Raw genomic sequence first — 221,305 nt, 5'->3', positions numbered from 1 at the left:
GCGTTGCGAATCTGCCTTAAACGCTTTGTTAGTTGCCATTCTAAACCTTTGATTTTGTTTGTTTCCACTTTTGCCAACGCCGTTTTTCAGCACTTTGAAAAACTCAATTCAGGCGCAGCTTCAAAGCGCCTGCCACTGAAACCACTTGGAACTTACAACGCCGCAGAAAACTGGCCAAAAGCACCAAAAAGACCTTTTGGAAAAACAATGTCACAAAGCTGACTTTCAACAAGTAAATTCGTGTCTGAAACGGCAGAAAAAAACCACAATACTAAAAATCGAACACAATTTCAGCCAACCACACCCAGACACAAAAAAGAGCAAAATTGCACGATACATTAGCCCAAAATTTTCTGATTTAGCTGCATTTTTACCGCTGGCAACTAACGCTATCTATACAACACTAAGTAGCTCGATCCCACTTGAAAAAGTTCTCTTTGTTGTATTAAATAATTCTAATGTTATCACATAAGCATATGAAACACTTAGCCATAGTGGATGATTTCATGACTGGCAGCCCACAATTAGATTGCAAAGTGTCGACTAATTCTTGAAATTAACACTCAATCATTTAACTGTTTATTTATACAGTTAAGATTATATAGAGAAGATGATGAAAAATCAGTTTATTTTGAGTATAAAAGAACACATGCGGGTTCGCCATTATGCGAGTAAAACGATCGATGCTTATATCAGCTGGATAATTCGCTTTATAAGCTTCAATGACAATCAGCATCCCTCTGAGTTAAATGAGGACAACGTTGAGGCCTTTCTTACTCACCTCGCCATTCATGATAAAGTCGCGGCTAAGACACAAGCTCTGGCTCTTAATGCAGTGAATTTTCTATATCGAGAGTATTTACGTACGCCTTTGAACAACGAAATGAAATTCCAGAAATCGTTGCTAGACCGCAAACTACCAGTTGTTCTTACCAAAGATGAAATGCGGCGCTTTGTTACTCACATTGATCCAAAGTACAAACTGCATATTATGCTGTTGTATGGTTCCGGATTACGGGTCATGGAAGCGGTTCGATTAAGAGTTCATGATATCGATTACCACTACTATGCGCTTAGAATTTGGCAAGGTAAAGGTGGGAAAAACAGAACAGTAACCTTAGCCAAAGAGCTCATCCCCTTGCTGAAGGAACAACAAGAGATGGCACTTCGCTACTATAAGAAAGATATCAACACATCCGGTTATGCTGGTGTTTGGCTTAATGAATCACTGCAGCGTAAGTACCAGGGGTGCGAGCTTGAGTTCAATTGGCACTACTTATTTCCATCAGCTAAACTGTCTGTCGATCCTGAATCCAACTTACTTCGCCGTCACCATATTAATGAGATAGCACTGCAACGAGCAGTCAAACGCGCTGCCAAAGAAGCGAACATCAATAAACACGTGACGTGTCATACACTCAGACACAGCTTTGCTACGCACCTTCTAGAGTCTGGAGCAGATATCAGGACAGTACAGGAGCAGTTAGGTCACAGTGATGTGCGAACAACGCAAATATACACACATGTTATTGATAGAGGCGCCAGTGGAGTGCTTAGCCCGCTGTCGAACTTATAATAAATGTTAGGCATAAAAAAGGAGAGCCTAAGCTCTCCTTTCCTTAATCCTAAACTGCTATCTAAAGAGCAGTTTTCGCTTTTTCAACTAGAACTGCAAATGCAGCTTTGTCGAATACCGCGATGTCAGCAAGGATCTTACGGTCGATCTCGATAGATGCTTTCTTAAGACCGTTAATGAAACGGCTGTAAGATAGACCATTTTGACGAGAGGCCGCGTTGATACGTGCAATCCATAGTTGACGGAATTGACGTTTCTTGTTGCGACGGTCACGGTAAGCGTATTGACCAGCTTTGGTAACTGCTTGGAAAGCTACGCGGTAAACACGTGAACGTGCTCCGTAGTAACCTTTAGCTTGTTTTAGAACTTTCTTATGACGTGCACGAGCTTGTACACCACGTTTTACGCGAGGCATTATGCTTCTCCTAAACTAAACGATTGATAAACTAAAAAGAATTAAGCGTATGGCAACATACGAGCAACTGCAGCCACTTCACAACGAGGAAGGATTGCATTTGGACGTAGTTGACGCTTGTTCTTAGTAGTACGCTTAGTCAGAATGTGACGTTTAGTAGCGTGCTTAAACTTAATACCACCAGCAGTTTTCTTAAAACGCTTAGCAGCACCTTTGTTGGTTTTCATCTTAGGCATGATGAATAACTCCGCATTGTAGAGGTTTAATAAACAACGTAATCAGGGCGAATTGAACCCCACCGCTTTCTCTTTACAAAAAGAACGGCGGGGTTAAATCACTTGCAAGCCACTAATTACTTCTTTTTAGGGGCTAACACCATGATCATCTGGCGACCTTCAATACGGCTTGGGAATGATTCAACCACAGCAAGTTCTGCAGTATCTTCTTTCAAGCGTTTTAGAACGTCGACACCGATGTCTTGGTGTGCCATTTCGCGGCCACGGAAGCGAATTGTTACCTTCACTTTGTTGCCTTCTTCAAGGAAACGCGTCAGGTTGCGTAGTTTTACCTGATAGTCTCCAATATCAGTTCCAGGACGGAATTTGACTTCCTTAATCTGAACCTGTTTTTGCTTTTTCTTCTGCTCTTTAGCAGATTTGCTCTTTTCAAAGAGGAATTTGCCGTAGTCCATCACTCGACAGACTGGCGGCTCAGCGTTTGGACTGATCTCTACAAGATCCATGCCTGCTTCTTCAGCCGCTGTGATCGCTTCTTGAATCGATACAACACCAACTGATTCACCGTCAGCGCCTGTTAATCGAACTTCACGAACGCCACGAATTTCACCGTTTAAACGGTGCGGGTTTTGTTTTACCGGCTGTTGGCCGCGTCTTCCGCCTTTAATAGCTTATTCCTCCAGATTGAGCTTACGGCTTGAAATCTCGTCTTGGATGTAAGAAATAAAATCATCCACTTTAAACTTGCCGAGATCCTTGCCTTTACGAGTTCGTACTGCAATTTCGCCAGCGTCCATCTCTTGGTCGCCACAAACGAGCATATACGGTACACGCTTCAAAGTATGTTCGCGGATTTTAAAGCCAATCTTCTCATTTCTCAAGTCTGCTTTAGCTCTAATTCCACATTTTTGTAGTTTTTGTGCAACTTCCTGAACATAATCTGACTGTTTGTCAGTGATATTCATGATTACAGCCTGTTCTGGCGATAACCAAGTTGGGAAGAAGCCATAGTACTCTTCAATTAGAATACCAATAAATCGTTCTAATGATCCCAGAATCGCACGGTGAATCATAACAGGTACTTGACGCTCGTTATTTTCATCAACGTAAGTGGCACCTAGACGACCTGGTAGGTTGAAATCTAACTGAACCGTACCACATTGCCATGCGCGATCAAGACAATCGTGCAGGGTAAACTCGATTTTAGGACCATAGAACGCACCTTCGCCCTCTTGAATCTCGTATGGAATGTCCATCGCTTCAAGAGATTGTTTCAATGCTTCTTCTGATTGGTCCCAGATTTCATCACTACCAACGCGCTTTTCAGGGCGAGTTGACAGTTTAACAACGATATTATCGAAACCAAAAGTCTGGTACGTATCGTAAACCATTTTAATACAGCTGGTCACTTCGTCTTGAATTTGGCTCTCAGTACAGAAGATGTGTGCATCATCTTGAGTAAAACCACGTACGCGCATGATACCGTGTAACGCGCCTGAAGGCTCGTTACGGTGACATGAACCAAATTCTGCCATACGAAGTGGCAGGTCACGGTACGATTTCAGACCTTGATTAAAGATCTGAACATGACCAGGACAGTTCATTGGCTTTAACGCGTAGTCACGATTCTCAGAGGCAGTGGTAAACATTGCATCTGCATACTTATCCCAGTGACCAGAACGTTCCCAAAGAACGCGATCCATAATAAGTGGACCTTTTACTTCCTGATAGTCGTATTCTGTCAGTTTTTCACGCACGAATACTTCTAGATCACGGAAGATTGACCAACCGTTATGATGCCAGAATACCATTCCTGGTGCTTCTTGCTGCATGTGGAAGAGGTCAAGTTGCTTACCGATCTTACGGTGATCACGTTTGGCCGCTTCTTCTAAACGAGTTAGGTGCGCTTTTAATGCTTTTTTGTCGTGGAAAGCCGTACCGTAGATACGCTGTAACATTTTATTGTCACTGTTACCGCGCCAGTAAGCTCCCGCCACGTTTAATAACGTAAAATTCTGACAAAAACCCATATGTGGTACGTGTGGTCCACGACACATATCGATGTATTCTTCATGATGATAAAGACCCGGACGATCGTCGCGTGCAACGTTCTCGTCGAGAATTTCAATCTTATAGGTTTCACCGCGAGCTTCAAATGCATCGCGTGCTTCCTGCCAGCTTACCTTTTTCTTGATAACCTGATATTTCGTCTTAGCCAACTCTTTCATGCGCTTTTCGATCTTTTCTAGATCTTCTTGCGTTAGAGAGTGCTCAAGGTCGATATCGTAGTAAAAACCACTATCGATGGTTGGACCAATCGCCATTTTCGCTTCAGGAAAAAGTTGCTTAATCGCGTGACCGAGCAAGTGCGCACAAGAGTGGCGAACGATTTCAAGACCATCAACCTCGTCTTTTACTGTGATAATTTCAAGACTTGCATCTTGTTCAATCAAATCACAGGCATCAACACGAGTGCCATCTACACGACCAGCGATGGTTGCTTTCGCAAGACCTGGACCGATAGATTGAGCGACTTCAAGAGTTGAAACTGGGTTGTCATATTGACGCTGACTGCCGTCAGGAAGAGTAATAATAGGCATTTTACTGTCCTTTACAGTGGTGTTGCATACCAAGCAACACGTGTATTTAAAACGTATCTTTAACATTAAAAACAATGCGTTAAAGATAAGAAACGGTGTCCTTTTCTATGCAAATACGGATGCACAACTGAGGAACGAGCACGTATTGTAACGGATTAGTCTGAAATAACAATCAAAGTCACAGAAATGAACTAAAAAAGTCTCTTTTCACCCTAGTGGGTTGACCTTATTCTTGATTCAACCACTGATTGAGCACCGTTCTTGCTCATGGCAAGAGATCCCGAGGCGAGCAAGCCGGTATTGCCAAAACAGAGCTTGAATGAAACAAGGTTTTGACCACCCCCACTCCACTGCGCATCTCCGCGCTAGAACATAAACAATCGCGCTAGAGCATAAACAATTACGCCAAGGATTAACTTGGCGTAATAAGCAAAATGGGGTTTCACAAAGATTATGCTGAGGTGCGTGACACTAACGCTTCAGCCGTCGCATCTTGAATCGACAAAAACAATGAACGAATCTCACCCGTTGGCGTACGCATTGGGTTGAGTGTGATGTTTTGATACATAAAGTCTGCTTGCTGAGTGACGGGACGAACATTGCGACACTTGAACAAATACGGACGTTGCTGCCAAGTAATGAAACTGCGACAACCTAAGTCGTACACAGGTTTCGTTTTCAGCTTAAACCACTCACAGGGGATCTCGGGAAAGAGTTCAAAAAGTGGTTTACCAATAGCGTCATGCGCTTGAATACCACTATGGTGAGTCATAAAGCCATTCCACACTTGCACATTGTGATCTCGGTCTAACACGACTAAACCTAAATCAACATTCTGCACCATATCTACCATCCAGTGAAACTGCTCAAACTCAGCAGGAAGATTAATCATTAGAAGTCCTCCATTAGATAGGCCAACTTGTTATCCAACAAAGGCAGAGATTCATCAACAAACATAAACAATAAATCACAACGAATAGATGTACCGTCAATATTGTAGCTTACCTCGAACGTCATGGTTTTCTTGAACGAACCGGACGTGGACGAAATCACCGAATCAATCGAAATATGCTGGCCAAGCAACACTGGCGAGCTCTGGAAGAAACGGACTTCTGATTGCTCTCCTAAACCATTTAAAAACGAACCGACCAAAATATTCGACACATCCATAAGCAGTTCAAGCTCTTCGAGCTCTTCACTATCGGCAGGTACTTTCATCAATTTTTTTAAATCACTGACACTGGAATCGCTCAGTAATACTAATGCTTCCCCTGCAATTCCCTCGCCACTAAAACCTTGGCAGACGCCCGAGACTTGATCGTTTTCGGCCAAATCACGCAGCGCCATGTGCAGTTCACTGACCTCAAATATATTCACGTTCGGCAACGGAAGGTGAACAAAAACATCGAAATGCCTCGCCAATGCATCCGCGGCTCGCCCGATCGATACGTTGGCGACCTCCATGTAGACGTCACGACGACGCAATATCGGCAATTCAAGACTGGTCGGTGTAATGATTTGTGGCTGAGTAACAGGTTCGACTAATTCTTTAAGCGTCTTGTTGAGTAGCTCTTTGTCAATCGGCTTCTGGATGAAAGCTTTTGCCCCTAATTCCATTACACGTTGTTTGGCTTTGGGCTGAATATCACCAGACACAACGACGACCGGAATGTCGATGCCCTTATTACCAATCGCTTCTAAGGTACCAAAACCGTCAAGTTCAGGCATAGTCAGATCAAGAAACATCAGTTTGAACGTATGATTTTCTAACTGTTCGAGTGCATCGAGCCCATGTACGGCAAAGGTAATATCGGCATTTAGCGAAGCGGGTATTGAGCGCGCCATCTGCTTTCTAGCTAAAGCGGAGTCATCGCATATAAGGACTGGAAATGACATGCGTACGCCTACTCCTCTTGGGGTAAAGGGTGAGTGAATAAAAACAAGCACAACTATCCGGACATTTTGTCTCGACAATCATTGGCTCTTCTATATCAATGTAGCAGATCAAAAACAGGCTGGTAGCTTTACCCGCCGTAATTACGATTACAGTGGTTTAAATGAACAAAAAATCCACAGTATAATAATGAACGGTACAAAAAAGCCCTCGAACGAAGAGAGCTTTATTAGGGAGTGGGAGTGGATGTGAGTAATTAACTTGCCATACGCAAGAGAGATTTACCAATCAACCATTCAAGTTCTTTGCCACTTGATGGCCCAAACTTTGCCTCAGTAATCGTGTACAAACGTTCAACGCCATTACGGGCAAATTCGTGAGTACTGGATGTGACGATATGATGGAAAAGCAAGCGCAAAATAGCGCAGAACTCTTCGTTATCTAATGCCGCAAGCCAACTTACAGAAAACGCTTCTACGTCTTGCTCAAAGTCGACGTGCTCAACAAACATCTTGAAGATACGTTCATCGAGAGCGGCGGTAAAATCGGTCTTTTTAGGAAAGTGGTGGCTGACCCCAGTGCGCGAAATCCCCGTTTGCTGGCTGAGTGTTGTGTATGACATCTTGTCATAACCTAGACGCAAAAGTTGATCTACGACCGCATCCATGATTTTTTGAATCGTGATTTCGGTATCTTCTTTACTACGCTTTGGCATGTGCAGGCTCTTCTCTCTGTCAATCTGTGTAGCCCATTTACGGGCCAAAAAGTTACGCCTTACAGAGCTTAGTGACTAGTATAAAACCAAAACAACGCTAGTATAATGCTAACGAGCAGTAACCTAGAGAAATCGTTCCGATCAGCAAAAAGTAGTCCAAGCTCTTACTAGCTAAACACTCGATATGTTTCGCTAGGGTAAAAAGGCATTTTGTTTTTATATATTTATTGAGCTATCGATAATGTAATAAAATTTTGCCCCTTACAACGAAAGGAACACCGTACTGACGCAAAATAAATATGAATATTCGTCATTTATTGACACAAGTCACAGTTAAATGATAATCGCTATCAACATTTTGCTTAATTAGCAATCGCTTGTTAACAATTATTCGCTATATGACGGAGTTTTGTTGCTATGGTGATATCGCTAGATCGCAAAGCGCTTAATCGTTACTATAGCCACATAATTTGTAAGAGGATAGATGAGATGAGCACTGAACCAGATCAAGTATGCGAAGCTTGCGGCTGCGCAGGAGAAATAGGCTTTATTATCAAAGAAGGCGATGAAGTCGCCGAAGTGATGATTTTCGCTGAAGGTAAAGAATTGCTAGAAACTGAGCTGAACAAATACATCGATTTGGCTAAGCAGGTATCTACAACGGTCGAATACGACACCACCCCTATCAAGCAAGGTTCGACTGAGCTAACAGCTCGCTTTAAGTTCGATGTGAGTACTGAAAAACTCATTTTTGAACTCAAAACACGTTCACTGACTCGCTAAACCGGCTTCAGTTATCGTCGACAAACGGGCGCTTGTGCCCGTTTTCTTTATCACATTGATTATATTGTTTGACCTTCAGCAACGGGTCACTAAGATTAATTCATCTATCCTTACTTCTGCCTACTATGCGTTCTGTACTCTGCTCACTGATGTTATTGCTATTCAGCGCAAGCTCATATGCTCAATTGCTTGATCAATTTCGAATTCTCAATCATCTCGATAACTATGGCAATCTCGACTTGCGCAACAAACCTTACACTGAACTGCCAGCAGGCTTAGTCATTAAGGGCAATTTGAATATCGCAAAGACGCAAATAAAAACACTGCCGCAAGAGCTCGATATTCAAGGCAGTCTCAATGCCGCTAACAGTGGTCTTACTCGGATATCGAAAGGGGTCAATATTAAAGGTTTTGCCAATCTCTTAGGCTCTCAAATTACTCGCTGGCCACGAGGTATAAAAGTGGGAGGCTATATCAACCTTACCGACACTCCATTAACTAGCCTGCCAGCACGACTGAGAGTCAAAGGCGATTTAAGCGTGATGAGAACCCCTCTTGAGCGTCTACCTGAAGGCTTGATTGTTGAAGGCAACTTGTTTATTGGAGGGTCACAGATCGGCGAGTTCCCCGAGACCATGACGGTCAATGGCAACATCTTCCTTGGTGGTAACCGCATTTCGAAGTGGCCAACCAACTTAACTCTTGGTGGCGCTGTCGCCCCTTAAGCTGTGGTACCACGTAACAAAAAGCCTTACATTAACGTAAGGCTTTTTGAGGATGGTATGTTTATAAGCGCTTCGCTTAAGGGCGGTTTTTCACTGGATTGGCATAGCTTGCCACCAAATAAGGCTGCACTTCTTGTGGCAGAGCGTTCAGCTTAGCTGCGAAATCAGCCTTCACCTGCTCATCAACCTGTTCATTACCTGCCGCCAACTCATTGATTGGGAATAGCTTGTAATTGGCGTGAATCTGGCGGTCAATTTCTTGCGCGAGTTGCTCTGGCGTCTCGAAGTCTTGCTCAATGACATCACCAAACGCGACATGGACATGACCTTTGTCACCAATAATACCTTGGATGATACTTTGAATATCTTCAAACTCACCTTTTTCGTAGCGTCCTAACGACTCTTTAGCATGTAACTCGGTCGCTTTCGCTAAATCACACGGATCATGTTCATACGAAATGGCGACTGGCACGATCTTAAGTGTTTTAATGTAGTCAGAGAACGACGTTTTTTGTTTACGCCCTTCGACATGAAACATCTTTAAGATTGCGGGATCGGTAAAGTCATTGCCATCTTTTGCTCGCCCCTCTTTTTGCGCAATCCAGATTGAATGCCCCGTATCAAGTGAATGTTTTATATAAGCAGAGAGCGTTCCCAATGCTTTCATCATCTCGCGCGGGCCTTTTGCTGAACGCTTAACAATAAAGCTCTTGTTGAGCCTCATTAATTCGCTAGCACAAGGCTTTTTGAGCAGGTTATCGCCAATCGCAATCCGCACTGTTTTATGACCGCTTTTAAACAGGCCATAGTTAACCAGTGCTGGATCCATCGCAATATCACGGTGATTGGAGATAAAAAGATAGGCTTGATTCGGGTCGAGGTTGTCTAAGCCGCTATAAGTGACGCCCTTAGTCGTGGTTTTTAACGTTTGTTCAAGGTACTTTTTTACCTCAATCTGAATCGCTTCAACAGAGTTGAGCTTGGACCACTTCATCTTCAAATAGACTTTGACCATCGGCGACATCAATGTACGAAACCAGCCTGAATGGTTAGAAAAACGGTGCTTCAAAATAGCGCTAATGAACTCTTCATCATTAACAAGGCGGTCAATTGCCGCTGGAATTTCATCGTCATTATAAGGACGAATCTCAATAAATGGATCGCTGTTTGTCGTCATTTTGTAATACATTAGGTAGAAATCGACCCCATTCTACGCATAGAAAGGTGTCTTGGCAGCTACCCTTTTCGCAGAATCGTTAAGGTCAGACCAGAAATATTCTTAGAATTTGCGCGTCTGTTAGCACAAAGTTGGCTTTTTTTCCAAGAAACGTTAATCTTAGCGCTCCAAAATAGACGAGCCTCGTTATGCACTACGCGATTTCCTATCAAACCGAAAACCATGACTTTTTGCTTTCCACACCACGCCGAAAGTCGCTTAAACATCGTCTCTTTTTTGTCAAGCAGGGCTTGGTGCTGGTTAAATTAGGAAAACTCGAGTACGCCGTTGAATCAGGACAAACATTTTGGCTGCCCTTCGACAGCTTAGTCTCTGTCACTTACACACCGAACACTCAAATCAGTAGTGTCGACATTTCTTCACGCGTCACCACTGCGCTGCCCAAACAAGGGGGCTACGTGAAACTGAATGAGTTGATGATGGCGTTGATCAATCGATTAGAAACGCTAAACGAAAATCGTCAGCGTCAGCAAGATATATTGACCGTACTTCGCGCCGAACTGAGCGAACTCAAGCCGGAACTCAAAGAGAGCAAACTGACCAAGCAGGTCAATCAATGGCAAGCCGACCAAGTCTCTTCGCTTAACAACGAATTACAGTTGGTACTGCGTTTTAGAGAAGCAAAAAAACAGATGCTATCGGGTAAAAATCGTGCTCTGGTCGTTGATGGCTTATTTGGTGGCAATGATGCGATACTGAGTAGTTTGGAACAGGTGCTACTCAGTGACAAGACTGATAACAGTTAGCACGAAAGTTTCACTATTTTCTGGCTGAATTGTCATTTTATAACTATATATCTATTAATAACGACCTAATGCTTAACAATAGATAAGGAATAACAAATGAAATTCAGCCATAAAATTGTGGCGGCTTCGTCTGTTCTACTATTAGCGACCGTGACCCTACTTACCCTTCAACAATATTTCACCGTCCAAAGAGAAATAAAGAGCCAAGTGACCTCTAGTGTTGCTGAAATTGTTGACGGAGTCCGCGATACAACCGCCGCCGAAATTAATGCCCGTAAAGCTATCGCTTCCTACGCCACCAGCATGCTTGAAGTGAACCTCTCAACTCAAGCTATAACCGCAGTATTAACGCGACCTGTGGTGAAAGATACATTTTTGCTTGCCGGGCTCGGTTTTGAGAGCGACGGCTCGAACATCAATAACGACCCTTCCTGGAATCCTGGTCCAACTTGGGACCCACGCGTGCGCCCTTGGTACATTGACGCTAAAAACTCCGGAAAGCTGGTGATCACTGCGCCTTACGCAGATTCCGCAACGGGCGAAATTCTGGTGTCGATCGCGACACCGGTTCGTGACAACGGTCAGTTTATCGGCGCCATTTTTTACGACGTTAGTCTTGGTGCATTAGCCGAATTGGTCAACAAAGTAGAGCTATTTGACGCCGGCTACGTATTTATCGTTGCCGGAGATGGTACCACTATCGCTCATCCAGATTCCAAACTGAACGGCAAGCCGATGCAAGACTTTTTAGGCAGCGCTGTGATTAATGATAATCCGCAACAAGCAACAATTGATAACAAAGTTTACACTCTCGATTTCTCTAAGGTTCCGGGGGAGGATTGGTATGTCGGGGTGTTACTGGATGAGGAGATTGCCTATCAATCGCTGGCCGATTTAAAAAACAGCTCGATTATCTACACCGTCGTCGCGTTGGTGATAAGTATTGTTGTTCTACTGGTACTGATCCGCACCTTGATGCGACCTCTCGATACATTAAATGATGCCATTCAAGATGTTGCCTCAGGACAAGGCGACTTAACTAAACGTCTTAATACCAACACAGATAAAGAGTTTTCGATTCTCGCATCTGGATTTAATGACTTTACGGGGAGCTTGCAACAATTGATTAGCCAATCGAAGGCGATTGGCGAAGAGATTCTACGTGGCTCAGAAATGACGTCTGCTGGCCTAGAAAACTCAGCCGCCGCCATGCAAGATCAATTACACGAGCTTGAGCAACTTGCCACTGCTATGCACGAAATGGCCACGACCTCAGGAGATGTCGCCAATAATGCGCAAGGCGCTGCTGCTGCTGCACGTGAAGCTGATGAAGCGACTGGTGTGGGTACCGCAGTAGTCAGTGAAACCACCCTTGCCATCAACACGCTATCGCAAACCATCGACAATGCCGTTGATGAGGTTAAGGTACTTGAATCAGCCACCGATAATATTGAAACCATTTTGAAAGTGATCAACGACATTGCTGACCAAACCAACCTACTAGCGCTTAATGCTGCGATTGAAGCCGCGCGAGCGGGTGAATCAGGTCGTGGATTTGCCGTTGTTGCCGATGAGGTACGCACCCTTGCTCAGCGCACTCAAGAGTCGACGACAGAAATCCGCAACATGATTGAACAACTTCAAGCTGGGGCAAAATCAGTCTCTAGTGCAATGAGTACCAGCAAGAGCACGGCGGGCAGCGCCGTTGATAGGGCCAACGAAGCCAACGATGCGTTGGAGCAAATTCGCAACGCCATCCAACGCATCAGTGATATGAATATTCAAATCGCCTCTGCTGCAGAAGAACAGAGTTTAGTCGCCGAAGAGATCAACCATAATACAGTCAAGATAAAAGATCTTTCGACTCAAGTGGCAGATTCGGCATCTAACGCTAGCATCGCCATGCAAGCACAAACCGAGAATATTCGCGAGCAAGATGCCATATTGAATAAATTCACAGTGTAGTTGAGGCTCAATTAGTTTAAAGGCGCGTAACGCGCCTTTTCTTTGGCCTAAATCGTGATCAACATCATTGCTGAATGTGGCCCAATCTTTAGCAAACATCGACCATTTTTCGGCTCTATACTCTCTAAGCTCAGTAAATCTCGCCATTGACATTTAGTGGTAAAGTCGACACTTTGTGGTCGCTTAGATTTATTGATCACCACCATACCTTCCTCGCCGCGAGCAAAGACCAACAGATCGTCGGACGCTTCAAGTATTTTCATGCTGTTGCCATGCATACGGTTATGAAAATCGATCGCGGCAACCATTTTTTCATCTTTCCAAGCATTAACCCAACGCGACTCTCCCACTGCATTGGTGATGCCACTGGTATCTAAGTCAGTGTAAACTAATGGCACACCACCATTGCGACCAAGCAAATAACAATACGCCAACCACTCCTTTTCTTCACTCATAACCAAGTTGGCGAACACATCGTTGTTGGGAATGTCGTGGGTAATTGCAAACGTAATTGCGCGCGTTTCCGATAACGCCTGACCAAAGCAATAAGGATCGACCAAACTTTTTAGGCTTCCTTGGCTTTCAAGGGCATCAAATAGGGTTTGAAACAACGGGAAGTCATAGGCCCCCAGGCGAGTTTGAGCCAAAAATGGCTGCAAAAATAACTCGTACTCTGGTTGCGTGGCACCACCACTAGTAATGATCTCGCCAAAAATATGCACATCCTGACAAATTTCTTCACTCCACACCTGCTTGAGGTGCTCTAATGTCATATGTTTTGCTGCATCAATACGAAACCCCTTCACACCCATCGCTTTTAAAGCGTTAAGGTAGGCTTGTTGTTGCTCAATCACATGAGGGCAAACTCGCAAAGTGGGTAAACCAGGATCGCTAGGGCCGCCAGTGATGCGTCCGTTTTGTACTTGCCAGCTATCTTGCCAATCTTCAATCCCAAAAGCCTCAACGAAATCATCACGCTCAAACAGAGGTTGAGTAAGGTCACCAAACAGGCGCTGCGCTTGATAATAGTTACCGTGCGTTTGATAACGCTTAAGATCATCTTCGCTTGGGTACTGCAAATCGCTACGAATTGACGACTCGTTGGCCATATGGTTAAACACCACATCGGCATACACGTAGACACCATATTGCTTTAAGGTTTCAAGCATACGTTTGAAATCAGTTGTATTACCAAGTTGATTGTCAATCACTCTATAGTCTTGCGGCTGATAACGCTGCCACCACTGGGTACCTGCTGCAGTTTTTAACGATTTCATTGGTGGTGAAACCAGTACGCACTTGTAGCCAGCTTGCTGAATTTGCCGTGCTCGCTGTTCAACCATTGCATACGGCCAGTCAAATGCGTGTAAAATAACATCGGTCGTGTGAGACATATTCATCACGATTTCCTTTATCAGGGAGTCAACACTCACCCATGAGTGCGCCATTGTTCACTATATTATCAAACCGTGTAGCTGTCCCTCTTCACCCCTTAGCAATTTATTCACGTAGTAGTGAATAGGCGTAGATTAGTATAGAGTGACTCACTTCAATCAACCGTATTGATGACAACGCTACACTTTTTTACATAAGCAAATAAGGATCGCAATATGAATAACATTCGCATTGATATCGTTTCTGACGTGGTGTGCCCTTGGTGCATTATTGGCTTCAAGCGTCTCGAGCAAGCGTTAGCGAGCCTCAGTGATAGCGTTCAAGCCGAGATCCATTGGCATCCTTTTGAACTCAACCCCGCCATGGGTCCAGACGGACAAAACTTACGCGAACATATCCAAGAAAAGTATGGCACTAACGATGAAGCGAGTCTTTCAGCACGCAACACATTGACTCAACTTGGCCAAGAGGTCGGCTTTCTGTTTGAATTTAGTGATGAGATGCGTATCTATAACACACGTAAAGCCCATCAGCTATTACTATGGGCACAAAGTGAAAATAAACAGTTAGCCCTTGAACTGAGTTTGTTCGAGGCCTATTTTACCTACGGGCAAGATATCAGCGATGATAGTGTGTTAATTGAATGTGCCATTCAAGCGGGATTAGATCAGCAAGTGGCGCAACATATCATCAACGATAGTACTTGGGCTGAAACGGTGGCCTCAACCGAACAGCAGTGGCTTGAGGCTGGCATCAATGCCGTCCCTGCGATCATCATCAATCAGAAACATTTGATTTCTGGCGCACAAACCTCAGAACGTCTGATCTCAGCCATTGAGCAAATTGTTCAAGCCGAAGGGTAATGGCATCAACCCAGAGATGATTAGTTAAGGGGTAAGCATGATTTACCCCACATACACTTGGGCCTGCCGCCTCAAGAAACGAGAGCTTTTACTCGCGCGCCTAACGTCACGATCAAGACGACCACCAGCCCTACGAGCACTTTCATTAATTTAGGCGCGAACGCGATAAGCACTTGACCTAATTTGAATAGTCACCCTGAAAATGCACGCTTTTTGCTGGCAGTGATTGCTTGTGATGATAGCGCGCTCTATGCTATTGGCCTCTGCTAATAACAAAAAGGCAAAGTAATGCACAGTACTTATCCTATCGGCACGGCTGGTCAGAAATGGGACGAGGCCGAACGACAAGCGTGGCGCGATCAAACCACCATCAAGCGCCATTACCAACACGAAGTCGTGGCTAAAATTAAGGCGCTCGGTGAACAATTTAACGTCAAGCAATATGGTGCACTTTCTTACGACCCGGACCGTTACCCGCTGTTTTGTATCAAGAGTAAACCATGGCACTGTGACAAACCTGTCGTACTGATCACCGGTGGCGTTCATGGTTATGAAACCAGTGGTGTCCATGGCGCACTGCAATTTGCTCAATCGGAGATGGCCCGCTACAGCAAGCACTTTAATATTATTGTCGCGCCATGTGTGAGCCCTTGGGGATATGAGACCATCAATCGTTGGAATCCACTGGCACTCGATCCAAACCGTTCGTTTTATGCCAACTCTACTGCCGAAGAGTCTGCAAATCTCATCAAACTTGTCGCGTCATTAGGTGACAATGTCCTTGTTCATATCGATCTGCATGAAACCACCGATAGCGATGAAAGTGAGTTTCGTCCAGCACTTGCTGCCCGTGATGGTATTGAATACGAGGCAGGAATGATCCCAGATGGCTTTTACACTGTGGGCGATAGCGAAAATCCGCAGCCCGAGTTTCAAGCCGCAGTCATTGAGTCGGTGAGCAAAGTGACCCATATCGCCCCTGCGGATGACAAAGGTGAGATCATCGGCTCTGTGGTAGTACAAGATGGCGTGATCAATTATCCGATGGTCAAGCTTGGTTTGTGTGGCGGTGTCACTTCTTGTACTTATGGCACCACAACCGAAGTGTATCCAGATAGCCCCAAAGTCACTGACCAAGAGTGTAACGCTGCCCAAGTGGCCGCGATTACTGGTGGCTTGGATTACGTAATCAGCCAGCTAAAGTAAGCGGTTTTTATATTGCTCTGGGGTCTGCCCGGAGTATTTTTTAAACATCGCGATAAACGGGCTGGCTTGATTGTAACCAAGGGTCAGGGCGACCTCTTTAACCGAGTGGCCCTGACGCAGTAGAGCCATCGAATAGAGATAACGCACTCTTAATCGCCATTCGGTAAAGCTCATCCCTAGTTCTGATTGACAGTGCCGCGCCAACGTACGCTCGGTGGTGTGCACTCGCTCAGCCCATTGAGACAAACTGGTATTGTCGATGGGATTCTCTTCTACCGCGGCTAAAATTTTTGAAAGGTATTTATGATCGCTCGACGGCAAGAAATGGTGCTGAGTATCACGAGTGGCCAACTGATCCAACAAGACCTGAACTAATCGTTTGTCTTGTTCATTATCGGCAACATTGATCTCGCGTTGACGAAAGTCATCAACGATGGCAGAGACGATCGACGTGATTTTAATCAGGCTGGTGCGCTCGGGAAAATTCGCGGTTAGGTGTTGCGCCACATTTAGTGAACAATAAGAGAGGGGTTTGCGGTTAAAACTGGTGTGCCTCACTCCAGCCGGGACCCAAATCGCCAAGTGAGGCGGCGCTAAAAATCGCGTTCCTTCTGCTTCCATCTCAAGAATTCCGCCGCTGATCAGTTGCACCTGTCCCCATGGGTGACTGTGCATTCGCGTTTCGGTATTGGACAGAAATGCCTCAAAATTCATAAATACATCCGATGGTGCTTTATCGATTGATAACGAAGGGTGCAGATGTTTGGCCGATTTTCTCAAAACTTGTCTTCCTATGACGCGCAATGTCGTTTTAAAGATATATATAATCATACAGACCTGCCAAACTCTTCGCTACTGATTCATTTGCCAGAGTGCTCATATGGTTTATCTTCTTCCGCTATTCACCGTCATGATTTGGGGCGGAAATGCCATTGCCAACAAAATGGCCGCTGACGTCATCGAGCCCAGTGCGATGAGTTTTTATCGGTGGTTAATGGCGGTGGTATTACTTAGCCCATTTTGCTTAGCGAGTGTTATCAAACACTGGGGGGTTATTCGCGTGAACTTAACCAAACTTACGTTACTTGCGCTACTCGGCATGGTGCTCAACCAATCACTCTCTTACTACGCTGGGTTAACAACCAGCGCCTCAAACATGGCTTTAATTAGCTCATTAGTCCCGCTGTTTGCCATCTTCATTAGCGTCCCTTTGCTTAGCAAGACTATCTCACCGCTCAGTATTACCGGAGGAGTGATTGCGCTGGCAGGACTGGCGTTTATGCTCGGTAAAGGCGATGTAACCTTTTTCTTTCAGCAAACGGTCACACAAGGTGACGCCATTATGGTGCTTGCCTCTCTATGCTACGCAACCTACTGCGTGCTGCTCAAACGCTGGAAGATGGCGCTGCCTAACTGGACCATGGTTTACATACAAGGTGTATTAGCACTGCTGATGTTAACGCCACTATGGCTCACCAGTGAGCAACTTACGCCAAGTCATCAGGCATATCCTCTCATTGCTTATGCGGGGATCGCAGCTTCAATTGTTGCGCCTTGGATGTGGTTGAAATCTATCGATCTGATTGGGGCGGAATCGAGCGCCATGTTCATGAATTTAATGCCTATCGTGGCGATAAGTTTGGCAACAACCTGGCTTGGAGAAGCGCTTCAAGGCTATCACTTGATCGGTGGGATGTTGGTGATCTCTGGGGTATTCTTATCGCAATTAAAAATTCGCCGCCTGATTAGACAAGCGGCCTAAGATGTTGTCGATAAGCCTCTAGAGACTCTGTCGTCGATGCCAGCACGAAAACGCTGACATCGATGACATCGGCTAAACCATCACATCAATATCGGTTTCAGGTACGCAGCAGCAGGCCAACACTTGACCACTATTACGCTCACTCTCTTGCAGAGCAGGCACCTCTGGCTGATGGACTAGGCCCGACTCTATTGTTACCTTGCACGCGCCGCAAAGCCCCGCTCGACAACTGTTAGCAATCGCAATGCCTGCATCTTCAGCTTGTTCAAGTAAGGTCTTTTGATTATCACCGCTAAATGCTTGGCCGTTTACACTGATGGTCACCGAGGCCAATGGCTGCGCCGTCGCGACACTGACGCCAAACGCTTCTTGATGGTAGCTTTCTTCAGGTAGACCTTTCTTTAACAGGAGGTTTTTAGCTTTTTGCATAAAGCCATCAGGGCCACAAACGAACACCTGACGCTGCTCGACATCTTTAATCTGTTTAAGATGCGACAATGTAAATCGCCCCTTGAGACCAAACCAATCGACGGGCGCCTGAGATAACGAAATTAATACTGTCAGGCCAGGGTGCTGCTTACGTAACGCGTCTAACTCTGCACGGCAGGGAATGTCTTCAACACTGCGGCACTGATGATAAAACACCACATCATCAATCTGTTGATGATCAGCCAAATAACGTAGCATAGACAACATCGGAGTGACACCACTGCCAGCTGACAGCAACAATAACGGGGAATGATGGTGATTGTCACTTAGATGGAAACTGCCATTGGGCTGCTCGCAAGTGAGCGTATCCCCAAGACTTAAGTTATCAAGCAACCAATTGGAAACGCGGCCGCCATCAATACGCTTAACCGAGATCGCCAAACGACCAGGACGAGAAGGGCTAGAAGAGAGCGTGTAACGGCGACCAATCATTTCGCCTTTGACGTCAATTGAGATAGGCAGATGTTGGCCGGGTTGATAGCTTGGCACTTCACCATGCGCTGGCTCAAGCCAAAATGTGACAAAATCTCGCGCAATCTCTTCGCGCTCAACACACGTCAAGGCAATTTTTATTGGACTGTTGTCAGGATAAAACTCTTTGTCTTTATACTCTACCACTTCAACCGTATCACCTTGACGAATCATCCCCTCATTCAAAGCGATCAGATTTTGGCCAAAGAATACCCCACCACGTTCATTGGCTCGAAATTGCGACAATGTCTTTAATGGCTCTTTGGTCGGTCGAAACTGACCCGTTTTGACATCCACCGTGGTTAAGATACAACGCTCACAAGGCTTGACTGCTTCAAATTCAACATCGCCAATACGAATACGTTTCCAGCTATCTTCGGCAAAAGGTTCGCAATTTTCCACCACTAAATTGGTACGAAACTGATCCATCGAATGCCGCTCTGGACTACGACGATTGAGCTCTTGTAAAGACCCTTCGCTGATCACAAGTAACGGATAACCATCAGCAAAACTGACATTATGGCCTAATTTTTCTCGAACGCGGTTCGACTGCTCGCCACTAAACAGTAATTCAACCCGTTGACCTACTACCGCACTGAACCAGTCATCCGCTTCGTCGGTGGTGGTATAAGCAGTAAATCTATCATTCCATACCTGTGCCGATGTTTGCTGAAGTTTAAACTCCGCATAGCGGATACGCAAAGGCACATGGCCAGAAGCCGTGAAAATCAACCCATCAAAAATTAAGGTTGATTGCACCTTGACCATTTGTGGGTATTTTCTTGCCGTCACCATGGAACCGTCGGCCAGAGCCAGCATAAAACGGCGATCAAACATTAACCCCTGCTTTTCGACCCAAGCGGTAGAAAGAGAGACGCCGCCGACCGATTTAACCGGATAAACATTAAGTTGAGAAAGTAGTGGTGCTGACATTGCTAACCCTAAGCTTGTGATTATTGTCGCACCAGTATACCCAAATTCGTCTGATTTTATTCATTTTGTTGCTTTAAAACTAAGCGTTATGATGCGTAAAAATGTCTTTACCAATGATGATAAACAGCGTTCATCAATCCCCTTTTGTGAAAGAAAGTCCTCTAGCAATAAAAGGTCACTCACAATAAAAAGGGTGAAATAGATCCGCGTTTGCTCTATCATCCTGTCGCCTAAACGTAAGCGTTTGCTTTTTCAGCTTTCGCCCTGTTTCGGCTCCAATCGGATCACTCAATTTATGGTGGGAGCAACAATGACAACACTTACAATCACACGTCCTGATGACTGGCATGTTCACTTACGTGACGGCGAGGTTCTTAAGGATACCGTTCGTGATATTAGCCGCTACAACGGACGCGCGCTGATCATGCCCAATACGGTCCCACCCGTCACCACCACCGAGATGGCACTGGCCTACCGCGATCGTATTATGGCCGAAAAGCCAAGCGAACAATTTCAGCCTCTGATGGCGCTTTATCTTACCGACAACACTACGCCAGATGAGGTTCGCAAGGCGAAAGCCTCAGGTGCCGTTGTCGCGGCCAAGCTCTACCCCGCCGGGGCGACCACCAACTCAGACTCAGGTGTGACGTCAGCGGAAAATATCTACCCTGTTTTCGAAGCGATGCAAGAAGTTGGCATGCTGCTGTTGGTTCACGGCGAAGTAACCACTCACGATGTCGATATCTTTGATCGTGAAAAAGCCTTCTTAGACACAGTGCTTGCGCCAATCGTCAATGACTTCCCGAATTTAAAAATTGTGCTTGAGCATATCACCACCGCCGATGCTGCAAACTTCGTGAAAAACGCTAACGACAACGTCGCCGCGACAATTACCGCGCATCACTTGCTTTACAACCGTAACCATATGCTGGTTGGCGGTATTAAGCCTCATTTCTACTGTTTACCGATCCTCAAGCGTAATACTCACCAACAAGCGCTGATTGAAGCTGCTACCAGCGGCAACCACAAATTCTTCTTGGGTACCGACTCTGCACCACACTCTAAAGGTATGAAAGAAGCTGCCTGTGGCTGCGCCGGCTCTTACACCGCTCACGCCGCTCTAGAACTTTATGCTGAGGTGTTTGATCAAGAAGGCAAGCTGGGCAATCTCGAAGCCTTTGCCAGTCATAATGGCCCAGACTTCTATGGTCTTGAACGTAACCATGACAGTGTCACATTAAGCAAACAAGCATGGTCTGTGGCTGACACTATGCCATTTGGTCAAGATGTTGTAGTACCGATTCGCGCCGGTGAGACGATAGCCTGGACGGTTAAATAGCATAAGTGCATAAAAAACAGCCACCGCTTGGTGGCTGTTTCGTTTGCAACACAAATGACGTGAGGTTAAGACAGTTGACTCAATAAACGCTCAACCCAAGTAATCTCACCAAAGGCGATCAAGTCATAAATGGTAAAGAACAGCGCACAAATGATCGCTAACTTAATCAGACGATAAACAATAAACATAACACACTCCAAAGCGATAAAAAGGCCGCATACGCGACCTTAAAAGCGGTGTCTAATGCGCTTAATGAATTGGCGAATTCGCTTTTGTATGAAACTTGCCAAAATATTGCTCAAGCACTTCCGGTGTCAGTTTGCCTTGTGCTTCAAGTTTTTTCAGCTCTTGTGCAATTGACCTCTGCTCTTCAAGCGATGGCAGCGCCACTTCAGGCTCATCACCCATTTCCTGAGACATCTGCTCAAGCTCTTTTTCGAAATCGCTCATGATCTCACTTACCCTACTTACAAAATAACTGGGGCTAAGTTTACCCACTTAGCCCCAGTTATGCCAGTCTAGGTCACGCTTTACAGTTTGAAGCTGCCCACCATACGGTCAAGGCGTTCAGACAACTCTTTAAGCTCCGAGCTTGCCGCTGCGAGTTCTTCAGCGGTGCCGGTGGTAACCTCGTTGATGGCGTTGATCTCTTCGATATTTTGGTTAATGGTGTGCACCACCGTTGACTGCTCTTCGGTCGCAGTTGCAACCTGAGTATTACGGTCAGAAATATCGTGAATACGCTCTGAAATACGCATCAAGACTTCAACCGCCTCATCGGAAGCCGATACCCCTTCACCGGTAACACTTTTACCCGCATCCATCGCTGACACAGCGTCTTTTGCATCGCTTTGCAGTTGATTGATCATTTTCTGAATTTCTTCCGTTGAATCGGCGGTACGACTGGCAAGATTACGCACCTCGTCGGCAACCACCGCAAAACCACGACCTTGCTCACCCGCGCGCGCCGCTTCAATGGCCGCGTTAAGTGCTAACAAGTTAGTTTGTTCTGAGATATCGCGAATTACCCCAAGAATAGATCCGATGTCTTGTGTTGTTGAAGCAAGTTGTCCTATCACTTGACCAGTATTTTCAATATCAACGGCTAAACGACTGATCGCCTCTTTAGCTTTACTGACTACAGCTTGGCCTTCTTGAGTATTATCCGAAGCTTGAGAGGCGATTTCTGCCGCTGTTGCAGCATTACTGGCGATTTCACTAATGGTGGCACCCATCTGATTAATCGCAGCCACGACTTGAATGGTTTGATCTCGCTGAATCTGACTATTATTGTAAGTCGTGTGTGATTTACTTGACACGCCGTCAGCCGCAGACTGTAAGGCACTACTGGTCGAAGCCACCTCTTTCATTGATTGATGAATTTTCTCGATGAAACCGTTAAAACCTTCAGACAGTTGGCCAATTTCATCCTGCCCTTTGATCTCAATTCGTTGTGACAAATCACCATCACCTTTACCTAAATCGGAAAAGCGCTCAGCAATCGCACGAATTGGACGTGCAATACCATCAGCAAGGAAAATACCCATTATAATAAATAGCCCAGCCACGACGATCGTAGTGATCATCATTTGCTTTGCCACTTGGTTGAGTTCAGAGAAAACTTCATTAACCGGAATCACTCCGATAACAAACCAATCCATCGAGGGAATATAGCTGCTTGCCACTAATACGTCTCGACCTTCATACACAGCATCCATCAAGTTGAAATCGGATTTATTGAGTAAGGTAGACGTATTGCTGCCAAACAACTTAGACAGGGTTGATTTCGATTTACTGCTATCGCGGTGGATTTGTACCTGCCCTTGGCCATCGACCAAAAAGACAAAACCAGTCTCTTCAATTTGAAAGCCATTTAGCAGGGCCACCATGTCATCCATCGATTTTGATAAACCAGACATCGACATGCCATTGAGGTTTTGATAGTTAGTGAACATTTTTACATCGCCATTGGCTTCTTGGAAAATACTCACTGAGGTCGCGTTGCCGGACTGTTTAAAACCAAAAAACCAGCCGTCTTGTTGTTGATTCAACTGACGCAAAAAACCATTTTGATTCCAGTAGTAGGCGGTGTCTCGGTTGGCAACCGACGCATCATTGAGCTGGTACTGGGCGCGCATGTTATTCAGTTGCTTAATCAGACGCGCTTCAGCCTCTGGCGAGATATTGGTGGTATCGATGGTTTGCTTGATGAACTCGTTGTCGGCAAGCTGTTTGGCCGCTGCTAACAACTGACGCACTTCATCGTCTATTTGGCCACTGATTGAAGCAAGTGTGGCGGGCACTTCTAAGTTGATTAATCGATCTTCAAGCACTGTACGAGCCTGACGTTGAGCCATGACCCCAACGATAATGGTTGAAGCGAGGACCGCAAAGGTGATGCCTGCAACCACTTTCTGTTTTATGCTGATTGAATTCAGTTTCATTCTGTTTGCCTTTTCAAGCTTTTAGGTATTGTGTTAAAAATGGATTAACTCGCCTTAACCTGCAGCAAGTCTTCGATGTTGTGCAACCCAACTGATGTATCGGCACGGCCAATGATTTCTTAATGAAATAAGACGAATTTTTTATCGCCCGCACCAATAACAAATAAAGGTCAAGAAAGCCAAGATTTCAACATTAAAGTATTGGATCTGCGATTTTTAACCCCATATTTTAACGTACTGAAATGATTGCATTTGTGTCGATGATGGCGAATATCGCTGACGATATTTACCACCGTCTGCATTAAGCAAGGAAATGTGGGGAACTTTTTGGTTCCTGATAGCCACTAAGTGAAAAAATGAGGAGAACGACAATCATGAATTCACAAGCTCTACAGCAACTGCGTGACTATCTTAATAGCCAGATTATTGGTCAGGGTGAGCTGGTGAATCAATTGCTCGTCGCCCTGTTGGCCGATGGACATATTTTGGTTGAAGGGCCACCAGGGCTTGCCAAAACGCGCGCGGTTAAATCACTGGCCGATTGTATTGCAGGTGACTTTCACCGTATTCAGTTCACACCAGATTTGCTGCCCGCCGATTTAACCGGTACCGATATTTTCCGCCCCGAGAGTGGTGAATTTACCTTTCAAGCGGGCCCGATTTTCAACTCACTGATCTTAGCCGATGAGATCAACCGAGCGCCGGCTAAAGTGCAAGCGGCGATGCTGGAAGCCATGGCTGAAAAACAGATCACCGCTGGGCGTCAAACTTACCCATTGCCCGAGCTGTTTTTAGTGATGGCAACTCAAAACCCGATTGAGCAAGAGGGCACCTACCCGCTCCCAGAAGCGCAATTGGATCGCTTCTTACTTCAACTTGATGTCGATTACCCAGATGCACAAAGCGAACTCGATATTCTGCGCCTTAACCGTGGCGAAGCAAAAGGTCAGCAACACCAAACGCCGCCATTACTCAGTCAAGAAGCGATCTTTACAGCGAGGCAGTCTGCGCTCGATATTCACATGGCAGAAAACATTGAGCAGTATATTATTCGCATCGTCATGGCGACACGCCAACCGCAACAATACAGCCCAGAACTAGCGCAATGGTTAGAAATGGGGGTCAGTCCAAGGGCGACCATTGCACTGGATCGCTGTGCACGTGCATACGCATGGCTTGATGGACGCGATTATGTGAGCCCTCAAGATGTTCAGGCGATGGCCTTTCCTGTGCTGCGTCACCGTTTACTGCTTAGCTATCATGCTCAAGCAGAGGGGATTAAGCCAAACCAAGTCATCACCAAACTGCTTTCGTTGGTAGGTAGCGCATAAGATGGGCGAAGTAGCGAGTGCATTGCCGCCGCACAGTGACGGAGTCAACTTATCTCTTGATGAGTTGATCAATTATAAGCAGCAGTCCGTTCACTGGTTGCCACCGGGAAAAAGCCTGTGGTCGCAAATGCTAGGGCAACATCATAGCCGTCAATTAGGCCGTGGGATGGACTTTAACGAAGTGCGTCAGTATCAAGCAGGAGACGATGTCCGAGCGATTGACTGGCGTGTCACGGCGCGCACCGGAAAACCGCACACGAAACTGTTTTGTGAAGAGCGTGAAAAACCCATTGTGTTGCTGCTTGATCTCTCACCCAGTATGTATTTTGGCTCAACATTGATGTTTAAGTCAGTGCAAATGGCGCATATGGCAAGCTTAATTACTTGGCTAAGTGTCGCTCAACGGGATCGAATCGGCGCCGTCATCGATACTGGCACCAAGCGGATTGAGCTGAAACCGAGCGCCAGAACCCAAGGCGCGCTGACGCTGATTCAATCCTTGGTTAGCCAACATAACGATGGCCTTAACGAGCACAGATCACAACTCCAACCCTTTAGTCAGGGTTTACAATCGCTCAATCGACTCTGTCCAAAAGGGAGCGAGATCATTTTATTGAGCGATTTCTCTCGCTTTAACCAACAAGATGAGTCCACACTCAGCCGATTAAATCAACATAACCAAGTCCGCATGGTTCAAATTACCGACCCACTGGAATTGGGCAATACCGATTTTCGAGGCAACGAGCTCGTGGCCAGTCAGCAAGGAAGCCATTGGCTTGATTTTGCCGCGAAGCAGACTCGACACGGTATCGCTCAAGCCTTTGAACAACAACAAACTTACCTAAAACAGCTGGCACTGAAAATGGGCATCTCGTTTTCAACTCTAAGCAGCGATATACCGCTAATAAAACAATTACACGGATTTTAATTATGAGCATAGAGAGTCAATCTTCATTTCTGCCCCTGAACGCGCTTCACCTACCAGAGCCACCTGCTTGGTTACCTTTAGCCTGGGGATGGTGGGCCTTGGTAGCTGGGGTTATTTTTACTGTGCTTATCATCGGCCTATTCGTCCGTTGGAATAAAAAACGCTTGGCACCAAAAAAAGCCGCCTTGCGTCTACTCGCTCGAGGCCAAAAACCGTCTGAGGCGATTGAGTTAGTCCGTCAGGCCGCACTGTGTTACTTCCCCCGCGAAGAGATCGCTCAGTTGACGGGCAAAGAGTGGTATGTCTTTCTTGATCGCCATCTCACCATACCGTGCTTTGTCGACAACTATGACCATTGGCAACACGCCTTGTACAGTAAACAGCCAGTGAATAACGCAACTGAATTGGTGCAACATTGTCATAATTGGGTCGAACAAGCACTACCACCGAAAAAAAGGAGAGTAAAACGTGGCTAATCTTAGCTTCGTTTGGTGGTGGGTTTTTATTATGCTGCCACTGCCGATGATTATTTATCGTGTCACGCTGCCACTTAAAAGGGTGGCGAAAGTTCACCTTGCCTACGTACCGCAAAACGCTCAATTATCGCTGCCGCGCCACCTAACGGTAAAAGTGCTGTCTGGTCTATTTTGGTTAGCGTTAGTGATAGCATGCGCCAGACCAGTTTGGTATGGAGAACCCGTTACAACCCAGCCTAAACATCGAGATTTAATGCTGGTGCTCGATTTGTCGTACTCAATGAGTCAACAAGATATGCGCCAAGGCGATGACTATGTTGATCGTCTAAGCGCAATGAAACGCGTGGTAAGTGATTTTGCTAAACGACGCCAAGGCGATCGTCTTGGTTTAGTGTTGTTTGCTGACCACGCCTATCTTCAGAGCCCGTTAACCTTAGATCGCGCCGCCATTTCAGAACAAGTCGACAGCTTAGTGCTGCGCCTTATTGGCGATAAAACGGCCATTGGGGAAGGCATCGGGCTGGCGACCAAAACCTTCATCGACAGCGATGCTCCGCAAAGAGTCATGGTCTTACTCAGTGACGGGGGCAACACCTCTGGCGTGCTTGACCCTATTGAAGCGGCCAAAATAGCCAATAAGTACAACGCCACCATCTACACCATCGGCGTTGGCGCAGGTGAGATGATGGTGAAAGAGTTTTTCATGACGCGCAAAGTCAATACCGCACAAGATTTGGATGAGAAAAACTTAATTGAGATCGCGAAGTTGACGGGCGGCCAATATTTCCGCGCACGAAACGCCGATGAACTGGCCACCATCTACGACACCATTAATAGCCTAGAGCCGATTAGCCAAGCGACCCAAACTTGGCGTCCACAACAAGAGTGGTTTGGCCTACCTTTGGCTATCGCTCTGATTTTATTAACCTCAATCGTGATCCTTAGGAGGAACAGTGTCTAATTTTACTTTTCTCTATCCTGAATGGTTCGCCGCACTGATCCCGTGGATCGGGTTGATGTTATGGCTAGGTAAAACTCGCCGCAGCAAAAGCCTTATTGCACCGCACCTTACCCAAGTGATGAACCTCACCACGACTCATCAATCTTCGCCGCTGCGTAGAATGATTGCGTTAAGTGGGGTCATCGCTATCGTAGCGCTTGCGGGCCCAAGTGCTAGCGAGCAATCACGCCCGAGTTTTTCCAACACCAGTGCGCGCGTGATTGTGCTTGATATGTCTATGTCAATGTACGCCAACGACATTAAGCCAAACCGTCTGACTCAAGCACGCTTTAAATTGACCGACATGCTCAACGGTTGGCAAGAAGGCAGCACAGGACTGGTTGCCTATGCTGGAGATGCTTATCGCGTCACGCCCATGACCAATGATAGCCAGACCATCATAAATCTGTTACCAACCTTATCACCAGAGTTGATGCCCTACCCCGGCGCGGATGCGGCGCGTGGTGTGGCGCTTGCCATCGAGATGATGAAAAATACTGGCCTAGCTGCAGGGGATATTATTCTGATTGCCGATGATCTTGATGATCAAGAACGTGACGATATCGTTGACCTTCTTAGCGATTCTTCTTGGCGTTTGACTCTACTGGGTATTGGTACCCGTAGCGGCGCACCGATACCGTTGGGTAATGGCTCGTTGATGACCAAAGACAATGGTCAACCTGTAGTAGCAAAATCAAACTTTGATAATATGCGCTCACTCACCAACCAAGTTGGCGGCAGCTTTATTCCAGTGCAAGTAACTAATCGTGATGTCGAACAAATCATGGCTCGTACGCAAAATGTCGAACAAGCGACAAACGCATCAGGCAACCCAAGCTTAACCGAGCGCGTTAATCAAGGTTACTGGTTGCTGCCACTATTAGTAACCGCGGCGCTAGGGCTATTTAGGCGTGGGCTGCTGTTCAGCCTAGCATTGTTAACGTTGCCGCTGTTTAACCCAACGCCTGTCATGGCTTCTGCTTGGCTCAATCAAGATCAGCAGGCATGGCAGTTGTATCAGTCAGGGCAACATCAACAAGCTGCTGAGCAGTTTACGGACAAACGTTGGCAAGCCGCCGCGCACTATCAAGCCGGCAATTTCAAGGCCGCGATCGAAGCACTGCAAAACGCCAATGACATCGGCAGTCGCTATAATCTCGCCAACGCTTATGCGCAAGATGGTCAATTAGATAAAGCGCAAGCGTTGTATCAAGACATTCTGGCGCAAAAGCCCGATCATCAAGATGCAAAGCACAATCTAGAAGTCGTTAAACAGGCACAGCAACAGCAACAGCAACAGCAACAGCAACAGCAACAGCAACAGCAACAGCAACAGCAACAGCAACAGCAACAGCAACAAAATGACCAGTCTGAAGAACAAGGTCAAGAGCAAAATGCATCTTCATCGGGTGATTCAGATACCGATACGCAGGCGAGTAATAGGTCACAATCTCAAGCAGATAATGATCAGCCTCAGGCCGACGATGACCAGCATGACCAGAAGCAAAGTCAATCACAGGCACAATCACAGTCATCGCAAACTAAGCAAGATAATCTGCCGCAAACTTCAGGTCAAAATGAGCAGGAAACGGCCGACTCTGACCAAACTCAAGGCGATAAGGAAGGGGAAGGAGAAGGAGAAAATGAAAATGAAAATGAGCCAAACGCTGAAACCGCTCAATCTCAATCTCAATCTTCAACACTAGAACCAGAATTACGTAAGTTACAGCAAGTCGAAGATGCGCGAGACCCAAGCCGTTTGCTGCGCGCCCAACTGCTGCTTCAAGCTAAACAGAAACAACCACCTAACGATACAGGTAAAAAATGGTAAGCATGAAACCGCTCAAACGCTTCGCTGCCAGACTCCTTGCAGCCACACTATTTTTCGTGAGCTCCCATACTTGGGCGACCACGGTCGTTGCCACAGTAAGCAAAAATAAGGTCGTCAAGAATGAAGTATTTCAACTGCGCATCGTGGTTGATAAGAAAGTCGCTTCAGACGCCATCGATCTAAGCTCACTCGAACAGAACTTTTATGTCGGCCGACCGAGTTTTGGTAGCTCAGTCAATATCATCAATGGTGACCGAAATACGCGCAGTGAATGGAATATTAGTTTGGCCGCACAGCGCTTAGGCGAGGCGACGATTCCGGCGTTTACTATTGATAGTGCCCAATCACAGCCGATCACCATTCAAGTCGCGATGGACAGTAACGAGCCTGTATTAAGCGATCTGGTTGAGCTACAAAGCCAACTTGAAAAACGCGAGCTTTACCCAAACGAAAGCACCACATTAACCACGCGCTTGATTGTCAAAACCGACCCACGCCGACTGCAAAACGCGCGCATTACCCCCCCGAGCGCCGACGGCGTATCACTCACCGCGCTAGGTGAGCCAAATCAATATCAAAGCGTTGTTGATGGTGTTGAAGTGACCGTCGTCGACCAAAACTATCGTGTCACCGCCGATAAAGGGGGTCAATATACGGTTCGTGGCATTGGCTTTAATGGCAACATTATCTATGGCGACGATCGTCGTGGTACGACCAAACTCGTCTCTGCCAATACTCCAGCAGACACCTTTTCCCTCACCGTGCTGCCAATACCCGAGCAATATCAAGGCGAGTGGCTACCTGCAGCAAAACTTTCTCTTTCTCAACGTTGGCTCGATTCGGCAGGAAACAACATCAACCCGACCGATACGTATGATACGCGAGTCGGCGAGTCAATCAGTCGAGAAATTACGTTAGATATTAGCGGATTACCCGCTGAACGTTTTCCCGAGCTGGCGGCAGACTACTCCGATGCATGGCGCGTTTATCAGCAAAAGCCTCAGTTCAGTCAGCTTGCCGATGGCACGACACGTATGACGCTTAAACACGTGTTGCTCCCGCAAAAAACCGGTCAAATCGCGATGAACTCACTCACTCTAGATTGGTGGGATAGCACGAGTAAACAGCCGAAAACCGCACAGCTCAACGGACTCAAGCTCAATGTCGCCGCAGGACATGACGCCAACAGTGGCACGTTTCTCCCCGCTATGCCAGCGACGCCACAAACCGAAACCGTGACGGTCTATCAAGCGGGTTTTTGGCCCTACTTAACGGCATTTTTTGCTTTGCTGTGGGTTGCAACGGTACTGCTTTACTTAAAGAAACCGTCTGCACATCGCGGCGTAACTAAGTTAGACCAAACTCACGACGCCGAACCATCACTTATCAATGCACTTAATCAACAAGATTTCGTGCGCGCAAACTTGCTACTCAACTCGTGGTTAGAAGCGCATCAACATCTGGATCCGGAACTACTCACTGAGATCAAACAGCACATCGCGACCATGAACCAACATCGCTTTGGCGCTAAGCAGCAGCCGTGGCAAGCCAAACCGCTGATTAAGCTGATCAAACGTGGGGAACGAAGTAAACCGAAGCGTAAAAAAGACGCTATTCTTGCATCATTATAAAAACCGCTAAGGTCGCCTAGATTGGCGACCTTTTTTATGCGTTAGATTCGAGTAACGACACCGAACCAACCACTTGATTGCGTCCGGTGCGTTTAGCTTGATACAAAGATTGATCGGCCGCGTTGAAAAGGGCATCAAAATTAAAGTCGCGTTGATTGACCTCAATCACCGAATAACCGACCGAGACCGTCAGTGCTCGATGAATTGCGCTCTGTTCATGCAAAATATTTTCTTGTTCGATGCTAAAGCGGATACTCTCGGAAAGTTCAGCAACATTTGGCGCTTCTTGCGCCACGACCAGCAAAGCAAACTCTTCACCGCCAATTCGACAAAACACTTCTTGTTCACCATTTGCATGACGCTCCAACACACTGCCAACTCGCATCAGGGCAATATCACCTTGCAAGTGACCATAGTGATTGTTGTACAAACCGAAGAAATCAATATCGACCAAGATCAATCCATAGCATCGAATTGCTGGCTGTTGATCGTCACAAAAATCTTCTAACAACGACTCAAGCATGCGGCGATTGCCTAAGCGAGTTAATGGATCAAGTTTAGACAGGGTTTCAAGTTGCTCATTGGCCTTTTGTAACTCTCGGGTGCGCGCTTTAACCTCTTGTTCTAGGTTTTCGTTCAGTTCGTGAATCGCTTCTTGCGCGCGCGTTCGCAGTAAAACTTCGGTCAAATTTGAAGCAAACATGCGAATCATTTCTCGAAGCTGGTGGGTCAACGGAGTTCGCTTGAGCAAATTATCGGCCGCGATAAACGCGATCGGCTCACCACTATTGTTGACCAACATCGTCATTGCCGTCCAACCAAAGCCAACGATATGGAGATCATGATAGATGGGAACAGACTCTTCAAATACCACATCATTGGGGCTGATGCGCGCAGCATTGACAATCGAGCGGTCAACCGTATCAGAGCGGTAATAAGATTCATCAACCACATTGCCTTGTATGTCGGTGCCCCAAGTGCCTTGCATATGAGAACACTCTTTATCGGTCAAAAAAACCGCAAAGCGATCAATGCCCAAGCGATTGATTGCAAACGTCACCGCAGATTTGCACACTTCACTGACCGTCATACAACGTGACAACTCGACCATGCTAGTGTGGAGCATACGTACGTTTTGCTCTTGACGTTTGCGGATGTAGATTTGCGCCAACAAGGAACCAAATGACTCAAGCATCTGCTTTTGATAGGTGGTAATCGGCATGCGATGGATATAGTTATCCATCGCAATCCAGCCAATCACTTCATCACCATCACGTAAAATAAGCATCGCATTCCAACCTTGGCCAACGACGTTACCTGCCGTATAGAGCGGCGCATCTTCAAGCACGATTAAGCTTTCTTTACCTTCAAAAAGCGCGTTAATGTAGCCCTCTTCTAATTGGTGTAAATCAAATTGGGTGTGATGTTCACTGACGGTCTGACCTTGTTCATTGGTGCCATAAGTACCGTTAAAGCAGCGTTTTTTGATATCAAGCAACATAAAGCAGGCGCGATCAAAACCTAATTTATCGCGAATCACTTCAATTGAGAGGCGAAATAGTTGATCGAGATTAGCAGGGTTGGAGAGCTCGACCGCGACCTCTTGCACTAACTTCATATTGTCAATAAACAGCTCGCGCTGCTTAATCACATCAAGGTATTTCGCTTCTTTAATATCACGCTGTTTAAACTCTTTCGCTGCCTCAATTTCAGCGCGCACGCACTGCCAGCGCGCGGCGATAATTTGCAGCGTATCAAGCTGATGATTATGATTGAGTTTATCTAGCTCAGCGGTGTTGAGGCTCTCGACCACCAGATAAATGCGTTTTTCTGGATGATTGTCGAGCATAAGCACATAACTGTGCGCGCCCATCACAGTGCGATAACGCCATTGGCAGGTATTCATCGCGAGTGGAATCAGACCATCAGAGGTATCAAACTGTGAGACCCAAGCCCAAAAGGTGTCTGGATAGTGTTCAAGTTGAGCAGGTTGACCGTAGCTAAAAAGAAACGGCGCCACTTGATCCGACTTAGGTTGTGAAAAAATCGCCATATGTTTAGGCTTTAATGCATCGTCAAGATACTGAAATAACGCATTGGCCAAGAAACGTTGGTTTCTGGCTGACAAAATATCCTTGAGTAACATCCGTGAAAACATACCGCGCAACTAAACCTAAGTACTATGACATGACTAAAAATATCAGCTCAAGGTATGCAATCAAATGTATTTATCAGCAGCTGTTAAGTGACTCGCATTTCACTTTTTGCAACTTATCGGGATATGATAGAAGCAACAATTTGCATAATTGTATGGTGATACTTGACCGACCAATATGCCGCGATATTTATCGTTTTAGTGATGATCGATTAGAATAAAACCATAACCTTGCCAAGGATCAAGTTGTGCGTAAATGGCTGCCAATATCCGCTTTAGTCCTGAGCGTTTGTGCTCAGGCCCAAGTTGATTTGATTAAAGTGGATAAATCAAAGCGTCGGATGTATCTGATTGAAAATCATCAGGTGATCAAAGAGTATCGTATTGCCCTTGGTAAACAACCCAAAGGGCACAAAATACGTGAAGGCGACCAGCGCACACCAGAAGGCCGTTACTCTTTAGACTTTGTTCTCGAAGACTCCGACTTCTATCGCTCGATTCATATCAACTACCCCAACCAAGCCGATATCGATTATGCCATGCGGCTCAACCTCAACCCTGGTGGCGATATCAAAATCCATGGGCTGAAAAATGGTGAAGTTCGCCCAGCCAACTTTGTACAAAGCTTTGATTGGACGGATGGCTGCATCGCCATTACCAATCAACAGATGGATGAACTGTTAACGTTGGTGACGATGGGCACACCGATCGATATTAAATGGTAACTTGATACTGAGTAGAAGATTGATACTGAGTAGAAAAAGGACATCAAGGCCAACGACTTAGGCCTTTTCTCGGGTTACCCACCAGCACATCAATGATCCCACCGTGACCATGACAACGCCTTCAATAAAGCTCTGAGTCAATACCAAGCCAAGGATAAATGAGGAAATCACCGTAGAAAGCACAGGGGTAAAGTATGACAACGTCGCCAACAGCAACATGTTGCCACCAATAATGGCGTAGTTCCACAATGCATAGCCACTGCCCATCGCAATACCAGAAATCAGCAGTAACGTGCCCGACTCTAGGTTAAGCGTCATGCCAGTTTCGCTACTTAACGCATACTTTATCCATAGCGTAATAGCCGTCATAATAAAAAACAGCGTGATTGCATTTTGTCCATTCGAAATGCGTTTGGTTAAATTACAGTAGATCGCCCACAAAAACGCCCCGACAAACGCCATCGCATAAGTCACGGGGTTCGTCGCCACATTGGCCGCAATTTGAGCTAGCGTCAGACCTTGCTCACCAGTGATGCTCCATGCCACACCAAAAAACGCTAACGCGATACTTGGGTAAACCAACACGCTGGTTTTTTTGCCACTACTTAATACCGCAAGCAGCACGGTCAGCGCCGGCCATAGATAATTGATTACCAACATCTCTACCGCTTGTTGACGTGAGTTAGCCATGGCTAGCGCCAGCGCAAGACAGATCTCATAGGCGACGAACAGGCCGCCGCCAATCAATACATAGCGCAGTGAATAAAGACGCCATTTAGGCACGCCCATCACTAGCACAAGAAACACAGATGCGACGGTATAAATTGAAGCTGCGCCGCCTACTGGGCCGAGCATTTCGGTGACGGCACGCGCGAATCCCATCACGCTACTCCAGAGTAAGATCGCCGCGATGCCAGCAAGGGTAAACTTATGTGAGCTTTTGAACATTATTATCGCCCAATGAAAAAGCCGGACGCAGCGCCCGGCTCCAATGATACGTGATTAACTTAAATAATTTCCCAACTGTGCGTCATCTCAACGCCTTTACCAAGCATTAAACACACCGAGCAGTATTTTTCTAAGGAATCTGCTGCCACTTGAGCAACTACCTCAGGTGATAAGTTGTCACCTGTCACTTCAAAATGAATATTCACTAACGTAAAAATACGTGGCGCGGTTTCGCGGCGCTCGGTGGTTAGCTTAGCAACACACCCAGTGACGGCTTGTCCTGCTTCTTTCAAGCCATCAACCACATCCACCGAACTGCAACCACCTGCCGCCATTAACACCATCTCCATTGGGCTTGGTGCCGTGGCACCACCATTGCCGTCCATCACGACTGAATGGCCTGATTGTGATTGGCCTAGAAATTTAAATTCTTCGACCCATTTGACTTCAGCTTGCATCTTTTCTCTCTCGTTAGTTTGATTGCGGTGTATCGGTTGGGAATATCACCCCAGTTTGACGACGAATATCTTCAAGTAACTTAGCCACGATTAGTGAACGCTGAGTACAACTGTCGTTCATCGCTTTATTTTGATGTTGAGCGGCAAACTCCAACGCCTCATAGTACATTGGATTCGACTCTTGTTTAACGCTCAGATCAATGCCTATATTACTGCCACGGGTGTATTTGGTGATCGATTTCGCGATTGAGATCATCTCAATCAGTAATGCGCCATCTTCACCTTGGATCTCACTCGGCAAATATGAATCGCTGGTTTTCGAATGTTGCAGAACCACTTCAAAACCGTCGTAATTCAATATCACACTACCGCTACCATCGACACCAGAATCAAGTAACTGCGCTTGTGCCTGAACCGATGTCGGTTCACCGAATAACTCCACCGCGGAGCTTAAACAGTAAAAGCCGATGTCCATAATTGAACCATTGGCAAAATCGGGGTTAAAGGTATTCGGGTTTTCTCCGGCCAAATATTTCCCGTAACGTGATGAATATTGGCAATAGCTGATCAACGCTTTACGCACTTTACCAATAGAGTTTAACGATTGCTTGAGACGTTTAAAGTTCGGCAAATGTGGCGACATAAACGCTTCAAATAACAGTACGTTATTTTCACGCGCGACCTCAAACATCTGCTGCGCCAGTTGATAATTGGCCGCCATTGGTTTTTCAACAATAACATTTTTGCCCGCGCGCATCATTTGCATCGCTTGCGGCGCGTGCAGTACGTTAGGACTAGCGATGTAGACGGTATCGACCCTGTCAGAGTCGGCTAATGCCTGCACATCATCAAACAAGGTTGGTGAGTCATACTTACTGGCAAACTCTTGCGCACTCTCAAGACGACGCGAGTAAACCCCGGTCAGTTGGTATTCACCCGAGTTAAGCGCCGCTTGGACAAATTGATCGGTAATCCAATTGGTACCGATAACCGCCAGTTTTATCATTCTATTTTCTCCCTAGCTCATCATGATTGAGGTGATGAGTCTGACCGTTACTACACCGTCCAGACGACTCGCACAGCGAGCAAAATCAGGACGACACCAGACAAACGATCGATGATTAACGCTTTAGAGCGAATTTTATCAATTAATCTTGGGCTGGAAAGCAAAAAAGTAATTAAGGTGTACCACAAGCCATCAACCACGAAGGGAGTAACAACAATTAGTCCTTTTGCCGCGATGCTATCCCCAACCGCGACAAATTGACTGAACAGCGCGATAAAGAACAGCGCAATTTTCGGACTGAGCAGAGAAATCAACAAACCTTCGCGAGCAGATTGCCACACCGTAGTTTTGCGACCAGACTCTAATCGCTCTGTCACCCCACCTTTAGAACGCAACGCATTGTAACCTAGGTACACAAGATACGCGCTACCTGCATAACTGATGGTTTTAAACAGCAGTGGCGATTGTTGCAACACAACCGCCAAACCAATTAAGGTGACAAACGCATAGATGCCGATACCAAAAGCGTGAGCCCACGCAGTCGCAAGCCCATTAAGTCTTCCCCCCGCGAGGCTGTGCTTGGCGATCATCGCCAGACTTGGCCCTGGGGACATGGCGCCCAACAAGCAAATAGTAAACAGTGAAAACCAGATAGTGAGAGTCATGCGATCAATCCTTTAAATTATCTTGATGCGTAATGTGTTAGTCAGTGACTTCAACATAACCCACTAGCAAAATGACTTGAAATCAAAGTTACTCATTTAAGTAATGATTTTAAGTCATACCAATTGAATAAGGTGAGGTGCGCATTGCAGCCAATACCTTGTCACGCATCCAATGGTGCGCTTTATCTTGATCGTATTTAGGGTGCCACATCAACCAGTAACAATGTGGTTCGCTGGAAAAAGGCAACTCTCGATAGGTGAGTGGGTGATTTCTCGCCAGATTACGGGCAATATGCTCGGGGACTATCATTAGATAATCACTACTGATCAAAGCATTCACCGCAGCAGAGAAAAACGGTACTTTAAGTGCGATCCGGCGCTGATAGCCCGCATGTTTTAACCCTATGTCGGCGTTGCTGTCTTTATCGCCGCCGCCCGTCACTTTAAGGTGAGAAAAGGCCGTCAAACGTCGGCAACTTAGCGCTTCATCACTATCAAGTGGATGCCCTGTACGCATCAAACAAACCGAGCTATCTTGACCAATTTGGACATTACTCAACGACTCTGGAGGCTGCGCCAGCATGGTTGACGCAAGGTGAATACCCGTTTGTTCAAACGAAGCAAGAAAGTCTGGCTGCCAAAGCCGATAAGCAATATTCACTTGCGGCGCTTGCTCAACCATAACCGCAACCAGATCTGGCAGGATATATTGCGCAACATAGTCACTCGATGAAATAACATACTCTTGCTGCCATAACGCCGGTTCAAATGAGGTATCAGCGAGAAGCTGCTCAAATTGTTCTAGCAGCACACGCAGTTTGTGCTGCATTTCCAGCGCTCGCGGGGTTGGGACCAACTGGTTACCACTGCGGACTAACAGAGGGTCTGCGCACAATTCACGTAACTGCGCAAGCTGACGACTCACCGCTGACTGAGTTAAATTGAGCCGTTGCGCCGCATGGCTTACATGGCACTCTTCTAACAACACATGCAGTGAACGCAGTAAATTGAGATTAATATTATTGAGCATGATTTAAGGTATAAATAATTCCGTCAAGACCGTGTGGGTCATTAAATGGCGCAGTTCAGGGATTTGTTGTAAATCATCACGAATCGCATTCAAACGCGCCATGCTTGCAACTTCGACGTATAATATCGGTGTCGCCACTACCACTTCACGCTATCAATTTGGTCGATGCGCCCTGTATAAGTCTCACAGCAATGCGTCGAACTCGACATATCAAATGTTAATGCCAAGTAGGGTTTGCTCGGTCATCATCCTAAAAGTGGGCGCTTATGACAGTGCTGCTTTAGATAGTACCTCAATCCCTTGGATCCCTGAACAGCGGTTTGGCGCTCAATTTAAAGCACTGATCAGCGTGATTGGGTTTACTGTCTGCTTTGCCAGCGTCAACCTCTATACTCAAAGCCTGTCACGGATGCTGTGAGCTCAAGCGCGCGACTACAAACCAAGCAGAGCTAAACAGCGATACTGACGACCTTGTCACCACAAATCGTAACAATGGTCTGCGCATCAATCTTTCGCCACTCTCCTCCGGGCTCTAATGGCTCAGACGCAAGCACAATGTCTGAGCCACGTTGTTTGATAAACACGGTTGGCGCATCACCACTAGAGCTGTAACGAATCACCCAGAACTGTGTTCCGTCTGAGATACAGATTGACGCTTTGAGCGGATCCTCAATAGCTTGAGTTTCCATCAACTGGACAATATCTCGCAAAGTGGTACGTATCGCCTTGATCGGATTATCACGTAAGCCATTTTGTAACATCAACATAAAAATCAATTCACTGTCTGTGGTGCCTTTACGTTGTAAAAATTGCACTTCGCATAATTGACGTTCAAGCAGATAGCGTAACTGATCAAAACCACCGATTTGACCGTTGTGAAGAAACATCCAGTTATCGATAATAAATGGGTGACAGTTTGAGCGCGAGACTTGAGTGCCCGTTGAAGAGCGCACATGCACCATAAAACGGTGTGAACAAATATGGTGAGTCAGAGAGCGCAGGTTCTCATCCCCCCAAGCAGGCAACACGTCATGAAACTGCCCGGGCGTTGTACGATCGGTATACCAACCAAGGCCAAAACCATCCGCGTTAACCCGAGTAACCGCTTTGCGCGCATCAAGACTTTGATGCACCAGCGAGTGTTCTGGCTCATAGACTAATTGGTCGAGATAAATCGGGCTGCCTTGATAGGCCAACCAACGGCACATAGCGTTTCCTTGAGTGTTTACATACCTATTAATAACAGCATGATTTAAAGCTTTCAGCAAGCAAACGACGGTTTAATCAATAGACTAACACCTATCTGGCTATGGCCCCGTGATGATGGCGCTTTTTTATTCTTGGGTTGATATCAAACCGATGGCTTTTTCGTATACTAAATCAGTGAATAAGGAGAGTATTTATGTCAACCAAAGAGCGCAGCTTACCCACACACAGACTGTCGAGATTGGGCAAATTTGCCTCACTCGCCACCCGTGTCGCAGGCAATGTGATCAGCGAAGGAAGCAAACAACTGGCACAAGGCAAGAAGCCTAAGGCGCGTGATCTTCTTCTAACACCGCAAAATGTATCACGCCTAACCGACCAACTCGCTCACCTACGCGGCGCAGCAATGAAACTTGGACAAATGTTGTCAATGGATGCCGGCGATATCTTAGAGCCTGAGTTGGCGGACATTTTGGCTCGACTGCGCTCCAGCGCAGATCCTATGCCGTCCAAACAGCTTAATCAAGTCTTGGTCAATGCTTTAGGGCCAGAGTGGAAAAATGAGTTTCTCGCGTTTAATTTCAAGCCGATTGCCAGCGCGTCTATTGGTCAGGTTCATCAAGCCTACAGTGATGATGGAGAAAAACTGGCGGTTAAAGTGCAATATCCGGGGATTCGTCAGAGCATCGATAGTGATGTCGATAACGTCGGAACACTACTCAAGATCGTCGGATTGATTCCAGAGTCTGTGGACTACAAGGGCTTACTTGAAGAGGCAAAAAAGCAACTCCATGACGAAGCCGATTATCAACGCGAAGCTATGTTTATGCAGCGTTACCGACAGGCGCTTAAGAGCAGCCGCCACTTTGTGGTGCCTAAGCTGTTCTCGAGCAGCAGTTCGCAATCTGTCCTTGCCATGAGCTTTATCGAGGGCAAGAGCATCGAAAGTATCGAAGACACCAACCAACAAACCCGCGACTTTGTTATGAACGCTTTGCTTGAATTGCTGTTTAGGGAGCTGTTTGAATTCAAGATAGTGCAAACAGACCCCAATTTTGCCAACTACCTCTATTTAGAGCAGAGTCAACAAATCGGGTTACTCGATTTTGGCGCTACTCGTGAGTATAGCGAGCGATTGAGCTCTGGGTACAAAAATGCCTTTACCAGCGTGATACATAATGATAAACAAGGGCTTAACCAGGCTCTTGAGCAAATTGGCTTTTTTAGCCAGGGTATTCTGCCCAAACAGCGTCAAGCGGTTCTTGAACTGGTTCATATGGCGTGCGAACCGATGCTGGTTGATGAAGAGTATGACTTCAAAGCCAGTGGATTGGCACAGCGTCTTCGTGACGCAGGAACCATACTGAGTATGGAACAAGACTACTGGCATACTCCGCCTGCCGACGCCCTCTTCCTACATCGCAAAATTGGCGGCATGTACCTATTGGCTGCGCGAATCGGTGCAAAAGTAAACATTCGCCGCCTAGTCATGCCATATCTTAAAATCGAGCAGCAATAGAGTATTGTTTTTCTGCTACTTTAGAGTAACTTGAAGGGTAATTTATAAAAAATCTCTACATCGAGGTACTCTGTGAGTCAGTTTCAGGATCTCTCTCTGCTTATCGAACAGATTGGCAAAGCTGATGAGGAGCAACAAGCAACAATCCTTAATGACGCCATCGAACAAGGTTTAGAGCCAGGTTCTGTCGCGCTCATACTTGAAGCTTTTCCCATTGAAGAGCGTGTCAAGCTGTGGCGCAGCCTTCCACTTGAACTGCACATTGAAGTTCTAACTGAGGCGCGTGCTGAAGTACGTCACTCGATTATTGACCAACTGTCCGATACCGAGCTCAAACTGACGCTGGCAAAGCTAGACAATTTATCGCTCATTGAATGGGCTGACTCACTGCCGGAAGAGATCATTAATGAAGCACTGCATCTGATCGAGAAAGATGAGCTGGAGCTCTACGATCAAGCCAACCAATTCCAAGATGATGAACTCGGGCGCTGGGCTGAGAGAAAAGTGGTTACTCTGCCATTCAATATATCAGTGGAAAAAGCCAAAGCCTTGATGGAGCGTTACAGCTATGATGCTCCGCAACAGATCTACCTAATCAACAAACGTAAGCAGTTTCGTGGATTGGTGAGCTACATTGACCTGCTGCGAGCGGAGCCGAATGATCGCTTACGTAGCCTAGCGATAGAGAACGTGCTGACCTTAGATGCCAAGCTCACCCTCGCTGAAAGTATTGAATCACTAGAACACTCCTCCCTGTCTGCCATGCCTGTGGTCGACGAGCAACAAACCCTGATCGGTGAAGTCGACTGGCACTTTGCATTAGGCACTCAACGTGAAATTTATGAAGCGCGTCTGATGGCGGGTACCGGTATGGATGAAGGGGACGATCTGTTTGCACCGGTCATAAAAAGCTCGCAAAAACGTGGCGTTTGGCTTGGAATCAACTTACTGACGGCCATTTTAGCCTCGGTGACGATTGGCCTATTTGAGGATGTGATTGCACAGGTGGTGGCACTGGCAGTGCTGATGCCTATCGTCGCCTCCATGGGCGGCATAGCAGGCAGCCAAACCTTAACTCTAATGGTGCGTGCTATGGCGCTCAACCAGATCACAACAGGAAACCGCTGGGCACTGCTTAAAAACGAGATAGGAATTGGCTCAATCAATGGTCTTCTTTGGGCGCTGATCATCGGCGCATTAGCAGGGCTCTGGTTTCAATCCACTGTGTTGGGCGCGACCATCGCACTGGCAATCATTGTCAATATTATCACCGCCGCCATGTTTGGTGTGTTGATTCCGATTGTACTTGATAAACTTAAACTTGATCCCGCGCTAGCAGGGTCGGTTATCTTAACCACGGTCACCGATGTAGTTGGTTTTTTTGCCTTCTTGGGTACCGCAAGCTTGGTCATGATATAGACCGAATAACGACAAACTCATTATTAGCATATTTGCTAGCTTTTGCATTTTGCAATTCCAATATGCAACCAAGTCGATTAATTAGAGCCCAAAAAGGCGATATTCTACGCAATACAACGCTATAAAAGTTGGCACATATACTGCTCTATATTAAATGACCCTTAATAAGCCGAGGGTCACCTAGCCAACTGACGTTGTTAGTGAACTGGTTTTGTTCACACCTATATCGGCCAATCTCACTCCTTGAGGTTGGCTTTTTTTTGCCATTATTTTGTTGTTAACAGAACAGATAGAAAAAAGTAGCAGGTAGCAAAAAGGCAAACTAACGCTGATATCGCCTCTTGTAACCATACCTTTCACGCAAAAGAAAACCCCACTAAACTCTCGCCTAGTGGGGCCTATTCTTACTCGCAGCAATCCGGCTACTAATAGGTGCTCCCTGCATCTATTCCTTGATAGTAGGCTGAATCCTTCAGCACTTTCCTTATCATCGCCTTCCTAGCGGTGTCCCTGATTCTATCATCCTGATAGAGGTTGCCTTAGTCCGTTAAGTGTCCATTGCCTTTCCTTGTGTAACCATCCTAGTTACTAGCGTCCAGCCAATGTCCTTCGCTTTCCATGCCAATTATTCATCCTGAATAATCGAATCTTCATCCTGAAGATGACCTTTCCGTGGGTCTTTCCTGTTCCGTGTCTGCTCCTTGCTGACCACTTAAGATTATTCGATTGAGTCACTTTCACAATCATATTTTCAAGAAAATACTTCATGGAAATTGCCCAAAAAACACAAAAATCAATATAAATTAAATAGTTATGACTTATATCTAGCTATTTTCCTGGCTTGCTTTCTAACATCGCTCACGACGCCGTAAGAGATCTCTTACAAGTCTGCAGGGTAATATCTCAATAACGGTCATTTTCCGTTCAACGCGAATTGTGATCAGGGACACTGGACATCGCAAGTCGGTCAATCGCCGTTGCGCAATATGCGAGTTTTTTCTGGACTATCGATTCAGAAATTAGGATATTATGAACGCATCCACATTACACGGCTTATTACCCTACCTCGTAAAGGAAGATTGAATGATTTCTAAATGGGCGCAACGCTTTTACCAAATGGCAGAACTTGTTGGCTCTTGGAGTAAAGATCCCTCCACTCAAGTTGGCGCCGTCATTACTAAGCAAAACCGCATTGTCTCTGTCGGCTTTAACGGCTATCCGCACGGCATTTCAGATAGCGCAATGACTGACGATCGTGAAATGAAATACCTCAAAACCCTACATGCCGAAGAGAACGCCATACTTTTTGCAAAAAGGGATTTAGATGGCTGCGAAATTTGGGTGACCCACTTTCCCTGCCCAAACTGCGCAGCAAAAATTATTCAAACCGGTATATCCGCAGTGCACTGCCCTGAACAAACATCGGATTTTTTGTCTCGCTGGGGAGATAAAATCAAAGTCAGTCAAGAAATGTTCCTTCAAGCCGGGGTCAAAGTAAACTGGCTGCCTCTCGCCGATATTAGTTAATACCAGCGAGTGCGTCACTGCCGCTGCGCGCCAAACGACCATCCGTTGTTGCGCAGCGCTATTTGATACGCCTTAATCACTCCTTTAATCGCATTGTGTCACCATATCCCTCTACTTGAGCGCATCGTTTGCGCCATTGGCAAGTTTTTGCGCTACTAATTGGAAAAACTGACCATTAAAGGCGGAAATTTTTGTCTGCTATCAACGTTACATGGCCTTTCAACTGCCTCTTTCACTATTGTTGTAAAGTCGAACTCAATATTGCGCTTTCTTATTCACTAATTGAGTAGAATACGTGATCAATATCGCCTTACTACCTTTAAATATGGCAAACTATTACATAATTAATGTGCTTCAAGTATTTTTAGTCGAAAATTAAGTCTTCTAATCAAAAAATGTCAATAGTATAAACAGGCGTAAATTTACAGTATCAATCGCCACTATCAACCTATTTAACAGCATAAGATATGAACATTAATTTTTCTAGCAGAATAAGATGTTAGGCATTACAATCCTGCCGCATAAAAACTACAAAATTAACACAAGTTTTATTCCCTCTACCAGCACCCCTACAAATGCAAAGTAGAGTCAGTCCCCCAAAACGCGAAAGGTCTAACATACAATGAGCCCAGAGAAACATCTCCTAGATTGGCAAGTCAGCCAAACGATTGCGGAAACTATCTCTCCACTTCTTAGCCAGCTTTATCGCCATAAGGGCGTTGAAGTTCTACTTTTTGGTAAAACTCTAGTTAACGCGGCGACAATTGACATCATTAAAACGCATCGCTTAGCCCGCCGCTATACTGGCACCGCGCTAACGCCTCAGCAAACCCTACCTCTGATTAAAGCCCTAGCCGAAATGGAGCTCTCTCCATGTCGTATTGACGTTGGCCAACTCGCGCATCAATTTTGGCAAGGTCGCGATGACGAACACGGCGTAAAAGACTTTTTGCATACCGCTTTAATCGGAGCAATGAACGGCGAAACCGTCACTGAGCCTCGTGATGTTGTGCTGTATGGCTTCGGTCGCATTGGCCGCCTGCTGACTCGTTTACTGGTTGAAAAGTCAGGTCCGGGTTACCCGCTGCGTTTGCGTGCAGTGGTAGTTCGAGGCGGAAAAAAAGGCGATTTAGAAAAACGTGCTAGCCTACTTCGTCGTGACTCGGTTCACGGACAATTTAACGGCAGTATTGTGGTCGATGAAGAGCGTAAAGCCATCATCGCCAACGGCAACTACATTCAGTTTATTTACGCCAACAAACCTGAAGAAGTGAATTATACTCGCTTTGGTATCAACAATGCACTTGTGGTTGATAACACCGGTGTATGGCGCGATGCAGAAGGCCTAAGTCAGCATTTATTGTGTCAAGGCGCGAAGAAAGTGCTGCTCACCGCTCCTGGTAAAGGCGAGATCAAGAACGTGGTCTTTGGCGTCAACGAAGCGGTTATTGAACCTCAAGATACCATTATCTCTGCGGCAAGCTGCACGACCAACGCAATTACCCCAATCCTTAAAGCGATTAACGATGAGTTTGGCGTAGTGTCTGGCCACATAGAAACCGTGCACTCATTCACCAACGACCAAAACCTGATTGATAACTTCCACTCAGGTGAACGTCGTGGTCGTAGTGCATCGTTAAACATGGTGTTAACCGAGACTGGCGCAGCAAAAGCAGTCGCGAAAGCGCTGCCTGAACTTGCAGGTAAACTCACGGGTAATGCGATTCGAGTTCCAACGCCTAACGTTTCTATGGCCATTGCCAACCTCAACCTTGAGAAAGGCACTGATAAAGAAGCGCTTAATACTTACCTCAGAGAAATGGCGCTAACGTCTGAGCTGTCTGCTCAAATAGACTACACCGAATCGACAGAAGTGGTGTCAACCGACTTAGTCGGATCGCGCTTTGCTGGTGTGGTTGACGGCGCCGCGACCATCGCGCAAGACAACCGCTGCGTTTTATACATCTGGTACGATAATGAATTTGGCTATAGCTGTCAGGTGGTCCACTGTATGGAACAGATGATGGGTGTACGTTACAAAACTTACCCAACCAAATAGCGCTTAATAGTTTATAGAATATCGCGGAGCTCACCTTCGCCAGCAAAACTCCACAACATAATACTTATAATAATCCCCCATATTGCCATCCTCATTTATGTGAGGATGGCCTTTTTGCTTCCTCGTTCATGTTTGATTCATTTTCATTTTGTTACTTTGTGCATAACGTAAGAGGTATTGATGATGAATAAAACTATTTCGACTATTCTGGCTCTGTTTGTTGGCGTTATCGCGCTTCTTTTCAGTCTGATGCTAGCGATTCCATTAACGATTGCCGCATTAATCACAGGCAAAAAAATTGAGAAGTCGCTCAAGATGCAACGCAGTGCGTTTTCTCAGCAAAACGACGCCTCTGTATTGGAAGGGGAATATGAAGACGTATCGAAAAAATAAGTGTGAATCGATTTGTCATGCGCTCTCATTCATTTGAGTGTAACGGCCAAACCTTGACCACTCAGGCCTCATCATTTCTGCCCTTTTGCTATAACTAAAGCCATCGTTATCAATAGTGGTTGCGCTACAGTATGTGGTTTGTTATTAAAGAGTGATAACAATAACAACTTAGGAATAGCCGATGAGTACGGGTAAACGCGATATCACACTGCGCTTTCTTGCCGAACCGAGCGATGTAAATTTTGGTGGCAAAGTCCACGGCGGCGCCGTGATGAAGTGGATAGATTTGGCCGCCTACGCCAATGCCGCTGCTTGGAGTGGTAAATACTGTATTACTGCCTATGCTGGCGGAATTCGTTTTGTCGCACCCATTCATGTGGGTAACTTGGTTGAAGTCAGCGCTAAGGTCATTTATACCGGTCGAACCTCAATGCATATCGCGATTGATGTTCAGGCTAGTGACCCGACCAAGCTCAAAAATCGCCTCACGACGCACTGTATTGTTATCATGGTTGCGGTGGATCAACACGGAAAACCAACCGAAATCCCTGAGTGGACTCCTCAAACACCAGAAGATATTGCTCTGCGTGATTCCGCCATTCGTTTGATGAATATGCGCAAACAGATTGGTGAAGAGATGGAAGCTCACGTTAAGTACCTTAAATAACGACCTTGGTAACAAATCGGAGCTATACCGCTCCGGTTTTAATCAAGCCCAGTGTCATTTTTCCTTCATCTAGATTTGCTTAAATTCCTTCATACTGAAATGCGTCAATGAAGGAATATCTCTTGGCTGTTGGTAATACCACGTTGACCGAAGCGACACTATCGAATCTAAAGTCGGTCGAATACCAATGGGTACGGACTCTGTATGTCGAAGGCTACGCTGACGAGCAGATTAATCACTATATTCGTACTTGTTTTGGCGGCGATGACCTTTTTGCCGACCTATTTCGCAAAGTCGCACTCTCGCAAGAAAGTCTGTATGTGCTACTGAGGCACTTAGGTTGCGCGCCGTCGAGTCGTGAGTTATAGGCGTTATACTGAATTAAATAATCAATCGCAGGATAATTACATCGCGATTTAGTCCTGATCAAGGAATTGATACTCTGTTGAGCACCAATTGCAGACATAAAAAAACCCGGGACAAAGCCGGGTTTTGGTTACAAAAACTGTTAGTAGTCAAATAGTAAGGAATCTTGCTAACAGCCAGCTATGCGTAACGCCAGGTCTGCTCTCTATTTAACTGATCAGCGGCCAAACCAAAATTGTTAAGTAGAGACAAAAAATGAGCGACCTCGCAGTCGCCCTTATCGTTATTATTACCCTTTCACACCGCCGGCGGTTAATCCTCCAACCAACCAACGCTGCGCAAGTAAGAATACGACGGTAATTGGTAGCGCAGACAACACTGCTGCTGCTGCAAAGTCGCCCCATAAGTAGTTCTGAGGGTACAAATACTGCTGCATACCAACCGCTAATGTGTAAGAGTTTACATCAGAAAGCAGGAGAGATGCTACCGGAACTTCACCTACAATCATAATGAATGACAGAATGAAGACGACCGCCAAGATAGGCACTGATAGGGGTAGTAGGACCAATCTGAATGCTTGCCAAGGCGTTGCACCATCTAGCGCAGCGGCTTCTTCTAGCGAACCATCGATGGTTTCGAAGTAACCTTTGATTGTCCATACATGCAGAGCGATACCGCCTAAGTACGAGAAGATCAGACCACCATGAGTATTTAATCCCAAGAACGGAATGTACTGACCCAACTTGTCAAACAGAGCATAAAGAGCAACCAGTGCCAATACGGCAGGGAACATTTGAAAAATCATCATCGCTTTTAAGATGGTGTTCTTACCCTTGAACTTCATCCGCGCAAACGCATAAGCAGAAGTCGTTGATAAACACACGATCATAATCGATGAGATGCCCGCAACTTTTATCGAGTTCCATAACCAAGTCAATACCGGAAATGGCGGTGGGGTTACGGTGCCATCAGCGCTGGTGATTGAGAAGCCGAGTGCCAATTTCCAGTGATCGAGAGACGGATTTTCCGGGATGATGCTCCCCGTGGCGAAGTTACCCTCACGAAACGAGATAGCGATAATCATCAGTAGTGGAAAGATAATCAGTGATAGGAACACCCACATAGCGACATGAGTCGCCCACACTCGGTATTTTAAAGAGTTACCTTGTACCATTGCCATTTTCGTTTCCTTAATCCTGAGCGACTTTCGTTACACGTAGGTTTAGTAGCGCGAGCGCACCTACAAGTAGGAAGATAAGTGTTGCGATTGCACTTGCGAGGCCGAAGTCTTGACCGCCCGCGCCTTCAAAGGCAATGCGATAGGTGTAGTTCACAAGCAAGTCGGTGTAGCCTGCTGGCTCTGAGGTTCCAATCATGTTTGGACCACCTTGAGTCAGCAACTGAATAAGAACAAAGTTGTTGAAGTTAAAAGCAAAGGCCGCAATTAATAACGGTGTTAACGGTTTAATCATCAACGGCAAGGTGATCTTGGTAAAGTTAGAGATAAAGTTCGAGCCGTCAATCGCTGATGCTTCATAAAGATCATCAGGAATCGCTTTTAATAGCCCCATACATAGAATCATCATATAAGGGAAACCCAGCCAAGTATTGACGATAAGAATCATGCTTTTCGCCAGAATAGGGTCAGAGAACCACGAAGGACTGATGCCAAACAGGCCTTCTAAAACCATATTCACTTCACCAAAGCTTTGGTTGAATAAACCTTTAAAGATCAGAATAGAGATGAACGCTGGTACGGCATAAGGAAGAATCAGTAACACACGATAGATAGCACGTCCTTGCAACGCTTCCCACTGCACTACGCTGGCCAGAATCAGGCCGATAAATACGGTCAGTGCCACACTCACCGCCGAAAAGATAATCGTCCAAATGAAGATACTGATAAACGGTTCTTTAATGCCGTCATCTTTCCATACACGCTCGAAGTTATCGCTACCAATGTTAACCACAAAACCCGGTGAGACAGTGTCACCGACAAACTGACCGCTATCATCCACCGGTTGGTAAAAGCCCGAATCAAGATTAGGACGTAGCAACTCTTGAGTACGATTGTTGTAGAGTGACTCACCGTCGTCTTGCAGGGTATACAATGGCACGACAGCGGCAAATTTACGTAGGCCACTCATACGAATGTCTTCGCCGTTTGGTAAATGCAAATCTAACTCAGACAACGTCGGGCGGTTTTGAACGATGGTCTTAATTGTCTCTTTGTGACCATCAATACCGTCAACGGGTGCAAGATCAAGGTCAGAGAGCGAAAGGGTCGCTAGATCAAAGGCGTCAGTAGCTAAAAGCTGATCGCCATCTTGAATCGCAATACGTTGACCTTGCTCGGTGTTATACAAAGTGAAAGGATAACTTTTGCCACTTTGAAAGGTTCGATCAAGCAACACAGTCTGTGCTCGTTCGTATGAGAGTTGGTTTTTTGCACTGTAGTTTGTAAAAGCAAGACCAATGGTGTATGCCAAAGGGAATAGGATGAACAAAATCATCCCCGCAATACCCGGGTAGATATAGCGATGGGCATAGGTCTTTTTACTACCAAAGATAAAAAGTGCCAAAGCAGTAAGAATGACGGTAAGAAGGGCAAAGGCCATCTCACCTCGTGAATACATTAGGATTGTCGCGTAACCGTTAAGAATACCGATAGAGCCGAGAAGCCCCCACTTAACTAAGACACTTTTACTTGAAGGCAAGCTCGTTGTGGGTGATGTCATAACATCTGTACCTTGAACTGACTGCATATGAGAACCTGCTAGCGATAATATAAAAAGAGAAATGAAGGAGGAGTTACCCCCTCCTTAAAAGGGTAATGAATTATTTAGTCATTTGTTTATCAGCGTCAGCAAGTGCTTCGTTTACTGATTGGCGGCCATCAACAATGTTGATGATTGCGTTCTTCGCGCTGCCCCAGAAAGCATTCATCTGAGGAATGTTTGGCATAATTTCGCCATTCATTGCGTTATCCATTGTTGCCGCTATACGTGTATCGGCATCAAGCTCACGCTGGAAAGAGTTTAGAGCAACGGCGCCAAGTGGTTTGTCATCGTTCACTTTACGCAGACCATCATTGGTCAGTAAGTAATTCTCTAGAAATTCAACCGCAAGATCTTTATTTGGTGACGCAGTGCTGATACCAGCAGTAAGAACACCAACGAATGGCTTAGAAGATTGGCCGTTAAATCTAGGCAGTGTCGTCACACCATAGTTAATACCAGACTTCTCGATGTTACCCCAAGCCCATGGACCATTGATGGTCATTGCGGTCTTACCTTGGTTGAATGAAGACTCAGAAACGGAGTAATCCATATCGGAAGAGATCACGCCTTTATCAACCAAACCTTTAACGAAGTTCATCGCATCTTTTACGCCTTCACCGGCAATACCCGCATCTTTGACATCGTAGCCTGCTGCGCCATATTTGAAGGCATAGCCACCGTCAGCCGCCATCAAAGGCCATGTGAAGTACGGTTCTTTTAGGTTCCACATGATCGCAGACTTACCATCGGCTTTAAGCTTGGCATCAATCGCCGCGACGTCTTCCCAGCTCTTAGGTGGATTTGGCACAAGATCTTTGTTGTAGATAAGTGATAGCGATTCAACCGCGATTGGATAACCAATAAGCTTGCCGTTGTACTTCACCGCATCCCAAGCAAAGTCAACGATACCCTCTTTTATTTCTTTCGATGGGTTGATTTCCGCTAGCAGGCCTGCTTCTGCGTAACCACCAAAGCGGTCGTGAGCCCAGAACACAATATCAGGACCATCACCAGTCGATGCTGTTTGTGGGAACTTGTCTTGAAGTGCATCAGGGTGAGCAACTGTCACTTTAATGCCTGTGTCTTCTTCAAATTGTTTACCTACTTCAGCGAGTCCATTGTAGCCTTTATCGCCATTAATCCAGATAGTAAGTTGACCTTCTTCGATAGCAGCGTTTGCACCAAATGAGCCAAGGGCAACGAGAGTGCCAAGTGCCACCGTGCTTAGGGCGTTTTTCATGTTGATATCCTTTTTATATTTGTGTTGTAGGGCGCAACCTGAGGTTTCGCCGTATTTCAACAGTGATTCTCAGCCAAACTGACAAAAGACTCATCCTCCTACTCCCTACGCCCTTGCTATTATGAACTATTTTCGTGATCCCCATCGTTATAGGATGGCGACCGGCATCACAAATTAATCGTTTAATGTGATCAAATGCACCATAGACACAGAGAAATATTTGAGCTAGATCGCCCTATGTAGTCTACTCCCTCAAATCGCTCCTCCCCTGCTACTACCCCTGCATTTTTTTTGCTTAGGAGGATGTCTTAGGCGGCGTATTTTTCCAAACTAGCTACATCCAAGAGTGGATGGTAAGAACCCTTTCCAGTAACACAACGTAATGGTGACTGGTTACAATGCCGCAGGGTTTGCTTAAAGTACTCAAGTCACGTAGGTATTCAGGTTACTGATTCATTCGGGGGAGAAGCTTGAGTACATGGGGGAAGCAAACTTAATTTGGCTTGATGGGTGGTGTGAGAAGCTCCATCACCCATATTTTCTTACCCTTTGGAAAATTAAATCCATTCCTTACCAAATTCCTACTGTTATTGCCTGCTCCATAATTCATATAATGATAGGCAGTAAATTATAAAAATTGATCGAGGGCGAGCTAAATGGCGAGTGTCACGTTAAAAAATGTATCTAAAGCTTACGGTGACGTACTGATTTCCAAGAACATTGATTTAGAGATCCAAGAGGGCGAATTCGTTGTATTCGTCGGTCCATCAGGCTGTGGTAAGTCGACACTACTGCGTTGTATTGCAGGCCTAGAAGACATCACATCCGGTGATCTTTATATCGGTAATGAGCGCATGAACGAAGTCGAGCCGTCAAAGCGTGGTGTCGGTATGGTGTTCCAGTCTTATGCGCTTTACCCGCACTTAAACCTTTACGATAACATGTCATTTGGTCTCAAACTGGCCAAAGCCAGTAAGGGTGAAATTAACCAGCGTGTTGAACAAGCAGCAGAAGTTCTGCAATTGAGCCACCTTCTAGAGCGCCAGCCAAAGGCACTATCTGGCGGTCAACGTCAACGTGTTGCTATCGGTCGTACTCTGGTCTCTCAGCCAGACGTATTCCTCCTCGACGAACCATTATCAAACCTTGATGCGGCGCTTCGTGTCCAGATGCGTTCAGAAATCACCAGACTTCAACGTAAACTGGGCTGCACTATGATCTACGTTACTCATGATCAGGTTGAAGCAATGACGATGGCAGACAAAATTGTGGTTTTAGATGCGGGGTTCGTTGCTCAGGTCGGCAAACCGCTCGAACTGTACCACTACCCACAAAATCGCTTCGTCGCAGGCTTTATCGGCTCACCAAAGATGAACTTTATGAGTGTGTTCATTGAAGCAGTAGAGAAAGAGCGCGTGATGGTACAAATAGCAAACGGGACCACATTCTGGATACCTGTCGATGGCACCACAGTTACACGCGGCGAGCGTATGTCACTAGGTGTTCGCCCCGAGCATCTATTGACTGCGAACGAAGGCGATGCAACCATCGAAGGTGACGTTAATATTGTTGAGAAACTTGGCAACGAAACACAAGTTTACTTGCATATTGATGCCGCTGACGCTGACATGATTTATCGTCAGCCAGACACTTTAGCGGTTGAACCAGGCGATAAACTTGCCGTTGGTATTCCGGCCCACCGCTGTCACTTGTTCCACAGCGACGGTAAAGCGTGTCGCCGCTTACACCAAGAAGCCGGTGTCGATTTCGAATAACCCACAAATGATGATAAAACAAAGCCCAGCATTGATGCTGGGCTTTGTTTAGTACGGTTATAGTGTTCGGCTAAGACACCCATAACCCGAGCGACCGAAGCTGAACCAGACACATTGACCCCTTCAGCCCATCATAATGGTGCTGAGAGTAGCGATATTCTGGACAGATTAACACCAAGAAATACAAGGGCGCTCAATAAGCGCCCATGTTGATCGTACCGTTAGCAATTATTCTGCCGCTGGTGAAGCTTGGTCATCAGACTTTACTTCATCAAACACTTGGGTTGGCTTTGCGACCAAACTGCGGTTTTCTTGGTTAACATCGGTCAGTACCACTTCAACCACATCGCCAAGGCGATAGATGACTTCTTTATCGATAGAGATCGTACCATTATCGCTATTGCACTCGAGACGATCTTTGTTTGCAAGAATCAACGAGCCCGGAACAAAGGCTGCAGCGCCATTTTCCACTAGACGGATTCGCATACCTGCGCGGTTAATATCAAAGATCTCACCGCTAAACTTAGTTTGTTTGCGCGGCTCGTCAGCCAATGTACGAGCGTAAAGCCAATCACCAACATTACGTTCCGCCATTTTATGATGCTTACGGTGCAACGCGAGCTCTTCACCCACGCTGTCATCTGCCGTTTGCACTGGAGCTTTGCCCAAAATATGTGCCTTAAGCATACGATGATTGATCATATCGCCATATTTGCGGATCGGTGATGTCCACGTCGCGTAAATATCAAGCCCCATCGCATAATGAGGTAATGGTTGATTACCAATTTCACTGTAGCTTTGGAACTTACGAATACGGTTATCAAGGTAACTGGTTTCTTGTTGGCTCAACCAACGGCGCAGCTCGGCAAATCCTTCAAGTGTTGCAACCGAATCAGCAGTAAATGGCAACTCACCTTCTGGATTGATGAAACTGATCACCTCTGCGATTTTCTCAGGTTTGAAACCGGCATGCGTGTTGAAAACGCCTGAGTTAAAAGCGCTGCGCAAAATACGACCAGCACAGATGTTGGCGGTAATCATCGCCTCTTCGACCAAACGGTTGGCACTGCGACGAGTCTCCGCATGAATCGCCACTACGTCATTATCTTCGCTCAATTCAAAGCGGTAATCGGGACGATCGGGGAACACCACGGCATGCGTTTCACGCCAGTTCGCTCGTGCCAACGAGAAGTCATACAAATCACGGAGGATTTGTGCAATTTCTTCACTCGGCTGCCACTGTGGTGACTCGCCATGCTCGAGCCAATCTGAAACATGATCATAAGCAAGGCGAGCATGCGATTTAACGTTCGCTGCAAAGAATCGAATGTCGTCGCCAATCACGCCTTGTTTATCTATGGTGACCGTACAGCAAAGCGCCGGACGCACCTGATCTTGCATTAGTGAACACAACTCATCGGCGAGGTCACGGGGCAACATTGGAATATTGCGCCCCGGCAGATAAATGGTAAAGCCACGTTCACGCGCAACATTGTCCATTTCGCTACCAGGAGTGATATAAGCGGTTGGATCCGCAATCGCAACTGTCAGTTCAAAATCACCTGACTGCGTTTTTTTCACATATAGCGCGTCATCCATATCCTTGGTTGACTCACCATCAATGGTAACAAAAGGAATATCAGTCAGGTCAATACGTTGCAGATCAGGGTCATCGATAATCTGCCAATTTTCAATCCCAGCAGGTTCACTATTAGGTAAGTCGTTCTGCGCTAACGTCACCCACCAAGGCGCAATTTTGTCGTCAGCGTCCGTAATCTTTTGTGAAATTTCGACAAAGAAGCCATCGTCGCCTTTCAGCGGGTGACGAATAAGATGTGCAACAACCCAGTCTCCCTCTTTAAGATCATCACTCTTGATGCCTTTGCGCGTTTTTGCTTTTAGCGACAACTTTTTCAACTGCGGATGATCAGGCGAGACATTGAGCTTACCTTTCAACAGCTTCACGCGACCGATAAAACGATTTAGGCCTTGCTCCAACAATGTTTCTGGTTCAGCAATTTCTCGCTCATTTTCAGTGCGGATAATCGCTTGGACTTTATCGCCATGTATACATTTTTTCATGTACGGAGGAGGAATAAAGAAGCTTTTTTTATTGTCCACTTCGAGAAAACCAAAGCCTTTCTCTGTCGCTTTGATCGTGCCTTCTTTTTTAGGGAGCGTTTCTTGAATTTGCTGCTTAAGTTGAGCCAGTAGAGGGTTATCTTGAAACATCTGTCTTGTTTTATCCGAGTCAGTATCTAACCAAAAAATTTCGCACACTATATCATCGCGACTATGGGCTCGCTAGCGCGCAAGTATCACAATCTGGTGATTGGTGCGCAATTCAATCACTTAACAACCCAATTAACATGCTTATTATTTAAGCACACAGAACGATTTGGTGACGAAAATGTGAACAAAACAGCTCAATTCAAAGAAGAACTGTGATGAATTTCAATTTTTTCTGGCTTTTTTTATGTATTTAAGGAATAATCCGCACCCTTAATTACGTCCCTAGTGGCTTGATGCGATTTACGACTTTTCCGCATCTGAACGGAATCAGCTCTTAACTGGATTGGTATTGGAATTGGTAGAGCTCGTGGGACCTTTTGTTGACATAGATATAGTAGGATCCCAATGACAGATTCTGTAATTCAGTTTAGCGATTTAGCGCTTAACGATACCCTCCTTTCCGCTCTTAACGATATGGGCTTTGTTTCACCAACACCAATTCAAGCGGCCGCAATTCCGCACCTATTGGCTGGTAAAGATGCACTAGGTAAAGCACAAACAGGTACAGGTAAAACTGCTGCCTTCTCTCTTCCGCTATTAAACAAAATCGACTTTAATCAGCGTAAGCCACAAGCTATCGTTCTTGCTCCGACTCGTGAGTTGGCGATTCAAGTTGCGGCAGAAATTAAGAACCTTGGCCGAAACATTTCAGGACTTAAGGTTCTTGAGATTTACGGTGGCGCATCGATCGTTGATCAAATGCGTGCACTAAAAAACGGTGCGCAAATTATTGTTGGTACCCCTGGCCGTGTTCAAGACCTTATTAACCGTGACCGCCTGCATCTCGATGAAGTAAATACTTTCGTTCTAGATGAAGCAGACGAAATGCTTAATATGGGTTTCGTTGATGACGTAACCGCTATCATGGAACATTCTCCAGCTTCTGCCCAGCGCGTTTTATTCTCTGCGACTATGCCTCCAATGCTGAAAAAGATTGTTGAGCGCTTTTTGCGTGACCCTGAAACTGTCGACGTGGCGGGTAAAAACCACACGGTAGATAAAGTTATACAACAATTTTGGGTTGTAAAAGGCGTAGAAAAAGACGAAGCAATGTCACGTCTGCTAGAAACTGAAGAGACTGACGCGTCAATCGTATTCGTACGTACTCGCCAAGATACCGAGCGCCTAGCTGATTGGCTATCTGCACGAGGCTTTAAAGCATCAGCACTACACGGTGACATTCCACAATCACTGCGTGAGCGCACTGTTGATCACATCAAACAAGGTGTTATCGACATCTTAGTCGCGACTGACGTTGTTGCTCGTGGTCTTGATGTTGCACGTATTACACACGTATTTAACTACGATATTCCATTCGATGTTGAGTCTTACATCCACCGTATCGGCCGTACTGGTCGTGCAGGACGTAAAGGTAAAGCGATCCTTTTGGTTCGTCCCAACCAACTACGTATGCTTCGTACTATCGAACGTGTAACTAAGTCATCAATGGAAGAGATTCAGCTTCCACACCGTGACAAAGTGGCAGAGTCACGCTTAGCTAAACTTGGCGCTGAGCTAGAAACTGAAAAAGAACACAAAGCATTAGAGAAGTTCTCTACGCTGGTTGAAAAACTGCAAGAGTCTCTAGAGCTAGACGCAGCGACACTCGCCGCGATTCTACTTAAACGTCAGCAAGGTAAGCGCCCACTATTCTATGTTGGCGAAGACCCAATGATTGAAGCTATTGAGCGTGATAAGCTACGTCGCAAAGACCGTCGCGAAACAGGTCGTGATGGCCGTGAAGGTGGTCGTAGTACCAACAACCAAGACTGGGATACTTACCAGTTGCAAGTTGGTCGCGAGCAAGGCGTTCAAGTTAAAGATATCGTTGGCGCACTAGCGAATGAGCTTGGTCTCACAAAAGGTTCTATCGGTGCAATTAAACTTGCTCAAGGTGAAACCTACGTTCAGCTACCAAAAGCAATGTCTTCTGAAACTGCAGGTAAATTGCGCAAGCTACGTATTCGTCAAAAACAAGTTGACGCTGTTGTCTGTGACTTTGATGATTTCCGCGAGCCTCGTGGCCGTCGTGAAAGTGGTTTCCGCAGTGGTGGTCGTAGTGAAGGTGGTTACCGCGGTAAACGTGAAGGTGGCGCTGGTCGCGATGGTGAACGTCGTTTCGATCGTAACCGCGGCGGTGACAAACGTGGCAACTTCCGTGGCGAACGTGGTCATGGTCGTCGCACTACTGAAGCTTAAGCCTCACAGCTACACAAAAAAAGGATACGCAGTGCGTATCCTTTTTTATACTGGGGAAAATTTATTCGTTTTTAGCAAAGATGTACTTATCCATTAAGGTTACCATTCGGCCGATCTCTGGCTTGGTAATCGTATCGTTAGCACCCAACGCTAAGGCTTTAGTCCGGTTATCTTCACTCATCAATGATGAAAACATGACGATAGGTATTACCGAATAAACTTCACTTTCACGCAGACGTTTCACTAAGTGCATACCATCCATCCGTGGCATCTCAACGTCCGTAACCACACCGTCAATAAACTCACTGATTGGCATATTCTCTTTTTTTGCCACTTCAATAAGGCTCATCAATTTGTCATATGCTTCACCGCCATCTTTACACGCAATAACGTTGTAGCCTGCTGAAGTTAACGTTTCTTGGATCATGGAACGAATGAAGGCAGAGTCATCAACCACCATAACGGTCTTCGCGTTACGTTTAGTGATCATACGTTGATTCAGGTCTACCGATTTATCGACGGTCACATCGTATTTTTCCATACTCAATTCTGGGTTGATATCGGCAATGATCTTCTCGAAATCAAGAATCATGATCAGGTTGCCATCTTTACGAACAACAGCGACAACACAATCTTGCTCACCCGCTTCTAGAAATTGACTTGGCGACTCAACATCATTCCACGAAATACGGTGAATACGGCTAATGCTATCAATAAGAAAACCATTAGTCATATTGTTAAAATCAGTCACGATCACAAACTTACGTTTTAAATCATTGTTGGTCGGGACATCAAGCCAACCCGCTAAGTCAACTAAGGGCGTTAAGACATCTCGCGAAGAAAAAACCCCCACCATATGTGGCTGCGCATTCGGATAATCTGTCGTTTCAGGAACCTGGATAACTTCACGTACCTTGGCGACATTTATTCCGTAATAACAGGTTTTTTTGCTTCCATCAGCAAGCTCTTTCACTAGGTGAAACTCAATGATTTCTAGCTCATTGGTACCACTCTCCGTCAATATCGTACTATTTGATCCGCTCATAATTCTTCTTTCTTAGTTTGATCACAACATATTATCGTCAATAGTCGCTGATACTTTTGTTCTTTTTAACCGTAAAGCAAAAGATTGTAAATCGAATAGACCGTGTTACTTCAAACTTCTGCTTTTCTTCAATCAAATTACCCGCAAACTACTCAATTGCTTGCCAATGGTAAGGCATATTCAATCCCCATCGTTGGAATTCTTTACGCGAATAGATCGCTTGCCCTTGATTATCTGTCACGATAGGAATAATCGGTTCGTGCCCGGTTTGAATGATCTCATTAACGAGATTAGCGGCGTGTACACCCTGACTGCGCCCAAATAAAACCACACCACCAGCCGCTTTATTCTCTCCCACTGCAAAATCCCAGAAAGCGAAAATAGGTAACGGTGAATGACGGTTCGTCCATGAGATCACCTCTGTATCAACCACATGATTACCCTCTTCATCGACGAGTGTTTGATACAAACCGACAATAATGACACTGAAACCTGCTTGTTTAGCATTAAGGACGGTCTGCTGCCATTGTGGCATCGTTTGTATCACTTCAATTTCAACGTCAATCCCCAGAGTGTTTTTAATTAAACTGTACTGTTTTTCAATATAGTCTTTGGCAATCCTCGACGTCACGCCAGAATCAAACAAAATTCGAACCGAAAACGACTCATTAGCAAATAGGCGGCGAAGTTCAATCAGAGATTTGACAAACGATGGTCGCTCTAATACTCCCGTCACCTTCGCTTGACCGCGATATTGCATCAGTAACGCTCTCGGGTTGGCATTAACCCCGAGGAAAACGATAGAAATAGGTTGTTGATATAACTTAGGCAACAGGTAATTGAATGCGTTGTCATCGCCTAGAATCACAATCTCTGGCTGATACTGTTGGTAGACCGCAAAAGCTTTCTCAGCTTGAGCTTGGTGTTTTTCTACAGGAAGCCGTTTGGTGTCCATTTGATAGGTCATGAGCTCCACGCCTGGTTCAAGGGTTTCGGTTAGCCCTTCAACATAGCTAGCGTCCCATGGATACTCTGAGTGGTAGCTTTCTACTAACAGTACTTTTGTCGCCCAAACAGGTGACGCAGCAAATAACAGCCAAATCCAAATCAAGACCCAACGCATCATACCACTCCCACGAAAGTATGAATTGAGTGTAGTTGACTTAGCGCAACTCTCCAACTCTGAGCACACTCAATATTTATTTAATGACTATACTGATAAAAACGAGGTAATTTATGAATCGTAGCAAAAGTATTGAATATAGCCATGAGAGCCCATTCTATAGCCGAATAGGACGGCGCATTATCTTAATCATGGTTTTGCTCAGTGGCGCCATCACCGTCTTTACTACTCTACTGCAACTTTCTTGGGAATATACTCATGAATTCGATGCCGTCGAGCAACGACAACTAGAAATACGTGATATTCACGCCCCACTACTCGCGACCTCACTGTGGAGCTTCGATCTTTCATCTTTGAAACAAGAACTTAACGGCTTAGTCAACTTACCTAAACTTGATTATTTACGTGTCAACAGCGGTGACTACCAATTGGAAGCTGGTATACCAAATGCTAAGCATCCGATTACGCAGCAATTTACCCTACTCTATCGCCACCCTAACTCTTCTCTTGTTGAATCAGTTGGAACCATTTTTATTCAAACCGACGCTACAGAGATTTACGATTACCTTATCAGACAAGCAATATACACTCTGTTATTAAATGCAGCCAAGACACTGCTTGTCTGTTATCTTGTGCTTATGGTGTTTCACAAGAGCGTCAATCAACGCGTTTTTGCCATCGCTCAATACCTCAGAAAATACAATCCTCGTCATCCTAAAGAACCTTTAACTCTTGAGCATCATGCCTGGATAACAGAGAAACAGGACGAACTTGACTGGCTTGGCAATGAGACCAACAAAATCACACAAAATGTCACACTGCTTTATAACAGCATTCAGCAAGAACGAGAGAGGTTCCATGAGTTTGCCCACATCTCTTCCGATTGGTTATGGGAAACCAATGCGTTAGGTGAGTTAGTTTACTGTTCCGAAAGCATGCAGGAAGCGCTGGAAATTCAGCCCGACACCAAGCCGCAACTGAGCTTGATCCCTGCCTTGGCAGATTGTGAAACGTTACAGCACTATTTGACGCGCCAGGGTGACTTTAGTCGATGTGAAGTGCATTTGACGCTGAACAGCATCACGCACTACCTCTTATTTCAAGCCAAGGCCCGTTTTGACGACAGCCATTTCATCGGTTTTCGCGGTACCGCGCTCAATATTACTGAGCTCAAGCTTACCCAAATCGAGTTAGAGCAATTCAATCAATCACTCGAACATACGGTTGCCATACGGACATTGGATCTAAAACAGAGCATGCAGCAATTGCAACGTACTCAAGAACAACTGATCGAGTCTGAAAAGCTCGCCGCCCTCGGAGGCCTTGTCGCAGGCGTTGCTCATGAGGTCAACACCCCTCTCGGTATTGCGGTGACCGCCACCTCAGTGATTCAAGAGACCGTCAACCAAGCGAAACATGCTTTTGCCACACAAACGCTGACCAGTGAGCAATTTGAATCGTTAATGGCAACGCTGGGTGAAAGCCATTCGATGTTAGAGCATAACCTCAATCGCGCCGCAAAACTGGTGCGCGACTTTAAGCAAACCGCGGTTGATCAAGTATCTGAAAGTCGAAGCAATTTTAACGTCTATCAAGTTCTCGACGCACTGTTGGCGAGCCTTCACCCAGAGACACGCAAAGTGCCCGTCACACCGCGTATTGAAGGTGACAGGTCAATAACCATGAGTAGCTTGTCGGGCGTACTAACTCAGGTGATTTCGAACCTAATCATGAACAGCATTAATCATGCGTTTGAACACCAAAACGAACCCCAGATTGTGATTGAATTAAGACAGCAAGATGAAGACATTATCGTCGAATACCGTGACAATGGCGCTGGCGTTGACGCATCACTCCATCAAAAGATTTTTGAACCTTTTTATACCAGTAAGCGAGGCATGGGCGGGTCAGGATTAGGATTGAATTTGGTGTTCAATTTGGTACATAAAAAACTCAAAGGGCAGTTGCACTTTGATTCACAGCCAGGTAACGGGGTTCACTTTATCTTCACTTTACCGCGCACCCTGCCAACTGACTTAGACAATGAGTAAGTAATCGTTGGCTGCTTATATAGTGCCGCTTTCCGTGTTCAAACGCTTGACGGTCGAGCGCTCAACTAAGGTCGGTTCTAATTGAACAATCTGCGCTTCACACTGCGCATCCGCAAGTTTTTTTAACACCGCTTCAACTGCCGCTTTACCGAGGCGATACTTGGGCTGGTGAATGGTGGTGAGTGAGGGAGTCATAAATTTGGCAATATGAATATCATCATAACCAATAATCGAAAGCTGTTGCGGGATAGCAACCCCTTTTTCATTGGCTGCGTTGATAACACCTAGTGCCATCATGTCGTTGCAAACGAAGATGGCACTGGGTAACGGTCCATTTTGATGCATTTTATTGAACGCTTCGTAGCCACCTTCACATTCAAAATCAGATTCAATGATCCAATCTGAATTGAAGTTGAGTCCGACCTCATTTAATGCGCGTTTGTAACCCTCGTAGCGCATTTGAGCCTGATGCTTGACTAACGGCCCAGTAATACAACCAATATCTGTGTGACCGTTATCAATCAGGTGTTTGGCGGCCAAATAACCACCACGCAATGAGTTATCTTGAATTTTGTCACTGGTAAACAACATTGGTCCCCAATCCATCACCACCACAGGGATGTCAGGGTATTGTTCAAATACGTCGATACGTTCGCCTTCAAGCGAGGAACACATCAAAATCAGTCCATCGACCCGCTTTTGCAGCAAGGTGTTGATTGACTCACGCATCCGAAGGTTATCACCTTCGGTATTGCACAGAATAAGATTGTAACCTTGCTGATAACAACTTCGTTCAACCCCTTTAACCACTTCGCCAAAAAACGGGTTGGTTGAGGTGGTCACCAACATACCAATCGTTTTGGTACGATTCATTTTTAAGCTACGCGCCAACGCTGAGGGACGATAGTTTAACTCCTGAGCCGCTTGGTTTACTCGCTGAGAAATCTCTTCACTGACAAAACGAGATTTATTGATCACATGGCTCACCGTAGAGGTCGAGACTTGCGCCAATCTCGCAATATCTTTCATTGTCGCCATGTGACTTACTCCGCATATGTGCTGTCAGTTAACGGTACTCAGCTAAAAACGCATCGACTTCTTGACGTGATGGAATTGAGGTTTGAGCCCCAAAACGCGTCACCGAAATAGCTGCGGCAGCATGAGCAAACTTAATCGCTGATTCTAAAGGCAAATCCTCAAGTAAACCAGTGACCAATGCCCCATTAAATGTATCGCCCGCTGCGGTGGTATCTGTCACATCGACCTTAAAACCTTCAATCAATTGACCACGACCGTTCTGGCTAAGCCACACTCCTTTTGCGCCAAGCGTAATCATCACGATTTCAATGCCTTTTTGATGCAGTGCATTCGCCGCTTGTTGCGCACTGTCATTATCACTGACCGTGATCCCCGTTAGTACTTCGGCTTCGGTTTCATTGGGTGTAATCACATCGACGCAAGCGAGAAGTGCATCAGACAACGTGTGCGCGGGTGCTGGGTTTAGAATCACGTTGGTACGCGCTTGCTTTGCCACTTGCGCAGCCTTTTCAATGCCACACATCGGCGTTTCAAGCTGCATCAACAAGTATTTGGCTTGGCGAATCGACTCTAAGTCAGGCTCAAGAGTCTCAACCGTCAGCTTGGCGTTCGCTTCTGCTGAAATGCAAATGCTGTTTTCACCGCTATCTGATACCTGGATCATCGCAATCCCTGTTGGGCAATTGGGCGCCATTTTTACACCCGCGATATTGATGTTATCCATTTTGAAATTTTCACGAATGTTGATGCCAAACGCGTCATCACCCACACAGGCAATAAAACCGGTATCGGCGTTTAATCGCGCCGCCGCAACCGCTTGATTGGCACCTTTACCACCGGGAATAACTTGATAGTTACGACCATGTAACGTCTCGCCTGGGCGAGGGAAAGAAGGTACTTGCAGAACATGGTCAGCGTTAACACTACCTAAAACCACTAACTTATTCATAAGGTTGTCCTCGGCTCGATTGAGCCCAATAGATGTGAACAGGAGAAATAGTAATGTGCTCTGTGATAAAACACATGACTATTGGCCCTCCTTACCGAAAGCACAAATTAAAACGGCAAGGAGGACAAATTATGGCTTACTCAGTAATCACTTTAAGAGGTACGGGGATGTACTCTTCTACTGCCATGCCTTTAAGCACTTGGTCAGCCGTTTCAATGCCTAGCGCACCAATCAGGTCTGGTTGCTGAGCAATGGTCGCTGATAATTTGCCACGTTTAACGGCTGCAATACCGTCGTCGGTACCATCAAAGCCAACAATCATCACATCTTTGCCCGACGCTTGTACTGCGCGCAGTGCGCCCAATGCCATCTCATCGTTTTGTGCGAAGACGGCTTGAACCTCTGGGTTGGCCGCCAGTAGGTTTTCCATCACGTTAAGACCTTTGGTACGGTCAAAGTCAGCCGGTTGGCTGGCTAGCACATCCATCTCGCTGCCTTTAACCGCGTTCATGAAACCTTCACCACGCTCACGTGCCGCTGAGGTTCCTGCGATACCTTCTAATTGAATGACTTTCGCTTTCATGCCGACTTTTTCAACAATGTAGTTACCCGCCATTTCACCACCAACTACGTTGTCAGAGGCGATATGACTGACAACGTCTCCACGACTAGCACCACGATCTAAAGTCAGTACAGGGATGTTTGAGCGGTTTGCCATACGAATGGCATTAGACACAGCGTCAGAATCTGTTGGGTTAATCAAAATGGCTTTCACACCACGAACTGTCAGATCTTCGATGTTCGAAAGTTCTTTGCTCGGGTCATTTTGTGAATCAAGTACAATAAGTTCATAACCAAGTTCTTTCGCTTTCGCCTCTGCGCCATCTTTCATTGTGACAAAAAATGGGTTGTTTAGCGTTGACAGTACGATAGCCATCGTATCTTGCGCTTGCGCCGAAACAGAAACGGTTGAAGAAAGTAGTGCCGCGGAGATAAGAGTTGCGAGTTTTTTCATTTTCTCAGTCCTTGTGTAGGGTGGGTCAAGCAACCTCACTTGACCCGTTTTAGTTTTGTTATGTTTTACTTGTTTTTGTTGTCTACCAATACCGCCAGTAAGATAACCACTGCTTTTGCGATCATTTGGAAGTAGGAGGAAACATCGAGCAGGTTGAGGGCGTTGTTGAGGAAACCAATAATCAGTGCACCGATCAACGTCCCCATAATACGGCCTTTACCCCCCATCAAACTGGTACCGCCAAGTACAACCGCAGCGATAGCATCCAGTTCATAGCCCATACCAGCCGTTGGTTGCGCTGAAGACAGACGTGAAGTCACAATGATGCCCGCAAGTGCCGCTAGTAAACCACAGATTGCGTAGACGCCAATTTTGACACGATCCACATTGATGCCCGACAGACGCGTTGCCGATTCGTTACCGCCTAACGCATAGACGTAACGGCCAAAACGGGTGTGATTGAGTAAATACCAAACCGCAGCAAACACAATCACCATCATCCAGACAGGAACGGGAATACCTAACGCATAACCAGTACCGAACCAAGCAAACGCGTCAGCCGTGTCAGTAAAGCCTGTTGAAATAGGTCGACCATCAGTGTAGACCATAGTCACACCGCGTAGCAGGGTCATGGTCACTAACGTAGCAATGAAAGCTTGCACTTTGCCTTTGGCAATGATGATGCCGCTGATGGCACCAAGAGCAGCACCGGCAATCAGCGCGGTCGGCACCGCTATCAACACGGGTACTTCAAGCCCGATCAAACTCGCGGCAAAAGCGCCACACAATGCCAGCACCGAGCCGACACTTAAATCAATACCGGCGGTTAAAATGACCAATGTCATCCCCACCGCAATGATCGCGTTGACCGATGTCTGACGCAAAATGTTGAGGATGTTATCGAGCGTAAAAAAGTTGGGGTTCAAAAATGAGACAACAGCAATTAACAAAAGTAACGCAATCAACGACTTTTGCTCAATTAGCCACTCTTTACTAAGCCGCTTTTTGTTGTGGGTTGGACTTGATTTGCTCATGGTATCGATACTCATGCTGCTTCCTCGTTAATTTTTTTTCCTACGGCACAAGCAAGAAGTGTTTCTTGATCCGCGTCTTTGGCGTCAAATACACCACTGATTCGACCTTCATGCATCACCATGATGCGGTCACTCATACCTAGCACTTCAGGCATTTCCGATGAAACCAGAATAATGCTCATGCCATCGGCTTTAAATTTATTGATCAGTTGATAGATTTCTTTCTTCGCTCCAACATCAACACCGCGCGTTGGCTCATCTAGAATCAACACTTTGGGTTTAGTCATCAAACCTTTCGCGATCGCAACTTTTTGTTGGTTCCCCCCCGACAAGTTACCGATGATCTGCTCACGAGTTGGCGTTTTGATATTGAACAGCTTAATGAAGTCTTCAACCGCGATCGCTTCTTGATCATGCTGAATTCGGCCACCCTTGGTCAGCTTGTCTAAAGCGCATAGCGACATGTTGTCTTTAACCGACAAGCCAAGCACCAGACCTTCACCTTTGCGGTCTTCCGAAATATAGGCGATGCCGTTGGCTAATCCATCTTGAGGAGAGATAGGGTTAATGGTTTTATTGTCGAGGTTAATCACACCCCGCTCACTTGGCAGTGCGCCGTAAATCACTTTCATCAGTTCAGTACGTCCTGCGCCCATCAAGCCTGACACACCCAAGATCTCACCACGTTTGAGAGTGAAACTCACATCATGAACACCCGACCCAGTCAGGCCAACCACTTCAAGACACGTATCGCCATGGCGCACATCAATGCGGGGGTACTGCTCATCAAGTTTACGCCCCACCATCATCTCAATCAGGCCATCTTCGTCCGTGTCACTGACAAGGCATTGACCAATGAACTTGCCATCGCGCAGCACAGTGATGTCATCACAAATTTGGAATATTTCTTTTAATCGGTGCGAGATGTAAACAATGCCACACCCCTGTGCGCGCAACTCGTGAATAACGTTAAACAAAGACTCTGTTTCAGTGTCTGTCAGTGCGTCCGTAGGCTCATCCATGATGATCACTTTTGACTTGAACGACAGCGCTTTGGCAATTTCGACCATCTGCTGTTCGCCCAAGCTCAAGTCACCTAACAGGGTTTTTGAGCTGTGTTTCACGTTCAACCTAGCGAGCAACTTATCGGCTTCTGCGTACATTTTTTGCCACTGAATCCCACCAAACGCATTGGTGAATTCACGGCCTAAGAAAATGTTCTCGGCTATGGTCAACTCGGGAATTAGGTTCAGTTCCTGATGAATAATACTGATGCCCGCTTGCTGCGAGTCACGCGGCCCTTTAAACGCTGCAGGTTCACTTAGATAGTGGATCGATCCTGCATCTAGAGTATAAATGCCCGTCAACACTTTCATTAAGGTCGACTTACCTGCACCATTTTCGCCCATCAGCGCCATGACACGGCCTGGGTAAACATTCAGGCTCGCTTTATCTAGCGCCTTAACACCGGGAAAAGCTTTCTCAATCTCACTTAGTTGTAATATGGCTTGAGTCATAATGCTTCCTTCCTGTTGCTTCGTTTAGAAAACAACGCCAGCTTGAAATATAACGTTCGCATACGGCGTGCATTCACCGGTGCGTACAATGGCTCGGCTTTGCGCACTGCGATGTTTAAATTCGTCGTGAGAAACGTAATGAATCGCGATCTCTTTACCGATTGACTCACTCTCTAGTGCAAGTTCTCGAATCAGTGCATCGTGATGAGTCGGGCTGACCGTTTTAAACTCTTGCGCGATGATCACTCCCTCTATCTGTGACTCAGACAGAATCACTCTTACCGTTTCAAGAAATGAAGGCACCCCATGAGTTAATGCTAAGTCAATGCGCTGAACCTGTTCAGGGATCGGTAAACCTGCATCACAGATCGTGATTTCATCGGTGTGACCCAGAGTGGCCACCAAATAGGACAGCTCTGAATGTAGTAGGGTGTGTTTTTTCATCTCATCGACCTTAAAAAATAGACGTTTGTTTAACCATGAGCGCTTCAAAAAGTACTTTTTATTGGTAGGAAACAACTCATCGAAACGTTTCGATGAAATAATAATGGCTGACTGCAAATATGCGAGCGGTCAATAACAAGAATGTGAAATGGATCTTTTTACACTGATAAACTCTCTTTTACTCAGTGATCCCTATCACCAAGTGACAAATTCATCAGCAAGTAAAATAGCCATTTTTACCCCCGCCAAACAGACTTTTTATCAAATATTGGTATAGTTGAACCAAACCACTTTAGGAATACGACAATGATGAAAACGCTATGGTCACTTAGCGCACTTGTGCTACTCAGCGCATGTCAAGATGAGATCGGTACACAAGCTTGGTGCGATAAAATGGCAGATACCACCAAGAGTGAATGGAGTGCTCAGGGAGCAATGGACTACGCTAAACATTGTGTTTTATTAGATGCGGTTGGTAGTGAGCCGTGGTGCAATAGTTTGGCAGACAAACCTAAAGGCGACTGGAGCAGTAACGAAGCAACCAGCTACGCCAAACACTGCATTTTTTAAATCACCAAAATACAGGCCTGAACAATTCTCAAGCCCTAAACGATTAAGCAAAAGACATTGGGTGCTCTTATCGACTCTAAGGCAAAAATTTTAGGTCACAAAACCCAATTTTTTTGATATCTCGACAAAATAATTAAGCTTAGCAGCCACAAGTTAAACGGTGGAATCGATCCACCGCTATCACCTGATGATGGACTTACAGACACGTTAGCTATCGCATCATTATTAACCAATACTCTCACGCCATTATTGGTTGTAACGTAAGCTTTAGGAACCTCAAGACCGTTAATTACTCGAGTGATCCAACCTCGATAGTCATAAACGTCGGTAAAGACTGAAGTAACATTAATATCTTTATTGCCACATATGGAAGGACCAAAGCTAGTGATTCCAATTTGAATATATTGGCTACCGTGTAACCAGTAGACAGGCCCACCAGAGTCTCCACTACAGGTCGAATTTTTATAGTTGCCATCAAGAGCACCATCAAAACAGAGCTGGCTAGAGGTAATCTTGCTGCCAAATACCGCCTGGCATGTAGCTGTACTTACGTAATTTAAATCGGTTTCAAGCAAGCGTGACCCACTCGGTACATTCCCCTCAATGTATCCATGACCAATGGTTTTATAGGTACCCATCGAAGAAAATGCATTATTGATGGTTGAGTTCAGTAACGCTGAGTAATCCGAGATCATAAGCGGTGTTTCTAATTTAATGATCGCAATGTCATTCGGCCACAGCTCGATTTCAGAATCTTGATAATTGTCAGGGTAGTAAAAGGCTTGTGCCCTCGATTGTTGGTTAGACAGAAAATAGCTTTTATCTTCTAACTGCGGTGCGACCACGGTATATAGCATTAAGTTATTGTCATCGTATATACAGTGGGCAGCAGTCAAAACATATTGATCATTGATCATCGTGGCACCACAGTAAGGCGAAGTACTGTACATACCGCCATTTCGATAGAATAGGCTAGCAAAAGATGGGTAATTACTGATCGACGCATCAGAACCATTCACAATGAAGGGCGACACTTCAACAGACAAAGTTCTAAACGAGATGAGCAATATGCAACCTAATAAGGTCAATCGAATCATATGTATGCCTCAAAAATAACTCACTGTAATCCTAGTTCACGAAACGTATCTGATCCATTCATTACCTTGCTGACCATGCTGACAATTTATCACCGCTCCAGCTTTAACTCTCGATTTTCGCTTTAATCAAACGATAAAAAGCCTCTAAGAAAGAGGCTAGGGTTAATAAACAGGTAATAATTTAACCACGATAATAACGCTGTGGGACAAATGGCATTTTCTCAACCGTCATCGGTAGCTTTTTACCACGTACATCAGCAAAAACCTCGGTACCAATGGCGGCTAAATCGGCGCGAACATACGCCATGGACACGGGTTTGCCCGCATTTGGACCTGCAGTACCACTGGTGACAACACCAATTTTGTTATCTTGTGCGTCAAACAGCTCAGCACCTTCACGCACTGGTGCTTTGGTTTGACCAACGAGGCCAACACGCTTACGTGATACATCCTTAGTTTCAATTTGGTTAAGAATGATATCAGCGCCAGGGAAGCCACCTTCGCGCTCACCACCAATACGGCGTACTTTTTGAATACCCCATAGTAGACTCGCCTCGACAGGCGTGGTGGTTGTGTCTAAGTCATGACCATAAAGGCACAAGCCACACTCCAGACGCAATGAGTCGCGCGCCCCCAAACCAATCCACTCGACTTCTTGTTCTGCCGTGAGTTGTTGCGCTAGCGGTTCAGCGTGTGTGTTCGGCACTGAAATTTCATAACCATCTTCACCCGTGTAACCGCTGCGGCTGATAATACACTCCACACCCAGTAGCTCGAGCTTTCTAACATCCATAAACACCATGTCTGCGACATCAGCATTAAAACGCTTGAGCACGTCCACCGCTTTCGGTCCTTGCAGAGCAAGCAGGGCGCGATCATCAATGATCTCAAGTTCAACACCTGCTGGAAGGTGTGCTTCTAGGTGCTGGATATCTTGGTCTTTACAAGCGGCGTTCACAACCACAAACAGATGGTCACCTAAGTTGGCCACCATAAGGTCATCCATAATGCCGCCTTGCTCATTGGTAAAGAAGGCATAACGCTGATTTCCATTTGACAGATCGATAATGTCGACAGGAACTAGAGACTCAAGAAACGCGGCCGCGCCCACACCGTGTAGACGTAACTGCCCCATATGTGACACATCAAATAGGCCAGCGGCATCACGAGTATGCAAGTGCTCTTTCTTGACACCCAACTTATATTGAACAGGCATATCGTAGCCTGCGAAAGGAACCATCTTCGCACCGGCTTCAATGTGCAATGCATGCAAAGGGGTTTTAAGTAGTTCTTGAGTCATTGTTGTCTCCGTTTAATCAGGTTCGTTTTCCATGCAAGGAAACCTTGTTTCCAATAATAAACACGAGTGGAGATAATTTGCACGATCAACGCGTTGAGAAGTATGCAAAATGTGATGCTTAACATCATATTCACATTCATCACAGACAAAAATAAGCGCCGCCTTGGCTTCAATTCAACCAAGACGGCGCTATTTTACTGATTTAAGTTACAAAAGCAAACGGTTGCTTCCACTATCGGAAATCAACGAATCCGATGATTATTTAGCCGTCACCCACAGAATATGGGCATCTTTCTCACTGGTTGAAACCAACATATGGCCCATATTAGCGTCATAATAAACGCTGTCACCTTGGTTCATTTCAACCGGTTCATAGAACTCTGAATAGAACATAACCGAGCCAGACAGAATCAACAAAAATTCTTCACCGTCATGACGAACCCAATCACTGTACTCTTCAAAATTGCGGGCATGCACTTGGCTTTTGAACGGCATCATTTTTTTATTTGAAAGCTGTGTCGCCAACAGTTCATGTTCATACGTTGGCGTCGGATGCGGCTTTCCTTGGTCTGACTTAGTAATGTCCCTTCGCCCTGTTGCCACTTTTTTTCTTGGTGGCTCAAAGAGTTGCGGCATATCTATCTGCAAGCCCATCGCAAGTTTCTGCATTGCTTGAAACGTTGGGGAAATTTGTTCGTTTTCGATTTTGCTTAACGTTGAGCGAGCGAGTCCGGTTCGCTGACTGGCCTCTTCAAGGGTGATCCCTAACTTGCCACGAATCTCTTTTATACGTGGCCCTAGTTTCAGTGGCTCGATATTTTCATCAATAGACTCTTTTGCCAGAGTCAATGACGGGTACTCGTCATAGATATCTTCGGGCATGCTTCCCTCTTAAATATGTAGCTACATCCTGTGTGATTTTCATTGTGCACCAAGCGCATAGTAGAGGAAAGGTACGAACAACAAATAAACCGTGCTCTCGCTAACAAAAATAGAAACCTTGTTTCCAATAGGAAATTTTTTATTGATTGTTGTTACGACAACCGCTATGTTACCAACTTGTTAGTTGTAGAGATGCGATTTCCGACACCAAACGTTGGCTATTTTAACGCTTGGAATCGGCTTTCCCCACCATTTTGGGGTACAGAAATTCACCCTGCTCTTACGTAGATAAGAACAGTAATAAACGCAGAGCCAGCGAGAATCACTAAAGCACATAATAAGCTCGCTGGCACGAATGGAAGGTCATCTACCATGAACAAACCGTTTCAAAATCACAGCCTAGAGAATTTTTTCTCTACTAACCTTGCTGCTACAGACGACGCTGTTTTCGCCGGAATTCAGGCCGAGTTCACTCGTCAGAACGAACAAATCGAGCTTATCGCTTCAGAGAACATTGTCTCTAAAGCGGTAATGCAAGCCCAAGGCACTTGTCTAACCAACAAGTATGCAGAAGGTTACCCTGGCCGTCGTTATTACGGAGGTTGTGAACATGTTGATACGGTTGAAGCGATCGCCATTGAGCGCGCTAAGCGATTATTTAAGTGTGAATACGCAAATGTTCAACCTCATTCTGGCGCGCAAGCCAATGGTGCGGTGAAACTGGCACTACTACAACCGGGCGATACCATCTTGGGAATGTCGCTTGATGCAGGTGGCCATTTAACTCACGGTGCACGCCCTGCCCTATCGGGTAAATGGTTTAATGCCATTCAATATGGTGTTGATCGCGAAACACTAGAAATCAACTACGATGACGTGCGTGCTTTGGCTTTAGAACACAAGCCAAAAATGATCATTGCAGGCGGCAGTGCGATCCCTCGTATTATTGATTTTGCTAAGTTTCGCGCCATTGCCGACGAAGTCGATGCGATATTAATGGTCGATATGGCGCACATCGCAGGTTTGATTGCCACCGGTGCGCACCCAAGCCCACTGCCATACGCACACGTTGTTACTACGACAACACACAAAACGTTACGTGGCCCTCGTGGCGGCATGACCCTGACTAACCACGAAGACATCATCAAGAAAATCAATTCCGCCGTGTTCCCTGGTCTGCAAGGTGGCCCACTAATGCACGTTATCGCCGCTAAAGCCGTTGCCTTTGGCGAAGCGCTTGGCCCTGAATTTTCAACTTATATTGATTCAGTGATCAACAACGCAAAAGTTCTCGCTGAAGTATTGCAAACTCGCGGTTGTGACATTGTGACTGGCGGAACAGATACGCACCTAATGTTGGTTGACCTTCGCCCTAAGGGCTTGAAAGGTAATCAGACCGAAGAAGCATTAGAGCGTGCAGGGATCACATGTAACAAAAACGGCATCCCGTTCGATTCAGAGAAACCTATGATTACATCAGGCATCCGTTTAGGATCGCCTGCGGGAACAAGCCGCGGCTTTGGCGCTGAAGAATTCAAACTTATCGGCAATTGGATTGGCGACGTTCTGGATGGGTTAGTTGAAAACCCTGAAGGCAACGAAGCTGTCGAGCAACGCGTTCGCAAAGAAGTGAAACTATTGTGTGCTCGCTTCCCTCTTTACCAATAAACAATTTAATCAAAGTTATTTTTGGAGAATAAGCAATGGACAACACACTGAAGTTTGCAGATAGCCACGAGTGGGTACGTGACAACGGTGACGGTACGGTAACGATCGGTATTTCAGAACATGCACAAGAGATGCTTGGTGACGTCGTTTTCGTTGACCTTCCAGAAGTTGAAAGCGAGATAGAAGCCGGTGATAGCTTCTCACTGGTTGAGTCTGTTAAAGCCGCTTCAGATATCTACGCACCTATTACTGGTGAAATTGTAGAGATCAATGAAGAACTAGAAGATAGCCCAGAGCTTATTAACGAAGAACCTTATGAAGGCGGCTGGATTGTTAAAGTGAAGATGGCTGACCCATCTGAACTCGACAATCTAAAAGACGCGCAAGAGTACCTAAGCTCAATCGAAGACGAGTAATTAGGAACAATCGGAAAGCTGCCCCCCACTTTGGGTGGCAGCTTTTTTTCTAAGTTCGGACGTATAACCAGAGATATCAGTAACGATAGCCATAAGCCGAACACGGAGCAGGTAAAGGACAATGACTGAATTACTTCAAAGCCTCAGCACACAAAATGAGTTTGTTGCTCGCCACAACGGACCAAACCAATCTGATCAACAGAAAATGTTGGCCGCCATCCAGGCGACAAGCCTCGATGCCCTAATTGACGAAACGGTTCCGGCGCAAATTCGCCTTGAGCAACCCATGACGCTTGCCGAAGCAAAGAGCGAAGCGGACATGTTGGTTGCGATGAAACAGTTCGCCAACCAAAATCAAGTTAAGCGCACTTTCATTGGTCAAGGTTATTACAACACCTTCACACCCAATGTCATTTTGCGCAATGTACTAGAAAATCCAGGCTGGTACACCGCGTACACGCCTTACCAACCGGAAATTTCACAAGGCCGCTTAGAGTCACTGCTTAATTTCCAACAAATGGTGATGGACTTAACGGCAATGGATATTGCCAATGCATCACTGCTTGATGAAGCAACGGCCGCTGCCGAAGCGATGACACTCTGTAAACGCGCAGGTAAGAGCAAGAGCAAGGTGTTCTTCGTTGCTGATGATGTGCACGCACAAACCATCGAAGTGGTCAAAACTCGCGCAAAATACATTGGCTTTGACGTTGTCGTTGGCTCACTAGACTCGCTACCAGAGCAAGATGCCTTTGGCGCTTTAGTCCAGTACCCAGGTACAACGGGTGAAGTTCGTGATCTAACCGACCTCATTGCCAAAGCGCAAGCCAACAAAACACTGGTTACTGTTGCAACAGATTTACTGGCCTCAGCACTGCTTAAGCCAGCCGGTGAAATGGGCGCCGATGTGGTGATTGGCTCAACACAACGCTTTGGTGTACCGATGGGCTACGGTGGCCCACACGCCGCCTTTATGGCAACGCGTGATAAGCATAAACGTACTATGCCTGGTCGTGTGATTGGTGTTTCGATTGACTCGCATGGCAACCAAGCACTGCGTATGGCGATGCAAACCCGTGAGCAGCACATCCGCCGCGAAAAAGCGACGTCGAATATCTGTACTGCGCAGGCGCTACTGGCCAATATGGCTTCATTCTACGCGGTCTACCACGGTGCAGAAGGGCTACGTACGATTGCTCGTCGTACCCATCATATGACGGCGATCCTAGCAGCAGGTCTGACTAAGTCAGGCTTTGAGCTGGCGCACAACAGCTTCTTTGATACCATCACGATAAACTCGGCTGACCAAACTGAAGCGCTTTACGCCAAAGCACAAGCGGCGGACCTTAACCTTCGCAAGCTTGATGGCAAATTAGGGGTAAGTTTTGACGAAACAACCACGACTGAAGACATCAAGGCACTATTTGCCGTCTTTGGCGTGAAGCAAGACGTCTCTGCACTCTCTTCAGAAATCGCTGCCAACGAATTTGCCGCGATTCCAGAGTCACTACGCCGCACGTCGAAATACCTGACGCACCCTGTGTTCAATACGCACCACAGCGAAACGCAAATGATGCGTTACCTTAAGCAGCTTGAGAACAAAGACTTCTCACTGACACACGGTATGATCCCACTAGGTAGCTGTACCATGAAGCTTAACGCTGCTGCTGAAATGATCCCTGTGACTTGGCCAGAATTTGGCTCTATTCACCCGTTTGCTCCAGCAGATCAAGCCGCAGGTTACGCAGCACTTGCCAAAGATCTTAAAGAGAAGCTGTGTGAAATCACAGGCTACGATGCATTCTCATTGCAACCAAACTCGGGCGCATCAGGCGAGTACGCAGGTCTTATTGCCATTCAACGCTATCATGAAAGCCGTGGTGAAGGTCATCGAAACATCTGTTTGATCCCAAGCTCAGCGCACGGTACTAACCCTGCAACGGCGTCTATGGTGTCAATGAAAGTCGTCGTGGTGACATGTGATGACGAGGGCAATATCGACATCAACGATCTGGCAGCGAAAATTGAAAAGCACGCTAAAAACCTTTCTAGCATCATGATCACTTACCCTTCGACACACGGTGTATACGAAGAGCAAGTCAAAGAAGTGTGTGAAATGGTTCACGCCGCTGGCGGCCAAGTTTACCTTGACGGTGCCAACATGAACGCTCAGGTTGGTTTGACATCGCCTGGCTTCATTGGCTCTGACGTATCGCACCTTAACTTGCACAAGACTTTCTGTATCCCGCACGGCGGCGGCGGCCCTGGCATGGGACCTATCGGTGTTAAATCTCACCTAGCGCCATTCCTACCAGGACACATCGAGAACGGTGTTGAAGGCGAAGCGTTTGCCGTTGCTGCAGCCGACCTTGGCAGTGCATCAATTTTACCTATCTCGTGGGCTTATATTGCCATGATGGGTGAAGCTGGCCTGACAGACGCAACCAAAGTGGCGATTCTTAACGCCAACTACGTGATGGAGCGTCTGCGTCCGCACTATCCGGTTCTTTACCGTGGTAAAAACGGCCGCGTCGCGCACGAATGTATTATTGATATTCGTCCGCTTAAAGAAGAGACCGGGATCAGTGAGGAAGATATCGCTAAGCGCTTGATGGATTACGGTTTCCACGCGCCAACCATGTCGTTCCCAGTTGCGGGTACTCTAATGGTTGAACCGACAGAATCAGAAGATCTTGAAGAGCTAGACCGCTTCTGTGAGGCGATGATCGCGATTCGTGATGAGATGCGCAAAGTCAAAGAGGGTGAATGGCCACTGGACAACAATCCGTTAGTCAAAGCACCGCACACTCAAGTTGATCTTGCAAAAGAGCAATGGGATCGCCCATATTCTCGCGAGACAGGCTGCTTCCCATCGGTTGCAACTAAGTCTTGGAAGTACTGGCCAACGGTTAACCGCGTCGATAACGTCTACGGCGACCGCAACCTGATCTGTTCGTGCCCAAGTATCGACAACTACGAAGAGTAATTATCGCTTTTGATCACAGATAAACAAGTTGGAAACCGATAACTAAGTTAGAAACTAGCTTGAATAACAAAAGGCGAACCATTGGGTTCGTCTTTTTAGTTAGGATTAGGTTTAATTTAGTGTCGAGCCTGAACCATTCGATGATGAACAACCATGCTGCTGCTTTAAGTAGCAAGCTGACGTCACACTTCGTGTCAGAAAATTTTAAATTGATGACTAAAATCAGCATCTTCTATTGTTTGTGCTATACGTTAGTAAGTTAAACATAAAAACAAAAATTACTTGTTAAGTGAGCACTTAATGTCCAATGATGCTATTTATGACCAGGCGCCTTGGGTCAAACTCTACACTCCTGAACAACTGGCCTTACATCAAGGTCATGCTAATGCCAGCCATGCTTGGAATAGTATCCCAGAAATGCTGACTGAAGCTGCCGCAAAATACAGCCAACGTAAGGCCTTTACCACCTGCATGCCTAATGGCATGAACGGCAGCCTTACTTTTCGCCAGGTAGATGAAATGTCGACCGCTTTTGCCCATTACCTGCGCGGTGAACTTGGCTTAAAAATGGGGGATCGCGTTGCGGTTCAGATGCCAAACTGTTTAAGCTTACCGGTCGCGGTGATGGGAGTACTAAAATCCGGCTGCATTCTGACTAGTGTTAATCCACTTTACAGCCGACGTGAAATGAAACATCAATTCTGCGATGCCGGGGTCAAAGCGATTGTGATCTGCGATATGTTCACCGATAAACTGCAAGACATTATTAAACAAACTCCCATTCAGCATGTTGTCGTCGCCTCTTTAGCACAATGGTTTCCTCCTGTGGTGCGCGGCATTCTCAAGTTAGTATTACAATATTGGAACAAGGTAATCCCCACCCACCAACTGCCCCATCACTCCATCGACCAAGCCATTAACCTTGGCCAGCTTCACGATAAACACGATAATCTCAATGCCAAAAGCTATTGGCAAAGTTTGACTCGCGACGATACGGCAATACTGCAATATACAGGCGGTACCACAGGCATTGCAAAAGGCGCTATGCTCAGCCATGGTAACTTACTTGGTAACGTAGAGCAGATGGATAGCTTAGTCCAAGGGCATATCACTAGCGGCCAAGAAACAGTGCTCACTGCTCTACCGCTTTATCATATTTTTGCTTTCAGCGTTAACCTGTTAGAGTTTTGGCATCAAGGCGCGCACAATATTCTAGTACCGAGCCCAAGGCCAATTCAAAACTGTCAACGTGCGTTTGATAACTACCCCATCAGTTGGATGACCGGCGTGAATACCTTGTATAACGCCCTACTCAACGAAGAGTGGTTCACCACTTTTCCACCTAAGCAACTAAAAGCCGCTTTAGCCGGCGGCACAGCGTTACATGCCACGGTTGCTGAACGTTGGCAAACCGCCATTCACTGCCCTCTAGTCGAAGGTTATGGCCTGACAGAAAGCTCGCCAGTGCTCTGTTTTAATCCCTTGACCGATCCCCGTACCGACTGCATTGGCATTCCCACACCCGGCACTCAATTACGTTTGGTTGATGAAAAAGGTCATACCGTCCCACTTGGCAAGCCGGGTGAACTGATTGCCAAAGGCGTTCAAATTATGCAGGGCTACTGGCAACAACCTCAAGAAACGGCTCATGCGCTACGAGACGGTTGGTTATACACCGGGGATATTGCCATTATGCATCCCGATGGTCGACTACGGTTGGTCGATAGGAAGAAAGATCTGATCCTTGTCAGCGGATTTAATGTCTACCCCAATGAGGTTGAAGAAGTGATTGCTGGCTTAACGCAGGTGATGGAATCAGCGGTGATCGGCGTTCCCGACCCACTAACCGGTGAACAAGTTCAAGCTTATGTGGTGCTGCGTGAGCAAGGTTTGGATGCACCAACCTTGATTAAATATTGTAAAAAAGCACTTGCCGCTTATAAAGTACCCAGGAAAGTCGTTTTTGTTAATGAGCTACCGAAAACCCCTGTCGGCAAGGTCCTTCGCAAAGATGTTCGTGCCATTGCTCTTGGCCAACCCAACCTTTCAACTGATTAGGAGGCCACCATGTTAAGCGCTTTTGAAGAAACCTTATTATCGATGATGATGGTCATCATTATGTTTGGTATGGGCGCTAGTCTGACCTTTCGTGATTTTCGCATTGCATTCAAACACCCCCAAGCTATCGCTGTGGGATTCAGTTCGCAGTATGCACTGATGCCCTTTATTGCCTTCGCTTTGGCTTGGTTACTTAACCTTACTCCTGCACAAACCGTGGGCATGGTACTGATTGGTTGTATGCCCGGAGGGACGACTTCTAACATTTTCGCCTATTTTTCACGCAGCTTACTCAGCTTGAGTATTATGATGACTATTTGCTCGACAATCGCTGCCTTTGTGATGGTGCCACTGCTGATGCAATTCTATACCCACGGTATTGACGATGCCCTGCGTATTCCGCCCGATCAAATTGGGCGCCTGCTATTTGCGCTATTGATTCCCACTCTAATTGGCATCTGGCTGCGGCGCAAAAATGCCAACATTGGCGCAGTAATCGAGTTAACGGGAGGCGTATTAGGCGCTTTAGTCATTATATTCTTGCTTGTTACTTGGGTGCCACGCAACTGGCAATTGCTATTAACAACACACTGGACTGTTTATGTCGCGGTGATCATGGTTGGATTAATTGGCTTTAACTTTGGTTACCTCTTCTCACGTTTTTTAGGGCTAAATCCGCAAAAGTCTCGTACGGTATCCTTAGAAACCGGCATTCAAAATGGCCCTCTTGCTGCTTTGGTCGTTAGCCTGAGTTTCGTCGGTGAAATGCAGCAGCAAATCTTATTGATTCCCGTAATGTACTCGCTATTTATTGTCATCAACTCCACTGTTATCACTTTTTTTTACCGTAAGCAGACCTTTAGTGAAGAGCTGGCGCGCGATCAAGCGAAAATCGAACCCACGAACAACAGCTCTAAATAGTAAAGTGACAAAGTCCAGTTATTCATCCTTCGGCTATTTCGATATGACATATACGCACAGCATTACCCGAGCGTATATGTTATTGATTTGCCTAGAGGCTTGACTTTGAAGTATTCAAGGTCATACTTTTCAACACGTTATTCTTGCTCACCAAATGGTGTTTCAATGCCGCCGTTACATGCAGTGCTACCAAGGTGGTTAGTGTGGCACAACCGATACGATGAACCATAAAAAAGAACCCATTAACTTCAGCATTAGAAATTGGGGTTGGAATCGTAAACAGCCAAAAAAATAAGTAATCATGTTCCAGCATTAAAAAGCCACTGACAAACACTACAAACATCACAAGATAGATGACGCTATGTGCCAGTTTTGCAATGCTTTTCTGTGTGCTGGAAATCGTATTTGGTAACTCTGGACTCTGACGAAAGAAAGACCACAGCCAACGTATAACCAGTAACACAGCGGCAATAGTCGCGAACGACATATTAAGCGTCGACAAAACATGAAACAGTTGAGGCATATCCATAACAAACAACATGCCATAACCTGCAATTATGGTGTAGATAATGATCACTGCCATGATCCAGTGTAACCACTTACTCAAGGCATCATAGTATTGGGGCGAATTATTTTTGCGCTTGGATGAGTTATTTTGGGCGTGCAGAACCGCTTTCTGGTACTGACCAGACTCTAAGTTTGACATATTACCACCACAGGGTTTGCACGGGCATACGGCGAGTGAGAGGTATTCCCATGCTGAAGATTGAAGAAAGAACGGAAGGCATCAGCGCCTTCCGTCGTTCAAGTAGATTACAAGATGAGGTGAGTACTACTTGCTGACACTGATCATGTCGTTGAAGTAGTCAACTTGCTCTGCCATGCTCAAACCTTGGTTATTTGAACCTAGCGTCCACATAAAGAAACCACCGTAGCCGTTGTCTTTCTGCCATTTAGCACGGTCTAGGTTGTTTTGACGCGTTTCAACAAAGTTACCACCCGGTGCCCATTGACTGTTGATCGTGTTACCTAAAACAATTTTCGACTTATCTCCAATATATTCAGCATAGTTCGCCATCGCCACATCGTAGAGGAAGTTTCTACCTGCGTCATATGTCATTACGTTAAAGAAATCGAAGTCATTCTTGGTTGCTTTCAGCAAATCAATAACTTCTCCGTGGTGAGACGAACGGCCAGACTCTTCAATGTAAGAGCAGTTTTCAAATACGTTCGCGTTCGTACATTCAACTGGATCGGCACCGACGTGGTATGTTGTTAGAGACAGCACTTTCGTGTTACCCACTTTCTCGCGGATCAGTTTGATCAAGGCGGTCAGGTCTTGATTCTCTTTATCAGTAATTCGTGCTGCTTTTTCAAAGTCAAAATCCAAGCCGTCAATATGTACGTAACCCGCTAACTGGTACTTACTGTAATCACAGTTGCCATCTGGTTTCGATGTAAGACATTCGCCTTCCATCTCTTCTGGCTGCAAGTTCTTTTTGTATACAGGGAATGGCGTATGTACCAAATCAACCAATCCAGTTGCGACGGCTTCACGGCTTTGTGGCGTGCTGATCGCTGACCAAATGCTTTCGTACGTTTGACCACCGAACGCCACCATCATAGTCACGTTTTCATTGTCATGCTTAAGCGTTGACCAAGCTAGGTACTGTGTTGGCATCCAATCCGGATTGTAATCTGGTGGCGTTAGCATGCCATCAGAGATCGTGATGTTACCGCTCGCGTCCCACTTACCAAATGACAATAGGTAACCATCCCCCTCTGAGTTAAATAACTCTTCGTAATCATTCAAACCCCAAGATGTTAAATAGCTGATAGAGCGGTCTGAGTTATCAACTAAGCCGCCACCACCTGTACTTTCTTTAACGGTAATGTTGGACGTTGGTGAAGTTTGCTCTTGATTTATCGTATTGATCGCTTTTGCTGTGACGGCATAAGTACCCTGCTGTGCACCTAACCATTCATACTCATAAGGAGCTTCAGTGTCTCTGAACAGCTCATTACCATTTGCAATAAAGCTGACCGATGCGATGTCGCCTTCGTAGCTCTTCGCCTCTGCTTTGATTGAAATCGCACGACCTTCAAAGTAGCTCGAACCGTCCACTGGAGATGAAAGTGAGACCACCAAATCTTTATCTGTGATTGCGAGAGAAATAGGTGTTGCTTCTGCACTTGCCCCTTGGTCATCATAAGCGACGACGGTTAACGTGTATTGGCCTTCGTCCTGTGCAGGCACCGTGATGGTGTAAGTATCCCCCTGTGATGGAGTGCTTGATGTCGCCACCACTTGACCATTTAGTTGAACGTCAACGCGAGCGACTTCAGTATCGTCAGTTGCACTAACAATCACATCGAATGCTTGGTTTGGTGAAATTTTTTGTCCATCTTGAGGAGATTGAACATCCACCACTGGCACTGGGTTCGGATCACATTGTCCTACTTCGTCCCACGCCTCTTTCCACGCATCCGGATAATCTGGGTGACCGGTCCCCGGCGTCCAAACTGGGTTTCCACACCAACCGGCTACGGTACATGAATAGATGTTACCGATGTTGGTAACTTCATCACCCACCTTGTATGAAACGCCATTTTCGTATTGAGGAACATCGCCACAACTGGTGCCCGTGTCCGTCACAGTAATGGTTAGGCTCTTACGAGTAACATGTTGTTCGTCATCTTGAGCTTCTGCGCGAAGCGTTGTCGAACCTGCCGCTTGAGCAGTCCAGTCACATGAGAAGTCTTGCGTCGTTGCCGCATCAAGGCTGCACACTTCTGCATCATTAGCAAAGAACTTGACCGTTGCTAGGTCATCATCCACATCTGTGATATTTGCTGAAATCGAAATCGTGTCGCCTTTTTGGTGAGTAGAGCCTGCGTCTGGCGAGATAAACTCAATCACAGGAGGATTCGGCGCGGTAGATTCTGATTCAACCGTCACTTGCACTGATTGTTCTGTTAGCTTTTCGCCGCTCTCATTGAACGCCATCACTGTGATTGAAGCCGCGCCAATTTCCGTTGGAAGCCAAGCTTGTTGATATTGTGTTGTGCCTTCTACCACAGGTTGTTCTGTCAGCTTGGTGTTGTTGACCCAAAACTCTAGCTTGCTTGCGCCTTGCCCCTCTACACTGGTAATAATGTCAATATTTGCGCCAGTGTAGATCACTGAGTTTTCTGCAGGCGATAAGATATCCAACGAAAACTCTGGTGGAGGAATAACTTCACCATCCACTTTCACCACAACGGACTTTTCAAACGCATCGAGATCCTTCAGTTCACCGCCAAAAGAGATAGTTAACACCGCCGACTCACCAGCTGCCAACTCACTATCTACCCAAGAGCCTGCTGGGAACTGGAGCGTCACAGCGTTCAACACGCCGTCAGCTTGAGTCGTGTGGGTAATTTCCCAAGATGGGTATGAAAGATCATTTGACGCCCAACCGATATCGTTAATCGCAACTGGCAAAACAAATTCAATCACCGCTTCACGCATGTCTGCGCTGTCTGAGCCAGTGTTTTTGATGTCTAGCTTATAGGTGCTCCAGTATTCGCTTTCTGATTGTGCAACCGCATCGGTGCTGAACTCCGCCGCCATGGCTTGTGAAATTGGGTTCAACAATAAACCAGAACAAAGCATCGTTAACCCTAACGTACGATAACCAATGGAGTTTGTCTGGGTAGCACTGCTCTTTCTTAGATACATAAATACGTCCTTAGTTTTATATTAATTATTTAGGTACTGCACAAAAGACCTGCAATTGTCGGTTCAATAAGTCTCTGTAAGCATACTTAATTTATTGGTAAAAATAACAAAGTCAAAAAACGTCTTTTACTTCTGGGATAAATATCAAATTACACTTAAAGTTCATATTTAAAAAACCTCACAAAGCAGTTGAAAATTAACCTTAAAGTAAAAAATTAATAAATAAATTATACTTAAATGTCAAAAAAAATATTAAATATAAATTAATGACTTATTATTTATTAGTTTATTTACTCTAAAAAATAACTAATAAATAATAATACATTGGTTTAAGTCATTGTTTCAAAGGGACTTTTTTTAAAATAGCCACTTATTATGAGCATGTGGGAAACGAAGAATTGTGACATCCATTCACATTAACAAAAATCTGACTTCCATTGATTTTATTTATATATTAATTTAACTACGCTAGAGCTATAAATATGAAATGATTGATATAAATCATATAAAAAACCTTCGGGTTATTTAGTACTAATAAATGGTAGAAGTAAAAAATGAAATCAAATATAAACATTCTTACGATCTCAGTGGGTATGACGATCCTATCAGGACTACCTACAGCTGCAAATGCTCACGGTTGGTCTGAGTTCCCGAGTGCTCGTCAGAACACATGTTATGAACAAGGTGGTGTTTGGTCTGGAACCCCACCTAATGCAGCATGTGCTCAAGCAAAAGAAATCTCTGGTTCTTATCCTTTTGTTCAGCGTAATGAATTCGCTAAGAACATTACCGATTATAACAATATGGCAGCAGTGAAAGCGGCAATTCCTGATGGCACATTGTGTTATGCAAATGATCCTCAGAAAAAGGGGATGGGTGCACCGCATACGGCATGGACTCGTACCGAGCTAAACACGGGTACATTTGAATTTGTGTTTAACCCGACTGCACCTCACAACCCATCATTTTGGCAATTTTACCTCACTAAGCCGGAGGCTGATTTGAGTAAATCGCTAGCATGGAGTGACTTAGATTTGATTCAAACGATGGGGAATGTTCCTGTGGACAACGGCAAATACCGCATGGACGTTACGATTCCTTCAGACCGTTCTGGTGATGCTATTCTATTTGTTCGTTGGCAACGTGATGACGCTGCTGGTGAAGGCTTCTACAACTGTTCAGACATTACTATCTCAGGTGGTGATACTCTTCCTCCAGAAGCTGATCTTATTCGTGGTGATCTGTACATTCCTCAAGGGTTTGTCAATCCAGAAGTTGGCGACACCGTAAAATACGATATCATCAATAAGTACGGTGATGTCACACGTAGTTTTGATATTAAGGTTGACGCTTCAAACGTCAATGACTGGGCTCGTCTACTTGCATCAGAAATCAATGGTTGGCACGCAGAATTTAGAGATGGCGACGTGTTTATCGGTGACTGGCATGAAGAAATGTCTCACTACATGTATTTTCAAAACGACCCATTACGTAACTTCTTCAACTCGAAGGATGGTCACGCATCAGGTCAGATCTCCGTTATAGATAGTGATAACGGTGGTATCGAACTTCTAACTGGTGATATCTACGAACTTGTGAAGAGTGACAAAGTCGTTAATGCTGGCGACCAAGTTGTGATTGCAGTAAGCGAAGCTGCGAACCTAACACAAACACAAGGTTCAACGGTAAGCATTCAAAACAACGGCACTTCATCTATCTTAGTAAACACAAGTTCAATTACGCAAAACGAAACACTGTCGTTTGCTGCTCATGCAACCAATAGCGACAGCGTAGAAACGTTTACATTTGAAGTTATTGCTGGTGGTGACCAAATTACACCTCCGGACCCGAAACCAGATGAAAATGGCACTTGGGATGCTGCAACAACATACTTAGGTGGTGAAATAGTATCTTACGCTGGTCAAAACTGGAAAGCACAATGGTGGATTCAGGGTGGCGACAACCCACAGGCCGCCTATCAAAAAGACCGGTGGGGTGTTTGGCGTCCAGTCAACTAGTCTAATTAGTATTAGTTCCGACCAGTTCTGACACTTTAATTTAAAAAGTTGAGAGTTACCCATTTTGATTAAAGGCACTAAATCTGTAATCAAAGACCAATAAAGGGTAACTCTTATGCTTGAGCTTGATACAATCCCCAACAAACTGAAGCTACTGGCTTGGCGGCATCTTCTAGTATGTTGCAGTGTGAGTAGATTACTTTACAATCACTTCTTAATCATCTTTGCTAAATCAGCAAATGGGTTGTATGTCGCCCCTTGGTGTTCATCTTCACCAGGCTTGATTTCACTACCATAGCGTTCATGTTCTAGGTATTTACTATGCTCATTATCGTGGCAATAGAGACATAACAATTCCCAGTTACTGCCATCTTCGGGGTTATTTGTGTGGTCATGGTCTTTGTGGTGAACGGTTAATTCGCGCAGATTTGAATATACAAACTCTCTAGCACACCTTCCGCATACCCAAGGATATAGTTTTAGTGCTTTCTCTCTATAACCAGATTCTTTTCGTGCGTAATTAGCACTGGTTCCGTAATGGTCTGATGACATGTTTGTACCCTAAGTAGTAGTTAAGCTCAGATGCTAGCACGAGCACAAATTGGAACAAAGTGACCAATGTTAAGACTCACGTTATTGTTCGCGATCAGCCATTGAGCTTGAAATCTAGCACACAAGTAGGAAATCTGAGTTAATCACTTGGTGATCACAAACAAACTGCTGACGCTAAAACTCATAAATGTCGGATAGGTGGCACCTGTTACCAGATGCCGCCATTCGACGTGCATCGGTGTTCCAGATGTCGCCATCAATTCCTGGCGTTTTACTGCCTTTGTTTTGTGATACTCGATGAACAGCGAGAAGCTTTGCTGCTTTCGAGTAAGTCAGTATCCACTGTAGTGCTTCCGCCTTACCGTGTTTACCTTCTCGGATTTATTTTGCAATGCAGCATTCGCTTTTTAATCAGAAATTTGACTATTTCTTAATCTGTGGTTAGGATCACATTTTATTTTTTATGGAGCGACTCGATGTCAATTACGCCGCCTTAGACCACCCGCCTTCCTCAATTCCTTTCTATACATTAACTAATTTATTAATTTTACGAGTAAATTCATGATTGAAACAATGAAACGTGATTGGTTATCCAATGTGCGTGGTGATGTACTGGCTGGCATAGTTGTCGCACTGGCTTTGATCCCTGAAGCGATTGCTTTCTCCATTATCGCTGGTGTTGACCCTAAAGTGGGTCTTTACGCCTCATTTAGTATTGCTTTTATAATTTCCATTGTCGGTGGACGTCCAGGAATGATATCAGCGGCAACAGGGGCGATGGCTCTGTTGATGGTCACGCTCGTTAAAGAGCATGGCTTACAATACCTATTAGCCGCAACCGTGTTGACAGGCATCATCCAAATCGCAGCAGGCTATCTCAAGTTAGGGGATTTAATGCGCTTTGTCTCTCGCTCGGTGGTCACTGGCTTTGTTAATGCGTTAGCGATTCTTATTTTTATGGCGCAACTACCAGAGTTAACCAACGTGACCTGGCATGTTTATGCGATGACGGCTGCGGGTCTTGCGATTATCTACCTGTTCCCTTATCTTCCTTATGTGGGCAAATTTTTACCGTCACCACTTGTATGCATTATCTCTCTGACGGTAGTCGCGATTGTCTTTAGTATCGACATTCGTACGGTTGGCGATATGGGACAGCTACCTGACACTTTGCCTATTTTCTTATGGCCTGATGTCCCTCTGAACCTTGAAACACTTTGGATTATTTTGCCTTACTCATTCGGTCTTGCCATTGTGGGTTTGCTTGAATCTATGATGACAGCTACGATTGTGGATGATTTGACGGATACAAACAGCGATAAGAACCGCGAGTGTAAAGGCCAAGGTATTGCCAATATCGGTTCTGGTTTGTTAGGTGGTATGGCAGGTTGTGCCATGATTGGCCAATCGATTATCAATGTTAAATCGGGCGGGCGTGGTCGCCTATCTAGCTTTGCCGCAGGTGTGTTTCTTCTTGTTATGGTTGTTTTTTTAGGTGATTGGTTGAAACAGATCCCAATGGCCGCGCTCGTTGCCGTGATGATCATGGTATCCATTGGTACTTTCTCTTGGAGTTCGATTAAAGATCTTAAGTCTCATCCGTTATCGACCAATATCGTGATGATTGCGACGGTAGTGGTGGTGGTCGCGACTCACAACCTCGCCATTGGTGTGTTTGTCGGTGTCTTATTGGCTTCTCTATTTTTTGCCAACAAGATTGGTCGTTTCATGGTCGTGAAAAGCGATCTGTCTGAAAATGGTGAAGAGCGTACTTATAATGTTGTCGGACAAGTCTTTTTTGCTTCGTCAGATCAATTTTTAAAAGCATTTGACTTTAAAGAAGCGCTTGAGCGTGTCACGATTGATCTCTCAAATGCGCATTTCTGGGATATTACCTCGGTTTCTTCTCTCGATCGTGTTGTGATTAAGTTCAGACGTGAAGGCACCGATGTCAATTTGATTGGCATGAATGAAGCGACCAGCACCATCGTTGATAAGTTTGGTATCCACGATAAACCAGAAGAAGTTGAAAAACTTATGGGCGGACACTAAGGAGTCAAATATGACAAACATAATCGCGTGTATCGATGGATCAAGCTATTCTCAATCGGTTGCCGACATCGGCGCATGGACATCACAACAACTATCTGCGCCCCTGACGTTACTTCATGTATTAGACAAATCGTCACAAGAAGCAGACAGTGAATTAAGTGGCAATATTGGCCTAGGTGCGAGAGAGCAGTTACTGGCAGAGCTTGTTGAACTTGATGAGCAACGAGCAAAGATTGCACTTAAGCATGGTAAAGCATTATTAAGCGAGCTAGAAAGCCACTTGAATGCTCAGGGTCACAACGATATTCAGAAGCTACAAAAGCACGGTAACCTCGTTGAAACCTTAACCGATATGGAGCGAAACATTCGCGTTTTGGTCGTGGGTAAGTCAGGTGAAATGCATCAAAATGACACCAAAACCATTGGCTCACAGTTAGAAAGTGTTGTGCGTTCCATCAAAGCACACATTCTAATCGCATCGGATCGTTTTTCTCAGCCAGATAGCTACATACTTGCCTTCGACGGCAGTACGATTAGCGAGAAACTGGTTGAAAAAGCGATCAACACGCCGCTTCTAAAAGATATGACCTGTCATCTTGTGATGGTTGAAGATTCTGATAGTAAATCCGATGCTTTTTCAAATGCCGCACAGAAACTCAAGGCCAAGGGCATCAACGTTGTTGAAGCCCAATTACAAGGTGAAGTGCATTCCACTATCTTGACCTATCAGCAGAAGCAAAAGATTGGCATGATTGTGATGGGGGCTTACGGGCATTCTAAACTTCGTCAGTTCTTCGTCGGAAGTAATACGACGAGGATAATTACCGACACGACGGTGCCTTTACTATTGATACGATAGAATCTAAAGCCTTCCTAGCGGAAGGCTTTTTTGGTTAAAGTAAGTCCTCAATTGGAGTGTTTTTGATTATTTGAACAATTACATTTTTGATCAGTTGATAACCTAGCTCGCGTTGTGCTCTTTTGATGCCGTATTCATTGTCGGTTTAATATTGAATTTTTGCCCTTCATTTGGCTTTGCTTAATTCAGAGAGAAGGCATACCTATCCCATAGTGCTTGATTCTTAAACGATATACTGAGTTTAGAAAACCTTGCAGACCTCTCAGCGGCATTGAAAATATTCGTTTCACCATCAATACGATAGTAATAACCAAGTCACTAAATCGACGGGGTCTACCACGCTTACCTTGTTTGTTTTGCTTTCACTTGGCTATCGCTTCCTCATCAATCCAGAAGGTCAGAGAACCACGGTTTATTAAGGCTTTGTTGCACTGTTTCCAGTTAGTTGTTTTGTAACGAGGTTTAGACATGAGACTACGACGATTAATGGATATAGCCGATCAGATTGTAGCTTCTTGATTTAGTTGCATCGAATTACGCAACAAAGCCGCGGACAGCATAAAAATAATGGATAAGTATTAGTAGGGTAAACGCGCATTAACAGCACGTGATTAGGTAAAAGGCTTAGCTCATAAAGGGGCAACTTCATGTTACCCCATTTATGCTCCGCTAGGCATTCGTGGCAAGTTACATTGTGACTTGTATCTGAACTCCTGATTCACAAGCAAAATCATGGTCATGGCTTACGAGAATAAAACCACCGCGATAATCACATAGAGCCTGTGCTAGCATTATTTTTGAATCGAGGTCGAGATGGTTATCTGGCTCATCGAGTAGTAACAAAGGTTGATCTGGCTGATGACTGACAATAAGCATGGCTAACTTCATCTTCTCCCCGCCGCTAAGCATGCTGCCAAGACGAAATACACTGTCACGACGAAAACCAATACCTGCGAGTAATGTTCTGGCATCACTCTCTTTGATACCGCGGCACTGTTGTATCAAGTTATCTAGTATCGATAATTTCGCTCGAATGACGCCAAAATTCTGGTCAAGATAATACAATGGCGTATGCAGTTGCAGCTCCCCTTGCTGAAGCGAAATCTCACCCAATAGTGTTTTCAGCAGTGTTGATTTACCACTACCGTTTTTACCTGTGAGATGTATCTTATCATTGGCATATACTTGCAGTGAGATAGGCTTAGTACGACCAAAAGGCAATACACCTTCAAACATTGAAATCACTTTGCGTAAGCGGCTTGGGTTGTGTTCCAAGTGAAGCTTTTGTCCTTTCAGTTGTTCTTTTCTTGTCTTCAATAACTGCTCTTTATCCAGTAAGTGAGCTTGACGACGTTGCTCGTTTTTATTGCGATTAGAAGCACGAGCGGTCGCTTTATCTTTTTTGCCATCAAGTAGGATTTTGGGCTGACTCCCCTCTTTGCGTAATTTAATGCCTTGTGCGGCTCTCTGATCTGCCTTTTCACGGTTTCTCTGAGCTTGCATTTGCAACTTTTTTCTATGCTTATCTACGCTGGCAAGTTGTCGATCTACTGCTTGTAACTCGGTACGTTTTTGTTCGGTATAGAAATCGAAGCTCCCACCAAACACTTGTAACCCAAGTCCAGAAAGCTGCCAAATTTCATCCATTTCACGCAGTAACACTCGGTCATGGCTAATAAGTAAAATCGCACCTTTGAACGCTCGCATTGATTCAAGTAACCACTGCTTTGCATCAACATCAAGATGATTGGAGGGCTCATCTAAAATCAGTAACTCAACCTCACTCTCAAACAACTGCCATAGTTGTAATCGCGCTAATTGTCCACCACTGAGTTGAGTGCAAGGAAAATCTGCATCTGGTGGTAGGCCCATCTCTTTAAGTTGCTGAGTAAGGAATATCGGCAAACCCCATTGCTCGCCAATTACATCAAACCAATGCTGTGAACAATCACCTGATTCAACCTGCTTTATCGCTTTAAGCTCCTCCTCTTTACCCAAGAATTGAGCAATAGACAGTTCGCCAGATAACAACTGAGATGGTTGCTGACGATATACCGAGAATGACTTAGGTAACGCGACAGTTCCACTCGATGGTGTTTGTTCACCACTTAAGATCGCCGCAAATATCGATTTACCAACACCATTGCGACCAACCAGTCCAATACGATTCTTAATCATGGAACATGATAATTGTTGAAACAATATCTCACCGTTATCAAATTGATGACTAATATTGTGGGCCTGTAATACTGGCATACTTTGCCTCCTGTATGACAGAGACAACAGCCGCAGCTAAACAATTAACAAAGATGAAATCAATGCAAATACGCGCTCATATCTGAGCGATTAAAGTAGCCAAAATGTACTTGTAAAGAAATATCGGAGAGTGAGCTACGCCTACTAACCCTGTAAGTCCAAAAATAAAATGAAAAATGGATGACAGGCTTAGTTGTTCATGTTGGCGTAATCTCTTGAAGAAGTGATAGGCAAATGCTAATTTATCATTCTTGTATAGTCAAGATTCACAGTACTACTAGCACAAGATTACTTTGTGACCTGATGCCCTTGATTGATGCGTCACAAGAATTGAATGTGTATGAGTGACGCGACACTGAAGAATATACAAGCCTAGACAGTGTCTAGGCTTGAAGTGATATTAGAACTAAATACCATTTTATAATTATCTAGTTACAAGCACTTAATTTAAACTATCAATAAGAACAGTCTCGTGAGCAGCACATGCGCCGAGAATGTTACCAAGATAGTAGCCTATCGTTAGTTGCTCGCCAGCGTACAGGCTATCTATCTCAAACTCGCAATAGCCCGCATATTGACTTGATTCCATGTTATAGAATCCAGCCAGTGCAATCTCGGTACCAGTGATATCATATAAGCATATTCTGTCGCCATTAACCTTTGGATTCATTCCCTCTAGAAGGCTGTACTGAACTTTTAATTTAAAGCCCGTTTGTGTTTGACTAATAGGCTCAACCAAAGACATAGAGCAGTTTAAAGGAGCAACCACTGAGCCATGGTTTAAGTGATTGTAAGAACAAATCGTACGTTCAGGATCACTTCCGACACAAAGTGCGACAGTGTATTCACCCGATAGGAAGTTACAGCTTGGAACTTCCACCTCAATGTGGCCCTCAAGTGACGCAACAACATTATGCTGGGTATAAATAGGAGCACGTCCAACAGGACTAGTTAGACCACCAAATACCGCAATCGAATAATTTTTGAAAGGTACACCTTCCGACGTTTTAGTTACTGAAGTGGCATAGTTGATACTTAATTTACTTGGTGAAGACTTGTTGATCTCGATATTGTTGATACGACTTGATACCTGATTAACTACACTAAAGCTCATAATATTTCCCTTTACAATGTGATTAGAAGCGGTGCTGTTTTACACTCGCAATATGAATATAGACTCATATTTTGGAGCCACAGATAAATTTCGAGTTGAATAGGAAAAATCCAACGCTATTGCGATCGTTTCCGCACAATATAGGGTTTATAATGAGTATGAGGTGAATACCACTTGCTCTACTGTTCGCTAGCACTGATTGAGCGCAAAAGGGTTTCAGACATAAATACCATCGGTTGTCACAAGGTGGGCAATATTAAAGCCTTTAAAACCTTCACCAAAGACCGCAATACACATTCTACCGATCGCCGATTCGCGCTCTTCAACCACCTTAGTGTTACCCATGACGACTTTCAAACCGAGCACTTGAGTGTAAAACTCAACGGCTTTGTCCATATCACCAACTAAGATACCAACATGATTCATTTTCATAATACACTCCTAAAAATTCAGTTTTTTGCTGCAATGCTTGTTTCGATGAGGAGAGTATAAGTAGCCCTGATAATTAAATAAAATTATTGATTATTATACAGCAATATGTTATTCACATTCACGTGATTGCCTTTATTGGTTTCGACTCATGGTGGCTAGTTTTACATCCACCGATGCATATTGATTACCAAATGTATGAGTTTCCCTGTCAGCGAGTTATTGATTTTCCTCTCAAAGCCGATAGAATCAAGCGGCTTTATTAGCAAACGTTTAATTTATTCTCAGGGCGGGGCGCAATTCCCCACCGGCGGTATTCCCCACCAACCTATAGGGGTGAGCCCGCGAGCGCTCGATTCGTCGAGGTCAGCAGATCTGGTGCAAATCCAGAGCCGACGGTTATAGTCCGGATGAGAGAGAATGAAAACGCACCATCACGCTCTGCGTGTCGTGGTGTATTTCGTTTTGGCTGGGGTTATCGTCCCCAGTGCTCATGTATGCCCTGATTCTGGTGATATTTAGGAGTTAACCATGAATCAGTCATCTCTACTTGCCGAATTTGGCGACCCAATTATTCGCGTTGAAAACGCACTCAATGCATTAAAACAAGGCCGAGGCGTCCTGTTGCTCGACGATGAAGATCGAGAGAACGAAGGCGACATTATTTATTCTGTTGAGTCTTTAACCACGGAACAAATGGCGCTCATGATCCGCGAATGCAGTGGCATTGTTTGTCTTTGTCTACCAGAAGAGCAAGCCGATCGTCTTGAGTTGGTGCCGATGGTGACCAACAATAACAGTGCCAATCAAACCGCATTTACCGTGTCGATTGAAGCAAAAATTGGCGTGACCACTGGCGTCTCTGCTCAAGATCGAGTCACCACGATTAAAACGGCCGCTAACCCAACGGCAATAGCGTCTGATCTTGCTCGTCCAGGGCATGTATTCCCTCTGCGTGCACGCAAAGGTGGTGTGCTCACTCGTCGAGGCCACACTGAAGGGACTATCGATTTGATGCAAATGGCCGGATTACAACCTGCGGGCGCTTTATGCGAAGTGACAAACCCAGACGGTAGCATGGCGAAAACCCCAGAGATTATTGCATTTGGCAAACTGCATAATATGCCAGTACTAACGATTAAAGATATAGTCGCGTACCGTCAGCAATACGATTTAAAGCTCGCTTAAAGCGATAATTTGCCAAGTGTTCACGGCACTTGGCTGTCATCCTATCTACCCCAGTGTAACTGCCTGTCTCAAAATACTTTCTGTTCTTCGCAACTCTGCCGATCTGTGACTAAACTTTTAACTTAGCCATACTCCGCAATATGAGGAAGCGATGAACAATAAGCACAACGAATCTGATGATTTGATGGCCATCATTGAAGATGACTCAAGATCAAGTGTCACAGCGCTTCCCTGCCATAATTGGCGAATCTTGGTTGTGGATGACGACGCTGAAGTTCATCACGCAACCCAATTAGCACTGAAAAATTTGATCATTGAAGATCGTCCGCTTGAACTGATCCACGCGTATTCGGCAGCTCAAGCAGAGCAACTTCTTCAATCTGAAAAAGATATTGGCGTCGTTTTGTTGGACGTGGTGATGGAAACCGACAGGGCCGGACTCGATTTGGTTGAAGCCATTCGAGAAAGACTCGACATGCACGCGATCCGAATTATCTTACGTACTGGTCAACCGGGTTATGCTCCCGAAATGGAAACCATCCAACGTTACGATATTAACGACTATCGAACCAAACCCGAGCTAACTCGTATTCGCTTATTTACCATTTTAACCAGTGCCATTAGAGCTTATAAACAGATCCGTAGTCAGCAAATCATGCGTCAGGGGCTAGAGAAAGTCGTCAAAGCCAGCACTGAGTTGGCCAACCTTCATGGAATGCGAATGTTCGCCGAAGGCGCCGTGAAACAAATTAGTGCCATCATCCAAATTGAACCTGATGGGCTGATTTGCGCACAAGAAAACCTAGATAGTGATGAGTCGTTTTTGAGCCCACAGATTATTGCGGCATCAGGGCGCTACAGCCGATTTGTTCACACCCCGCTCGAAAGTATAGATTCAGAGATGATTCGTCATTCCATTCAGCGTTGTTTGGAGCAAAAGACCAGCCTGTTAGAAAGTGGATTAACGCTCTACTTTTCTACTGAGCAAGGTCGTGGTATCGCAGCTTATGTAGACATTAACCGGCCATTAGAAAGTATTGACCGACACTTACTCGAAGTGTTTTGCGCTAACCTTTCGGTCGGATTTGATAACGTCATTTTGTACAACCGTCTTGAAGAAAAGGCCTTTCACGATCCTCTGCTCAATATTCCTAATCTTAATTGCTTACGTAATTTTCAATATACTCCCAAATACGACAAAGATTGCGGCCGGCTGGCGTTAATCGATATCGACGACTTTTCCGCCTTCAATGACAGTTTCGGCCACGCCACCGGTGACGGCCTACTTAGTTGCGTGGCCGCTCGCTTACAACATTATTTCCCCAGTTGTTTCTTGGCCCGCGTTGGTAGCGATGTTTTTGCTATGGTGGGTTCAGCCAAAGAGGTGATTAGCGAACAGATCCTATCGCTGTTCGAGCAAAGCCTTTTAGTTGATGATCAACCATTTAAGATTACCGTTAGCATTGGGCTGGTTGACTTGTCTTGCCAAGACTTTAACTCAACAGCACGGTATAAAGATGCGCAAGTGGCTCTCAAACAAGCCAAACTGCATCATCGTGGTTCAACAGTGTGCTTCTCGGCTGGAATGGGCCAAGATGCGCGTGACCGCATGCAATTGCTGACCGAATTAAAACAGGCACTCAATGACCACGCCTTGTTTATGATGTATCAGCCAAAATATAAACTCTCCACCTTAGAGCTAACTGGAGTGGAAGCGTTGCTACGTTGGCGCAACAAAGACGGTCAATTGATTCCGCCTGATCAGTTCATTCCCCTCGCAGAGCAATCTGGATTGATGGTCAGCATTGGCGCTTTTGTTATCGAGCGCACTTGCCAAGAGTTTAAGCAACTCCAGCAGGCTGGCTATTGTGAGCTGACGATGGCCATTAATGTTTCTCCAGCGCAACTTGAAGAGAGCAATTTTGTACCCTTGCTGCAAAGCGCCTTTCAACGCCATCAAATTAATCCTCACTGCATTGAGCTTGAAATCACCGAGACAATGGCGGCGAAAAACTTATCTGAAATTTGCCAGGTGCTAGACCAAGTACGCCAGTTAGGCTGTAAGATTGCCATTGATGATTTTGGCACTGGCTTTTCATCTTTAAGTATGTTGCATACTCTACCCGCGACTCGGCTAAAAATCGATCGAACCTTTGTCGAATCGATAGGCCAAGACGACAGCATCGCCAAAATGATCGTCAACTTGGGCCAAACCTTAGGCATGGAAATAACCGCCGAAGGCATCGAAAACCAGGCTCAACTGGAACAACTTAAAGCCTTCCAATGTGAAGAGGGACAAGGTTGGCTGTTCGCAAGAGCCATGGTGATGGAACAGTTGATCCGCTTTGCCAGTACGCCACTTGATATTGACTAGGGACGAAGTGCAAGATGAAAGAGTCAGACAACTGCAACGATAGTATGTACTCACAAGGCGCGGCTCATATGAGCTCAAAAGCGTTGATCACTCGCCACAGATTGATGATTTACGGCGCACTGGTTTTGATTATTTTACTAACCTTGGGCAACGCGCTCTATTTAAGTAAAGAGATTCGAACTCAGGAGGTAAGCAAGCTCCGACATCAAGCACTAGAGACCATGTTGGCGCTCAACAAAACCATCTCTGTTTCTATCAACCATGTTGGAAAAATGCGCAACGCGATAGAAAGCGCCTATCGATATCCAGATCTTACTCCAAGTCAGTCCGCCCTTGAGTTTCTTAGTAAAAACACCCTTGGTTCACCAAAAAATGCGCCGTGGGAAAACCTTCCAGAACAACTTAAAAATCACATCGGTCAGCTTTACGTTCGTTCCAACAGTCGAGATTACTCGTTTGACCAACGCGCTCTACTGACGATGGTTCCTGAAATCGTCGCCACCCACGCCCAGCATAACGATTTCCAATGGAGTTATTACTACGATGCCAAACAAGCACTGAGCTATCTTTATCCTTGGTTGAGCTATAAAGACTTACTGCAAGCTACCGAAGCGAGTGATATGGACCGAGCACTCGATATTATTTATCAGGCGGGCGGCACCTACCCTCTCGACCTGATTAAGCCTGAAGCCAATCCACAACGTGACCAGGTATGGACCACACCCTACATGGATGCGGGTGGCAAAGGCATGATGATTTCTCTGCTAGCGCCTGTCTATGTTGATGGTGTTTTTGTCGGCGCAGTAGGTACCGATATTACGCTTAAGGTATTAGATACCATTTTGACCGAGCGTCCACTCGATATCGCACGTTTGGTGATTGTCGATGAGCAAGGGTTGGTGATTGGTGATAGTCAGGGCACACTGCAAAACACGACCGAAGCCGTGAAGCAACAAGGCGTGTTGACGTTAGTTGCACAAGGTGAAGCTCATCAAGTGGACCACGCGACCTTACACAGTAGCGCGCAAGGTTACTGGAGCTCGTATCAACTGCCTAATACCCCTTGGCGATTGGTGTTAGAAATTACTGATGCGCAGTTAGGATCGCACATCTTCACCATTGTTATGCCCAACTTAATTATGGCAACCGCCTTCACCTTACTGTTGCTCTTTGTGGTGCTTTATCAGCACTGGAACTTTAGCCAGCCCGCACTCCGATTAGCTCAATTTGTCGAAGAGTTACCTAGCAACAAAACGCTGGTGATCCCCGATATTCCAGATAGATGGTCATACTGGTTTGAACGCGCTGCCAACACAGAAAAAGATCGACGTGACTACCTTGAAAAAACCAAACAACAAACCGAGGATCTCGAGCAACGGGTTGAAGAACGTACTCAAGAGCTCAAACAAGCACTTGATATATTAAAGGCAACCCAAGAAGAATTGGTACGATCAGAGAAACTCTCAGGGCTGGGCTCACTGGTCGCGGGCATTGCCCATGAACTCAATACCCCTATCGGCAATGCGATAGTGGTTGCTAGCAGTTTGAAAGACTTTAACCGAGAGTTTGTCGAATCGACCAAAGAGGGATTGCGCCGGTCGGTGCTCGATAACTATATTGAACAAAGTGGTCAATCCGCGGACAGTATTGAACGTAATCTCAGACGCGCAGCAGAGCTGATTTCAAGCTTCAAGCAAGTGGCGGTCGATCAATCCAGTTATCAGCGTCGAACCTTTGAACTTGATGAGATCCTCCACGAACTTAGGATCACCATGTCGCCCAACTTATCACGCAGTAAAATCACCTTAAGCGAAGCCTGCCAACACAAAATAAGAATGGATAGTTACCCGGGTCCACTCACTCAAGTGCTGATGAACTTGCTGTCAAATGCCTTAGTCCATGCCTTCACCGATCATGAGCAGCGTCAGATTGAAATCAAAGGGTCATTAGAGCAGCAACATGCGGTGATCACCGTCACCGACAATGGGCTAGGAATTGCTAATGAACACCTTAACAAAGTCTTCGATCCTTTCTTTACCACTCGACTTGGCCAAGGAGGCTCAGGCTTAGGGCTAAACATTGTTTACAACTTAGTCACGGGATTACTGGGTGGAGAGATAAAAGTCACCAGTGAATTAGGTCAGGGCTGCTGCTTTACTCTCACTCTGCCTCTTGTTGCGCCAGAGAATGAAAATCCTGACGCTGACGAATCTATCATTGATATCCGCTAGCCAGTCTCGCTCATCTAACCTGTCACTGCGCGCCCAGAGCGGCGCAGTGACAGCTACTGACTCAAGCCCCCTTAAACCGCTGCGTTACGCAAAGGAGTATCAACACGTGTTTTCAATGAAAACACCATTAATAAAATTACCGCCAACGCTGAACCACCAAGTGACACATATAAGGTGCTGTAATAGTTAAACATTTGCGCCACTATGCCAATCGACAAGCTTGAAACCAACATACTCAGACTAAGCATACTGGAAAAAAGCGTCGAAGCTGTACACAGCCTATCGCGCATCATATCTTGCAGTACCACCATACCTAGGGTGGCGCAAACACCAATAAAGAAACCATTGAGCAGCTGCGCACCCAGCATGGCGATAAACGAAGTGCTGGTTAACATGATGCAATAAAACACGATACCGCTGACCACCGCCATCGTCATCAGTTTGATGGTGCCGAGTTTCTGTGCCAATTTACCCGCCCATAACATCACTGGAATTTCACACAACGCGCCAGCGCCAAATAAAAAACCAAGCCAGTTAGGATTCACTTGGAGTTCTTGTGAGAGGTAAAGCGGCATGCTTGTGATATAGAGATTATTGGCCGAAAACGCCGCTACCAACGCCAAACAGTACAGCGCAATTAGGCCATTGTTGTGACTCGATTGCACAGCTGTCGATTGGGACGCTTGATCACCTTGAACTTTAACGCTGTGATTAGGTGAACTAGCATTGGGTAAAAACAGCACGACCACGCCAATACCTACTGTCACTATCGCCGCCGAAACCATAAACGAAGCGTTAAAACCAAAGCTTGCTTTGAGAATAAACGCCAAAGGAGGCCCAAATACCCAAGCGATGGCAATGCCAGCGCGCATAGTCGAAAGAAAGGTGGTGCTGTCACTGACATGTTTATCAGCGTACTCACGACCTAGCGCAAACAATTGGCCAAAAGACGCCCCACTGACACTGCCAAATACGGTGGCAATCATAACCGCCGTCCAATAATCACGCACCACGGTAAAACTGACGACCGTAATTAAATAGCAAAAAAGTGCAGCCAGTAAAATCGATTTTCGTGACCAACTGCGGTCTGATTTCGCCGCCAATAGTTGTGAAACAACCACCGAACTTACCACAGACAAAAACATGTATAAGCTCAGCTTAGTTGGTTCTGCACCTAGCTCTTCAACGATAAATAAACTAGAAAGCGGGTAAAAAAATGCACCACATAAGCCAGCAACAAATGCGGTAAAAACAAACAACATGGCAGTTTTATCTTGGTACATTTCCGCCCCTCTTTAATCGACTATTGAACAATGATTTATTGCCGCTAGTCTAACCAAACTCATTATGATGAAATGATGTTATTCGAGCCAACTCTGGTACTAATCATTCAATATATAAGAACTCTTTGACAGAAAAGAAGTAGTAACATTAATCTATCGCCTCATTGAGCTTGGAATTGATATGAAACCATTTATCGAGAATGTGCTCTGCACGCCCAACTACGATTGGCTGGTACGCGACTATCGTTGCCAAGTGAACAAGCAGACGTTCTCTTGCCCTTGGCACTACCACACTGAGTATGAGTTAGTGCTCTATCTTGATGACGATGATGTTTTTACTGGTCATTACTTAGCGGGCGATGCGATTGGTAAAGTGAGGCGAAATACCCTGTTGTTATACGGTCCAGGTCTACCCCATTTGATTAAAGGCACCATTTCTGCCACCAAAGAAAAAGAGCATCGCTCAATCGTAATATGGTTTAAACAACATTGGGTTGAAAGATTACAAGCGGCCATTCCAGAAGCCCGTCATCTTAGACGAGTACTGGAACAGGCCGCATATGGGCTTAAATTTTCTCAAGGTACCGCCGAAACCGTTGCTCAAGCATTAATCAATATTGAAGATTTACCGCGACACCATCAAGCCGTTCGCTTGATGGAGGTGTTAATTCACCTCAGTGATGACCTCAATACCGGGAAAATTTCATCGACACCTTATCGCCTCAACCAATTAACTGACGACAAAGACGCCCATCGAAAAGTCGCGCTGGCGTCACGTTTCATCGAACAAAATTATCATCGTTCGATCAAAATTTCCGATTTGTGCCAGTCGCTCCACCTTAGTGGAAGCTCAGCCTATCGCCTTTTCGAAAAGCATTATGGGGTGAGTTTTTCTGATCATCTTAAACAGTATCGAATCGGTAAGGCGTGTGAGTTACTGGTGAATACCAATAACCCAGTTTCTTTGGTCGCAGAAAAATCAGGATTTCAAAATCTATCCAACTTTAATCGCCAGTTTAGGGCAGTTAAACAAATGACCCCGTCTAAATTTCGCCGTCAGTTCGAGTTGGCGAGCCACTAAAGCAGTACTTAAGTGAACCTGGCGATCACTATTTTGTCAAAAGTCCGTCAAAGATAGTGACAATGGGATCTTACGATCCCATTTTTGATTTCATTTACTCAGTTGGCTCAATCGTCACTGGCTTAAAGGTCGCAATCGCATTGCCCCCTGCGCCCGGACGGTCAATATAGGGTGTGTTTTGCATTAGCGTATAATAAACGTCTAGATAATCATCGTCATTGGTGAGAACGCCATCAGGAATAACATCTATAATCTTACTGGTAATTTGCGTAATGATCGCATATCCCTGAAGTTCTGGGGCTGGGATCATATCTAAGATCTCCCCTGCAGCACTGACCAAGAGCTTAGCTAACTCTTTATAATCTGTACCATCATCTTGCTCCATCAAAATCATATCGACCGCGCCCCAACGGTAACGAGGCCACAAGATGATGGTCTGCCCTGGGTAGTAATCTTGGCCATCATAGTCGAGGTATGGCATTTCGACGAGATCGATTTGTGGTTCAGCGCGGCTTGGGTCAACACCAGTGATGATCGCATAAACTTCAGCTTTACCCGAGATCCAAGGTTCTTGGTCGTCATTTAGACGGATTTTAGTCAACTGGGTAGTGCTCAAAGGTTGGATATCTTCAGACAGCACGGAACGACGGACTCGATTGCTTTTCTTTTTCACCTTCGGTTCATCTATGGTCAGGTTCGTTTGCTGGCCTAAACGCTGCATCTCAGCCTGCATCGCTTGAAGACCAGCGCGCAGTTCTTTGGCACCGTTGCTGTCGACAACCAATACTGGTACGTCAGGCAGTTGATAGACATCAAGCTGGTGAAGCTGTCCGTAGATATCGTACGCCTCAATATATTGCCAGTTTGAGTCATCGCCAGCAGGCTCAAACGCGAATAATGGGCTCTCGCCTTGTTGCCATTTTTCGACCATAGAGACATCAGCGATACGTAATTCAATCAAAGAATCCGTAAAATCATCGACGCCTTTCATAGTTCGGTAATTTTGATCGGCTTTTTGTAGTTGGCGACTAAACGCCGAGTAGGGTTGAACCGCTTGAATATCAGAGATAGACGCAGAGAGGTGTTGCTCTGTAATCCGATTTTTTAAGCTCGATTCCAAACTTTGGTATCGCTGACTGAACTGAAGTGCCAACTGTTGTTTTTGCTGGCTGATTCGCTCCACTTTAGACGCTGTGTCTAAAGATTGGAGATCGATAGAATTTGCATTGGCTTGAAAGCCAACCACTGCCGTTGTAAGCATTAAGCTGATGGAAAGATTCGGTCGCATTAAACGTTCCTTGTTGTAATAATTATCAGTAGTAGGGCTTTTGCTCTTACCTTTACAACCTAATCAGCTTTATTGATGAGAGGAAGAAAAATGATCAGTTTCTAAGCAAAATTCTTGCTCAAGATCACTATATAACATTTCTGTATTGGTATTTAATTTTACTTAAATTGTAAATTTTAAACTTTAAAATTAATAATTTGACATTTAAAGGATAATTAACTAAGGCACTGAGATTAGTACCTTAGTCATAAGCCTTGTCGGTTAGTAAGCCGTAAACAACTCAACCACACTATTTGGTTGCTGTGCTGACAGGGTAAAGTGCACATGACCCGGTTTTTCGACCTCAAACTCAAGGTATTGATTTATTCCCTGACCTTGTGTGGAAAAATCATATTGCTGCATTGATGCCCACCCTTCTAATCCAACAAACATACTGACTGGGCTTTGGTCAACTTGCTTTCCTGTTAACCAGACTCGCACGATACCCGGCCTATTGACATACAAACCTGCGTACCGAACTTGATTGATGGTCAGTACATTCGCCTGACTATTTTCCACAACAATAGGTGCGCGCTCATCGGCTAGTTGAGCACTCTTACTCTTAGCGTAGGTCTTCACCTCAACAGCTCGAAACGATTCACGTGCCGTCAAACTGAAATAATAACGCCCCGGTGCAACTAGCCCATTTGCTTGAGTTTGAAATTCAATCACTTCGTCACTACCCAGACCAAAATTAGAAGTTTGGTAATCATAGTAATGAGCAACGTTTTGGTAACTAGCATATAGATCGGCATCACCATCACCAGTGATTGATACATTGAACTGTTCAGTACCTTCGGGGACATCTACATAGAAAAGGTGTTCTTGATAAGCTTGAGCTGAAAAGCTTTGTGTATGATTAAGGGCAAGGCTTGTGATCTGATCCACGTTAGGTTGTTCAATATCGTCTACCTCATTATCATTACCAGAAGGATCATTCGCTACCGTGTCTAACCAAGCAGAAAATTCTTGGTCAAAAGCGACACCTAGTGACGTCACCTCTTCAGCCCACTTTAGGTAGTTTCCAGCTCTTGCATACTGCAAAAGAGTATCAACTTCGGTCGGGTGATGCTCAAACATAAATCGTACCGCCAAATAACCCCAACGATAAACTCGGTTGACGTCATGCTGGTAGGTCGTAGCGAAAATCTCACTGAGTGAATATTGCTCTAAGCCAATCAGGTCAACAGCGGCTTGGTAACCTTTCTTGTAGTGCATATACTCAGCAAAGCCTTCTAACCACCAAACAATATGGCCTTGGCGAAGATTTTCATCAAAACCTCCATAGAGGTTAAAACGTCCATCAAGGTAATGCACATACTCATGCTCCAAGTTCAAAATCGCCAGTTCATCACTGGCATAACGATAGGCGATAAAGCGAGCCACATTATCTTTTGCTCTTGGGTTGCCTTCGAGATACTGACCACCATTATCGGTGCTATTGCCGAACAAAAAGTTTGAATACGTAGTGTAGGCAGCGTTGTCTTGCCACACCACAACTTCAACCTGACTGTTGTTATCGTCTGCGACAGGAATCTGGCCTGAATTCACCACTTGATGGAAATCCGCTTCTTTGTCATTGAGGATGTCACACGCATGCTGAGCTTGTTGTTGAGTCAGATTCTGTGAGCGAATAATCGCAGGGCCTTGGCACTCAAATCGATGTGCCATTAGACGCTGCTCTAACTGTGCCTTACTAGTTTCAATATCAAGATCTTTGGCTTTGTCTGGCGCATAAAACAGTATCATCTCAGCGGCTGCCAGCCACAGTTTTTCACCTTGTGTACCAATGCCATGCTGCGCCATCACTTGCTCTAAAAATGGCATCACCTGTTGGTTCAGCGCTTGATTACGGCGCGCTAACAGACGCCCCGTTTCACGTACGGCATTGTAGACTAAGAATTCACTATCCGTTCCGAGCGCCCAAAGATTATTGTCAACAAACCGCTGTAAACGCGCTAAGTATTCCGGATGACTCACCATATCAGTGTAAAATTCGTCACGAGATACATGACCATGCATCGCACGAAACAGATTATTTAAACCATCAACATATTGTAAATTCTGCGCATTTTGCCGATCGAAGGACTCAAGTAACGTCAGCATAGAATCCATCGCCACTGGCAGTTGTTTTACACTATCGATCAACAATGTAATAGAAGCCATCGCCTGAGTCTGCTCACGACCTAGCTCTGTTGCATAACCAGAACGGATAAAGCGTTGCGAAATATCTGCAATCGAACGACTAAACGATTGACTAAAATACCCATGCTGAACTTGAGTCGCATAGCGAGCGTAGTAAGCCGCTTTAAGAAACTCACTCATATTAGCAATACGTTTGGCTTGCTCTTTTTCGGCACGGTATAAATCAACCTCAGTGGATAAACGTTGTGCTATCGCGGTTAATGATGTTTCACTATACAGTGTTAAAGCCGCCTCTGATGGCGCATTAAACCAAGATCTATAGCATGACTGCTCGGCACTGGCGACCCTCTCTATCCAAGCTTGGTTTTGAGTTAAATCTTGGTAATCACATTGCACGTTAGCGTGAGCGTAACTACCTAAGCTACTCAGTAGGCAAGCACCCGCAACTTTGGCAAGCACCCATTGACGTTGTTTCATTATTAACACCTTTTTTACTGATAATTTTCAGGTGCCTTATAACAAAAATCAATGGGATGATTAAAATGACATCAGTTGCATTTTAGACTCTGATTCAGAAATATTTCTTCTACCCCATAAAGCAATCGTTTCTTTTAAACACTTATTTAACAATTAATTACTGTCAAAAAAATCAATACGAAATTGATCAATCTGCTGTTGGTAATAGGCTTGCCATTGCGAATCATTCATCTGAGCGAAGGTTGTTATGCGTTGAGAACTTAATGAAACCTTAAGCTCAGAGAGCTGGCTCTGGTAGTCTATAACCTGTTGCTCTTGCGTAGCAACTTGCTGCTGGCGATCAAGAATATCGCTCACCTGCGTAGGCGTCAGATAGAGAGACGATAACTGCTCAACCACCTGCTGCCTTTGCGCTGACGCATAGCTTGATGGAAGCAAAGTGAGCGCTTTCTCAAACCTAGCAACATCGCTTGTAAGACTCAGCGTGGCCTCATTAGCTTGCCAGCGTTCAATAAGCTGTTGGTATTGGTGCACATACACCTCAGAAGGTTGTGATATAAGAGATTGCGCATCTAAAGAGAAATCGTAGAGTGTAAACTCGTCAGCCAGAACTCGGCTGGACTCTAGCCCCCACACCATTTCAGCGTGTCGCTTTACTTGTGCCACTTTTTCCGCCAGTGTCGCAAACTGATTGAGATCCATCGAGCCGATAGTGTATTGCCACTGCTGCTTTAACTCTGGGTAATTCGCCACTAAGTCATAGTCTTGATCAGACAGTGACGCTCTCAACTGTGACAATTGGGTTTGGCAATTTTGTTCACTTTGACACGTCAGCCAAAACGTCTCCAGTTGCTGCTGTAGTGCTCGTCCCTGTAACTCAGAAAGTGTCATAGATGAATCTGCCGTGTCTTGTGAGGTCACCTTTCGCTTTGATGGTACTTGCTTGAAAAGCACATTATGGTTTAACGCGACTTGAGTAGAATCAGCGCGATCCACATTGCTCTCGACTGACGGCAACGGGTTATCTGGCCCGAAGTCTAACCAACCAACAATGCTCGCCAAAAAGGCGAGCATTAAGATTAACAAGAGGCGAAACATTACTTAATCACCGCAGTAACAGGAAAATGATCCGATAGATTGTAGTGTGTCCACAAACGCTCATCGGTGGAACGTGGTACATCAACTCGATTGTCACTTGATGATGCCATCCGGTACTCATTACTAACCATCACGTAATCTAAATACTCAACGTTCTCGCCCCCTGACGTCACTTTTCCGGCAAAGTCGTTGATGCGTGGATCAAACGTTGAAGCGCTGTAGCCAGAGTAACTTGGCTCAATCGCGCTTAAGTTAGCGAGCATCTGTTGGTAATCGCTAGGGAACTTAAGTTTGTTCACGTTAAAGTCGCCGCTATACACTACGGTCTCGCCAGGCGGAATGTCGAGCGATTGAGCAAGTTGACGCATCTGTTTAAATTGGCGTTGACGATAATAACGCGCGGTATCGGTATCGTAAGACGCCGTATGAGTGGCAAAAACATGGTATGCCACTCCCTTTTTGATCACTTCTGCGTAATTCACGCCTTTGTCAGCAAAACAGTCAGTACCAGTACAGTCCGGGAAAACATATTGCGCTTGATTTACAATCGGGTAACGGCTGACAATCATCACGCCACCGTCGTAAATATTAAAGCCGTCTTTGTCGAGCATGCTTGTCTGATAAGGGTACTCTTTAGCTAACTCACGTAAAAAAGCTTCTCGTCCACTGGCAAACACCTCTTGCAGCACAAGCACGTCGTAGCCGTTGACATATTCAGGAATCAAATCAAAGCGATCTCCAATGTGTAGAGCAACCGCCGGAAGCGCCCAAATGTTATAAGTCATCATTTTTAGCGTGTTGGCATCTTGCTCAACCGGCTCATCTTTTTTTTGCGGCGTAATAGTGTAATGCAGGTCGTCATAGCGCGCCGTCTTCATCGATTTAAATGCAAGTTCTGCACGGCGTTCACCAAACGCTTGGCTAGTAAAGCGGTGGACGTTGCGATCATTGTGCAGCGAAAGAGCCACATCCGCCGCTGAGACACCATGCGCGAGTGTTGAATTGTACCAATGCCCTTTCATCACTTGCTGCAAAGTAACGCTTTCACCAATTGAGTTTGAAACCACCGTATTAAAACGGTAGATCTCACCCGACTTAACCCCTTCCCAGCGATTAAAACTCAACACCGGTTTGGTTTCCCAAGGGCCAAGGGTTTCTGTATGTTGCTGCCACTCTTCGCCATATTTGAGAATATCAGAACCTTCCTGACTAACTTGAATGACTAAGGGCTGTGCCGAGTTGTTGGTGAGGTAAACATCGGTATCAGCAAAAACTGCGTTTGCCATCAGAGAGACTAAAGCGATAGAACACTGCTTAAGATTCATTACGTTATCCTTGTTGGATTTTATTGGATGACTCGAATCTAGAGCATATGCCTTACGCCCATGTTATAAAAATGTGACAGTTGTTAAAAATGAATTTGATAGGTCAGAAACGTGAATTAGAAACAGAATTTATGCAACCAGTTGAATATTTTAGACCAGATTTGTGACATAAAGCCAAGCATTAATTATTTGGGTTATCGCTCATTGGATAACGTGGCACTGTTGAAAGCGTTAACTAGACGCAATGAAACACAAAATGCTTTGTTTGATTTTCGAGCGGGTAACCAAAGCAACATCCCACCTTGTGGATAACTGATCTTAAACGTATCTTGCAAGTAGATGATGAGATGATCAATCAAAATAGAGGAGGAACAATACAAGATAAGCATCTAACTCAGGAGCGATGCTTATCCACATTTGGCCCGATCATAAGCAACATTACGCACTACTTGGCAACCAAGTAGTGATGAAGCCTATCTTTCATTTCTGCTCGGTTGTGTTTCATCAACAACATTTCTTGGTCACTAATGGGCGAGTCACGCATCTCTAGTTTACGAATGTTTTTGTCGAGATCATTGTACTCCTTCATCAAACTATCAAAGTCATTATCACTTTTAGCCAATGTAATGATGGTCTGTTTGTATTCTGGAAACTCTTTTAAAAGTGAGTGGTCTTCACCAAGCATATCGGCACCTTCTTGTTACTGGACATTCGTGTTTGGACGTTTTTTAACCATAGCAATGAAGGCAGATTTTGAAAGCGATCTATCGCACTTACTGACATAAAATTTATGCAAGTTTGCAACGAATCTAAGGGGGTTCAATAAAAGTAATTGAAACCAGAAATGTTTTGTTCCCAAATCGGCGGAGTGCCTATGTATTGCTGCACCACATCAATAAACAAAGAGAGTTGGTTTACCAATGCCATATCAACGCCCTATTTTTGCGCACGCTGCCAATGCACTAACCACTTATCAAGATGGTTGGCGAATTGCTGACGATCGGCTTGACTGAGTGGTGCAGGGCCACCAGTTTGAATGCCGCTGCTGCGCATGGTGTCCATGAAATCACGGATATTAAGGCGAGATTTGATGTTCTCTTTAGTAAACATTTCTCCGCGAGAACTCAATGCGTGGCCACCTTTAGTAATCACTTCATCAGCTAATGGGATATCGCTTGTAATAACCAAATCTCCTGCCTGACAACGGCGAACAATTTCGTTATCAGCGACATCAAATCCTGACTCAACTTGCAGCATGATGATTTTGGCGAACGCTGGAGTACGGATAAATTGGTTAGCAACCAAGGCCACTTCAACCCCAGTACGCTCGGCGGCGCGAAACAAAATATCCCTTACCACAACGGGACACGCATCCGCATCAACCCATATTTTATTCAAACTCACTTCCTCTCTACTTCGATAAATTGCGGTCATTAGACCGCAATTTATCATCGTCGAACAGTGTTATTTGAATTTGACTGCGGTTCCACTGACACTCACCATCATCATGCTACCGCCACTGCCAATCACTTCGTAATCAATATCGATACCCACGATACCGTCAGCCCCTAGATCACGGGCACTCGCTTCCATCTCTTGAAAGGCAATTTCACGTGCACGGCCCATTTCACGCTCGTAAGAACCGGAGCGGCCGCCGACGACATCACGAATGGCGCCAAACATATCTTTAAAAATATTCGCACCGAGAATCGCCTCACCGACCACGACCCCTAAGTAATCTTGGACCGGTCGCCCTTCAACGACAGAAGTGGTTGTTTTAATCATAGTGAACTCCTTATTTAACTCGCATTAAGCGGTGTTTTACGTGCATCAATTCGAATTCTTTGACTTGCGAGCATCGCATTGCTTCAACTTGAACAAGCATTGCCGGCGAATACCCTTTGCGTTTCATCCACTGAAAAGGTTCGCTGAAACTGTCTTCGTTGACGACAAAGGACTCCCCCTTACCTTCGCCACTAAAGACATTGACCACCCACACTCTGGATTGGAAATCGAGTACTTCGAGTAAGCTGGCTTTCATCTTGTCGAACATCTTCATTGCTAACTGGTCAACAGCCATACACCGACTCCCATCATTAACGACCCCGCAATTCGATTCATTAGCCGAACGTTTTGCGCTTGCCCCAATAGACGCTTAAGCCCCTTCCCCCCTGTTGCATACAGTGTCATACAGATAAACTCGAACAGCAAAATGATCGAAACAAGTACCATCAGTTGAGGCGCTAAATCGCTGCTTTGATCAATAAAAGGCGGCAATAATGAAATCATAAATGCCCACCCTTTCGGATTCGCGATCGCCGTAACAAAACCCTGCACCACTAAATCCCAGTCGCTGTGTGAGACTTGGGTTTGATCTTCTAAATTGATCGCCAGTTTGCCCCTTGAGCGCCACATTTGTACACCAAGGTAAAATAAGTAACCGCCACCAATAAACTTAAGGGCCACAAATAACCATGGATAATTGAGCATCACGGCGGCAATGCCAAGTACAGCAGCGACAGCCACCAAACCGACACCGACCAACTCACCGGCCATCATCCATAGAGCACGGCGATAACCGATGCTCATGCCTAAGGTCAGTGCAAGCGTCATACACATGCCCGGAGTGATCGAGACAAAAAAGAAGGTTGGAATAAACATTCCCAGTAAAGCGGTATTCATAACTTGTCTTATTGTGAGTATTTGTCTCTAACATAATCGAATGTTTTAACAAAACCAATCCACTTATTGAGTTGTTTAGTGGTAACACTGAATAGTCAGTGATTATATATGCACTTATTTGTGTCATACATTATAATGTGCACTTAGTTTCTCATGTAATAAGAAACGTAAAAGTTTTAATAATCAGCATTTACAATGTTAAGAAATACAATATTTAGATGCAAAAACCACCAAATATGGTTAATAGAGTGTTAAACGCTACAAAAACAGCGTGACAAGGGTCACATATGAACGCGTTGTTGATGAATTTGCTTTCTGATTTTCTACTTCGCCTGCTAACCTCCTGCTCGCCTTGAATTGAACTCAAGGTGCATAACTATAAGGAGTGTTCACTATGAATACCAAGAAACCCAATTCGCTAACTACCCGTGTCATTATCGGTATGGTAGCAGGTATCTTGACAGGCTTTGCGATTCGCAGCCTATTTGCAGACAACGGATTTGTCGATGCATATATCGTAAATGGATTGTTCGAAGTTGGCGGAAAAGTTTTCGTCGCAAGTTTAAAAATGCTTGTTGTTCCTCTTGTGTTTGTGTCGCTGGTTTGTGGTACAAGCTCACTGAAAGATCTCTCAACACTCGGCCGAATGGGCGGTAAAACACTAGGCTTCTACATAGCAACTACCGCTATTGCGATTACACTAGCACTGACGATGGGACACGTATTCCAACCTGGTGCTGGCGCAGACCTCACTGCCGCAAGTTCATTCTCATCGGCTAATGCACCGTCACTGGGTCAGGTCATTATCGACATGTTCCCAACTAACCCAATCAATGCGATGGCTGAAGGGAAAACATTACAAGTGATTGTGTTCGCCGTACTGTTTGGTATTGCGATTAGCGCCGCAGGAAAACCTGGCGAGCGCATTGCCTCTTTCTTCTCAGATCTAAACGAAGTGATCATGAAGTTAGTCGCGATTCTAATGCACCTAGCACCTTACGGTGTCTTCTTCTTAATGGCAAAACTGTTTACTGGCCTCGGCTTGGATGCCATCTTCAATCTGGCAGAATACTTCTTGGTGCTCGCGGGAACACTGGTACTACACGGTTTGGTGACCTACAGCCTAATGCTAAAAGGCTTTACTGGTTTAAGTCCAATCACCTTCTTGAAGAAGATGGAAGATGCAGTGATGTTCGCTTTTTCGACTGCCTCTTCTAACGCGACGATTCCAGTGACGATGGAAACGGCGAAGAACCGCATGGGTGTTGAAAACCGTGTCGCTTCGTTCACTGTTCCATTAGGTGCGACAGTCAATATGGACGGTACTGCGATCATGCAAGGTGTCGCAACCGCATTTATCGCGCAAGCGTTTAACATTGATTTGACCATGAGCGATTACCTAATGGTGATCATGACTGCAACCCTCGCTTCTATTGGTACAGCAGGTGTCCCAGGAGTTGGTTTAGTTATGCTTGCCATGGTACTCAACCAAGTGGGTCTGCCACTGGAAGGTATTGCTCTTATCATGGGTGTTGACCGTCTATTGGATATGATTCGTACCGCTGTCAACATTACTGGCGACAGCGCAGTCACTGTCATTGTTGCCAAGTCCGAAGGTGCCCTAGATGAAGCGCGCTTTAATGACCCGATGGCGGGAGTGAAGGAAGAAGAAGTGTATTTGAAACGTTCTGAGGCCTAAATTTCACTATCTTAAGCCAAACCCGAGAAAAACTTTCTCGGGTTTGTTTTTTCTACTCAATGGCTTTACTTATCCGCACAGATGTTTTTGTCTAATCATTACGCATATTTAATGCACACCGCCATTAATTAATTATCTGAATTTGAAACAGATCCAACCTAACTCACACATAACATACGGTTTCAGCTCTAAAATAGTCACAGCATAATAACAACTCACTTTCAAAGGAGTGAACGTATGAAACTGCAGTGGCCCCTTTTTGTTGCCCTTTTACTATTATTGCCATTTTCAACTCTCGCGGCGTCCTCTACTAGCCAAGTCTTGCCTCTGACACAATCAACCACAGGTTATGCGGCGTTAATCATCTTTGCTATCGCTTATAGCTTAGTGATGCTCGAAGAGTACTTACAACTGAAGAAATCCAAACCAGTGCTACTGGCCGCAGGTTTAATTTGGGCAATGATTGGTTATGTTTATTCACAACATGGCCAAATTGAAGTCGCCCAAGTTGCGCTCGAGCATAACTTGCTCGAATACGCAGAGTTACTGCTGTTTTTGCTGGTGGCGATGACTTATATCAACGCGATGGAAGAGCGACGTTTATTTGATGCATTGCAAGCGTGGATGGTTGGAAAAGGTTTTAACTTCAAAAGCTTATTTTGGATAACAGGCATCTTAGCCTTCTTTATTTCCCCGATTGCTGACAACCTTACGACTGCCCTGTTAATGTGCGCCGTAGTGATGAAAGTAGCGGGGGATAATACTAAGTTTATCAATCTTGCCTGTATTAATATTGTCATTGCGGCTAATGCAGGAGGTGCCTTCAGTCCCTTTGGTGACATTACCACGCTAATGGTATGGCAAGCGGGTCACGTCTCTTTTTCCGAGTTTATGCCGTTATTTATCCCATCGGTATTCAACTATTTAGTTCCTGCAATAATCATGTCGTTGTTTATTCCCAGCACCAAACCTGACGTCGTCCACCAGCATGTCGAGCTCAAACGGGGTGCCAGACGTATTGTCGGCTTGTTCATTCTTACCATTGCCACTGCGGTCGCTTTCCACGCAGTGGTGCATTTCCCTCCGGTCATAGGAATGATGATGGGTTTGGCTTACTTACAGTTCTTCGGTTATTTTTTGCGTAAAACACTCAAAACGTCATTACACAAAAAAGCCGCCAAAGCGATTGAGAACCGAGATGACTTCGCTCTAAAACGCTTGGGTTCAGTCGTGCCATTTGATGTATTTAGACGAGTCTCTCATGCCGAGTGGGATACGTTGCTGTTTTTCTACGGCGTCGTCATGTGCGTCGGCGGATTAAGTTTGCTTGGCTACCTCGGGCTTATTTCTGAGGTGATGTATACACAGTGGGATCCCATCTGGGCCAATGTGATGGTCGGGATCCTGTCTGCGATTGTCGACAACATCCCGGTGATGTTCGCGGTATTAACCATGAATCCCTCAATGGACATGGGTAACTGGCTTCTAGTGACTTTAAGCGCGGGTGTCGGGGGAAGTTTACTGTCTGTTGGCTCTGCTGCGGGTGTTGCTTTAATGGGGGCGGCGCACGGAAAATATACTTTCTTTGGTCACTTAAAATGGACACCAGTGATCGCTATCGGGTACGCAGTTAGCATTGCCGTGCATCTGATGTTGAACGGGGCTCTATTTACCTAAACAAAAACGATGACTTAAAAGCTGATGACATAGAAAGAACTATGGCGAAGGCGTGAAATCACGCTTTTGCCAAGTGCTGGCAAGCTGATATTTGGCGCACACACTGCAAGTCAGTAGTTCATTATTCCCATGAATACGCATCACGATGTTTTCACGTTTCTCTTTAGAACTGTTGCGCATTTGAATAGTTAAAAAGTTGTCATTGACCTCAAAAGGCTTAATAATATCAATCCCTTGTTCCTTGATAATGGTAACCTGAGCATTGTTAAACTCTAGACGATCGTCATTGTAGAGGTTGTCATAGACGCCGACAAAAGAATACGTCTCACGGTTAAACAGGCGCTCGGCTTCTTCTTCTGAGCAGCCACTAACAGCGATCACGACACTGCAAAAAGTTATCATTGCGATCAAACGCGATTTTATCATTCGATTACTCCGTTTTTTCAAGAGCGAGTAACTGCGCTTTTCGCTCTACGCCTCCAGCGTATCCGGTTAGTTTACCATTTTTACCAATCACTCGGTGGCAAGGAACGATGATTGAAACAGGGTTTTTACCATTGGCTAACCCTACCGCTCGCACCGCTTTAGGGTTACCAATTGCATCAGCAAGATCTTGGTAACTCCAAGTTTGACCATAAGGAATCGTGGTTAGCGCTTGCCAAACTTGTTGCTGGAAAGGCGTTCCTACAGCCGCTATAAATAGATTAAAGTGTCGACGTTGTCCTGTAAAGTACTCTTGTAGCTGTTGAATTGCTTGATTAAGAATAGGGTGATCCTCACTGTACTCTCCTAAGCAATCAGGTTGCGTCGTCTGAGTTTCAAACCAAACCCCTAACAGTCCTTGAGCATTGGCTTGAAGGGTCACTTTACCCAGTGACGATATGTAATACGTGTAATAGGTCATGCGTGACTCCAGCAATGAAATGTTGCGTAACTGCCCCAAGGTGCGACAGATAACGAAGAAAGATGGGAAAACTGTTGCAGCGTTTTTTTCACGACTAAATCGCCCTCTAAGAAACAGTTTGGCTCACTCAACCCGCGTAATTTTGCGTAATTAACTGTCCACGGGCCGATTCCCTTCAGCGCCAACCAATCGCTCGGATCCGCATCAGGTTGTGTGACAACGAAATCGGCAAAACGGGCTAAGGCCTGCTTGCGACTATGAGGCATTCGCAAAAAGGATAAATCACCATTCGCCACTTCAAGCGGGGTAGGAAAATGGCTGACGTGATCAGGTTGTAATGTTTCGACGAATAAGTTGAGTTGACCAATTGCCGCTTTGATTGACACTTGCTGTCCTAGGATCGCGCGTACTCCCGCTTCCCACGAATTCCAAACACCGGGAATACGAATACCAGATCGCTTAACCAGACTCGGCTCCAGTCTGCGTAAATGTTGTTCTATCACCGCAACATCTGTGTCTAAATCGAACATGCGCCGCAGCCGATTAACTAACTCTCTAAGCTGGGATATATCATCGAGCTGAAATTCCACCCGCATTATGCCCGGCTTAGCGTGACCAATAGAAAACCAAGCTTGTTGACCGTTGAGCTCTACATAGCGCTGGTAGTGCGTTTCACTGACTGTTTCTAGCCCGCGAATAGCCCGAAGACGATAAAAATCCAGCATATGTTGCCAGTCAAGTGCCCCACGGTATGCTAAATCGACAAAGTTGGTTTGGACATCATCAGGCGTGTTTTTACGCACCTGTGATGGAGAGAGCTTAATCACTTTCTTAAACGCATCATTAAAGCGGCGTAGACTGTTAAAACCGCTCGCTAATGCAATATCAGTGATCGACAGCTGGCTATTGTGGAGCAACTGTTTGGCAAACATCAATTGATAGTAAAGAGCGTATTGCTTGGGTGACATTCCTAAATAATGGGCAAACAGTTTGCGTAGATAGCGATCCGAAATACCTAAACGCAAGCAAAGCTGCTCAAGAGTACTGGTCTGTAATTCCCCTTGCTCAATCATACGTACTGCGCGTTGGAACGTCACTTCGACACCTTTCCACGCCCACGAGTTCGGCGCGCTATCAGGGCGACAACGCAAGCAAGGTCGATAACCCGCTTGAAGAGCTTGCGCTTTGTCATAGAAATACTCTACGTTTTGCTCTTTTGGCAAATTAGCCGGACAAATCGGTCGACAAAAAATACCGGTGGTCTTGACCGCGACATAAAATCGGCCATCAAAACGACTATCACGTGCCATTCGCGCAATATGGCAATCTTTTTGCGACAATTTAGCAAATCCGTGGTTCATGCTTTTTCCAATACTCTTCAAGGCGTTATTTGAAGTCTAATTTCTCTGACACTAATTACTAGCCATTTTCGGAACTAAATCGTAGTTGCCAAGTGTGATGCTTGTTCTAAAGTTAGCAATGCAGATTAAAAATAATAAGGAAGTTGGCTATGAACCTGCACTCTTGCACTATTGTGCTTAAAGATGACCTCACTATGACGTGTAATAATGTTGAACAAACACTCAGCATTATTGATCAACATGGTTCGGCAAATATCGACAGAATTTTAATTGATGCCTTCGACGGCTCAGCAGTCCGGTCTTATCACCAGTTATCCATTGAGGAGTCGATAGAAAGTTTGATGAACCTCTAACGCTAAGGAAGCAACTCTACTCGAGTTGCTTCCTGTTGCCGTACCCGTCATTACTGATGCTTATTCGAAGCAAATCAGTACTCATTCGAAAAACTTGAACATTACGCTCGAAATCTGCCGATTCTCACCGACGCGGCTGTCCCTTATAGTGTTTGCAACATAAACGAATAGGTTTGCATGCAGCAAACCAATCAGTGAGGCAGTATTATGAAGAACACTCTTGTCCTAAAATCAAGCATCCTTGGCCCACATTCTCAATCAACACTATTGATTGATCAGGTTCTAGAAGGAAAAAACGGCATTATTGAACGCGACCTAGCGGAGAACTCGCTGCCGGTATTGGATAGGGATGTAGCGACCGCATTGCGTGGTGGCGAAAACCTCAGCAACGAGCAAAAAGCAATTCTAGCCCTGTCTGATCAGTTGATTGATGAACTTAAAGCGGTCGATCAAGTGGTGATTGGCGCGCCAATGTATAACTTTATGGTCCCAACTCAGTTGAAAAACTGGTTCGATATGATTGCCCGTGCTGGCGTAACCTTTACTTACACCGAAAATGGCCCTGTCGGTCTGATTGAGAATAAGAAAGTGATCGTGGTCACCACCCGTGGTGGTCTACACAAAGACTCGCCGCGCAACTCCATCGAGAGCTACCTAACCACAATGCTGGGCTTTATCGGCCTTACGGATGTTGAATTTGTTTACGCTGAGGCGCTAAACATGGGTGATGAGCCAGCTCAAGCCGCTCGTGAGAAAGCCGCCAAACAACTCAAAGACTTGGTTTAAGATCCAAGATGAACAAGCCTCACTGCTGTGAGGCTGGTTATATTGTTACATTCAAAATAGGCAAATTAGGTAAGGTTGATGACTCTTTACTGACTCAATCAGCCATTTGCTGAAAGCTGAACCCGCTGACAGGATCGATCGTTTTCGCCATCTCTTCTACTTGTCTAATCGCCTCAATCGATGTACTGGCCTTACGATAGCTCAAGTAGATTGGGCGACACCATGCTGGCACTTCACTCACTTCATATAACTGACCACTGACGATAAATGGTTCGACTAACGGCGTAGGTAAGTAAGCACTCCCTCCTTTTTCAAGAATGAAATCCAAAGCGATACGTGCATTTGAAGTACGCAGATAAGGCGCTGGAACCTTAGCGTGACGCTCTGCATGCTCTGAGGCAAATTTAGTTCCCCAGTCCACATAAACATACTTGCCTGTAAATACTGATTCTAAGCAGTCCGGCTTGGTCGAAACCAAAGTTAACACCACATCGGCGACCTTTTTACAGTACAGTTCGTCGGCTTTGATTTGATCAAACGCAAATGCCATATCTAAAGTGCGCTCTTGCAAATTACGCGTCAGCGCCTCTCGGCCCATAATTTCAGCGATAAAACCATAGCCATCGAACTCATCGGTGACTAAAGATAAACAGTTTTGCAGATACGCATCCCACACATTAGGGGTGCCACCGAGTGTCAGTTGCAATCCTTTACCATTTTCAAGAGAAAGCTCCATTTTTGCCTGCTGAAGAGTGCTCACCATCACTTCAGCATAACTGATCAAACGCTCTCCTGATGAGGTCAACTTAATGTTATTGCGATCACGAATAAACAGTTGAGTATCGAAGTAGCTCTCTAGTTGCTTGATACGCGCGCTAACGGCCGCCTGAGTGATATATAGGTTCTCGGCCGCTTTGCCAAAATGTCTGACCTGAGCCAGTTCTAGAAAGGTTCTGAAGACTTTTACGTCCATGGCTTTTCCTCTGCCAGTAAGCTTTCGAAAAGTAGCAAATTGAGTAATTTTTTTAATCTTAAATTCACCAACGTGTTATATAAAATCAATAAATTTATTCAATAGTGAAGATAGAAATTTTTTGTTTTTCTTTTGGTAAATTTACGCCTAACTTTCGATCTAGATTAACCACGTAGGCATACAGAGGCTACCGAAATGTCAGACACCCAATTCCGTCATGGCAAAAAACGTTTTTACGACAACACTAAATTTCCACGCGGTTTCGCCAAATCAGGTGATTTTACGCTTGGAGAGGAAGAAATACTAACCCTTTATGGTGATACCATGCTCGGCTTAGAGTCTGGAGAGTTAGCCCCTGAAAACGCGGAAGAAAAACATTTTGTAAAAGCGTTATCTAACCCGGGTAAAGCCAAATCTAAGCTTGAGCGAGTCTGGCTAAAATACACCCAACTCGCACGTGGACGAAAACGTTTCCACACTCTGAACGGTCGTAGTAAACCAGACGTCCTTGGTGAAGATTACTCAGAAGATGAGAATTTAGTAGCAGAAGTTTAAGTAAAAAGCCCCAAACACCTGAGTGGTTGGGGCTTTTTCTCGTTTGGGTTACTTGGTTTAAGCGTTACTTTTTTGATCACATTACTTGCTTTGATCAAAGCTACTTGGCCAACGTCGCGACCTTTTTCAAAAAGCTCTCTTTTTGGTGCTCTTGGTCGTAGTCAAGATGGTAAGTATTGTGAAAACCGATTTTTAACTCAACACCGTTACCACGCATATAAACGGTATAGCCATCATAATCGGTAAAGGCTTCGATTCCTTGATAGATTCTCCCTAGAGCTGTCGGGGTGCCATTCGACATCACAGTTTCGTAAGCTTGCAGAATTTTACCTGGATCAAGTTGATTTTTCATCCGTCACCTACCTTAGTTCTCTAGAAAAGTATGAGCAAAAAAGGCCATTTCGCCAACATAAACCCTTGAGTTAACCCAAACACTAACCACTTAGATTACATCACTGGCACAAGCCGTCACCTAGAGATGACGTATCTGATGAGCAATAACTTTACTTTCGGTGGTATTAATACATCAACTATTTTTGCCAAACCTTAGCGATTACAGCCCCGTAGGAGGTATTTAAACAGCCAAATGCAAAATAATTTAAAAAATGTTTAAATAAAGCTTTACACCCCACGCCCAAAAGGTATTATGTACGTGCTCTGCAGAACAGGGTTATTAGTGAAACCGCAAGTCAAAAGTAAATCCTTAGAATTACCGCGTCATCGTTGTTATCCTCAGTGTTTCCCTTAGCTTCACCGTTACATTAAATAGTCAAAGTTTCAGCGCACTACATTAAATTAAATATAAGGGACACATTATGTCTAACAAAACAACTGGCACAGTAAAATGGTTCAACGAAGAGAAAGGTTTCGGATTTATTTCTCAAGAGAATGGCGGTGCTGACGTATTCGTTCACTTCCGTGCTATCGCATCTGAAGGTTTCAAAACTCTGAAAGAAGGCCAACAGGTTGCTTTCGAAGTTGAACAAGGCCAAAAAGGCCCACAAGCTGCTAACGTTGTAGCTATCTAATTTGAATTGGTGCAAGCAACATCAGTTGCTTGCACCAACTCTTCTCTAACCCTCACTATTTATCCTCTTTTTCGAACCTATCAAAACTTTGCACCTATCCTCACAAACTGTGCTTCTGTCTTCCTAGCTTCTCGTTTTCCAAGATAAATAACAGGCAACACCCCTATTAGTTTGATTTATGATCAAACCGATTTTTCATTAAGGCTTATTATGTCTCGTTCAACCGGTCGTAAGCGTTTTTGGTTTCAAAACGCACGCAGTACTAAACAAATTTCACAAAAATAAGGAGAACTATGACAGTCTACTTTCATATGTTCCAAACTAGCCAGATCTGGCAAGCCGCTGTACACCAACTCAACAGTGATATTCTGCTCCGACATATTCGTGTTAACAGTGAAGTTGGTAATAGCCATCTTGCTCTCAACTACAGTGAAGACACTCACACTGGTCAAATTCTTAATCAAGACAATGGCATTATTGGCGAGTTCATGGTTGAGCAGGCATAAACACTCGCCAATTCATTAGATAAACGTTCTGATTACCACATCAGATCGTCAGGTACGACAAAATCTGCGTATGGGTCATCTTCCGCGGCAATATCCTCTGCCAACGCATTTTGTTCAATCAACACACTGTCGTCACGCATGGCAATCTTCTTCGCCACTATGCTAGGAATGACGACATAAGACTCTTCATGACGCGCTATCGATAAAATCCCTTTCGCTAGCTGATCACGAACCAATGACTCAACATACAGTGACTTAACTAATGTCCCATCAGTAAAGTTGTACTTGATATCACCCTCTTTCTGATCGAGTTTATTCATTTCAATAAGCTGCTTAATCTGCGCCTGAATCTCTTTATTTAAACGCTGCTCTTTTTGCTCATTGCTGAGCGCTTTATCGTGCTCTTGTTGCTGACGTTTACTCTCTTCAACCGCCGCTTTTACTTCACGCGCTTGCACACGCGATTTCTTAGAGCCTTTTTTGGCCTTTTTCAGCTTTTTCTCATTCACTAAGCCAGCTTTAAGCATCTGCTCTTGCAGGGTTAATTTTGCCATGGTCATTCCACCGATAATCAATTTTCACACAGTTTAACGGTTCAGCTCAGGCAAATAAAGGCACGTATTCACATTGAAAAAGCATTTGCCAAACTTCCGGTAAAGCAATCCTAACGATAAATTGTTTTTGTTAGACACGATAAACGTTTTAACCGTTAATACGCTCGACCTAGCGGCCTAGAATTTAGTACCAACCCTATGTCTGGTATGGCTTCCCCTACCTGTGAGCCATGTTTATTTCCTCTGTGTTTTTGTGAGTTTTGATGTGGAAAAAATTTCCAAACTTGATCGTATTCGTGCTGATTACAACGTAGATTACTGGAGCCAAGGCTTCTACGGTATTGATAACCAAGGTGAAGTTTATGTTTCACCTCGTAGCGATAATGCTTTTCAGGTTCCGCTAAGCCGTATTGTATCTAAACTTGTGCAGCGCCAACTTAACCTGCCTGTATTAGTGCGATTCCCACAAATCTTGCACCAACGCGTGCACGGTATTTGTGAAGCGTTTAACCAAGCGATCGAAGAATACCAATATCAGAATAACTATCTGCTGGTTTACCCGATTAAGGTTAACCAACAAAAAGAAGTGGTTGATGAGATTCTTGAAAGCCAGGCTCAACTCGAAACCAAACAGCTCGGACTCGAAGCAGGCAGTAAGCCTGAATTGTTAGCAATATTGGCACTCGCGCAGAAAGCCAGCTCAGTGATCGTTTGTAACGGCTACAAAGATAGAGAATACATTCGCCTAGCATTGATTGGCGAAAAACTTGGTCACAAAGTCTTTATCGTCCTAGAAAAACTATCTGAGCTTGATCTCGTACTGAAAGAAGCCAAGAGTCTAGGTGTAAAACCACGTTTAGGTATTCGCATTCGCTTGGCGTCGCAAGGGGCAGGAAAGTGGCAATCGAGCGGCGGTGAGAAATCAAAGTTTGGTCTATCGGCTTCACAAGTATTGACGGTAATCGAGCGTCTGAAACAAAAACAACAGCTCGATGCGATGCAACTGGTGCATTTTCACTTAGGTTCGCAAATGGCCAATATTCGTGATATCCGCAATGGCGTGAATGAATCGGCGCGCTTTTACTGCGAACTTCGGGAAATGGGAACCGACATCAAATACTTTGATATTGGCGGTGGCCTTGCGGTCGACTATGACGGCACGCGCAGCCAATCATCTAACTCAATGAATTATGGCTTAATTGAGTATGCACGAAACATTGTGACCACCGTAGGCGATGTATGTGAGCAATACGCTCAACCAGTGCCTGTGATTATTTCGGAATCGGGCCGTTCATTAACAGCGCACCATGCCGTTTTGATCACTAACGTGATTGGTACCGAGGCGTATCACCCAGAAGACGTCACTGTACCAAATGAAGATGACCCAACATTACTGCACAATATGTGGAGCAGTTGGCAAAATCTGCAAACTGGTAGTGATGCTAGAGCGTTGATTGAAACCTATAATGATACTCAGAGCGATTTGGCCGAAGTGCATACCCTGTTTGCAACTGGCGTGATGAACCTTCAGCAACGTGCATGGGCAGAACAACTCTCATTACGAATTTATTATGAGTTGAGCCGCCAAATGAGTAACAAAAACCGTTTCCATCGCCCTATACTTGACCAATTGAGCGAACGTTTAGCGGATAAATTCTTCGTTAATTTCTCGCTGTTCCAGTCGCTACCTGATGCTTGGGGTATCGACCAAGTATTTCCAGTGCTGCCCTTATCAGGCTTGGAAAATGTCGAAGATCGTCGTGCGGTGATGCTCGATATCACTTGTGACTCAGACGGCGCGATTGAACAATACGTCGAAGGTCAAGGGATTGAAACCACCTTGCCAGTACCCGCTTGGAGTAAAGACCAAGAGTACTTGATGGGTTTTTTCCTGGTTGGCGCATACCAAGAGATCTTGGGGGATATGCACAACCTATTTGGCGACACCCATAGCGCGGTAGTCACCGTTGACGAAAACGGTGAAGCACAAATTGAACGTATTGACGAAGGCGACACCGTTGAAGATATGATGCGTTATGTTCATATCGACGTTGATAAAATTCGCCTTAACTATCGTGAGCTCGTTTCTGAACGCGTTAACGCCGATGAGCAAGCTTCGATTCTCGCTGAATTAGAAGGTGGCCTGACGGGCTACACCTACTTAGAGGATTTCTAAATGAATGATTTGTTTACTAAGACTGATTATTCACTCTACTCAAACTCGATGAGCTTTTTGCGCAGACCTTATCTGCGCAACCCTGTCTCTGCGGATGCCGACCTTGTCGTACTCGGTGTCCCACTCGACATGGCAACGTCTGGTCGCCCTGGTGCTCGTATGGGCCCGGATGCGATTCGACGCGCGTCGGTCAACTTGGCTTGGGAAGGCAAAAAATTTCCTTGGGACTTCAACGTATTTGAACGTGTCAAAGTGATCGATGCCGGTGACTTAGTGTTCGATAGCGGTGATGCAGAAGATTTCACCTACCGCTTAGAAGCGGCCACCAGTGAAATTCTTAAAAGCGGCAAAACCATGCTCGCATTAGGCGGCGATCATTTTATTACTTTGCCGATTTTACGCGCCTATGCCAAACATTATGGTGAAATGGCTTTGGTCCACTTTGATGCCCATACGGATACCTATGCCAACGGCAGCAACTATGACCACGGCACAATGTTTTATCATGCGCCGAAAGAAGGCTTAATTGCACCAAAGCATTCGGTACAGATTGGCATTCGCACCGAATACAAGCAGCAAGAACATGGTTTTAACATCATCGATGCAATGCGAGCTAACGATCTCTGTGCAGACGAGATTATCATACAAATCCGCGACATCGTCGGCGACAAGCCTGTCTATATCACCTTCGATATCGACTGCCTTGATCCTGCGTTTGCTCCCGGCACCGGAACACCCGTTTGTGGTGGCTTGAATTCAGACAAGGTACTTAAGATTATTCGTGGACTGGCGGGGATAAATATCATCGGCATGGATGTGGTGGAAGTCTCTCCTCCATACGATCACAGCGATGTGACCGCCCTGGCTGGTGCGACGATTGCTCTTGAACTGATGTATGCCTGGGCGTCAAAGCGCGAAAGCGAATAAGCTCTACAAAAAAAAGCTGACTTTCACCGGTCAGCTTTTTTGCTTAAACTAGTCTGAGTGTTAATTATTTGTAAATAGAGCATGATAAAAACTCAAACGAAACCCGAGCGTTTAATTGGCCCAAAAGGTAAGCCTAACTATGGCTACTTCAATGCTGCGCCAAACCAGCTCGGTATCGATGACTTTGACTATCGCAACGCAATGGACAAGCCAGCAAGCCGTTTAGCCAAGCACTTCGATTTTAAGCAATTTCAGTTTGTTAGCCTATTTACCAAACGCTATGTAGTGGGTATCGCTATCGCCGATATTCGTTATTTAGCTTCTGCTTTTTGTTATGTCTACGACCGCGAACAAGACACCTTAGTTGAGCAGACGTGGCTGAGGCCATTCGGTTTTGATCACCAGATGTCTGGCTCTAGTTTCCATGGAACCTGCGCCATTGCAGGTAAACTGAGTTTTGATATTCACCAAGGTCAGTGGCACGTTCATGCGCGTAGTCGTCACCTCGAATGCGATTTAACACTGCGGCCACTCAAAGCAAGTTTACCACTCGCGCTATGCACACCAACGGGTTACACAGGCTGGACCTATACCCAAAAGCACAATGGATTAAGGTTAGATGGCAAACTTGAAGTTAACGGCCACCAAGTCGACCTCAGTCAGGCTTTCGCGGGTTACGATTTTTCCGCTGGGTTTATGCGCCGAGAAACCAGTTGGCGTTGGGCCAGCATAAGTGCTCACAACCAAGGAAAGGTCATCGGCCTCAACCTCGCTGCGGGTGTTAACGAAACCGGAGCCTGCGAAAACGTACTTTGGATCGATGGTGAACGCCATTTGCTTGGCCCCGTGCAGTTTGAGTTCAATCGTGACGATCTAAGCCAAACTTGGCGAATTACCTCGATTGATGACGCGATAAATCTCACTTTTCAGCCGCTTAATAAACGCAGTGAAAAGCTTAATCTTGGTTTTCTAAAAAGTAACTTTCGCCAGTTTATTGGTCATTTTAGTGGCGAGATTTGCGATAATCACGGCGAAAAACATCAACTACACCAAATCATCGGCTTAACGGAAGACCACTATGCTAAGTGGTAAGCTGAAATGATCACCATTACGAGTCACTGAGACATGGATTTCACGACCTTAATCGACAACCCAGAGTGGCTGCTGATGCTACTCGCACCGTTATTTATTGGCCTGATGCTGGCCGAGTACTGGATAGGTCAAAAACGTGGTCACCTGCCAGAGAACTCTGCCTATAAACTGAGAGAAGTGGCGTGCAACTTTACCCTAGCAGGGATGCATCAATTGGCTGATTTGATAACGGGATTGCTGATTGTTCAGCTCTACCTATGGCTGTTTGGTTGGCATCTGTTTGATATTGAGATGACCGTCAGCACTTTTTTGCTCCTGCTTGTGCTGCAAGACTTCTGCTACTACTGGTTTCACCGCGCCAGCCATCGTATACGCTGGATGTGGGCAGCTCATGTCGCGCATCACAGCTCAGAGCGAATGAATTTTAGTACCGCCTTTCGCCAAAGTTTGATGTACCCATTCGCGGGCATGTGGCTGTTTTGGGTGCCGCTAGTTATTGTGGGCTTTGAACCCAAATGGGTCGTGTTCGCCGTTTTGCTCAACCTCGGTTTACAGTTCTTCGTCCACACTCAGTGGGTGCGCTCATTAGGTTGGTTAGAATTAATTTTCAATACGCCGTCACATCACAGAGTACATCACGGACGCAATCCCCAATATATTGATAAAAATTACGCCGGAGTCCTGATTGTTTGGGACAAATTGTTTGCTACCTTCGAGCCAGAAATCGAAACGGTTCGTTATGGCATTAGCAAACCCATCAAAAGCAATAACCCTTTCGTTGTGACATTCAAAGAGTGGCAAACGATGTTTAATGAAGTGCGCCGCAAAGGTCTCTCGTTCAAGCAGCGACTCAGTATTCTCTTTTCGCCACCACATGATTAAGACGCTTTGACAACAAAGTGTTATTGCCTATCTTTCTAATTAGTCAAAAGTGTCATAATCGTTATAAGCGTGCTTATCGCGACCAAATCCGCCATCTCACGCGCTTGTAACAGATTAGACACTTTATAATCATCGCTACTTGCTTAGCGTAGTGAACTCTGGCGATCGCTCTAGCGCACGATACGACGGCGTAGGTTCGGCTTGCAATCTGACATTCGTATCTTGGTAGGCATCAAAGCAACACTCGCCAATTTCATTGCGAGGACAAACATGAATACCGCTTCTAGAAACTAATTCACTTCGACAAGATGGGCAAACTTTCATAATTCCTCCTGCGTAATCGCATTGGTGTCACACCCACTCAATCATGGATGTTGTAACATTGTAGCGGGCAAACATTACTTGGCGAATAGGTATTCGTTTCGAGTTGTTTCAAACTAGCAAGTTTAGCCAAATTCGCAATACTCGTTTACAAATCAGACTTGGAAAAACATGGCCTTTGTATGCACACTTAGAGTGCAATGATCTACTTCAACAAGCCCTCGATTTGCGCTAAAAATGTCACTCAATGGTAATCGAGATCCACTGCCAATCAAGGAGATAGGTATGAAAAAATTTAAGAACATACTTTATGTAAGTCAAGGACAATCAAGCGAAAGTGACTCGATAAGACAAGCGCTAAGGCTATCATCAAATAACAATGCCATGCTTAACGGTTTAATCGTCAGCCCACCTCTCCCAGGCCATATGGAACAGTATCAACAACTCTACCGTGGCTCACTATTTAAATCGATAGAGCAACAGATAAGCAGCGTAAGACAAAGTGACTCAATCACTGAATCACAGACGCCTTTCCCATTGCAACTTGCTTGTGATGATCACCCAGCGGTGAGTATCATTCGCGCGGTTAATCATAACGACTATGATTTAGTGATCAAAGATGCCGAGCCAATTGAAAAAGATGGTGAAGGTTTCAAGGCTATAGATATGACATTGCTGCGCAAATGCCCATGCCCCGTTTGGCTTAATCGAACCACACACCATAAACAGGGTAGACGTCGTGTAGCGGTCGCTATTGATCCAACAGCCAATAATGACGAACATCATCGACTATCATTAAGATTGCTCCAACTAGCACAATCGATTGCTGATAGCTGTCACACTCGCTTAGAGGTTATTTCCTGTTGGGAATATCCGTTAGAGCGTTATTTACATAATAATGTTTGGATAAAAATCGAAGACGATGAGCTCAATAAGCAGATAGCACTCGCTCAGAAGCATCACAGAGAAGCTCTCGACCAACTTATCAAAGAATCACAAATATCAGATAATATTCAGGTCAATCATATCCATGGTCTCGCTGATGAGAAAATTGCCGTTTGTGTAGACAAACAGGATATCGACATTCTTGTTATGGGGACACTAGCCAGAACAGGGATCCCTGGCTTTATTATTGGCAATACCGCTGAAAACATTCTTCAAACGGTCAAATGTTCACTGGTTGCACTCAAACCCGCTGAATTTGTTTCACCAATCATTTAGCCGGTGTTTTTCTGGTTATCACGAAAGCTTTTTATTATTCAACGGTTTTTTATTGCGCCACATTGGGTAACCACTATGGCGCATTGCTTTACCAAGTAAATGAGTCGCGACCGGAGCCGTTAAGAAAATAAATAGCAGTGTGCCTATCACCCGAGAGAAAACGGTTAAGCTGGGAATCGCTAACGCAACAGCGAGCAGTAACGCACTCAACCCAACCGTACCTGCTTTAGTCGCCGCATGCATGCGGGTATAGAGATCTGGCATACGTAAGACACCTAAACTAGCCACCAAAATAAGCAATGTGCCGCTGATAAGAAGTAGACTAATTACTATGGTCATTATCTTCCCCAATACGTTTAACAATTAAGCGAGCAAATACGATAGTGCCTAAAAAAGCCACCAAAGCAAGAGTAATGGCAATATCGAGCAACGGCTCCTGCCCACTTTCTAAAGTGAATACGGCAATAAAACCGACAGTAACAAAAGAGATCAAATCGAGTGCCACAACTCTATCAGCCAATGTTGGACCTAACGCTAATCGGACCATGGCAAGAATAATACTGACTAACATTCCAATGTATGCAAAAGTAATTGCCATATGTAACCAATCATTCACGTGTCACCTCCAGAATTCGCTTTTCTAACCCGTTTTTAATCGGTTCTATGACGTCTTGATGTTGTTCAGCAAACATGGCGTGGACAATCAAATGCTTTTTGTCAGGCGTCACATCCAAACTCAAACTTCCTGGTGTCAGCGAAACCATGTTCGCGAGAAGCGTTATTTCGATATCGGTTTTCACATCAAGCGGAACATAGACAATATCTGGCTGGCTGAGATGAGTCGGTGTAACCACATCCCAAACGACACGGGCAGCGGATGCTATCATCTCATAGGAAAAAAACACCACTAAATTGATTGTGGCGGAAAAACGTCTAAAATAGCTAGTTTTCAAACCAAACGGTTGACTTAAGCGCAGCGCTAAGAAGCCGACCACAAATCCAATGGTGAAGTTAACACTGTCATATTGACCATTGAGCATCATCCACGCTGCAGCAAGAAACAGATTCAGTAAAAAATAGTTCATTGCAGACCTCCTAATACCGCCGTTAGATAATCTATCGGATCAAATAACTGCTTTGCTGCAACCTCGGCAAATTGATAAAAAGGTTCAGCAACCAACCCTATCACAATAGTCAGTGATGTCAGGGTGATAATAGGGAGGTAGTAAAGCCACTTTGTTTCAATTTCGCATGCTGGCTGCACTTGCTCTTTAAGAGGTTTCCAAAATGCCTCACTCCAAATTTTACTCATAGAAAACACTGTCAACAGACCAACCACCAGAGCAACCGCGGCTAATAAGAAATACTCTTCCTCTAAGCTTGCTTTAATGACCAGAAACTTTCCCCAAAAACCCGACAGTGGCGGGAATCCGGCCAGAGAAAATGCCGGAATGAGAAACAATAACGCTAAACCGGGCATCGCTTGATAAGCCCCTCCAAGATAACGCAACTGACTCGAACCATATTTTCGCTCTAAGACACCACCAATTAAAAATAAATTCGCTTTAACGATAATATGGTGAATGATATAGAAAATTGCCCCAGTTAACGCCAACGGTGTATAGATGGCGAGCCCCATTATCATGTAACCAATTTGGCTAATTATGTGAAAAGAAAGGATTCGCTTTACATCAAACTGACTTGCTGCGCCTAACACCCCGGTTAGCATTGTTAACGCCGCTAACCAGATAAATACAGGTTGCAGAGAAGTTTCCGTTAATGGGAAAACCAACGTAAACACTCGGATCAATGCATAGACACCGACCTTAGTCAATAACGCAGCAAACAATGCGACAACACCGGTTGGTAACGTATGATACGATGCAGGCAGCCATGCAAATAATGGAAATAAGGCCGCTTTTATTGCAAATGAAAAGAAGAACAAAACCGCAATCATCTGTTGCGTACCTACGGCAATTTGTGACGATTTAGTGTGTAAATCCGCGAAGTTTAATGTGCCGGTGGCACCATAAATCAAACCAATGGCAAGCAATAATGTTAAAGTCGAAATAAGATTGAGTAGAACGTATTTAACTGCACCCTCTATCTGTGTTTTGGTCGCATCGAGCACCATTAAACCAAATGAAGCGATCAACATAACTTCAAACCAAACGTAGAGGTTAAATATATCTCCGGTAAGGAAAGCACCATAGATGCCTGCGAGTAAGATATGAAAATAAGTATGATACAAACCGTAAGATTTTTTATTACGCAAATCACCCATCGCATAAATCACAGCAACCATACCGATAATCGCGGTAATCATTACCATAGCTACACTTAAATAATCCGCGACAAAAACAATCCCAAATGGCGCCTCCCAGCCGCCAAATGCGACCGATTGAACGCCACTAGAGATAACCCGAACAAGCAAAGTGCAACACACCAGAACCTGAATTAAGGCACTGAGCACACTCAACCACTCCGTTAACTTTAAAGAAGCACGAACCACATACAAAACCACCGCTGTTATCAAGGCGAGTAATACAGGCAAGGTCAATAATAGATTGATCATAATTCACGCTCCGAATCACGCATTTGATCAACATCGGCAGTGCCTGTTTCAATAAACGCACGATAAATAAGCAGTAACGCAAACACTAACAAACCAAATCCGATCACAATCGCAGTAAGAATTAAGGCCTGCGGCAGCGAGTTAGCCGCTTCAGCGGGCGGGAGTAAAGCGTTACTATCAATCAAAGGTGGCATAGCAACGGTTAGACGACCCGCGACTAATATGGCTAAATTTACCGCACTGCTCAATAGGATTAGGCCAAACAATACACGCAACAGGTGTCGCTCAAGTATCAAGTAGACACCGGCACAAACCAATACGCCGACCACAAAACTCCAGAGTACTTCCATTAATCGAGCTCCTCATTCACTCTGAGCATCATGCCCATAACTCCACCGATAACCGCGAGGTAAATCCCCACATCGAACAGTAAAGGAGTGCCAATAGGCAAAATATCTTTCCACCATAACCCTGTCAGAAATGCTTGCCCCAAAATAAGCCCTACCACGCCAGCTGATATGCTTAATGAAATACCGGTTAAGGCCAGGCCAAACGGAGAAAAATAGATTCTACGTTTCACATAGCTCGGTGACTCTGCCAACATAAGAAGTGATAAGCCGAGTACCGCGATCAATGCTCCGATAAAACCGCCACCTGGAGCGTTATGACCTCGAAGTAATAAATAGACCGAAAAAACTAACATTAATGTGGCAACAATATGCGCCGTAGTAGTGAATATGAGTGACTGAACTCGATTAATGTAGCGATTTTGTTTAGGCAGTAAACTCACTGCCGCTAATCCCGCAATCACGACAACAACCACTTCACCGAGCGTATCAAAGGCACGAAAATCAACCAAAATAACATTGACGATATTGCGGCCATAACCACCAGGTAAGCTATTTTGCGCAAAAAAATCACTGACTGAAGTATCTAAAGGTTGCGCCGTAATCGCAATCAATAAAATGGTAATCGAACCACCCACGACTAAAGCAATAGCACCATGGAGTAAACGCCTTAAAGCCGTATGCTGTGGCACTTGGTTCAGTGAAGGTAAATGGTGCATTAATATAACCACAAATACCACCATCAAGGTTTCGACTAACAAAAGAGTTTTAGCCACATCAGGGGCACTAAAAATCATAAACACTAAGGTGGTTAAAAAACCAATCACGCCTAAAGATGCGACAGACAATAGTCGTGAACGAGAGCGTAGAACAATACCCACAGCGGCCACAATCAATGCCGCAATAACAAGCTGATAAAATGCCAAGCTCAACAAACTTTCCCACTGTAAATCGGGCAACTCGGCACCAAAGGTGAGTAGGAATAATGCCAAGGTTAGGAATGAAATAGCGGCGTACAAAGACAAGCGTTTTTTTTGCAGTAAATTCGTTTGAATGTTTGCGAGCAGCATTAAGCCTTTAAGACTTTGATCGAACAACACATCCGCACTCGGCATTTTATCAACCCATTGAGACAATTTATCAATACTACGGCTAGAGTAACGATATAGGACCAAGCCAAGTAATAGCGTGACCACGCTCATGAGCAAAGCAGTATTCAGGCCATGCCATAACTTCACGTCTTGTATTGAATGATTTGGGCTCACAGCCGACACCCCGTGAGTTAGTACGTACTCGCTTAGCCAGTCAAGCCCAATAAGGGGTATGAGAACACTACTGAACGCAAGAAATAATGCAGGGAGCCATAGCCCCATATCGTACTCTATCCTTTTCACCGGTGGTGAATCAGAGGTAGTTTTAGACAAAAATGGCTTAATCACTACTATTAATGCCATAGTGACCATTAATATGTTCACTAATAAAAGTACGATGGATGGTATAACGCCGATATCAAGCGCGGCTTTATACATATATTCTTTGCTGATAAAACCAAGCAATGGTGGAAAACCGGCTTTCGATAATGCAGCACCAGTTGCAGCAATAAAGCTTAAGACCATAAACGACTTAAGACCTTTTAACTGTTTTAAATCACGTGTACCTGTCGCTTTATCTATATTACCGATCACCATAAATAATGCCGCTTTATAAAGCGAATGAGCGAGAATAAAAATCAATGCAGCAAGAACAGCAAGTTCTGTCGCTATCCCTAATAATAGTGTTAATGTCCCCAAGGCTACATTAGTACTGTAAGCTAGCATGAGTTTTAAATCTGTTTGTTTAATCGCTAGCAAAGCACACCATATAGCCGTTACTGAACCAGTAATTGTGAGGCTATAGAACCAAATTTCATGATTGGCATAAATCGGCGAAACTCTTGCTAATAAATAAATCCCAGCTTTCACCATTGTCGCAGAATGTAAGTATGCACTCACAGGGGTAGGCGCTGCCATCGCATTTGGTAGCCAAAAGTGGAAAGGGAATTGTGCAGATTTAGTGAAGGCTCCGATAAGAATCAGAATGAGAGAGGCCACAAATGCGTCATGCTCAATAAAAAGTGGTGCACGCTCAATGATCACGGCCAGCTGATAACTGTCCGCCATCATACCTAGTAAAATCAAGCCGGCAAGCAATGCCAGGCCTCCCCCACCGGTAATAAGTAACGCTTGCAATGCATTTTTCCGAGCGACGGGTTTTTCATGATTAAACCCGATCAGCAAGTAGGATGTAATCGTAGTTAATTCCCAAAACACAAACAGCAGCAGAATATTGTCACTCAAGACAATCCCTAGCATCGCCAGCATGAACAACGTTAAGTAGAGATGAAAAGAAAAACGGGCCTGGATATGACGAAGATATGACCAAGCGTAGATCTGAACTAAAGTCCCGATTCCGGTAATTAGGGCCGCAAAGACTAATGACAATCCATCGAGTCGCAAAGCAAATGGAATACCTAAACTTGGTATCCAATCAACTTGATAGCTCCAACCTTGAGGTAAATAAGCCGATAAAATAGCCACAAGCAAACCAAATGGTAGCGCGGCAAAGAGCAACAAAAAACCATCCCCACCCCTACGGTTATGTTGATTTATTTTTTCTGAACCAAGCAATTCCATAACTGCCACTGACTGTGTTTAAAATATTGATTTAAATGTAAACCATTAATAGTCAGTCTGCTAGAGTGATTCACTCAAGGCCGGTGTTTTTACTTTTTGATACATTCATTGTCGTTTTTTGCACTGTAGGCCGTTTTAATCAATTAGAAGCCATAGAGACCGATATCACAGGCAGACAAGTCAGAGCGCCCTAAAATCAAAAAGAGCCCAAAAGGGCTCTTATCAATCAAACGACAAGTTAAACCAAACCTTGTTCTTTCGCCATATGGCTAGCAATTTTCGGCGCTTGCCATAAGCTTGGCAACAATATGAACGAGACCGGTACAGCGGTAATAACAATGAAAGATTGCAAGGCTGAGATTCCGCCTGCTCCCATCGATATCAACGCAATCGCGACAACCCCCATCATGACACCCCAAAACGCACGGATCGCAGCACTAGGCTCGGTTGAACCTGTCATAACGACACTGATGGTGTAAGTCATCGAGTCACCAGTCGTCACGATAAAGGTGGTGGTTAAGATCAAAAACAGCACCGACATTAATATCGGGAAAGGAAGCTCTGCGGTAATAGCAAGCAGCGCAGCCGGTAAATTAAACCCTTCAAATGCCGTTGAGATAGTGCCCGGATTCGCCAGTTCAAAGGCTAAGCCGCTGCCGCCAACAATACTGAACCAGAAGCAAGTGATCAATGGGGCTGCAATACTAATCGACAAAATGAGCTGTCGAATCGTGCGGCCACGTGAGATTCGAGCAATGAAAATCGCCATCATAGGCCCATATCCAATAAACCATCCCCAGAAGAACACGGTCCACCAGCTTAACCAGCCCGTATCACCACGGTAAAGCGCCATCGGGAAGAAGTTGTCGATCATGCGGCCAACTCCTTGCACATAACCATCAACAATGAAGCTTGTTGGGCCAAACAGTAAGATGTAGCCAATCAGAGCCACTGACAATAAAATATTGTAACGACTGACAATTTGGATCCCCTTACTTACGCCACTAAGTGCCGACAAGGTGTACATCGCAATGGCAAACAAAATCACCAAACTTTGAGTTAAAAACGTATCTGGAATAGCAAATAATTCGTTTAAGGCATAACTAATCTGTAAGCCTAGGAAACCAATCGGGCCGATAGTACCAGCAGCCACAGCGATAATGCTGCACGCATCGGTTACATTACCAATCCAACCATCGATCGCTTTACGACCAAAGATGGGATAAAGCAGAGTGCGAGGCTTAAGTGGCAGACCTTTGTCGTAATGAAGGTGCATCAATACAATCGTTGATAGACAGCCTAAAATGGCCCAGGCTAAAAAGCCCCAATGCATAAAGGATTGCGACAGTGCGTTAATCGCAGCTTTTTTTGCCGTCGCTTCGCCATACAACGGCGGCGCAGAAACATAGTGCGCAATCGGCTCGGCGGCCGCCCAAAAAACACCACCACCTGCAAGCAGAGTACAAAGTACAATTGATAGCCACTTAAAGGTATCGATTTCTGGTCTCGCTAAGCCACCTAAACGCACGTAACCAGTGCGGCCAAGAGCGATTGCCAAACCAATAAGGAAATTGAGTAAAAGAAGAACTTGCCAGTAGGCACCAAAGTATTGCGTTGCAAAGCCAAAGCCTGCGTTAACCATTGCGGTTAGAGAGTCTGAACTCGTCAATGCGAGCACAACGAACAGGGAAAGGAAACTACCACTTAACCAAAATACGGGGTTGGTTAACTCAAGGCGCTTAAGAATAGAGGGAGGGTGGATAGCAGAATAATCTGCGTCCTCGATCGGGACATGAGGGGCGGCATTCGTCATATTTGACATAAGTACTTCGCTTTTTAGGGCTCGGAAGCCGTGTGTTTCCCTCACACAGATTACAAAAAAGTGTGAGGACGTTCAAAAAGCTAGCAATAATAACATGCTCTGGTCCACATGATAACCACCGAAGTAACAATGAATAATACTTATTCTATAAACCGCTGATTTTAATCCAATGATTTTTATCATGGTCAGATAAGTACGCTGCTGTTTTTTTGACCTAACCCCATAACAGAATGCACCATATGCAACCACAATAATTACACACATTAAATCACGTCACAATAGTACTGAATCCGTACGCTGGATCGCCACGAATTGCTATTTATTAACTAACGTAAATCACTCAAACGTTTATGTCCCTTTCTGCCTTAGACCTGTTACTCTCAAGATTCTTCACTATCGAAATTTGACCTGATTTTTCTAATGTAACACGATATGTTTAGTTGATTAATGTTCTGACTGACCTTGGATAATCAACTTGGGTTCAGACCACTCTATAAAGAGAAAAAAGAGACATCATATTGATGTCTCTATAGTTTTGACTAAGCTCTCACCGATACCGATTTGGTTCGAGTTTTTATAATGTCTGATATTGAAAACCAGACTATCAAGGCCACCGAACTGCTTATCAACATTACCTCTAGGATCGAAGGCTCCGAATATAGCGCCGACTCGAACAAGTAAGAGATCGCAGGAATCACAGATAGCATACAGACCGTAAGTACAGGCTTGGTAACCTCCATTCCTTTCTGAAGCAAAAAGAACGGTAGCACAAAACCAAAAACAGAAAGCCCGAACACCTCTGCCAGACCTACTTCCCCACCAAGGCTTGCACCCGTTGAGAAGGCCACGCCCGTGGCGACAACACCTGACAATAGAAAACGAAATGCCAAGATCTCATCAATAGACAAATCACCCATAAACTTTGCGTTCGACTTTAATGAAATTAGTGCAGCACCGATTCCGGCCAATGCAGCCAAAACCAAGCCCAGCAGCAACGCTGCATCCATCACGTTTGCCTTAACTGCAAACAATAGAGTTAGCAAAGCGATGGTGAAAGCCTGCGCCAACCTGCCTAAAGTTTCACGAGTAATCACAGACACTACAACCACGGCTACTGCCGACTCAAATAGAGCCGCGCTGGATGCTGGGATATAAGTCAAAGCCAAATGAAACGAGAAGAATGCTAGCAAGGTATATAAATTCATCTTAGCTAACGACAGTACCTTATCCCTAGTGAGATTCAGCTTTCTGGTAACCACCAGCTTGCACAGAAAAAATATCGAGCACAAGAAAAAGGAGGTCGCAGAGAAAATCATAATCTCCCCACTACTGAATTGGAAACTAACACGAGACAACGCAAATGCCTGTAGAGTCACCGAGGCCAAAATAAACACAAAACCCAACATATCTAATCCCTTATGCCGTATAAACCATCATGCTCCAAGATCTTTAGACGCATCAGAGTATTCTCAAACACATCCTTCGAGTCATGAGCAATATACGCGATCCCAAAGTCTCCAGTTGTAAGCTTAGGGTTCTCCGTCACGTAACCAAGCGGAGGAATCTGCCTTAAGCTATGAAACGCAGGTAGTCGCCTCATCTTGCTCAAATCAATCCGACTTGTCACGGTTCCTGCCTTGTGACCACGCAGGTACACCATAGCGAAGTTCATTTTCTTAGGCTTACTCACTCCTACACGCGACAGAAACCTCTCAGGCTCAAAGATTGACTCAGCCCATAAAGACGCTTGACTGTACCCCACACCAAAAGAAAATGCGTCAATGTACAGATCCGGCCCCATTAATCGGAAATTCACCTCGATAAGCTTTACCCCAGATTCAGTTACACGAACCTCGGTATGAGCTGCGCCGTTCTTTACACCTAAAGCATCAAGGCAGCCAGATACATACTTGATAATATCTTTGCTCACACCTTTGTTGTAATCGATATCCGTTGCCGAGATCTCCCTGTATACGGGTGTCCCATCGACTTCCTCTAGATTAACCTCAAGAATGTCACCATATACATGATTGGAGTCTAAGCTCACTGTATTAACAACATATTGCTGGCCTTGGATATACTCCTGAACCATTACCCTTGTATTGATGTTTCCTAGCAAGTTTTCCGCATTAACCAGACTCTCAACTCGGCTTTGTAAGCTATTGATGTCATCACAACGGAAACACCCATCGCTACCCGCACTGTTTACTGGCTTAACGAATACTGGGAACGAATCTTCATCATAACTTGGAAGCTCTGAAACAGACTTAACCAACTTAAAACCAGCCGAGTCTAGCCCCAGATCTTGGATCCGCGAGAGCAAGATAGCCAAAGGCCGTTGTTATTTTGAGATTGATGTACTTCAACAGTATAACCCTCATCGTTCATGTCGACTTTCGCTTCTCGCCCCTTGGTGTAATTGACACTTACGTCCTGAATTTGAGTCGATCGCCCTCGTTTCCCTACGCGATACCACAAATCATCACCACTCGGCGAACGATGTGTAGTGACAGTATTGCCGTTTTGTGATAGCGCAACAGAAGGGAAATGGGCAGTGTCGTAAATAAACGGATAGGTAGTGGCCAGTCGAACGCGGTTTGTTATACTGGCACGCTCTACGGAAGAATCAACATTGAATTCAATATCTAATTTATTCGCGTCTAAATGACCGATACGAGTCCACCCCTCCCTTTCTCCCGACTTGCTTTTTTCCCAACTGACGATAAGTTGGTGGGAGTCATTGACATCGACTTGGGGCCGGCTCAATGAACTGCCTTCATCATTTATCACCGAGTGATGGACATCAGGGAAATCGATCGTTTTATCACTTGTCAAAGTACCAACAGCATAATATATATTGTCGTAATCGGTATCACTGAACACCACAACAATTTGACCATCATCAGTTAACACTACGTCTGGGTTGTATCCTTGAAAAGGTGATTTTTGAGGACTTTCCCATCGTATGTCATCATTGATGACCTCACCTACCACCAACCAAATAGCGTTATTGTTTTGCGATTTATGTACAGCCACAATCATACCATTATCGTTAAGGGATACATTCGGTCTAACCCCCGAAGAGTATCGCCCATGCCCTTTCCAGTTAATGCCATCTTCAGCTTTATCCAGTGTGCCCAACCGATACCATAAACCGTCATTATTTTGTGAGCGGTGGACTTCTACGACACGATTACCGCCAACTTGAGAGTTGATCGATACAGCTGGCTCACGCCCTTGAGCATAATTGCTACGGTGTTTGATAGTGAAGGTCGCAAAATCTTGTTCGCGCCAGACATTTTGATGCTCGCGCTGAAGCAATTTTTGATACTGACTATAGAATGGGTAGTCGCTAGCGGGAAACGTTACCTGAATATTATCGTCGTAAAATCGATGTCCGTACTTATCCCATTTATACACCCGTGAAAAACGCTTGGATTTATTGTCTTTTACCTTCGATGTTGCCGAGGTATCACTGCCTTTGAAATTAGCGAACTCTCGAAGGCTACCATATAAAAATTGGACATCGTTGCTTTTATCGTATAAACCACGATTTCCGTCGTCAGAAAATTTTTTATGGTTTGAAATAACAAAGACTTTGCCTTTAGCGTCAGTAATGGTCATCTCTGAGACTGCAGGGACATGATTTGGGGTAACAAGCTTGTTACCAAACACGCTTTTCACCCCATCGAGAAAATCAGATAAACCTAGCTCAGTCCAGTCATCTCTATTCTTAAAATCGACCGAAATGAACAAAGGAGGGTGCAATGGATGTAAATTTGACCAGTCGTTAATCAGGTTAAACCAGATTCGCAGATCATACGAAAAGGGGTTAGCATTGTATTGGAGGTAAACTTCGTCTCCAACGCCGTCGTGTCCAACTCCCCCCATATCGTACTTGGGGTAAATATCGAACTCAAGGCCATAAACTCCATTGTCTAACTGTTGAATAATGGAACCACTGTTACTATAGCCTTTTAGACTACCGGAATAACTATTGTGAGTTGTTGCAAATGATTTATCTAACAATAGCACATTGTCTGATGAGTGGACGAGTGAAGGTATCAACATCGCCACAGCGAGACTAGAGAACAAGCTTTTTTTAGCAAGCATTATACACATCCTATGTAATTGGAGGATTTCATTCATTTTCCCTCATCGTCAATCTAGTGAAGTAATGAGGCATGGATAGTGTATAATCGCGAATTATGTAAACCCAAGTGCATATTGATATTTTGTGATTGCTTTCTAAGTGTGTCTCAATGTTATCCTTAGGCAGAAGTTAGGTGATTGCGAATTAACATAAAGGAGTTCTGGTTATTGGTTGCTCTGCTGGGATGAAAATACGCAGGTGATTGACTTCGGTATAACACTGCAAAAGCACAAGCTTTTCCATATTTTTAGTTATCCACGGATTACCAACATTCTATTCCCCCAAACTAATTTTTGTCCACGGATGATTCTTATCACCCTGAACGACTGCTTGATCGATGGCTATCAAGGCTGGAACCGTTTCAGTTTATAGCCAGACTTTATGTTGACCAATAATATTGAAGAGGAGGTCAACATGAGAAAGTTATCTTCGGGAAAATGCAGCGGCATTAAACGACCATTCAAGTTGGAAGAAATTTGGCGAATTAGAACTAGGCTAGAGCTTGAAACCGACCTAATGCAGCTTGCACTACTGAACTTAGCCATTGATAGCAAATTAAGGGTAAGTGATTTACTAAAGCTGCATGTATATGATGTTTCTTCACAAGGAGTAATCTATGAAAGGGTTCCATGCATCCAGCAAAAAACTGGCACCGACGTCCACTACGAGATTACCCCGAGAACGCAACAAAGTATTAGCCGATGGATCTACTCGGCATCCTTAGAGGCAAGCAGTTTTTTGTTTCCAAGTGGTCGCCCTCACAGATTTTATCTGTGAGGGCGATGCAAAGGAAAACTAGCTGAATGGGTTGGGGCATGCCACGAGGTGGTCTGTAACGTCGCCAGACTCGATAGGGCAAGCTGATTTGGTTGCTTTTTCTTTTTGCAGCAGCAAGCGTTGACTCGTAGTGAGTTCGGGAGAAAAGTGCAGTGATAGTGTGCTCATGGTCACAGTGCTAGACAGGGAGTAAACTTTCTTGCGGTGATCGGCAAGATTTGTCCAGATCGTATAAGACGCTTTCTCGGCGCAATAGGGGTTAAAGTGCACAGGCACAGAGCAAGCGGCCACCAATGATTTAGCTTGATACACCGCTTCGCGTCGTTTTTTTGCAGGCTGAGCAAAGGTGAAGTAATAACTGGCGCGCTCAAAGCGTTGTGTAGCGCTATTACCGCCAGGCGCAGAAAATACTGGGTGTTCAACTGGAGCGTTAGGTCTTTTGCCCCAAATATACTGCCAATAGGCCGTCAGCATTCGTTGAGTTTTGTAATCCGGTTGATTGGTGACAACGGTATCCTGAGAGCTCTCATAGAGTTCAAATCGACCGTTGCGCACTTCGATTACGCCTGAACAGCCATCTGCATCGGAAAGAGCAAGGTGAAGATGTGATTGTGTGTTAGAGGTGTCTGGTAAAAGCTCCGAGACAATTGTAATGTTGTGAGTGGCAAAATACTGAATAGCTTGCTGGACGTTAGCAAAGCGGTCGAGCACAAACTGAACCCAGCGATTGGCGCTGAGGAACTGACCTTCACCGTCAGTGGGACCATAACTGACATGAGAATCATATAAGCCGTTTACTGCAAGCCCCGCTTCATTTAATCCGTCTACGGCGGCATAACCCTTTTTGTCGCTACCCATGACGGTGGTCAAACTAGCGTATTTAGATGTCCATTGCAGTACCTGCTGCGGAGCAATATGGATTTTTGCCGCTGACTCGGTACTAAGACCTCGGTTTACCGTGCCCTCAGGGAAGGCGTAAAAGTAAGTATTGACGGGCCAATACCAATCCATGTTGCGCGCTGTCACTGGAAATTTATCGTTTAAGTTATTAAATATACGTGTGCACATATGCGTTAATATCCTTGTTATCAATAAGTTAATCAGGTTATCATATACGAGCCTTATAGGCATTTAACCCATGGACGAACATATGGACATAAACGAGCTCGATGGCAGCTTAACACTACGTCTCAAAGTGCTTAAAGGCATGAGTCTCGGGATCGGAAGTTTAGCCGCCTTGCTGGCTATCGGTAACTTTGCTATTAGCCAGAGTTATCTATACGGCACGTTGGAAGGCTTATATGCGCTTTACTCTTGGCATGTTTATCGCCAAATCGATAGGGGAAATGCATACAAGGGCCATAAGTACATTATGTCACTGTGCCTGACGTTACTCGTCATTAGTGGCACTTTCCTCAAGCCAACAGTTAATGGTGTATTTTTTTGGTCGCTGGTATTACCTATTGTTTACTATTTGTTGCTTGGCTACAAAGTGGGCTTTGTAGCGACTGCATGTTTGTTTTTCATCCAGATCGTCAACATCACTTATCAATTTTACCTAGAGCAGTACTTTGACATGTTGACGATGATGATCAATTTCTCCTTTTGTTATTTCAGTATTTCGGCGATCTCACATGTGTATGAGTTCAACCGCGAGTCAACGGAAAACAAACTAAGTAAGTTAGCCACGCTTGATCCGCTAACTGGAGCTAATAATCGCCTCGCATTGAAGCATCGTTACCAAGCGCTAAAAGTTCAAGGAACATCATACTTTCTATTGGTATTAGATATCGATTACTTTAAAGCCATCAATGATGAACACGGTCACGATGGCGGAGACTGCGTACTTCAGTCTGTGGTGAAAACGATGGCTCATGTGGTGGGAGGAGAAAATGTGTTTCGCCAAGGGGGAGAGGAATTCTGTATTCTGTTAGCTGGTGTCTCTCAACAACATGCTCTCAAAAATGCGGAGGCCATTCGTCAAGCAATTGATAGGACGCCTGTTCGCTATCTAGGGAGAGCGATCTCTGTCACGGTCAGTATTGGCTTGGCTGAGGCGCATACGTCGAGTTATATCGATGAAATCCAGCGTGAAGCAGATGCTAATCTTTATGATGCCAAATCACAAGGGCGAAATAGGGTTGTTACATAACACGATTGAACATCGACCTTCTCTGCTGTCACTTGAGGCTAAAGTACACTTTTATTCATGGATCCTATTGTCCGTTAAAAGCTTGGCTAGATCTGACCGGGCCCTAGTATTGCTGGAGGCTTCACCAAGCATTTTTTCAATACCAAAAGTTATCCGTTTCAAACTAAATTATTAGCATCTCTAACGCAAAAATGTCCAAACGCAATTTCCCATCCACACTCTAAGCTGAATGCCTGTCAAAAAAATCCTCGAATAACTTCGAGGATTTTTTGCTCTTATATGGAACTTAACGCATTCATTACGTCCAAAAACTTAGCGCGATAAAGGTCAGTGCGCCAATACATGCTATGTTGAGAATAATCCCGACACGCATCATCTCACTTTGCTTTATATGCCCAGAACCAAACACGATGGCATTAGGCGGTGTCGCCACTGGCAACATAAAGGCACACGATGCCGCCACTGCGATCAACACGGATAAGACAACCGGCGACATACCAAACGCTTCTGCCACACTGGCAAAGACTGGAATTAACAATGCAGCGCTTGCTGTGTTGCTTGCAAACTCAGTCAGGAAGACAACAAATACTGCGATGACTGCAATAATAAAGAAAATACCAAGGTGCGAGATCATCTCACTCAACCCATTGGCCAAAAAGACACTGGTGCCCGTCGCTTTAAGTACGTTACTCAAGCAGATACCACCACCGAACAACAGCAACACACCCCAGTCAGCAGTTTTTTCAATATCTTTCCAGTGCACGACACGTGCAAAATTGACTGCGACGATCGCTCCCAAAGCGACCAGAGTATCAAACTTAGCGTAACCACCAAGCATGGCATTGATCGGTTTGCTAAAAATCCACAAACTAACGGTCGTAGCGAAAATCAGCAAGGTAACAACTTTTCCTTTGTCCCAATCGACTGACTCATGATTAAGTTCAAACTGACCTGAAAGATCCGGTTTTAACACCGCAAACAGTACAACTATCGACACAGGCAATAAAATTAAGCTGGTGGGTACACCAAACCTCATCCAGTCAGTAAAGGTTAACCCCACTTCAGCCGCTGCAATCGCGTTTGGTGGGCTACCGACAATCGTTGCGATACCACCAATACTGGCACTGTACGCAATCCCCAGCAGCACAAACACATAGGTTTTGTGGCCACTTTCAGAATTCACCTTGCTCAATACACCAAGCACCAATGGCAACATCATCGCAGTTGTCGCGGTATTACTGATCCACATAGAAAGCGCAGCTGTGACACCAAAAAGCATAAACACTGCTACACTCATTTTGCCTTTCGCTACAATCAGTACTTTATCGGCAATGACCTTATCTAGACCTTGACGATGCATGGCAGCCGCAAGTGCAAAACCGCCCAAAAACAAAAAGATGATGGAGTTAGCGAAATTATTTAACGCGGTTTGGGTATTAAACACACCGAACAGGACCGCCATAATCGGGACTAAAATAGCGGTTACCGTAACGTGTAGGGCTTCAGTTAACCAAAGAATCGCAACAAACGTTAGCATACAGATCCCCAAGACAACTTGAGGATCAAAGGGTAACGTAAAATACATCACCGCAAACAAAATTACATCCGCTAAGATGATCATGCTGTTACGGTTAAAAAACCATTCTCGGGTATTGGTGGGTAAAGGGACACTATCGTTTCTATTCATTATTATTTTCCTTATGAGGGCCATGTGGCATGCAAAGGATCCCACATAACCTCACGTGAAAATAATTTTTCACTGCGAATTTGTTAACCATATCAACAACGAGGTTGTAAATGTTAACGCCATGAATAATTTGAATATTTTTCCATCCATAAAGTGCTCATTTTTTCAGCTCGTCATGGATAGGTAGTGCCAATAAGCCTCCAAGCATACATTGACATCAATGACCAATTTAAAAATAGACTAACCATAAAACATAAGTCACTAAGAAGACTGACTGTCAGAAAGTTGTAACACGGTGTTAGAAACGTTCTCGGCACCTTTATATATGTCATCCATCACCGATGATACTTCGGTAATTTTGGCATTCCCAGTTTCTGAAATTGATGACATTTCAATTATTCTAGTGGTAACTTCGTTGATAAGCCCCTGATTTTCTTCAACAACATTAACAATCTCGTTAGTGGAGTCTGAAGTCCGAGACGCGAGTTTGCGCACTTCATCAGCGACAACAGCAAAACCCCTTCCATGTTCGCCCGCTCTTGCTGCTTCAATGGCCGCATTTAGTGCTAATAAATTAGTTTGGTCTGCTATGCCTTGTATGGTAGATACAATATCTTGAATATTTTGCGAGCTCAATTTAAGCTGTTGTACTTTTTCGGCGGTCTCTTGCGCTTTTTGGGATACGCTTAAAGAGACGGCAACAGAGTCGACCAAAAGCTTAGAACCTTCTTGAGCGATTTGGGCCGTCTCTACCGACGTAGAGTAGGCGATCTCTGAAGCTTCAGTTATCGCGCGGTTACGTTCAACACGCTCTGTGATGTCAGTGGCAAGTTTAACCACTTTTATAACATTTCCAGCACTATCCATTACCGGATTGTATGTAGCCTCTATCCAGACACTCTCCCCGTAAGAGGTTCGACGCTGAAAAAGTCCTGACTTTATCTGACCGCTTTGTAGTTCTTGCCAGAATTTAGGGTTTTCATCATAAAAGTCATCAAAACAAAACATTCGATGATGCTTTCCTTCAACTTGGTTATCACTATAGCCTAATGTTTTTAAGAAGTTAGTGTTGGCACAAAGTATGGTTCCGTTAGGATCAAACTCAATAATGGCCTGCGATTTGTCCAAGGCTGAAAAAAGAGCATCATTCTTTTGATTTCTGTAATACAACTGGGTGATATCTGAAGCAATCTTTGCGATGCCCGTGACCTTACCGTCCATGTCATTAATCGGGAAGTAGCTGGCTTCAAGAATGATGGTTTCGCCTTGCTTATTCTTTCTCTCAAAAGTTCCCTCTTTAGAGACTCCATTGGCAAGATCTCGCCAAAAACTCAGATAAGTAGAAGAACTGGAATAACTATCAGAACAAAAGATTTTGTGGTGTTTTCCCTTCACTTCGTCCAACGAGTACCCTACGACACTCAAAAACAGTGAGCTCGCATCTTGGATAATTCCTTCCGGGTTGAACTCGATCCATGCAACATGTTTTTTTAATGAAGTGTACACATCATCGGCATGACTAGACTTCAGCGGTGACTCTTTCTTCTTGGTAAAAAACATAACGAACCTTAGGCAGAAACCTTGTTGATACTTATATAGCTATAATAGTCGAATAATGAGATGTATGTAGACCAATAACCTTCCCTAATTGCTTTGCAAAATCCGCCACACTAGGCAACGAACTTATCGAAACTCTCCATGACTTGTGAGCACTTCATTACTCGGCCGTGACATTGGCCTTGCGTGGTGACTAACTCGACATTGTCCATCTCCTCAGGGGCCTTTTTCGAACAACATCGTACCCGTTCGACGAGCACTCACGAGTTACAGCTTGAGGAGCCTTTCTCTTCGGCGCAACACTCTTCTTGCAAAAAATCGATAACACCTTGTAAACATTGGTAATCAGTCACACAGTAAAGCGTGCGTCCTTCACGACGTTGGCTGATTAAGCCCACAGACAGCAAACTGGAAATATGATGAGACAAGGTTGAACTAGGAACTCCGAGCGCTTGTTGCAACCGGCCTACCGCCATGCCCTGATAGCCAGCTTTGACTACCCGTTTATAAATGCTGAGTCGGATCGGATGCCCAAGTTCTTTTAAAGCTTTAGCAACGGCTTCAAGCTCCATAGGTTTTTCCTCATAATTATATATTTCCAAAATAATCGAATAATAAGCATTATGCAATCGCCGAACTAACGGGTTAACTTTTTATGCTGAGAAAACGCAGACAAAGTGAACCATCGCTCAATCAGTCGGTATATGTTAGGAATCAGCAGATAAACTAAGCCAACAAACAGAATCGACCCGACCAGATCTATCGGACGGTGCATCCCGAGCCATAGACGGCTGTATGCGACCATTATCGCCCAAACACCCAGTCCAGCCGCCAGTGCATAACGCTTGTACTCAATAAACACGCCACCAAAAAATGCCAAGCAAATCGCAGAGAAAATGGTATGTCCTGATGGGAATGAATAGTCTTTTTCACCCTGCCAGTGCTTGGTTCTCCAATGTGATACTTGTTTTGAAACCTGTTCAATAACGTGCGTTTGCTGAGCATCATTTAATTTATAGAAATGTTCAGCTTGAGGAATGAATAACTGATGGACAAGAAGAGCGGTGTAAGGACGCGGGCTTTCCGTCATATGCTTTAAACCGGTTTTAGCCACAAAACCAATCACAAGCAAAATACTGAGGTGAACCAAAAGTGCGAGCAATCGAGAACGACTACCGACCAAATACCAAGTGATGGCGACTAACAACGTCAGGGTGATGAGAAAACCATTGGTCCCTGCTGAATCGGTTATAAGGGTAAAAACCATACCTAAAAAAGGACTCACATCACTTAATAAATCGATATGGCTGACCAACGCAGACATTGGCGCGACCAACAATAAAAACGCAATCAACAACAGTAAACCTGCGCGTTTGTTTTGAATAAAAGCTTGCACAATACACCACACAACTAACCTCACCTACCAAGTAGGTATATTAGCTGAAGGTGTCGACAAAATTCATCAACCTAATGTCAATTTGACGACAAGTTAATGACTAATCTTTCTGGGCTCACATTAGCAAAACGGTCAATGTTTAGACTTAAACATACGTTGATCAGCCATCTTCAATAACACTTCAAGATTCATATCACTCTTTTCTTTGGCCGACGCTACACCTACGCTAAATTCAAGTTTGTAGGGTGCCTCTTGGTTTTGATTAAAGGCATCAATCGCCTCATTAAAACGGCGGATGGCCACATTCGCAACCTTTTCACTTGCCCCAGACATCAACACAACAAATTCGTCACCGCCAATCCGTGCAATAACATCCGAGTCTCGAAATGATGAAGTAAGCAGTTGGGTAAAATCGATCAACGCCTGATCACCTACGGCATGACCGAGTGTGTCATTAACCTGCTTAAAGTGATCTAAGTCGAAAAATGCCAACGAGACCGCTAACCGACCAACCAAACAGTGTTCCATCGCCTTGGGGGCGAGCAAGTCGAAACCTCTGCGATTAGAAATGTGAGTTAGTGTATCGGTTGTTGCCGTTAAGCTGGCAGAAAGCTCGTTTTCAGCTATCTTGGCTAAATCAATCAGATCAATAATTTGCTCTTGGTTCAGCTGACGCGGTTTGGTATCGAGGATACACAAGGTGCCAAGCTGATAGCCGTTTTGATAAATCAGCGGGACCCCAGCGTAAAATTGCACACCGAGCTCCCCCGTCACCAATGGATTGTCGCAAAAACGTTGATCCTTGAGCGTATTAGGAACAATCAGCGGCTTATTACCCAAAATAGCATGGCCACAGAATGAAACTTCTCGTGAAGTCTCTTTGACATCGATCCCATCACAAGATTTAAACCACTGCCTGTCACTATCGATCAAACTTACAACAGCAACAGGCACATCAAAACAACGTCTTGCCAAGCGAGTTAATCTGTCAAAACGTTCTTCTGGTTTGGTATCTAGAATATTGAGTCGTTTAAGTGTTTCTACTCTTTGCGCTTCATTATTTGGCTTTTTTGGACCCTGCATTCAACTGATCTCTTAATACTTTATGGTTAGATACTAGCACCTAAAAGAGCACATGTTGGGATAGGACAACGATTATTCCACTATGATATGAATAGCAAGGTCAACCCGGAATACATTTATCTAAAGACAACGTATTGGGTTTAACGCACATGTGAATACCCCGCAAAAAAGTGATGCACAGGACCATGTCCCCGGCCAACGTCAAGCTCATCAGCATGAGTTAACGCCTGAGTCAGATATTGCTTTGCTAAACAGGCGGCTTTATGCAATCGATGTCCCTGAGCCAGATAGGACGCGATAGCAGCGGAGAGCGTGCAACCTGTGCCATGGGTATTGGTGGTCACTACTCGTTGAGAGCGGATCAACTCACTGTGATGATTCGTTACAAGTAAATCATTACTATCGGAGGTTTGATCTAAGTGTCCTCCTTTAAGTAGCACCGCTCGGGCCTGAAGGGCGCGAAGTGGCTCTATTAGCGCCCCCATTTGGTCTTCATTGGTTGGCGTGTTAGCCCCGATCAATGCTGCCGCTTCAGGGAGATTCGGCGTAATTAAGTCTGCGAGCGGTATCAGCTCGTTTTTGAGACTCTCAATTGCGCTGCGCTGCAATAGCAGATCACCACTGGTGGCAACCATAACAGGATCAACCACCAGCCATTGAGGCTGATACTGACGAATTTTTTTTGCAACAACGCGGATGATATCAGCATCGGCCAGCATACCCACTTTCACCGCAATAACCTGTAAATCAGAAAACACCGCATCAAGTTGACTCGCAACATGCTCAGTGGGCACGGGATGAATAGCACTCACACCCTGGGTATTTTGGGAGGTAATAGCAGTGATCACCGAGCACGCATAGCCACCGGTTGCTGAAATGGCTTTGATATCAGCTTGAATTCCAGCGCCGCCTCCACTGTCTGAACCAGCAATGGTTAATACAATAGGTGGCGTGTCTTGTAAATGCGGCATATAAGCTCCTACAACAAGACGTAGGACCCCTTGCTTGATGACCGAAAAATTTGATCTCTCCGGTATTAAGTAAGGCCATCGAACCCAAAGGAAAGCACGACGAAAATAGTTCCCTACGTCAGTGCTAACTGAATCAGGTTCAACGGGTCTCGGTTACGATCTCAGCCTAAATAGGCTCCCCGACTATGAATGCAAACAATAACAGCAATTTGGATTGATGTGTAGTGTGCGCACAAACCAAGATGTGGACTCGTTTGTGAGCAACTGAGCAAAGTCGGACACTTTTTATCCTTGCCGCTGTGAAACAATCTCGTCCAGTCTACGAAGCATATTGCCATTGGAATCCGAATTGAAGGCAAACTGCGACAATAAAATAAGGGATAAAGCGTGAACATAAATAGATTGACCGTGGCCACGGTCCTTATTGCATGCACATCACCAAACGTATCGGCCGCGAATCAAGGGTTATCTGGTAGCTTAGGGGCAGTCATTGTCTATAACCAAAGCCAAAACAACTTGTCTACCGCGGCAGCTGAAACACTGACGTCACTTAACGGCGAAGCTGAGCATGTCGACTCAAGCACACTGCTTCCTTTAGGGCAAGTTCGTTACCAATTTCATCAACATCAAATCTTCGTTGGTCAAAGTGAAGATACCTTTGTAAAAGGTCTGCTCGGTTTGGAAATCGGATACAAGAACCAATGGCACGAAGGCTCTTCGTTTACGCTTGCTTACGCACCAACCTTGGTCGCAGGTGAAGCGTGGCAGAACGCCTACTTGATCGATAATAAACGAGAGAAGACCTCAATAAAGGGGGATGTGGTTAGAGTGAATTACGAATATCAGTATGCTGGATTAAAGCTGGCCTATTACGATCGAGCGATTAAAAATGAACAGGCGCCGAGCGATTTATTGAATAGAAATGGCGATGGGTATTTCGCTCAGTTTGCCCTGACTCTGCCACTCTCTGGCAATCTATTCATTGAACCTAGCCTTTTTTATCAACACGAGAACACCCAAGGCAAAGCCAATACTTTCGACAAATTTGGGGCGGGCCTCGCTGCTACATTGACCCTCTATCCTTATACCTTGGTTATCGATGCTCGCATCTCTGGTAGCGACTATGAGGTTAAACATCCTCTGTTTAAAAAAGTACGAGAAGACGAGCTATTTCATTTGCAAGTCTCAGCCGAAGAGAAAGACTTCCTCGGAATCAATCAGGTCAGTCTTATCGCGCAGGTAAACTACCAACAATCCAATTCAAACCTGACTTTTTACGATAGCGAAGAGTTTGGCATGCTTATTGGTGCCTTATACCGCTTTTAACTAACCTGAAACAAAAGGAGTCAACATGTTGCAAATCAGAAGGTCAGTTTTAATGCTAATAGCCACGTGGATCGCATGTTGGAGTCATGTGACTTTGGCTCAATATGTCGAGCAACGCCCCTATTTTACACACCAGAGTCACCGCCTTTCTGCTTATTTCAAAGCCCCATCTGATAATAAGGTCAAAGGAGTAGTGGTGTTCGTTTCGGGCGACGGGGCTATCCCTTATGATGCACATGGATACTATGAGCCTATCTGGCAAGTGTTCCTTGATGCTGGCTATGCAGTTTTTAGCTGGGACAAGCCTGGCGTGGGCAAATCGAGTGGAAATTGGCTTGAACAATCGATGTCAGATCGACAAGACGAAGTTCGCACAGCAATTGAGTTTGTAAAGCGCCACTATACAGGCCAAGCGAAAACGATCGGTCTAATGGGATTTAGCCAAGCTGGATGGGTCGCGCCCGCATTAATGCAAAACAGCTCGGATGTGAACTTTATGGTAGGAGTCGGCTACGCCATAAACTGGTTAGATCAAAGTTGGTATCTGACCCAATCACGATTACAACGTGAAGGTGCTGCGGCGCAGGTGATCGCCCGCTCAAAGAATATGCACCAACAAGAACGATCATTTTGGCATAACAAGCCAAACTATGAGGATTACGTTAGGCTTTTTTCCAATCAGGAGAAGCCAATTAGCAAAGCGCGTTTCGGTTTCATCAAAAAAAATGTATTGTCTGACGCTGAGCAAGACTATATCGGCCTTCACCAACCTATGATGATATTACTTGGTGATAATGATGAACAGGTGGATACCACGCGAACTTTCAAATTATTGCACGCTCTCTACCGTGAGCAAAGTCATGCCACGATTAAGATGATCCCCAACGCTACTCATGGCCTGCTTAATCACCCAGAGTTTAACAGTCAAACCAATGACATCGTGGTGTTAGTAAAAATCGGGCTATTCGGTGAACGCGTTTACGCGCCAGGCTTTTTCGAGGCGCTTTCTCACTGGCTGGATACACTCGATACTCAACTATGATCATGAGTAAGGTCAGGCACTAAAACAGGAAGCTGAAACGAAAAGGTCACCCCGCCCACTTCAGAGAGTTCAATGTGGCGAATCATCTCAACCAAGTCGCCTTCCACATCAAGCTTAAGGCCCTGCGTGTCAGCGGCTTTAAACAGTGCGTCTAATGCCATGCTGTAGGCAACATCTGAGGCTAAATAAACGTCACTGCACAAATAATACCCTTCGGGAATAATCCGATCGTATTGAATTTTCGCCACTTGCCAGTTGCCTATTTCGGCTTCAATCTCACTCCACGCTTTATCCACTTGTTTGATCGGTGAGAGGCTCATTAACTGCATCGATTTTTTGCCGTACCTCTCAAACACCGTGTCCCAGTCGGCGCTCGCTAATTTAAGCCTTTTAATACCTCGCTGCGGATACCACACCAGCTCGGTAGGGATGGATTGGGCAAGTTCTTGCTCCATCGAAGAGTGGCAACTTGGATGGGCGAGTTGTTGAATAAACTCGGTCGTTTCTTTCGGTGTCGCTCGGGAGCCCATCGCTCGGATATACTTTGCTGTGACACCCAGTTCGCGCTTCAAGGCCTTAGCTAAAGACTGTGACGATGAAAAGCCGCAATATTGCGCAACGTCAATAACACTCCACTGCTCATCGTTGATGAGTAAACCGACGACCATTTGCAAACGTACACGGCATAAATATTGACCCGGAGTTTCATTAAACAGTTCGGTAAACTGACGGTGGAAATGATAAGGCGAGATTGCGCTCTCTGTAGCTATCTCTTGCCAGGCACGGCGTTCGCTCCAGTCTTTGTGCATCAAGGTAAGCGCATGCTTAAAGCGTTTCTGAAGGTGGTTAGGTAGCGTGTCAATCAGTGCCATTTCAGGAACCAGATTATAAGCAGTGATACTCTCGTGTTCTATTGAGCCTTTGCATTCAGCCAAGCTAGACTTACTGGCCCTCTTGTCCTTTATCGATTCTGTCATGATTGCTCCAAAGTGAATGCTGCAGATGAATCTTGCGGACGTTTCGCAGGCTGGCGACAAAACAAACCTAGCAGCACAGGAATGAGAATCAAGGTGACCATGGTAGCGAACAGTTCACCAAACACTAAAGAGACAACCGCAGGTTTTAAATATTGCGCTTGCTCTGCTGTTTCGCTCAGTAATGGCAATAAACCACACACAGTGGTCACTGTGGTTAAAAAAATCGCTCTAAAACGACTGATTCCTGTAACCAAAAGCGCTTGTTGTAACGTTACACCTTGTTGGTATTCTCGATTAAAGCGCGTGACCAAAACCAGCGAGTCATTAATAACGATACCCGTCATGGCCATCATCCCGAACATGGAAAGGATGCTGATCGGCAAATCCATCCAGTAGTGACCAAAGATCGCGCCGGCCAAGCCAAAGGGGATTACAGTCATGATGAGTATCGGCTGCCAATACGATTTCAAAGGCAGTGCCAACAGAATATAGATCATGACTAGCGTCAGTGCCATCGCCGATTTAAAGCCACCGGAGACCTCACCTATTTCCTCAAACTCACCACCCGACTTAATCGTGATATTGGGGTATTGTTGATGCAAGGAGTCAATGGTTTGTTTAAGCTGATCGAGTGTTTTCTCTGGTGATTGCTGGTCGCGGTTTTGCTTCCAATAGAGGTGGATAACTTGCTCTCGGTCACGACGATGAATGACTTGAGGCTGCTGCTCATGACGCAACTCAGCGATATCACCAACCAACACACTACCGCCATTAGATAACATAATGGTGGCTCGTTTTAACTGTGCTAAAGTTCTTCGCTCATCTCTAGGATAGTGCAACAAAACTTTGGTCTCTTGTCCGTGATCTAACAGACGATGCACTTCTCTTTCACCATAGGCCTCACCGACAAGTTGAGCAAGCTTGGCTTGGGTTAAACCTAGTTGCTGACCATATTGATTTAATAGTAAACGGACTTGTGGAATGCCTGCGCGACTGTCATCGTATACATCCGCTACCCCTTCGAGTGACGCTAAAACATTCATGAGTTGCTGACTGACTCTGGTCACTAAATTCCGGTCATTGCCAGAGATGGTCAAAAATGTGCCACCAGCAGGCTCATCGGCGGCACTGAAAGTAACCGAATGTGCCCCCTCCACTTGCGCGGTATTTTCTCTCCATCGCCGTAATAGTTCATTACCGGGGAGTAAACTTAACGATTCAGTGGTGAGTTCGGCGGTCACCTCAATGTCACCGAACCCATCAGACCAGGCTAACAAGTTCACCACTGGCTTTTTTTGCAACGGGTAATCATTGATCAAGCTCTGCTCTACCTCTGTCATCGCTTGCTCCACCTGTAATAACGCTTGTCGCTGCCAAGGCAAAGAGGCACCATCTTCAAGCTGCACCTGCGCGGTAATGTAACGACTAGGGATTTCGGGGAAGAACGAACTGCGAATGGCACCATTGGCCCACATACCATAAGCCAAGATAATAGTGGCGACAAAACCAAGCATAGTACCCATTTTATAACCAAGCGCAAAACTGAGAACAGGCTTGTAGATATAGAGGCTTACCCACTGCAACCCACCTTGTGCTAAGACTTGAAGTTTTGTAAAACTTCCTAGGCTTACGGTTGTTTTAGCGCGCTTGGCTAAGTGAGACGGCAAAATGAATTTACTGTCAATTAGGGAAAATATTAACGCAAAAATCACCACGGCAGAGAAGCCAGCAAGCACCTTGGCGAGTTCGTTGTTGATCCACAACATGGGAGAAAACGCAGCGATGGTGGTGAGTACACCGAAAACGGTCGCCACTGATACCGAATTCACCCCCTGCCAAGCCGCTTGCTTGCCACTGCCATTGGCTGAACTTTTATCATAGATCGCTTCACCGACAACGACAGCATCGTCGACAAGTACACCAAGAACTAAGATAAAACCGAATAAGGTAATATCGTTGATGCTGAAATCGAACACTTGCATCACTGCTAGTGTTCCACAAAGCGCAATCGGTATGCCCATAGCAACCCAAAAGGCAAGCCTCAGCTCTAGAAATATACCAAGCAAGATCAGCACAATCAGTAAGCCTTGCCATGCGTTTTCACCTAGACGGAACAGTTGGTCTTCAATATATGGCGCCATATCAGCTAGCATGGTTAATTCAATATCCGCAGGCAATATCATGCGCTGTACATCAAGCGTGTTGCTGATCGCTTCACTGACTTTGAGTAAGTTGTCGCGTTGACTCGTGCTGACGAGCAAGGCAATCGCGCTCTCACCATTATTGCGTACGATTGCACCACTGTATTGGTAACCGCGACTCAGCTTGGCAATATCTCCTAAGTACACTTGCCCACTCTGACCAGAAATCACAATAAGTTGTTGCAGCTTTTGCAGATCATCTGCATAACCATCACCGCGAATCACCATGCGCCCCTTATCACTGATGAGTTCACCGCTACGAGTTTCGAGAGATTGCTGCTCTATAAGGCCAGCTAAATCTTGCAAGCTTATTCCCAATGCTCTCAGTTGTTCAGGGTCTGGCTCGATCACAAGTTGAGAAGTGCGTGCCCCCCAATTCGATACGTTGGAAATTCGCGGACTCTTCTTTAACGCTTGCTCAAGCTGCTTGGCAATAGGTTGCAGTTCGGCATCGGTTCTTGGGCCAGATACCACAACAAAAGCGGCCAAATTAGTAAACTCATTGCGTGTCACTTGTGGCCTTTCGGCGTCTAGCGGAAAGCCGTTAATCGCATTGACTTGATTGCGAATATCATCCAGTAGCTTATTAAGATCAGCGCTACTTTTTTTAGCAACAATCACTTGAGACAAGCCCGCCCGAGATTGACTGGCAATCTGTTTAATACCAGCCATGCCGCTAATCGACTCCTCAATCCGTTGAGTAATCCCCTCATCTATTTGTTGCGCTGTTCCACCTGGGTAGTCAACAGTAATACGGATCGAAGAAGGCTCGATTTGTGGAAACGACTCAACACGCAAATGCCGCAATGCCAAGAGACCGCTGATCACGATCGCCATCATCAAGAGATTGGCGGCGATAGGGTTATCAATGAACCATTTAGTCATGCTCTTCATTCCATTGGCTCCCGTTTTAACGCATCGCCACTTGGTAACAATGGGGCAACCTGTTTGCCCGGCAGCATCGACAAAAGTGGGTATCGAACCACTCTACGTGCTGTCTCGCTGTTTTGCTGAAAGCGAACGTGGAGCCTATGCTCGCCTTGTTCAATTAAGACCACTGACTCTTTACGTAATCGGTCCTTGTTGTCTAATGTCCACACGTAACCGTCACGCGTCATTGCACTCAAAGGCACACTCACCACGTTGTCTTGGATACCTAAGCGGATCACAACATCAACTTGTTGGTTGGGATAGAGCCGGGGCGACACTTGATAAGGATCTTCAACCGAGAGCACGACCTCTCTTTGACGAGTCTGTTTATCCATCTCAGGTGAGATATAGCGCACTTTGGCTGACCATTGATGACGAGAGCGACTCTCGACCTGAATGCTTGGCTTAGTAAGCGCCGCTTGAACCTGTTGCCAGTGCATATCAGAAATAGGTAGCTCGACATTCATCGAGTCACTGGCCGCCAGTTCAAACATGACTTGGCCTGCCTCAATCCACTCTCCTGGACTAATATGACGCTGGGTGACCACTGCATTAAACGGCGCTGTGATCACTGCCTCTTCGAGCAACTTTTTTGCACTTAAATAGGCTTGCTTTGTGTGGGTGAGATGAGCTCTCGCGGCCAATAATTGCGGCTCTCTGCGCGCAAATGGTGATCTTGTTGATGGATTGAGCATTTTTATCGCAACCGTTTGTTCATGCCTGGCTCGTTGTAACTCTAATTCGGCATGCTTTAGATGACTAAAGGCTTGTGCGATACTCGCGTTAATCGCACTGGGATCCAACTTGGCTAATACCTGTCCTTTTTTCACCAAACGACCCGGTTCAATGCTTTCATCTAACCATTGAAGTTTCGCACTAGTCGATGATCTTATCTTTAATGGCCAGCGCGCCATGGTTAAACCCAACAGCCTCAACGTCGATTGATAGCTTGAGGGCGTGACTTCGATTACAGATACAGGTGGGTAAACCTTTTGTTGGTGAGTAATTGAAGCAGGTTGAGGTTCCAACTCATCAACCACGACCAACGCAACTAAAATAGCCACGCTACCAGCAAATACAGACAACCACTGGTTAGATTTCATTCTGGCTCTCCTTCGTCATTAGCGGCTGAGGGAGACAATTGAGCCGCAAGCAAATCTCACTTAACCGTGACAGCGTTTGTAGTGTAATAGGCAGCATTACGGCGGTTTCTACAAACTCAAGCGAATAGGTCACGATTGAAAACACTTGTCCCGCGGTCGGGTCGATAAGCTGGCTGACCATCCATAGATTGGCAATGATCGCAACAAACAGAGCAAGATAGATAAAGCCATACACCACTGCTTCTGTATCTGAGAGCTTGATTTCACACTGTTTTAAGCGCTCAAAGTGACGTCGAAATGCAGATAATCTGACACCAGTCAATACCTCCACCTGCTGCTCCATTTGATCGTTAAGTTGCCCGTTGAGTTGGATGAATCGAGAGTGGAAACCGCTATAAATCATCAACATCAATAGTCCGGAGAACAACATGCAAAGGGCTAATGACATATGGAATATTGCGAGGATAGTCACGGTGGCGACAAGCTGCACCACGGCTGTGAGGACACTTGGCAGATCATTTTCAAGAAAATCGACCAACTCTCGAGACATGGTAAGTCGTGCATCTTTGGTCGACACTGGCAAGCCGCGTAGGTTTCGCTCAACAAGATTGGCCAGCTTAAGCCGAATAGCCCCATACACACGAGTATCAAAAAAACGACGACCTACACCGATGATCACTAAGGCAATAAATAGAAATGCCAACATGAATAGCGACTGAAAATGTTGATTTAAAACACCATCGATAGCATGACCGATAAACAGTGGCAGTAAGATAAGCATCACGTTTTCAGTCAGCACCATTAACCAAGTAACGCCCACTTTGAGTGGTTCAAGCCGAATAATCGTGACAAGAGAAATAGGATGTTTGAACAGCATCATTGAACCCATAATGGAACATGAGCTCAGTATGACCAATTCGATAGCACAACAAGTGTCTCAAATTGCTGAGTTACCCCACGACGCAGTGCCTGGGCAAACAAAAAGGAGCCATAACGGCTCCTTTTTTGCTTAGCGTAAAGTCATTTATGCTTCAAGGACATCTTCACCTGACATTTCTGATATTAACAGTAAGTCCGACTCGTCCAGCTTCATACCCAAAACGGGCAGGCCATGCTGTGTAACCCAGCAGCACATAAACACGAAGAAAGCTAACGCGATTATACCTAGTGATACCATAATCATTCTCCTTCTGGGTTATCAAGTAATGTATCGATAACTCGTAGGTGAGAGACAAAGAGTGGTAAAGCAAAAGGCCGTTGAAAATACTGATTCTTATACGTTTTTCGATGCACGATAACGAATTGCTCGTTAGGCTATGTGTGTCAATTGCGTTCAGTTGTTCGTATTTGCTCTGGGAGTTTACTTGGTTCTCTACACCTTTGAAGTTATTTGGATACCCTATTAATATAGTAATAGCGTTTAGACGACACAACCATCTAGCGTAGTTATTTTTAGATGCGCAACTGCGCACTTTAATGTAATAAAACACCGATTTAATACAAAAAAATGTGACCACAAGCCTAGATATTTTGTCCGTTGGCCGCTACATTATCTTTTGTTCATGAGGAACTGGGTTCACAAAAGATCATTGATGAGCAATGTTGTTTTTAAGTGAGGGATTATCATGAAAAAAATGAGAAAAGCGCAATTGCATCGCGTTCGTATTCAGTACTGGAAAGAGTCGAACAAAAACGCGAGCAATCATAATCACGCGCAAATTCACCGTACTAAGCTGGCTTAACCGCCAGCTTTTGTGTAACTAGCCCCTACGCTGCTCTATCGCGCAAAGCAACCAAGGCTTCCAACTCGTGCAGTATACTTTGCGTCTGTTTCGAGTAGAGATGCTTGTCTTTATAGCCAACCAACTGAATCAGGCGAACTTTGCCACAAATCATTAACTGACGCAGCATTCTATTGACCATTTGTACCTCTAGTGCCGTCTGATTTTCTAACTGGGAACGTGGATAGAGGCAAGCCAAGTCGATATTGATGATCACATCATCACAATGGGTTAAGTAACTGGCCAATTGTTGTTTGACTTGAAAACGATGACTAAAAGAGCATTCTTCCATGGTCAACCAATCACAGCCAAGATCTTGCGCATAGTCAGTCCATCGGTTTTCCACCAGAGCGTGATCGATACCAAGACAAAATAGCCGACATTCATTATAACGAGAAAGAGCAAAGTGAAAGGCACTGCCCTGCTCTGGCTCCAAAGAGTCTTTAAGTTCAAACTGACGCCCGATGTGCACAATACCTAATTCTCGCTTTGGCGAGTGAAGCAAAGGTAATGAGTGAAGTAAGGTTTCACTGTGATTGGTCAACACAACTGGCATAGCCGCAGAGCCTAAACATTGGCTTAAGTGCAACTGGTATTCACCACGGGATCTGACACTCAGATTAAAATGACCACCGTTAAACCAACGCTGGCCGTGATTATCGATCATCCATTGATAACTCTCTTCTAAGTTCTGATTAGCCATATCGAACTCAACCTGACTCATGGGTTTAAGCGATTCGCTTACGCTAAGCATGACTAAACGTTGCGACGTCAGTTGTGCAGAATTATGTTGATTGTGACGGCGAAATAACCCAAACATTTCCATTACCTCTCGGGGGGCAAAGCCCTTGCTGCTTGAAGAACGTGAAGAATAATCCTTTGTTGATTCATTTGAACTCGATGTGCAGGCGCCATCACCGAAATCGCCCCGACCAGTTTGGAACCTTTCATGACCGGAGCGCTGATACCAGATACCCCAACATCAATTTCTGATGTACTCACCGCATAACCTTGACTACGGATCTGCACCAGCTCTTGTTGCCACTGTTCAATGCGTTGGTGCTCGTCAAAATAGCGCAGAATTTTGTCACAGCGAGCCTGAGGCAGGTAAGCGAGCATTACTTTAGATGAGGCGCCTCGTAGCAGGGGTTGACTTTGACCCTGGACGTAGCTGCAACGAAGCGCCTGCATGCTCTCTTTGCGACTAACACACAATGCTCGATACCCGACCGGAACCATGTAAGCGGCCATTTCGCCGGTCTGCTTTTGCAGTCGGTTCAGTACAGTGTCAACCACATCTAAATCGTGCTGACTGGTTTGATAGCTGCGCATTAATAGCAAAGCTGCCGGACCGATGATCAAGGTTTTGTCATTCGGACTTTCTTCAATCAGGTTCCATTCACGCAGCAGCTTCAAATGGCGATATAAGCTACTGATCGGCGTACCTAATTGCTCACTAAGCTGCTTTGCTGTCACAGGGTGATCATTAACTGCAACTTGCATTAAAAGCTGCAATACCTTCTCGTTAACTTGTCCACTATTTTGCTTCATAGAGTTCACACTTATTTGTATCGTCACCTTAGAGTCACGAGCAAATTCTATTCTTATACTGCGAGAATACACAATATCTTTCCGCGGTATTTTCTCACCAAGTGGTAATAACAATAGTTGTAGGTAGAAAGAAGGGAGCTCGAAAGCTCCCTGTCATTATCCTTTGAGTGACTCGCCGTTGGTTTGAATCACTTGCTGATACCAGTAAAAACTTTTTTTACGTTTTCGGGCCAAACTACCACTGCCGTCGTCGTGACGGTCAACGTAGATGTAACCATAGCGCTTACTCATCTCTGCGGTTGAATTAGCCACCAGATCAATCGGTCCCCAACTGGTAAAGCCCATCAGATCAACACCATCTAAGATAGCCTCTCGCGCCTGAACTAAGTGGTCATTCAAATAGGCGATTCGATAGTCGTCGTTAATCTCCCCTTGCGGGTTAATCTCATCACGCGCTCCTAAACCGTTTTCTACAATGAACAACGGCTTTTGGTAACGGTCGTAGAGGAAGTTGAGTAAAATGCGCAGACCTTTCGGGTCAATTAACCAGCCCCATTGGCTCTTTTCCAAATAAGGATTAGGCACACTATCGACAATATTGCCGACCTCTTTATGCTGCTCATCTGCACTGGCGCAGCCGCTAGCGTAATAACTGAACGAAACAAAATCGACGCTGGCACTGGCCAATAACTCAAGATCGCCCGGTAACATCTGCACATCGATATTGTTATCACGGAAGTAACGCAGCATGTAGCCTGGGTACTTACCACGGGTTTGTACATCACCAAAGAACAACCACTTGTTATTCTCATGCATGGCCGCCAATACGTCATCCGGGCTACAAGTGAACGGGTAATTGATCGCCCCGAGCAACATGTTGCCAACTTTGCCATCAGGGATGATTTGGTGACACAAGTTGACCGCCTTGGCGCTGGCCAATAGTTGATGATGAATTGCTTGATAGATGTCCTGCTCCGATGCCTCTTCTGCGAGACCGACGCCGGTAAACGGCGCGTGGAGTGACATATTGATTTCATTAAACGTTAGCCATAGCTTGACCTTGTTTTGGTAACGCTCAAATACGGTGCGTGCATAGCGCTCAAATAGAGTGATCAAATCTCGACTTGCCCATCCACCATAGTTTTCCACCAGCGCATACGGCATCTCATAATGGGAAAGAGTCACAAACGGCTGAATATCGTACTGGGCCAACTCATCAAAAATCTTGTCGTAGTAGGCAAGTCCTGCTTCGTTGGGCTCAAGTTCGTCCCCATTGGGAAAAATACGCGTCCAAGCAATCGATAAACGTAAGCAATTAAACCCCATCTCATTAAACAATGAGATGTCTTCTGGATAACGATGATAAAAATCGATGGCAACATCTTTAATACCCGCACCGCGCTGCTCGCGAGTTTGGTGAGGGCTTAAAATACCGTTTGGCAACATGTCCGAGGTCGATAGCCCTTTACCATCGCCGTCAAAATGTCCCTCAACTTGGTTAGCCGCGATGGCTCCACCCCACAAAAAGTCACTTGAAAACGTCATCATTTACTCCGATCAATTACATTCACTGATTCCAGTGTAGCGATAAAAAACGCCGTAAATGAGGCTCAGTTCACCGAAATAAATTTCCTCGTTTGGCGGCGAAGTAAAGATTTTGCTATTTTCGAGACATTCGCGACAACTTTATTGTCACTTAGAGATTATGCTTAGATTAAGCGAGCTACAATAAGGTCACTATTATGAACTACAAACATATTCTCGTTGCACTAGAACTCAGCGAAGAAACGAAGGAGCTAATAGACAAAGCGAATTACTTAGCGACATTGACCAATGCGGAGATATCCTTCATTCATATTGATGGTTCGCACGGTGAAATCTATCCTGAAGTGGCGGATATTCAAGCCAATGACACTCAACGGCCTTTCGGTGAACACACGATAGCTCAGATTCGCGCTTTTGAAGCCTATAGCGAGCATCCAATCAAGCACATCTTAGTCGGCACCGGCGACTTAGCTAACAAGCTAAAAGCGACCATCGAAGACAAACAAGTTGATCTGTTGCTGTGCGGTCATCATCATGATTTTTGGAGCAAAATTGTCTCATACTCCAAACACTTAGTGGATAAATCGCCGATCGATATTCTTGTTGTGCCTATCTAATCGAGCCAAACTGACAACGGGCTTCCTTTAGGAAGCCCGTTTACAATGTAAATTAGCAAGCGGCTGGCAACCGCACATTATGCTGATTTCTCAGCGCTAGCAGCCACCACTCGGTTTCGCCCTAAACTCTTGGCTTGGTACAGCGCTCGGTCGGCCTGATTGAAAAGCGATCGGCCATCATTCGAACCATCACTTCGCTACGCACAACCAATAGAAGTAGAACAGCGTACCTCAACCCCATCAATGAGTATTGGATGACCAAAAACAGCCTGACACAAAGATCTATGTGAATAAGAAACTTAAACTCTCCTTAAATAAAAAACACCCGCAGTGCTTGCTGCGGGTGTTTTATGGGTGGTAAATCACTAAAGCTGTTGTTCTAAATCATCTTCTTCGAACATCGATGTGAACTTAATTTCAAACTGATTGAATGTAAAAACACTCGCGCCGTGACTACGTTTAGTAATAACCTTTTCATCACCAAACTGGACCGTAACATGACTGTAAACTTTACCCTTAACCTCAACGACTGCTTCTTCGAGGGCAATCTCAAGTTCATTGTCATGGTTATCACGTACGTCTTTAACTTTCTCTAAATATTCATTAGCTGCTTGTTTATCTTGCTCTAGCTTTTGTTCTTGCTCGGGTGTTCGCTCAGACTTAGGTATTTTTTTCAACTCGAGCTCTTTACGCACCAAATTCATGGTACTTTCTTGAGCTTGACTATACTGATCTTTAAGCTTGGCTTTCTTATCTTTGTACATTTGAAAGCGAGCAAAAGCATGCACGTAGGTGGCCGTGTCTCCCTCGACCCCTAAGTTTACACAAGTTATTTTTCCGCCAACCTTGGCGCGGCCACCACTGAGCGTACCTTGCTTTTCAGAAGCATCACAAACCACGAGGTCATGACCACAGCGCAATTCATTACTCATACAGTGAACACTGAGTTTGATATCATTCGCTGCCTGCAGTTCAGAAAACTGTGCGTAGTTGGCGGTGATAGAGCCACCGGATTTTACGACACAGCTCTTTTTCTCGTTCTCAGACACATTGTGGCCAATAATGCCTTTTGCGACTTCAATATCACCTTGAACTTGAACATCCGCTGACTCGATAAATCCGCCGACCGTCAAGGACCCGGTTACTCGAACCACCATATCTGACTCGATATCACCAAGTACGACAACGTTGCCCTTGAATTTCACATGCCCCGTCGCCACACCAATAGTGGGCAAACACAAAGCATTTTCAACGTCGGCACTGCGTTCTTTTAGGATCGGCATGCCCGCAACTTCAGCAATTAAAATGTTCGGATCATCAGGAGAGATTATGGTTCCTTTGCCGACTTTTAACTCGGCATCGCTGCCCGGTTTTGGCGGAATAGGTTTGCCTTGAACAGTCAAGCCAGTCGTCCCTTTGGTCGCAGGAACACGCTTCATTATAGGCTGATTTTCCGCAACATTTATGGTTTCGCCTAAATTAAGCATATCAACTTTACCACCAGGAGAAGATTCCTTAGGCGCGAGTATTTGTTTGGTGGGATCGTCAACCAGTGGAATAAATTTAGCGTCAGTGCCTTGGATGGGATCTTTACCTTTGGCGATGGGTTGGGTAAATGTTTCGCCTGGTTTTAACTGATGACTCATCACCAAGACTTTTTTTAGTGCTAGTTTGTTGATGCCTTTGGTTACATGCGCTTCTGCTAGCGCTTGAACAATTTGCGGCCCTCTTAACGGCTTTCCTCGATAAGGCCCAGTGACGATCATACTTGCCAGCATATCTTGCTCAGAAAGCTCAATCTTAATTGACGCATCTCTGACTTCAGCGATAGCAACCCCAACGTAGGCCTCGCTCTTCATTTCCTTGGCGTAATTGATAAACTTAGTCACCGCCTCTTCGATTAGATAAAGGTCACTTGCATCTATCGCGGCAAGTGCTTCGTTTAGGCCGCGCGTATCGAAATTTGAGTCAACAGTAATATCAGACAAAAGCTTAGCTATTACCTGAGTGTTATCGTCAGAAAACGCGACAAATTTATCCCACATGTCATTCTGTCCTTAATACTTCCAGACTTCAGTGTATAGAAAATATTCGCGGGACTGTATCAAAAGTGTGACGTTTTAAGGCTTACATCACTAGATGTTTTTTACACTGTAAATAACCCTAGCTTGAGCTCGGAAAGTGATGCGCTACCGACAGTGAATAAACCGCAGTAACACTTCGCCCCTGTTTCGAATATTCTAATGAATCACATAATTCAGAAGCAAGAACAATGCCGCGACCATGTGTGAATGACTTCTCTGGGCTGCTACCGCGTATGTGATAGTCAAACCCTTCACCATTATGCTCTAGCTGCATGGTTAAGCGTGCCTGAATGGGATCATAGTCAATCATGAGCTCAACCCACATATCATCGCCGATCTGCTTCAGCTTCTGTTCGCGAAGTTGGTAAAATAGAAAAAACCCGTCCTGCTCCTCTTTAATTGACGAGTCCAATTTTAACAAACCATGTTCAATTGCGTTGGCAAACAACTCAGAAAGCACTGAACAAACCAAATCAAGATGCACACCACCGTGTAGAATACCGGCTAGAAATTTACGAACCTCTGTCATCACGCTAATGCCACGCAACGCGCTGCCACATAGCTTAAGATTTGATTTGATAGGTATATGATTAAGAACGACCTCATTAGGCGGTGCAATTTGGCTGTTAGCATTTGAAATAGGAAATGTCATGGCTAAGATAGATAAGTCATCGCCTACCGTTTTATCGGCAAACTGACGGACTGAATCGTAAAGTGTTGGGATAATGGCGCGATTTTGTTTGAATACTTTCTCTAGCCGTTCTTGGCCAAACTGCTCGCCATGTTCATCTGAGGCTTCGATGACACCATCGGTATAACAGATAATTTGTTGATCTGGCTCTAAACGGAAATTGACAATGTCTGCTTCAAATTCGTACGGCTTAAGCACCCCAAGCGGCATGTGAGTTGACACCAGACGGTGTACGATGTCTCCTTGACGATCAATCAAATACCCGTCAGGTAACCCTCCTCCCCACCAAGACACTTCAAAGCCATTAGCACGCACTTCAAAAATACTCGCGGCAAGCATCATACCCATCGGCAGAAAGCGCACCAATACTTCATTCACTTCACGTACAATTTCTCCCAAAGATAAACCTTTTGACGCCATCGAAAAAAAAGCGCGGGTAGCCGGAATAGCCGAAATGGCAGCAGGCAGACCATGCCCGGTCGCATCAGCAATCATCACATAAACGCCACCATGAGGTCGATTGGCGACCACGATTAAATCCCCATTGAATACGGTTGAAGGGGTCGAAAGATAATTGATGCCATAGATATTTTGCACTTGGGCACTCATCTCAAGCATCAGATTAGAAAAGATAGACTCGGCTATCGCATATTCATAACGCACTTGTTCATGAAACTGGCTTAGTTCATCACGCTGCTCCATCACTTGGTTGTGTATGCGGACAATACGATAGTGAGCTTGAACTTTAGCCGTGATCACACTGCGTTCAATCGGCTTGAGAATAAAATCATCGCCATAATTTAAGCAGCGCTCAAACGACGTATCGTCGTCCAACACCGTTAAAAATATAATTGGCATATGTATATCAGGAAAAGCATGTCGAATTTCTTGGGCAGTGGTAAAGCCATCTTTCACTGGCATCATGACATCAAGCAAAATAACATCTGGCAGAGACTCCATTTGTTTCATTGCCGCTACAACACCTTGACCATTTTCAAACGTAGTCACCTGCTCGGCGAGATGACTCAACATAAAACGACATAGTTCTCTATTCGTTGCATGGTCGTCTACGATCATTACATGCATACGATCTCCTTCGTCATTTACTCAATATCGAATTTTTTATCGAATCGAGAAATTGTCAGTATTTTCCTCACTTGAGGTAATGTGTTGGTGATACGTATCGTGCCATCTTGTTGGCCGAGATAATTGTGCATATTGAGTAACATACCTAAACCAGCGCTATCGATGTAATCAACTTTACGCAGGTCGATGGTAAAACGAAACTCTTGACGATCACTGTAACTACGCCGAAAATCTTGAACCAGATTAAATCCGAAAGCCCCCTCTATCATTATCGTTATATGCTTTGCTGTAGAGTCTACTTGTGCTTCTACTGTCATCGTTTATTCCTCACTATCTGTCGTTTTCGGCTCGCGATATGTTTTTTAAAACAGCTCTACCTCACCTTCTTCTATGCTGTGCTGTGCAGCGGCGGGCGCATCACGATCAGAAATCTGCTGTTGTAGTTGATTAGCTTGCTGGGTGAACTCTTGGGTTGACAACGATCCGCTATCGTGACGCTGACAAAGCTCAGAGAGTGAATGCAGATAGCCAACGCTATGCTTAGCATAATCTCCTTGTTGAGTGATGATGTCGGCAAATTGCAACGCGCGAATTCCGTTGTCAACTTGGACTCGCAATCTATCGCCACTTGAACTTATTTTATACACCTCTTGCTCTACAGATCGACTCATCCGTTGAACCCCTTTCAACATTTCATCGACTTTTTCTTTTGATTCGATCGCCTCTGTCATGTCAACCGAGGCCATTTCCCCCACGGTTTTATTGGCTTCCTCAACCGTTTTTTGTGCGATGTTAATTTCGGCCTCGATCTGTCTATTTAACTGTTCTGCTTTTACAGAAAGATTACGCACCTCTTGTGCCACGACAGCAAAGCCACGCCCTGCGTCCCCGGCTCGTGCAGCCTCTATCGCAGCATTCAATGCCAACAAATTGGTTTGCTCTGATAAACCTCGCACTTGTTCAAGTAGTTTGAACACCGTGACAAGCTTGTCAGACATATCATGAATACTGTGCACCGCAGAAATACTCTTATCCGACACATTGATCAGCGTATCGACAAATTGACGAATGATGACTTCAGTCTTGGGCAACACATTACTGATATCGCTCTCGTTATCTTGATTACCGAGTAAATTCTCAACCAACTCTGAGGTGATTTTATTCTGCTCTTCGGATAGTTGCTGTAAGGCAAAATAGCTTTCATTTAACGTCTCGACAGATTCATCAACGACGCTGCGCTGATGATCAAGCGGTTCACTTAATTGATGAGAAATAAGATCCAGTGTCTGACTAATATAAAAACGAGAGATTTCTTTTTCGCTCGTCTCTATGACGACCGCACTTGCTTGCGTTTGTTGTTTTTGAATGACAAACCAAGGAATAGCTGCCGCAAGAATCATCATCGCGACATTGACGATAGAGGAGGCCATATTGAGTGCAATAAATAACAGCATAATTTGCAGGCCGATAGCAACCACATAGCGTTTTTTTACATTAAGTTTGTTGTCTATTAGCATTTTTGCTTCCTTGACATAATGTCAGCAACTAACCATCCGGTGAAAGATAATGAACGATTTGTTGTGCTACTTTGTTAATATCGACAACCGACAGTGCTGCGCCCATTTCGATCGCAACACGTGGCATCCCCCATACAATCGATGAGCCTTTGTCTTGTGCAATAGTTCTAGCGCCAAGTTGTTTCATGCGGAGCATTCCATGCGCACCGTCTTGGCCCATACCCGTTAAGATGACGCCAATCGCTTTTGCGCCTACCGTTTCTGCAACAGCGTCAAACATGACATCTACCGATGGCTTGTGACGATTTACCGCAGGTCTGTCATCAAGTTGACAATAGAGGTGCCTGCCCCGCCGTAATACCGTTAAGTGTTTATCCCCGGGAGCGAGATACGCGCAACCCTGAGTTAATGGTGCTTGAGTTGCTGTCAGCTCTTTGACTTCGATATCACTGTAATCATTTAAACGCTGAGCAAACGATGCGGAAAACTTCGCACTAATATGTTGCGTTATCACAATTGGAGGTAACCCTGATGGTAAGGAAGACAATACTTTTCTCAACGCTTCTGTTCCTCCGGTGGACGCGCCTATTGCGATCAACTCGATGTGATGATGATGCTTAGGTACCACCAATTTTTCTGGAGCAGAAAGCATAACCGAAGCGACATTGGCACCTGCGGCAACCTTAATCTTATCGTTGACAAGACTTTTGTAGTTGAGCATCTCTGCGGTATTTTCTACCGATGGCTTGGGAAAGTAGTCGACAGCCCCTAATTCGAGCGCGGCAAGCGTAGCATCCGCTCCATGTTGAGTTAAAGTCGAAATCATCACCACAGGCATGGGGCGCAAACGCATTACGTTTTTTAAAAACTGGACCCCATTCATTTTCGGCATTTCGATGTCTAACGTCAGCACATCGGGGTTGTGTTGTTTAATCAACTCGCGCGCTTGAAGCGGGTCTTCCGCTGCAGCAACCACTTCTAGATCAGGATCTGAGTTAATTAACTGTGACAACAACGCGCGATAGACAGGTGAGTCATCCACAATCAATACTCGTATCTTTTTCATAAAAATAACTCCACGTCATCAGACTGATGATGGCTCTGTTTACCAAGTTGGTCAGCGTATTGTTCTTCTTGGTGTTGCAAACGATAAACTTCAGGAAATGGAATTCTTTTTAACCATGCTTGCCCACTAACAGGGTCGAAGAGTACTTTTCTTGGCTCTAATCCTCCCAAGTCTTGCGAGATAACCGTCATGCCTTCTTGTGCAACATAATTGAGAACAAAGGCGATATTCTTTTCGCCGATCATTGAATTGCGCCCCATCATTTGCGCACCACCAAACAGCTTCAAGCGCAGCGACTTACGTTGTGCTCCGCGCTCAAGCATGGCATTAAATAACATCTCCATGGCGTAACTACCGTAGCGAGATGCGGTCGATACAAGCTCTTCAGGCTGCCAAGATTTGAGCTGTGATTTGCTATCAAAAGGCAATAGAAAATGGTTCATCCCGCCAATATGCAGCTTAGAATCCCAGATACATGCCGCGACACAAGAGCCCAAACCAGTTGCGATCAACTCATCCTCAGCGTCAGTACAATAGACACCACCAGGAAGCACTTTAACGATGTGTTTATCTTTTAGTGGGTGATAAAAACGGTTAAAGTGACTGTTTTCGTATTGTGGTGGTATCAATTTCGAATCTCGCAACATTGCCCCCTATTTTTTAACATAAATGGTATGGCCCAAGTGATGAAACAAATTCATATCCGCTGGTACACTTTCTGAGTGGCCTAAAAACAGCACGCCATTTGGCTTAAGCTGCTGGTAGAATCGTTCGAGTAGCTGCCGCTGGGTATTTTTATCAAAATAGATCATCACATTGCGGCAAGCGATCAGATCAAACACCTGCTTAAATTGCCAGTTCTGCAATAAATTAAGTTGACGAAACTCGATCAACTGCTGCAAGCCGACTCTGCTCTTTATCTTGCCTTCTTGCACACCAGTCCCTTTAACGAAACATGGCTTAAGGTACTTCGCCGGAATACTCGACACCGCCGCGTTATCGTAAATACCAAGCTCTGCGTGGCGAAGTACTTTAGTATCAAGATCAGTTGCTAAGATTTTCACATCTTTGATATGTTCCAACACGTTAGCCCAGTGCAACGATGCCACTAAGCTGTAGGGCTCTTCCCCAGTCGAGCAACCCGCCGACCAAATACGCAATTTATTCAGCCCTTGTTGCTGCCACTCCTTAATCAATACCTTTTCGAGAAAATCAAAATGATGATATTCGCGAAAGAACTGAGTTTTATTGGTCGTCAAGCAGTTGATGAAATTCGCATGTTCTTGCGAATCTTGCTCTATGACCTGACGATAATCGCTAAAGCGGCGTAGGCCTAACCGCCTTAATTGACGACTAATACGCCCATACACCATGGTTCTTTTACGATCGGAAAAGTAGATGCCAACGTTCTTGTGCATGAACCACTGAATATATTTAAAATCTTTATCCGATAGCTCAAACTCATCTGACACTGTCTTTTCGGATTGTGCTAGAACTCTTGCCATTCGTCCCCATCCTCTTCCAGCTTGAAGCTCGAATTTGCGACTTTTGGTGTTCTGATCTCTCTAATATTCGTATCTCGACTTGCTGAACCAGGTTTTGACTCAAACGTCGTCACATTCGTATCTGTGACAAAGAAATTCATTAAATGGAGCAGTTGTTTACCTTCATCTTTGAGAGATTGGCTTGCAGCTGACGTTTGCTCGACCAAAGACGCATTTTGCTGCGTCATTTCATCCATAGTGGCCACCGCTCGATTGATTTCATCAATACCTGTCGACTGCTCTTGGCTAGAAGAGGCGATTTGTGCAATCAGCTCAGTCACCTTCTCGACGGCATCCACGATTTCATTCAGTGTCGCACCAGACTCATCGACCAGGCGTGAACCTTCATCCACTTTTTCTACACTGTCTTTAATCAAGCTTTTAATTTCTTTTGCCGCTGCCGCGCTGCGCTGCGCTAGATTTCGTACTTCACCCGCCACTACCGCAAAACCGCGGCCTTGCTCACCAGCCCTGGCAGCCTCAACTGCCGCATTCAGTGCCAATAAGTTAGTTTGGAATGCAATTTCATCAATGACACCGATAATGTCAGCAATCTTCTTGCTCGCGGTGTTAATCTCTGCCATCGCCGACACCGCCTGACCGACCACTTCTCCACCTTTACTGGCTTTTTTCGCTGCATCATCAGACAGTTCATTCGCACCACGGGCATTATCGGCATTTTGACGTACCGTTGCCGTCATCTGCTCCATACTAGCTGCGGTTTCTTCTAGGTTAGAGGCCTGAGCTTCAACGCGTTGGCTCAAGTCGTTATTACCTTCTGCAATTTCCGTTGATGCGGTTGCCACGCGTGCCGATGATTGAGTGATTTTCTCAACCATATTGCGTAAATTCACAATCGAGGTATTCACCGCGTGGGATAAACGAGCAAATTCTCCGGTATTATCATCCGGCATGGTGATATTGAGATTGCCATCAGCAACTTGACTCATCACATCAATACATTGTCCAAGGGGAGCAACCATGGTATCGAGAAGGTTATTAATACCGTTACCCAATTCACGCATAAAGCCGTTATACACACTGGTATCAATACGATCCGTCAATTCTCCAGCAATGGCTTTTTGAATTAATGACTCGACCTGACGCTGGCCATCTTGCTGCTCGGTAATATCGATCCACTGCAGCGCTGGGCCAATATAGTTACCTTGGCTATCGTGCATCGCGATACAGGTTAAATTAAATTCGAGTCCCCCGACGCTAATGTTGGATGAAAAAGGTAACCGCTCAGGATTGGCGATAAGGTTACGTTGATGACCTGGATTCTTATGGAAAACATCGATATTTTTCCCAACCAAATTACTTGCATCAAAACTGGGGAAAACTTTTTGCAAATCACTTTCACGACTGCGCATTAAGTTCTCTAGAGAAGGATTTAAGTAGGTAATGATGCCTTCTTTATCAGCCATCATTAGGTTAGTGGTCATCCCAGCTACCGCAGAGGCTAAGCGACCAATTTCCTCTTCTTTAACACGCTCTTGAGTCACGTCTCGCCACTCAAGTGTATTGCCAATATAATTTCCCGATGCGTCATGAATAGCGGCAACATTCAATTCGATCTTAAGATCTTGAATTTGAATGTCGGTGCTGAAAGGCAAGTTCGTTGGATCAGCAAGTAACGCTCGTTGACGAGCCGGATTACGGTGAAAATCATCAATACAACGCCCCATCAACCACTCTTCACTCGCAGTAAAACCTGTCCAAACACTGCGCATCGTCGCTTCGTGAAGGCCAAATAGCTTCAGCGTTTCTTGGTTGATATAGGTGATGAGAAAATCTCGGTCTATCATTACCATCGCAGTTTGTGCTTGATCAATCGCCGCTTGAAGACGACTCAATTCCTGTTCCTTGCGAATACTGTCGGTAACATCAGACCATTCAAGAGTATTACCGACGTAGTCACCAGACTCATCAATAATCGCTCCGACATTAAGTTCTATTTTGACATCCTTAACATTAATCGTAGTAATGTAAGGCAGGTTTGCCGGATTCGATAATAGCTGACGCTGATGACTAGGGTTGGCATGGAACAAGTCAATGCAGTATCCCAATAAAAAGTCCTCAGAAGCCTTAAAGTTTGGCCATACGGATTGGAATAAGACTTCATGAGTTTTAAACAACTCAAGTGACTTGCTATTGAGATAGGTGATGTTGAAATCACGATCGATCATCATCAATGCCGTTTGTGCCGCATTGAGTGCAGAAAAAAGCTGACTTTTGCTTAAGCCTTGCTCTTCTTCGATGTCAAACTCCTGCGTGAGTGTGTCCTGCGTTGGGGCGACAAACTGAGTTTCAGGCGCAGTATTTCTATTCCAAAATGCCATGAGTTACCTCTCACTGGTTATTTCATCTGAGGTTGTACCAAAACGAATAAACTGTCATTACGTTGGCATTAAGCCCAACTCTCTTCCGTTTGGCTGAGTTGCGCGAGCTCTGTTGTATCGAACAAAGCTTGCATATTAATTAGAACCATATGTCCGTTGGGTACCGAAACAATGCCTTGCACATATCGATGATCAACATCGACACTGACGTGCGGCGATGGCTTTATTTGCTCATTAGTCAGTGAATACACTTCTGACACCCCATCCACGATAATGCCCAGGGGATGACGTTGCTGATCATTCAGTACAATCACAACCGTTGTCGCGTTGATTTCGGCGTCAGATAAACCAAAGCGTAATCTCAAGTCAACAATCGGTATGTACTCGCCACGAATTTCCAGTACGCCTTGCATATAGTTAGGAGAATTGGGCACCTTCCTCACCGGTGTCCAGCCCCTGACCTCTCTGACATCGAGAATGGGCACGGCATACTCCTCGTCTTCAAGCAAAAAACTGAGGAATTCCTTAGTCATATTGGGTTCCTTAAAATCCGCTCAATATTGAGCAGTTCATCCGTATCAAGCAGAGACATTACACGCTCACCAACATTCACAATGCCTTGAAGGTATGGCGTAACCAATGAATCGCCAACACTCGGCGACAGCACATTGTCCCCCTGACTCACGACATCACTGACCGCATCGACCACCAGTCCCATCATTTTGTCATCGTTATCACCACTGGAACGCAGTACAATCACCACGGTGGTTGGCAGGTATTGACACTCTCCGACCGAAAATCTTGCTCGAAGATCAATGATCGGAACGATCATGCCGCGCAAGTTGATCACGCCCAGCACAAAACTCGGTGAACGTGGTATAGGCGTTGGTTTCTCCCACACACGGATCTCTTCAACATCTTTGATATCAACGCCATAGAGTTCATTGGCTAACTCAAAACTCAAAAAGTCGGCATTTTCACTGACTTCATTACTCACGGCTTCGTTAAGAGCATCGACTTCGGTAAGGTGTACTTGCGATGACATCGCATTGTGCTCGGGTTGGGGTTTATCTATGCTGATGCTGTCCATCGCAACTCCCTAAGCGGCCAAACCATTGTGTGAGGAATCGTTACTACGATGGGTAAAGCCAGTAATCAAACCTTGAATATCTAAAATCAGTGATACCGAACCATCACCTAAAATGGTGGCACCAGAAATTCCAGCGACTTTACTGTAGTTAGATTCGAGGCTCTTAATCACAACCTGTTGTTGATCAAGCAGCTCATCAAGCAGCAAGCCGACGCGATTCCCCGCCGCTTCGACAAAGCAGATCAGCTGTCGGTCAAGCTTTCCGCTAACGCCCATCTCCAATTCATCTTGCAGGCGCAAAATCGGGATGTTCTCGTCACGTAAACGGTAAAGTTCAACGCCTCCTGAAGCTAACTTAATGCTCTCAGGGTCAATTTGTATCGACTCGACAATAGTGAGCAAAGGAATCACGTAGACCTCGCCACCCACTCTAACCAACTGACCATCTAAGATGGCTAATGTCAGTGGCAAACTTATAATAAAACGGCTACCTCGCCCTAGCTCAGACTCCACTTCAATGTGGCCACTTAGCTCTTCGATATTGCGTCGAACAACATCCATCCCGACCCCACGTCCCGAAATATCAGAGACTTGTTCTGCGGTCGAAAATCCGGGAGCAAAAATAAGATTCATCAGTTGCTTGTCAGAAAACTCTTCGCGGCGAGAGTCACTCGGCAATACGCCTTTTTCCAGCGCTTTGTTCCACAACTTGTCGCAATCGAGACCGGCACCATCGTCACTGATTTCAATAACAATTGAACCGCCTTGATGGTAAGCGTTGAGCTCTATCGTCCCAGCAGAGGGTTTGCCTTTTTCAACTCGAACAGCGGGAGCTTCTATACCGTGGTCAATGCCATTTCTGACTAGATGAACTAAAGGATCAACAATGCGCTCTAACACGGTTTTATCTAATTCGGTTTGTTCACCCTTTATTTTCAGATCTACTTTTTTATCAAGTCGACCAGAAAGATCGCGAATCAAACGAGGGAAACGACTAAAAGCAAAGCTAACTGGCAACATACGGATATTGAGTACGTTCTCTTGCAGATCTTTACTATTTTGCAACAGTTGTTCGAGACCGGATTTGAGGTTATCCAGTTTATCCAAGGAAAAATCGTTGCCAATTTCTGTCAGCATCGATTGGGTAATGACCAATTCCCCGACCAAGTTAATTAAGCTGTCCACTTTATCAATATCGACGCGAATTGAACTAACGCTAGATTCGGGTTTGGTCGTTTTCTGCCCTGGCTTAGCCACCGTATTTTGCTCAGTCGGAGCAAGACTGCCTGCCAGAACCTCTTGCTCAACTAATGGTTCTACGCCAGATTCTGTGGGGGAAAGTTCAAGACGTTCAATTATGAGATCGCATTCATCTTCAACCCATTCAAATATCTCGGTTATTTGTTCTCGTTCAATAGAAGCGCCAAGCGTTGCAGACCAACTCAAATAACAAAGTTCAGATTCAATCGCTTCTATCTCGGGTAAACGAGAGCAGTCAACTTGGATCACGCAACTCTCATCAAGCTCATTCAACTCCCTTAATATCCTTAATGGGTCATTGCCACTAAAAAACATCTCTTGGTGAGGGGCAAAATGAATCAGCCATGACTGCTCACTGGCATCGGTTTCAACAGCATCGGACGGCTCGGCATTACTGTCCGTTACCTCGTCAGTGGATGACGCTGGTTCATCAAGCAGTGCCACCAGATCTTGCGTAACTTGCTGCTTGAGCTCGGTATTAACCTCACTCCCCAGTTCATGACCTTCAAGCATATTGTGAATACAGTCACCACTTTTGAGCAGCAAGTCGACCGTTTGCGCAGTGAGATGACGCTGATGATTACGGACCAAATCTAGGTAGGCTTCGACACTATGAGTAAACTCACTGATGTCAAGGAGGTTAAACGTCCCTGCCCCACCTTTAATAGAGTGTGCAGCACGAAAAATCGTATTGATCGACTCGTCATCGACCTGATCGACCTGCAAATTCAGCAGTATTTCTTCAAGCACATTAAGATTTTCACGACATTCTTCGTAAAACATCTTGCGCAGTTGTTCCATGTCTAAAGCCATTATTCGCCCTACCGTGTGACGTTGTCGTGACGACATATACTATTTTCAAGTTTAAATTACGCGTTTTAATGTTTTTAGTAGCGTGTCAGGATTAAATGGTTTTACTAACCAGCCCGTCGCACCAGCAGACTTACCTTGTTGTTTTTTTTCAGTACTGGCTTCGGTGGTCAACATTAAAATTGGAATAAACTTATACTGAGGCTTTTCACGTAATGCCTTAACCAGTTCAAATCCCCCCATGTTAGGCATATTAACGTCCGAAATAACGACATCAAATTTAGCGCTTGTTACTTTACTTAAAGCATCGCGACCATCGTTCGCTGTCTCGACCTCATATCCTGCATCTCGCAGAGTATGGCTCACCATTTGGCGAATCGAAACAGAGTCATCTACAGCAAGAATTTTTGTCATATCCTTTCTCCAACTTAGTGATGAATATCAAGTTGATTATTTAGTCCAAGAGTCGTAATACTTTCGACGAGAAGTTCCGTCGGATGCAGTAGGCGAATAGTGACTTGATTGGATTTGGCACTAGCAAACAACGCTGTGAGCGCCTGCAAGCCAGCCGCATCGACTCGCTTAACGTTCGACGCATCTATTGCTAGTGAACCGTCGCTGGTTAACCAATGTTGGTATAAATTAGTGCTATCAAGAACCGTCGAAATATCAAGGTTCTCGGGTAATAAATATTCCATTTCATCACCGTGCTGCTTTATTATTGTTCCTAATCACATACTAATCGTGTTGCTTATAATGCAGTGTAGGAACATTTCAACAATACGCAAGCCGATACAATAGACATATCTGGGGAGCAGCCTCTCATTACAGACATAGTTATAACTATTTTTATCTATTAATTAGCTAGTTAAATTGAGTTTTTTATCTAATAAAAATTTATGCTATTGATACATATAATGTTTAATGTCGTCATATATAAATCATTCTTCAGACATGATACGAGGATAAGGAAAGGATTGATTTACAGTGTAAAATGCGCTGATTCTGGGGCTGTTATCGTCATTTTACACTGTAAATCATCAAATGAATTAATCATCTGATTGTGGCTAAACATGTTGGATAAGTGATTGCAACTCGCTTCGAAAGGTCAGTTCAACCTGTTTCCGTCCAGCTAGCTTTAACCGCTCAGCACATTGTGGCCAACTGTGCCTTTGTACCACACGATAAATAAACAGTGGGCTTGCTTGTTGTAATAATTGCGGGCACTGTTTCCACCATAAATCGAGTATAGGTGCGACACTTTCAAAGCTTGCTCCACCTTGAATATAGTTTTGTATAAGGCCCTGAGCGCTAGGAAAATCAACGGAAGCATTATAATTGCTGAACAAACTACGGACGACATCAATCTCAAGTGACGCAAAATTTTCACTCAACGCATAACATAACGTTTGTCGATATAATTGTTCCGCTTGCTGTCGCCAGATTGGCGCTCCATATAGCATAACAATCGAATGACACCCACTCGCCTGATCACGTTGAGTCCCTAACCTAACCGGGAAAAAGTCACTTTGACGCCAAAATCGAACCAGTTCTTCGGTTGCGCCAAAGCTGGTGGAGTAATAGTCGAAGTCGGTCTGCTGAATCAATTGTGTGAGCATCTTGTGTCCAATGCCGTTGCCCTGCCATTGTGGATGGACCGCGATGCGCATGATTCGCAAGCTGTGTTGCTCGGCAGCGAGCGCAATACCTAACTGATTGGCCAAGGTTACGGGAACCAAATGACCTTTAGGGCGACGTTTGCCACGTTGGATTTGCTCAATAAGCGTGTTGTCGAGCCTTCCTTCTTCAACCGTCAATAGGCAACCAATACACACTTGCTGTTCAAAACAGCCATACAGTTGAATCGCATCATCAGCGAGTAACAACATCAAATCATTTGGGGTAGTCTGATAATGCGCATTAACGAGCAACGCAAAACAAGCGCCTAACAACTCTGGTTGTTCCAATACGGTTAATTTGTCGAGACGAGTTAAATGCACATCTCCAGAGAGCGATGACACAGGGCTAAGTTCAGCGTTCAATAGAAAACTATCGAAGAGCCACTGCTCTAGCGGATCGTTAACGTTCCATCGGATCGGTTGGTCAAGATGAATAAAGACGCTGCCTGGACGCTGCGCTTTAAGCCAAGATTGAAACTTAAGCGTAAAACCCCGCCCACAGCCTTCGTAGCCATGAATAGTGGTAGAAAATACCACTCGATGATAACACTCAACCATGGACTTAAGCATCGGGATTGGAATAGCGGATGCTTCATCAACGAGCAAAAAATCACTCTCAACGTTGCGTGATAACAAGTCATCAGGTGCAACAAACTCAAGAGTGGAGCGCTCAAATTGGATAGAACCATTGGTCAACTCAGCTTCTGGCAACAGCCGTGCTGCATGTTCAAATACGGGTTTCACGGCAGCTAGCGAAGGCGCGGTCAAAACAATATGGATATTTCGATTTTGCATCAGCTGCGCGGCGGCCATACCTAGCGCACTGCTTTTACCACGCCCACGATCGGCCGTCATCACTAATGGCCGTTTACGATGTCCTTCAACGACATTGATGATTTTATCAATCGCTTGTTGCTGCTGTGAATAAGATTGGAAACCACTCGACACTGCTTTAGCTGGTAATACTTTAGGAGACAATGCTTCGGGAATAGCAGGCATCGCTGTATTAGGCGTTAAAACCAACAAGCTTTCCAGTGCACGCGTCAGCCAGTGCTCGGCTGGGGTGATTGGCTGGGCTTGGCTAGCAATCACAATCACTAGCCCCCCGCCCCGAACACAACCTGTCGCGGCGCTGAGACTGTTAGCGTCAAACCCATCACGAATGTCACACAACAATACTCGACACTCTTGGCCTAGCAGTTGATGACCTTTATTGAAAGCGACCTGCTTGGCAGCTAGGTGATGACTTTCACCACCAAGACAAAATAGCTCATCCGACTTAAGCGGTTGGATTAAGGTTGCGATAGCTTGATTCTGCCACTGTTCGCTTCCTTTAAGCACGACCCCAAATCGATGGTTTCGCTGCAAGGCACGAGTAAGAAGCTGCGAGAAAAACAGTTTGATCGGATTCATTGAAAGTAGCATGGCGATTGGATTTTGTTGGGCTTTATTATGGCACAAAAAAAGCCGCTAAAAAGCGGCTATGATCTGGGAGAGATCGATTAATTGAGTTTTTGAGCGACCAAGTCGAGGATCTCGTTCATCAAGGTATCGTCGACTTTTTTAAGGTTAAGCGTTAAGCTCGTGCCTTTACGCGAGTAGCTCGCACGACCTTTAATCAACTCAGTTTTTGCCACTGCGCCTTTCTTAGTAGGTGCGAGTTGTTCAATCCAAGCTTCAATAGTTTCACTGACTTCTTTCGTAATGCGGGCTACCCCTTGAGATTCGCTACGCTGCCAAACAAACCCGTCTTTAGTGCGACACTTTTCTAGTAGCTGCGTGCGTTGGCCTTGATCGAGACAATTGTATTGCTTGTGCAATTTAACGATAGTCGGGCGACCCAGATCAGCAACGTTTGGGTAAGCTTGCAAAAGCTCCAATGGCAAATCGGCCGCTTTCAAGGCACCGCTAACTAAAGCTTCGCTGCATTGAAACATCTTGGCTAACGCTTTTTGGTCCTCAGCTTCGCCACTTTCAAGCCTTGCCAACATCTCTTTGCCTTTCTCGTATAAAGAAAGCGGTTTATGGGCATTGGCTACGTCTGATAAAAACTTAGCGTGTTTTGAGCTAATGTTCTCGCCAACGTAGATAAGAAACTCTTGCTCAGCCAACAGACAAGACATACGACGACGACTGCCATCGAGCACTTCAATTTTACCATCTTGGCGTTTACGGCCAACGGCTGGATACTGCTGACCTCGTTCGCGGAGTGTAACCAAGACATCAGACAAGGCATGTTCGTTAAGAAATGACTGTTCACGCGCATTCTCAGCAAACACAACGGTTTGCTTAGTGATTTGGTCAGCAGGAATTCGAACCAACTCAAACTGCACGTTACTTTCGCCCGCAACGGCTAGCTCAATAACTTGCGTCTGCTCTTTCGCGGCCTGCTGTGCTTCTTGTGGCGTCGATACATTACGCTTGTTCGCTTTGCCAAATAATCTGGCGTTCAAATCTGAAGTTTTAATAGCCATTTTTTAATTACCCCTGATTTAATGATGACCAATGACTATGCAATACACGTTCGAGTTCTAAAGCACTTTTTTGAACCGCATCTTGTGCCGTCGCCAGAGTTTTCTTACCACCTTCAAAGTCACCAGTTGTAAGGTCAAACACCGTGCTATAAGTATCGGCACAGGTTTCAAACGCGCGACTACGTGGAATCGTCGCCATCATCACTTGATCACCAAGCAAGTAGTTCATTTCGGTCAATACAGCGACTTGTTTTTTATTATCGTCTTCAAACATCGTTGGCATTAGACGAGCAAACTCAAGGCCTTGCCAGTCGTCTGGGAACATTTCATATACTGTCGGTAAATGTTGGAAGAAGTTCACCGTTGATGCCCAATCAAGACGTTTAGCTGCACAAGGAATCAGTAACGCGTTTGAGGCGTACATTGCATTCCAAACTAAGGGATCAACGTGCGGACCAGTATCGATCATAATGACATCGAATTCGTCGGCAATCTTATCGATTAACTTCTCTTTAAGCAGCTTTACAATATCAAGCGACTGGTTTTTAGATAGATGCTGCCACGCCTCAGCATTAAACATTGCGTCTTCAGGGAAAGCTGACACAGTTTTCAAATTTGGGTATTGCGTCGGTAACAATACGTTTTTTTGTAAGAACTCTTTGTCAATCTCAACCCCATCAGGAACATTATCGAGCATAACATCTACCGCAGAGTAGATATTGTCATGGTCATTTAGACTAATCTGAGGGTTTAAAAACAAACGCAATGAACCTTGTGGATCCAAATCGATTAAACAAATACGGTAGCGCTTATCTAGATTTAGTGCCAAACAGGCCGCCAAATGAACCGCTGTCATCGATTTGCCTGTGCCACCCTTCTGATTCTGAACATTAATAATCCACGGTTTATTGTCACCATTTTTTTTACGTTCATAGAATTTAGGGATACCAGCAGCATCCATCAGCATATGGGCTTCTTGCAAAGAGATAGAATAGTGGTTGGCGTTATTTTTAGTAAATTGATGGCCATCCGCTTCAAGCTTGCTAATTGCGTCATCGAGCTTGCGGCGTGTTAATCCCGATCGAGTTTCCATTAATGCTTTCGACATTGGAGGAAAATGTTCATCGCTGCGTTCTTCCAATACGATTTCGATACGATCAGCCTGAACCTGGGCTGTTTGTTCTGCTAGCTGAATGAGACTCGCAATGGTTTGTTCTCGTTTCATTTGCCAAATTCCGTTGTTATTGAACTGATGCAATTGTACAGCATTTATAATTACATACAATAAAAAGGTGAACATGCAATTATCGATAAAAATCACACTAAATATAAAATTGACATAAATTTAATGTTCCATGGATAAAATGACGTCAATTTATAGTCTAAAAAACGTCGGTATAAACTAAAGATATTAAAACACATTTAAAATGTCACAACGTCACATATTTACATTGTAAATAAAAAGACTCATTGAACAAGATTTACTCGGAACGATTAAGATTCATCGCTAATTTACGGACGGTGCCGTTTCAATTTGAACGTACCAGCTAGGGTCTATTGACCTTTCGAGCTGATTTTTGCAGCACGTTATGGGAAATTTATACAAGGCATCGGCTTTGACGTGTAGCTACTCTACATAAAAAGCCGATAACGCAGTAGAAATGAACCACAAAGGCTGCCCGAAGGGTTCGGCTAGAATCGTTTTATGCTTTGTTAAGTCGTATTGACTTAGAATAACTAGGCGACATACTTCTTTCCGCGCCTAAAACGATTCTATCTCGAACAAAATTTAACCGCGAAAGATAAGCAGACCCTAGTGACAGTAGATGCCAGTCATCGCGCATATTTGACTTATCAGGGTAGGGCAGTGACCTAAAATGCGGAACAATGATCAAGAGGGTATTTGTGATCATGCTTTCGATGCGATTCGTCATACTAGGAACGATGATCAAGGTTGTTTTACACTATTACTTGTGATCGCTTTCGGTCTACAGACAAGATCAATGATCGGAAAAATGATCAAGTGTATATGCGTCCCGGAAGCATACAAAATATCAACTAATTTACGGTTGAATGTATATGGATTCTGACTTTAACCAAAATGAGCTCGTTCTAACGCGAATATTGAACAGCAAACAAAATGATAGCCACCGCCTCCCCAATAACATGATCATGCTTTCGGACATTTAAATGAATATGCAGTGATGTGGATAAAACCATCAGATTGTTTTTCGATAGAAAATATGCTGAATTAAATAGCAAAGAAGGTTAAAATAGTCCGCTCCTTGATCATTGTTTCGTGATTAAAAACCACTGTTCCCTTTTGATGGCAATGATATAAGCGACCTCACTCGCCCAATCTGTGGATAAAATGTGTAAGAGTGATGATCATGCTTTCAAGATTACGATGATCATTAATTCAGGCTTTTAATGATCATCGTTTCTAGTATTTTTGATCATGCTTTCAGCCACTTAATGATCATGCTTACGTAATTTCATGATCATGCTTTCACATCTTAAAAAAAATAACACTTTATATACAACGGGTTACGACCAGAATACGCGCTGGATCATTAGATCATATAATCATTTAAGATCATATTAATCAGAAAGATCAGTTATTTAAAAGCAACTAATTTTTCTTTATTTATGATCTTTTTTTCTTTATTCTAACGGAACTATAGCGATATTACGGCTAATGTGACACGGATCCTAATAATGAGCTCAGAAGAAAAACTACTGATCAAAGCGCCAAGAAGCCACAAAGATGGACATTTGTTTGAAGTGTCGGAATCTGCGGTCAATTGGATCGAGCAATACCAGCACTTCAAAGGTGTGACGAAAAGTATCGTTGAACTTCTGAATTTAATTTCTTTACGTGGATTTAGTAGCAAAGATGGTTTGGTCTCAACGACAGAATTAATTAATGCCACCGACGGTCAAGTCACTCGCGCCGCTATCCAACAACGACTCAGAGCAGCCGTTACTATTGGCCTGTTCAAACAGATCCCGGTACGTTTCGAACAAGGCCTTGCAGGCAAAACCATGCTGCACCAGTTTGTAAACCCTAACCAACTGATCTCCGTGTTAGGCGCCACCAGCTTGGTGACAGAATCGGTCAAGCTCAATGAAAAGCAAAAACGTTCCAAGGCATTAGCGCAGACCCAAGTCAACAAACGCCTTCTCAATGAACACGGTCTAAACACGCCACCTGCGATGAAAGACGAAGCGGATCAGTTTGTCGTTTCTCCAACTAACTGGGCTGGGATTATTGATCAAGCGTTAGCGCCACCGCGAACTCGAAAAAGTTATCAGAAAAGCATGGTCTCGATCTCGGGGACTCGTGCCGTGATCGAAACACGATCATCAAAAAGTATCATGACCGTGGATGATCTGATGACGCTGTTTGCATTGTTCACATTGACCGTTCAATATCACGAACATCACCAGCATCAATACCAGCTTGATGGTACTCATGTACCCAATAAAACGCCGCTCTACATCACAGATATCTTGTCCCTACGCGGCAAAAAAGACAGTGGTCCGGCACGTGATTCAATCCGTGATAGTATTGATCGTATCGAATTTACCGATTTTCAACTGCATGAACTCACTGGGCGTTGGTTAAGTGAGAACATGCCAGAAGGCTTCAAGAGCGATCGTTTCCGTTTTATAGCCCGTACCATTACCGCATCGGAAGAGGCACCTACAGAAGGCGCTGACGGCGAAATACGCATTAAACCGAACCTATATATTCTGGTTTGGGAACCATCATTCTACGAAGAGCTACTGACCCGCGATTATTTCTTTCTGTTCCCACCTGAAATTCTAAAGCAACACACGCTTGTATTTCAGTTGTACAGTTATTTCCGTAGCCGTATGTCACGCCGTCATACCGACTCCATGTTACTCAGCGAATTGAATCAGAAGTTAGCTCGCAATATTGAATGGCGTCGTTTCTCAATGGATCTTATCCGAGAACTGAAGAAGCTGGCAGACAATATAGGATCTGACGAGTTATTTGTGGTCAATCTATGGGGTTACCATTTGACCATCTTAACTTTGCTCGACGGCGACAAAATTAAAGATTATCAATTTGATATCAAGTGTGATGCAGACGAAGTGTTAAGGTACTCTCGAGCACGTATGACCAATGCGGGGAAACGCAACATGGCACCAACGTTGCCTAACCCTCTGCGCAATGAAATGGTCTCGAAACAGCAGCTTGAAGAGATGTCGCAAATCATCGACGGTGAGTTTGAACCTATTCAGCGTAAAGAGCGTTCTCCACGTGGCAAATTAGGCCGCCGAGTCAAACAACGAAAACATTTGGTTGAGATAAACGCTGACGAGATCACCATCACCTTATCCAAATACACCTCCTCAGAGGCCCTAGAACGCTCTATAACGGCTTTAGCGGCTATGACTGGCCATACTCATGCCTCAATCCAAGAAGAGTGCCTGGAGCTTATAGACAAGCTTGATTTCTTACGAGTCGGTGAGCATGTTGTTCCCTACGAAACTTTGAGTAAAATGGTTGAATTGTACAATGGCCAAAGTGAGAACAAACATTTGTCGATTGAGCGATTGATTGCCGGCCTCGCGGTTAGACGCAAAGTGTGCAAACAAGTTTTTGAAGGCCATCTTGATGAGACGGTATTCAGGGCGTTAGACGAAGTGGCGGTTTAATCGTTAACGTCACCCATTACTAAAAAGCCAGTGAGATTTGCCGCTGGCTTTTTTGCCTGTGCCGCGACTTGAAATACGCTGTTACACTCTTGATTAGATCAGACAAAAGAGCGACATTCCTCTGACCACAAGCTGACAATGATGAGCGGAAGCTTAGTTATTATTTATTCCGAATAGACAACCTTTTGTCCTTTCTGATAAATAAGGGATAGGATTGTCCCTGATAGATTGGCTCATATTGTTACATTCATTCTGAATAGTTTGCGAGTTCTTTGAACTCGCTTTTTTTTGTATAAAATTCAGTATTTACAGGCGTTTTCGAGCAATCTAAAACATAATCATACCTTGATCATTGTTCCGCATTACTGTTAATGGACGATCCGTTCCCCTTGATCATTGTTGCGGGACTCATTCCAAGCAAGGCTTTGGTTGAAACGTACGTGTGCTTCGATCAATTGTTTAGATTCAGTTTGCCAATGATCTTCCGGACGTTGATTGCAAAACTCCAAACTCATCACCACCAAAAGCTGCAAGCGTTTGATTGCCCAATCTTTGACAACGAATTCATATTGATTCGAACTGGCTAATTGTTGCAGTTGCGCGCTAGCGAGTTGAAGAAACTGATAGGCTTTGATTGGTTGGCTATCATGACAACGCTTGAATATTCTCAGACAACCGTCTAACCACAATGCCATGGCTTCGCTTTGCTCATCACTAACCGCGTCTAGCCAGAGTGTATGGGGAGTTGCGAGCAGTAAACACTCAAGTGATGGCTCTTGATCATGCTTTCGGGTCTGGTGCCAGTTCATCATATTTTCTAACCAACGTTCTAGCTCGCTCATACTCTCAATCCTCATTGATTCGCTTCTTGCAACCTTGTGAATTACAGACGTCAGCATTGCTTTGTCAATAAATATAGTGTGGCTTGAGAAAAGTGACTTCGCCACTGCACATTGAGTTAGTAAGAGAATATCGAGTGGAGTTTGACCAAGAGAGTTGTTAGAAACGCGCGCTGGTAACACTTAAGCGACAGGAAAATGAGACGTTGATCGCCTTGATTTAGCTCGGGGTAATTTTGTCAATGTACTGCGCAATAGCAGTAGACGCAAAGCTTATTTATACAAAAAACACTAAGAGTTATCGAACTACTAGCACAATCACATTATCGAGCTAAAATTCTTAACAAGGGGTGGCAGATTTTGCTACAGATTAGTTGTCCCTTGCATGGTTTGTTCGGAGGTATTTATGTCCATTAATTCTATTGACCATGATGAAATGAGTAAAATTGCTAGCACGTGGGACTTCACGGAAGAAGTAGAGCAAAAATCGCCAACTAAACAGGTTAAGTCTGCCGAAGCTCGTCGTCGTATTGAAGCATTAAGAGAGATTCGGGAAAGCGGGTTGACTATTGAAGAGGCGAAGGAACTGGGTATTTTGCACTAGTTTTGAACTCATACACAAATACTAGAGGGCGGTAGTGGATTACCACCCTTTATTTTTACCATTTTTTTGATCTATTCCGTAGCACACATAGGGATTGGCTCTCTATAATAGGTGCTTGTGTGGTATATTCCCTCCCCATATTTTGCAGATAAGAGCCTTGGTATGTCGATTAACCTGTCTACTCTTCCGCCGAGCGAGAAAAACAAGATAGAGCTTGATAAGCAAGCGTCGTTTTTGGTTTGGAAACTCCGAGAAGCGAAAGCTATGCCTGATGAAATTAATCAGCAAGCAGCGAGAATTGCCGATGATGCAGAAAAAGTGTCATTCTTAGAGTCTGTTGAAAAATATAAACGAGTAATGGGCGTGGCGTAATTCGCTTTATTCCTCTGCAAAGCGAGAAATTGAAATGTGCTCGCATTTTGCTAAAATCCTTCGCGTTAAATTGAATTAGAGAGAAGATCCCGATGGGAAGAAGTTTTGAAGTGCGCAAAGCCTCTATGGCAAAAACTGCAGGCGCAAAAATTAAAGTTTATTCCAAATACGGTAAAGAAATTTACATGTGCGCGAAAAACGGTGGTCCAGATCCAGACATGAACTTGTCTCTGAAGCACCTGATCACGAAAGCGAAAAAAGACCAAGTACCAGCACACGTTATCGACAAAGCGATCGATAAAGCGACTGGTGGTGGTGGTGAAGACTACCAACCTGCTCGCTACGAAGGTTTTGGCCCTGGTGGCGTAAGTGTGATTGTTGACTGTCTGACCGATAACGGCAACCGTACTTTCCAAGATGTGCGCCAATGCTTTGTTAAAACGGGCGCGAAAATTGGTGTTGAAGGTGCGGTTTCTCACATGTTCGATCACCAAGCGGTATTCCAGTTCAAAGGCGATGATGATGAAGTGATTCTAGAAACGCTAATGATGGAAGACGTTGATGTCACGGATGTTGAGCTAGAAGATGGCGTGATCACGGTATTCGCTCCTCACACTGAGTTCTTCAAAACGAAAACAGCGTTGAACACCGCCTACCCAGACTTAACAATGGATGTCGAAGAGATTACTTTTGTTCCTCAGACTCACACCCCTGTTGCTGGTGACGATGCTGAGAAATTCCAAAAGTTCCTTGATCTTCTTGATGACTGTGATGACGTACAGCAGGTTTATCATAACGCCGAGTTGTAATAGCCATATTGCTTTATAAAACCGAGCCTTAGCGCTCGGTTTTTTTATGTCTTCACACTGAACACTATGATAGTAAACGGTTAGTCACGGTTGATTTTACAGTGTAAAGTAGGGCGATAAAGGCATGTTGAAGGAACAATAATGAACAACGTTGTGATAGTAACGGGGGCGGGTCGAGGTATTGGCGCTGAAACGGCCAAGCTGCTTGCCGGGCAGGGGTATTTAGTTTGTGTCAATTACCTAAATAATCATATTCGGGCCCAACAAGTGGTCGAGCAGATTACTCAGTTAGGAGGGCATGCCTTTGCTTTTCAAGCGGATGTGTCTGATCAAGCGCAAGTTGAGGCGATGTTTACTGAGGTGAGAGCTTGCTATGGCATGGTGACTCATCTGGTAAACAATGCCGGGATTCTCTTTGACCAATCGACGCTGTGTGACATTGATGTTGCTCGTTTTAAACGAGTGATGGACTCCAATGTAGTGAGCTGCTTCTTGTGTTGTAAAACGTTTATCAACCAACTTGATGGCGTAGGAGCTATTGTCAATGTCTCTTCTGCAGCATCCCGGACAGGCGCGCCATTTGAATATGTTGATTACGCCGCTTCCAAGGGCGCGATGGACTCGTTGACGAAAGGCCTATCTCTAGAGTTGGCTGGGCGAGGTATTCGAGTCAATAGCGTAAGGCCTGGGTGTATTTATACGGAAATGCATGCCGATGGCGGCGAGCCAGGACGTGTTGATCGATTGGCTGAATTTATCCCGCTTAAGCGAGGTGGAACGGCGCTTGAAGTGGCTAATGCCATTGCTTGGTTACTCTCAGATGAGGCTTCATATGTCACAGGCTCGTTCATTGACATTGCTGGCGGGCGATAGGCATTGTCCCTATTAGTCGCCTCTTGTGCGTAACAAGAGGCGCTATAAAGACACAGAACTCAACAGCAGCCAAAACTAAGAGATGACAATGACTAAGGCGTGAGAGGCAAATGTCCGGTTTTGACCAGTATGATCGTTTCTTGCTCAACAAAAGGGAGATGTTCACTCATATGTGGGCTGCGAATCCAACTCCCTATCGGATAAACGCCGTGTTCATCAGCAAATTCTCCAGATAACACAAAAATCTCTTCACCGCCGAAATGACGATGAGGCTGAAATCTCTCTCCTGCTGGCCATTTAACCAAAGCAACGTGCTCATGCTCAAAGTCATGCAGTGGCATGACTTGTAAACCGCCCATGCCTGCTAGCCATTGCCGGTGATGAGTATTAAGTCTGATAGTTGCGCTATCGCGTTTATCAAACTGATTGAGTTTGACTAAGATGACACAGCCCTCAAGACTGAATGGTGCATGATGGCTGCCTGGTGGGTTACGTAAATAACTGCCCGCTGGATAGTCGCCATGTTCGTCAGAAAACACACCTTCAAGCACGAAGATCTCCTCGCCCATCGGATGATAGTGCGTGTTAAAACGAGAGCCCGCGTCGTAATGCACTACGCTGGTTGTATGGCCTGATTCTGATTCTTCTCGCTCTAATGGTTTACGCCACACACCCTTGGCAGGACTGGCAACCCAATCTAATTGCTGCGTTTCTATCACCACGCGCTGGGAAAAATCCATGTTGTGCATACAAAACCTTATTCATTTGGTGACCATACGGTAACTATTGTACCAAAATACTTACCACTCGATCATTACTGGGCAATACGCATTAAATTATGCACATAGTGGTAAGTCTCACTGCCGATATCGCGCGGGTCACATACAGAAAGTAAATCTTGGATAAAATGCCCTAAAGCTCTTGCTGCCACTTTACATACGCCTTGTTGCTGACACAACTCTGTTATTACTTCGTGAAATCAGCGTTCACTTCCTTGTGTTAGCCTTGAAAACTCATCCAATGGCTAATTTTGTCTCCGCAAAACGCAGCTTTTTCTGGCGTGGGCTGGCTAAAAAGTACGCCAAGGTTAATGGTCCTAATCTCCCCATATACATCATAAAGATGATAATGAGTTCACCCGATGCGGAAAGCTGACCTGTTAAGCCACGAGATAAATCCACCGTACCTAATGCTGAAACCGCTTCAAACACGACATCTATCATCGGGGCATTTTCCGTCAAGAGTAATGCAAAGATGGCTAACCACGTCACTACAACCCATGACCTAAGGACAAGTAGTTATTCACCATAGGGTCGTTTAGTGCCTGAGCGACACGCACGCCCATTTCCTCTTCTGGATGGATAATACGTTGAACGCCAAGTTTCGGTACGATGGTGTGGTGTACTTTGGTACTGGCCTTCACCCAAATTTCTTTAACACCGAGATTTTTCAATGCCAAAGTGCAAAGCAAACTTGACTGCATATCGTCCCCAATCGCTATCAATACCGCTTCACTGTTGCCAAGATCTAATTCACGCAGCGCATTCTCATCGGTGGAGTCACAAATAATGGCTTGCGTTAACTCCTCGACATATTTCTCAACAATTTTGGGGTCGCGATCAACGCCCGTCACAGTGTGTCCGAGATGGATCAGTTCAAGACTGGCCGCGATACCAAAACGGTCAATGACGCTTTTTACAATGTGTACTATGGATTCTTGTTGCTTCTGGATGCGAACCACGCCGTGTTGCAATTTCGTCGCTTGCAAAAGGTTCTCTATGTATTGGTGTAAGCGATGGCTTTCTTTGATGGCACTGTCGAGCAGTTCATCCTTTTCTTTGGCTTGCAGTTGCGTCTGATATTCTTTGAAAGTGGTGAGATTGCCTATAATCCCCGCGAGTGGGGTTCTCAAATCATGGGATACGGAGAGCAAAATTTGGTGGCGCAGTTGCACTTGTTCTAGCGCATTTTGTTGGCGTCGATATCGATCTGCGAGCTGGCTAGTGGTAAAGGCAACCACAATAAAAACAAGTAAGTTGATGATGTCATCCAAGTGGAACATCTGAAGCGAATATCGAGGTGTGGTAAAAAGAAAATTGAAACTGACCGCCTCGATGATGGCCGCTATATACGCTAACCGTGAGTGACATTGGAGTGCAATCACAACGATAGAAAGCTGGAGTATCAGTAACACCGCGATGGTTGAGCCTAACCAGCGATCAAGCCCTAAAGAGATGAGGAGAGCGACAGAAAACACCAATACAGATATTAGGTAGCGACGATAAAGCCAACAAGTTGTCATAGAAGTAGAGCCGCGACGATAAACAGTGTTGCTCACTCTAGCAAATACGTCCAAAGGCTTCGCGTAAAAAAAGCGTAAAATTTTTAAGAGTTTGACCGTTTCTTAATCTGTCGTTAGGGTCACGTTTTTTATGTCGCTAAGATGAATTCATTATAGTTCAGAGTCTATCCTTGCTCTTTACTTACTCTAGATTGTTTATCAATCAACATATTTCTTGCTACGCGATATAACCATGCTCTTAGGCATAATATTTACGTTTCATTCGCAAAGCGACGTTAACCAAAGCGATTAAAACAGGCACTTCAACCAACGGCCCAATGACGCCTGCAAACGCTTGATCAGAGTTTAATCCAAATACAGCGATTGATACGGCAATAGCCAGTTCGAAGTTATTGCCCGTTGAAGTAAAGGCGATAGAAGCATTTTGGTCGTAAGGGATCCCCATATGTTTCCCTATATAGAAGCTCACAAAAAACATCACCATAAAATAGATGATCAGTGGTACTGCAATACGCAATACATCCATCGGTAACTCGATGATCATTTCACCTTTCAGACTAAACATTAAAACGATAGTTGCCAAAAGCGCAATCAGGGTGATTGGCGATATACGCGGGATGAAGACTTCGTTGTACCACTGTTCACCTTTTGCTGATACCAAGATCTTACGGCTTAAGAAACCCGCTAAGAAAGGGATACCTAAATAAATTAATACGCTTTGTGCAATATCCCAGATAGTGATATCAACGACGAAACTTTCCAGACCAAAGTAAGGGGGTAAAACAGTGATAAATAGCCATGCCATAAAACTGTACGTGACAATTTGAAACGCGCTATTTAAGGCGACTAAGGTTGCTCCGTACTCTTTGCTTCCGCCGCTGATATCATTCCAAACCAACACCATGGCGATGCATCGAGCAAGGCCGATCAGAATGAGTCCCACCATATAACCAGGTTGATCGCGTAAGAAAATGATGGCTAGTGTGAACATCAAAATCGGTCCTACGAGCCAGTTCATCACTAATGAAAGCGTTATCGCGCGTTTATCGCGAGTTACTTCGCCCAGAAGGCTATAATTTACTTTCGCTAATGGTGGGTACATCATTAAGATTAGGCCAATGGCAAGTGGGATATTGGTTGAACCAACAGATAGGCTTTCATTCCACTGAGCCGCCTGAGGGAACCACACTCCAATCCCGACACCAATGGCCATTGCAAGAAAAATCCATACGGTTAAGTATCGGTCAAGAAAACTCATTTTTTCAGATGCGCTGGTCTTGACACAGCTTGAGATATTACTCATACAGCCCTCTTTAAATTAAAATTGATAAACCAACGGAATAGAACATTATTCGTTCATACCATTCGAACATGACTTGCCAGGGATGAACTGCAACTCTGGCGCGATAAGTGTCAAATTATGTTTAAGTGTGATCTCCAGCACTTGCTTGACCCAAGGAACTAACGCGGGGTTAATTCGATAGTAAACCCATTTACCACGTCGCTCATCCAGAACAATCCCGTGCTTTCGTAATTCAGCAAGATGGCGAGAGACTTTGGGTTGACTGAGATTGAGCGCCTCCATGAGATCACAGACACACAATTCTCCTTGTTTCTGCATTAACAGCAGAGACTTAAGCCGAGTTTCTTCAGAAAGTGCTTTGTAAAGAAGGATTGGATCAAACATAGGAATTATTCAACGCCATAAAACATATGAAATATCATATATCTTATTTTCCATATGTGTCAACTTTCCAATTAAACATGTGCTTCTTGATGACGCGCGTACAAGAAAAAATAAAATGCCATGGCTTAACAACCATGGCATTTTACACTGTAAACAGAGGTTATCGATTGGGTTTATTTGGCTTTTTGTACGCACGGTGTCAGGCGCATTTTTTTTGCTCTTAGCCTAGTCAATACTTGCGGTAGCAGTGACATCGCAATCATGCTCATCATTAAGCTGTATTGAAATAGGCTGAACGATTCGCCCAGTAACAGCAAGCCTGTGACGATCCCTGCAATCGGATTGGCAATACCGCCAAAGGTAAAGTCGACCACAGACATGCGTTGCAATAACCACACATACAAACCGTACCCGAGTGCAGTATTGAGTATGACCAGCCAGCTTAAGCCAACAAGATTGAGCATCGATAAATGACTCAATATTTTGCTGTATTGTTCCGGATCGATCACGGCTTGTAGACCAGAGGCGACAGATAAAATCGCACCACCGAGAATCAATTGCCAAGTCAATACCGTCCACCAATGGATGCGATGGCCCAATGATTTGGTCAAGGTACTGCCGATAACGATACAGGTAATCGCACCTAGCATAGCGATAAGCCCAATAGGATTAAGACTGATTGAACTAGGATCAAACAACATCCACGCCAATGCGATTAATGCCACACCACTTAGCGATTGAACATTATTTGGCCGCTGTTTGCCGCGTAGCCAATGATAGAGCATGGCAAATACTGGAACCGACACCATACCAACGCCGGCAATGGCTGACGGTAGATTTAATGCCATCACAAAAATTAAACCAAAAAAGGTGGCAATATTAATTAGTCCAAGTCTGAGCAAGATTGGCCAATCGCTTTTTTGCGGCAAACTTGGCTTTATTGCCAGCAGCAATAATCCGGCCGGTAAAGCCCGGATGGCACCAAGCAGCAACGGCGGCCAATCCGTCAGTGCATATTGTGTCACCGCGTAGGTGGTTCCCCACAAAAACGCAGGGATCATAGCAAGTAATACATTCATGTTAATTATCTTTATGTGAAGATAGTTTGATTAAAATATACGGTTAAAGTTGCTGTTTGTAAAGTATCTTTATATTAAGATAACTCTTCTATTGTTGTTAATACCTGTGGAGATAAAACGAAATGGATGCGATTGACCGCGTTGTGGGCCAATGGGCGGCAGAGAAACCAACGTTAGAAACAGAACCCATGGCAATCATGGGACGCCTGATGCGCGTGGCGAAGTACATGGAAGCTGAAGTCGCTCAGTTACATAAATGTCACGACCTTAAGCCAGGGGAGTTTGATGTTTTGGCGACTTTGCGTCGTAGTGGTCAGCCTTACCGCCTAACGCCTTCTGAGTTGATGGGCTCGATGATGCTGACCTCAGGGGCGATGACCAATCGACTCGATAAACTGGAATCTAAAGGGTTGATTGCTAGGGCGCATAGCCAGTCTGATCGTCGCAGTGTAACGGTCGAGTTATCGGCTGCCGGACTGGCGCTGATCGACACCTTGATAGAACAACACGCCGCAGTACAAGCCAGTTTGATTTTAGGGCTTAATAGCGAACAAAAAGCGCAGCTCAATCAAACTCTTAAAGCTTGTCTCGCGCAGTACGAATAACTTTGTCCACCTGTCTAATGGAATCGGTGTTATGCAGTTAAATAGCTTGATTGCTCGGCAAATTGTCGAGCGAGCGACAAACATCATTAAATATCCTGTGAATGTGATGGATGAAAATGGCCAGATCATTGGCTCAAGCGATCCATCGCGTTTATATCGGACTCATGAAGGGGCTTTGCTCGCTATTTACGACAACCGCACCCTTGAAATTAACCACAGTGTTGCCAGTACGCTCAGTGGTGTTAAAGAAGGGATTAACCTACCGATTGTGTATCAAGGCAGTGTGATTGGTGTGGTGGGCATCTCGGGTAAGCCTGAACAAGTGCGAAATTATGGTGAGTTGGTCAAGATGACGGCGGAGCTGATTGTCGAGCAAGCGGCGTTAATGGCACAGATCCAGTGGAATAAACGCCACCGTGAAGAGCTGTTATTGCAACTTATTCAAGGGTCGACCCTCAATGAAAATCAGCTGCTATCGATAGCCGAGCGACTCGATCTTGATCTATCTCAGCCGCGGATTGCCGCAACAGTTAAGGTGATTCCAAAACCCGGAGAGCCACTAACTTTGGAGCAATTGCAACAGTTAGTCCATCTGTTGGAGTACCCAGAAAGAGACAATATTGTCGGCATTGTTTCTGTGTCGATGAATGAGGTTGTCGTGCTAAAGCCCGTGACGGTGGTGGAGGGGACGTGGAATAAAACGGAGGAGAAAAAGCGGGCCAAGCGTTTGCTCAAACGGATTGCTCAACAGGCTGATTTCTCTGTCAAAATCGCTATGGGAGAGTATTTTGCTGGGCTTGGCGGATTATCTCGATCTTATGCCACTGCCAAAGCGACCCTAGCGTGCAATGCAGAGAGTAAAGCGTCGATCCTGTTTTACCAGCAGCACAAGCTATCGATATTGATTGATGGGCTGAAACAAGACGACTGGCGACGAGAGCAGTTGATGCACCCGCTCGATAGGTTGGGTGAGAAAGACGCAAAAGGTATGTTGCTTAAAACCCTCAAGGAATTTTTTGCTCAGGATTGCGATCTGGCTCAAACCTGTGCAGCTCTCCATATTCATCGCAATACGCTACGCTATCGCCTAGAAAAGATAGAGCAAATTACTGGTTTATTTATCAATAAGTTAGATCATAAAGTTCAACTCTACCTCGCGATAAAATGCTTATAGTTTGATTACCTAAATTGTGCTTTTGCACAGTTTTAATGCCTCTTGTGTGGGAGGAATTTGTTATTTTGCATAAAGAATTTCACGCTAACGGCTTCTACTCTGCAGGCAGTTAACAAAATAAACGGAAACAGCAAAATGATAGAAGTCTCTACGCTCGGAGCCTTGACGGCCTTAGTCGTCGCCATTGCTCTAATCCTCAAAAAAGTACCACCTGCGTATGGCATGATTATCGGTGCGCTTGTCGGTGGTGTTGTCGGCGGCGTATCGCTGACGGATACCGTGTCACTAATGATTGGTGGTGCGCAAGGTATTGTGACTGCCGTGCTGCGTATTCTCGCTGCTGGTGTATTGGCTGGCGTATTGATTGAGTCGGGCGCCGCGACCTCGATAGCGGAAACCATCGTTAAAAAAGTCGGTGAAACGCGCGCGTTGTTAGCACTTGCTATCGCTACGATGATTTTGACCGCAGTGGGTGTGTTTGTCGATGTTGCGGTTATTACGGTTGCGCCGATTGCTCTCGCGATTGCCCGCCGCGCAAATATCTCTAAAACGGCAATTTTATTGGCCATGGTCGGTGGTGGTAAAGCGGGTAACGTGATGTCAGCCAACCCAAATGCTATTGCCGCGGCGGATGCGTTTAATGTACCTCTTACCTCGGTGATGGCGGCAGGGGTGATTCCAGGTATATGTGGCTTACTGCTGGCGTATTTCATCGCTAAAAAATTGGTTAACAAAGGCACTAAGGTCGAGGCCAGTGAGGTTGTCACAGTTGACTACTCACGTTTGCCGGCTTTTAAGGCGGCCATTGTGGCTCCTTTGGTGGCGATTGCGTTGTTGTCATTGCGCCCGATTGCAGGAATTAACGTTGATCCGCTTATCGCGTTGCCGCTTGGTGGCTTACTTGGTGCAGTGGTGATGGGGCGATTTGCTGATACAAACCACTTCGCGGTTGCAGGTCTTAGCCGTATGGCACCAGTGGCGGTCATGCTATTGGGCACCGGTACACTTGCCGGCATCATTGCTAACTCGGGTTTAAAAGATGGCCTTATTGATGTGTTAACGGCATCAGGCTTGCCATCGTTCGTTTTAGCACCTGTTTCTGGTGCGATGATGGCATTGGCGACCGCCTCAACAACGGCGGGCACGGCAGTGGCGGCGAGCGTCTTTAGCAGCACCATTTTAGAGCTGGGTGTGCCAGCATTGGCGGGGGCGGCGATGATTCACTCGGGTGCGACGGTCCTTGATCATATGCCACACGGCAGCTTCTTCCATGCCACTGGCGGCGCGCTACACATGGATATTCGCGAGCGTCTCAAGCTTATCCCTTATGAATCGGCGGTAGGTTTAATGATCGCTTTTGTTTCAACCATGATGTTTGGCGTATTTGGCCTGTTTGTTTAAGGATTTCTTATGAAAATTGTCATTGCTCCAGATTCTTACAAAGAAAGCCTCACTGCGATGGAAGTGGCGACGGCGATTGAAAACGGTTTTAAGCAAGTCTTCCCACAGGCGAACTGCATTAAATTGCCAATGGCCGACGGTGGAGAAGGAACGGTTCAATCTTTGGTTGATGCCACTGGGGGAGAGATTGTTAACGCGTTGGTCACCGGCCCACTAGGCCAAACGGTGGAAGGCTTTTATGGCTTACTTGGCGAAGGCGCGACAGCGGTGATCGAAATGGCGGCGGCCTCGGGCTTACACCTAGTTGAGCCAGCGCAGCGTAACCCTCTTTTAACTACTACCTACGGTACCGGCGAGCTGATTAAAGCGGCGCTAGATGCTGGGGTGACACACATAATTGTTGGCATTGGTGGCAGTGCGACCAACGACGGCGGTATGGGGATGGCGCAGGCGCTCGGCGCACGTTTTATCGATAGCAATGGCGCAGAGCTCGGTTTTGGCGGCGGCGCATTGGCTCAACTGACTAGCATTGATTTATCTGGTTTAGACCCACGTTTGGCTGCGATTAAACTCGAAATCGCTTGTGATGTTGATAACCCGTTGTGCGGTATAAAAGGCGCATCGCACGTGTTTGGACCACAAAAAGGTGCGACGCCAGAAATGGTCGCCCAGCTAGACGCAAACCTTGCCCATTACGCGCAAGTGATTCACCAAACCAATGGAAAAGAGGTGATTGGCCAAGCGGGCGCAGGGGCGGCGGGCGGTTTAGGCGCTGCGCTACTGGGCCTATTTGACGCCGATCTTCGCCCTGGCATCAACATTGTTATGGACGCGGTGAACCTTTGTGAAGTGGTGAAAGATGCCGATTTGGTGATCACTGGTGAAGGTCGCATTGATAGCCAGACGATTTACGGTAAAACGCCGGTTGGTGTGGCGCGCACAGCGAAAATGTACAATTTGCCAGTGATTGGTATCGCCGGCAGTATCGCTAAAGATTGCCACGTGGTGCATGATCATGGGATTGACGCCGTTTACAGTGTGGTGCTCGGTGCAACCGATTTGCCCACCGCACTGAAAGAAGCGGCATTTAACGTTGAAATGACCTCGCGCAATGTGGCCGCCACCCTGGCAATGACGTTTAAGTAAGCCTTGCGCTTCACTCTGACTAACGGTCGCTATTTAGCGGCCGTTTTTTGATCGCCAAGCTTAAATATAGGGATATTTAGGCCCGATAATCTAGCAGCTTAACGAATCTGAAAGTGGCACAAGCAAGTGAAGCCGTCTATTTGGTATACTGACTATTCTACTGATATTAAGGGTGACAATGTATGTCAAAAACCGCGAAACTCTTGAATGAAGACAAGTTGGTAAAAAAGGCATTAGAGGTTGGTGTCAAGATGGCAAAGATGCAGGGGTTTGATTTACCTATGTCGCCACAACCAGTTAAAGTTAAAGCGATTTATCTATTTTTGGTTGGTGCAAAACAAATCACACCACTGCCAGAGAGTAAATTAGACGGTGCCAGTATCAAACATCGTTTAGCACTATGGATACATAACGCCCTACCTGAGAATGATCCTTTAAAATAGGCACTACCCGTATCAACTGTCTGTCGTTACAGCGGTGGAATGAATAACAAAGGCGAGCCAACAGGTTCGCCTTTTCTGTATGTAAACTTAACCCTAACCCTAACCCTAACCGTTATCAATCGATGATAGCGGTAAAGAAGCATGTGATTCAATTAAGGGCGTAGGGCTCGATTCTGCTCTACAAATTGAATAAAGTTATCTCTCGCAAGGTTCTCTAACTGTTCATTCCAAATTAGACCAACATCCCACGAGCTATTTTCTCCTGAAATTTCCCAAAAAGCGACGTGCTCATTCGCAATATTCTTGACACTTGCTGGAACAATAGTGAAGCCCAAATTTGCCGATACCAGCGCCAACAGTGTTTGAATATCATCAGCCTCTTGAGCAACGTTCAGTTTTTTCTCATGCTCTCCCAATAACATGTTTATTTGTTGGCTTAGACCCATGCCTCGTTCAGGATTGAGCTGTAAATAATCGATTGAATCTAACGAATACCACAATTTGTTTTTGTCTATGATTTGGCTGTTATGCGTCGCTATTACTAGGTAATCTCTCGAGAGCCTCATCCCTTTCAGCGGGGTAATAGCAGGAAGTCGACTAAAACTGAGCTGAAGTTCTCCTGAAAGCAACGCCTCCGACTGGTTTTGAGATGGTATATCGTTGAGTGAAATATGGATTTCTGGGTACTTTTTTTTGAATTTAGCTATGTAACTTGGTGCCAGATGGTAAGAAGAGATACCAAAACCTATATTGAGATTTCCTGCAGTTCCCTTGGCGACTCGTTGGGTTAAAGATCTATAAGACTCAAAATTCGACACAATACGCTGCGCTTCAGGTAAAAGAGCAACTCCTGCCGCAGTAAGACTGGCACCTTGTCTTCCTCTTTCAAATAATACTACCCCACAAAAAGCCTCAAGACGTTGAATCTTCTTAGTTAAAGCTGACTGAGTGATATGTAAGTGCTCTGAAGCTACTCGATAGTTACCATCTTCTGCTAATTGGCAGAATGTGCGTAAATCACCAAAATCCATTCCGCTTGCTCATTAAATATAGGAATTTTATTCATTATACGGAATTAAAAGAGCTTTTTAAAATGATTGATATTCACTAAGTAAAAGGAACAATCATGAAAGATATCCGTGTTGCTACTGTTCAATTTAACCACCATGCGAACGATAAAAACTACAACTTATCGCTCATTCAAAGTTACGTAGAAAAGGCGGCTAAACAAGAGGTGAAAATCATCGCCTTCCCTGAAATGTGTGTGACTGGTTACTGGCATGTTTCGAAACTTCAAAAGTCAGAGATCTATGATTTGTCAGAATTCATCCCACAAGGGGAAACTACTCAACGTTTACTAAAAATGTCTGAAAAATACCAGCTCAGCATTGGTGCAGGTTTAATTGAAAAGGATGAGGACGGAAATCTTTATAACTCTTACGTAATGGCAATGCCTGATGGTCAGATAGCCAAACACAGAAAGCTGCATACGTTTGTCAGTGAACACATGAGTAGTGGGAGTGAATATACTGTATTTGATACACCACATGGATGCAGGGTTGGGATTCTTATTTGCTGGGACAATAATTTGGTAGAGAATGCACGAATTACAGCATTAAAAGGTGCCGATATCCTAGTTGCTCCTCATCAAACAGGTGGAACCAACTCACGCAGCCCAAATGCGATGGGGTTGATTGATCCCCAACTTTGGCATAACCGCAAGCAAGATCCAGAGTCGATTCGTTCTGAAATGCAAAGTTCAAAAGGAAGAAAATGGTTAATGCGTTGGCTACCCTCGCGTGCTCATGACAATGGCATGTTCCTGATCTTTAGTAACGGTGTTGGGGTTGATATGAATGAAGTTAGAACGGGTAATGCAATGGTACTCAATCCTTACGGAGAAATTATCGCAGAAACTGATAGCGTTGATAACGATATGGTTATTGCAGATCTGAATGCAGAACAATTAGATATGTGTACAGGTAAACGCTGGATCAGAGGTCGTAGACCTAATCTCTACAATCCCCTAACAGTTGAAGGGAACGAATTAACGCCTTATCACGCGAGGTTTTCGGATCAGAAGTAGATGGACCAACTGTTCTGAACAGTCGCGATGCTAATAATGTGTTGGCCTTAACTTAACTGAGGTTTTATACTTGTTTTAAATCGAACATGCCAACGTTTAAGAGTGGTTCCAAACGCTGTCACAGCTTAAATAGCTGAGGTCGGTGGTTGTGTTGCCCACTACTTAGTTGGCCATTAAGTGCTTAAATGTCCCCATTCATCAATTGAAGGATTAATTTTGATTATTAGAGAAGCAAACGTAGACGATATTTCGCGATTACTATATTTAGAACAATGTGTTATAGACGCTGAAAGACCATATAACTCTTCTTTAAAAGATAAGTCAGCGCACTATTACGATATAGAAAAGCTTATCTCATGCTATAACTCGCATCTGTTGGTTGTAGAGGTAGACAGCGAGATTGTTGGCACAGGTTATGCTCAAATACGTGACTCTAAGCCCTCTTTAAAGCATGAGCAACATTGTTATCTAGGTTTTATGTATGTATCTCCAAACTATCGAGGCCAAGGGATTAATTCTAAGCTAGTAAGAAAATTAATTGATTGGAGTAAGGGAAGGGGTATATCCGATTTTTATCTTGATGTGTATTCAGAGAATGACTCAGCGATTAAAGCTTATGAAAAAGTTGGTTTTAAAGGCGGGTTATTAGAAATGAAGCTTTGTCTTACAGAGTGAGGCAATGCACCTTAGTAACTCCCCTTGCAAGGGAATAACACAATGCATGGAACTAAGTTACTGAAAGAGAGAAGTGGACCCCAATGGTTAGACACATAAGCTAACTTCTTAAGTGGTTGATCCAGCTCATGCAGCGTATCTCTGCCGACCAAAGTAGGTTTCATCAGGGGTGAGGTCATTGAGTCCCTGATGGTTACGCTCCTCATTATAAAACACCATGTAGTGGCCGATTTCAAGCTCTGCTTCTCGGGGCGTGGTGTAAGCTTTTAAGTAAACCTCCTCATATTTCAGGCTTCTCCATAATCGCTCGATGAAAACATTGTCGACCCAGCGTCCTTTCCCATCCATGCTTATCCTGACTCCATGGTCGATTAGCTTCTGTGTGAATTAGGTGCTGGTAAACTGACTGCCTTGATCTGAGTTGAAGATATCTGGCGGTCCATAATGTTTAAGCGCCTCTTCAAGGGCTTCGATACAAAAGCTCGTGTCCATCATGTTGGATAGCCGCCAAGAGAGCACCTTTCGGCTATACCAGTCGATAATGGCGACTAAATACAGGAACCCCTTAGCCATCGGGATATACGTGATGTCAATCGCCCAAGCTTGGTTCGGGATAACAACCCCAAGAAGAAGAAATAACGAGTCAAAAAAAGTCGGTTTATCTATCAACGATAGAGATGATTTGTTCATGAATAATACCCTTGCATGAGTAATGGTTTTTATCATTAATCTCTCCGTTTTTCTAACTCAAAATTTTAACCGTCACAACAAACTAAAATTATGCCATTTAGCTTTGCTGATATAACATTGCACCGTTCAACACGGTTTTGGACATTTTGGTGTTGCATGCTCCGTTAGCACACCTTTGAAGGAAAAATGTTCAGTGATATACCGCTATTCGACTTACGCTAGATTAGAAAAAGTATGCTTCACAAGAAGACTGAGCGTGTTGATTTTTTGCGAGTACTTTTTGAACTACATATAGAGCTATTTGAGCAGGTATGACAAGCTAGAAAGGAATAATGCCACCATATGATCGCTGGGATTATTGAACAATTATGCTTAATTTTATTTACTGCTGAGCCAGTTTTTGATTTGCCCCCGTAGGCAACCAAAACGAAATAATGGTAGCCAACGCCAAGAAAGTAAAGGATACCCATAGGCAGGCTGAGAACCCCCACATTTGGAATACCCATCCAGATAGGACCGTTCCTATCAAGCGTCCCATTGCATTTGCCATGTAGTAGAATCCGACATCCATCGAAACCCCATCGCTTTTGGCATAGCTGACGATTAAGTATGAGTGCAGAGATGAGTTAACGGCAAATACAGCACCAAAAATCATCAATCCGACGACAATGATTACTTCTGGGTGCCATTGCTGCTGCACACTGTAAGCAATTACGCCAGTCACTATGGAAAGTACCAACGCCCACACTATCGCGGTTTTACCATCTGGAGTATGCCCCGATTTACTGCCTGTTATCCTTGGTGCAATCCCTTGGATAATTCCGTAACCGATAACCCAAATAGCAAGGAATCCACCTACGGCGCTATGATCCCATCCAAACACTGATCCTAGGTAAATAGGCAGTGCGATCACAAACCAAACATCACGCGCACCAAACAGGAACATACGAGCAGCAGATAGAATGTTGATGCTGCTAGATTTGGAAAAAATTTCAGAGAACTTAGGTTTATTTTTCGCTTTGCCTAGGTCGGATTTAAGGCTAATCACACTGCCGATAAAGACCAGTAAAAGAACACCTGCCATCGCAGCTACAGCATATTGAAAACCAATCAGAGAAAGCAACGTACCGCCTAAGAAGAATCCCGCACCTTTTAACGCATTTTTAGAGCCTGTAAGTATGGCTATCCACTTATACAATGCTCCTTGCGCATTCTCTGGCACCAAGGTTTTGATAGAGCTTTTCGCACTCATTTTGTTTAAGTCTTTGGCAATGCCTGACAAGGCTTGTGCCGCCATGACCCATGGAATCGAGAGCAAACTTGCAGGAACAGCCAGCATTGAAAGAGCGATGATTTGCATTGCCAAACCAATATTCATCGTTCGGTTTAAGCCAAGACGAGCACCTAGCCAGCCACCGATGAGGTTAGTGACAACGCCAAAGAATTCATAAAAAAGAAAAAGGGAGGCGATCTCTAAGCTTGAATACCCCAAATCATAAAAATAAAGCACTACCAACATGCGTAGTGCACCATCGGTGATGGTGAAATTCCAATAGTTAAATGTGACCAACATGTACTGGCGGACATTTTGGTTGAGCTTAGACAACATATTCACTCTCTTTAAAAAAGAGCCGCCTAAGGCAGCTCTTCAAGGCTTTTATTGATTAGCAAATTGGTGGATGTACTCAACTTGTACATCTTTGGTAAACGCGCCAGGTCGTAACGACTGGACATGGGTAATGATTTCTTGCAACTCCCAACCTTTCTCTAGCAATAGGTGGGCAGCAAGCAAACCAGTACGCCCCGATCCACCCATGCAGTGCATCGCTACCTTTTCGCCATTGGCGAGGGCTTTATGTAAAGAGGGTGATAAGTGTGTCCAGCGAGCTTGGAACGCTTCGTTTGGTGTACAGTCATCTTCTATTGGAGCATGGAACCATTGCAAGCCTGCTTTCTCAATAAGGTCTGGCAAGTCACCAACACCTTTTTTTTGCATCTCATGAGTGCTCAGTGCCGTAACAACGACGGTTACACCTTGAGACTTGAGTTGATCAATGCTGTCACGTAGCGACAGGTCTTTAGTGCCAGGACAAGGAGTCAGTACTAACGCTGCGTTATTGTCTTCAACCGGCAGTTCCCACGTAGGATGTGTCATTTGTTTGCTTCCTTATGCTAGGCCGACTTTACGAACAAGTTCTGCAGTACGTGTTGCATAGCCCATTTCATTGTCATACCACGCATAGACTTTCACCATACGTTTGCCAACAACCATAGTCGAAAGCGCATCGACAATCGTTGAGCGTTGGTCGCCTTTGTAATCAATAGAAACAAGAGGGCGCTCTTCGAAACCAAGTATGCCTTTCAGCTCATTCTGCGACGCTTCTTTAAGTAAATCGTTCACCTCTTCAGCCGTGGTGTCACGTTGAACATCAAAAATAATATCAGTTAATGAGGCGTTAGCTAACGGTACACGTACTGCGTGACCATCAATTTTTCCTTTAAGTTCTGGGAAAATTTCGATAATTGCTTTCGCGGAACCTGTGGTTGTTGGGATTAAGCTCATACCACAAGCACGCGCACGGCGAAGGTCTTTATGCGGGGCATCGAGAATGGTTTGTGTATTCGTCAAATCGTGAATTGTCGTAAACGATGATTGCTCGATACCGAGTTGTTCATGAATTACTTTCACAACAGGTGCAATGCAGTTGGTGGTACAAGAAGCTGCCGTAACAATCTGGTGTTTCTCTGGGTCAAAAATGTGGTCATTCACACCAACGACAATATTAGCAATCCCATCTTCTTTAACAGGAGCTGAAACCACAACGCGTTTGACACCTTGTGCTAGATACTGATTCAAAAACTCAGATTTGCGGTGTTTGCCTGTCGCTTCGATGACCACATCACAACCAGACCAATCGATGTCACTGATCGCTTTTTGTTGTGAGGTACGAATAACTTTACCGTTGGCAACAATCGCATTACTGTCGTTTGTCACTTCGTGATGCCAGCGGCCTTGTATTGAATCAAACTCGAGTAAATGAGCCAAGGTCGCCGCGTCACCCGCAACGTCGTTAATCTGCACAAATTCGATCTCAGGCCAATCAAACGACGCTCTCAGCGCTAAACGTCCAATACGACCAAATCCATTAATTCCTACTTTGATAGACATCTTGATTTTTCCTTTAAACACAACATTCTGGACGAGATTTCATCTCGGATAAGCGTTGAATATCTTGCTGGTATTCTGCTTTCAGGCAGTTAGATTCTACTAACCCCTTAATTTGTTTTTTCATCCAACCAGGTAACTGTTCAGATAAGCGGTAAAAAACCCACTGGCCTTGACGGGTATCAACCACCACACCACTGGAACGAAGTAGAGCCAGATGGCGAGAAATCTTGGGTTGGCTCTCATTTAACGCTTGTGTCAACTCGCCGACACACACTCGTTGTTCGCGGGCAATCATCAGCAAACAGCGCACTCGCGTTTCATCGGATAGCAACTTAAAAAATTGATGAGGTAGCATTTACTTATCTCTGAATATATGGATGTACATATATATCATATAAAAAGAGATCGCTGTCAATATAAAAGTTACCGCTGAGTTGCAAAGGATGATGTTAAAGCGAGCAGCAAAATAGCTGATAACATATTGCAGAGTCTTTGTGGCATTTTGATTACAGTCGACTTCCCAATAGACCTGTTTTTGATATGCCTCTCTGCGTTTATTGTGTTGGTACATTGCATAGTTAATATCGATAACGTAATCATAGACGGGCTCTAATCTTTGTGTCGGCTCGATAAAGGTGTAGCCAAAGTAACCCAACTTTTCCAAATGGCTTTGATCGGGTAAGTCGCTGCCCTCAATCGCCTCACAGTTATCAGGTCAATAAATATATCCCACTGATTTTTAATTGTAAAAAAACTAACTTTCAAACAAAAAATCCACATGGTCATAAAATTGTCATATAAAAGATATTTTACTGTCACATTTTCTGCTCAATATTCATCTCAGCTAAACACAATACAAAGCTGCTTACGAAAGCTTTTCAAAACGGTCTATGGTTATGAAATTTAATGAGGGAAATATTATGAAGTTCGGACGCAATGCGCTTTTGCTTGCTTCAACCATCGCAACCGCGATCTCTGCACCAGCAATGGCACGTGATACGATCCAAATCGCTGGCTCTTCAACCGTTTTGCCTTTTTCTTCTATTGTTGCAGAAGAATTCGGCCAAACCTTCCCACAATTTAACACGCCGGTGGTTGGCTCAGGTGGTTCTAGTGGCGGTTTACGTCAGTTTTGCCAAGGTGTCGGGGTCAATACCATCGATATTGCTAACGCCTCACGCGCCATTAAATCGTCGGAAGTGGAAAGTTGCCGCGCCAATGGTGTAACAGAAATCGTTGAAGTGAAGGTTGGCTACGACGGCATCGTGTTTGCTTCTCGTTCTGACAGTGGTTCTTTTGCCCTTAAGCCAGAGCATGTATTTAAAGCGGGTGCCGCACAAATACCACAAAACGGCAAAATGGTTTCAAACCCTTATACCAACTGGAAGCAAATTGACGCCTCTCTTCCTGACCAAGAAATTCTGCTTGTGATCCCAGGCTCTAACCACGGCACTCGTGAAGTGTACGAAGAGAAGGTCGTTCACCCAGGTTGTGAGACTTTTGCTGAAGTTAAAGCGATGGACAAAAAAGCCAAAGGCAACTTCTGTAATGCGATTCGCACCGATGGCCGCGTAGTTGAAGTCGCTGGCGATTATACCGAAACCCTAGCTCGTCTTGATGCCCAGAAAAATGCACTTGGTGTATTTGGCCTAAGCTTCTACGACCAAAACCGTGACCGCTTGAAAGTAGCAACCGTTAACGGCGTAACCCCAAGCTTAGAGACGATTGGTAACGGACAATATCCAGTTTCTCGACCACTGTTCTTTTACATCAAAAATGCTCATGTAGGTGTAGTACCGGGAATCCTCGAGTACGCACAGTACTTTGTCAGCGAACAAATGGGAGCAACAGGTAGTCCACTTGAAGCGGCTGGCCTTATCCCAATGGATGATAAAGAGCGTGCTCAAGTATCTCAAAATATTAAAAACCGCAAAGTCCTTTAAGGCTCTCTGATTAGCTTGGGTCGGCATTTGTCGGCCCAAGCTAACGCTTTAATAAGGTAAGAATACTAATGAATAATCTGATGCTGATGGTTGTCCTACTGGTGGTAATGACACTCGCTTACCACCTAGGGCTGACGCGCAGTAAAAAAGTAGCATCAACCAATACTGGAACTCAGCGTTTACACTCTCGCCCTGTTTATCACGGCATGTTAACTCTGCTTTGGTGTGTGGTTCCTACGTTATTAATTTGGATAGTGTGGAGCCTATGTTCCCCCATACTGATCCAGCAAATGGTCGTTGATAGCCTTCCTACGGATCTGCAGCCCACGGCAGTCGAAAGCACCCACGTACTGATGAACAAACTGCATAATATCGTCAGTGGTTTCGCTGTACTGGATAATTTTTCTCCTCAAGAAATTACTGCAGCAGACTACTTCAAGCAGTTACAACAACGCAGCGATTTATTACTCACGGGTTTGATGGCAACGGTTGCCGCGGCCGGATTAGTCTTCAGCACTCGACAAATCCGCCCTGATCTTCGCGCACGCAACACAGTCGAACGTGCACTACATATACTGCTGATTTTATGCTCGGCAGTGGCAATTTTAACCACGGTAGGCATTGTTCTTTCGATGGTTGGAGAAGCGTTACGCTTCTTTAGTTTTGTTAGCCCGAGCGAATTTTTCTTTGGCACCACATGGAACCCTCGTTTTTCAACCGTAGGAACAGAGAACCAAACTGGCTTTGGTATGTTGCCGTTACTGGCGGGAACTTTTTTAATTGCCTTGATTGCCTTGATTGTCGCCATTCCGATCGGTCTGATGTGCGCCATTTATCTGGCTGAATACGCGCCAAGTCGCGTTCGTTCGCTAGCCAAACCGATCATTGAAGTGCTCGCGGGTATTCCGACCATCGTCTACGGCTTTTTTGCTTTGATCACGGTTGGCCCTTTTCTGAGTGAACTGGGGCAGTGGCTCAATATTGACATTCGCGCGACTTCCGCTCTCACCGCAGGGATCGTGATGGGCTTAATGGTCATTCCGTTTATTTCTTCACTATCCGACGACATTCTTACGCAAGTGCCCAAAACACTAAGAGATGGTTCGCTTGGCCTTGGTGCAACTAAATCAGAGACCATCCGCAAAGTCGTACTACCAGCAGCGCTACCGGGAATCACAGGCGCAGTGCTGCTCGCGGCCAGCCGCGCGATAGGTGAAACTATGATCGTGGTCCTTGCCGCAGGCAATAGCCCGGTGTTGACCGCTAACCCATTCGAAGCAGTGTCAACCATGACGGTTACCATCGTCAACCAACTTACTGGTGATACCGATTTTGCTAGCCCACAGTCATTGGTCGCGTTTGCGCTTGGTCTGACCCTATTTGTGATCACTTTGGTTCTTAATGTGATCGCACTCGTTATCGTGCGTAAGTACCGTGAACAGTATGAGTAACGCTATGGACAACAGTATGAATACCTCCAGCCTTTCAAATGATGACGCTTTAGCCCTGCGTAACGAAACAAAGCAGCGCATTGCTCGCTCGCTGAAAAAACGTCACAACAGTGAACGCCGCTTTAGAGCTTTCGGTATTGGCGCAGTTGCTTTAGCGTTAAGTTTTGTGGCGATATTATTTACGTCGATTCTTTCCAAAGGCATTCCGGCATTTTGGCAAGCCACCGTGACATTAGATGTCTATTTTGACCCAGATGTGGTGAAAATTGATCCTAAGCCTATCCAGCAAAGCGATGAGAGCCCGGCACAATTCAGACAGCGCATGCTGACATGGCAAAGCAGTGTTGGCATGGTTAATTTCAACCGTATTATTGTCAACAGTTTGGCTAACGAAATCCCTGAAGCGACTCGCTACCAGCGTGATGCGATCAAATTGATCACCAGCGGTGAGCGTTTTGCTCTACGCGATATGATAGTCAATGACCCTTCACTGGTCGGCCAAACCTTACGCCTTGATTTACTGGCCGAAGCCAACGTCGACGTGTGGTTGAAAGGCAACATCGACCGTGACCTACCCGACTCTCGTCAGCAGTTAAGCGCTCGTACTCGCGCATGGGCTGATGAATTGGCTGAGCGTGGCGTCATCCAGAACAAATTCAGTACCGCGTTGTTTATGAATGTCGACTCTCGTAGCTCGTTAGCGTCGGCAGGCTTAGCTGGGGCGTTTATGGGGTCGGTGTTTATGATGTTAATCGTTATGGTATTAGCGGTACCGATTGGCGTTGCCTCTGCTATCTACCTAGAAGAATTTGCACCCAAAAATAAGCTCACCGATTTGATTGAAGTCAACATCAACAACCTAGCGGCGGTTCCTTCCATTGTGTTTGGTTTACTAGGGGCTTCAGTATTCATTTTGTGGTTTAAGTTGCCGCTCTCCGCACCGCTTGTCGGTGGCTTGGTACTAACCCTAATGACGTTGCCGACGGTGATCATCGCGACGCGTTCAACCTTAAAAGCCATCCCGCCATCGATTCGTCAAGCGGCACTCGGTATAGGCGCATCAAAAACGCAAGCGGTATTTCATCACGTATTGCCATTGGCACTACCGGGTATCCTAACTGGGGCCATTTTAGGTATCGCGCAAGCCTTAGGTGAAACTGCGCCACTGCTCTTGATTGGGATGAGCTCATTTGTCGCGAGCGTGCCTGCGACACCGCTTGATCAATCAACTGCGCTACCAGTCCAGATTTTCCTCTGGCAAGGTAACGAACTGCGTAACTTTTTTGAAGCAAGAACCTCTGCTGCAATCACCGTATTGTTAGCATTAATGATTAGCTTAAATGCGCTGGCGATTTGGTTGCGTCGACGCTTTGAAACTCGGTGGTAATAAAGATGATAAGTGAAGCTATTATGAACAAACACTCCCTTGTGACACCACAGGTAAAGAGCACAGCTAAAGAAGCAGCCCAAGCCACACAAATTAAAATGGCCGCGCGTGATGTGAAAGTTTTCTATGGTGAAACCAAGGCGCTACACGGCATCAATATGGATATCATTGAGCATGAAGTGGTCGCCTTTATCGGCCCTTCAGGTTGCGGTAAATCGACCTTTTTACGCTGTTTAAATCGTATGAACGACACCATCGATACGGCTCGTGTTGAGGGTTCAGTGACCTTGGACGGGCAAGATATTTATCACCCTAGCTTAGATGTGGTGCAGCTGCGCGCTCAAGTCGGCATGGTGTTCCAAAAGCCTAATCCGTTTCCAAAATCGATTTATGAAAATATCGCCTACGGTCCGAAATTACATGGTTTAGTCAACAATAAATCCGACTTAGACGAAATCGTCGAAACCAGTTTACGTCGAGCAGGGTTATGGAAAGAAGTCAAAGATCGCTTATCAGCGCCAGGGACAGGGTTGTCTGGTGGTCAGCAACAGCGTTTGTGTATTGCTCGTGCGATTGCGGTTAACCCTGAAGTGATTTTGATGGATGAACCTTGTTCGGCGCTTGATCCTATCGCGACCTCGATCATTGAAGACTTAATCGATGAGCTCAAAGGCAGCTACACCATTGCGATGGTGACACACAATATGCAGCAAGCGGCGCGCGTTTCAGATAAAACCGCCTTTTTCCACTTAGGTAACTTGGTTGAACTGAGCGAAACACGAGAGCTGTTCACCAACCCACGTGATAGCCGCACTGAAGATTACATTACTGGCCGTTTCGGTTAACGACTGTTTTAGGAGAACTTTATGACAACTCATCGTGTCGATGGGCACACCTCTCATAGCTACAATAGTGAAATGTGTTCTATTGTGGATAGCGTGGTGAATATGGGTGATTTAGTCATCGCACAAGTGCGAGATGCACTCGATGCATTTATGACAGGTAATACCGATCTGGCCAAGCAAGTAATTGAAAACGATCATAATATCAATTTGCTAGAGTTGGCTATTGATCAACGTTGTATTGATATTTTAGTTAAGCGCCAGCCCGCAGCCCGCGATTTACGTGCGGTATTTTCGATCATGAAAGCGATCATGGATCTGGAGCGAATTGGCGATCAATCTAAACGTATCGCTCATGCGGTGTTACGTTTAAAGGAACATCATCCGGGTGACAAAGACTATTTTGATGGAATTGAATTACAACAAGATGCGTTTGAAAAAATCAATGCTAACGTGATCAATATGTTACAAAAGTCGATGATTGCCTTTCACGATCTCAATGCGCACGATGCGCTAGAAGCAGCAATGTTGGATAAGCAAATCGACAACAGCTATGGCGATATTTTGCGTCAAAATGATAAAGATATGCTGGTGCAAGGCACTAATTATCAAACCATTTTAGAGATCACATGGATAGGTCGCGCCGTTGAGCGAATTGGTGATCACGCACGTAATGTTTGCGAGTACACGATTTATTTTGTGACTGGCTTGGATGTTCGTCACCAAAACGATAAAGCGATTGCGGAGCTTTTGGCAAGCCAAAAAAGCCAGTCGTCGTGATATTACGGGTAGTAAAAAACGGCGACGGAGAGAGGTTGTCTCTTGAGCATAAGTCTGGTTAATCAAAATACTTAGCAAGTTGATACCCTTCAAGGATGGTTTGTAAGCTAAACCATCCTTGACACTATCGCTATATGGAACCTAATTTCTCACATGTAGTTGTTGGCATATGACAATAACTGGCGGTATAGTTTCTTTATCACCTTGATAATGGAACTCACTATGTTATTTGCCATTCCTAGTCGCGAATCTTCTCTTTACAATCACTTTGCTAAAGCCCCTCAGATCATGCTTTGGGATAGCGAAACCAACAGCAAACGAACTCTCGAACTACCCCAATCATCGGCTCGTTGCAGACATAAGAAGCATTGGATCCAAGTGCTGAAAGATCATCAGGTGGATGCTGTCGTGGTTCGTTTAATTGGCACTAATATGCTTAACACCTTGTTTGAGCTCAATGTGCGGGTATTGAGTGCACCACGAGGGTTTGATCTAGAGGCCTTTGATGTGGACCAACTGACTGCAGTCACTCAAATTGAGTTTGCTCGTCCTTCGGCCAAAACAAATAAAATCAGTTGTTCAGCACACAATATTAAACACTCCCCCTCAAGTGTTACACGCTTATCATCAAATAGAGGAGGAGCTTCAGGCCATCAAGTGCCGATTAACAAGCTTTCTCCAAGAATAATGTGTCGCCTTGCTAAGATTTTGAAATTAACTGCACAGTCTGAGTAAAAATAATGACATATGTGATCAGCTTTATTGTGTTTTTAGTCGTTGTGGTCTTAATGGCGATCGGTGTTATTTTTAAACGCCAAGCGATACAGGGGAGTTGTGGCGGGCTTGCCAATATTGAAATAGAAAGAGAATGCAATTGCGTCGAAACATGCGATGAGCACTCTCGTGTGCTCTATCAAATTCAGCAGCCGCACGCACCAAGCTCTTTGAGTATAACTAGTGCTCGCGACTAAACATAAGTGCCTGACCATGAACTAAGCTTTGAGCCACTTTGGCTCGCGCTCGTTTTACGATATTGCCAAATGTTTGCCTCGAGACGCCCATACGAGTCGCTGCTTCTAATTGACTTAGAGATTCTAAATCGGCTAAGCGTAACGCTTCGAGTTCTTCCGCTAACAGTTCAATTTTATTGAGTTTGGAAAGGGGCACTCCATTGGGTTTAAAGCATTCGTATGGCGCATTACCGCATATTTTTCGCTCTATTTTTGGTCTCGCCACTTTGTTTCTACCTTTTATATTATTTTGTCTAGGCTCAATGATATTCTCTAACCCAGCGGTATGTTATGTTTATCCACACACCTAAAAATCACCAACAATGTGCGATTTGCTGCCAACCTTTTTTCAACCACCATACTGCCATTCAATTTATCTTAATGTCAGATGGAGGGGTGCAGGGCGAAATTGTACCAACAGAAAAAGTACAAGGCTACCAAGGTGTCATGCAGGGCGGTGCAATTACCACCTTGCACGATACGGCCATGACCCATTGCCTATTTTCTCGTGACGTTTGCGCGATGACGGCGCGACTTGATGTTCGCTTTATAAAGCCCATTCCTCTGAATACAGTCATTCAGGTTCAGGCCCATTACCTAAAAAGTAAACGAGGAGTACATTTACTGCAAAGCAACATTTATGTCGATGGTCAGTGTTACTCAAAGGCTAATGCAAAATTTATGCAATTCCTAGATAATTAAGGGCTGTGCTCGTTTCACGTCAGTGCTCATGGTTAGAACTTCCTGGGTAACTCACTCGGCATCAACGTTGACCATGACACACTTGAAGCCATACGCGAATACAAAAAGTTTGTGGATCTGCAACAAATGGTCACTGGATTCCACTGAAAACCGTCTCTACTACCAAGAGGTGGAAAAAGACAACCTTGAATCGCGCCGCAGCCGTTCTCAAGACGCTTCGGATTATCACTGTAACCTCGATTTCGCTACCCGTGCTGATGGTTCATTCTACTGGTAACAGCCGTAGTGATGACGATATCAAACCAAGCGTTCCAAACCGCTACTCAGTTCACTCTCGCTCTAAGCCAATCTCAACGTGGCTGGATGTTAGCGCATCGGTGAAATATGCCGAAGTGGTTTTTGAAACGCTGCAAGGACAAAGTCACTAAGGCGTGGCATTAAACCTAGAAACCTACAAGGCTGCGTTTACTGTCTTTTTAACCAATCGGCAGTTGAAAGGTACTTTTGATCTCTTTAACTGAGACATTGGACTGAATCGCACTGACGCCTTTTACGCGGCGCATCGAGCTGATGCGTTCAAAGTATTCGTCTAAATCCTGCGCTACGACCTGCACAATATAGTCAGCGCCGCCTGCGATGCAGTGACACATAAGAATCCAATTGTTCTCTGCGACAAAGTCCTCAAACGGCTCGGTATTTTCTACCTCATGACTACCCAAGGTGACAAGAGTAAATCCCGAGACTTGAAAGCCAAGTTTCTTACGATTGAGCCGCGCGGCATAACCTTCGATGTAACCTTCATCTTCCATGCGTTTCCAGCGTCGCCAGCACGGCGTTTCACTTAAGTTGACCGTTTCGGCGAGCTTGCTGTTACTCATGCGGCCATCGCGTTGAATATGGCTGAGAATGGAGAGATCGGTGTTATCTAGAATAAACTTGGTGGATTCTTTCTTTTTCATACTATTTTTAGAAATATCTTGCTCATTGATAGCTAAATCATAACGTAGATAGCAACTTTATTCCTGCCTAGTTAAGTAGACTGTTGTGAAATTTAAATCATAACCTTAAGAGGGAGCCAATGAGTGCTCAACTGATGACCGCGTTTCTGCTTTTTTCGATATCCATTTCAATGACGCCAGGGGCAGGCAACATTGCACTGATTGGGCTGTCCAGCCGTTACGGCTTTAGCGCGACATTGCCATTTGTATTGGGTAATGCGGCTGGTGTTATCGCTATTTTGATTGGAGCCAGCGTAGGCTTAGTCGGACTGTTTAACCTTTATCCCGACGTCTATACCTTATTAAAGTGGTTGGGTGCAGCGTACTTGCTTTATATGGCTTGGGGTATCGCTAACATGGAACTCGATGGCAACAAGGTGGTAAAAAAATCAGGCTTTACCTCCGGGGTGCTGGTGCAGATCCTCAACCCTAAAGGTTGGGTGGCTTCGCTTACGGTATTTTCTCAGTTTGTTTCACCGACCGACGATTACCTAATGCAGGTGGTGGTTATTATTAGCGTAATGGTCGTGACGGGAGTGCTTGGTATGCTCGCTTGGGCCTATTTTGGCACTATACTCAATCGGTTGGTGCAAGCACCGCATAAAATGGCCTGGGTGAACCGTGGGTTTGGCGGTAGTCTTGCGCTGGTGGCTTTATTTGTCGTCAGCCAGCCAGCGTAAACACGCTTGTTGAGTCGATTATTGAACTCGCTTTCAGCCCATAACCGCGCTATTTGGTACTGCGGTTGTGTTGCCTTTTAACTAAAAAAGCCTGCATCGTGGCAGGCTTTTTATCGTCTTGAGGGCAAGAAGCTGTCGACTTAAACGTAGTACGCTTCTACTGTTCCTTTGAGTTGGATCAGCATCGGGTTGCCGTAGCGATCTTTTGCTTTTGGCGAGGCAATTTTAACCCAGCCTTCGCTAATACAATACTCTTCAACGTCGGTGCGCTCTTTACCGTTAATACGAATACCGATCTGGTGATCGAAGCACTCTTTAACAAAGAAAGGGCTGCGAGGGTTACCCGCTAGGCGGTCTGGAAGCGCTGGTTTAGTCGTATCGTTCATATTTTGAGACCTTGAAGTCATTAAAAAAAGTGCGCCATTGTAGTCATAGCTTGGCTGGCATTCAAGTACTGGCTAGCTTCTAATTGGCGTTTCCCGCCCTATGTGATGCTGAGCATTTGCGGTTGGGCAAATGACCTGATCTCTAAGTTTATGTTGATGTCGAGATGGATCGTAGAGCTTTAAACAGCCCTTATTAATCGGAATCAACAAATGGACTCGGATCTTAAAAGATGTGTTTAGGGTTGCATTTGTCTTTAATTGCTATAGTGTTATACCTATATATAACACCAACTCGAAATCAATAGGGTATCGACCATGACAGATTGGAACGAAACACAGCCTATATTTCGTCAACTTGCTGACAGGATCATCGAGCAAATTTTGCAAGGTGTGTGGCAAGAAGGTCAGGCGTTACCGTCAGTTCGATCGGTCGCGGCAGATATGAAAATTAATCATCTTACCGTGATGAAAGGTTATCAACTGCTGGTCGACGAAGGATTGGTTGAAAAGAAACGAGGCCAAGGGATGTTCGTTGCACTGGGCGCATTAACTCAACTTAAAGCGACACAGAAGCAAGCGTTTATTGAGCAACAAATTCCATCGATAGCGAAGAAGTTGCAACAACTGGACATTCCATTAGACGAATTTATTGTGCAGTTAAAGCAGCACGTTGAGGGTGAATCATGAGTGTATTAATTGATGTTAGGCAGGTTTCTAAGCAGTATTCTGGCGGCTCTCAACAGCAAAGAGAAGCGCTAAAAGACATCAGTTTTGAATTGAAAGCAGGGCAAGTGCTTGGCTTACTCGGACATAACGGCGCTGGCAAGTCGACCTTAATTAAGAGTTTGCTTGGTGCTCACCACTATCAAGGTAAGATCAGCGTGCTTGGGCTCGAACCCGTGACGCAGCGAGCGAAAGTGATGCAGCATCTTGCTTATATTTCGGATGTTAATGTGTTGCCCGAGTGGATGACCGTTCAGCAGTTGTTGCGTTATACCTCTGGGGTACACCCGAGCTTTGACGTCAACAAAGCTAAGTCTGTGCTTGAGAAAACCGATATCAGACTAAATAGCAAAATTAAGTCGTTATCCAAAGGGATGAAAGTTCAACTCCATTTAGCCATAGTGATTTCAACCGATACTAAGGTTCTGATTCTTGATGAGCCGACCCTCGGTCTTGACTTGGTCTATCGCGATACCTTCTATCGCCATCTGCTTGAGTGGTTCCATGATGGTGAGCGCGCCTTGATCATTGCCAGCCACGAGGTGTCGGAAATTGAACACCTGTTAACTGATGTGTTGATTCTGAAGCATGGTCAGGTTGTGTTGCAGTCCGACATGGACAGCTTGGCGCAAGACTATGTGGTAGTAGAAACCAGTGATGATCATCATGCTGGGATTGAAGCTTTAAAGCCCCTGTCTCGCGAGCGAGGGCTTGGCAGTACACGTTGGCTGTTACCTGCTGCCCAGATCGAGCAGCTTGATGGCATCAGCAAAATTTACAATGTAAAACTGGCGGATCTGTTCTTAGCGCTGCAAAAGGAGGCAGTATGATGAATGCCCATGTGTCTATGCTGGAAAAAGAGTGGTTAGAGCACAAAATAATTACCCGAGCCCCTTTGGGATTGCTGGTTTGTGGCGTGTTACTGCTGCTCGCGGTGCTAATGAATTCGACCATTCAAAGTAATGTCACCTACGAGTTAACCTACGATGTTGACGGAATGGGATCGGGTTTTGAGTTGGGCCAGCAGCTTAGTCAAATGGTGTTTGGCTTTACTGGGTTGCTGTCTATCATGTTAACCACGTTTTATTTCCCCAAAACACTGCGTAAAGAGCGCCAAGAGGGCAGCGTGATGTTTTGGCGCAGTATGCCAGTGTCTGACTTAACAACTCATTCGATTAAACTGGTATTTGGCTTACTGGTGACCCCAGTCATATGCTCGATACTCGTGATCAGCGCGGATCTATTGATGTGGTTAGTTAATGTGATGATGGCGCAGAAATTCCCACTATTTTTCACTGGTGAATCAATTCTCTACGTGTTGACGCATTGGGTCGAATTTATTGGCAGAATGTGGTTAGTTGGTGTAGTCCTTGCGCCCGTGGCGATGCTGGCGATGGCAATTTCACAAAAGGTTCATTCGCCACTCTTGGTTATGCTGATAGGTTTTTATGTGATCAAGTTGTTTTCAGATAGTCTGCTAGGGACTTCTGTTGTCGGTGACTTTCTTATCGAGGTCACTATGTTGCCGTTAGACGTGCTTCTGGCCGATAACCCATTCATCGCGATGAGCAATATTGGTTTGATTAGCCTTGTGGTGTATTTCTTACTTGGAGCGATCGGACTACTGGCGAGCTTGAGATTAAGCCGCGTTGTCGATTAGACGATAACCAACAAAAAAAGGTAGCGAGATCGCTCGCTACCTTTTTAATCAAGTGACAAATTTAATCAAGTGACAAATTAAGCTTTCTTTAGGTCTTTTGCAGGGTAAGTGAGTTGCATACCGTCTACTTTGACGTGGACATAGTTACCGCCGCCGCTTAAGCCAGTGACGACCATTTTACCTAAATCAACGCCTTTTGTTGCGACAACAATATCATCGATTGCAAACATGGTTGCTCCTCCTTATGAACAGATTCAACGGATTTTTCGGAGCGGATTAAAGCAATAACGATGTGTCTTGACCAATCAAGTTTTTTATTGACATGACAAAAAAATCTCATGGCAAGGCTTAGTTTAACTGGTTATCTTTAAAGCTTTGTACGTAAGCTTTATCTTCTTTCATGATGTGCTGCACAAGCCAGTTTTTCAAAAAGGCCATCAGCTCGTCGCCAATCTCTTCACCTTTTTCTACTCGAGCTTGAAAGTCCAGTACTTGCTTGACGAGACTATGATGCTTATCGATGTGTTGTTGAGTTTGTTTATAGTCAATTTGCTCGAACAAGATCTCTTCGTATTTAAAGTGGTTGGCCGTATAGTCAATTAAACCTTGTACGACTCGCTTAATCGAAGCTAAGCCATAGTTGTGGTTGAGTAAGTGGTACAACTCGTTGATGAGATGCACCAAGGTTTGATGTTGGCGATTGATCTCGTCCAGACCAATATCCAGTTGGCTGTTCCACTCCATCAGTTTGTCTCGTTTGGCTTCCTCTGCTTCTATTTGCTTGCTGTCTGTGGCAAAGCGGTGCAGTAATGAATCTATCTCACCCGATAAGTTGCGCACGGTAATGCTGGCAATCAACGTTTCTTGAGTGGCACGGACGTTGTTCTCGGATTCGCTCGCAATCAACTGCAAGCATTCATCCAAGCTCAATGTTTGACCCAATTGTTGTTCCGATGAAGTGGCGATCTGCTGACCATATTGGCGTACTTGATCGATTTGAAGGTCGAGCTCTGCAAAGGTATGTTCAGCGGTAGAGGCTATCTCTAATGATTTGGTCATGCTCGATTTATTTTCTTGCATGGTATTCATGACATCATCAGTCTTGGCTTGTAGGTTGGATATTTTACCGCGTATCTCTTCGGTGGCTTGCTGAGTTCGCATGGCTAAAGAGCGAACCTCATCAGCGACCACGGCAAAGCCTCGTCCTTGCTCACCTGCTCGAGCACTTTCGATCGCAGCGTTTAGAGCCAACAGGTTGGTTTGTTCAGCAATACTACTAATGGTCTCCATCACTTGGCTAATTTGTGCGGTCTCTTCCATCAGAGATTGGAAGTGTTGGTTGGAATTATCAATATGTTGATTGGCGGTATCTAGGGCCTGTTCAAGCGCACGCATATCTTGAGTGCCTTGGTCGGCTTTTGCTTTGGCTTGATTGGCTAAGGTCGCGGTTGACTCACAGTAGTCCGAGACATTCTTAGTGATGTCAGACAGTTGGCTAATGATCTCTTTGGCAGTATCAACATCGCGTTTTTGTCCGATCGCCCCTTTTTTTGATAACGCGGAGTCTTCTTGCACAGTGTCAGCGACTTCGACCAGTCGCGCTGTCGATTTTCTTAAGGCGTGGACGGTGAGCGAAATGTCTTCGCCGATACGATTAAAGGTCTTGAGTAAAGGAGCATTGACTGGCGCTTGCCCGGCAATGCGCACAGTGAGATCACCTTCAGAAAGAAACTTAGCCGCGCTGCTGAATTTGCTCAATAAGCCGTTCATCGAATGAATCAGTATCACAACAATAAGGTGATAAAGCACTAATAAAGTAATCCAGCCCCACCACTGTTGGACTAACAGCTGATAGGCGATAGGTGAAATCAGTACCGTTAACAATAATGACCACTGCATAGAGGAAAGTTGATTCAGCTTCGCCAGTAGCGTTGTAAACATATTCCTACTCCTTAGTGGATAATCAGTACATTGCTCCATTAAAGATAGACCAACGGCCAAATTTGAATTGAACTTATTACGCAAATATTGAACCAACTCGTGCTTAACACGATATGCGTCTATTTGGCGAATCATAGTGTTGGCGAATCATAGTGGCCTCGAAAGTGTGCTTGAATCCAACCCGCTGCACAGCGACGATTTCTAACCATCTATGCCACAGATCTGCCATTTACACCTTTATTAATAAAATGTAGTGATGTTTCATTGGTGTTGTTGATTAATTGCTACTTAAAGTCGTATGGTGTTGAGTGAAAGAGAAAGATATCGCCTCCCTCGAGAATATGAAAGATCTACACAAGCAGGGGGTTAACATTATCTCTCCTCCTCTCTACGCCCTGATTGAACTCGATGACAACAAGATAGTTGAATCCAATTACGCTAAGCTCGCCAAGCAAGCCGATCTTGACATTATTGCTTGGACGCTAGAACGTTCAGGCCCTTTAGCGCAAGGTGGCGGTTGGTATTATCAATCGGTGACCGAGCAAATCAAACGTGATGGCGACATGATGAAAGTGCTTGATGTACTGGCAAAAGAGGTCGGTGTAATAGGTGTATTCAGTGATTGGCCATCAACAGTGACGTACTATGCAAACTGTATGGACATTTAAGTTTTAGACGACGTCAATAAGCAACTGAAAGGGCCGCAAGGTCCTTTTTTTGTCTTTATTTTCACAGGACACAAATGACCCAAATAAAATTGAGTGAGCTGACTGAAGCTTGGTGATTACAGAGCGTTGGATTGAGACCCATCAACTGGATCACTTCGAAAAGGCTGTCAAAATAATCGATATGGTTCGATCTGGCCGGTAGTTCTATGTCTGTGCCTCTTTAGCTCTGCGGGGCTTTACTTTATAATTGCCGCGCTTTAATTTGCCAGCCCTCATACCGTGGACATATTATGATTTCGAAAAACCAACTCAAATTACTTCGTGCTTTAGGCCAAAAGAAACAGCGTAAGACGCAGGGTTTATTCTTAGTCCAAGGCGAGAAAAACGTTCTTGAACTGGTGAATAGTCCCCTCACGGTAAAGCAAATTTTTGCCACCACAGAATTTTTAGCCGAGCACCGCCCATTGCTTCCCTTTGAGTGTATTGAAGCGTCTTTGGATGAGTTGACCAAAGCCAGTACGTTAGTCAGCAACAATGCGGCGATTGCCGTGGTGGCAATACCTCAGATTGAAGTACCAAAAGCGCAAGGTTTGATGATTGCATTGGATGGGGTTTCTGACCCTGGTAATTTAGGTACTATTATCCGTGTTGCAGATTGGTATGGCATTAAGCATATCGTCGCCAGTTCTGACTGTGCCGACCCATATAATCCTAAGACGATCAGCGCTACCATGGGCAGCTTTGGCAGAGTGACGGTCAGTCAGTTGGATTTACCTGCTTACCTGCAACAGACAGGGCTACCGGTTTACGGGGCGTTCCTTGAAGGTGAAAGCGTACATAAAACGCAATTTGCTGCCGAAGGTATCTTGCTGATGGGTAGTGAGTCGCATGGTGTTCGTCAATCAGCGGCTCAATATGTTACCGATAAAATTACCATTCCAGCCTTTGGTGGCGCAGAGTCTCTTAATGTCGCGATGGCGACTGGGATCATCCTCGACAATATGCGTCGTCAAAACGGCTAATCGTGTCTTGGACCTGCTCGTGAATAAGTACTGCGGCTTAGTCTTAAGCAACTCGCGGTACTTGTCGCGGAGCAGGAAAGCACATTTGCCTATATTGATGCGATTACACTCGATAATCAATCTCTGCTCAATAAATACCAACATTCATCAGAACGATAAACCTCATCCTCCCTTTCTTAAAAATGCAATATTAAGTGTGACTTAAATTCCATTAAATACTTTTGTTGATTATTTATCAGTCAATAACTACCTTTTTATTATCGGTCTTAAAAATTAAAGGGATCAGTTTTGAAAAGTTTAAAATTAGTCTTTCTTGTCCAAGTGATTATCGCGCTAACTTTTGTATTGCTGATTTCTGCATTTATCAAGTATCAAGGTTTTAAAGAAGACTTGACGTCAGAGCTACAACAATCGGTAGAAAATACCACTCAGCGCATGATGATTAGTTTACCTAAATCGGTTTGGGACTTCGATTTAGAGTCAGCCAGGGTGTCCATTTCAGCCGAACTTAAGCTCCCGGAAATATCGGCGATTCGGTTGATTGATAATGAGGGCAGTGATCTACTATTCCTTGCACAAAACAGCACTAGCCAAGAGCGTGAAACTATTGATGTTGAGAACAAGGGCGCTTATTCAATCGATAATAGTATCAAGGCGAATCTCACTTTTGTTGAATACGGAGAAGAGAATGCGGTTGGTAGTGTTGTGGTTTACTTTGATACCCATGCTTTAGACACTAAGCTCGCTGACTCGCTTAAAACTAGCATCATTGAGCTGATTGTACTCGATATCGTCTTATCTGTGGTGATTGTTGTTGTACTATCGATGACGGTAATTCGACCAATAGCACAACTTACTGAGGTAATTAAAAATCTAGCATCTGGTAATGGCGATTTAACCAATAAACTTGCACCAGCCAAATACCGAGAGTTTAATGCCATTACGGAAGGGATTAACAGCTTCACTGAGTCTTTAAGGCAGATAGTACAAGATGTCAATTTATCTTCCGAAGCGTTGGGCGAGAAAGCATCGGCCAACGGTTCAACCGCACGGGTAAATGCTGAAAAATTAGAGATGCAAAAGCATCAGCTTACCACCGTAGCCGCTGCAGCCACTGAGTTGAATCAATCGGTTTCTACCGTGGCTGACACCGCAGCAGAAACAGCGCAGCAAGCTCACACTGCGACGACTTTGGCTTTGGATGTAAACCAATCGATTGAACACTCCGCCAATGAAATCATCAACATGCGTGAAGAGATGAATCACGTCAATGCAGAAATGCACATCTTGATTGAGGAGGGGGAAAAAATAACGACAGTACTGAATGTCATCAATGATATTTCTGAGCAAACGAACTTGTTAGCACTGAATGCCGCCATTGAGGCTGCAAGGGCTGGGGACCAAGGGCGTGGGTTTGCGGTTGTGGCTGATGAAGTGCGTAACCTTGCGGTGAAAACCAGCCAGTCGACTGAACAGATTCAAAAAAACATTGTAGCGCTTGGTGGGGCAACCAAATCCGTTGAAGATGAGTTAACTCGTATTGCTACGCTTCTTGAGCAGACTGCCTCTCGAGTGAGTGAATCGCAAGTGTCGGTCAATGAGGTCCAGAATCTCATTAGCGTTATTTCCGATAGAAGCGGCCAAATCTCGCAAGCGACAGATGAGCAACGAATGGCTGTGGAAGAGATAAGTCAAGCAATTGTTGAAGCGTCGGAAGCGACCAATGATGTTTCATCTGGTGCGACGACTAATGCGAAACGGACGGAAGAAGTACTCAGTTTAAGCCAGAATATCGCCAAC

The 221,305-nt window shown here is 45.0% G+C and carries 197 protein-coding genes, 11 pseudogenes and 2 riboswitches (1 of these 210 only partly in view); of the genes and pseudogenes, 87 read left to right on the top strand and 121 right to left on the bottom strand.

Annotation, left to right across the window (positions count from 1 at the left end):
• Together CDZ87_RS17210 and CDZ87_RS01475 are read left to right on the top strand one after the other, a co-directional pair.
• Nucleotides 1–222 (top strand): hypothetical protein (locus CDZ87_RS17210; protein WP_216639371.1); only part of this gene is annotated, 222 nt, incomplete at its 5' end.
• 391 nt (nt 223–613) lie between these two features.
• On the top strand, nt 614–1,576 hold the full coding sequence (locus CDZ87_RS01475; protein ID WP_100751842.1) for an integron integrase: 963 nt from the start codon (nt 614–616) through the stop codon (nt 1,574–1,576).
• A gap of 61 nt (nt 1,577–1,637) precedes the next feature.
• Here CDZ87_RS01475 and rplT read toward each other — a convergent pair whose 3' ends face one another.
• The 7 genes from rplT to CDZ87_RS01440 form a co-directional block, all read right to left on the bottom strand.
• Complete coding sequence (gene rplT / locus CDZ87_RS01470; protein ID WP_009602381.1) at nt 1,638–1,991, bottom strand: 50S ribosomal protein L20; 354 nt, start codon at nt 1,989–1,991, stop codon at nt 1,638–1,640.
• 41 nt (nt 1,992–2,032) lie between these two features.
• Nucleotides 2,033–2,227 (bottom strand): 50S ribosomal protein L35, encoded by a 195-nt coding sequence (rpmI, locus tag CDZ87_RS01465; RefSeq protein ID WP_038173098.1) that lies wholly within the window; start codon nt 2,225–2,227, stop codon nt 2,033–2,035.
• A gap of 116 nt (nt 2,228–2,343) precedes the next feature.
• On the bottom strand, nt 2,344–2,895 hold the full coding sequence (gene infC, locus CDZ87_RS01460; protein ID WP_084185927.1) for a translation initiation factor IF-3: 552 nt from the start codon (nt 2,893–2,895) through the stop codon (nt 2,344–2,346).
• Between the two features lie 3 nt (nt 2,896–2,898).
• Nucleotides 2,899–4,827, bottom strand: a complete 1,929-nt coding sequence (gene thrS / locus CDZ87_RS01455; protein WP_038173101.1) for a threonine--tRNA ligase — start codon at nt 4,825–4,827, stop codon at nt 2,899–2,901.
• 451 nt (nt 4,828–5,278) lie between these two features.
• Nucleotides 5,279–5,719, bottom strand: a complete 441-nt coding sequence (locus CDZ87_RS01450) for a PAS domain-containing protein (protein WP_100751841.1) — start codon at nt 5,717–5,719, stop codon at nt 5,279–5,281.
• Nucleotides 5,719–6,723: a response regulator gene (locus CDZ87_RS01445; protein ID WP_100751840.1), complete on the bottom strand. Its 1,005-nt coding sequence runs from the start codon at nt 6,721–6,723 to the stop codon at nt 5,719–5,721. Before CDZ87_RS01445 ends, CDZ87_RS01450 begins: the two co-directional genes overlap by 1 nt.
• A 254-nt stretch (nt 6,724–6,977) precedes the next feature.
• Nucleotides 6,978–7,436: a TetR/AcrR family transcriptional regulator gene (locus CDZ87_RS01440; protein ID WP_100751839.1), complete on the bottom strand. Its 459-nt coding sequence runs from the start codon at nt 7,434–7,436 to the stop codon at nt 6,978–6,980.
• A 489-nt stretch (nt 7,437–7,925) separates the two neighbouring features.
• On the opposite strand from CDZ87_RS01440, the gene CDZ87_RS01435 reads away from it, so the two are divergent.
• Together CDZ87_RS01435 and CDZ87_RS01430 are read left to right on the top strand one after the other, a co-directional pair.
• Nucleotides 7,926–8,219 carry a YfcZ/YiiS family protein gene (locus CDZ87_RS01435; protein WP_100751838.1) on the top strand — a complete coding sequence of 98 codons (294 nt, stop codon included), beginning with the start codon at nt 7,926–7,928 and terminating at the stop codon, nt 8,217–8,219.
• A 149-nt stretch (nt 8,220–8,368) separates the two neighbouring features.
• The gene (locus CDZ87_RS01430) at nt 8,369–8,944 is read left to right on the top strand and encodes a hypothetical protein (protein ID WP_422641430.1); all 576 of its coding nucleotides are present in this window, start codon (nt 8,369–8,371) and stop codon (nt 8,942–8,944) included.
• Between the two features lie 76 nt (nt 8,945–9,020).
• On the opposite strand, the gene CDZ87_RS01425 is transcribed toward CDZ87_RS01430, so the two are convergent.
• Nucleotides 9,021–10,121, bottom strand: coding sequence for a lysophospholipid acyltransferase family protein (locus tag CDZ87_RS01425; RefSeq protein WP_100751836.1), 1,101 nt, complete (start codon nt 10,119–10,121; stop codon nt 9,021–9,023).
• Between the two features lie 188 nt (nt 10,122–10,309).
• Between CDZ87_RS01425 and CDZ87_RS01420 the strand changes: the two genes are divergently transcribed.
• Both CDZ87_RS01420 and CDZ87_RS01415 read left to right on the top strand, forming a co-directional pair.
• On the top strand, nt 10,310–10,927 hold the full coding sequence (locus tag CDZ87_RS01420) for an AraC family transcriptional regulator (RefSeq protein ID WP_100751835.1): 618 nt from the start codon (nt 10,310–10,312) through the stop codon (nt 10,925–10,927).
• Between the two features lie 96 nt (nt 10,928–11,023).
• Nucleotides 11,024–12,892: a methyl-accepting chemotaxis protein gene (locus CDZ87_RS01415; RefSeq protein ID WP_100751834.1), complete on the top strand. Its 1,869-nt coding sequence runs from the start codon at nt 11,024–11,026 to the stop codon at nt 12,890–12,892.
• A 47-nt stretch (nt 12,893–12,939) separates the two neighbouring features.
• Here CDZ87_RS01415 and CDZ87_RS01410 read toward each other — a convergent pair whose 3' ends face one another.
• Complete coding sequence (locus CDZ87_RS01410; RefSeq protein ID WP_100751833.1) at nt 12,940–14,292, bottom strand: alpha-amylase family glycosyl hydrolase; 1,353 nt, start codon at nt 14,290–14,292, stop codon at nt 12,940–12,942.
• A 210-nt stretch (nt 14,293–14,502) separates the two neighbouring features.
• Between CDZ87_RS01410 and CDZ87_RS01405 the strand changes: the two genes are divergently transcribed.
• Both CDZ87_RS01405 and CDZ87_RS01400 read left to right on the top strand, forming a co-directional pair.
• The gene (locus CDZ87_RS01405; RefSeq protein ID WP_100751832.1) at nt 14,503–15,150 is read left to right on the top strand and encodes a DsbA family oxidoreductase; all 648 of its coding nucleotides are present in this window, start codon (nt 14,503–14,505) and stop codon (nt 15,148–15,150) included.
• A gap of 288 nt (nt 15,151–15,438) precedes the next feature.
• Nucleotides 15,439–16,356 carry a M14 family metallopeptidase gene (locus CDZ87_RS01400; protein WP_100751831.1) on the top strand — a complete coding sequence of 306 codons (918 nt, stop codon included), beginning with the start codon at nt 15,439–15,441 and terminating at the stop codon, nt 16,354–16,356.
• Here the strand turns inward: CDZ87_RS01400 and CDZ87_RS01395 are convergent.
• Nucleotides 16,348–17,070, bottom strand: coding sequence for an AraC family transcriptional regulator (locus CDZ87_RS01395; protein WP_422641427.1), 723 nt, complete (start codon nt 17,068–17,070; stop codon nt 16,348–16,350). The genes CDZ87_RS01400 and CDZ87_RS01395 overlap by 9 nt on opposite strands.
• 166 nt (nt 17,071–17,236) lie before the next feature.
• Here CDZ87_RS01395 and CDZ87_RS01390 point away from each other — a divergent pair, with 166 nt between their 5' ends.
• The gene (locus CDZ87_RS01390) at nt 17,237–18,118 is read left to right on the top strand and encodes a DMT family transporter (protein ID WP_100751829.1); all 882 of its coding nucleotides are present in this window, start codon (nt 17,237–17,239) and stop codon (nt 18,116–18,118) included.
• Nucleotides 18,119–18,190: 72 nt separating this feature from the next.
• Here the strand turns inward: CDZ87_RS01390 and CDZ87_RS01385 are convergent, their stop codons facing one another.
• Nucleotides 18,191–20,011: a hybrid-cluster NAD(P)-dependent oxidoreductase gene (locus tag CDZ87_RS01385; protein WP_100751828.1), complete on the bottom strand. Its 1,821-nt coding sequence runs from the start codon at nt 20,009–20,011 to the stop codon at nt 18,191–18,193.
• Nucleotides 20,012–20,321: 310 nt separating this feature from the next.
• On the opposite strand from CDZ87_RS01385, the gene pyrC reads away from it, so the two are divergent.
• A complete protein-coding gene (gene pyrC / locus CDZ87_RS01380) occupies nt 20,322–21,350 on the top strand; it encodes a dihydroorotase (protein WP_100751827.1) in 1,029 nt (342 codons plus the stop codon).
• 65 nt (nt 21,351–21,415) lie between these two features.
• Here pyrC and CDZ87_RS17430 read toward each other — a convergent pair whose 3' ends face one another.
• The 3 genes from CDZ87_RS17430 to CDZ87_RS01370 form a co-directional block, all read right to left on the bottom strand.
• Nucleotides 21,416–21,538: a hypothetical protein gene (locus CDZ87_RS17430; RefSeq protein WP_281251946.1), complete on the bottom strand. Its 123-nt coding sequence runs from the start codon at nt 21,536–21,538 to the stop codon at nt 21,416–21,418.
• A 61-nt stretch (nt 21,539–21,599) separates the two neighbouring features.
• On the bottom strand, nt 21,600–21,800 hold the full coding sequence (locus tag CDZ87_RS01375; RefSeq protein WP_100751826.1) for a chromosome partitioning protein ParA: 201 nt from the start codon (nt 21,798–21,800) through the stop codon (nt 21,600–21,602).
• A gap of 80 nt (nt 21,801–21,880) precedes the next feature.
• Complete coding sequence (locus CDZ87_RS01370) at nt 21,881–23,794, bottom strand: methyl-accepting chemotaxis protein (protein WP_100751825.1); 1,914 nt, start codon at nt 23,792–23,794, stop codon at nt 21,881–21,883.
• A 374-nt stretch (nt 23,795–24,168) separates the two neighbouring features.
• Here CDZ87_RS01370 and CDZ87_RS01365 point away from each other — a divergent pair, with 374 nt between their 5' ends.
• Genes CDZ87_RS01365 through CDZ87_RS01340 form a run of 6 tightly spaced genes read left to right on the top strand, consistent with a single transcriptional unit; the run spans nt 24,169 to nt 30,991 of the window.
• Nucleotides 24,169–25,125, top strand: coding sequence for an AAA family ATPase (locus CDZ87_RS01365; RefSeq protein WP_100751824.1), 957 nt, complete (start codon nt 24,169–24,171; stop codon nt 25,123–25,125).
• A 1-nt stretch (nt 25,126) separates the two neighbouring features.
• Entirely contained in the window at nt 25,127–26,053 is a 927-nt protein-coding gene (locus CDZ87_RS01360) for a DUF58 domain-containing protein (RefSeq protein WP_100751823.1), read from the top strand.
• Nucleotides 26,054–26,055: 2 nt separating this feature from the next.
• A complete protein-coding gene (locus CDZ87_RS01355; RefSeq protein ID WP_100751822.1) occupies nt 26,056–26,529 on the top strand; it encodes a DUF4381 domain-containing protein in 474 nt (157 codons plus the stop codon).
• Complete coding sequence (locus CDZ87_RS01350; protein ID WP_100751821.1) at nt 26,522–27,490, top strand: vWA domain-containing protein; 969 nt, start codon at nt 26,522–26,524, stop codon at nt 27,488–27,490. Before CDZ87_RS01355 ends, CDZ87_RS01350 begins: the two co-directional genes overlap by 8 nt.
• On the top strand, nt 27,483–29,360 hold the full coding sequence (locus CDZ87_RS01345) for a VWA domain-containing protein (protein WP_100751820.1): 1,878 nt from the start codon (nt 27,483–27,485) through the stop codon (nt 29,358–29,360). Before CDZ87_RS01350 ends, CDZ87_RS01345 begins: the two co-directional genes overlap by 8 nt.
• A gap of 2 nt (nt 29,361–29,362) precedes the next feature.
• Entirely contained in the window at nt 29,363–30,991 is a 1,629-nt protein-coding gene (locus CDZ87_RS01340; protein WP_100751819.1) for a BatD family protein, read from the top strand.
• Nucleotides 30,992–31,025: 34 nt separating this feature from the next.
• Here CDZ87_RS01340 and CDZ87_RS01335 read toward each other — a convergent pair whose 3' ends face one another.
• A complete protein-coding gene (locus tag CDZ87_RS01335; protein ID WP_100751818.1) occupies nt 31,026–33,149 on the bottom strand; it encodes a sensor domain-containing diguanylate cyclase in 2,124 nt (707 codons plus the stop codon).
• A 245-nt stretch (nt 33,150–33,394) separates the two neighbouring features.
• Between CDZ87_RS01335 and CDZ87_RS01330 the strand changes: the two genes are divergently transcribed.
• Nucleotides 33,395–33,871, top strand: a complete 477-nt coding sequence (locus CDZ87_RS01330) for a L,D-transpeptidase family protein (RefSeq protein WP_245834618.1) — start codon at nt 33,395–33,397, stop codon at nt 33,869–33,871.
• A gap of 57 nt (nt 33,872–33,928) precedes the next feature.
• Here CDZ87_RS01330 and yddG read toward each other — a convergent pair whose 3' ends face one another.
• The 6 genes and pseudogenes from yddG to CDZ87_RS17275 form a co-directional block, all read right to left on the bottom strand.
• Nucleotides 33,929–34,819, bottom strand: coding sequence for an aromatic amino acid DMT transporter YddG (gene yddG / locus CDZ87_RS01325; RefSeq protein WP_100751817.1), 891 nt, complete (start codon nt 34,817–34,819; stop codon nt 33,929–33,931).
• Nucleotides 34,820–34,878: 59 nt separating this feature from the next.
• On the bottom strand, nt 34,879–35,277 hold the full coding sequence (locus tag CDZ87_RS01320; protein ID WP_100751816.1) for an OsmC family protein: 399 nt from the start codon (nt 35,275–35,277) through the stop codon (nt 34,879–34,881).
• A 13-nt stretch (nt 35,278–35,290) separates the two neighbouring features.
• Nucleotides 35,291–36,283, bottom strand: a complete 993-nt coding sequence (locus CDZ87_RS01315; RefSeq protein ID WP_100751815.1) for a Gfo/Idh/MocA family protein — start codon at nt 36,281–36,283, stop codon at nt 35,291–35,293.
• A gap of 50 nt (nt 36,284–36,333) precedes the next feature.
• The gene (locus CDZ87_RS01310) at nt 36,334–36,948 is read right to left on the bottom strand and encodes a LysE family translocator (protein ID WP_100751814.1); all 615 of its coding nucleotides are present in this window, start codon (nt 36,946–36,948) and stop codon (nt 36,334–36,336) included.
• Nucleotides 36,949–37,057: 109 nt separating this feature from the next.
• Nucleotides 37,058–37,978: a LysR family transcriptional regulator gene (locus tag CDZ87_RS01305; protein WP_100751813.1), complete on the bottom strand. Its 921-nt coding sequence runs from the start codon at nt 37,976–37,978 to the stop codon at nt 37,058–37,060.
• Between the two features lie 3 nt (nt 37,979–37,981).
• Nucleotides 37,982–38,208, bottom strand: a pseudogene (locus CDZ87_RS17275) (Lrp/AsnC family transcriptional regulator); the annotation flags it as partial.
• A gap of 5 nt (nt 38,209–38,213) precedes the next feature.
• On the opposite strand from CDZ87_RS17275, the pseudogene CDZ87_RS01295 reads away from it, so the two are divergent.
• Nucleotides 38,214–38,393 (top strand): annotated as a pseudogene (locus CDZ87_RS01295) (L-methionine/branched-chain amino acid transporter); the annotation flags it as partial.
• Nucleotides 38,394–38,427: 34 nt separating this feature from the next.
• Here the strand turns inward: CDZ87_RS01295 and CDZ87_RS01290 are convergent.
• The gene (locus CDZ87_RS01290; RefSeq protein WP_100751812.1) at nt 38,428–39,186 is read right to left on the bottom strand and encodes a class II glutamine amidotransferase; all 759 of its coding nucleotides are present in this window, start codon (nt 39,184–39,186) and stop codon (nt 38,428–38,430) included.
• Nucleotides 39,187–39,380: 194 nt separating this feature from the next.
• Between CDZ87_RS01290 and CDZ87_RS01285 the strand changes: the two genes are divergently transcribed.
• The 7 genes from CDZ87_RS01285 (at nt 39,381) to CDZ87_RS01255 (ending at nt 47,136) form a co-directional block, all read left to right on the top strand.
• A complete protein-coding gene (locus CDZ87_RS01285) occupies nt 39,381–40,703 on the top strand; it encodes an ABC1 kinase family protein (protein ID WP_100751811.1) in 1,323 nt (440 codons plus the stop codon).
• Nucleotides 40,704–40,775: 72 nt separating this feature from the next.
• The gene (locus CDZ87_RS01280) at nt 40,776–42,122 is read left to right on the top strand and encodes a magnesium transporter (RefSeq protein WP_100751810.1); all 1,347 of its coding nucleotides are present in this window, start codon (nt 40,776–40,778) and stop codon (nt 42,120–42,122) included.
• 1,083 nt (nt 42,123–43,205) lie between these two features.
• The gene (locus CDZ87_RS01275) at nt 43,206–43,649 is read left to right on the top strand and encodes a dCMP deaminase family protein (protein WP_100751809.1); all 444 of its coding nucleotides are present in this window, start codon (nt 43,206–43,208) and stop codon (nt 43,647–43,649) included.
• 622 nt (nt 43,650–44,271) lie between these two features.
• Nucleotides 44,272–45,708 carry a glyceraldehyde-3-phosphate dehydrogenase gene (locus CDZ87_RS01270; protein WP_100751808.1) on the top strand — a complete coding sequence of 479 codons (1,437 nt, stop codon included), beginning with the start codon at nt 44,272–44,274 and terminating at the stop codon, nt 45,706–45,708.
• A 183-nt stretch (nt 45,709–45,891) separates the two neighbouring features.
• Nucleotides 45,892–46,101 carry a hypothetical protein gene (locus CDZ87_RS01265; RefSeq protein ID WP_100751857.1) on the top strand — a complete coding sequence of 70 codons (210 nt, stop codon included), beginning with the start codon at nt 45,892–45,894 and terminating at the stop codon, nt 46,099–46,101.
• 181 nt (nt 46,102–46,282) lie between these two features.
• Nucleotides 46,283–46,768, top strand: a complete 486-nt coding sequence (locus CDZ87_RS01260) for an acyl-CoA thioesterase (protein WP_100751807.1) — start codon at nt 46,283–46,285, stop codon at nt 46,766–46,768.
• A gap of 107 nt (nt 46,769–46,875) precedes the next feature.
• The gene (locus CDZ87_RS01255) at nt 46,876–47,136 is read left to right on the top strand and encodes a hypothetical protein (protein WP_422641426.1); all 261 of its coding nucleotides are present in this window, start codon (nt 46,876–46,878) and stop codon (nt 47,134–47,136) included.
• Nucleotides 47,137–47,423: 287 nt separating this feature from the next.
• Here the strand turns inward: CDZ87_RS01255 and malG are convergent, their stop codons facing one another.
• The 3 genes from malG to malE form a co-directional block, all read right to left on the bottom strand.
• Nucleotides 47,424–48,314 (bottom strand): maltose ABC transporter permease MalG, encoded by an 891-nt coding sequence (malG, locus tag CDZ87_RS01250; RefSeq protein ID WP_100751805.1) that lies wholly within the window; start codon nt 48,312–48,314, stop codon nt 47,424–47,426.
• Nucleotides 48,315–48,324: 10 nt separating this feature from the next.
• On the bottom strand, nt 48,325–49,899 hold the full coding sequence (gene malF / locus CDZ87_RS01245; protein WP_100751804.1) for a maltose ABC transporter permease MalF: 1,575 nt from the start codon (nt 49,897–49,899) through the stop codon (nt 48,325–48,327).
• Between the two features lie 73 nt (nt 49,900–49,972).
• Nucleotides 49,973–51,154 (bottom strand): maltose/maltodextrin ABC transporter substrate-binding protein MalE, encoded by a 1,182-nt coding sequence (gene malE, locus CDZ87_RS01240; protein ID WP_100751803.1) that lies wholly within the window; start codon nt 51,152–51,154, stop codon nt 49,973–49,975.
• Nucleotides 51,155–51,810: 656 nt separating this feature from the next.
• Here malE and malK point away from each other — a divergent pair.
• A complete protein-coding gene (malK, locus tag CDZ87_RS01235) occupies nt 51,811–52,929 on the top strand; it encodes a maltose/maltodextrin ABC transporter ATP-binding protein MalK (RefSeq protein WP_100751802.1) in 1,119 nt (372 codons plus the stop codon).
• Between the two features lie 228 nt (nt 52,930–53,157).
• Here malK and rnb read toward each other — a convergent pair whose 3' ends face one another.
• Nucleotides 53,158–55,161 carry an exoribonuclease II gene (rnb, locus tag CDZ87_RS01230; protein ID WP_100751801.1) on the bottom strand — a complete coding sequence of 668 codons (2,004 nt, stop codon included), beginning with the start codon at nt 55,159–55,161 and terminating at the stop codon, nt 53,158–53,160.
• Nucleotides 55,162–55,566: 405 nt separating this feature from the next.
• Between rnb and CDZ87_RS01225 the strand changes: the two genes are divergently transcribed.
• Nucleotides 55,567–57,420: a DEAD/DEAH box helicase gene (locus tag CDZ87_RS01225; RefSeq protein ID WP_100751800.1), complete on the top strand. Its 1,854-nt coding sequence runs from the start codon at nt 55,567–55,569 to the stop codon at nt 57,418–57,420.
• 61 nt (nt 57,421–57,481) lie between these two features.
• Here CDZ87_RS01225 and CDZ87_RS01220 read toward each other — a convergent pair whose 3' ends face one another.
• Both CDZ87_RS01220 and CDZ87_RS01215 read right to left on the bottom strand, forming a co-directional pair.
• Entirely contained in the window at nt 57,482–58,465 is a 984-nt protein-coding gene (locus CDZ87_RS01220) for a chemotaxis protein CheV (protein WP_100751799.1), read from the bottom strand.
• 148 nt (nt 58,466–58,613) lie between these two features.
• Nucleotides 58,614–59,588, bottom strand: a complete 975-nt coding sequence (locus CDZ87_RS01215; RefSeq protein ID WP_100751798.1) for an ABC transporter substrate-binding protein — start codon at nt 59,586–59,588, stop codon at nt 58,614–58,616.
• Nucleotides 59,589–59,701: 113 nt separating this feature from the next.
• Between CDZ87_RS01215 and CDZ87_RS01210 the strand changes: the two genes are divergently transcribed.
• Nucleotides 59,702–61,639 (top strand): PAS domain-containing sensor histidine kinase, encoded by a 1,938-nt coding sequence (locus tag CDZ87_RS01210; RefSeq protein ID WP_100751797.1) that lies wholly within the window; start codon nt 59,702–59,704, stop codon nt 61,637–61,639.
• A 15-nt stretch (nt 61,640–61,654) separates the two neighbouring features.
• Here the strand turns inward: CDZ87_RS01210 and CDZ87_RS01205 are convergent, their stop codons facing one another.
• The 6 genes from CDZ87_RS01205 to rbsD all read right to left on the bottom strand — a co-directional run bounded on the left by CDZ87_RS01205 (nt 61,655) and on the right by rbsD (nt 67,636).
• Nucleotides 61,655–62,677, bottom strand: coding sequence for a substrate-binding domain-containing protein (locus tag CDZ87_RS01205; protein ID WP_100751796.1), 1,023 nt, complete (start codon nt 62,675–62,677; stop codon nt 61,655–61,657).
• A gap of 28 nt (nt 62,678–62,705) precedes the next feature.
• Nucleotides 62,706–63,626 (bottom strand): ribokinase, encoded by a 921-nt coding sequence (gene rbsK / locus CDZ87_RS01200; RefSeq protein ID WP_100751795.1) that lies wholly within the window; start codon nt 63,624–63,626, stop codon nt 62,706–62,708.
• 136 nt (nt 63,627–63,762) lie between these two features.
• Complete coding sequence (gene rbsB, locus CDZ87_RS01195) at nt 63,763–64,641, bottom strand: ribose ABC transporter substrate-binding protein RbsB (protein ID WP_100751794.1); 879 nt, start codon at nt 64,639–64,641, stop codon at nt 63,763–63,765.
• A 65-nt stretch (nt 64,642–64,706) separates the two neighbouring features.
• A complete protein-coding gene (gene rbsC / locus CDZ87_RS01190; protein WP_100751793.1) occupies nt 64,707–65,690 on the bottom strand; it encodes a ribose ABC transporter permease in 984 nt (327 codons plus the stop codon).
• A complete protein-coding gene (gene rbsA / locus CDZ87_RS01185) occupies nt 65,687–67,192 on the bottom strand; it encodes a ribose ABC transporter ATP-binding protein RbsA (protein WP_038173217.1) in 1,506 nt (501 codons plus the stop codon). The genes rbsC and rbsA overlap by 4 nt, the downstream gene beginning before the upstream one ends.
• A gap of 24 nt (nt 67,193–67,216) precedes the next feature.
• The gene (gene rbsD / locus CDZ87_RS01180) at nt 67,217–67,636 is read right to left on the bottom strand and encodes a D-ribose pyranase (RefSeq protein ID WP_100751856.1); all 420 of its coding nucleotides are present in this window, start codon (nt 67,634–67,636) and stop codon (nt 67,217–67,219) included.
• Nucleotides 67,637–67,942: 306 nt separating this feature from the next.
• Here rbsD and CDZ87_RS01175 point away from each other — a divergent pair, with 306 nt between their 5' ends.
• Nucleotides 67,943–68,206, top strand: a complete 264-nt coding sequence (locus tag CDZ87_RS01175; RefSeq protein ID WP_100751792.1) for a DUF3012 domain-containing protein — start codon at nt 67,943–67,945, stop codon at nt 68,204–68,206.
• Nucleotides 68,207–68,301: 95 nt separating this feature from the next.
• On the opposite strand, the gene CDZ87_RS01170 is transcribed toward CDZ87_RS01175, so the two are convergent.
• The 3 genes from CDZ87_RS01170 to CDZ87_RS01160 form a co-directional block, all read right to left on the bottom strand.
• Nucleotides 68,302–69,303: a S1 family peptidase gene (locus CDZ87_RS01170; protein WP_100751791.1), complete on the bottom strand. Its 1,002-nt coding sequence runs from the start codon at nt 69,301–69,303 to the stop codon at nt 68,302–68,304.
• A gap of 181 nt (nt 69,304–69,484) precedes the next feature.
• Entirely contained in the window at nt 69,485–70,603 is a 1,119-nt protein-coding gene (gene gcvT / locus CDZ87_RS01165) for a glycine cleavage system aminomethyltransferase GcvT (RefSeq protein WP_100751790.1), read from the bottom strand.
• A 258-nt stretch (nt 70,604–70,861) separates the two neighbouring features.
• Nucleotides 70,862–71,485 carry a helix-turn-helix domain-containing protein gene (locus tag CDZ87_RS01160; protein WP_100751789.1) on the bottom strand — a complete coding sequence of 208 codons (624 nt, stop codon included), beginning with the start codon at nt 71,483–71,485 and terminating at the stop codon, nt 70,862–70,864.
• 372 nt (nt 71,486–71,857) lie between these two features.
• Here CDZ87_RS01160 and CDZ87_RS01155 point away from each other — a divergent pair, with 372 nt between their 5' ends.
• The 5 genes from CDZ87_RS01155 to CDZ87_RS01130 all read left to right on the top strand — a co-directional run bounded on the left by CDZ87_RS01155 (nt 71,858) and on the right by CDZ87_RS01130 (nt 79,534).
• Nucleotides 71,858–73,153: a serine hydroxymethyltransferase gene (locus CDZ87_RS01155; protein ID WP_100751788.1), complete on the top strand. Its 1,296-nt coding sequence runs from the start codon at nt 71,858–71,860 to the stop codon at nt 73,151–73,153.
• A 35-nt stretch (nt 73,154–73,188) separates the two neighbouring features.
• Nucleotides 73,189–73,569, top strand: a complete 381-nt coding sequence (gene gcvH, locus CDZ87_RS01150; protein WP_100751787.1) for a glycine cleavage system protein GcvH — start codon at nt 73,189–73,191, stop codon at nt 73,567–73,569.
• Nucleotides 73,570–73,690: 121 nt separating this feature from the next.
• Entirely contained in the window at nt 73,691–76,555 is a 2,865-nt protein-coding gene (gcvP, locus tag CDZ87_RS01145) for an aminomethyl-transferring glycine dehydrogenase (protein ID WP_100751786.1), read from the top strand.
• 300 nt (nt 76,556–76,855) lie between these two features.
• The gene (locus CDZ87_RS01135) at nt 76,856–78,613 is read left to right on the top strand and encodes an AMP-binding protein (RefSeq protein ID WP_100751784.1); all 1,758 of its coding nucleotides are present in this window, start codon (nt 76,856–76,858) and stop codon (nt 78,611–78,613) included.
• Nucleotides 78,614–78,622: 9 nt separating this feature from the next.
• A complete protein-coding gene (locus CDZ87_RS01130) occupies nt 78,623–79,534 on the top strand; it encodes a bile acid:sodium symporter family protein (protein WP_100751783.1) in 912 nt (303 codons plus the stop codon).
• A 91-nt stretch (nt 79,535–79,625) separates the two neighbouring features.
• Here the strand turns inward: CDZ87_RS01130 and CDZ87_RS01125 are convergent, their stop codons facing one another.
• Nucleotides 79,626–80,240 (bottom strand): cytochrome b, encoded by a 615-nt coding sequence (locus CDZ87_RS01125; RefSeq protein WP_100751782.1) that lies wholly within the window; start codon nt 80,238–80,240, stop codon nt 79,626–79,628.
• A gap of 126 nt (nt 80,241–80,366) precedes the next feature.
• Nucleotides 80,367–83,255 carry an Ig-like domain-containing protein gene (locus CDZ87_RS01120; protein WP_100751781.1) on the bottom strand — a complete coding sequence of 963 codons (2,889 nt, stop codon included), beginning with the start codon at nt 83,253–83,255 and terminating at the stop codon, nt 80,367–80,369.
• A gap of 554 nt (nt 83,256–83,809) precedes the next feature.
• Between CDZ87_RS01120 and CDZ87_RS01115 the strand changes: the two genes are divergently transcribed.
• On the top strand, nt 83,810–85,273 hold the full coding sequence (locus CDZ87_RS01115) for a lytic polysaccharide monooxygenase (RefSeq protein WP_100751780.1): 1,464 nt from the start codon (nt 83,810–83,812) through the stop codon (nt 85,271–85,273).
• Nucleotides 85,274–85,480: 207 nt separating this feature from the next.
• On the opposite strand, the gene CDZ87_RS01110 is transcribed toward CDZ87_RS01115, so the two are convergent.
• Both CDZ87_RS01110 and CDZ87_RS01105 read right to left on the bottom strand, forming a co-directional pair.
• Entirely contained in the window at nt 85,481–85,825 is a 345-nt protein-coding gene (locus tag CDZ87_RS01110) for a YajD family HNH nuclease (RefSeq protein WP_038173231.1), read from the bottom strand.
• A gap of 216 nt (nt 85,826–86,041) precedes the next feature.
• A pseudogene (locus CDZ87_RS01105) lies at nt 86,042–86,203 on the bottom strand (reverse transcriptase N-terminal domain-containing protein); the annotation flags it as partial.
• A 183-nt stretch (nt 86,204–86,386) separates the two neighbouring features.
• Between CDZ87_RS01105 and CDZ87_RS01100 the strand changes: the two are divergent.
• Nucleotides 86,387–87,877, top strand: coding sequence for a SulP family inorganic anion transporter (locus tag CDZ87_RS01100; RefSeq protein WP_100751779.1), 1,491 nt, complete (start codon nt 86,387–86,389; stop codon nt 87,875–87,877).
• Between the two features lie 10 nt (nt 87,878–87,887).
• Nucleotides 87,888–88,736, top strand: coding sequence for a universal stress protein (locus CDZ87_RS01095; RefSeq protein ID WP_100751778.1), 849 nt, complete (start codon nt 87,888–87,890; stop codon nt 88,734–88,736).
• Nucleotides 88,737–88,960: 224 nt separating this feature from the next.
• Here CDZ87_RS01095 and CDZ87_RS01090 read toward each other — a convergent pair.
• The 4 genes and pseudogenes from CDZ87_RS01090 to CDZ87_RS01075 all read right to left on the bottom strand — a co-directional run.
• A pseudogene (locus CDZ87_RS01090) lies at nt 88,961–89,206 on the bottom strand (transposase); the annotation flags it as partial.
• A 217-nt stretch (nt 89,207–89,423) separates the two neighbouring features.
• Entirely contained in the window at nt 89,424–90,992 is a 1,569-nt protein-coding gene (locus CDZ87_RS01085; protein ID WP_100751777.1) for an ATP-binding cassette domain-containing protein, read from the bottom strand.
• 442 nt (nt 90,993–91,434) lie between these two features.
• Nucleotides 91,435–92,106, bottom strand: coding sequence for a hypothetical protein (locus CDZ87_RS01080; protein ID WP_100751776.1), 672 nt, complete (start codon nt 92,104–92,106; stop codon nt 91,435–91,437).
• Nucleotides 92,107–92,325: 219 nt separating this feature from the next.
• Nucleotides 92,326–92,538: pseudogene (locus CDZ87_RS01075) on the bottom strand (VOC family protein); the annotation flags it as partial.
• Between the two features lie 273 nt (nt 92,539–92,811).
• Nucleotides 92,812–92,961, top strand: a riboswitch (FMN riboswitch).
• Between the two features lie 105 nt (nt 92,962–93,066).
• Between CDZ87_RS01075 and ribB the strand changes: the two are divergent.
• The 3 genes from ribB to CDZ87_RS01060 all read left to right on the top strand — a co-directional run bounded on the left by ribB (nt 93,067) and on the right by CDZ87_RS01060 (nt 98,328).
• On the top strand, nt 93,067–93,723 hold the full coding sequence (gene ribB / locus CDZ87_RS01070; protein ID WP_100751775.1) for a 3,4-dihydroxy-2-butanone-4-phosphate synthase: 657 nt from the start codon (nt 93,067–93,069) through the stop codon (nt 93,721–93,723).
• 151 nt (nt 93,724–93,874) lie between these two features.
• On the top strand, nt 93,875–96,097 hold the full coding sequence (locus CDZ87_RS01065; protein ID WP_100751774.1) for a two-component system response regulator: 2,223 nt from the start codon (nt 93,875–93,877) through the stop codon (nt 96,095–96,097).
• Between the two features lie 14 nt (nt 96,098–96,111).
• The gene (locus CDZ87_RS01060) at nt 96,112–98,328 is read left to right on the top strand and encodes an ATP-binding protein (RefSeq protein WP_100751773.1); all 2,217 of its coding nucleotides are present in this window, start codon (nt 96,112–96,114) and stop codon (nt 98,326–98,328) included.
• A gap of 71 nt (nt 98,329–98,399) precedes the next feature.
• Here CDZ87_RS01060 and CDZ87_RS01055 read toward each other — a convergent pair whose 3' ends face one another.
• Nucleotides 98,400–99,611 carry a sugar efflux transporter gene (locus CDZ87_RS01055; protein WP_100751772.1) on the bottom strand — a complete coding sequence of 404 codons (1,212 nt, stop codon included), beginning with the start codon at nt 99,609–99,611 and terminating at the stop codon, nt 98,400–98,402.
• A 181-nt stretch (nt 99,612–99,792) separates the two neighbouring features.
• On the opposite strand from CDZ87_RS01055, the gene CDZ87_RS01050 reads away from it, so the two are divergent.
• Nucleotides 99,793–100,692 (top strand): helix-turn-helix domain-containing protein, encoded by a 900-nt coding sequence (locus CDZ87_RS01050; RefSeq protein WP_100751771.1) that lies wholly within the window; start codon nt 99,793–99,795, stop codon nt 100,690–100,692.
• A 94-nt stretch (nt 100,693–100,786) separates the two neighbouring features.
• Here the strand turns inward: CDZ87_RS01050 and CDZ87_RS01045 are convergent, their stop codons facing one another.
• From CDZ87_RS01045 to CDZ87_RS01005, 9 genes are all read right to left on the bottom strand, one after another.
• Nucleotides 100,787–101,980 carry a DUF3103 domain-containing protein gene (locus CDZ87_RS01045; RefSeq protein ID WP_100751770.1) on the bottom strand — a complete coding sequence of 398 codons (1,194 nt, stop codon included), beginning with the start codon at nt 101,978–101,980 and terminating at the stop codon, nt 100,787–100,789.
• Between the two features lie 261 nt (nt 101,981–102,241).
• Entirely contained in the window at nt 102,242–104,641 is a 2,400-nt protein-coding gene (locus CDZ87_RS01040; RefSeq protein ID WP_100751769.1) for a M9 family metallopeptidase, read from the bottom strand.
• Nucleotides 104,642–104,794: 153 nt separating this feature from the next.
• The gene (locus tag CDZ87_RS01035) at nt 104,795–105,739 is read right to left on the bottom strand and encodes a chromosome partitioning protein ParA (protein ID WP_100751768.1); all 945 of its coding nucleotides are present in this window, start codon (nt 105,737–105,739) and stop codon (nt 104,795–104,797) included.
• Nucleotides 105,739–107,064 (bottom strand): sphingomyelin phosphodiesterase, encoded by a 1,326-nt coding sequence (locus CDZ87_RS01030; RefSeq protein WP_100751767.1) that lies wholly within the window; start codon nt 107,062–107,064, stop codon nt 105,739–105,741. The genes CDZ87_RS01035 and CDZ87_RS01030 overlap by 1 nt, the downstream gene beginning before the upstream one ends.
• A gap of 445 nt (nt 107,065–107,509) precedes the next feature.
• Nucleotides 107,510–107,749 (bottom strand): HP1242/YdcH family protein, encoded by a 240-nt coding sequence (locus tag CDZ87_RS01025; protein ID WP_100751766.1) that lies wholly within the window; start codon nt 107,747–107,749, stop codon nt 107,510–107,512.
• Between the two features lie 251 nt (nt 107,750–108,000).
• On the bottom strand, nt 108,001–108,462 hold the full coding sequence (locus CDZ87_RS01020; RefSeq protein WP_245834616.1) for a YaiI/YqxD family protein: 462 nt from the start codon (nt 108,460–108,462) through the stop codon (nt 108,001–108,003).
• Nucleotides 108,463–108,528: 66 nt separating this feature from the next.
• On the bottom strand, nt 108,529–108,849 hold the full coding sequence (locus CDZ87_RS01015) for a heavy metal-binding domain-containing protein (protein WP_038173260.1): 321 nt from the start codon (nt 108,847–108,849) through the stop codon (nt 108,529–108,531).
• Nucleotides 108,850–108,859: 10 nt separating this feature from the next.
• The gene (locus CDZ87_RS01010; RefSeq protein ID WP_038173572.1) at nt 108,860–109,123 is read right to left on the bottom strand and encodes a hypothetical protein; all 264 of its coding nucleotides are present in this window, start codon (nt 109,121–109,123) and stop codon (nt 108,860–108,862) included.
• A 2-nt stretch (nt 109,124–109,125) separates the two neighbouring features.
• Nucleotides 109,126–109,746 (bottom strand): LysE family translocator, encoded by a 621-nt coding sequence (locus tag CDZ87_RS01005; RefSeq protein ID WP_100751764.1) that lies wholly within the window; start codon nt 109,744–109,746, stop codon nt 109,126–109,128.
• 394 nt (nt 109,747–110,140) lie between these two features.
• Here CDZ87_RS01005 and CDZ87_RS01000 point away from each other — a divergent pair, with 394 nt between their 5' ends.
• Both CDZ87_RS01000 and nhaD read left to right on the top strand, forming a co-directional pair.
• Nucleotides 110,141–111,445 carry a dicarboxylate/amino acid:cation symporter gene (locus tag CDZ87_RS01000; RefSeq protein ID WP_100751763.1) on the top strand — a complete coding sequence of 435 codons (1,305 nt, stop codon included), beginning with the start codon at nt 110,141–110,143 and terminating at the stop codon, nt 111,443–111,445.
• Between the two features lie 237 nt (nt 111,446–111,682).
• Nucleotides 111,683–113,122 (top strand): sodium:proton antiporter NhaD, encoded by a 1,440-nt coding sequence (nhaD, locus tag CDZ87_RS00995; RefSeq protein WP_100751762.1) that lies wholly within the window; start codon nt 111,683–111,685, stop codon nt 113,120–113,122.
• Nucleotides 113,123–113,161: 39 nt separating this feature from the next.
• On the opposite strand, the gene CDZ87_RS00990 is transcribed toward nhaD, so the two are convergent.
• Genes CDZ87_RS00990 through CDZ87_RS00980 form a run of 3 tightly spaced genes read right to left on the bottom strand, consistent with a single transcriptional unit; the run spans nt 113,162 to nt 115,387 of the window.
• Nucleotides 113,162–113,548: a hypothetical protein gene (locus CDZ87_RS00990; RefSeq protein WP_100751761.1), complete on the bottom strand. Its 387-nt coding sequence runs from the start codon at nt 113,546–113,548 to the stop codon at nt 113,162–113,164.
• Between the two features lie 4 nt (nt 113,549–113,552).
• Nucleotides 113,553–114,026 (bottom strand): methylated-DNA--[protein]-cysteine S-methyltransferase, encoded by a 474-nt coding sequence (locus tag CDZ87_RS00985; RefSeq protein ID WP_100751760.1) that lies wholly within the window; start codon nt 114,024–114,026, stop codon nt 113,553–113,555.
• Entirely contained in the window at nt 114,023–115,387 is a 1,365-nt protein-coding gene (locus CDZ87_RS00980) for a DNA-3-methyladenine glycosylase 2 family protein (protein ID WP_245834614.1), read from the bottom strand. The genes CDZ87_RS00985 and CDZ87_RS00980 overlap by 4 nt, the downstream gene beginning before the upstream one ends.
• 149 nt (nt 115,388–115,536) lie before the next feature.
• Between CDZ87_RS00980 and CDZ87_RS00975 the strand changes: the two genes are divergently transcribed.
• Both CDZ87_RS00975 and CDZ87_RS00970 read left to right on the top strand, forming a co-directional pair.
• Nucleotides 115,537–115,740, top strand: a complete 204-nt coding sequence (locus CDZ87_RS00975) for a hypothetical protein (protein ID WP_038173270.1) — start codon at nt 115,537–115,539, stop codon at nt 115,738–115,740.
• Between the two features lie 207 nt (nt 115,741–115,947).
• Nucleotides 115,948–116,526 (top strand): FMN-dependent NADH-azoreductase, encoded by a 579-nt coding sequence (locus tag CDZ87_RS00970; RefSeq protein WP_100751759.1) that lies wholly within the window; start codon nt 115,948–115,950, stop codon nt 116,524–116,526.
• Between the two features lie 94 nt (nt 116,527–116,620).
• Here the strand turns inward: CDZ87_RS00970 and CDZ87_RS00965 are convergent, their stop codons facing one another.
• Nucleotides 116,621–117,499 (bottom strand): LysR family transcriptional regulator, encoded by an 879-nt coding sequence (locus CDZ87_RS00965; protein WP_100751758.1) that lies wholly within the window; start codon nt 117,497–117,499, stop codon nt 116,621–116,623.
• 195 nt (nt 117,500–117,694) lie between these two features.
• On the opposite strand from CDZ87_RS00965, the gene CDZ87_RS00960 reads away from it, so the two are divergent.
• Nucleotides 117,695–118,054, top strand: coding sequence for a MaoP family protein (locus CDZ87_RS00960; RefSeq protein ID WP_100751757.1), 360 nt, complete (start codon nt 117,695–117,697; stop codon nt 118,052–118,054).
• 100 nt (nt 118,055–118,154) lie between these two features.
• Here CDZ87_RS00960 and CDZ87_RS00955 read toward each other — a convergent pair whose 3' ends face one another.
• Entirely contained in the window at nt 118,155–118,406 is a 252-nt protein-coding gene (locus CDZ87_RS00955; protein WP_100751756.1) for a DUF3081 domain-containing protein, read from the bottom strand.
• A gap of 463 nt (nt 118,407–118,869) precedes the next feature.
• On the opposite strand from CDZ87_RS00955, the gene cspE reads away from it, so the two are divergent.
• Both cspE and CDZ87_RS00945 read left to right on the top strand, forming a co-directional pair.
• Nucleotides 118,870–119,082 carry a transcription antiterminator/RNA stability regulator CspE gene (cspE, locus tag CDZ87_RS00950; protein WP_038173303.1) on the top strand — a complete coding sequence of 71 codons (213 nt, stop codon included), beginning with the start codon at nt 118,870–118,872 and terminating at the stop codon, nt 119,080–119,082.
• Nucleotides 119,083–119,375: 293 nt separating this feature from the next.
• A complete protein-coding gene (locus CDZ87_RS00945) occupies nt 119,376–119,588 on the top strand; it encodes a hypothetical protein (protein ID WP_100751755.1) in 213 nt (70 codons plus the stop codon).
• Between the two features lie 32 nt (nt 119,589–119,620).
• Here the strand turns inward: CDZ87_RS00945 and CDZ87_RS00940 are convergent, their stop codons facing one another.
• Entirely contained in the window at nt 119,621–120,142 is a 522-nt protein-coding gene (locus CDZ87_RS00940) for a DUF2058 domain-containing protein (protein WP_038173305.1), read from the bottom strand.
• Nucleotides 120,143–120,395: 253 nt separating this feature from the next.
• Here CDZ87_RS00940 and speA point away from each other — a divergent pair, with 253 nt between their 5' ends.
• The 5 genes from speA (at nt 120,396) to CDZ87_RS00915 (ending at nt 126,761) form a co-directional block, all read left to right on the top strand.
• Complete coding sequence (gene speA / locus CDZ87_RS00935; protein ID WP_100751754.1) at nt 120,396–122,318, top strand: arginine decarboxylase; 1,923 nt, start codon at nt 120,396–120,398, stop codon at nt 122,316–122,318.
• Nucleotides 122,319–123,245, top strand: coding sequence for an agmatinase (speB, locus tag CDZ87_RS00930; RefSeq protein WP_100751753.1), 927 nt, complete (start codon nt 122,319–122,321; stop codon nt 123,243–123,245).
• A gap of 81 nt (nt 123,246–123,326) precedes the next feature.
• Nucleotides 123,327–124,337 (top strand): DUF2804 domain-containing protein, encoded by a 1,011-nt coding sequence (locus CDZ87_RS00925; RefSeq protein ID WP_100751752.1) that lies wholly within the window; start codon nt 123,327–123,329, stop codon nt 124,335–124,337.
• Between the two features lie 33 nt (nt 124,338–124,370).
• Entirely contained in the window at nt 124,371–125,219 is an 849-nt protein-coding gene (locus tag CDZ87_RS00920; RefSeq protein ID WP_100751751.1) for a sterol desaturase family protein, read from the top strand.
• A gap of 606 nt (nt 125,220–125,825) precedes the next feature.
• On the top strand, nt 125,826–126,761 hold the full coding sequence (locus CDZ87_RS00915; protein WP_100751750.1) for a universal stress protein: 936 nt from the start codon (nt 125,826–125,828) through the stop codon (nt 126,759–126,761).
• An 18-nt stretch (nt 126,762–126,779) separates the two neighbouring features.
• Here the strand turns inward: CDZ87_RS00915 and mnhG are convergent, their stop codons facing one another.
• From mnhG to CDZ87_RS00865, 10 genes are all read right to left on the bottom strand, one after another.
• Complete coding sequence (gene mnhG, locus CDZ87_RS00910) at nt 126,780–127,100, bottom strand: monovalent cation/H(+) antiporter subunit G (protein ID WP_100751749.1); 321 nt, start codon at nt 127,098–127,100, stop codon at nt 126,780–126,782.
• A complete protein-coding gene (locus CDZ87_RS00905) occupies nt 127,084–127,359 on the bottom strand; it encodes a monovalent cation/H+ antiporter complex subunit F (RefSeq protein WP_100751854.1) in 276 nt (91 codons plus the stop codon). The genes mnhG and CDZ87_RS00905 overlap by 17 nt, the downstream gene beginning before the upstream one ends.
• Before the next feature lie 10 nt (nt 127,360–127,369).
• Complete coding sequence (locus tag CDZ87_RS00900) at nt 127,370–127,846, bottom strand: Na+/H+ antiporter subunit E (protein ID WP_100751748.1); 477 nt, start codon at nt 127,844–127,846, stop codon at nt 127,370–127,372.
• Nucleotides 127,843–129,336: a proton-conducting transporter transmembrane domain-containing protein gene (locus CDZ87_RS00895; protein ID WP_100751747.1), complete on the bottom strand. Its 1,494-nt coding sequence runs from the start codon at nt 129,334–129,336 to the stop codon at nt 127,843–127,845. Before CDZ87_RS00895 ends, CDZ87_RS00900 begins: the two co-directional genes overlap by 4 nt.
• Nucleotides 129,333–129,686, bottom strand: a complete 354-nt coding sequence (locus CDZ87_RS00890; protein ID WP_100751746.1) for a Na+/H+ antiporter subunit C — start codon at nt 129,684–129,686, stop codon at nt 129,333–129,335. The genes CDZ87_RS00895 and CDZ87_RS00890 overlap by 4 nt, the downstream gene beginning before the upstream one ends.
• Nucleotides 129,686–132,355: a hydrogen gas-evolving membrane-bound hydrogenase subunit E gene (gene mbhE / locus CDZ87_RS00885; RefSeq protein WP_100751745.1), complete on the bottom strand. Its 2,670-nt coding sequence runs from the start codon at nt 132,353–132,355 to the stop codon at nt 129,686–129,688. The genes CDZ87_RS00890 and mbhE overlap by 1 nt, the downstream gene beginning before the upstream one ends.
• Nucleotides 132,356–132,593: 238 nt before the next feature.
• Nucleotides 132,594–134,177 carry a BCCT family transporter gene (locus CDZ87_RS00880; protein ID WP_100751744.1) on the bottom strand — a complete coding sequence of 528 codons (1,584 nt, stop codon included), beginning with the start codon at nt 134,175–134,177 and terminating at the stop codon, nt 132,594–132,596.
• Between the two features lie 539 nt (nt 134,178–134,716).
• Entirely contained in the window at nt 134,717–135,583 is an 867-nt protein-coding gene (locus CDZ87_RS00875) for a hypothetical protein (RefSeq protein WP_088728983.1), read from the bottom strand.
• Between the two features lie 2 nt (nt 135,584–135,585).
• Nucleotides 135,586–136,509 carry an ATP-grasp domain-containing protein gene (locus CDZ87_RS00870; RefSeq protein WP_100751743.1) on the bottom strand — a complete coding sequence of 308 codons (924 nt, stop codon included), beginning with the start codon at nt 136,507–136,509 and terminating at the stop codon, nt 135,586–135,588.
• Nucleotides 136,470–138,290 (bottom strand): PI-PLC domain-containing protein, encoded by a 1,821-nt coding sequence (locus tag CDZ87_RS00865; protein WP_100751742.1) that lies wholly within the window; start codon nt 138,288–138,290, stop codon nt 136,470–136,472. Before CDZ87_RS00865 ends, CDZ87_RS00870 begins: the two co-directional genes overlap by 40 nt.
• 454 nt (nt 138,291–138,744) lie before the next feature.
• On the opposite strand from CDZ87_RS00865, the pseudogene CDZ87_RS00860 reads away from it, so the two are divergent.
• A pseudogene (locus CDZ87_RS00860) lies at nt 138,745–139,086 on the top strand (integrase); the annotation flags it as partial.
• 39 nt (nt 139,087–139,125) lie between these two features.
• Here the strand turns inward: CDZ87_RS00860 and CDZ87_RS00855 are convergent.
• Entirely contained in the window at nt 139,126–140,175 is a 1,050-nt protein-coding gene (locus tag CDZ87_RS00855) for a linear amide C-N hydrolase (RefSeq protein WP_100751741.1), read from the bottom strand.
• An 82-nt stretch (nt 140,176–140,257) separates the two neighbouring features.
• On the opposite strand from CDZ87_RS00855, the gene CDZ87_RS00850 reads away from it, so the two are divergent.
• The gene (locus CDZ87_RS00850; RefSeq protein WP_100751740.1) at nt 140,258–141,259 is read left to right on the top strand and encodes a GGDEF domain-containing protein; all 1,002 of its coding nucleotides are present in this window, start codon (nt 140,258–140,260) and stop codon (nt 141,257–141,259) included.
• A gap of 298 nt (nt 141,260–141,557) precedes the next feature.
• On the opposite strand, the gene CDZ87_RS00845 is transcribed toward CDZ87_RS00850, so the two are convergent.
• From CDZ87_RS00845 to thiD, 7 genes and pseudogenes are all read right to left on the bottom strand, one after another.
• The gene (locus tag CDZ87_RS00845; RefSeq protein ID WP_100751739.1) at nt 141,558–142,946 is read right to left on the bottom strand and encodes an SLC13 family permease; all 1,389 of its coding nucleotides are present in this window, start codon (nt 142,944–142,946) and stop codon (nt 141,558–141,560) included.
• Between the two features lie 261 nt (nt 142,947–143,207).
• The gene (locus tag CDZ87_RS00840) at nt 143,208–144,506 is read right to left on the bottom strand and encodes a methyl-accepting chemotaxis protein (protein ID WP_100751738.1); all 1,299 of its coding nucleotides are present in this window, start codon (nt 144,504–144,506) and stop codon (nt 143,208–143,210) included.
• Between the two features lie 110 nt (nt 144,507–144,616).
• Nucleotides 144,617–144,736 (bottom strand): annotated as a pseudogene (locus tag CDZ87_RS17270) (alpha/beta hydrolase); the annotation flags it as partial.
• 27 nt (nt 144,737–144,763) lie between these two features.
• The gene (locus CDZ87_RS00830; protein WP_100751737.1) at nt 144,764–145,075 is read right to left on the bottom strand and encodes an ArsR/SmtB family transcription factor; all 312 of its coding nucleotides are present in this window, start codon (nt 145,073–145,075) and stop codon (nt 144,764–144,766) included.
• Nucleotides 145,076–145,140: 65 nt separating this feature from the next.
• Nucleotides 145,141–145,899, bottom strand: coding sequence for a phosphatase PAP2 family protein (locus tag CDZ87_RS00825; RefSeq protein WP_100751853.1), 759 nt, complete (start codon nt 145,897–145,899; stop codon nt 145,141–145,143).
• Nucleotides 145,900–146,031: 132 nt separating this feature from the next.
• Nucleotides 146,032–146,982 carry a sensor domain-containing diguanylate cyclase gene (locus CDZ87_RS00820; protein WP_100751736.1) on the bottom strand — a complete coding sequence of 317 codons (951 nt, stop codon included), beginning with the start codon at nt 146,980–146,982 and terminating at the stop codon, nt 146,032–146,034.
• Between the two features lie 140 nt (nt 146,983–147,122).
• Nucleotides 147,123–147,953 (bottom strand): bifunctional hydroxymethylpyrimidine kinase/phosphomethylpyrimidine kinase, encoded by an 831-nt coding sequence (gene thiD, locus CDZ87_RS00815; protein ID WP_100751735.1) that lies wholly within the window; start codon nt 147,951–147,953, stop codon nt 147,123–147,125.
• A gap of 93 nt (nt 147,954–148,046) precedes the next feature.
• Nucleotides 148,047–148,145: riboswitch (TPP riboswitch) on the bottom strand.
• A gap of 195 nt (nt 148,146–148,340) precedes the next feature.
• On the opposite strand from thiD, the gene CDZ87_RS00810 reads away from it, so the two are divergent.
• Both CDZ87_RS00810 and CDZ87_RS00805 read left to right on the top strand, forming a co-directional pair.
• Nucleotides 148,341–149,279, top strand: coding sequence for a DUF2860 family protein (locus tag CDZ87_RS00810; protein ID WP_100751734.1), 939 nt, complete (start codon nt 148,341–148,343; stop codon nt 149,277–149,279).
• 52 nt (nt 149,280–149,331) lie between these two features.
• Nucleotides 149,332–150,321 (top strand): alpha/beta hydrolase family protein, encoded by a 990-nt coding sequence (locus CDZ87_RS00805; RefSeq protein ID WP_157806442.1) that lies wholly within the window; start codon nt 149,332–149,334, stop codon nt 150,319–150,321.
• Here CDZ87_RS00805 and CDZ87_RS00800 read toward each other — a convergent pair.
• From CDZ87_RS00800 to ascB, 8 genes are all read right to left on the bottom strand, one after another.
• Entirely contained in the window at nt 150,312–151,193 is an 882-nt protein-coding gene (locus tag CDZ87_RS00800) for a helix-turn-helix transcriptional regulator (protein WP_245834626.1), read from the bottom strand. The two genes, CDZ87_RS00805 and CDZ87_RS00800, sit on opposite strands and share 10 nt — an antisense overlap.
• A 101-nt stretch (nt 151,194–151,294) precedes the next feature.
• Complete coding sequence (locus CDZ87_RS00795; RefSeq protein WP_100751731.1) at nt 151,295–154,393, bottom strand: efflux RND transporter permease subunit; 3,099 nt, start codon at nt 154,391–154,393, stop codon at nt 151,295–151,297.
• On the bottom strand, nt 154,390–155,532 hold the full coding sequence (locus tag CDZ87_RS00790; protein ID WP_100751730.1) for an efflux RND transporter periplasmic adaptor subunit: 1,143 nt from the start codon (nt 155,530–155,532) through the stop codon (nt 154,390–154,392). The genes CDZ87_RS00795 and CDZ87_RS00790 overlap by 4 nt, the downstream gene beginning before the upstream one ends.
• Nucleotides 155,522–156,409 carry an ABC transporter six-transmembrane domain-containing protein gene (locus tag CDZ87_RS00785; protein ID WP_100751852.1) on the bottom strand — a complete coding sequence of 296 codons (888 nt, stop codon included), beginning with the start codon at nt 156,407–156,409 and terminating at the stop codon, nt 155,522–155,524. Before CDZ87_RS00785 ends, CDZ87_RS00790 begins: the two co-directional genes overlap by 11 nt.
• A 147-nt stretch (nt 156,410–156,556) precedes the next feature.
• Nucleotides 156,557–156,709 carry a hypothetical protein gene (locus tag CDZ87_RS17145; RefSeq protein ID WP_172953536.1) on the bottom strand — a complete coding sequence of 51 codons (153 nt, stop codon included), beginning with the start codon at nt 156,707–156,709 and terminating at the stop codon, nt 156,557–156,559.
• Between the two features lie 590 nt (nt 156,710–157,299).
• A complete protein-coding gene (locus CDZ87_RS00780; protein ID WP_100751851.1) occupies nt 157,300–158,133 on the bottom strand; it encodes an arginase family protein in 834 nt (277 codons plus the stop codon).
• A gap of 5 nt (nt 158,134–158,138) precedes the next feature.
• Nucleotides 158,139–158,864 (bottom strand): IclR family transcriptional regulator, encoded by a 726-nt coding sequence (locus CDZ87_RS00775; protein ID WP_422641425.1) that lies wholly within the window; start codon nt 158,862–158,864, stop codon nt 158,139–158,141.
• Nucleotides 158,865–159,020: 156 nt separating this feature from the next.
• Nucleotides 159,021–160,412 (bottom strand): 6-phospho-beta-glucosidase, encoded by a 1,392-nt coding sequence (gene ascB / locus CDZ87_RS00770; protein WP_100751728.1) that lies wholly within the window; start codon nt 160,410–160,412, stop codon nt 159,021–159,023.
• Between the two features lie 194 nt (nt 160,413–160,606).
• On the opposite strand from ascB, the gene CDZ87_RS00765 reads away from it, so the two are divergent.
• Nucleotides 160,607–161,026 (top strand): universal stress protein, encoded by a 420-nt coding sequence (locus CDZ87_RS00765; RefSeq protein WP_100751727.1) that lies wholly within the window; start codon nt 160,607–160,609, stop codon nt 161,024–161,026.
• A gap of 365 nt (nt 161,027–161,391) precedes the next feature.
• Here CDZ87_RS00765 and CDZ87_RS00760 read toward each other — a convergent pair whose 3' ends face one another.
• The 16 genes from CDZ87_RS00760 to CDZ87_RS00685 form a co-directional block, all read right to left on the bottom strand.
• On the bottom strand, nt 161,392–163,071 hold the full coding sequence (locus CDZ87_RS00760; RefSeq protein ID WP_100751726.1) for a flagellar assembly protein A: 1,680 nt from the start codon (nt 163,069–163,071) through the stop codon (nt 161,392–161,394).
• A gap of 118 nt (nt 163,072–163,189) precedes the next feature.
• A complete protein-coding gene (locus CDZ87_RS00755) occupies nt 163,190–164,887 on the bottom strand; it encodes a SpoIIE family protein phosphatase (protein ID WP_100751725.1) in 1,698 nt (565 codons plus the stop codon).
• Nucleotides 164,888–164,904: 17 nt separating this feature from the next.
• Nucleotides 164,905–165,204 carry an STAS domain-containing protein gene (locus CDZ87_RS00750; protein WP_100751724.1) on the bottom strand — a complete coding sequence of 100 codons (300 nt, stop codon included), beginning with the start codon at nt 165,202–165,204 and terminating at the stop codon, nt 164,905–164,907.
• Between the two features lie 45 nt (nt 165,205–165,249).
• Nucleotides 165,250–166,404 carry a methyl-accepting chemotaxis protein gene (locus CDZ87_RS00745; RefSeq protein WP_100751723.1) on the bottom strand — a complete coding sequence of 385 codons (1,155 nt, stop codon included), beginning with the start codon at nt 166,402–166,404 and terminating at the stop codon, nt 165,250–165,252.
• 28 nt (nt 166,405–166,432) lie between these two features.
• Entirely contained in the window at nt 166,433–167,470 is a 1,038-nt protein-coding gene (locus tag CDZ87_RS00740) for a protein-glutamate methylesterase/protein-glutamine glutaminase (protein WP_100751722.1), read from the bottom strand.
• Complete coding sequence (locus CDZ87_RS00735) at nt 167,467–168,117, bottom strand: chemotaxis protein CheD (protein WP_100751721.1); 651 nt, start codon at nt 168,115–168,117, stop codon at nt 167,467–167,469. Before CDZ87_RS00735 ends, CDZ87_RS00740 begins: the two co-directional genes overlap by 4 nt.
• 6 nt (nt 168,118–168,123) lie before the next feature.
• A complete protein-coding gene (locus CDZ87_RS00730) occupies nt 168,124–168,975 on the bottom strand; it encodes a CheR family methyltransferase (RefSeq protein WP_100751720.1) in 852 nt (283 codons plus the stop codon).
• Nucleotides 168,960–171,356: an aerotaxis transducer Aer2 gene (gene aer2 / locus CDZ87_RS00725; protein WP_100751719.1), complete on the bottom strand. Its 2,397-nt coding sequence runs from the start codon at nt 171,354–171,356 to the stop codon at nt 168,960–168,962. The genes CDZ87_RS00730 and aer2 overlap by 16 nt, the downstream gene beginning before the upstream one ends.
• Before the next feature lie 68 nt (nt 171,357–171,424).
• The gene (locus tag CDZ87_RS00720; protein WP_100751718.1) at nt 171,425–171,889 is read right to left on the bottom strand and encodes a chemotaxis protein CheW; all 465 of its coding nucleotides are present in this window, start codon (nt 171,887–171,889) and stop codon (nt 171,425–171,427) included.
• A complete protein-coding gene (locus CDZ87_RS00715; RefSeq protein WP_100751850.1) occupies nt 171,886–172,401 on the bottom strand; it encodes a chemotaxis protein CheW in 516 nt (171 codons plus the stop codon). The genes CDZ87_RS00720 and CDZ87_RS00715 overlap by 4 nt, the downstream gene beginning before the upstream one ends.
• A 54-nt stretch (nt 172,402–172,455) precedes the next feature.
• Entirely contained in the window at nt 172,456–174,519 is a 2,064-nt protein-coding gene (locus CDZ87_RS00710) for a chemotaxis protein CheA (protein ID WP_100751717.1), read from the bottom strand.
• A 51-nt stretch (nt 174,520–174,570) separates the two neighbouring features.
• Nucleotides 174,571–174,930 (bottom strand): response regulator, encoded by a 360-nt coding sequence (locus CDZ87_RS00705; protein WP_038173383.1) that lies wholly within the window; start codon nt 174,928–174,930, stop codon nt 174,571–174,573.
• A gap of 14 nt (nt 174,931–174,944) precedes the next feature.
• Nucleotides 174,945–175,235: an STAS domain-containing protein gene (locus CDZ87_RS00700; RefSeq protein ID WP_339373780.1), complete on the bottom strand. Its 291-nt coding sequence runs from the start codon at nt 175,233–175,235 to the stop codon at nt 174,945–174,947.
• 348 nt (nt 175,236–175,583) lie between these two features.
• The gene (locus CDZ87_RS00695; protein WP_100751715.1) at nt 175,584–177,608 is read right to left on the bottom strand and encodes a tRNA(Met) cytidine acetyltransferase TmcA; all 2,025 of its coding nucleotides are present in this window, start codon (nt 177,606–177,608) and stop codon (nt 175,584–175,586) included.
• A gap of 89 nt (nt 177,609–177,697) precedes the next feature.
• Nucleotides 177,698–178,669, bottom strand: a complete 972-nt coding sequence (locus tag CDZ87_RS00690) for a ParB/RepB/Spo0J family partition protein (protein ID WP_100751714.1) — start codon at nt 178,667–178,669, stop codon at nt 177,698–177,700.
• Between the two features lie 7 nt (nt 178,670–178,676).
• On the bottom strand, nt 178,677–179,894 hold the full coding sequence (locus CDZ87_RS00685) for a ParA family protein (protein ID WP_038173389.1): 1,218 nt from the start codon (nt 179,892–179,894) through the stop codon (nt 178,677–178,679).
• 1,493 nt (nt 179,895–181,387) lie between these two features.
• On the opposite strand from CDZ87_RS00685, the gene CDZ87_RS00675 reads away from it, so the two are divergent.
• A complete protein-coding gene (locus CDZ87_RS00675) occupies nt 181,388–183,358 on the top strand; it encodes a replication initiator protein RctB domain-containing protein (RefSeq protein ID WP_100751713.1) in 1,971 nt (656 codons plus the stop codon).
• A gap of 368 nt (nt 183,359–183,726) precedes the next feature.
• Here CDZ87_RS00675 and CDZ87_RS00670 read toward each other — a convergent pair whose 3' ends face one another.
• Nucleotides 183,727–184,200: a transcriptional regulator gene (locus tag CDZ87_RS00670; RefSeq protein ID WP_100751712.1), complete on the bottom strand. Its 474-nt coding sequence runs from the start codon at nt 184,198–184,200 to the stop codon at nt 183,727–183,729.
• Nucleotides 184,201–184,603: 403 nt separating this feature from the next.
• Between CDZ87_RS00670 and CDZ87_RS00665 the strand changes: the two genes are divergently transcribed.
• The 4 genes from CDZ87_RS00665 to CDZ87_RS00650 all read left to right on the top strand — a co-directional run bounded on the left by CDZ87_RS00665 (nt 184,604) and on the right by CDZ87_RS00650 (nt 186,855).
• Nucleotides 184,604–184,801 (top strand): PA3496 family putative envelope integrity protein, encoded by a 198-nt coding sequence (locus CDZ87_RS00665; RefSeq protein ID WP_038173393.1) that lies wholly within the window; start codon nt 184,604–184,606, stop codon nt 184,799–184,801.
• 162 nt (nt 184,802–184,963) lie between these two features.
• A complete protein-coding gene (locus tag CDZ87_RS00660) occupies nt 184,964–185,173 on the top strand; it encodes a DUF3283 family protein (RefSeq protein ID WP_100751711.1) in 210 nt (69 codons plus the stop codon).
• A 92-nt stretch (nt 185,174–185,265) separates the two neighbouring features.
• A complete protein-coding gene (locus CDZ87_RS00655) occupies nt 185,266–185,982 on the top strand; it encodes a YebC/PmpR family DNA-binding transcriptional regulator (RefSeq protein ID WP_100751710.1) in 717 nt (238 codons plus the stop codon).
• Nucleotides 185,983–186,123: 141 nt separating this feature from the next.
• Nucleotides 186,124–186,855: an SDR family oxidoreductase gene (locus CDZ87_RS00650; protein WP_100751709.1), complete on the top strand. Its 732-nt coding sequence runs from the start codon at nt 186,124–186,126 to the stop codon at nt 186,853–186,855.
• Between the two features lie 92 nt (nt 186,856–186,947).
• On the opposite strand, the gene CDZ87_RS00645 is transcribed toward CDZ87_RS00650, so the two are convergent.
• The 6 genes and pseudogenes from CDZ87_RS00645 to CDZ87_RS00625 form a co-directional block, all read right to left on the bottom strand.
• Entirely contained in the window at nt 186,948–187,604 is a 657-nt protein-coding gene (locus CDZ87_RS00645) for a cupin domain-containing protein (RefSeq protein ID WP_100751708.1), read from the bottom strand.
• Nucleotides 187,605–187,868: 264 nt separating this feature from the next.
• A pseudogene (locus tag CDZ87_RS17140) lies at nt 187,869–188,132 on the bottom strand (potassium transporter TrkG); the annotation flags it as partial.
• Entirely contained in the window at nt 188,126–189,157 is a 1,032-nt protein-coding gene (locus CDZ87_RS17135) for a potassium channel family protein (protein ID WP_245834610.1), read from the bottom strand. The pseudogene CDZ87_RS17140 and the gene CDZ87_RS17135, both read right to left, overlap by 7 nt.
• Before the next feature lie 238 nt (nt 189,158–189,395).
• Nucleotides 189,396–190,460 (bottom strand): ACR3 family arsenite efflux transporter, encoded by a 1,065-nt coding sequence (gene arsB / locus CDZ87_RS00635; protein WP_100751707.1) that lies wholly within the window; start codon nt 190,458–190,460, stop codon nt 189,396–189,398.
• Between the two features lie 45 nt (nt 190,461–190,505).
• The gene (locus CDZ87_RS00630) at nt 190,506–190,844 is read right to left on the bottom strand and encodes a metalloregulator ArsR/SmtB family transcription factor (RefSeq protein WP_100751706.1); all 339 of its coding nucleotides are present in this window, start codon (nt 190,842–190,844) and stop codon (nt 190,506–190,508) included.
• Nucleotides 190,845–191,017: 173 nt separating this feature from the next.
• On the bottom strand, nt 191,018–191,923 hold the full coding sequence (locus CDZ87_RS00625) for a DMT family transporter (protein ID WP_100751705.1): 906 nt from the start codon (nt 191,921–191,923) through the stop codon (nt 191,018–191,020).
• A 122-nt stretch (nt 191,924–192,045) separates the two neighbouring features.
• On the opposite strand from CDZ87_RS00625, the gene CDZ87_RS00620 reads away from it, so the two are divergent.
• From CDZ87_RS00620 to CDZ87_RS00600, 5 genes are all read left to right on the top strand, one after another.
• The gene (locus CDZ87_RS00620) at nt 192,046–192,528 is read left to right on the top strand and encodes a MarR family winged helix-turn-helix transcriptional regulator (RefSeq protein ID WP_100751704.1); all 483 of its coding nucleotides are present in this window, start codon (nt 192,046–192,048) and stop codon (nt 192,526–192,528) included.
• 31 nt (nt 192,529–192,559) lie between these two features.
• Nucleotides 192,560–193,702, top strand: a complete 1,143-nt coding sequence (locus CDZ87_RS00615; RefSeq protein WP_100751703.1) for a sugar diacid recognition domain-containing protein — start codon at nt 192,560–192,562, stop codon at nt 193,700–193,702.
• 135 nt (nt 193,703–193,837) lie between these two features.
• A complete protein-coding gene (locus CDZ87_RS00610; RefSeq protein ID WP_100751702.1) occupies nt 193,838–195,103 on the top strand; it encodes a GntP family permease in 1,266 nt (421 codons plus the stop codon).
• Between the two features lie 9 nt (nt 195,104–195,112).
• Nucleotides 195,113–196,249, top strand: coding sequence for a glycerate kinase (locus CDZ87_RS00605; RefSeq protein ID WP_100751701.1), 1,137 nt, complete (start codon nt 195,113–195,115; stop codon nt 196,247–196,249).
• 182 nt (nt 196,250–196,431) lie between these two features.
• Complete coding sequence (locus CDZ87_RS00600) at nt 196,432–196,692, top strand: DUF5062 family protein (RefSeq protein WP_100751700.1); 261 nt, start codon at nt 196,432–196,434, stop codon at nt 196,690–196,692.
• 152 nt (nt 196,693–196,844) lie between these two features.
• On the opposite strand, the gene CDZ87_RS00595 is transcribed toward CDZ87_RS00600, so the two are convergent.
• Nucleotides 196,845–197,723, bottom strand: coding sequence for a LysR family transcriptional regulator (locus CDZ87_RS00595; RefSeq protein ID WP_100751699.1), 879 nt, complete (start codon nt 197,721–197,723; stop codon nt 196,845–196,847).
• A 92-nt stretch (nt 197,724–197,815) separates the two neighbouring features.
• Here CDZ87_RS00595 and CDZ87_RS00590 point away from each other — a divergent pair, with 92 nt between their 5' ends.
• Nucleotides 197,816–198,778, top strand: a complete 963-nt coding sequence (locus tag CDZ87_RS00590) for a nitrilase family protein (protein ID WP_172953538.1) — start codon at nt 197,816–197,818, stop codon at nt 198,776–198,778.
• Between the two features lie 216 nt (nt 198,779–198,994).
• Complete coding sequence (locus CDZ87_RS00585; protein WP_100751697.1) at nt 198,995–199,453, top strand: GNAT family N-acetyltransferase; 459 nt, start codon at nt 198,995–198,997, stop codon at nt 199,451–199,453.
• 126 nt (nt 199,454–199,579) lie between these two features.
• Here CDZ87_RS00585 and CDZ87_RS00580 read toward each other — a convergent pair.
• The 5 genes and pseudogenes from CDZ87_RS00580 to CDZ87_RS00560 form a co-directional block, all read right to left on the bottom strand.
• Nucleotides 199,580–200,074: pseudogene (locus CDZ87_RS00580) on the bottom strand (IS3 family transposase); the annotation flags it as partial.
• Between the two features lie 451 nt (nt 200,075–200,525).
• Nucleotides 200,526–201,752, bottom strand: a complete 1,227-nt coding sequence (gene arsJ / locus CDZ87_RS00575) for an organoarsenical effux MFS transporter ArsJ (protein WP_172953535.1) — start codon at nt 201,750–201,752, stop codon at nt 200,526–200,528.
• Between the two features lie 48 nt (nt 201,753–201,800).
• Entirely contained in the window at nt 201,801–202,298 is a 498-nt protein-coding gene (locus CDZ87_RS00570; RefSeq protein ID WP_100751695.1) for a cyclin-dependent kinase inhibitor 3 family protein, read from the bottom strand.
• A 12-nt stretch (nt 202,299–202,310) separates the two neighbouring features.
• Nucleotides 202,311–203,312 (bottom strand): ArsJ-associated glyceraldehyde-3-phosphate dehydrogenase, encoded by a 1,002-nt coding sequence (locus tag CDZ87_RS00565; protein ID WP_100751694.1) that lies wholly within the window; start codon nt 203,310–203,312, stop codon nt 202,311–202,313.
• A gap of 13 nt (nt 203,313–203,325) precedes the next feature.
• The gene (locus tag CDZ87_RS00560) at nt 203,326–203,667 is read right to left on the bottom strand and encodes a metalloregulator ArsR/SmtB family transcription factor (RefSeq protein WP_100751693.1); all 342 of its coding nucleotides are present in this window, start codon (nt 203,665–203,667) and stop codon (nt 203,326–203,328) included.
• A 565-nt stretch (nt 203,668–204,232) separates the two neighbouring features.
• Here CDZ87_RS00560 and CDZ87_RS00550 point away from each other — a divergent pair.
• From CDZ87_RS00550 to nqrM, 7 genes are all read left to right on the top strand, one after another.
• A complete protein-coding gene (locus CDZ87_RS00550; protein WP_100751691.1) occupies nt 204,233–205,255 on the top strand; it encodes a substrate-binding domain-containing protein in 1,023 nt (340 codons plus the stop codon).
• Between the two features lie 68 nt (nt 205,256–205,323).
• Nucleotides 205,324–206,706 carry a phosphate ABC transporter permease subunit PstC gene (pstC, locus tag CDZ87_RS00545; RefSeq protein ID WP_100751690.1) on the top strand — a complete coding sequence of 461 codons (1,383 nt, stop codon included), beginning with the start codon at nt 205,324–205,326 and terminating at the stop codon, nt 206,704–206,706.
• A gap of 16 nt (nt 206,707–206,722) precedes the next feature.
• Complete coding sequence (gene pstA, locus CDZ87_RS00540; RefSeq protein ID WP_172953534.1) at nt 206,723–208,093, top strand: phosphate ABC transporter permease PstA; 1,371 nt, start codon at nt 206,723–206,725, stop codon at nt 208,091–208,093.
• 5 nt (nt 208,094–208,098) lie between these two features.
• A complete protein-coding gene (gene pstB, locus CDZ87_RS00535) occupies nt 208,099–208,938 on the top strand; it encodes a phosphate ABC transporter ATP-binding protein PstB (RefSeq protein WP_100751689.1) in 840 nt (279 codons plus the stop codon).
• Nucleotides 208,939–208,959: 21 nt separating this feature from the next.
• Entirely contained in the window at nt 208,960–209,715 is a 756-nt protein-coding gene (gene phoU, locus CDZ87_RS00530) for a phosphate signaling complex protein PhoU (protein ID WP_100751688.1), read from the top strand.
• Between the two features lie 222 nt (nt 209,716–209,937).
• A complete protein-coding gene (locus CDZ87_RS00525) occupies nt 209,938–210,450 on the top strand; it encodes a NifB/NifX family molybdenum-iron cluster-binding protein (RefSeq protein WP_157806441.1) in 513 nt (170 codons plus the stop codon).
• Between the two features lie 5 nt (nt 210,451–210,455).
• A complete protein-coding gene (gene nqrM / locus CDZ87_RS00520; protein WP_100751686.1) occupies nt 210,456–210,686 on the top strand; it encodes a (Na+)-NQR maturation NqrM in 231 nt (76 codons plus the stop codon).
• Here nqrM and CDZ87_RS00515 read toward each other — a convergent pair.
• Nucleotides 210,670–210,951 carry a DUF134 domain-containing protein gene (locus tag CDZ87_RS00515; RefSeq protein WP_100751685.1) on the bottom strand — a complete coding sequence of 94 codons (282 nt, stop codon included), beginning with the start codon at nt 210,949–210,951 and terminating at the stop codon, nt 210,670–210,672. The genes nqrM and CDZ87_RS00515 overlap by 17 nt on opposite strands.
• 65 nt (nt 210,952–211,016) lie before the next feature.
• Between CDZ87_RS00515 and CDZ87_RS00510 the strand changes: the two genes are divergently transcribed.
• Both CDZ87_RS00510 and CDZ87_RS17530 read left to right on the top strand, forming a co-directional pair.
• Nucleotides 211,017–211,427, top strand: coding sequence for a PaaI family thioesterase (locus CDZ87_RS00510; protein ID WP_100751684.1), 411 nt, complete (start codon nt 211,017–211,019; stop codon nt 211,425–211,427).
• Between the two features lie 36 nt (nt 211,428–211,463).
• Nucleotides 211,464–211,819 (top strand): annotated as a pseudogene (locus CDZ87_RS17530) (hypothetical protein); the annotation flags it as partial.
• 84 nt (nt 211,820–211,903) lie between these two features.
• Here the strand turns inward: CDZ87_RS17530 and CDZ87_RS00505 are convergent.
• On the bottom strand, nt 211,904–212,386 hold the full coding sequence (locus CDZ87_RS00505; RefSeq protein ID WP_100751683.1) for an Lrp/AsnC family transcriptional regulator: 483 nt from the start codon (nt 212,384–212,386) through the stop codon (nt 211,904–211,906).
• Between the two features lie 119 nt (nt 212,387–212,505).
• On the opposite strand from CDZ87_RS00505, the gene CDZ87_RS00500 reads away from it, so the two are divergent.
• A complete protein-coding gene (locus CDZ87_RS00500) occupies nt 212,506–213,105 on the top strand; it encodes a LysE family translocator (protein WP_100751682.1) in 600 nt (199 codons plus the stop codon).
• 140 nt (nt 213,106–213,245) lie between these two features.
• Here the strand turns inward: CDZ87_RS00500 and CDZ87_RS00495 are convergent, their stop codons facing one another.
• Nucleotides 213,246–213,491: a DUF3297 family protein gene (locus tag CDZ87_RS00495; protein WP_100751681.1), complete on the bottom strand. Its 246-nt coding sequence runs from the start codon at nt 213,489–213,491 to the stop codon at nt 213,246–213,248.
• A gap of 315 nt (nt 213,492–213,806) precedes the next feature.
• Here CDZ87_RS00495 and CDZ87_RS00490 point away from each other — a divergent pair, with 315 nt between their 5' ends.
• The 3 genes from CDZ87_RS00490 to CDZ87_RS00480 are packed head-to-tail and all read left to right on the top strand — an operon-like array spanning nt 213,807 to nt 215,874.
• The gene (locus CDZ87_RS00490) at nt 213,807–214,178 is read left to right on the top strand and encodes a GntR family transcriptional regulator (RefSeq protein WP_038173432.1); all 372 of its coding nucleotides are present in this window, start codon (nt 213,807–213,809) and stop codon (nt 214,176–214,178) included.
• The gene (locus tag CDZ87_RS00485) at nt 214,175–215,044 is read left to right on the top strand and encodes an ABC transporter ATP-binding protein (RefSeq protein ID WP_100751680.1); all 870 of its coding nucleotides are present in this window, start codon (nt 214,175–214,177) and stop codon (nt 215,042–215,044) included. The genes CDZ87_RS00490 and CDZ87_RS00485 overlap by 4 nt, the downstream gene beginning before the upstream one ends.
• A complete protein-coding gene (locus CDZ87_RS00480) occupies nt 215,041–215,874 on the top strand; it encodes a hypothetical protein (protein WP_245834608.1) in 834 nt (277 codons plus the stop codon). The genes CDZ87_RS00485 and CDZ87_RS00480 overlap by 4 nt, the downstream gene beginning before the upstream one ends.
• 77 nt (nt 215,875–215,951) lie before the next feature.
• Here the strand turns inward: CDZ87_RS00480 and CDZ87_RS17130 are convergent, their stop codons facing one another.
• Entirely contained in the window at nt 215,952–216,104 is a 153-nt protein-coding gene (locus CDZ87_RS17130) for a hypothetical protein (RefSeq protein ID WP_169739001.1), read from the bottom strand.
• Nucleotides 216,105–216,222: 118 nt separating this feature from the next.
• Nucleotides 216,223–217,815: a bacteriohemerythrin gene (locus CDZ87_RS00475; protein WP_100751679.1), complete on the bottom strand. Its 1,593-nt coding sequence runs from the start codon at nt 217,813–217,815 to the stop codon at nt 216,223–216,225.
• Nucleotides 217,816–218,138: 323 nt separating this feature from the next.
• On the opposite strand from CDZ87_RS00475, the pseudogene CDZ87_RS00470 reads away from it, so the two are divergent.
• The 4 genes and pseudogenes from CDZ87_RS00470 to CDZ87_RS00460 all read left to right on the top strand — a co-directional run.
• A pseudogene (locus CDZ87_RS00470) lies at nt 218,139–218,483 on the top strand (glycerophosphodiester phosphodiesterase family protein); the annotation flags it as partial.
• Nucleotides 218,484–218,595: 112 nt separating this feature from the next.
• Nucleotides 218,596–218,685: a DUF6500 family protein gene (locus tag CDZ87_RS17525; protein ID WP_422641429.1), complete on the top strand. Its 90-nt coding sequence runs from the start codon at nt 218,596–218,598 to the stop codon at nt 218,683–218,685.
• A gap of 88 nt (nt 218,686–218,773) precedes the next feature.
• Complete coding sequence (locus CDZ87_RS00465) at nt 218,774–219,505, top strand: TrmH family RNA methyltransferase (protein WP_100751678.1); 732 nt, start codon at nt 218,774–218,776, stop codon at nt 219,503–219,505.
• A gap of 288 nt (nt 219,506–219,793) precedes the next feature.
• On the top strand, nt 219,794–221,305 hold the 5' portion of the coding sequence (locus tag CDZ87_RS00460; protein WP_100751677.1) for a methyl-accepting chemotaxis protein. The gene runs 24 nt beyond the window's last position; only the first 1,512 of its 1,536 coding nucleotides appear in the window; its start codon is at nt 219,794–219,796; its stop codon lies off the right edge, out of view.

It is taken from the genome of Vibrio salilacus (assembly GCF_002811245.1).
Lineage (GTDB): Bacteria > Pseudomonadota > Gammaproteobacteria > Enterobacterales > Vibrionaceae > Vibrio > Vibrio salilacus.
The sequence above is the reverse complement of the archived record's forward strand: the minus strand, read 5'-3'. Positions and strand labels throughout refer to the sequence as shown.

What these genes read in the sequence shown, in the direction of transcription:
- CDZ87_RS01475 (WP_100751842.1), top strand. Translation starts at nt 614, where the DNA reads ATGAAAAATCAGTTTATTTTGAGTATAAAAGAACACATGCGGGTTCGC.
- rplT (WP_009602381.1), bottom strand. Translation starts at nt 1,991, where the DNA reads ATGCCTCGCGTAAAACGTGGTGTACAAGCTCGTGCACGTCATAAGAAA.
- rpmI (WP_038173098.1), bottom strand. Translation starts at nt 2,227, where the DNA reads ATGCCTAAGATGAAAACCAACAAAGGTGCTGCTAAGCGTTTTAAGAAA.
- thrS (WP_038173101.1), bottom strand. Translation starts at nt 4,827, where the DNA reads ATGCCTATTATTACTCTTCCTGACGGCAGTCAGCGTCAATATGACAAC.
- CDZ87_RS01450 (WP_100751841.1), bottom strand. Translation starts at nt 5,719, where the DNA reads ATGATTAATCTTCCTGCTGAGTTTGAGCAGTTTCACTGGATGGTAGAT.
- CDZ87_RS01445 (WP_100751840.1), bottom strand. Translation starts at nt 6,723, where the DNA reads ATGTCATTTCCAGTCCTTATATGCGATGACTCCGCTTTAGCTAGAAAG.
- CDZ87_RS01440 (WP_100751839.1), bottom strand. Translation starts at nt 7,436, where the DNA reads ATGCCAAAGCGTAGTAAAGAAGATACCGAAATCACGATTCAAAAAATC.
- CDZ87_RS01435 (WP_100751838.1), top strand. Translation starts at nt 7,926, where the DNA reads ATGAGCACTGAACCAGATCAAGTATGCGAAGCTTGCGGCTGCGCAGGA.
- CDZ87_RS01430 (WP_422641430.1), top strand. Translation starts at nt 8,369, where the DNA reads ATGTTATTGCTATTCAGCGCAAGCTCATATGCTCAATTGCTTGATCAA.
- CDZ87_RS01425 (WP_100751836.1), bottom strand. Translation starts at nt 10,121, where the DNA reads ATGACGACAAACAGCGATCCATTTATTGAGATTCGTCCTTATAATGAC.
- CDZ87_RS01420 (WP_100751835.1), top strand. Translation starts at nt 10,310, where the DNA reads ATGCACTACGCGATTTCCTATCAAACCGAAAACCATGACTTTTTGCTT.
- CDZ87_RS01415 (WP_100751834.1), top strand. Translation starts at nt 11,024, where the DNA reads ATGAAATTCAGCCATAAAATTGTGGCGGCTTCGTCTGTTCTACTATTA.
- CDZ87_RS01410 (WP_100751833.1), bottom strand. Translation starts at nt 14,292, where the DNA reads ATGAATATGTCTCACACGACCGATGTTATTTTACACGCATTTGACTGG.
- CDZ87_RS01405 (WP_100751832.1), top strand. Translation starts at nt 14,503, where the DNA reads ATGAATAACATTCGCATTGATATCGTTTCTGACGTGGTGTGCCCTTGG.
- CDZ87_RS01400 (WP_100751831.1), top strand. Translation starts at nt 15,439, where the DNA reads ATGCACAGTACTTATCCTATCGGCACGGCTGGTCAGAAATGGGACGAG.
- CDZ87_RS01395 (WP_422641427.1), bottom strand. Translation starts at nt 17,070, where the DNA reads ATGAATTTTGAGGCATTTCTGTCCAATACCGAAACGCGAATGCACAGT.
- CDZ87_RS01390 (WP_100751829.1), top strand. Translation starts at nt 17,237, where the DNA reads ATGGTTTATCTTCTTCCGCTATTCACCGTCATGATTTGGGGCGGAAAT.
- CDZ87_RS01385 (WP_100751828.1), bottom strand. Translation starts at nt 20,011, where the DNA reads ATGTCAGCACCACTACTTTCTCAACTTAATGTTTATCCGGTTAAATCG.
- pyrC (WP_100751827.1), top strand. Translation starts at nt 20,322, where the DNA reads ATGACAACACTTACAATCACACGTCCTGATGACTGGCATGTTCACTTA.
- CDZ87_RS17430 (WP_281251946.1), bottom strand. Translation starts at nt 21,538, where the DNA reads ATGTTTATTGTTTATCGTCTGATTAAGTTAGCGATCATTTGTGCGCTG.
- CDZ87_RS01375 (WP_100751826.1), bottom strand. Translation starts at nt 21,800, where the DNA reads ATGAGCGATTTCGAAAAAGAGCTTGAGCAGATGTCTCAGGAAATGGGT.
- CDZ87_RS01370 (WP_100751825.1), bottom strand. Translation starts at nt 23,794, where the DNA reads ATGAAACTGAATTCAATCAGCATAAAACAGAAAGTGGTTGCAGGCATC.
- CDZ87_RS01365 (WP_100751824.1), top strand. Translation starts at nt 24,169, where the DNA reads ATGAATTCACAAGCTCTACAGCAACTGCGTGACTATCTTAATAGCCAG.
- CDZ87_RS01360 (WP_100751823.1), top strand. Translation starts at nt 25,127, where the DNA reads ATGGGCGAAGTAGCGAGTGCATTGCCGCCGCACAGTGACGGAGTCAAC.
- CDZ87_RS01355 (WP_100751822.1), top strand. Translation starts at nt 26,056, where the DNA reads ATGAGCATAGAGAGTCAATCTTCATTTCTGCCCCTGAACGCGCTTCAC.
- CDZ87_RS01340 (WP_100751819.1), top strand. Translation starts at nt 29,363, where the DNA reads ATGAAACCGCTCAAACGCTTCGCTGCCAGACTCCTTGCAGCCACACTA.
- CDZ87_RS01335 (WP_100751818.1), bottom strand. Translation starts at nt 33,149, where the DNA reads ATGTTTTCACGGATGTTACTCAAGGATATTTTGTCAGCCAGAAACCAA.
- yddG (WP_100751817.1), bottom strand. Translation starts at nt 34,819, where the DNA reads ATGTTCAAAAGCTCACATAAGTTTACCCTTGCTGGCATCGCGGCGATC.
- CDZ87_RS01320 (WP_100751816.1), bottom strand. Translation starts at nt 35,277, where the DNA reads ATGCAAGCTGAAGTCAAATGGGTCGAAGAATTTAAATTTCTAGGCCAA.
- CDZ87_RS01315 (WP_100751815.1), bottom strand. Translation starts at nt 36,283, where the DNA reads ATGATAAAACTGGCGGTTATCGGTACCAATTGGATTACCGATCAATTT.
- CDZ87_RS01310 (WP_100751814.1), bottom strand. Translation starts at nt 36,948, where the DNA reads ATGACTCTCACTATCTGGTTTTCACTGTTTACTATTTGCTTGTTGGGC.
- CDZ87_RS01305 (WP_100751813.1), bottom strand. Translation starts at nt 37,978, where the DNA reads ATGCTCAATAATATTAATCTCAATTTACTGCGTTCACTGCATGTGTTG.
- CDZ87_RS01290 (WP_100751812.1), bottom strand. Translation starts at nt 39,186, where the DNA reads ATGTGCCGTTGGTTGGCCTATCAAGGCAGCCCGATTTATCTCGACCAA.
- CDZ87_RS01285 (WP_100751811.1), top strand. Translation starts at nt 39,381, where the DNA reads ATGTCAACCAAAGAGCGCAGCTTACCCACACACAGACTGTCGAGATTG.
- CDZ87_RS01275 (WP_100751809.1), top strand. Translation starts at nt 43,206, where the DNA reads ATGATTTCTAAATGGGCGCAACGCTTTTACCAAATGGCAGAACTTGTT.
- CDZ87_RS01270 (WP_100751808.1), top strand. Translation starts at nt 44,272, where the DNA reads ATGAGCCCAGAGAAACATCTCCTAGATTGGCAAGTCAGCCAAACGATT.
- CDZ87_RS01265 (WP_100751857.1), top strand. Translation starts at nt 45,892, where the DNA reads ATGAATAAAACTATTTCGACTATTCTGGCTCTGTTTGTTGGCGTTATC.
- CDZ87_RS01260 (WP_100751807.1), top strand. Translation starts at nt 46,283, where the DNA reads ATGAGTACGGGTAAACGCGATATCACACTGCGCTTTCTTGCCGAACCG.
- CDZ87_RS01255 (WP_422641426.1), top strand. Translation starts at nt 46,876, where the DNA reads ATGAAGGAATATCTCTTGGCTGTTGGTAATACCACGTTGACCGAAGCG.
- malG (WP_100751805.1), bottom strand. Translation starts at nt 48,314, where the DNA reads ATGGCAATGGTACAAGGTAACTCTTTAAAATACCGAGTGTGGGCGACT.
- malF (WP_100751804.1), bottom strand. Translation starts at nt 49,899, where the DNA reads ATGCAGTCAGTTCAAGGTACAGATGTTATGACATCACCCACAACGAGC.
- malE (WP_100751803.1), bottom strand. Translation starts at nt 51,154, where the DNA reads ATGAAAAACGCCCTAAGCACGGTGGCACTTGGCACTCTCGTTGCCCTT.
- malK (WP_100751802.1), top strand. Translation starts at nt 51,811, where the DNA reads ATGGCGAGTGTCACGTTAAAAAATGTATCTAAAGCTTACGGTGACGTA.
- rnb (WP_100751801.1), bottom strand. Translation starts at nt 55,161, where the DNA reads ATGTTTCAAGATAACCCTCTACTGGCTCAACTTAAGCAGCAAATTCAA.
- CDZ87_RS01225 (WP_100751800.1), top strand. Translation starts at nt 55,567, where the DNA reads ATGACAGATTCTGTAATTCAGTTTAGCGATTTAGCGCTTAACGATACC.
- CDZ87_RS01220 (WP_100751799.1), bottom strand. Translation starts at nt 58,465, where the DNA reads ATGAGCGGATCAAATAGTACGATATTGACGGAGAGTGGTACCAATGAG.
- CDZ87_RS01215 (WP_100751798.1), bottom strand. Translation starts at nt 59,588, where the DNA reads ATGCGTTGGGTCTTGATTTGGATTTGGCTGTTATTTGCTGCGTCACCT.
- CDZ87_RS01210 (WP_100751797.1), top strand. Translation starts at nt 59,702, where the DNA reads ATGAATCGTAGCAAAAGTATTGAATATAGCCATGAGAGCCCATTCTAT.
- CDZ87_RS01205 (WP_100751796.1), bottom strand. Translation starts at nt 62,677, where the DNA reads ATGGCGACAATGAAAGATATTGCGAGATTGGCGCAAGTCTCGACCTCT.
- rbsK (WP_100751795.1), bottom strand. Translation starts at nt 63,626, where the DNA reads ATGAATAAGTTAGTGGTTTTAGGTAGTGTTAACGCTGACCATGTTCTG.
- rbsB (WP_100751794.1), bottom strand. Translation starts at nt 64,641, where the DNA reads ATGAAAAAACTCGCAACTCTTATCTCCGCGGCACTACTTTCTTCAACC.
- rbsC (WP_100751793.1), bottom strand. Translation starts at nt 65,690, where the DNA reads ATGAGTATCGATACCATGAGCAAATCAAGTCCAACCCACAACAAAAAG.
- rbsA (WP_038173217.1), bottom strand. Translation starts at nt 67,192, where the DNA reads ATGACTCAAGCCATATTACAACTAAGTGAGATTGAGAAAGCTTTTCCC.
- rbsD (WP_100751856.1), bottom strand. Translation starts at nt 67,636, where the DNA reads ATGAAAAAACACACCCTACTACATTCAGAGCTGTCCTATTTGGTGGCC.
- CDZ87_RS01175 (WP_100751792.1), top strand. Translation starts at nt 67,943, where the DNA reads ATGATGAAAACGCTATGGTCACTTAGCGCACTTGTGCTACTCAGCGCA.
- CDZ87_RS01170 (WP_100751791.1), bottom strand. Translation starts at nt 69,303, where the DNA reads ATGATTCGATTGACCTTATTAGGTTGCATATTGCTCATCTCGTTTAGA.
- gcvT (WP_100751790.1), bottom strand. Translation starts at nt 70,603, where the DNA reads ATGACTCAAGAACTACTTAAAACCCCTTTGCATGCATTGCACATTGAA.
- CDZ87_RS01160 (WP_100751789.1), bottom strand. Translation starts at nt 71,485, where the DNA reads ATGCCCGAAGATATCTATGACGAGTACCCGTCATTGACTCTGGCAAAA.
- CDZ87_RS01155 (WP_100751788.1), top strand. Translation starts at nt 71,858, where the DNA reads ATGAACAAACCGTTTCAAAATCACAGCCTAGAGAATTTTTTCTCTACT.
- gcvH (WP_100751787.1), top strand. Translation starts at nt 73,189, where the DNA reads ATGGACAACACACTGAAGTTTGCAGATAGCCACGAGTGGGTACGTGAC.
- gcvP (WP_100751786.1), top strand. Translation starts at nt 73,691, where the DNA reads ATGACTGAATTACTTCAAAGCCTCAGCACACAAAATGAGTTTGTTGCT.
- CDZ87_RS01135 (WP_100751784.1), top strand. Translation starts at nt 76,856, where the DNA reads ATGTCCAATGATGCTATTTATGACCAGGCGCCTTGGGTCAAACTCTAC.
- CDZ87_RS01130 (WP_100751783.1), top strand. Translation starts at nt 78,623, where the DNA reads ATGTTAAGCGCTTTTGAAGAAACCTTATTATCGATGATGATGGTCATC.
- CDZ87_RS01125 (WP_100751782.1), bottom strand. Translation starts at nt 80,240, where the DNA reads ATGTCAAACTTAGAGTCTGGTCAGTACCAGAAAGCGGTTCTGCACGCC.
- CDZ87_RS01120 (WP_100751781.1), bottom strand. Translation starts at nt 83,255, where the DNA reads ATGTATCTAAGAAAGAGCAGTGCTACCCAGACAAACTCCATTGGTTAT.
- CDZ87_RS01115 (WP_100751780.1), top strand. Translation starts at nt 83,810, where the DNA reads ATGAAATCAAATATAAACATTCTTACGATCTCAGTGGGTATGACGATC.
- CDZ87_RS01110 (WP_038173231.1), bottom strand. Translation starts at nt 85,825, where the DNA reads ATGTCATCAGACCATTACGGAACCAGTGCTAATTACGCACGAAAAGAA.
- CDZ87_RS01100 (WP_100751779.1), top strand. Translation starts at nt 86,387, where the DNA reads ATGATTGAAACAATGAAACGTGATTGGTTATCCAATGTGCGTGGTGAT.
- CDZ87_RS01095 (WP_100751778.1), top strand. Translation starts at nt 87,888, where the DNA reads ATGACAAACATAATCGCGTGTATCGATGGATCAAGCTATTCTCAATCG.
- CDZ87_RS01085 (WP_100751777.1), bottom strand. Translation starts at nt 90,992, where the DNA reads ATGCCAGTATTACAGGCCCACAATATTAGTCATCAATTTGATAACGGT.
- CDZ87_RS01080 (WP_100751776.1), bottom strand. Translation starts at nt 92,106, where the DNA reads ATGAGCTTTAGTGTAGTTAATCAGGTATCAAGTCGTATCAACAATATC.
- ribB (WP_100751775.1), top strand. Translation starts at nt 93,067, where the DNA reads ATGAATCAGTCATCTCTACTTGCCGAATTTGGCGACCCAATTATTCGC.
- CDZ87_RS01065 (WP_100751774.1), top strand. Translation starts at nt 93,875, where the DNA reads ATGAACAATAAGCACAACGAATCTGATGATTTGATGGCCATCATTGAA.
- CDZ87_RS01060 (WP_100751773.1), top strand. Translation starts at nt 96,112, where the DNA reads ATGAAAGAGTCAGACAACTGCAACGATAGTATGTACTCACAAGGCGCG.
- CDZ87_RS01055 (WP_100751772.1), bottom strand. Translation starts at nt 99,611, where the DNA reads ATGTACCAAGATAAAACTGCCATGTTGTTTGTTTTTACCGCATTTGTT.
- CDZ87_RS01050 (WP_100751771.1), top strand. Translation starts at nt 99,793, where the DNA reads ATGAAACCATTTATCGAGAATGTGCTCTGCACGCCCAACTACGATTGG.
- CDZ87_RS01045 (WP_100751770.1), bottom strand. Translation starts at nt 101,980, where the DNA reads ATGCGACCGAATCTTTCCATCAGCTTAATGCTTACAACGGCAGTGGTT.
- CDZ87_RS01040 (WP_100751769.1), bottom strand. Translation starts at nt 104,641, where the DNA reads ATGAAACAACGTCAATGGGTGCTTGCCAAAGTTGCGGGTGCTTGCCTA.
- CDZ87_RS01035 (WP_100751768.1), bottom strand. Translation starts at nt 105,739, where the DNA reads ATGTTTCGCCTCTTGTTAATCTTAATGCTCGCCTTTTTGGCGAGCATT.
- CDZ87_RS01030 (WP_100751767.1), bottom strand. Translation starts at nt 107,064, where the DNA reads ATGAATCTTAAGCAGTGTTCTATCGCTTTAGTCTCTCTGATGGCAAAC.
- CDZ87_RS01025 (WP_100751766.1), bottom strand. Translation starts at nt 107,749, where the DNA reads ATGCTTGGTGAAGACCACTCACTTTTAAAAGAGTTTCCAGAATACAAA.
- CDZ87_RS01015 (WP_038173260.1), bottom strand. Translation starts at nt 108,849, where the DNA reads ATGATTAAAACAACCACTTCTGTCGTTGAAGGGCGACCGGTCCAAGAT.
- CDZ87_RS01010 (WP_038173572.1), bottom strand. Translation starts at nt 109,123, where the DNA reads ATGAAGATGTTCGACAAGATGAAAGCCAGCTTACTCGAAGTACTCGAT.
- CDZ87_RS01005 (WP_100751764.1), bottom strand. Translation starts at nt 109,746, where the DNA reads ATGAATACCGCTTTACTGGGAATGTTTATTCCAACCTTCTTTTTTGTC.
- CDZ87_RS01000 (WP_100751763.1), top strand. Translation starts at nt 110,141, where the DNA reads ATGAATACCAAGAAACCCAATTCGCTAACTACCCGTGTCATTATCGGT.
- nhaD (WP_100751762.1), top strand. Translation starts at nt 111,683, where the DNA reads ATGAAACTGCAGTGGCCCCTTTTTGTTGCCCTTTTACTATTATTGCCA.
- CDZ87_RS00990 (WP_100751761.1), bottom strand. Translation starts at nt 113,548, where the DNA reads ATGATAAAATCGCGTTTGATCGCAATGATAACTTTTTGCAGTGTCGTG.
- CDZ87_RS00985 (WP_100751760.1), bottom strand. Translation starts at nt 114,026, where the DNA reads ATGACCTATTACACGTATTACATATCGTCACTGGGTAAAGTGACCCTT.
- CDZ87_RS00980 (WP_245834614.1), bottom strand. Translation starts at nt 115,387, where the DNA reads ATGAACCACGGATTTGCTAAATTGTCGCAAAAAGATTGCCATATTGCG.
- CDZ87_RS00975 (WP_038173270.1), top strand. Translation starts at nt 115,537, where the DNA reads ATGAACCTGCACTCTTGCACTATTGTGCTTAAAGATGACCTCACTATG.
- CDZ87_RS00970 (WP_100751759.1), top strand. Translation starts at nt 115,948, where the DNA reads ATGAAGAACACTCTTGTCCTAAAATCAAGCATCCTTGGCCCACATTCT.
- CDZ87_RS00965 (WP_100751758.1), bottom strand. Translation starts at nt 117,499, where the DNA reads ATGGACGTAAAAGTCTTCAGAACCTTTCTAGAACTGGCTCAGGTCAGA.
- CDZ87_RS00960 (WP_100751757.1), top strand. Translation starts at nt 117,695, where the DNA reads ATGTCAGACACCCAATTCCGTCATGGCAAAAAACGTTTTTACGACAAC.
- CDZ87_RS00955 (WP_100751756.1), bottom strand. Translation starts at nt 118,406, where the DNA reads ATGAAAAATCAACTTGATCCAGGTAAAATTCTGCAAGCTTACGAAACT.
- cspE (WP_038173303.1), top strand. Translation starts at nt 118,870, where the DNA reads ATGTCTAACAAAACAACTGGCACAGTAAAATGGTTCAACGAAGAGAAA.
- CDZ87_RS00945 (WP_100751755.1), top strand. Translation starts at nt 119,376, where the DNA reads ATGACAGTCTACTTTCATATGTTCCAAACTAGCCAGATCTGGCAAGCC.
- CDZ87_RS00940 (WP_038173305.1), bottom strand. Translation starts at nt 120,142, where the DNA reads ATGGCAAAATTAACCCTGCAAGAGCAGATGCTTAAAGCTGGCTTAGTG.
- speB (WP_100751753.1), top strand. Translation starts at nt 122,319, where the DNA reads ATGAATGATTTGTTTACTAAGACTGATTATTCACTCTACTCAAACTCG.
- CDZ87_RS00925 (WP_100751752.1), top strand. Translation starts at nt 123,327, where the DNA reads ATGATAAAAACTCAAACGAAACCCGAGCGTTTAATTGGCCCAAAAGGT.
- CDZ87_RS00920 (WP_100751751.1), top strand. Translation starts at nt 124,371, where the DNA reads ATGGATTTCACGACCTTAATCGACAACCCAGAGTGGCTGCTGATGCTA.
- CDZ87_RS00915 (WP_100751750.1), top strand. Translation starts at nt 125,826, where the DNA reads ATGAAAAAATTTAAGAACATACTTTATGTAAGTCAAGGACAATCAAGC.
- mnhG (WP_100751749.1), bottom strand. Translation starts at nt 127,100, where the DNA reads ATGACCATAGTAATTAGTCTACTTCTTATCAGCGGCACATTGCTTATT.
- CDZ87_RS00905 (WP_100751854.1), bottom strand. Translation starts at nt 127,359, where the DNA reads ATGGCAATTACTTTTGCATACATTGGAATGTTAGTCAGTATTATTCTT.
- CDZ87_RS00900 (WP_100751748.1), bottom strand. Translation starts at nt 127,846, where the DNA reads ATGAACTATTTTTTACTGAATCTGTTTCTTGCTGCAGCGTGGATGATG.
- CDZ87_RS00895 (WP_100751747.1), bottom strand. Translation starts at nt 129,336, where the DNA reads ATGATCAATCTATTATTGACCTTGCCTGTATTACTCGCCTTGATAACA.
- CDZ87_RS00890 (WP_100751746.1), bottom strand. Translation starts at nt 129,686, where the DNA reads ATGGAAGTACTCTGGAGTTTTGTGGTCGGCGTATTGGTTTGTGCCGGT.
- mbhE (WP_100751745.1), bottom strand. Translation starts at nt 132,355, where the DNA reads ATGGAATTGCTTGGTTCAGAAAAAATAAATCAACATAACCGTAGGGGT.
- CDZ87_RS00880 (WP_100751744.1), bottom strand. Translation starts at nt 134,177, where the DNA reads ATGTCAAATATGACGAATGCCGCCCCTCATGTCCCGATCGAGGACGCA.
- CDZ87_RS00875 (WP_088728983.1), bottom strand. Translation starts at nt 135,583, where the DNA reads ATGTTGGGTTTTGTGTTTATTTTGGCCTCGGTGACTCTACAGGCATTT.
- CDZ87_RS00865 (WP_100751742.1), bottom strand. Translation starts at nt 138,290, where the DNA reads ATGCTTGCTAAAAAAAGCTTGTTCTCTAGTCTCGCTGTGGCGATGTTG.
- CDZ87_RS00855 (WP_100751741.1), bottom strand. Translation starts at nt 140,175, where the DNA reads ATGTGCACACGTATATTTAATAACTTAAACGATAAATTTCCAGTGACA.
- CDZ87_RS00850 (WP_100751740.1), top strand. Translation starts at nt 140,258, where the DNA reads ATGGACATAAACGAGCTCGATGGCAGCTTAACACTACGTCTCAAAGTG.
- CDZ87_RS00845 (WP_100751739.1), bottom strand. Translation starts at nt 142,946, where the DNA reads ATGAATAGAAACGATAGTGTCCCTTTACCCACCAATACCCGAGAATGG.
- CDZ87_RS00840 (WP_100751738.1), bottom strand. Translation starts at nt 144,506, where the DNA reads ATGTTTTTTACCAAGAAGAAAGAGTCACCGCTGAAGTCTAGTCATGCC.
- CDZ87_RS00830 (WP_100751737.1), bottom strand. Translation starts at nt 145,075, where the DNA reads ATGGAGCTTGAAGCCGTTGCTAAAGCTTTAAAAGAACTTGGGCATCCG.
- CDZ87_RS00820 (WP_100751736.1), bottom strand. Translation starts at nt 146,982, where the DNA reads ATGCAGGGTCCAAAAAAGCCAAATAATGAAGCGCAAAGAGTAGAAACA.
- thiD (WP_100751735.1), bottom strand. Translation starts at nt 147,953, where the DNA reads ATGCCGCATTTACAAGACACGCCACCTATTGTATTAACCATTGCTGGT.
- CDZ87_RS00805 (WP_157806442.1), top strand. Translation starts at nt 149,332, where the DNA reads ATGCTAATAGCCACGTGGATCGCATGTTGGAGTCATGTGACTTTGGCT.
- CDZ87_RS00800 (WP_245834626.1), bottom strand. Translation starts at nt 151,193, where the DNA reads ATGGCACTGATTGACACGCTACCTAACCACCTTCAGAAACGCTTTAAG.
- CDZ87_RS00795 (WP_100751731.1), bottom strand. Translation starts at nt 154,393, where the DNA reads ATGAAGAGCATGACTAAATGGTTCATTGATAACCCTATCGCCGCCAAT.
- CDZ87_RS00790 (WP_100751730.1), bottom strand. Translation starts at nt 155,532, where the DNA reads ATGAAATCTAACCAGTGGTTGTCTGTATTTGCTGGTAGCGTGGCTATT.
- CDZ87_RS00785 (WP_100751852.1), bottom strand. Translation starts at nt 156,409, where the DNA reads ATGCTGTTCAAACATCCTATTTCTCTTGTCACGATTATTCGGCTTGAA.
- CDZ87_RS17145 (WP_172953536.1), bottom strand. Translation starts at nt 156,709, where the DNA reads ATGGTATCACTAGGTATAATCGCGTTAGCTTTCTTCGTGTTTATGTGC.
- CDZ87_RS00780 (WP_100751851.1), bottom strand. Translation starts at nt 158,133, where the DNA reads ATGTTTGGGTTATTTCGCCGTCACAATCAACATAATTCTGCACAACTG.
- CDZ87_RS00775 (WP_422641425.1), bottom strand. Translation starts at nt 158,864, where the DNA reads ATGAAGCAAAATAGTGGACAAGTTAACGAGAAGGTATTGCAGCTTTTA.
- ascB (WP_100751728.1), bottom strand. Translation starts at nt 160,412, where the DNA reads ATGATGACGTTTTCAAGTGACTTTTTGTGGGGTGGAGCCATCGCGGCT.
- CDZ87_RS00765 (WP_100751727.1), top strand. Translation starts at nt 160,607, where the DNA reads ATGAACTACAAACATATTCTCGTTGCACTAGAACTCAGCGAAGAAACG.
- CDZ87_RS00760 (WP_100751726.1), bottom strand. Translation starts at nt 163,071, where the DNA reads ATGTGGGATAAATTTGTCGCGTTTTCTGACGATAACACTCAGGTAATA.
- CDZ87_RS00755 (WP_100751725.1), bottom strand. Translation starts at nt 164,887, where the DNA reads ATGCATGTAATGATCGTAGACGACCATGCAACGAATAGAGAACTATGT.
- CDZ87_RS00750 (WP_100751724.1), bottom strand. Translation starts at nt 165,204, where the DNA reads ATGACAGTAGAAGCACAAGTAGACTCTACAGCAAAGCATATAACGATA.
- CDZ87_RS00745 (WP_100751723.1), bottom strand. Translation starts at nt 166,404, where the DNA reads ATGCTAATAGACAACAAACTTAATGTAAAAAAACGCTATGTGGTTGCT.
- CDZ87_RS00740 (WP_100751722.1), bottom strand. Translation starts at nt 167,470, where the DNA reads ATGAAAAAGATACGAGTATTGATTGTGGATGACTCACCTGTCTATCGC.
- CDZ87_RS00735 (WP_100751721.1), bottom strand. Translation starts at nt 168,117, where the DNA reads ATGTTGCGAGATTCGAAATTGATACCACCACAATACGAAAACAGTCAC.
- CDZ87_RS00730 (WP_100751720.1), bottom strand. Translation starts at nt 168,975, where the DNA reads ATGGCAAGAGTTCTAGCACAATCCGAAAAGACAGTGTCAGATGAGTTT.
- aer2 (WP_100751719.1), bottom strand. Translation starts at nt 171,356, where the DNA reads ATGGCATTTTGGAATAGAAATACTGCGCCTGAAACTCAGTTTGTCGCC.
- CDZ87_RS00720 (WP_100751718.1), bottom strand. Translation starts at nt 171,889, where the DNA reads ATGACTAAGGAATTCCTCAGTTTTTTGCTTGAAGACGAGGAGTATGCC.
- CDZ87_RS00715 (WP_100751850.1), bottom strand. Translation starts at nt 172,401, where the DNA reads ATGTCATCGCAAGTACACCTTACCGAAGTCGATGCTCTTAACGAAGCC.
- CDZ87_RS00710 (WP_100751717.1), bottom strand. Translation starts at nt 174,519, where the DNA reads ATGGCTTTAGACATGGAACAACTGCGCAAGATGTTTTACGAAGAATGT.
- CDZ87_RS00705 (WP_038173383.1), bottom strand. Translation starts at nt 174,930, where the DNA reads ATGACAAAAATTCTTGCTGTAGATGACTCTGTTTCGATTCGCCAAATG.
- CDZ87_RS00695 (WP_100751715.1), bottom strand. Translation starts at nt 177,608, where the DNA reads ATGAATCCGATCAAACTGTTTTTCTCGCAGCTTCTTACTCGTGCCTTG.
- CDZ87_RS00690 (WP_100751714.1), bottom strand. Translation starts at nt 178,669, where the DNA reads ATGGCTATTAAAACTTCAGATTTGAACGCCAGATTATTTGGCAAAGCG.
- CDZ87_RS00685 (WP_038173389.1), bottom strand. Translation starts at nt 179,894, where the DNA reads ATGAAACGAGAACAAACCATTGCGAGTCTCATTCAGCTAGCAGAACAA.
- CDZ87_RS00675 (WP_100751713.1), top strand. Translation starts at nt 181,388, where the DNA reads ATGAGCTCAGAAGAAAAACTACTGATCAAAGCGCCAAGAAGCCACAAA.
- CDZ87_RS00670 (WP_100751712.1), bottom strand. Translation starts at nt 184,200, where the DNA reads ATGAGCGAGCTAGAACGTTGGTTAGAAAATATGATGAACTGGCACCAG.
- CDZ87_RS00665 (WP_038173393.1), top strand. Translation starts at nt 184,604, where the DNA reads ATGTCCATTAATTCTATTGACCATGATGAAATGAGTAAAATTGCTAGC.
- CDZ87_RS00660 (WP_100751711.1), top strand. Translation starts at nt 184,964, where the DNA reads ATGTCGATTAACCTGTCTACTCTTCCGCCGAGCGAGAAAAACAAGATA.
- CDZ87_RS00655 (WP_100751710.1), top strand. Translation starts at nt 185,266, where the DNA reads ATGGGAAGAAGTTTTGAAGTGCGCAAAGCCTCTATGGCAAAAACTGCA.
- CDZ87_RS00650 (WP_100751709.1), top strand. Translation starts at nt 186,124, where the DNA reads ATGAACAACGTTGTGATAGTAACGGGGGCGGGTCGAGGTATTGGCGCT.
- CDZ87_RS00645 (WP_100751708.1), bottom strand. Translation starts at nt 187,604, where the DNA reads ATGCACAACATGGATTTTTCCCAGCGCGTGGTGATAGAAACGCAGCAA.
- CDZ87_RS17135 (WP_245834610.1), bottom strand. Translation starts at nt 189,157, where the DNA reads ATGACAACTTGTTGGCTTTATCGTCGCTACCTAATATCTGTATTGGTG.
- arsB (WP_100751707.1), bottom strand. Translation starts at nt 190,460, where the DNA reads ATGAGTAATATCTCAAGCTGTGTCAAGACCAGCGCATCTGAAAAAATG.
- CDZ87_RS00630 (WP_100751706.1), bottom strand. Translation starts at nt 190,844, where the DNA reads ATGTTTGATCCAATCCTTCTTTACAAAGCACTTTCTGAAGAAACTCGG.
- CDZ87_RS00625 (WP_100751705.1), bottom strand. Translation starts at nt 191,923, where the DNA reads ATGAATGTATTACTTGCTATGATCCCTGCGTTTTTGTGGGGAACCACC.
- CDZ87_RS00620 (WP_100751704.1), top strand. Translation starts at nt 192,046, where the DNA reads ATGGATGCGATTGACCGCGTTGTGGGCCAATGGGCGGCAGAGAAACCA.
- CDZ87_RS00615 (WP_100751703.1), top strand. Translation starts at nt 192,560, where the DNA reads ATGCAGTTAAATAGCTTGATTGCTCGGCAAATTGTCGAGCGAGCGACA.
- CDZ87_RS00610 (WP_100751702.1), top strand. Translation starts at nt 193,838, where the DNA reads ATGATAGAAGTCTCTACGCTCGGAGCCTTGACGGCCTTAGTCGTCGCC.
- CDZ87_RS00605 (WP_100751701.1), top strand. Translation starts at nt 195,113, where the DNA reads ATGAAAATTGTCATTGCTCCAGATTCTTACAAAGAAAGCCTCACTGCG.
- CDZ87_RS00600 (WP_100751700.1), top strand. Translation starts at nt 196,432, where the DNA reads ATGTCAAAAACCGCGAAACTCTTGAATGAAGACAAGTTGGTAAAAAAG.
- CDZ87_RS00595 (WP_100751699.1), bottom strand. Translation starts at nt 197,723, where the DNA reads ATGGATTTTGGTGATTTACGCACATTCTGCCAATTAGCAGAAGATGGT.
- arsJ (WP_172953535.1), bottom strand. Translation starts at nt 201,752, where the DNA reads ATGTTGTCTAAGCTCAACCAAAATGTCCGCCAGTACATGTTGGTCACA.
- CDZ87_RS00570 (WP_100751695.1), bottom strand. Translation starts at nt 202,298, where the DNA reads ATGACACATCCTACGTGGGAACTGCCGGTTGAAGACAATAACGCAGCG.
- CDZ87_RS00565 (WP_100751694.1), bottom strand. Translation starts at nt 203,312, where the DNA reads ATGTCTATCAAAGTAGGAATTAATGGATTTGGTCGTATTGGACGTTTA.
- CDZ87_RS00560 (WP_100751693.1), bottom strand. Translation starts at nt 203,667, where the DNA reads ATGCTACCTCATCAATTTTTTAAGTTGCTATCCGATGAAACGCGAGTG.
- CDZ87_RS00550 (WP_100751691.1), top strand. Translation starts at nt 204,233, where the DNA reads ATGAAGTTCGGACGCAATGCGCTTTTGCTTGCTTCAACCATCGCAACC.
- pstC (WP_100751690.1), top strand. Translation starts at nt 205,324, where the DNA reads ATGAATAATCTGATGCTGATGGTTGTCCTACTGGTGGTAATGACACTC.
- pstA (WP_172953534.1), top strand. Translation starts at nt 206,723, where the DNA reads ATGAATACCTCCAGCCTTTCAAATGATGACGCTTTAGCCCTGCGTAAC.
- pstB (WP_100751689.1), top strand. Translation starts at nt 208,099, where the DNA reads ATGATAAGTGAAGCTATTATGAACAAACACTCCCTTGTGACACCACAG.
- phoU (WP_100751688.1), top strand. Translation starts at nt 208,960, where the DNA reads ATGACAACTCATCGTGTCGATGGGCACACCTCTCATAGCTACAATAGT.
- CDZ87_RS00525 (WP_157806441.1), top strand. Translation starts at nt 209,938, where the DNA reads ATGTTATTTGCCATTCCTAGTCGCGAATCTTCTCTTTACAATCACTTT.
- nqrM (WP_100751686.1), top strand. Translation starts at nt 210,456, where the DNA reads ATGACATATGTGATCAGCTTTATTGTGTTTTTAGTCGTTGTGGTCTTA.
- CDZ87_RS00510 (WP_100751684.1), top strand. Translation starts at nt 211,017, where the DNA reads ATGTTTATCCACACACCTAAAAATCACCAACAATGTGCGATTTGCTGC.
- CDZ87_RS00505 (WP_100751683.1), bottom strand. Translation starts at nt 212,386, where the DNA reads ATGAAAAAGAAAGAATCCACCAAGTTTATTCTAGATAACACCGATCTC.
- CDZ87_RS00500 (WP_100751682.1), top strand. Translation starts at nt 212,506, where the DNA reads ATGAGTGCTCAACTGATGACCGCGTTTCTGCTTTTTTCGATATCCATT.
- CDZ87_RS00495 (WP_100751681.1), bottom strand. Translation starts at nt 213,491, where the DNA reads ATGAACGATACGACTAAACCAGCGCTTCCAGACCGCCTAGCGGGTAAC.
- CDZ87_RS00490 (WP_038173432.1), top strand. Translation starts at nt 213,807, where the DNA reads ATGACAGATTGGAACGAAACACAGCCTATATTTCGTCAACTTGCTGAC.
- CDZ87_RS00485 (WP_100751680.1), top strand. Translation starts at nt 214,175, where the DNA reads ATGAGTGTATTAATTGATGTTAGGCAGGTTTCTAAGCAGTATTCTGGC.
- CDZ87_RS00480 (WP_245834608.1), top strand. Translation starts at nt 215,041, where the DNA reads ATGATGAATGCCCATGTGTCTATGCTGGAAAAAGAGTGGTTAGAGCAC.
- CDZ87_RS17130 (WP_169739001.1), bottom strand. Translation starts at nt 216,104, where the DNA reads ATGTTTGCAATCGATGATATTGTTGTCGCAACAAAAGGCGTTGATTTA.
- CDZ87_RS00475 (WP_100751679.1), bottom strand. Translation starts at nt 217,815, where the DNA reads ATGTTTACAACGCTACTGGCGAAGCTGAATCAACTTTCCTCTATGCAG.
- CDZ87_RS00465 (WP_100751678.1), top strand. Translation starts at nt 218,774, where the DNA reads ATGATTTCGAAAAACCAACTCAAATTACTTCGTGCTTTAGGCCAAAAG.